The following is a 230,686-nucleotide window of genomic DNA, read 5'->3' on the forward strand; positions in this document are numbered from 1 at the left end:
GGGATTCGGCAACACACCGGAGGAGATGCGCCAGGGCGAGACGATCAACCAGCGCATCAAGCAGGAGGAGCCCGAGAAGAAGGCTTCCGATGTTGAGTGGAATGCATCCAAGGAGGACCGAGAAGTGGGCGGCGAGCGTGCAGGGCGACTCATGCGCGTGCAGGGACCGGGAGGCGAAGCGACGCTCGGCACCGACGTCGGTTTCAGCGGTGGTGCCGCCAGTGCCGAGGAAGCCGCCATGCACATCATCTCCGAGGACGAAGACGAGGAACTGGACGCCTGAAGCAGGCCATTCCAGCACCGCTGTCGTGCGCCAGCCGGTCTTCCGGCTGGCGCACTAGACTTTCCCCACCGGACAGGAGCGATCTCCGCTCCGAAGAAACCTGAGAAGGCGAGAATCCTGAATCCCATCACCGCACTCGACAGGGCCGAGGGCACACGCATCCTGCAGGTGCCGGCCTCCATCGACATGGTCAACCTGCTGGGCCCTCGTGACGAGTATCTGCGCACACTCGAGAATGCCCTCGAGGCCGACCTCCACGTCCGCGGCCACCAGATCACCCTCACGGGCACCACCGCCGACATCGCCCAGTCCGTGGACATCTTCACCGAGCTCGTCACCATCATCCGCACAGGTCAGGGCCTCACGGCCGAGACCGTCGAGCGCGTCGTGGGCATGTCCAGCGACCCCGACGCGAAGGCCAGCGAGATCCTCACAGCCGACATCGTCTCGGCGCGCGGTAAGACGGTCCGCCCCAAGACGGTCAACCAGAAGCGGTACGTGGACGCCATCGACCGCCACACCGTGGTCTTCGGCATCGGTCCCGCCGGCACCGGCAAGACGTACCTGGCCATGGCCAAGGCCGTGCAGGCGCTGCAGACCAAACAGGTCAGCCGCATCATCCTCACCCGCCCGGCCATCGAGGCGGGGGAGCGGCTCGGTTTCCTGCCCGGCACCCTCAGCGACAAGATCGACCCCTATGTGAGGCCGCTCTACGACGCCCTGCACGACATGGTGGAGGCCGATGCCGTCCCCAAGCTCCTGACGTCCGGCACCATCGAGGTCGCGCCGCTGGCCTACATGCGTGGACGCACTCTCAACGATGCCTTCATCATCCTCGACGAAGCCCAGAACACCTCCGCAGAGCAGATGAAGATGTTCCTCACCCGCCTCGGGTTCGGCTCCAAGATGGTGGTGACCGGCGACATCACCCAGGTCGACCTTCCGGGCGGCGTCCGCAGCGGGCTGCGCGTTGTTCAAGGGATCCTGGACGGCATCGACGACATCGAGTTCTGCACGCTGACGTCCCGCGACGTCGTGCGCCACCAGTTGGTGGGTCGCATTGTGGCCGCCTACGACAAGTTCGACACCCTCGACCCCAGCACCCCTGAGTACAGGGCAGGGAGGAAGCCGTGATCGACGTCAACAACGAGTCCGGCGTCGAAGCGGACCAGCTTGGCCTCGTTGCACTCGCTCGATTCGCGCTCGACAAGCTGCGGATCCATCCTCTGGCCGATCTGTCGATCCTGCTGGTGGACGAAACCACCATGGCCGACTACCACGAACGCTTCATGGACCTGCCGGGCCCCACCGACGTCATGAGCTTCCCCATGGATGAACTCCGCGCCCCTGACGAGGACGAGGAACCGCCCATGGGTCTGCTGGGCGACATCGTCCTGTGCCCACAGGTGACGGCGAAGCAGGCCGCGGAGAACGGTCGCGAACCCGACGCGGAGGCCGAGTACCTCCTCATCCACGGGCTTTTGCACTTGCTGGGCCACGACCACGCCGAGCCGGAGGAGAAGGCAGTGATGTTCGGTCTCAACGACAAGATCATCGCCGCCTGGGAGATTGCCCGCGCGGAGCGCACGTCCAGCTGAACCTGCCGCCACCGCGGGCCAAGTGGGTCCGCTCACGGACCATGTTCATTCAGGACGTCCTCCCGACCGATCATTGACACTCGTCTGATGTCTGACCCATAGTTCTAGGCAGTCTGTCCGACGCCGGTGTTGGGCGATATAGGAGGAACACTCATGAGAGCTGCATGGCGCCGACCCCGGTTACTGGTGATGCTCACCGCCCTCGTCACCACGATTGCGCTGGTCCTGCCCCTCGGTCAAACCGCCCAGGCGGTTCCCGTCGGAGAGTGGGTCCAGACGGCCAACGGCCAGATCCGCATTGCTTCGGTGTCACCGGCGAAGGGCACCTACAACGTCGGTGACGTCGTCACCGTGCGGTTCCGGATGGAGTCGAACACCGGAGCCCCCAAGCGGGACATCGTCGGCACGTCCACCACGCTGGCCAACCCCTCCAGTTGCAACTGGAAGGCCCTCCCGGCTGGCGTCGGAGGCAAATATGACTGCTCCCGCACCCCCGCGTCGACGTACCCCGCGCTGACATACACCGTCACCGCCGCTGACGCTGTTGCCGGCGTCGCCAACTACGCGCTCACCTTCACCGAGACCCCGATCAATACTGCAGGAAATCCTGATGGCACCGCTCCTCTGGTGACCACGATTTCTGGCAGCCTGCCCGTAGGGACCGGCCCCGCCGGGCCGCGACCCGTCGGCGAGTACGTGGCCCTTGCCAGCGCCGGCGACTTCGGGTTCACCTGCCACCGCATCCCCGCGCTGACCACGACCAACACTGGCGACATCCTCGCCTCGTGGGACGGTCGGCCCGGCGGCTGTGGCGACGCCCCGAACCCGAACTCCATCATCCAGCGCCGCTCCACCGACGGCGGCCAGACCTGGGGGCCCGTGACCACGGTCGCGGCCGGCAATCCCGCAGCCCCCAAGTACGGCTACTCCGATCCCTCCTACGTCGTGGACCGCACCACGGGTGACATCTTCAGCTTCTTCGTGAAGTCCTATGACGTCAGCTTCCAGGGATCGCAGGCCGGCACGGACGAGAACGCCCGCAACGTCCTCCACGCAGCAGTCACCCGGTCCACCGACAACGGTGTGACCTGGAGCGTCCCGACGGTGATCACCGCAGCCATCACCGACTCCCCGACCTGGGTCAGCCGCTTCGCCGCCTCCGGGGAGGGGATCCAGCTGAAGTACGGCACGCATGCCGGCAGGCTGGTGCAGCAGTTCACCATCAAGGATGGCGGCACCTACGAGGCCATGTCCGTCTACTCGGATGACCACGGAGCCACGTGGAACAACGGCACACCGGTCGGTACCGGGATGGACGAGAACAAGGTCGTGGAACTCTCCGACGGCCGACTCATGATCAACTCTCGGGCCTCCGACGGCACCAAGGCGCGCAAGGTCACCTACTCCTCCGACGGAGGCCAGACCTACGGGCCCGTCACCGTCGACACCACGCTCATCGACCCCAACAACAACGCCTCGATCATCCGGGCCTACCCCAATGCGGCAGAGGGAAGCGCCCAGGCGAAGGTCCTGCTGTTCTCCAACTCCGCCAACACCGGCGGCCGCAGCAACGGCACCGTCCGCGTCTCCTTCGACGACGGTGCGACATGGTCCGGTTCCAAGGTGTTCGAACCGGGCTCCATGTCCTACTCGACCCTGACGGCGCTCCCCACGGCAGGCACCTACGGGCTCCTGTTCGAGGGCACCAACAACCAGATTCGTTACATGACCATCTCCATGGACTGGCTGGCTGCTCTTCCGCTCTCCATCACTGCAGAGGCGCAAACGGTCAATCGTGGCGACAACACGGTGAGCTTCACAGCCAACAACGTCGGCGGTGACCCCCTTACGTTCACGCCGACCATCACCGTGCCTGCTGGCTGGACCGCCAGCGCGGTGGCGCCACTCACCCTGGCCGCCGGAGCGACGGGGACGTTCACCACGACCGTCGCCGTGCCCAGCTCGGCCGACCCCGGCGTGGGGTCCGTCAAGGCCACGGCCTCCATCGGTGGCAACAGTGCCACCGGGACCGCGACCGTGACCATGGTCCTGAAGCCCGGCCAGAACCCGACGAAGGTCATCCCCATCACGGTCGTCAACACCCCGCCGGCACAACCGGGTGAGGAAATTGCGAACGCATTCGATGGAGACACCGCCACGTTGTGGCACACCCCGTATGCCGGAACCACGCTGCCCGTCGACGTGGACATGAAGCTCGGTGACGCGCCGGTGGCCGTCACCAAGTTCGAGTACGTTCCCCGTGCAACCGGCAGCAACGGCAACATCGACGGCTACGAGCTCTGGGCTGGCGACAGCCTGGAGACGCTCGCCAGGGTGGCCGAGGGTAACTTCGCCAACGACAACACAGCGAAGTCGGTGCTGCTGAATGGCACCTACCAGTACCTGCGACTGCGCGCACTCTCCAGCTATGGGGACGTGGCGGCCAAGTTTGTCTCCGCCGCCGAGATCCGGGTCAGGGTTGCCGTTCCCGACACCGCGGTGGCGCCGCTGCCCGTGACCCTGGTGAACGACCTCGCCTACCAGAACAATCCACCGAACCAGGTGTTCCCGCCCTCGAACATGTTCGACGGCAACCCCGGTACTTGGTTCCACTCGCCCTGGGCTGCCACCCAGACGTTCCCGTACAACATCGACCTGTCGGTCGGCGAAAACGGTGCGGCTCTGGATCGCCTCCTCTTCACCCCGAAGCAGGGCGGAACCGGCGCGGGTGACAACAACGGTCGCCCGCTCACGTGGAAGATCCTCGTGGGCAACTCGCTCGATTCGCTCGTTGAGGTCACATCGGGCACCTGGGCCGACACCAACGCCGTGAAGACCGTGCCGCTGGATGGGGTGCAGGGCACGTTCGTCCGTCTCCAGATCCTCACCACGGCCGGCGACACTGTCAGCGTTCCGCTCGACCCCCAGAACAACAAGTACGTGGCCGTTGCGGAACTCGAAGTCTTCGGTACCGAGCTCCCGCCGGTCCAGAAGTACCTGACGGTTGCCCTGGCGCGCACCGACGTTCTGGGAACCCCCGTCAAGGTGGGTGACGTGCTGACGTTCTCGATCAGCTACACCAACACGTCCGCCCAGGTGATCGCGGCGTTCCCGACCGCCTCCAACCTCGATGGCGTCCTGCCATCGGGCACCCCGAACTGCCGCTGGGCCAACCTGGCGGCCGGGGCGACGCAGCAGTGCACGACCGCCAAGCACACGGTCACCGCTGCGGACCTCGCCGCTGGCTCCTTCACACCGTCGGTGACGTTCAACGCCACCGCGGACCGTGACGGGACCCAGATCCTTCAGACGGGTGTCGTCGCGACGCTGCCCGCCTTCGAGGTCAAGGATGCCGTCGAACCCAGCCCCACCGCCACGGCGACCACGACCCCGTCGGCCAGTCCGACAGTCACGGTGACGGCACCCACGGTGACGGCCACCTCGACCGCCACCCAGACGGCCACGTCCACGGCGACGGCAACCACAACCGCCCCGACCGTGACCGCCACGTCGACGGCCACGGCCACCGCGACCTCTTCGGCCACGGTGACCTCCACCAGCACGGCGACGGTCACCTCGACCACCACGGCCACCACGACGGTGACCGCCACGGCGACGGGCACCGCCACACCGACGGTCAAGCCCAGCGCCACGCCGACGCAGCGCCCTGTCAACGTGTACACCGATCCCGGTTACCACAAGGTCAACGGTCGACAGTGGTTCACCAGGTGCGAGGCGTACTCGCAGACGACCCGCTGTTTCACCGACATCTGGGCATCGCAGGTCAAGCCCGTCAACGGCACGCTGCAGTGGGTCACGGGATGGACGTTCAACAACCTGACGTACCTCCCCTCCGCACGGTCGCTGTGGACCACCAACAAGCTGGGATACACCAACAACTGGACGTCCACCGACGGCCGCCTGTGGAAGACCCAATGCGACACAGCGGAAAGCGGCCGCAACGGCTGCCGCAGCTTCATCTGGACCACCGTCTACCTGCCCACCTCCATGGGTGCCAACACGTTCCTCCAGGAACAACGCTGGGTGTTCAACAACATCGTGATGTTCAGCTGATCGATTGTTGCTGAAGCGGGCCGCGACCTCCTGGTCGCGGCCCGTTGCGCGTTGTGCGGGACGAGCGCCGCCCTCGCTAGACTGATGGGGTTACATTTCCCGCACACGAGCGAGTTGATCACCTCCCCATGACCCAGTCCCAGTGGATTGAGTTGGCTGTCGCGCTGGTTCTGGCGCTTTTCGCCGGCCTGCTGGCAGCTGCCGAAACAGCACTGTCCCTCATTTCCAAGTCCCGAGCCGAGCGAATGGCGGAGGAGGACGGACGTGGTGCGCAACGCATCAAGCTGATCGCCCAGGATCCCGCCCCCTCCATCAACGCCGTGATGTTCGTGCGGATGTTGTGCGAGGTGACGTCCATCACCACGGTGGCACTCGTGGTGTTCACCAACCTCGGCACCCCATGGGGGCGCATCGGCACCACCGTCGGCATCATGTTCGTGGTGGCGTTCATCCTGTGGGGCGTGGCGCCACGCACCCTCGGGCGCCAACACCCGGAACAGGTGATGAGGACGTTCTCGCCACTCATCTCGCTCTTGACCACGGTGTTCGGATCCATTGCCCAGCTCATGGTGCTGCTGGGCAACGCGCTGACACCCGGCAAGGGTTTCGCCGACGGGCCGTTCTCCTCAGAGGCCGAGCTGCGTGACCTCGTGGACATCGCGCAAGCCGCCGACGTCATCGAGGCCCGCGAGTCCAAGATGATCCACTCGGTGTTCGAACTCGGCGACACGTTGGTGAAGGAGGTCATGGTCCCGCGCCCAGACATGGTCTTCACCCACCGCGACCGCACCCTGCGCCAGCTCCTGTCGCTGGCGCTGCGCTCCGGTTTCTCCCGCATCCCCGTGGTGGGTGACGGCATCGACGACGTGCTCGGCGTCATCTACCTCAAGGACGTCGCGAAGCGGATCTACGACTTCCCGGATTCCGAGCGCCTCGAGACCGTGGCCGACCTGATGCGTCCCGCCACGTTCGTACCTGATTCGAAGCCGGCCACCGAACTCCTGCGCGACATGCAGTTGCGCCACTCGCACGTCGTCATCGTCGTCGATGAATTTGGCGGCACTGCAGGCCTCGCGACCATTGAGGACATCATCGAGGAGATCGTCGGCGAGATCGTCGACGAGTACGACCACGAGGGGGAACCCGTCGTGGAGCTCGAGCCGGGTTACTACCGGATTTCCTCCCGTCTTCCCCTCGACGAGATGGGTGACCTGTTCGGGGTCGAGATGAACGACGATGATGTGGAAACGGTGGGTGGGATGATGGCGAAACTGCTCAACGTGGTCCCCATCCCCGGTTCCCAGGTCACGTTCGAGGGTATTGAAATGACGGCAGACAGGGCGGTTGGCCGCCGACACCAGATCGGCACGGTGCTGGTGCGCCGCGCCCCCCACCCCACCCATGACGCTGAGGAGCGCGACGATGACTGAGACCACCTACCGATCCGGGTTCGCATGCTTCGTCGGCCGCCCCAACGCCGGCAAGTCCACCCTGACCAACGCGCTGGTGGGGCAGAAGATTGCCATCGCCTCCAGCAAGCCGCAGACCACCCGTCACGCTGTGCGCGGCATCGTGACCCGCGAGGACGGTCAGCTCGTGCTGATCGACACCCCCGGGCTGCACCGCCCCCGCACCCTGCTGGGCGAGCGCCTGAACGACCTGGTCCGGGAAACCTGGGCAGAGGTGGACGTCGTGGGGGTGTGCCTGCCCTGCGACCAGCGCATCGGGCCCGGCGACCGCTACATCGTCTCCCAGATCGCCGAGCTGCGGAACAAGCCGAAGATCGTGGTCCTGGCCACCAAGACCGACCTCGTCTCCAAGGCCCGTGTCTTGTCGCACCTCGTGGACGTCGGCAAGCTGGGGGAGGAGTTGGGCATCGAGTGGGCCGACGTGATTCCGTGCTCCGCCACCGAGGACGACCAGTTGGACGTGGTCGCCGACGTCCTGATGGGTCTTCTTCCCGAAGGCCCCATGTACTACCCGGACGGTGAGATCACCGACGAGCCGGAGGAGACGCTGATTGCGGAGCTCATCCGCGAAGCGGCTCTGGAGGGGGTCCGTGACGAGTTGCCGCACTCCATCGCCGTCATGATCGACGAGATCATTCCGCGGGCGGATCGCCCCGAGGACAAGCCCCTGCTGGATGTGTTCGCCACCCTCGTGGTGGAACGGGACTCCCAGAAGGGCATCGTCATCGGGCATCGCGGCTCGCGTCTCAAGGAGATCGGCACCGAGGCCAGGCAGCAGATCAACCGACTGCTGGGTACGCCCGTGCACCTGAGCCTCCACGTCAAGGTGCTGAAGGAGTGGCAGCGCGACTCCAAGCACCTCAACCGACTGGGCTTCTGACCCGCGAACTGTTCCCTGAGTGCGGCCCGTGAGGAACGAACGGTCGGTGTGTCGAAGGGTCGGTGTGGTGGTGCGACCTCTGTTGCCTGAGTGCCGCCCGCGAGGGACGAGCAGGCGGTGTATCGGAGGGCCGGTGACGTGTGGGAGCTCCTTCTGAACGCTCGGCTCCACCGCGGCGGAGTTGATCGGGATGAGGTTCCCTTGTGTTCTCGCGACGCAACACGCGTTTGTGAGACGGTCCTTGCCCATGGCCCCCGCTGCAGTTAGGCTCAGCGACGTGGCATCGCGAGTTCTGCTCCTCCGTCGCCGCAGCGAGGCCCAGTCCTGAACTGCCAGCCTCCTCGCTGCGGGGATCTGCCGTGTCTGGCGAATAGACAACCCCCAGCCGAGGAAGCATCATCATGAACCAGTTCACCACTCGCATCCAGCCCAAGCCCGTCCAGCAGCCCACCCCCATGCCCGTTGGCCGCTACCGGGCGTTCGAGCCCGTTCAGGTTCCCGACCGCACGTGGCCCGACCAGAAAATCACGCAGGCGCCACGGTGGCTGTCCACCGACCTGCGCGACGGCAACCAGGCACTGATTGACCCCATGACCTCGGCCCGCAAGATGCGGATGTTCGAACTGCTGGTGGGCCTGGGTTACAAGGAGATCGAAATCGGTTTCCCATCGGCCTCGCTGACCGACTTCGACTTCGTCCGCAAACTGATCGAGGGCGGCCACGTCCCCGATGACGTCACGATCTCCGTCCTGACCCAGGCCCGCGAGGACCTGATCAGCCGCACCGCCGAGTCCCTGATCGGGGCCAAGCGCGCCACCATCCACATGTACAACGCCACCGCCGAGCTGTTCCGCCGCGTCGTCTTCAACATCGACGAGAAGCAGTGCATCACCATGGCCACCCGTGGCACCGAACTGGTGATGAAGTACGCCGACAAGCACCTGCGCGACGTGGAGTTCGGCTACCAGTATTCGCCGGAGATCTTCACGCAGACGCCCACCGACTTTGCCGTCGAGGTCTGCAACGCCGTCATCGACACCTGGCAGCCCAGCGCGGAGCGGGAGATCATCCTGAACCTGCCGGCAACGGTGGAGCGTTCCACACCCAACACGTACGCCGATCAGATCGAGTACTTCTGCCGCAACGTCAAGAACCGTGAGCACGTGGCCGTCTCCCTGCACCCGCACAACGATCGCGGCACCGCCGTCGCGGCTGCGGAGCTGGCGCAGATGGCCGGGGCCGACCGTGTCGAGGGCTGCCTGTTCGGCCACGGTGAGCGCACCGGTAACGTCGACCTGGTCACGCTGGCGCTGAATCTCTACACCCAGGGCATCGATCCGCACCTGGACTTCTCGGACATCGACCACGTGCGCCGCACCGTCGAGTACTGCACCGGACTGCCCGTGCACCCGCGCCATCCCTACGCCGGCGACCTGGTCTACACGGCGTTCTCCGGCTCCCACCAGGACGCCATCAAGAAGGGGCTGGAGTACCTGGAGCACGCGGCCACCGAGCAGGGGAGGACCGTGGCGGAGATGGAATGGGAAGCCCCGTACCTGCCCATCGACCCATTCGACGTCGGACGCTCCTACGAGGCCGTCATCCGGGTCAACTCGCAGTCCGGCAAGGGTGGCATGGCCTACCTGATGAAGTCCGAGGCCAAGATGGATCTGCCGCGTCGCCTGCAGATGGAGTTCAGCCGCGTGGTGCAGGACCACACCGACACTGAGGGCGGCGAGGTCAGCTCGCAGCAGATCTTCGAGATCTTCACCCGCGAGTACCTGTCCGAGGGTGCGTGGGCGCTGACGTCGGCAGGGTCGTCGTCGCAGAACGGCCACTTCGAGATCAACGCCGTGGTCAACGATCCCGACGGCAAGGACCTGCACCTCTCCGGCGAGGGCAACGGTCCCGTCTCCGCGTTCGTGGACGCCCTGGCCGAGACCGGTGTGCACGTCACGGTCCTGGACTACAGCGAGCACGCCCTGGAATCCGGCGACGACGCGAAGGCAGCCGCCTACGTGGAGTGCCAGATCGGTGAGGGCGACGACGCGCAGGTGCTGTGGGGCGTCGGCGTTGACCCCAGCATCACGAGTGCCTCCATGAAGGCGATTCTGAGCGCGGTGAACCGCACGGCTCGCTGATCCGACGCGACGCGACGCCCGTCCTAACCCTCGACGCCCGTCCCAACCCTCGACGCCCGCCGAATTCGGCGGGCGTCGGTGTTTTGGGCGGGCGTCGAGGTTGCAACGCGGGCGTCGGGGCGTCGTGATGTCGGGAGGTCGAGGGGTCAGGGCGACGATCGGTGTGGAAATGAGGTCGGGTTACCCGATCCCCTGCAACCGTAGAGTGCCCGCATGACGTCACTGAGCGAGATGTTGCACAGGGTGGTGGCTTCAGGGTTGGTGCCCGGGGCGGTGGGGCAGGTCGGTGGCCGCGACGCGGACGTCGTCGTTGCCGGAGTGACCGCTGTCGGCGGGCGGGCCCTTGAGGGGAACGAGATCTTCCGGATCCAGTCCATGACCAAGGCCATCACCACCGTCGCGGCCCTGCGCCTAGTGGAGGCGGGGCGGATTGGCCTGGACTCGGCCGTGGATCGATGGCTGCCGGAGCTGACGACCAGGCGCGTCCTGACCAGCCCCGGTGCCGATCTCGCCGACACGGTGCCTGCCGTGCGGGCCATCACCCTCCGCCATCTGCTGACGAACGGCAGCGGCTACGGCTCCATTTTCGACGAGTCGCCACTCAAGGCGGCCATGCTGGCCAATGGCACGGAGGCGGGGGCCGAGCCGCTGTTCGTGGGTGCCGACGAGTGGCTGGGGCTGCTGGCCGATCTACCCCTGGCCTTCCAGCCCGGCCAGGGGTGGCGCTACCACCACTCCTTCGGCGTCCTGGGGATACTCCTCTCGCGCCTGACGGGGCTCACGCTGGGAGATCTCCTGGCCGAGGACCTGCTGGGACCCCTTGGGATGCACGACACAGGGTTCTGGGTTCCGGAGAAGGAGCTGGCCCGCCTGCCCGCCGCGTACCGCTACACGGCTGACGGGTTCGTCGAACTCGAACCCGCGGGTGGTGGCTTCTACGCAGGCACGCCGCCATTCGACGTGAGCCATGGCGAACTTGTGTCGACCGTGCACGACTACGGCCGATTCCTTCGCATGCTGGCCGATGGGGGCGTCGTCGACGGAAGGCGCATGCTCTCCGAGGAACACCTTCACCTGATGACCACTGACCAGGTGCCCGCGTCGAACAAGACACCCGACAGCTTTTTCTCGGGATTCTGGAACGGCACGGGGTGGGGTTATGGCGTCGCGGTCCAGACAGGCAGTGAGCACCGTGGCCGCTACGGATGGTCCGGCGGTCTCGGCACGGACTTCTTCGTGGACCCCGACGGCACCACCGGGATCCTCTTGACGCAGGTGGAACTGGACGGGAACACCATGCCGATGGTGGGCGCCTTCCAGGAGCTCGCATGATCCTCGACGCCCGCCCAGGAGTGCCCACGCCCGTCCAATGTCTCCCCGCCCGCCTTATTCCGCGGGCGTCCGGAGTTAACGCGGGCGTCGGGTTGTGGACGCGGGCGTTGGGAGTTAGCGCGGGCGTCTCGAGCCGGGTGGGCTCAGGGGAGGTCGTCGGGGTCGGGGATCAGGCTGTAGACCCACATGTCGCGGCGCTGGTCGCCCACCTGTTGCCACTGCCGCAGCAGCCCCTCGCGCATGAACCCGCAGTTCTCGGCGATACGCCACGACCCCTCATTCCACGGCTCCACGAACAGCTGCAGCCGTCCGACGCCCGGCAGCCCCACGGCCCAACGGGTCAGCGTGGCCAGCGCGTCCTGCGCGTGGCCCTGGCGGCGGTACTGCGCCGCCACCCAGTACCCGATGGACAGGCGCCCGCGGTCGTAGTCCCGGGTCCACAACCCGATGCTCCCGATGGCCTGTTTGCTGCGGATGTCGGTGATGACGAACGACAGACCAGTGCCGTCGAGGGCGCGTCGGCGCTGCCGGTGGAGGTAGAGGGCGATGTCCTCCGGGGCCCCGGAACCCGGGACGGAGGTGATGGTGGGGATGATCGGGTCGGAGGCGACCGACGCGACGAGTGCCGCATCCGCGTCCTCCCACGCCCGCAGCAACACGAGAGGGCCCGTCAGTGTGGGGACGGTGGTGGGGATCATGGTGGGTCTCCTTCAGGCCGTGCCGAATCGACGTTCCCTGCCGCAGAACTGTTCCACCGCGGACCACAGGTCGCGGCGGTCGAAGTCCGGCCACAGCTGGTCCAGGAAGATGAACTCGGCGTAGGCAGACTGCCACAGCAGGAAGTTGGACGTGCGCTGCTCACCGGAACTGCGGATGAACAGGTCAACGTCCGGGATCTCGGGTTCGTCGAGGAACTTGCGGAACCTCTCCTCGGTGAGCCGCTCCGGGTTCAGCTTGCCGGCGGCTGCCAGCCGGGCGATTTCCCGCGCGGCGTCGACGATCTCGGCGCGGCCGCCGTAGTTGACGCAGAACTGCAGCGTCAGCTTGGTGTTGGCGTCGCTCTGGCGTTCGGCGTCCTCCAGTTCGCGGATCACGGAGCCCCACAGCCGGGGGCGGCGTCCCGCCCAGCGGATCCGCACGCCCATGGCGTTCAGCTCGTCGCGGCGACGGTGGATGACGTCGCGATTGAAGCCCATCAGCCACCGCACCTCGTCGGGGGAGCGCTTCCAGTTCTCGGTGGAGAACGCGTACGCAGAGAGGTACGGAATGCCCATCTCGAGCGCGCCGTGCACCACGTCGAGGAGTGATGCCTCGCCTCTGGCGTGTCCCTCGGTGCGTTTGAGTCCACGCTGCTTGGCCCAACGCCCATTGCCGTCCATGACGATGGCGACGTGGCGGGGCAGCTGCGACGACGCAATCTGCGGGGGCCGCGCCCCGCTGGGGTGCGGCGGCGGGGGACGATAGGTATCAGCCACGCGGACAGCCTATCTTTTGAGCGAGAGTGTGGACGTCCGAGCCGTTAGAGTCCCTGCATGAGCCGCATGCACATCCCTGGCTATCCGGATACGCAGGCGATGCGCGATGATGCACGACTACAACTCGGACTCAAGCGCCGGTCCGCGTTGGCCAGACGGATGCTCGCGGTGGCGGCGATCCTCTTCCTGGTGGCTTTCCTCGTCATGCCCGTGATTGAGCCCGGCAGGGCTGTGTGGTTCGTGCAGCAGTTGATGGAGGCCGACGGCTACGCCGGACCGGTGGGCGCACGAGCGACCCTGGTCACCGTTTCCGTGTGGGCGATGTTCTTCGTCATCCTCCTGTCCATTGTGTTGTGCCTGATCCTTTGCATCCGGCTCGCGCCTTCGGTCACCACGGTGAACATTGCGGTTCTGACACTCGGGGCGCTCCAGCTGAGCCACATCTATTCGATCAGGGTCATCGTCGGGGCCCGCTTGCACTTCTTCGAGATGATTCCTGTTCTGTACCTCATGGGTGGCGCGCTCTTCGGGATTGGGGCCGCCTGGAGAGCACGATGGGAAATCAGGCGACGCGGGCACCTGGCACCTCCGTCATAGGATGGCCGACATGGCCACCTACCGGGACGAAGCAGTCGTGCTGCGGACGTACCAACTCGGTGAGGCCGACCGCATCATCAACCTGTTCACCCGGCAGCACGGCAAGGTCCGCGCCGTGGCGAAGGGGGTGCGTCGCACCAGCAGCAAGTTCGGGGCAAGGCTGGAGCCGTTCAGCCACATCGACGTCCAGTTGGCGCAGGGGCGGGGATCCCTCGACGTGGTGACCCAGGTGGAGACGCTGCACGCGGGTCTACTGGGTGGCGACTACGACCGCTTCACCGCCGCCGAGGTGCTGGTGGAGGCGGCCGACAGGCTCGTGTCGGAGGACGGCGCCCCGGCGCTACCCCAGTACCGGCTGCTGCTGGGGGCCCTGCTTGCCCTGGCTGATCCGCAGCGCTCGGCCGCTGGCATCGTCGATTCCTACCTGCTGCGCTCCCTGGCCGTCGCGGGATGGGCGGTGACGCTGGGGGAGTGCTCCAACTGCGGTGTGGTGGGTGAGGACTCGCTGTGGTTCTCACCCCAGGGCGGCGGCACTGTGTGCGCCCGCTGCCGGCCGCCGTCCTCGGCGCGTGTCGACGGGGAGGCACTCGAACACCTCGGCGCTCTCCTCGCTGGAGACTGGGACGTGGTGTCGGCCACGTCCCAGCCCACCGTCAACCGGTGCCACGGACTCGTGACGGCCTACGCCACCTGGCATCTGGACCGTGCTCTGCGTTCGCTTCCGTTCCTGCAGCGGTGAACGCTCACGAGCAGTTGGCGCACAGGCCGTAGAGCTCCACCTCATGCCCGACGTCGGTGAACCCGTGGCGTTTGGCCACTTCTGCGGCCCAGATCTCCACCACCTCCGCGGCGATCTCCTGCGCGTTGCCGCAGTTGCGGCACACCAGGTGGTGGTGGTGCCCGTCGGAGCACATCCGGTAGGCGGACTCGCCCTCGGGTGTGCGCAGGACGTCCACCTCGCCCGACTCCGCCATCGACTGCAGGGCGCGGTAGACGGTGGCCAGCCCCATCTTGTCGCCGAGCCGCTTCAGGTCCTCATGGATCTGGCTGGCCGTGCGGAACTCCTCCACACCGGCCAGGAAGTCGCGCACCGCTGTGCGCTGCCACGTCGTGCGGGGCGTACTAGTGCTCGTCATAGTGATCCCCATGGACGGCATGGCGATGCCCGCCGTGCACATAATCCACGTGGTCACCGTGCTGGATGACCTTCACGCCCGGCTCGTGGGCATGGCCGTCGTCGTGGTTCTCGGCCCGCTCATGCTCCACCGCTCCGTGGGGGTGGTCCTCCACATACGGGATGAAGTTGCGTCGCCTCCGCAACGGGCCGGCCACCAGCCACGACACCGCGAGCAGGCCGATGGAGGCCACCACGATGGTGGCGCCGGTGGCCGAGTCGATGTAGAAGGAGCCCACCGTGCCCAGGAGGGCGGCCAACACCCCCACACCCATGGCCCCGAAGAAGGCACCCTTGAAGCCGATGAACAACTGCTGGGAGGTGGCGACGGGAATCACCATCAGTGCGCTGATGAGCAGAAGCCCGACGGTGCGCATGGAGATGGTCACCGTCACAGCCGCGAGCACCACGATGAGAAGGTTCAGCAGCTTCACCCGGATACCCAGGACGCGGGCGTAGTCCTCGTCGACGGCGACGGCGAACAGCCGCGGGCCGAGACCGATGGTCAGGATGAGGATGACCACGCCGAGGATGCCGATGGCCCACAGGTCGCCGGTGCTGACGGAGGTGAGGGAGCCGAACAGGTACGCCGACAGTCCGGCTGCGCCCTGCCCGGCGATGCCGGCCATCATCACGCCCGAGGCGATGCCGCCGTAGAACAGGATGGCCAGTCCGAGGTCGCCCGTTGCCGTGCCTCGTTGCCGCAGCAACTCCACGGCCACGGCCCCCACCACGCAGGTCACCACGGCGGTGGGCAGCGGTGCTGTGCCGGTGAGGAACGCGAGGCCCACACCCATGATGGCGACGTGTCCGAGGCCGTCGCCCAGCAGGCTGAGCTTGCGCTGCACGATGTACATGCCGATGGCGGGTGCCACCAGGCCGCTCAGCAGGGCGGCGAGCAGGGCGCGCTGCATGAACGGCAGGGACAGGAGTTCGATCATCGGCGGACCCCCGCCACGGGATCCAGCCAACCCATGGATGACGTCTTAGCGGGTTCCGGGGCGCAGTCGGTGGCGCCCTGGGTCTCCGACGTCACGATCCGCCCGTCACACAACGTGACCCAACGGTCGAGGACATCTGCCATGGGGCCCTGTTCGTGCAGGACCACTGCGAGGCCCAGCCCGTCGGAGCGCAGCTGGCCCAGCAGGCCGGCGAGCCCGGCCTGACTGTGCAGGTCGACCCCTGCCAGCGGCTCGTCCATGATGAGGAGCTCCGGCTCGGAGGTGAGCGCCCGTGCGATGAGGGCGCGCTGCTTCTGGCCGCCCGAGAGGTCCACGAACGGCCACCGTCCGCGGTCCGTCAGCCCGACGAGATCGAGCGCGTGGGTGACGTGGGCGCGGTCCTGACGGCTCGGCCACTGGAAGACACGGTGGTGGGACAGCCGCCCCGATGACACGATTTCACGGACGGTGGCGTTCGAGACGTTCAGGGATGAGTGCTGGGGAACATAACCCACACGGTCCCAGGCGTGGAAGTTGGCCAGTTCCGTACCGAAGAGCCTGACGGAGCCCTCCTGGAAGGGGATCAGCCCCAGCACGGTGCGCAACGTTGTCGACTTGCCGGAACCGTTGCCGCCGAGGATGGCGACGGCCTCGCCGGAGTGCACCTGGAGCCCCACGTCCCGCAGAATGGGGAGACCACCCAGCGACACGTACAGACCCTGGGCGTCGAGTAGGGGAGTGTTGTCAGCCACAGTCGTTCGCCGTCTGGATGGCTGCAAGGTTGGCGCGCATGATCGCAGGATAGTCCTCGCCGGTGGACTGGTCGGTGACCGATTCGATGGGGTCGAGGACGGCGGTCCGGAGGCCGAGGTCGCGCGCGATGGACTTTGCGACGGCGTCGGATGCGGCCGTCTCGAAGAAGATGGTGGTGGCGCCGTGCTCCCGTGCCAGATTCTGGACTTCGGCGATCCGCGCACCGGAGGGTTCGACGTCGGGGGCGATACCGACTACCGCCACCTGCTCCAGGTCGTAGCGCATCGCCAGATAGCCGAAGGCGCTGTGGGAAGTGAATAGTTCCCGCCGGGCGCAGGTTGTCAGGCCAGCGGTGAATTCGCTGTCCAGGTCCGACAGCTCACTGCGGGCGGACTTCGCGTTGCTCGCGAACGTGGTGGCCTGGTCGGGGTCGATGACCGCGAGGCGCTCCGCGATGGCCTCCGTCACGGCTGCAAGGCGCAGGGGGTCCAGCCAGAAGTGGGGATCGATGTCGCCGTGGTCGTGGCCGGCGTGGTCCGCCTCGGCGCCGTCATCTGCCGCGTGTTCGGCGTGCGCCTCCTCGTCGAGACTCTTGAGGTCGGCGAACTGGGCCACGTCCACAACCTTGGCGGGGTCCGCCTCCTTGACCGCTGCATCCACGGCGGGCTGGAAGCCGGAGAGATAGACAACGAGGTCTGAGTTCACCACGGCGGCCACCTGTCGAGGTGTCAGTTCGACGTCGTGTGCCTCCACCCCGGGTGTGGTGAGCGGCGTGATGTCCACGGCGTCACCAGCGACGCTGCTGACGGCGAACTCGAGCGGGTAGAAGGCTGCGGCCACCTTCACGGAAGTACCGTCAGCCTCGTCGGCCGAGGTGCATCCGCCCAGCGCGAGAGCGATGGCCAGTGATGCGAGAAGGGGGAACACCTTGAAGTTCATGAGAATCAGTATCATTAACAGGAGTGGGTGGTGTCAACCCGGGAGCGGGCGTCGAGGGATGCCCGCGGCAGCGTAAGGTACTCAAAAGAAAACTACGAGAAACGAGTCAGTGATGCCGAGGTCCAAGCCGGGCGTGCCGAGTCTCCTGCGGGAGCTCAATGACTCCGCAGCCCTGCGCCAGATCATGCGCGTGGGGGGTGTGACGCGTGCAGAGCTCGCCGAACACACCGGATTGTCCCGAGTGACGAGCTCGCAGGCGCTGGCGAGACTGGAGTCGCTCGGGCTCGTCCACAGCCAGGGGAGACGCCCCGGAGCGCGCGGCCCCGCGCCCGACCTCTACGTGCTGGCTCCCCGCGTGGGTGCCGCGCTCGGTATGGCACTGCTGCCAGACACCGTGCAGGCGGATCTCTGCTCCCTGAACGGGGATGTCCTGGCGTCGTCGTCCGTCCCGCTGAGCGAGGACATCGTGGCCTCCTGCGTAGCTGCTGCCCGGGTCGTCGTGGACGAGGCCGGGGTGGACGCGGGTCCCATCCTCGCAGCCGTGGTTGCCTCGCCGGGCGTGGTGGACCCCCTCACGGGGGATCTGAGTTTCTCGTACGATCTTCGTCAGGCACGGGACCTGCGACGCATCCTCGCCGAGCAATTGGGCGTACCTCTGCAGTTGGCCAACGACGTGCACCTCGCCGCCCTCGCGGAGTGCCGGGAAGGCGTGGCACGTGGCGAGGAGGATTTTGTCCTCCTGTGGATGGGGCGTGGCGTGGGCATGGCAACCGTCATCGACGGCAAGGTGCGCGCAGGAAGCAGTGGGGCTGCCGGTGAGATTGGCTACCTTCCCGTGCCCGGGGTGCCGCTGCCGAGTCGGGTCGACAACCTGGACCAGGGATCCTTCCAGCGCCTCGTCGGAACCCCAGCGGTCGAGGAGATGGCCCGTCGCCACGGGGAGGTGCTGGAGGGTCCGTCGTCACATTCCCCGGGGGAGGCGTTCGTGGCCGAACTGGCGGACCGCATCAGCCTGGGTGTCGCCTCGGTCGGCACCATCCTCGATCCCGCACTCGTCGTTCTGACGGGGCAGACGGCTCTGCTGGCAGGGCCGGACCTCCCCGCTGCGGTGGCACGATCCACCTCCAGGATTGCGCCCATTCATCCGCGCATTGAGGTGTCGACACTCGGCGTGCGGGGGCCGCTCATCGGGGCTCGTCTGGAGGCCGTGGACACGGCGCGCAAGGCTCTCCTGGACAGGATCACCTCCACTGACCACTAAAGAAAGGATTCTTTCTGGAAACTTTCTTACAAGTGGTGTAGCGTGTCACTCACATCCAGTCGGCGCGAAGAAGCACCGTCGGACATGACAACCCAATGGAGGGAATCACTCTCATGCACATCCGCCGAATGATGATCGCCGCTGCGGCGACGAGCTCGCTGCTGCTGAGCGCCTGCGGGGGTGGCGCTGCCGCCGACCCAGAGCTTGCAACGCCGTCCGCCGACGCCGAGGGGGCCCTCACCGTGTGGCTCATGGATGGCAGCCAGCCGGAAACGGTGGTGGAGGCCGTGAACGCGCAGTTCAAGGAGAAGTACCCGAACGTCGACGTCACCGTCGAGCTCCAGCAGTGGGCTGGCGTCCAGGACAAGCTGACCACGTCGATGAACAGCTCGTCCGCCCCCGACGTGGTGGAGATCGGCAACTCCCTGACCGCCAAGTTCGCCGACGCCGGCCTGCTGAGCGACCTCAGTGACGTGTCCGACGACCTCGGCGCCGATCGCTGGCTGCCGGGTCTCGCGCCCAGCGGTGAGCTGGACGGGGAGCGCTACGGCGTGCCGTACTACGGCGGCGTCCGCGTCGTCATGTACAACAAGGACCACTTCAAGGAGGCGGGAGTCGAGGTTCCCACCACGCTCGACGAACTGGAGCAGGTGGCCGCCAAGCTGGCCGAGACCAAGGGGGACAAGGCCTCCGGCTACTCCCCCTTCTACTTCCCGGGCAAGTTCTGGTACGGCGCTCTGCCGTTCATCTGGGCCGAAGGAGGCGACATCGCCGTCAAGGACGGCGACGAATGGAAGGGCTCGCTCGACTCCACGGAGTCCCGTGCCGGTCTGACCCGTCTGAAGAACCTCGTCGACACCTACTCCACCGCTCCCACAGACGGCAACGAGGTCACCAACTGGGAGGTCTTCCAGGAGGACAACGTGGGCATGGTCATGGACTCCTGGTGGGCCCCGGGTGCAGTGGTGGGCGCGAACGAGGCGTTCGCCGACAAGGTCGGCGTCTTCCCCCTTCCCGGCGTGCAGGCCGACAAGACGGCGCCGGCGTTCTTCGGTGGCTCGGACCTCGCCGTTCCTGAGAAGAGCGACAGCCGCGGACTCGCCGTCGAATGGGTCAAGATCCTGACCAGCACCGACATCCAGACGCAGTTGGCCAAGGAGGGTGGGGTCATCCCCAACACCGAGGCGGCATTCACCGGGCACGAGGGCAACGACTTCCTCCTCGCCGCCGACGAGGCTGCGAAGGTCTCGGCCTTCACCCCCGTGAGCCCGATGTGGGGCAACGTCGAAGCCGACTCCGTCCTCCCGGACATGCTGGTGAAGATCTTCTCCGGCAGCTCATCCGTGGACGACGCCACGGCTGAGGCCAACACCAAGGTCGCCGAGATCCTCAACGGCTGACAAGCCACAAGCTCCGGGTGGCGTCGCCACGCACGACATGCGCGACGCCACCCCTGACCTGCACGCGTGAAAGGCCACCCTGATGTCCACTCAAGTCATGATGCCGGCGACAACGGGCAGCCCCGCCCCGCCGCAGGCTCGGGGCACCATCCCCGCCCCGCCGCGGGGCGGCCGCGGCAAGGGCTCGCGGACACTGCCCTACCTGTTGCTCCTGCCTGCGGCCGTCCTCCTGGCCGTGGTCCTTGGGTACCCCATCGTTCGTCTCGTCGGGCTCAGCCTCAACAGGGCCAAGCTCCGTGACCTCGTCAAGGGCACGGAGTCCTGGAACAACTTCGCCAACTACACCGCCATCCTCAGCGACGCCACGTTCTGGGCGGTGCTCGGCCGCACCATCGTCTTCGCGGCTGCCTGCGTCGTGGCCACGATGGTTCTGGGGATGATGCTGGCGCTGCTGCTCGCCAAGCTGGGTCGGGTGGTGAGGCTCATCCTCTCCATCAGCCTGCTGATGGCCTGGTCAACCCCGCAGGTCACCGCCACGCAGGTGTGGCAGTGGCTCTTCGACACCCGCTACGGCCTCGTCAACTGGGCGTTGGTCCGTGCGGGGCTCACGGGATTCGACAACCACTCCTGGCTGGCTGCGCCGGCGTCGCTCCTGACAGTGGCCGGCGCCGCGGTGGTCTGGGGTGCTCTGCCCTTTGTCGCCCTCACCCTCTATGCCGGGCGCACGCAGATCGACGAGAGCCTGTACGAGGCCGCCGGTATGGATGGCGCCACCCCGTGGCAGGCGTTCCGATCCATCACGGTGCCGATGCTCGCCCCCATCATCACCATGCTGGCCGCGCTCAGCACCATCTGGGACTTCAGGGTTTTCACGCAGGTGTACCTACTGCAACAGGCCGGTGGCATCACGTCAGAAACCAACCTCATCTCGATCCACGCCTACCGCACGTCCTTCTCCGGCAATGACTTCGGCAGCGGCGCCGCCATCTCCGTCGTCATGGTCCTCGTGCTGGCGGGCTTCAGCATCTTCTACGTCCGGCGCATGCTCAAGGAGGTGCAGTCATGAATCCCCGCACCCGCAAGTCTCTCGGACGTGGTGGACTCAATGCGGTCGCGGTCGTTGTGGCCGTCATCATGGCCTTCCCGGTCTACTGGATGGTCACCACCGCTCTCAAGCCCAAGACCGACGTGTTCACCCGTGACCTGACCCTGTTTCCCACCACCCTGACGCTCAGCCACTTCAAGCGTGTGGTGGCCGATGAGTCCTTCCTGCGCTTCGCGGGCAACAGCCTGATGGTCACCCTCGTGGTGGTGGCCGTCACCATGGTGGTCGGATTCCTTGCCGCCACGGCCATGGCCCGGTTCGACTACGTCGGCCGTCGCCTCAGCATGATCCTCATCCTCGCCATCCAGATGGTGCCGCTGGAGGCGTTGCTCATCTCCATGTACGTGATGCTCGACGGCATGGGGCTGCTGGACCGGTTGATGGGCGTCATGGTGGCCTACCTCGCGCTGGCGCTGCCCTTCACCGTCTGGACGTTGCGGGGGTTCATCTCCAACATCCCCGCAGAACTCGAGGAAGCAGCACTCATCGACGGTTGCTCGCGGGTCCAGTCCTTCCGGCTCATCCTGCTGCCGCTGATCGCGCCCGGCCTGGTGGCCGCCAGCGTCTTCGCGTTCATCCTCGCCTGGAACGAGTTCATCCTGGCCAACGTCGTCCTGTTGTCAAAGCAGAACGCCACGCTGCCGCTGTGGCTGGCCAGCTTCCAGTCCTCCTTCAAGGAGATCGACTGGAGCGGACTCATGGCGGCCTCCACACTGTTCGCGCTGCCCGTCATCGTGTTCTTCGTTGCTGTTCAGGGCCGCCTGCACGAGGGTGCAGCGGCAGGAGGTGTCAAGGGATGAACGGGAACATGCCGGTACGCAGGCTCGCACTCGGCACCCTGCTCGTGAGTTTCGAGGGGACCAACGGCACCGGTGTCCCGTACTGGTTGCTGGATCTGCTCGGGAACGGCGTCGCCGGTGTCACCATCTTCGGGCGCAACATCACCCCTGAGGATCCCGTCGGGAACCTCGCAGGACTTGCCAGAGGGCTTCGTCACGGCCGCCCCGACCTCCTCATCGCCATCGACGAGGAGGGCGGCGACGTCACTCGACTCGACGCGGAGACGGGTTCCATGTTTCTCGGTCAGGGCAGCCTTGGAGCCATTGATGACGTGGACGTCACTCGTCGCTCCAGTGCATCCCTGGCTGCCCGGCTGGCCACGGCCGGGGTGAACCTCAACTTCGCACCGGTGGCCGACGTGGCCAGCAACGTCGACAGCCCCATCGTGGGCTCGCGATCGTTCTCGGCCGATCCCGTCCGTGCGTCACGGCATACCGCGGCAGCCGTCATGGGACACTTGGACAGCGGAGTCGCGCCCACCGCCAAACACTTCCCCGGCCACGGGTCCACGGCGGACGACAGCCACCTCGTGGTGCCTGTGGTGCGCGTTGACCTCCCAACTCTGTGGTCGCGGGAACTGCAGCCCTTCCAGGCCGCCATTGCGGCCGGCGTCCCCGTGGTGATGACCGGCCACCTGCTGGTCCCAGCGCTCGACCCGGATGCACCCGCGACCCTGTCGCCCCGCATCATCGACGGACTCCTGCGCACGGAACTGGGGTTCGACGGGGTCGTCGTCACTGACGGCCTCGACATGCACGCGATCAGCAGCACGGTGGGCCGCCCCGAGGGAGTGGTCCGGGCGCTTCTGGCAGGCGTGGATCTGATGTGCATCGGCGGGGACAGTGTGACGCCTGACGTGGTGGAGGACATCGTGTCCGCCGTGGAGGAGGCCGTCGCCAGCGGTCGCCTGGACGTGGCACGCCTGATGCAGGCCAGGGATCGTGTGGAAGCCCTCGCGGCGCGCTTCTCCCACGACGCTTCGGTGCGGGGACTCTCGCCTGAAGAGCCCATGCTGGACATGGCACGATCATCGCTGCGCCTGGTGGGCGATCCGTCAATGGCGGAGACATCCACTGTCGTCGAGTTGCGCAACGAGCCCTCCATCGTCGCGGGGGAGGTGGCCTTCGGCATGGGTCGGGCACTCGTGGCTCGTTCCGCCAGCACGCGAGTGGTCCACCTCCAGCGGGGCATGCCTGTGCCGGAACTGGGTCAGGGCGGCCTGGTGGTGTCGGTGCGCGACGCTCACCTGCACCCGTGGCAGGTGGAGGCGGTCGCGTCGCTGCGTCGGGACCATCCGGGTCTCGTCGTGGTGGACCACAGCGGGTCGGCGTCCGCAGAGGTGCTGGGGTCACGGGCCATCGTCGCGCAGGATGCCTCGGCCATCGCGGCCGTGGCGGCCGCGGACGTTCTCCTGCAAGGCGCTGCCGGATCCTCCGGCGGGATTTCCGGGGGCGGGCAGGTCTGATCCGTGCGGTGGCGGCGCACTACTGTGGAGGCTCCGCCACCTCGTCGAAAGGCCCGCGATGCTCGCCATCTCACGCTTCCAGAACGTGTGGCTCACCTTCAGGGCCGATGCGGAAGGTGTTGCGGACTTCTGGCGCCAGCGACCGGGATGTCTGGGCGTCGACGTGGTCCGCAACCTCGACGACCAGGATCTCTGGGCCATCGTCAGCCGGTGGGAGAACGTGGGCGCCTACCGGCGCTCGTTCAACGGCTTCGACGCCAAGATGATCCTGACCCCCGTACTGGGCCGAGCAGTGGACGAGCCATCGGCCTACCTTCCACCCGACGAGCTCGGCGAGAACGTACCCCGCCGCGCCTGACACAGCGGACCAACGTCTGAGGGCCCAGCCGTGATGGCGGTGGAGACTCGGCGACGTGCCGAGATCTCGTCCTCAAGACGGGGATGTCCTGACGTCTCCGCGCTGCGCCACTACGGGGTGTGGTCCGCCACGATTCCTTGACCGCCCACGCTCACTCCAGGCCGATGCGCGCCAGCAGGTGCTTGACGTCGGGTGCGGCGCCGCGGAACTCCTCGTAGGCCTCCATGACGGGCACGGATCCACCGACGGCGAGCAGCCCCCGTCGGAACTTCTCTCCCACTTCGCGGTCAAGTCCACCGTTGTCCTTGAACCAGGCGACGGTGTCGGCGTCCATGACCTCAGACCACAGGTAGGAGTAGTAGCTCGCCGCGTACCCGCTCGCGAAGATGTGCGCGAAGTACGTGGTGCGGTACCGGGGCATCACAAGGGGGAACCAGACGCCCCAGGCCTGCAGTGCGGAGACCTCGAAGGCCTCCACCTCGTCGACCGATGTGGGCAGTTCGTCGGCAGCGGTGGTGTGCCAGGTCTGGTCCAGCATCATGGCGGAGGTGGTCTCGAACGTGTTGCGCCCGATTCCTTGGCGACGGTTGGCCACCAACGCCTCCCGCAGAGAGGCAGGCATGGGTTCACCTGTGGCGTGGTGGACGGCGTAGTCCGCCAGGAGTTCCGGGTCCCAGGCCCAGATCTCGTTGACCTGCGACGGGTACTCCACGAAGTCCTGGGGTGTCGCCGTGCCCGAGCGTGAGGGGAACCGGACGTCGGAGAGCAGGCCGTGCAGGTCGTGCCCGAACTCGTGGAAGAGCGTGATGACGTTGTCCCACGTCAGCAGCGAGGGTGCACCCGGTGCGGGCTTGGGGAAGTTGCACGTGTTGGTCACCACCGGGGCGTCATCGAGCAGGTGCGACTGCTCCACGATGCTCGTCATCCACGCGCCACCCTGCTTGGTGGGGCGGGTGAACGGGTCGATGACCACCGCGCCGAGCGTGTCACCCGACTCCTCCCTGACCTCGAACACGCGCGCGTCAGCTGTGTAGCCCACGAGCTCCGGGCGCTCGTGGAAGGTGATGCCGTACAGCTTCGTGGCGGCCGCGAAGACGCCGTGGACCAGCACCCGCTCGAACTCCAGGTACGGCTTCAAGACCTCCGCGTCGATGGCTTTCTCCGCCGCCGCCTGTGCTGCGTAGTAGTCCCAGTCCCACGCCTCGAAGGTCCCCCCCGGATTGTCCGCGAGGAATCGTGCCTCCAGATCAGCGGCCTCCCGGCGCGTGATCTCCAGTACGCCGGGCGCGACGCGGGTCAGCATGGCCGTCACGTTCTCGGTGGTCTTGGCGCAGCCGTCGTCGGCCACGTAGGCGGCGTGGTGCTCGAAACCGAGAAGTCGGGCACGCTCGTTTCGCAGGTGGAGTGTGTCCAGCACCAGCTGGCGGGTGTCGTGTTCCCCACCGAGACCCCGGCTGATCGACGCTTTGTAGACCCGCTCGCGAAGTGTGCGGTTGCGCAGGCTCGGCAGCACCGGCTGGCCGGTGGTGTTCACGAGGGTGATGAGCCAGCCCTCCTGGCCGGCATCGGTGGCCAGGCCACGGGCGGCGGAGCGGTCGTCCTCGGACAGGCCGTCCAGTTCGGCGGGATCGGTCACGAGGACGGAGCCCGCGTTGCGACCGGCGACGATCCGCTGCTCGAACTCGGTGGACAGCCGCGCCAGTTCGGCGTTGATCTCGCGCAGTCGGGACTTGTCCTCCTCCGGCAGCTGAATGCCTCCGCGCTTGAACTCCCGGAGGCGTTCGTGCAGCAGGTGGGCTTCCTGGTCGTCGAAGTCGACCTCGCCCTGGGCGTGGCGCGTCGCCAGCGCGCGCAGCCGGTCAAAGAGGGCGGTGTTGAGAAGGATGGCGTCTGAGTGATGTGCCAGCTTCGGCATGAACTCGGCCATGATGGCGTCCCGCTCCGGGTTGGTGTCCGCGGACTTCGCCACCCAGAACGCGTTCAGTGCACGGCTCAGAGTCGCCCCGCTGCGCTCCCAGGCCTCGAGGGTGTTCGCCACTGTGGCGGGCTCGGTGCTGGACGCAATCTCGTCGAGCTCCGTCACCTGCTCCTCCATTCCCGCGTCCAGTGCCTCGCGGACGTCTGCGTCGGTGATGGTGGCGTAGTCGGGGAGTTGGAACGGCAGCGTGGACGGTTGCAGCAGCGGGTTGGTCATGCATCCATCAAAGCGCACCTGGCGGCCATTTCCAGTCCCGCCGCATGATCCGGGCGCGTTACCGTGGGTGCATGGCCAAGGAACGATCGATGTCAAAGCTGGTGGTCATCGTGGCCCTCTTCGTCGCGATCATCGCGATACTGGCGCGCGGTACGAGCCTGTGGTGGGTGGCTGCGCTCACGGTGGTGGGCGCCGGCCTTGTGGCCTTCACCTTCCGCCGGGGCCGGCACACCCCATGGGCGACCGCGCGCGGGCACGTCGCGTCCGGGCACGCGGTGGTGTTCTGGAAGCCGGGCTGTGTGTTCTGCGAACGACTCCTCCTCGCGATGGGCAAGGACGATCGCATCACATGGGTGAACGTGTGGGCTGACAAGGATGCCAACGCCGAGGTGCGACGACTCAACGGTGGCGACGAGTTGACGCCCACAGCCCTGGTGGGTGAGCGGGTACTGCGGAACCCGTCGGCCCAGGACATGATCGAGTACCTGAGCGCGGGTCAGCGCCCGTAGTACTCCAGCAGGTCACGGAAATGCTGGTCCTCGTCCACCTGGCTGGGCACGTCCCCACGAAGGAGTTCCCCGAGGCGGTCCAGGTGCCAGTGCCAGCCCGCCGCGAACTCGGGGTTGGCCGGATCGGGTGACAAGTGCTCGAAAACCAGAGTGGTCCCGGCGTCGCTGGCCTGACGGAGTTCGAAGCGAACGCGCCACACGTCGACTCCCTGGCCCCACCGATACTCGAGAATGCGTGGCTCCTCCCAGGCGATGACGCGGCCCTCCGACGACTCGGTCTCCCCTGAGCCGAAATGGACACTGCCACCGACGCGGGGCTCGAGGTTCCCCGCGAATGCCCACTGACCCATGAGGTCGCGCTCTGTGATGGCGGCCCAGACGGTGTCCGGCATCGACGGGAGGATCCGTGCGAAGCGGAGCGATCGGTGGCCGTCATTCTCGACGACCGCACCGGGGGATGCGCCTCCCGGGGTGGTGCGCGTCGGGTCGGGTTGGTCGGCCATGTGGGTGCCCTTTCAGTCGGGGTGTCCCGGGAATGGGAAAGGTGTGGCGTCCATTCTGGCCGGTCCGCGCGCGTCCCGTGTGGGATCGGGCCATCAGGGTCCCGGGGACGCAACGTGGGGTTTCCGGGGCACCGCCCTAGAATGGGGAGTCGATTTCCCCAGGAGGACCATGACCCCGCCCAAGCCTCTGCACCTGCACGCCCCCAGCCGTCCCGACGCCGTGGTGGTGGACCTGCCCGTGGTGCTCGCGCCCATGGCTGGCGTGACGAACGCGGCGTACCGGCAGCTGTGCCGGGAGCAGGGTGCCGGGCTCTACGTCTGCGAGATGATTACGTCCCGCGGGCTGGTGATGGGTGACAACAAAACCCAGGACATGCTGCAGTTCGACCCGGGCGAGACCACCCGGTCCGTGCAGCTCTACGGTGTGGACGCCGACGCCATGGCCGACGCCGCTCGCATCCTGTGCCGCGACCACATGGTGGGCCACATCGACCTGAACTTCGGCTGCCCCGTCCCCAAGGTCACGCGCAAGGGTGGAGGCGGCGTGCTGCCGTACAAGCGCGACCGACTCCGTGCCATCGTCCGGGAGACGGTGCGGGCAGCCGACGAATTCGGCGTCCCCGTCACCATCAAGACCCGCATCGGCATCGACAAGGACCACCACACCTTCCTCGACGCCGGCCGCATCGCCCAGGAGGAGGGCGCCGCCGCCATCGCCCTCCACGGGCGCACCGTCCAGCAGGCCTACTCGGGGGAGGCCGAATGGGAGCGGATCGCCGAACTCAAGCAGGCCGTCGACATCCCCGTGCTCGGCAACGGCGACATCTGGGAGGCCGAGGATGCGCTGCGCATGATGGAGGAAACCGGCTGCGACGGCGTCGTCATCGGCCGCGGTTGTCTCGGCCGTCCATGGCTGTTCGGTGACCTGGCCGCAGCCTTCGCCGGAAAGGACAACCGTGGGCGCCCCAGCCTCGGCGAGGTGGGCGCCATGCTCACCCGTCACGCAGAGTTGCTGACCGGGATCATGGGGGAGCGCCACGGCCTCACTGACCTGCGCAAACACATGGCCTGGTACTTCAAGGGCTATCCGGTGGGGGAGTTGCGTCGACAGTTCGCCATGGTGTCGTCGTTGGAGGAGCTGCGCGGGCTGGTGGCCCAGCTCGACGATTCCGCACCGTTCCCGGAGGCGGAGCTCGGCACCCCGCGCGGCCGCCAGGGCAGCCCCCGCGGCAAAGTCGTGGTGCCGCATGGCTGGTACGACGACACCTCCGGCAGCACCCTCGACCTCGCGGAGGCGGAACTCGGGATCAGCGGCGGCTGACCGCGCCGGTCACCGCTCTGCGGGCGGCAGCCATTGCGTCAACGGTTCACCGACGTAGAGCTGCCGGGGCCGGTGGATGCGCTGCGCGGCGTTGTCGTGGATTTCCTTCCAGTGGGCGATCCACCCCGGCGTCCGGCCGATGGCGAACATCACCGTGAACATGTCGGTGGGGATGCCGATGGCCCGCAGGATGATGCCTGAATAGAAGTCGACGTTGGGGTACAGACGGCGCTCCCGGAAGTAGTCGTCGGCCAGGGCCGCCTCCTCCACCTGACGGGCGATGTCAAGCAGCGGGTCCGTGACGTTCAATGACTCCAGCAGGCTGTGGGCCGCCTCCTTGAGAATCTGTGCGCGTGGGTCAAAACTGCGGTAGATCCGGTGCCCGAACCCCATGAGCCGTACCCCCGAGGAGCGGTCCTTGGCCTGGTCGATGTAGCGGCTCACAGGAATCTTCTCCTGGTGGATCCGCGAGAGCATCTCCACCACGGCCATGTTGGCGCCGCCGTGTCGGGGACCCCACAGGGCATTCACTCCGGCCGACACCGAAGCGAACAGGTTTGCTCCGCCCGATGCCACCATCCGGACGGTGGAGGTGGAGCAGTTCTGCTCGTGATCGGCGTGCAGGACGAGGAACATGTTGAGGGCGTGCGCCACCTCGGGGGTGGGTTCGTAGTCCCTGTAGGGCACTGAGAACATCATGTGCAGAAAGTTCTCGGCGTAGGGCATGTCGTAGCGGGGGTACGCGATGGGCTGCCCGATGTGCGACTTGTACGAGGCGGCGGCGATGGTCCGGGTCTTGGCCAGAAGTGCCGCAGCTGCCCGGCGGAACCCGCTGGCGTCGGTGATGTGGATCTCCGGCAGGTCGTAGGCCTGCAGCGCGTTGATCATGGCGGAGAGGATGGCCATGGGGTGGGCGTCGGCCGGGAAGCCGTCGAAGTGTTTGCGCATGTCCCTGTGCAGGGCGGAGTTCTCCGTCAGGAGTTGGCGGAACTCGTCGCGCGCCTCCGGATCCGGCAGCTCACCGAAAATCAGGAGTTCTGCGGTCTCGATGAACGAGGATCTGGCAGCCAGGTCCTCGATGGGGACGCCCCTGTACCGGAGGATGCCCTTCTCGCCGTCGATGAAAGTGATGGCCGACGCACACGATCCGGTGTTGCCGTAGCCGTCGTCCAGGGTGATGAGCCCCGTCGAGGAGCGGAGCGACGAGATGTCGATGGCCCGTTCCCCGGCCGTTCCGGTGATGATGGGCAACTCGACGCTGCGTCCATCCACCTGCAGGATTGCGGTCTCGGCCATGTGGTCCTCCGTGGTCGTCTGCGGCTCCTGTCACCGTAGACCCCGCCTGGATGGACCGGCTCCCGGGGGTGAGGAACAAGGCATTGCCCCTTGTCAGCACCACTGGGTGCCGAATCAGGAGTGGCCTGGTCGCGCTGAGCGCAGGTCCCGCACGAGTTGTGGTGTCCGCCACTGCCCAACGGTCGCGAACCACCTATGCATCGGGTAGGACAGCCGCTTCTGGAAGTAGTTGACGTACTCGACGACTCCCACGAACCACACGGCAAAAACCAGCAGTGCCGTCGCGTTGTCGGCGGGCCACCACCACAGGACGCCTGCGAGCCCGGCGGCCAGCAGAGCGACGTTGACGACCCGGAGAACGCTGTAGACGGTGGCAGTGGTGCGTGGCATCGGCGAGTCACCCACCCATTCTCGCGCCAGGAGCCAGTAACACCCACCCTGGACAAGGATGGCGATCAGTGGTGTCAGCGCCCACCACAGGGCCACCGTCGCTGCGCGGTCGGTGAATCGGGGCGTGACCAGAAATGACGCAACGAATCCGAACACTGCCGCGGCAGCGAGTTCACCCAGCCCGAGGCTCAAATACTGCTCCCTGCGCCTCGCCCGCTTGGTCACCGCGGCGTCGTCGGCGGGTTCGGGTTCCTTCATTGCTCAGAGGCTACAGATTGGCGCACCCCAACTCGGTGCGTGGAGGGGAATTCGGGGTAGTTTTTCAGGTGTCCCTCACGTGCAGTCAGGAGCATCAACCATGCGCAGTACACGAATCATGGCCGACCTTTCGGTGGACGACATCGAAGTGGCGAAGGGGTTCTACACCGATTTCCTCGGCTTGAGCACTGAGGAGTTCAACCTGGGGTGGGTGGCGCGATTCACGTCACCCGACGGCGAGGCGTTGGTCCAGTTGGTCACCCGGGACGCCACCGCGCCGGAGGACCCTGTCATTTCCATCCACACCCCGGACGTCGAGGCGGCGTACCGGGAGGCACAGGAGATGGGCTACGAGATCGTGGTGCCGCTGCGGACCGAGGAGTGGGGTGTCCACCGCTTCTTCGTCCGGGCGCCGGACGGCAACGTCATCAACATCGTCGGCCATCCGCACTGAATCGTCGCGCCGGGGCACCGAGACCGGTAGAGATGTGGCACGTGGAGGCGGCACGACGACGGAGCAACCAGACGTTGCCGCTGGTGGCCGTTGCCGCAACCCCTGTGGTGACCGATCTCTGAGCGTGCACGGGGGTTGGGTCGCGGGATGGGGCAGCGGACGTGGGCCGCCTCAGGGAGCGTGGGCAGGATCAGGGGGCGTCCTCGGGCGCGTCGCCCGGCCGGGGCTTTCGTCCGTACTGCTTGGTGCCTGACATCGCCAGGAAAGTGATTCCCAGGATGAGGAACACCACCCAGGCACTGGAATCCCCGAACGACATGCTGATGGCCACAACCACGAACACGATGCCGATCACCAGGTACGAACCCTGGGCCTTCTTGTCGCGTGGTCCTCGTGGCGGTCGATCCGCACGTTGGCCGGGTTGCTCCGTGCTCACGGTCTTCTCCTGACGTTGAGAATCACTCGAGTCCCACGATGGTACCCAGAGCACGGTCCAGTGCCGTGGGTGCAACGGTGGGCGACCCGGTTGCGGAAGTGCACCGCTGGGATAGGTTGGCCGACGAGATGGATGACGCACTTCTACCCCGAACCAAGCTGTGGGCCCACACGATGCACGGGCACGGCGACGACGTCGTGACAGCCCACGCGACGTCGCGAGCCATCGTCGAACCCGCAGAAGCCCGCGCTCGCGAGTACCGGGAGGAAGCCGAACGACTGCTGCTCAACCCGGCCGCCAGCTTCAGCTCGGGTGCGGGCGACCGCGCGCTCGAGGAGGAGCCCGACGAGCTGAGAACGTGCTTCGAACGCGACCGCGACCGGATCGTCCACTCGACCGCCTTTCGCCGGCTCGCGGGCAAGACCCAGGTGGTGGTGTACCCCACCGACCACCAGCGCACGCGCCTCACCCACGCCATCGAGGTGGCGCAGTGCGCCGTCGCCATGGCCCGGGGAATTGGCGCCAACGTGGTTCTCGCGGATGCGATGGCCCTCGGCCACGACTGCGGTCACGGGCCTGGCGGCCACGCCTCCGAGGACGCGTTCGACCAGTTCATCACCGAGGGCTACGACCACGGTCCATGGGGCGCCGACGTGGTGCTGGCTGATCTCAACCTGTGCCGGGAAACCCTGGACGGGATTCGTAACCACTCGTGGTCCCGCCCAGCGCCGTTCACTCTGGAGGGGGAACTGGTGTCGTGGGCTGACAGGATCGCTTACTGTGCGCATGATCTCGAGGACGCCATCCACGCCGGCATCGTGGTGGCCGACGACCTCCCCGAGGTGGTGCGCGACGTGGCGGGCACGTCCCGTCGCCAACAACTCGCCACGTTCCTCAACGCTGTCATCGCCACCACCATGGACACCGGGGTGGTGGGCATGGACAAGCGGGAGGCTGAGGCGCTGGCGGAGCTGCGGCGCTTCAACTACGAACGCATCTACACCCGCCCGGAGTCCACGGACCAGAGCAGGGCCGTGGTCAGGGTGCTGACAGGCTTGGTGGAGTACTACCTGGAGAACCCCGGCGCAATGCCTCCGGAGTACCGCACACCAGAAGCGGTGCGCGGAGTGGTGACCTACGTCGGAGGTATGACGGACAGGTTCGCCTTCGAGCAGGCGCAACGTCTGCTGGGCTGGGACCCTGCCCGGTTGCCGGCTGGGATTGGACGCAACGCCTGAGGGATCAGGAGTGCAGCTGACTCTCCACCCTCCGGGGCAACAACCAGCCAAGACTCATGAGTTCTCGCGCCACCAGTGCGGTCAACGGCTGGCCTGCCAGGACGCCCACGAGGACGAGTACCTGGGCGGCCCCCGCCTGCAGGGGCGACCCGCCACCCAGTAGCACGCCGATGTAGGCGCCCGGTAGGGTCACCAGTCCAGCGGTCCGGGTCTGGTCGAGCGCGGGAATCAGCGCCTCGGGCACGGCATCGCGCACCACCTCCCGAATGGCCACCTGTCGGTGGAAGCCCAACGCCAGGCGTGCTTCGTACAGGTCGAACTGGCTTCCCAGATCCGCGAGAGCGTGTCGGGCGAACAGTGTGTGCGCGGTCATCACGTTGCCGACGAGGATGCCCGCCAGTGGAATGATGGCGGCGCCGTTCAGCGGGGCAGCCCCGCTGCCGAAGATGATGACCAGAACGGGGACAGCACCGGCCGCCATGGAGAGGGCCGCCGCCGCGAACGACCTGGGGGAATCCAGACCCACCCGACGTGAGGTCGTGACCACGCCGACGATGAACATGACACCCACGAGAGCGAACGCCCATGCCGGGCTGGAGACCGCCCAGCCCACCACGTAGGAGATCAGCAGGAGTTGGACAGCCGCGCGGATGCCAGCCCAGGGAACCTGCGACGCCAGCCTGACCCGCCCCAGCAGCAGCGCCCCCGTGCCCAGTGCCGTCAACAACACCAGGGCCACTAGCAGCGACCAGCCCGGTTCAACACTCATGAGGCACCATGCGCCCAGCCTAGGGCCGATGCCCCGCCGAAGGAGGTCCCCCGTTGCGCACCGAACCTCAGATGGTTCTCATCAGCGAAGCATCGCGTTGCAACGTTCCTGGTGGAGAGTGGTGTCATCGTCACGGTCATCACTGATGGGCAGGCGGGCTCCAAGTACACCCGTAGAGGCGCAGTCATGGAGCGGCGCAACCCGTCGGCGGGCGGGACTAGACTGCGGCCATGGCGGGACGGATTAACGACGAGGACATTGCTGCGGTCCGCGACCGGATCCGCATCGACGACGTGGTGGGCGACTTCGTGGCCCTGCGCAACGCGGGCGGCGGGTCGCTGAAGGGTCTGTGTCCTTTCCACGACGAGAAAACCCCCAGCTTCACGGTCACACCGTCGCGCGGCTTCTTCTACTGCTTCGGATGTGGTGAGGGCGGCGACGTCATCACGTTCCTGCAGAAGCACCAGAACCTGGCGTTCACCGAGGCAGTGCAGGCGCTCGCGGACCGGGTCGGTATCCAGTTGCGCATCACCGACGATGGCACCGGCCAGCCCCCGGGGCTTCGCAAGCGCATCCTGGAGGCCAATGCCGCCGCTGAGACTTTCTACTCCTCCCAGCTCGGGTCCCCGGAGGCCATCGAGGCCCGGCTCTTCCTGGACCGCCGCGGCTTCGACCGTGCCGTGGCTCTGCATTTCGGCCTCGGCTACGCTCCCCGCCATGGACGCATCCTGCGGCAGAGCCTGCAATCGCAGGGCTTCGACGACACCACCCTCAAGGCCGCGGGACTGGTCCGCGACGGGGGGCGCGACTTCTTCGTCGGCCGTCTGCTGTGGCCCATCCGCGACTCGGCGCAGAGCGTGCTGGGTTTCGGCGCCCGCCGCATCCACGACGACGACAGGCTCCCGGCCAAGTACATCAACACCCCTGAAACGCCGGTGTACAAGAAGTCGCAGGTCCTCTACGGCCTCGACCTGTCCCGTCAGGCCATCGGGAAGCGGTCACAGGCGGTGGTGGTGGAGGGTTACACCGACGTCATGGCTGCCCACCTGGCCGGGGTGGACACCGCCGTGGCCAGCTGCGGTACCGCTTTCGGTGACGACCACGCCCGGTTACTGCAGCGCCTCATGGGCACCACGGACGGGCTGCACGGTGAGGTCATCTTCACCTTCGACGGCGACCAGGCCGGCCAGAACGCCGCACTGAAGGTGTTCAAGGGGGACCAGAACTTCATCGCCCAGACGTACGTGGCCGTCGAGCCCACGGGCATGGACCCGTGCGACCTGCGCCTGGAACAGGGCGACGCGGCCGTCCGTGAACTCGTGGGCCGCCGTGTGCCGCTGTACCGGTTCGTGATGGAGAACGTGATCAAGGGTTATGACCTCGACCGCGCGGACGGCCGACTCGCCGCCCTGCGGGAGTCGTCGGACCTCATCAGCGCCATCCGCGACTCATCGCTGGTGAGCCAGTACCTGAGGGAACTGTCAGGCATGCTGGGCATGGACATCGAAGACGTCCGCCGGGAAGTGTCGCGCAAGCAGAGGCGTGGTGGGTCCAACGGCCCCCACGAACCGCAGAAGGATGCCCCGCCCCCGGCGAAGGTTGATCCGTCGTGGCCCAACCCCACCGATCCGGCCCTGCGTCTGGAACGGGACACGTGCAAGCTGCTGCTGCAGTACCCGCTGACGTTCGACGCGGGCTGGAATGGCATCACCGTGGACGACTTCACCCACCCCGGCTACCAGGCAGTGTTTTCGCTGATACTCAACACCCCCTTGGTGGAGGGCTGGGCCGATGAGCTCCGTGCCGCGGCACCCTCGGAGCTCCTCACCCAACTGATCGTGTCACTGTTGGTGGAGCCTCTCCTGCGGGAACCCGACGAGTTGTACTCGATGGCACATTCCAGCAGGCTGCAGCTGGCCCGCACGGTGAGCCGGATCTCCCATTGCAAGTCCAAGCTGCAGCGCACCGATCCCGTCAAGGACCCCGCCGGTCACCGGAGCCAGTTCGCGGAACTGACGGCTCTCGAGATGGAGCGCAAACGGCTCCTCGCGGCCAGCGCGGGGGAGTGAGCCAGCACTTTTGCTGAGTGGATCCGTGGGGAAGCCGCCGGGCACCCCACACCGCCACCTGAGTGGCGCAACGAGGGACGAGCCGGTCGTCTCGAAGGATCTCCCGAGAACCCAGACTCCTCAGTTCCCGGCACACCCGGTTCCCGGCAGCCTGCACTGATCCATCTCCAGTAGTGACCGCGCCCTCGCCAGAGCCCGGCGTTCCATGCGGGCGACAGTGGAGGCGGAAACACCCCATCTCTCCCCGATCTCGGCCTGTGTGTGACATCGGACACCGATGCCGTAGCGGAGTCTGAGTAGTTCCCCCGCGTCCGCAAGCAGGGCAAGGAAGTCCACCCCGGTGACGTCGACGGCTTCGTAGCCGCCGTCGCTCATGAGTTGGTGTGGACCGACCTCGTCGAGGGTGGTGGTCACGGCGCACGCCCCTGCCGCGGCGGACATGCTGACGCCAACAATCCGGGCCACTTCCCGCACGGGCGCCTCCCGGTGCTCGGAGGCGGTGACACGGCCCGCCTCCTCCTTGAGCAGGATCCGCAGCCGATGACGGCGTCCGGGACCCTCCAGAGCCCCGGCCCGACGGGCGGCGCTTGCCTTCAGGGATCGGTCGACGTACTCGTGCGCCAAGGTGCTGAAACGCCATCCCAGGGTGAAGTCGTAGCGGGTGAGCGCCTCCGCGAGTCCGAGACAGCCGTCCTGGAACAGGTCATCCAGCGGTAATCGGTGACGTCTCGCCGCAGCGTGCGACAGTTTGGCCACGAGCCGCAGGTTGGACAGCCACAGGATCTCCCATGCCCTTTTCCCATGCTCTGCAAGCCGTCTGAGGTCGTCCGGGGAATGCGGGCTGCCGATGGCGAGCAGGTGTTCGGCATAGACGCCCGCTTCGATGCAGCGCGCCAGATTGTTCTCAGCCGCGGCGGTGGCCACCGGGGGCAGGAAGATCGCGGATGTGATGCCCATGCCTGTCAACCTGCCACCGGCACGCCGCCACCGTCACCGCAGGCACGCCTGCGAACAACACCTCCGGTGTCCCGGACAACACCGGGTCAGCGGATGGGCGGTGTGGTGTGGGACTTGTTGTTGGCCACGGCCCAGATTCGCACCACGAGGACCAGGGTGAGCACCCCGCCGATGACCTTGGCCCACCACTGCCCGGCGATGAACAGGAACGCCATGGTCACAAGGATGGGTGCGAGCCACGTCAGGGCCCACAGCACGTACCCGCCGAAGCTGGGCATCTGGACCCCGTCCTGCTCCGCCACCGACTTCACCATGAAGTTGGGGCCGTTACCGATGTAGGTGAGGGCGCCACAGAACACGGCACCGAGGCTGACGGCCACCAGGTGGGACGCCTGGACGCCGGCCACCAGACCGTCTGCCGAAGAGCCGGCCTGCAGTGCCTGTCCCATCTCGAAGAAGGTGGCGTAGGTGGGGGCGTTGTCGAGGACGGCTGACAGCCCGCCCGTGAAGACGAAGAACGTGACGTCGTTCAGCGGCAGCTTGGGCGCGACCTGCGCCAGGACCTTGAGTGCCGGGATCATGGCCAGGAAGATGCCGATGAACAGGGCGGCCACTTCCAGGATGGGCGTCCATGAGAACTCATTCAAGTGGTACCGCACGCGCCGTTCCCCACGCTTCAGCGACATCATCAGCGCTCCGACCATCACCATCTCCCGCCACGGGACCCACTGCCACCACGCGGCGCCGCCGTGCTCGATCGCCTCCATGTTGATGGACGGCGCCAACGCCACGGCCAACACCACCACCACGAGGTAGACGAAGTTCATCTTCCCCAGCACCTGCAGGGGGACGACGTGATTTCGGTCCCACTCCACGTCGCCGGGGTCCTCACGCTGGTACATCACCTTGTCCAGGGCCATGTAGGTGGCCACGAGGAATGCATTGACGAACAACCACTGGGGAAAGAGGTGGAAGGTCCAGGTGAAGGGCACACCGCGCAGGAATCCGAGGAAAAGTGGAGGGTCGCCCAGCGGTGTCAGGAGCCCGCCGGCATTGGCGACGGTGAAAATGAAGAACACCACGGTGTGGGCCTTGTGGCTGCGCTCGGAGTTGGTTTTCAGGAGTGGGCGGATCAGTAGCATCGCTGCACCTGTTGTCCCGATGAAGGAGGCCAGGATTGCGCCGATCCCCAGGAAGGCGCCATTGATCCGTGGCCTGGCAGGCAGGTCGCCCGCAAGGTGGATGCCTCCGGAGATCACGAACAGGGCACCCAGCAAGATGATGAACTGGAAGTACTCCACCAGGGCTTCGGCCACCGGCAGGGGGCCGAACAGGGCAAGCATCCAGGCGGCCACGGGAACGCCGAGCACGAGGGCCACCAGCAACTTGTTCTGGTTTCGTTCCCACCAGTGGTGCGTCGACTGGATCAAGGGCAGCACAGCAATGGCCACGAGCATGGCCGCGAAGGGCAGCACGCTGTACCAGGCGAGTGTCGGTTCCATGGGGCCTCCTCGGCTTCCGCAGTCAAAAGGTATCGGTGACGGGGCAATCGTGCGAGCGGGACGTCCACACCGGTTCACCTCCTGCTTCCGCTCGCTCCTCTGGTGCGGGCGGGTGGGCAACAATGGGGCCATGGCCTTCTTTGCTACACGTCCTGACAAGTCACTCGTGAGGGAACTCGCATCCCATACGGGCAGGGGTGTCGACGTCATCGCCCACGGGTCCGGTCCCGACGCCAGCCTGCTGGCCACACGGGAACTCTTGGCGCTCCGCCTGCTCGGTGAATGGCGCATCTTCGGCTGGGAGGAGGTCACCACGGGCTCATGGCGCGCAGAGTCCTTGACGTTTTCGTGGAAGACCACGACGGGCGAGGACTTCCCCGTCCGCCTCGACGATGTGGGGCGCCTCCCCGAACTGTTCCAGGAGCGCGTGCAGGCCTCCACGGTGGTGACCGTGAGCCATGACCTTGCGCGGGGTCGTGTTCAACTCATTGGCCGGCGCAAGCTCGACGGCAGTGACGAGATCCGGTGGTACGCGGTGGCCGGCGGCGGGGCCGACCTTTCGGACGCACCCGTGGCGGCGCTGGTGGTGGCGGAGACCGACCGATTGAAGGCGGAGTACGGCGTGTGAGCCGGCGTTCTCGGGGTGGTGACGTTTGGACTTGTCCACGACCCATCTGGTAGCGTTTCACCTCGCGTGGTCGTCAAGATCACCGTTCCCCTGTAGCTCAATTGGCAGAGCATTCGACTGTTAATCGAAGGGTTGGAGGTTCGAGTCCTCCCGGGGGAGCCAGTGTGTGAGCCGCTCTGATCAGGTATAAACGCCTGTCAGGGCGGTTTTTCATGTCATGCGAAAGCGCTGGAAAGTTCTCGATGCGGAAGGCTCGCCATGACCTGCTCACACCCATCGCGACCCCGCGGACAGGCGATGCGGGACCTCATGCGACGATGACGCCCATGTGCATGAACAAAGGCGGGGGCCATGTCGACTGACAACGCGAAGAGCAGTTGGTGGAGAAGCAAGGCAGCGGTCGGTGCTGCTGCCGCCCTGGTGGGGTTGACTGCAGGAGTGGGACTCGGCGGTGAACCCAGCGAGGCTGCGCCGCCGCCGGTGGTGTCAACCGTCACAATGACGCCGGCGCCCGTGACGGCCACCGCCACAACGACAGCGACAGCGACTCTCACCGTTACCACCACAGCGACAAAGACTGCGACGGCGATTACCACGGTGAGTGCTCCCGTTGTGACAGCACTGGTGACTGTGACTGCTGCGGCGTTGCCGCCTGCGCAGGTCGCGGCTCAGCCCACACCACAAGCGCAGCCGAAGACCGATGCGTACTACAAGAACTGCACTGCCGCCCGTTCGGCGGGAGTGGCCCCTCTCCATCGAGGGGACCCGGGCTACAGGGCCGGGCTCGACAGGGACGACGACGGGGTCGCCTGCGAGTAGTGGGTTCCCGGACGCGGTGACGCCCACCCCTCGCTCAGAGCGCCATCGCGGACCCCGGGCCTGACGCCCGGCTCCACACTCCTTGCCGGAAGTCCATGTACGAAACGACGGCCACATGGGGGACCGTCAGTGCCGAGATGAGCACTAGGTAGGGGGCCAGGACCGTTTCTGGATCACCGCCCTGAGGGGGAATCGCGCAGTAGATGGCGCCGAGGAAGAGGACTGCGATAGTCGTGATGGGGGCTGCATCCATGGCGAACCGGCCCGCCACTTTCACCAACTGGCCGTGGCGCAGAAAGTGAGCACCCCGCGGGTCGAGAAGCTCCAGGCGCACGATGTGGCGAAGCGAATGCCACAAACAGAAATAGAGACCGACGGTGAGAACGGGGGGCCCGAGGGCGAAGAACAGCGCCAGGACGACGGTCTCCATCTGATCATGAGCCCACGCACCCCGCTCGACGTGGGTCCGCGAGGTGCGCCACGTCGCCAGTGCTGTGGCGAGCACCACCAGGGCGTACACGATTCCAACGACGCCGCGACCAGTTGCATCGAGTCCCATGAAGGTCGACGAAAAGGACTGCTGTCCGAACAGCGCGATGGTGCCCAGGCGCACCCGCTCGTATGTGTCGGGGTGGAACAGGAGCGGCACGAGCATTGGCAGCCCGCCACGGACAAGGACCGTGCCGGCGCGCAGCAGGCGTGGTTGCAGCCGACCCCGGTGAGCCTCCGCGAGATCAATCCAGAGATCACCCTGACCCCAGTGGAACCAGGTGAGAGCAATGAATCCCACGAACGCGGTGGCAGGGGCGACCCTCCACATCAGGAGGACAACTACAGCAAGGACAAGGTAGACGATGGCGACCGTGGCGATCGACGCCACGGTGGGACGCCGACCCGCCAATCGTGCTGGCACGAGGTGATCAAGGGCACCATGAGGCAACCCCAGAACGAGGACACTCACCGCGAACGGGGCGATCACCACCCACGCTGGTAGGTCCGGTGTGGTCGAGAAGAACATGGCCAACACCACGAAGGCGATGCTGACCGGCGTGAACACACGTCGTCGAAATGATCCCATATCGAAGGTGTGGCTCATGTCTGTCACCGCTCGTGCCGCAGCCATGGATCTCCCTTTGCAGTGACGACGTTGACGTGCTGCAGACGCAGTGTTCTCGGGGAGTGAGAAGTATTGCCCGCTCCATTGGATTCTCGTCCGGGATACACGTGCCGCTGTGCAGTATTCGGCAAACATTGAGTGGCGCCCTGCTGCCCTACTCGGGTCGCAGGACGCCACTGTTCTGCCTACGACGTAGCAACAACAGGTTGTGCGCTCGGGACGAGTCGCTCGAGTTCAGACTTGCGCTTGGCGATCAGGAAGATCACCAACCCGTACCCCGCCTTGGCCGTGAGGTCCGCGACGGCATAGCCGATGTTCTCCAACGCCAACGCCAGACCGGTGTTGCCCAGCAGGATCGGGAAGAGGTAGGCGATCGGGTAGAACATCCACGTCGCCACCAAGGCCACCCGGACCACCCGGAACAGCGGCTGGACCTCGATGGGCTGGTCCTGGATGACCTTGCTCACCTCGCCAAAGAGGACGAACAGGATGTAGACGAAGGGGATCATCGCCAGGCCCCACCACAGCCACTGGGTGGCCACATCTGTTGACAACTCACCGGGATACCCCAGGGCGATCATCGCGAAGGCCGCGGGAACCAGTCGGTAGAGCAGGCTACGTCGCCTCGCGGAGACCAGGCCCATCACCAGGATCAGTTCGACGACCAGCAGGGGAACTGTGATGATCCAGTCCATGTAGCGGTAGGCCTCGTTGAAGATCTCGCCTGAAGGTGTGGCAACACCCCCAGCGACCCCGTAGGCACTCTTGAAGGACTCGAAGATGCGGAAGTAGTGATAGGCGGCGATCACCACCACGACGCCACACACGGTGACCGAGGTGCGGTATGCCCGCGCCACGTCACGACGAGAGACAAGGAAGAAGACCGCAGCACCAAGGAACGAGGCAAAAACCAGAGAGAACGCATTCTCGATCACAGAAAAAGTGGTCGACGAAATGTCGGGCAAATCAACCATTTCACAAGCCTTTCCAACAATGGATAGATGGACTGAATACAGCAGGTTTCATCGTCATGAACTGTTTTTCGGTCACCTCCTGAGATTGTCTTGGTGCGGACGGTACCAACAGGTACTTCGATGATGGAAATACTTATTGCAGACGATACACCTCCGCACAAGCGCCACGTCCTCGCTCCCCGGCGGTCACAAGGAGCGGGCGCGAACGACGAGCTGACCGGCGTCCCGGCGCTGTAGTCGGGGGGCCGGATGTCCCGCAGCGGGTGTGGACATTCCTGGAGCCATCTCAAGGGCCTGGACTTCGCGGGGATCGCCGTCGACCAGACTGGAGGGATGATCGACGTCGAGGACGGGTCCGCGGAGCGCTGAGCCAAGGGTCAGCGAGAGGTCGAGTTCGTCCGCCGCATCATGGCCGCCGTCAGTGTCGCGGTGCAGGCTCTTCGCCGCCTGTGGTGAACATGATTCAGGGCTTGGCTGCCCCGGAACCGTTGGGTGCAACGTGGCCTTCGGCCCGCCGGGCGCGGGCACCGCGGGCCGCTTCGTCCACGAGTCGCTCGGCCACGACTGCCATTCTCGTGTTTTCCGACTGGCTGATTTCTCGAAGCCGGGCGAATGCCTCGTCGGTGCTGATGCCGGAGCGGCCCCGCAGCAGGCCAATGGCCTGATCGATGATGGGGCGTGAGGACAGCGCAGTCTCCAGCTGGAGTGTCAGCGCCTGGGCGCGTGCGAGGACCTGGGCGTTGTGCAGTGACACGGCAGCGGGTGCCGCGAACTGCTCACCGAGATGCGTTGCGCGGTCGTCGAAGGCATCCTTGTCGCGGGCATAGACGCTGATGGCACCGACCACCTTTCCAGGCACCAGCAGCGGCAGCGACAGCGCGCTGTGCACGCCGAGCCTCCCGACGCGGGGTCCGAAACGGGGCCACTGCTTTTCTCCACCCAGGGATCCGGACCGGAAGGTGCGGCCTTCGAGCGCCGCGGAGATGCAGGGCCCCTCGTTGAGCGTGACGTACTGGATCTCGTCGATCTCGGCGACGAACGGATGACTGGCGGCCAGGGCCTCCACGCGATGCCGTGAAGAATCCACTCGGAGCAGCGTCACTCCGGATCCATCAGCCCCGGGAATGGCGTGGACGGCGTACGTGGCCACCGATGCGAGGACGTCGTGGAGACCCTGCGCACCCATGACCAGACCAGCCAGATCAGCAAGGCTCGCGTGCAGATCAGCCTCGTCGCTGCTGCCCTCATCGGAAGTCCCAGGAATCCGGGGTAACACGTTCTCGGGCGTCGGATGAGTCATGGTCGATCTCCGTCTGCACTGCGGCGGGTACGTGATCCCACCGCTGATTGAGTGTAGCGAAGGGGTAGAATTCAGGCACTGAGAGCATCAGCAAGTTCGGGAAGGGTCCGGCCGTCCGCCGCCGCACCCCAGGGGCATCGGCCTCGAACCCCCACACGTCGGTCACACCACGCCCGTGCAGGTTTCCCGGTTCGTCCACTGGCAGTTGAGCCAGACGCCCGTTCTTGGACACACCCGTTCACGCCACATCATTCTCCTCTTGATCGTGTGGCGGTCGCATCGTGCCTGGTCCACCCACACTGCGCAATTCCCCACCCCACCCCAGGACTGATGCCATGACCACCACCATCGCCCGGAAGTCGGTCCCGCCGACTCCACACCACACACCGTCGCTGAGCCCAGAAGAGTTGCACTCAATGAATGCCTACTGGCGTGCAGCCAACTATCTCGCGGTCGGCCAGATCTACCTGTATGACAACCCCCTGCTGAAGCGACCCTTGGTGCTCTCGGATGTCAAACCCCTGGTGGTCGGCCACTGGGGCACGACGCCCGGCCAGAATTTCATCTACGTCCACCTGAACCGGGTCATCAAGAAGCATGACCTTGACATGTTCTACATCGCCGGACCCGGGCACGGTGGGCCAGCGCTGGTGGCCAACACCTACCTGGAGGGCAGCTACTCCGAGATCTACCCCGACGTCAGCCAGGACGAAGCCGGTCTGAAGAAGCTGTTCACGCAGTTCTCCTTCCCCGGGGGCATCTCCAGCCACGTCGCGCCCACCACACCGGGCTCCATCCATGAGGGCGGCGAGCTCGGATACTCACTCAGCCACGCATTCGGTGCCGCCTTCGACAATCCCGACCTGATCGTCGCCTGCGTAATCGGTGATGGTGAGGCTGAGACCGGACCGCTGGCCACGGCATGGCAGTCCACGAAGTTCCTCAACCCGGTCACCGACGGTGCGGTGGTTCCCATCCTCCACCTCAACGGGTACAAGATCAGCAACCCCACCATCCTGTCCCGCATCGAGCACGAAGAGCTGGACCAGTTCCTGCGTGGTTGCGGTTGGGACCCTCGCTATGTGGAGGGGGACGACCCGGAAACCATGCACGAACTGATGGCGTCGGTGGTCGACGACACCATCGAGGCCGTGCGCGCCATCCAACTCGACGCGCGCACCAGCGGCGATACGTCCCGACCGCGATGGCCAATGATCGTACTGCGATCACCCAAGGGCTGGACGGGGCCGAAGGTGGTCGACGGTCTACCGAACGAGGGCACTTTCCGCTCCCACCAGGTGCCGCTGTTGGTGGATGAGGCCCATCCCGGGAACGTTGAACATCTCGAGACCTGGATGCGGAGCTACAAGCCGGAGGAGTTGTTCGACGCCGACGGGCACCTGCTGCCCGAACTGTCGACGCTCGCCCCGACGGGCCACCGCCGGATGGGCTCCAACCCCCACACCAACGGTGGCTTGTTGCTGCGTGACCTTCGGATGCCCGATTTTCGGGAACACGCAGTGGAGATTCCCGCACCCGGTGCCGTGGAGGCGAGTGACACCTCCGTGCTGGGGCAATTTCTGCGGGACGTCGTCACCCTGAACCAGCACCGCCACAACTTGCGGATCTTCGGCCCGGACGAGACGTTGTCCAACAAACTCGGCGCCGTGTTCGAGGTGACCGACCGCCAGTGGGAGGCCCGTACCGTCGACACCGATGAATTTTTGGCCCCCTCCGGGCGGGTGCTGGATTCGATGCTGTCGGAGCACCAGTCGCAGGGCTGGCTGGAGGGATATCTGCTCACCGGGCGCCACGGTCTGTTCAACTGCTACGAAGCGTTCATCCACATCGTCGACTCCATGTTCAACCAGCACGCCAAGTGGCTCAAGATCACCAAGGCGCTCCCCTGGCGACGCGACATTTCCTCGCTGAACTACCTGTTGGCCTCCCACGTCTGGCAGCAGGACCACAACGGCTTCACCCACCAGGACCCGGGCTTCCTGGACCACGTCGTGAACAAGAAGGCCGACATCGTCCGGGTCTACCTCCCGCCGGATGCCAACTGCCTGCTCTCGGTTGCGGACCACTGCCTCCGGAGCCGTCACTACGTCAACGTGATCGTCGCCGGCAAGCACGCCATGCCCCAGTGGCTCACCATGGACGAGGCGGAAGTGCACTGCACCAAGGGCATCGGGATCTGGGAGTGGGCAAGCAACGACCACGGGTCCGAACCCGACATCGTCCTGGCCTGCTGCGGGGACACCCCGACCCTGGAAGTGCTGGCCGCCGTGTCGATCCTGCGCGAGCACCTGCCCGAGTTGAAGGTCAGGGTCGTCAATGTCGTGGACCTCATGAAGCTGCAGTCAGAGAGCGAGCACCCGCACGGCCTGTCCGACAGCGACTACGACTCATTGTTCACCAAGGACAAGCACATCGTGTTCGCGTTCCACGGATATCCCACCCTGATCCACCGCCTTACCTACCGACGGACCAATCGCAACCTGCACGTGCGCGGCTACAACGAGGAAGGCACCATCACCACTGCCTTCGACATGCGGGTACAGAACCGGCTGGACCGCTTTCACCTGGTGCAGGACGTCATCGATCGGCTTCCACAGCTCGGCGCCACCGGCGACTACCTCAAACAAGCGATGGCAGACAAGCTCATCACCCACAACCTCTACATCAACAAGCACGGCAAGGACCTTCCTGAGATCCGTGACTGGATGTGGGAGACCGACAGGGGTCAGAAATGACACCTCACGCCCCGGCCAGCCCGGCCGCCCCTGCGACAACGCACGATGCGGCAGCCAGCCTGACGACGATGCCCCTGGCCGAGGTGGAGAAGCAACTGGAGACCTCGGCTGACGGCCTGAGCGCGACGGAGGCGGCCAAGCGGCTGGAGCAGTACGGCCCCAATGAGATCGCCGAGCACCACACCAACGCACTGCTCACGTTCTTGTCCTACTTCTGGGGCCCGATCCCGTGGATGATCGAGGTGGCCGTCATCCTCTCGGGGGTCGTGGGGCACTGGGCCGACTTCTTCATCATTCTGGTGCTGCTGTTGGCCAATGCACTGGTCGGATTCCTCGAGGAACGCCAGGCCGGTAACGCTATCGAGGCGTTGCGCGGCAAGCTCGCCGTCACGGCCCGGGTGAGACGAGACGCCGCATGGGTCACCCCCGCTGCCCGCGACCTGGTGCCGGGGGACGTCATCCGCCTCCGGTTGGGCGACATCGTCCCCGCCGATGCCCGACTCCTGGAGGGCGACGAGATCGAGGTTGACCAGTCCGCTCTCACCGGCGAGTCGTTGCCCATCACGTGTGCTGCCGGGAATCCCGTGTACTCCGGGTCCATCATCCGCAGGGGCGAGATCGGCGCTCTGGTCTATGCCACGGGCACCCACACCTACTTCGGAAAGACAGCCGAACTCGTGCAGGATGCCCACACCGTCAGCCATTTCCAGAAGGCCGTGCTGAAGATCGGCAACTACCTCATCATCCTCGCGGCAGGCTTCGTTGCCGTGATCATCGTGGTGTCCCTGCTCCGCGGAAACCCCGTCGTGACCACCCTGCAGTTCGCGCTCGTCCTGACAGTGGCGGCAATCCCCGTCGCGATGCCGACCGTGCTGTCGGTGACGATGGCTGTGGGCGCTCGTCTGCTGGCCGCCAAACAGGCCATCGTCTCCAAGCTCGTGGCCATCGAGGAGCTCGCCGGGGTCGACATCCTCTGCGCCGACAAGACAGGCACCCTGACCCGCAACACCCTGACGCTGGGTGAACCGTTCTGCGCCGAAGGAATCACGGCTGCCGAGGTGACCACCGCTGGGGCGCTGGCCTCCCGGGCCGACGACGACGACCCCATCGATCTCGCCGTCCTGGGTGGGCTGAGCGACGCAGACGATCTCCAGAGCTACACCGTGACGCACTTCGTGCCCTTTGACCCGGTCCACAAGCGCACCGAGGCCACCGTCACCGCGGGCGACGAGGCCTCGTTCAAAGTCAGCAAGGGCGCACCCCAGGTGATCCTGGCGTTGGCGGCCGACGCCGCCGCGATCGCCCCCACCGTCAACGGGGCCGTCAACGACTTCGCCGCACGTGGTTTCCGCTCCCTCGGTGTGGCGCGAGCAGAGGATGGTGGCAACTGGCATTTCCTGGGTGTGTTGCCGCTGTTCGACCCACCGCGCGAGGACGCAGCCTCCACCATCGCGACCGCCCAGGCCATGGGCGTGAGGGTGAAGATGGTGACAGGTGACGCCCTGGCCATCGCCAAGGAGACGGCCACCAAGGTTGGTCTGAACAGCAGCATCCTCGACGCCGCCGGTCTCGGCGACTCGAAAAAAACCGAGGACGAGGCGACAGGACAGGCCATCGAGAAGGCCGACGGCTTCGCCCAGGTTTTCCCCGAACACAAGTACCACATCGTCGACGTCCTCCAACAGCGCGGACACATCGTCGGGATGACGGGCGACGGCGTCAATGACGCCCCCGCACTCAAGAAGGCGGACTGTGGCATCGCGGTGTCCGGCGCCACGGATGCCGCTCGTGCAGCCGCCTCGATCGTCCTCCTCACCCCCGGGTTGTCGGTGATCATCGACGCCATCAAGGAGAGCCGCAAGATCTTCCAGCGGATGAACAGCTACGCCACCTATCGCATCGCCGAGACGCTGCGGGTTCTGCTGTTCGTGACGCTGGCCATCCTCGTGTTCAACGTTTTTCCGGTCACCGCGATCATGATCGTGATGCTGGCGCTGCTCAACGACGGCGCGATCCTCTCGATCGCCTACGACAACGTTGTGTACCGAAGCCAACCTGAGGCCTGGAACATGAAGACGGTGCTGGGGATCGCCACCGTGCTGGGCGTCGTCGGTCCGATCGCGGCCTTCGGGCTTTTCTACCTCGGCGAGAAGGTATTCCACCTCGAGCATCCCCAACTGCAGACGATGATGTACCTCATGCTGTCGGTCGCCGGGCACCTCACCATCTTCCTCACACGCACCCGGGGGCCCTTCTGGTCCATCCGCCCTGCGCGGATCCTGGTGTTGGCAGTGCTCGGCACCCAGATCGTCGCCACCCTCATCGCCGTCTACGGTCTGTTCATGACCCCCCTGGGGTGGGGATGGGCGGCCCTGGTCTGGGGTTACGCGATTGTCTGGGCCCTGCTCAGCGACCGCATCAAGCTTCTGGCGTACCGGATCCTCGACCCGGTGCCCGCCCCCAAGCCGTCACCTGTGAACAGCGGCACACAGGCCGCCGGAGGAAAGGACAACGCATGACCACTCAGGAGGTTCCCTACATGATCGGGGCCACGATCACTGGAGACGACGGCCCGTGTGGCACCCTGGACAGGGTGGTGCTCGACCCCGTCGTCAAGGCCGTCACCCACGTCGTGGTGAGGTCACCCCATCACCTCGGGTCACCCCGGCTGGTGCCGGTCGAACTCCTGGAACTCTTCAGCGAGGGAACCGACCTTTTGCGGTTCCACGGCACGGTCGGGGACTTCTTCCGGTTGGCCATCGTCGAGGAGACCCATTTCATTGCAGCCCCGCCCGGTTTCAGCGACTACGACCAGGCATTGCTGTGGCCCTACTTCGAGGGCAAGTCGGCACCCCCAAGCATGACCGGGATGGTCACTGAGGACCACCTTCCGATGGGCGAGGTGGACATCCGACGCGGCGACACCGTCCACGCCACCGACGGCGAGATCGGTCTTGTGCAGGGACTCGTGGTCAATACCGCCAGCCACGTGACGCATCTCCTCCTCCAGGAAGGACATTTTTTCGGACGCAAGGAGGTCTCCATTCCCATCAGTGCCGTCACGAACATCTCGAACGGGGTCGAGCTGAGTATGTCGAGGGATCAGATTCGTGACCTCCCCGCCGTTGAGCACGAGGGATCCGGCACATGAGACACGCAGTCAGATGGCCGCAGGGATGATCACCCACCCGGCGTACACCGTCGAGCCGTGGTGCCTGCGCGAGACAGGCCTCCATCTTGACCTGCTGGCCCAGAGCGAGTCGCTCTTCGCGCTGGGCAACGGCCACATGGGGTGGCGGGGGAATCTCGATGAGGGTGACCCGCACGGGGTGCCGGGGAGCTACCTGGCAGGCGTGTACGAGTCCCGGCCGTTGCCCTACGCCGAGATTGGCTTCGGCTATCCCGAGGCTGGCCAGACCGTGGTCAACGTGACCAACGGCAAGCCGATCCGGCTGTTGGTCAACGACCACCCCTTTGACGTCCGCTACGGCGAGCTCCGCTCCCATGAGCGGGTACTCGATTTCCGTTCCGGGTTGCTGAGCCGATCCGTCGAATGGGTGAGCCCCGGCGGTCAGGCAATTGCTGTGCGTTCGACGAGGCTGGTCTCGTTGGTGCAGCGGAGCATGGCGGCCATCCACTTCGAGATCGAGTCGCTCGGCTCCACCATCTCAGTGGTGCTGCAGTCCGAGCTGGTGGCCAACGAGATTGGCTCATCCGCGTTCGCTCCAGACGCCGGTGACGACCCCCGCAGCACCGCCGACATCGGCTCAGTGCTGGTGGGGGAGCAGCACGAGCACCACGACCTGCGCGCCTACCTCCTGCACAGCACAGCCGTGAGTGGTCTGCGCGTGGTCGCCGCCATGGACCATGCGGTTGATGCCCCGGATGGCGTCCGCACCATCACCGAGACCTCACCAGATCTCGCTCGGGTCAGCGTCATGGTGACGCTTGCGCCTGGGCAGCGGCTGCGGCTGGTGAAGTACGTGGCCCACGGATGGTCGGGGGTCCGGTCCCGACCCGCCCTCCGGGACCAGGCGGCGGCCGCCCTCTCCGCCGCGGTTCACTCGGGGTGGGACGGCCTCGTCTCGGAGCAACGCGCCTACCTGGACGACTTCTGGGCACGAGCCGATGTCGAGGTGGACGGGGACGAGGCGGTGCAGCAGGCCGTCCGCTTCGGTCAGTTCCACATCCTGCAAGCAGCATCCCGCGCCGAGGGCCGGGCCATCGCCGCAAAGGGGCTGACCGGGCCGGGGTACGACGGCCACGCATTCTGGGACACAGAGATCTTCGTGCTTCCCCTCCTCAGCCACGCGTGTCCGGCGGCGGCTGTGGACGCACTGCGGTGGCGGCGCTCCATCCTCCCTCTGGCCCTGGAGCGGGCCAGTCAACTGGGCCTGGCCGGGGCAGCCTTCCCCTGGCGGACCATCGCCGGCCACGAGTGTTCGGGGTACTGGCCGGCGGGGACGGCCGCGTTCCACGTCGGCGCAGACGTTGCCGCCGCTGCGATCCGTCACGTGGATGCCACGGGCGACCTCGTCTTCGAGCGCGACGTTGCCCTCGAACTGCTGGTGCAGACCGCGCGATTGTGGTGCTCGCTCGGTCATCACGACACCCAGGGGCAGTTCAGAATCGACGGTGTCACCGGCCCCGACGAGTACTCGGCGGTCGCCGACAACAACGTCTACACGAATCTGATGGCGCAGCAAAACCTTGCCGCAGCGGCGGAGCTGGCCCTGAAGTACCCCGTGCAGGCTGGCCGGTTGCGGGTCACGGCCCCGGAGATCGCAGCCTGGCGGGGGGCCGCAACAGCAATGTATGTTCCGTGGGACGAAGCACTTGGCGTCCACCCTCAGGCCGACGGGTTCACCCATCACCAGGTGTGGGACTTCGCGGCCACCGCGCCCGAGCAGTACCCGCTCCTCCTGCACTTCCACTACTTCGACCTGTACCGCAAGCAAGTCGTGAAACAGGCAGATCTGGTGTTGGCGATGTACCTGCGCCCCGAGGCTTTCACGGCCGAACAGAAGGCACGGAACTTCGCCTACTACGAGGCCATCACGGTGCGCGACTCCTCGTTGTCCGCCTGCGTCCAATCGGTTCTGGCAGCGGAGACGGGGCACATCGAACTTGCGCACGACTACCTCGGGGAGGCGGCCCTCCTTGACCTGAATGATCTGGAGCACAACACGCGCAGCGGCCTTCACCTCGCAGCGCTGGCAGGCACCTGGATCGCTCTGGTGCCGGGCCTCGGGGGGCTTCGCGAGCACGGCACCGTGTCGTTCTCGCCGCGGCTGCCAGAGCGCCTCACACGGTTGGCGATCAACCTCGCGGTCCGGGGGCGACTCCTCAGGGTCGAGATTACCCACGAGCAGACCCTGTATCGGCTCGTGAAGGGTGAGCCGCTTGAAGTGAGCCACGATGGCACCATCATTCAGCTCAACGTCGCCGAACCCGTGAGATGCCCGACGAGTCAGCCCGCCACCATCACGACTCTCCACCAGCCTGCCGGCCGCGCCCCGACCCGGAGGGGCCGCGACGCGCCGTAGCGCCTGTGCTTTTCTCGCACCTTTCGGCTCCTTGGCATCGTTCACGAACCCGCATGTTCCGCCGGGGCAGGGACCCTGCGACTTCCACTGGTTCTGCTGGGTTCGTGCGGCGGGCTAACCGACCCCGCTGGCGCAGCGGCCGGTTCAAAAGCGTACGATACACAGTGTATCCAGATGAGGATGCCAGTGATTCCAGAAGCGATCGGGGGCCGTATGGCCACGAACCTCATAGCGGTGACGAGTGTTGCGGCGCGCTGCGCCGGTGCTGAGAATGCAGACGAGTACTGGCGACTTCTTCAGGCTGCGCGTCCGCAGTTCCGCAGCGTCCCCAGCGACAGGTGGGCCGCGCGACCAACAATCAGGGTGCCCGGCAGCAACAACCGCAGCTACTCCCACGTCATGGCCCCGATGCAGGATCCGTTTGCTTTCGATGCGCAGCGGTTTCGTGTTCCCCGTGCCCGCGCGATGCGCATGGATCCCCAACAACGACTGGCAGTCTCGCTCACGGACGAACTGTTCGAGCGCTCCCGAGGCGACCCCCGGGAGGCATCGGGGGGGCGCGTCGCCACAGTGGTAGGTGTCAGTTCCACCGACTACAGGTCGATCAGCGCAGCACCTTTGCTGGCGGAGGCGACTGTTGATGGCTCCCTCGGCGTCGGGAATGGCTCCGAACGAGCCGCGGTCACGGCAGCGGCGACACGGGCCGTGAAGCCCATGAGTGGCCACACGATGTCCGGTGTGCTCGCCAACATGGTCGCCGCAGCGGTCCAATCGGTCTTCGACCTCACCGGCCCGGCCTTCACCGTTGATGCGGCGTGCGCCTCGAGCCTGACGGCACTCGACATTGCCTGTTCACTGCTGTCGCAGGGGAGAGTGAATGCGTGCATCACGGGTGGGGTCTACACCACGCTGACGTCGGAGGCACACGTGGGGTTCTCCGCCGTTGGCGCGCTCTCGCCCAGCGGAAAATGCCGACCGTTCACGTCCTGCGCCGACGGTTTCGTCATAGGTGAGGGCGGAGCGCTCCTGCTGTTGAAGCGATTCGAGGACGCGGCCCGATCCGGTGACCACATCCTTGGGGTGATTGAGGCCATCGGTTCGTCCAACGATGGTCGCGCCCCCGGAGTGATGACCCCCACTGTCAAGGGCCAGGTGTTGGCAATCCGGGAGGCGCTGACCGTGCGGGGGCAGGAGTCCCTCAGGGTCGACGCCATCGAGGGGCACGGTACCGGCACGACGGTCGGGGACCAGGCGGAACTCGAAACCCTCCTCGAAGTGTGTGACCCCGATGCAGGACGTCCCACACTCCTTGGGTCCGCCAAGGCGATCATCGGCCACACCATGGCCGCATCTGGTGCCCTGGCGCTCGTCAAGGCGCTGCTCGCACTGGAGAACAACTCCTGGCCACCCCAGCCGTCCCTTGACGTCTCCGAGCCTCACCCGTTGCTGGAGGGGGCCCCGTTCAGGCTCGCTGGAGAGAAGTGCGCCGAGACTCCGTTGAGGAGGGTGGCAGTGAATTCCTTCGGGTTCGGCGGCACGAACTGCCACGTCATCCTCGCCACCCCACATGAGGTGGAATCGCATGCATGACACCGCACTGATCCTCCTGTCCGCAGCGACAGAGAGGGAACTGAGAACCACAGCGGGAGAACTCGCCGGTGAGGTTGAGCGGTACCGCACGCGCCTTCCGCACCAGGAGGCCTCCGACGCAGCATGGCTGCAGGGACTCTCCGCGCGGACGTCGCTCAAGGCGACGCAACCACATCGAGCCGCCGTCCTCGCGGACAGCCTCGAGCAACTCCACACACGGCTGTGTTCCATCCACAGCGGCGAGATCGCGTCGTGCGCGAGACTCCTCACCGACGGCGCGTCGACAGCCCACGTCAGCCACGATGCACAGGCCGTGTTCCTGTATCCCGGCCAAGGCAGTCAACGAGTCGGCGAGAGCTCAGAACTGGCGGCTGGAGTGCCGCGATTCGCGGCAGCCGTCCGAGACCTGGAGGAACGGTTCACCAGTCCGTCGCTGGTTCCATTCCTCTCCGGGGCGTGGGGCCACCCGCTCGACGCCCAGCTCCAGGAAGACGTGAATGACACGACGATCTCGCAGCCCCTGCTGTCGGTCCTGGCCATCGCCACCACGGAGACGCTGGCCGATCTCGGAGTCCACCCGAGCATCACCCTGGGTCACAGCGTGGGGGAGATCGGCGCCCTCCACGGGGCAGGAGTCATCGACTCCGACACAGCCCTTGGTCTCATCCAGGACCGCGTCTTCTGCATGAGGAAGGCGGCCCCCGCCTCCGGGATGATCGCGGTGCGCGCCAGCGCCGGTGCGCTCCACGACGTGCTCGAAGGGGCACCCGGGGTATTCCTCTCGTGCGACAACGGTCCGCACCAAGTGGTTCTCGGAGGGACGGACACCGCCCTGCACACACTGGAGCGACAGCTCGACTCCGCCGGAGTGCGCTTCACGCGGTTGCACACGTCCGCTGCTTTCCACACCCCGCTCTTTGCGACAGCCGACGCAGAGTTCCGGCGACGCATCGCAGCACGACCGTGGAGTTCCACCCCCTGTGAAGGCGCCGTGACCTGCGTGTCCTCGGTCACCGCGCGCAACGTGGTGACGGCCGAACAGGCGAGCCAGGGCCTCGGACATCAGCTTTCAGGCACCGTCCGGTTCCGCGAGGCCGCCCGGAAAGCCCAGGAAAACAACCCCGATGTCCTCGTCCAGCTCAGCGGCGGGGTCTCGTTGATGCGGATGTATCGCCAGACCAATCCCGAGTTCACCGGACGTGAGATCGGCATGGGTGGCAGCCATGACACGCGCGCAGGAATGGCAGCGTGCGTCGGTGAAATGTTCCTGTCATTCCACAACTTCCAGGCCCACAAGATTCTGAACAGCAAGGGGATTGCCAGCATGACGTCAACACAGGCATGGACCAGCGAGAACAGCGTCGTACGAACTCTCATCGACCCTCCACTCGACGACGCGCCCTCGGGAGCGATGCCGCCGGCAGCCCCACCCCTGCCACGGGATGTCGGGGGAGAGGGGATTACCCAGGACCTGCTCGGTCTCTTCCGGGAGCAGATCGCCACCCTGTCCTGCGTGCTGTCACCCGCTGCGCACCCATGGCCCCGCGCACGCAACCAGCAGTCAGTGGATGTCCTCCCGGCAGCGGAGCCCAACGCCCGAGAATCGACGGCGTCCCCTGCGGCACAGCAGGCAGAGGTGTCCGGTCAGGTGACCCGGATCATCGCCGACATCGGCGGGTACAACGTCTCGGACATCAACACGGGCGCCAGACTGGGAACCGACCTCGGCTTCGATTCGCTCACCATGACCAACGTGCACGCGGCGCTGACACGTCAGTTCCCTGCATGGAAACCCAGCGAGTCGCAACTCGGCTCCATCAGGACAATCGACGATCTTGCACGGACCATCACCGGCACTCCCGTCGACGATGAACACCCGGCCCGCCCGTCCCTGCCTGCCCGCACCACCGTTTCGACGGTGGCAATGTCGAGCGGCCCCGTCGGGAAGGCGGAGCGGTTCAGTGACGCTGCCACACCGGAAACCGGGCGGCTCACCACCCTGCCCGACGTCCAGGAGACGGTGGACAAGATCCGTGCGGCCAAAAAATCCCGGGTGCAGCTTCCCTACTACGTGGAGCACCAGAGCGTGGCGGCGGCAACGACCACCATCGCTGGTGAGGAGTTCCTCAGCTTCAGCTCCTACAACTACCTCGGCCTTGCCGGCCATCCGCACGTCGTGGCCGCGGTGCATGCCGCCGTCGACACGTACGGCACCTCCTGCTCGGCCGCGCGGATACTCTCCGGCAACCGGCCCATCCACAACGAGTTGGAGCGCTCCATAGCGAGTCTTGTCGGCGCCGAGGATTCCGTGGTCCTTGTCGGCGGCCACGGCACCAATGCGAGCATCATCCCACTCCTCTACGGGAACTCCGATGTTGTCTTCCATGATGCGCTGTCCCATGACAGCATCCATCAGGGGATCAAGGCATCCGGAGCGGTTCGCCATTCATTCCCGCACAACGACATCGATCAACTCGACAGGGCACTCGCCGCCCGGCGCAAGCACTTTCGTCGCGCACTGATCGTCACCGAAGGCATCTTCAGTATGGACGGGGACCTCGCAGACCTGCCCGCCATCGTCCGCGTCGCTCGGAAGCACGGGGCCCACATCATGGTGGACGAAGCGCACAGCATCGGGGTCCTGGGGGCCACCGGCGGTGGCATCTGTGAAGAACTTGGGGTCGACCCCTCCGAGATTGACATCCTGATGGGGACCCTCTCCAAAAGCATGGCCAGCTGCGGGGGCTACATAGCGGGTGGCGCACCCTTCATCCAGCACCTCCGCTACTCCCTCTCCAGCCTCGTGTTCAGCGCTGCCATCACCCCCGCCAACACGGCAGCGGCCCTGGCTGCCATCGAACAGCTGCGCAGCGAACCCGAGCGCCTGCACCGGCTGCGGGAGAACTCGCTCCACTTCGTGGAGGGTGCCCGCGCCCGCGGCCTCAACATCGGCAACGCCTGCGGCGTCCCCGTCGTGCCCGTGATCCTGGGGGACTCGGACGCGGCGATTGGCGTGGCAAACACGCTGTACCGCCAGAGAATCAGCGTGAATCCCATCATTTACCCGGCCGTGTCCAACGACCTTGCCCGTCTGCGCTTCTTCCTCACGTCCGAGCACACGATCCAACAGCTGGACCGTGCACTCGACCTGACGTCCGAGGCAGTTCACGGGATCGCTCGTGCAGCGTAGTGAAGGCCAGGTCCTCACCCTCCCCGATGGGGTGAGGGTCCTCGTTCTGCGGGACGCGACTGACTGGAGGGCCGAGACGGCCACCCGCCTGCTCCTGCAGATCACCGCGGCGGCAGCGACACCGGAACACCGCATCCCGGCGGAGCAGCGGGGCCGACTCATCTCGGAGCTGCTCATGCCCGGGCGCTTCATGGTCGGGGGAGACGTGGGCGGCAGACGCACGGCGCTGGGAGTCTCGGCTTCCCATGAAGGTCGGGACACGTTCGTTGCCTGTTCTGCTGGCCCGGTGGTCATTGATGCCTGTGCTGTGTACCGGTGGCCGGAGATCCAGGGAGCCGCGACCGTCGCCTTCACATGGGATGAACGGCACGTACTCAGACACCCCTGGGACTGGTGCCGTGCTTGGACGGCGTTGGAATGTCGTGCGAAACGTCAGGGGACGAGCCTGCTGGCGAGGACGCCACGAGAACCCCTACTGCACCCAACGTCCACCGGCGACCTCCACTTCGGTGACGTCTGGCACGTGAACCACCCTCCATCCGCAACAAGCGTGAGGAACAGAATATGTCTAGGAATAATGTCCAGCCCGCCACGGCCAACGAGACCACGCGCATGATGTCCGGGAGAGTCGCGGTGATCGGGTCCAGCGGGCAGATCGGCGCCCTTGTCACCGACCAGCTCGTGGCTCAGGGCATGGCTGTGCGTGCCATCTCCCGATCGACGACACAGACCCGGGACGACGCCGGCGTCGAGCAGAAGACCATCCACGCGTACACACGTGAGGAGTTGGGCAGGGCCCTGGCCGGGTGCACCCACGTGATTTCAACACTCGGCCTTCCCTACAACGCCCGCATCTGGCAGCGGGAATGGCCCTCCATGATGGATGAGCTTCTCAACGCCTGCCACATGAATTCGCTGCCGCTCACCGTCCTCGACAACATGTATGTCTACGGACGGGCAGCCTCCCCCATCACCGAGGACTCGAACCTTGCCCCGTGCAGCCGGAAGGGGGAGGCGCGACTCGAGGGCTGGCGTCGAATGCACGCGTTCCAGCAACGCGGCATGGATGTGGTGGTGTGCCGGGCTGCAGACTTCATCGGTCCCGGTGCAGAGACCACCATCCTCCCCTGGAGCGGCATCGCAGCGGTCCTGCACTCTGGGCACGGTGCGCTGCGGTGGCTGGGCGACCCCGGGTTCATGCACTCCTTCTCCAACACCGTGGACATCGCCGGGGCGCTTGTCGACGTCTGCGCACGAAGCGAAATGCGCCGTCACGATGTGATCCACCTTCCAGCCGTTGACGCGTTCTCGGGCCACGAGTTCCAGGATCGCCTCAGCAGGGTTGCGGGCCGTGGCATCACGCTTCACGCCACCCCTTCCCGCCTTGTCCGCCTCGCGGGAATCTTCAGCGGACCGGCGCGCGAGCAGAGTGAAATGATGTATCAGGTGGAGCGTGACTACGTTGTGAGCGACGCTCGCTACCGGGAACTGACTCCACAGTCTCCCCATCGGAGCATCCTGGGCTGTCTCGAGCAATGGGCGCAGATGGCCTGATTGATCAGCCTTTTGGCATCGCGATGACCTGGAGAAGCCGTTCCAGGGCCTTGGCGGCCCCGTTCTCGCCCTCAGAGAACTGGCCCATCGAGACGGCGCCCAACTCCTGCTCGTACAGCCCCACAGCAAGGATGACCACGTCCCGAAGGGGGAGCAGCAGGCGGGTGCTGGTCCGCTCGAGGAGCTCACCGAGGACCACTTCCAACTGGCGGTAGAGGTCTTCCTGAGCCGCCTGCAGTACCCGCCTGGCTTCTGCATGCCTGACGCTTGCGCCCCTCAGCTCGGTGACGAGGCCATACCACCGAGCTTCTTCGGTGCTCCCGAACTGGAGGCGTCGCAGGGCGCCGGGAATGACCGTCGCGATCTCGACCGGCGAAGAGGGATTGAGTGCGTGGAGTTCGCTCAGCGTCTCAACAACAGCCTTCCGAATTTCGTGGGATTGTCGCTGGTTCGCCTGGAGGTAGATCGCCTCAATGAGTTCTTCTTTGGAGCGGAAATTTGAATAAAAGGCGCCTCGCGTGAAACCCGCTTTTTCGCACACCCCCTTGATGGTTGTCTTCAGGTACCCCGCTTCGCGGAACTCGTTGTAGGCGGTGGTGAGGAGTTTTTCGCGGGTGACGTCGCGCCGTAGCGCTTTGGTGCCCTGCGACGCGGCCAGCGGTGCACTCGCTTTGTCATCCATGGTGCTCACAGCTTCCTCCGCGTCTGATCCGTCACTCATTGCCCATGCAGGGTACCGGCAGGCGAAACCACCGCCAGCCGTCAGGGTGCCCCTCGTTGGCTACATCACGAGATCCGGTGTGATCGGGGGACCATGGAGAACCTGCTCCAGTGCCGACATGCACGGCCGCATCCGCAGCGTCCCCGCCAAGGCCCGGATGTCGTTCACGGCCAAGCAGCTCAACACCTTCGGTCGTCGTCGGCGGCACGCAGGCGACGTCCGCCGTGCTGCTGTTCGCACGCCGCGAATCAGCGTTGCGGTGGTCGGCGGTGGCGGCTTTCGGGATGCTGATCTGGATCATCTCGGAGATCGCACTCATCCATGCGTTTACGCTCGCACAGACCATCCACGTCGCCTCCGGACTGCTCCAGCTCATGCTGGTGTCGGCGCTGCTGGGCGTTGCACCCTGGCTCGCCGGGGAACAGCCCCTGGTGCCACGCCCGGTGTCGGATCTTCCTCTGCGGTCAGCCGTTGCCCTCGGCAAAGATGCGCCACGGCTGCGTGGGTGAGCTGCGCACCAGCAGGTAGCCCCAATCGGTGTATCCGGGCGGCATCGAGATGTCGCCGTGGAAGACGCGCCAACCCACGTCGAACGTCACAGGGACGTTCACCACCTCGTCCGGTGCCGTGCGGCCCGACCAGGCGGGATCCTCCACGTTGTGGTTCGCCACCTGAGCGTTGTCGATGTGGGCGACCGATGCGCACCACGTCTCGCCCTTGGGGGCCGTCGTCAATGCCTGCACCGTGTCGCAGTCATGGGCGTCGAGTGCCTGCAGGTAGACCTCCACCACCTGCTCAGGGGAGGCGTCATCGGTGGGCATGTCGATGTTCTTGGCCTGGTTCATGAGAAGGATGTAGACGATGACCACCACGGCGATCGCGGCGGCCACCCACAGTGGGGCGGTGGCCCGCCGTGAGCGCTTCTCCATGGAACACACCTTCCCTGCGACCGCCGTCAGCGGCGTCGGTTCTCCTGATGATGGGAAGACGTGCCGGTGGAGGGGTTCGCATGCATCAGTCTTCTCCCTCCTCCGGGGCGGTCTCGCCCTTGGCGTCAAGATCGTTGAGGAAACGTTCAGCCCACTTGTCGATGTTGTTCTCGGACACCTGCTTCTTGAGTGCCCTCATGCGCCGCCGCTTGTTCTGCGGGGTGTCGGTGGCTGCCTTCATCACGGCCTCCTTCATGCCGTTGAGGTCGTACGGGTTGACCATGTAGGCCTGCCGCAACTCGCGCGCGGCGCCCGCGAACTCGCTGAGGACCAGTGCACCGTCGGGGCCCGGGTGGCAGGCCACGTATTCCTTCGCGACAAGGTTCATGCCGTCGCGCAGCGGGGTCACGATCATGACGTCGGCGATCCGGTACATGGCGGCCATGGTCGCGCGCGGGAACGAGGCGTGGAGGTAGACGATCGCCGGCCGGCCCACACCACCCACCTCGGAGTTGATGCGCCCAACCAGCAGGTCAATGTCGTCGCGCAGTCGGCGGTACTCCTCGACGCGCTCGCGCGACGGCGTGGCCACCTGCAGGAACACTGCGTCGTGGGGGTCCAGGGTGCCCTCGGCGAACAACTCGCCCATGGCGCGGATGCGTTGGCGCAGACCCTTGGTGTAGTCCAGACGGTCAATGCCAACGAACACCGTGGACGGATTGCCCAGGTCTGACAGGAGTTGCTCCGCCTCGGCGATCGCCTCGGGTGAGTTGGCCAGGTCGGAGAAGCCCTGCGTGTCGATGGAGATGGGGTAGGCGCGGGCGATGCACGTGTGCTGGTTCTCGCCGATCAGTTTCGCCCGGTCCCTGTCCACTCGGTGATCGGTGCGTCGACGCACAAGCCGCAGGAAGTTGCTGGCACCGCCCGGGACCTGGAAGCCCACGAGGTCCGCGCCGAGCAGCCCCTCGAGGATCTCGCGCCGCCACGGCAGCTGGTCGAACAACTCCATGGGCGGGAAGGGGATGTGCAGGAAGAAGCCGATGTTGAGGTCGGGCCGGAGCTCCCGCAGCATGCTGGGCACAAGCTGCAGTTGGTAGTCCTGCACCCACACGGTGGCGCCCTCGCCGGCGACCTGTGCGGCCTTCTCGGCGAAGCGCCGGTTGACCCTCTTGTAGGCGTCGAACCATTCACGGTGGTACTCGGGGTAGGCCACGGAGTCGTGGTAGAGCGGCCAGAGCGTGGCGTTGGAGAATCCCTCGTAGTACTCCTCCACCTCCTCAGCCGTCAGTGGGACGGGTTCGATCGTGTAGCCGTCATGCTCGAACGACTCCACCTCCTCGTCGGGGGCACCGTGCCATCCCACCCAGGCCCCGCCGCGTTGCCGCATGACCGGTTCGAGTGCCGTGACAAGCCCACCCGGAGCCGTCTTCCAGTCCACCGCGCCGTTCTCGTCGACGATGCGATCCACGGGGAGTCGGTTGGCAACAACGACGAAGGTTGCGCCATTCTCCGGTGATTGGCGAGTGGTGTCCACTGGTTCCTCCTGAGGGGTCAATTCTCACCCTATCGAACGGGTTTGACAACGGGTGGGGACGGTCGGGACATGGCAGGGTGGGGGCATGGACGATTCTCTCTGGCGAACCACCACCTCCCACGGCGAAAGTTTCATGAAGGCCTTCGTCGAACGCCACGGCGAGGCGCTTCTGGCCTTCGACTTCGACGGGACCCTGGCGCCCATCGTCGACGACCCCGAGGATTCCCGCCTGCACGAGGGGTCCGCAGCTGCACTGGCGCAGCTGGGTCCCGAAGTGGGGCGCATGGCCATCGTCACCGGTCGCGGCGTCGACGCCGTGCGCAGACTGGGCGGCCTGGATGACCGACAGGGACTGGATTGCCTCGTGGTGCTGGGGCAGTACGGCGTTGAGCGCTGGGACGCCGCCACCGGCGAGGTGCGCCACCCGGACGTCCCTTCTGGTGTTGCGGAGGCGTGGGATGAGCTCCAGTCCCTGGTGGGCGGGCTGGAGTCCTCAGGTGTGGACGTCGAGGGCCTGTACCTGGAGGACAAGCAGCGAGCCTTCGGTGTGCACACGCGGCGGGCGAAGAATCCGCAAGCCCTCATGGAGCTTCTGGAGGACCCCGTCCGGCGGCTTGCCGAGCGGCACGACCTCCAGGTGGAGCCCGGCCGTTTCGTGCTGGAGGTGCGGGCCGCCAGTGGGGACAAGGGCGATGCGCTGCGTGAACTCGTGGAGGAGACGCGCCCATCACTTGTGGCCATGGTCGGCGACGACCTCGGCGACATCCCGGCATTCGAAGTGCTGGAGGAGTTGCAGGGGGCCGGCACCATCTGTGCCCGCGTGGTCAGCGGCTCCACGGAGCAGTCCGTGTTGCAGGGGCATGCCGACATCAGCTGCGACGGACCGGACGGCGTGGCGCAATGGCTGGAGCATCTCGTCGGACGCATTGCCTGAGCGGCGTCCGCGGTGGTGACGGCAGGGGTGTCGTTGTCCACCTCGTCTGCCAAGGAGTACAGAATCGTCAACCAGACACGGATGGGTGTGGTGGGGCGGGCGGGGCTCGAACCCGCGACCGTCAGATTATGAGTCCGATGCACTAACCGGCTGTGCTACCGCCCCTGACACATTGCGGGACCCAGTCAACCATCCCGGCAGCCCCAGTGCGACCCGGCACGCTGCAGCGCACGCAGCATCATCGCCAGAGCAACGACCCGAAGACCTCGTCCCAGGACCCGTCGACGGGCCCGGCGGGTAGGTTGGCTGTCATGCGTGAAACAACCCCGATTGATGCCATTGCCGAGGGATATGTCGATGCCCTCGTCCAGTACAGTCCCATGGCCGCCACGTCCCTGGGGATTCCTGGCCACGACCATCTCATGGACGACTTCTCACCCGCGGCGCGGGCTGGGTGGGCACAGGTGGAACGCGAAACCCTTGCAGAACTGCAGGCGGCCACGCCACGAGACGACACGGACAGGGTCACCGTCGCAGCGATGCAGGACCGCCTCGGCCTGTCGGTGGAATCCTTCGAGGCGGGTGACCACAAGGCCGAACTGAACAACATCGCCTCACCCCTGCAGTCCCTGCACGAGATCTTCGACCTCATGCCCACCGACACCCCCGACCACTGGGCGGCGGTCTCGTCGCGGATGAGCGGCATTCCTGCCGCCATCGACGGCTACATCGAGACCCTTCGTGAGGGCATTCGCGACGGCATCGTCCCAGCCAGGCGTGCTGTGGCCGACGGCGTGACCCAGGCCAGCGCACTCGCCGACCCGGCCACGTCCCGATTCCACGCCATCGCCACGTCTTCGGGTGTCGAGGGCAGCGCGGGTGAGGACCTCGCCGAGGCCGCCGGTCTGGCATCCGCGGCCTACCAGCGGCTTGCCGACTTCCTGGCAGATGACCTGGCGCCGGTGGCGCCGGAGTCGGACGCTGTGGGCCGCGATCGCTACGCGCGCGCCTCCCGCAAGTTCATCGGCGCGCGTATCGACCTCGACGAGACCTATGACTGGGGCGTCGAGGCGCTGGGCCACATTGCAGCAGAGCAGGAGGCACTGGCACGCAAGATTGCCGGACCTGGCGCATCGATTGCCGACGCCGTGCGGACCCTCAATGCGGACCCCGCCACCCAGATCCACGGGACTGCAGCATTGCAGGAGTGGATGCAGGCCACGTCGCAGCACGCCATGCAGGAACTGGACCGCATCCACTTCGACATCCCCGAGCCCGTCAAAACGCTGGAATGCAGGATCGCCCCATCCCAGACGGGAGCCATCTACTACACCGGGCCGGCTGAGGACTGGTCGCGTCCGGGGCGGATGTGGTGGAGCGTCCCGGAAGGGGTCACCGAGTTCAACACCTGGATGGAGAAGACCACCGTCTTCCACGAGGGCGTTCCGGGACACCACCTGCAGATCGGTCAGGCGGTGTGCAACGCCGCCGAACTGAACCGGTGGCGACGCCTCGTGTGCTGGAACTCCGGCCACGGCGAGGGCTGGGCGCTGTACGCGGAGCGGCTCATGGAGGAGTTCGGCTTCCTCGAGTCCATGGGGGACCGGTTCGGCATGCTGGATGCCCAGCGGCTGAGGGCCACACGTGTGGTCGTGGATCTGGGTGTCCACCTCGGCAAGCCGGCATTCGACCGCTACGGCGGCGGCGTCTGGGACCACGACAAGGCGTGGGCGCTGCTGCGGGACAACGTCCAGGTGGAGGACAACCAGCTCCACTTCGAGCTGAATCGCTACCTTTCGTGGCCGGGGCAGGCTCCCAGCTACCGGGTGGGTCAGCGGATCTGGGAGCAGATCCGCCGTGATGCGCAGCGCCAGGCCACGGAGCGTGGCGAGGCGTTCTCCCTGAAGCACTTCCATACGCGGGCACTGAACCTCGGCTCACTGCCGCTCGACGTGCTCCGGAAGCAGTTGCTCGGCTGATCGGGGGCCCACCGGTCAGTGCGACCGGTGGGCCGTGGTCGTCAGGCCTGCTTGATGGCGGAGATGTCGAACTCCAGCGTGATCTTCTCGCTGACGAGCACGCCGCCGGTCTCCAGCGCTGCGTTCCAGGTGACGCCGTAGTCCTTGCGGTTGATGGTCACGGCACCTTCAAAGCCGGCGCGAGCGTTGCCGAAGGGGTCGGTGGCGGTGCCCTCGAAGCTGAAGGGGATCCTCACCGTGTTGGTGATGCCCTTGATGGTGAGGTCACCCGTCACATCCAGGCCCGACGCGTCGGTGGGCGTCACCGAGGTGGAGACGAAGGTGATCTCGGGGAACTCGTCCATGGCCAGGAAGTCGTTGCTGCGCAGGTGGCCGTCCCGCTGCTCGTTGCGCGTGTCGATGCTCTTGGCCTGGATGATGACGGTGATCTGTGTGCTGGCCAGGTCGTCGTCGTTCACGACGACGGTGCCCTCGAAGTCGTTGAACGACCCGCGGACCTTGGTCACCATGGCGTGGCGGGCGGTGAAGCCCACCTGGCTGTGACTGGGATCAATTTCCCAGGTGCCGGTGGTGTTGGTGGGGGTGGCGGTGGTGCTCATGGGTGCTCCTCAGGTTGCGACGCCAGGGGTAGTTGACGTATCAACTACTTTACACGAAGGTGGCCCATCCGTGCACTTTCACCGGCACTCTGTGCAACTGCCCTGCCAGTTGCTCCGACAGACGCCGTGCCGGGGCCACTGCCGGTGGGTACGCTCCCGCGATCCACCGGTAACCTGTGGTGCGTGCTGACGATGCAAGAAGCCCTGCGTACCCTGTCCGACTACTGGACCTCGCGTGGTTGCCTGACCTGGCAGCCCTTCAACACCGAGGTCGGAGCCGGGACGATGAACCCCGCCACCGTGCTGCGCGTGCTGGGACCCGAGCCGTGGGACGTGGCGTACGTGGAGCCCAGTGTCCGCCCCGACGACTCACGCTACGGCCTCAACCCCAACCGGCTCCAGACACACACCCAGTTCCAGGTGATCCTGAAGCCCGAGCCGGGTGACCCCCAGGAGCTCTACCTCGGCAGCCTGGAGGCGCTGGGCATCGACCTGGATGCGCACGACGTGCGCTTCGTCGAGGACAACTGGGCCCAGCCCGCCATCGGCGCCTGGGGTCTTGGCTGGGAGGTGTGGCTGGACGGCATGGAGATCACCCAGTTCACCTATTTCCAGCAGGTCGGTGGCCAGGACCTGGACCCGATCCCCGTCGAACTGACCTACGGCATGGAACGCATCCTCATGGCGCAGCAGGGCGTCACGCACTTCAAGGACATCGTCTACTCCCGCAAGCCCGACGGCACGATCATCACCTACGGTGAGGCGTTCGGCCAGCAGGAATACGAGATGAGCCGCTACTACCTGGACGACGCCGACGTGTCGGTGAACCAGACGCTCTACGAGGCGTTCGTGGCCGAGGCCACGCGCATGGTGGAGGCGCGCCTGCCCGTGCCCGCCCACCAGTTCATCCTGAAGTCCTCCCATGCCTTCAATGTGTTGGATGCCCGTGGTGCCATCAGCACCACGGAACGCGCCAAGGCTTTCGGCACCATGCGCCGCCTCATGCGCCAGACCGCCGAGTTGTGGGTGGAGCGCCGTGAGGAGCTGGGGTTCCCGCTCATGAAGGAGGGCGTGGTGGAGGGTGAAGCCCTCGCCGAGCCCATCTCTGTTGACGTGCCGGCTGATGCCCCGGCCGCCACGTTCGTCCTCGAGATTGGCGTGGAGGAGCTGCCCCCGCACGTACTGCCTCACACCATCGACGCCGTGCGCGCCGCCGTCACCGCCGGGCTGGGCGCGTCCAACCTCGACCATGGTGACATCACGGTGGAGGGCACCCCGCGTCGCGTCTTCGTCGTTGTCGACGACGTGGCCGCCCGCGAACCCGACTCCCAGACCCTGCGCAAGGGCCCCAAGTGGTCCGCTGCCTTCGACGGCGACGGGAACCCCACCAAGCCGCTGCAGGGGTTCATGCGTGGCCAGGGCGTCACCGTGGACCAGGTCATCAAGGCCGAGGTGGGTGGCAACGAGCACGCCTGCGTCGCCATTGACACCCCCGGCCGGCCCGCCTCGAAGGTCCTGGGGGACCTCATCGAGAGCACCGTCACCGGTCTGCGTGCCGAGAAGAACATGCGGTGGAACGACCCGGCGCTGTCCTTCAGCCGTGCCGTGCGCTGGCTGCTGGCGTTGTGGGGCGACACAGTGGTCCCTGCCCGCGTCTCCGACGTCGTGGCGGGCCGCACCACGTACCTGCAGCGTTCGACGGCGTCGTCGCAGGGCGCCGGTGCTCTGGGTGACGGCACCCCCGTGGGCCATCATGACGTGGCCACCGCCACCGACTACCTGCCGCTGCTCCGCAGCGGACGCATCGAGGCCTTCACGGACCAGCGCCGTGCCCGCATCGTGGAGCAGGCCGTCGCGCTGGCAGCACGCGCGGGTGGCGTCGTGGACGTCGAGGGCAATGCGGAACTCCTGGACGAGATCACCAACCTCGTGGAGGATCCTCGCGGCATCCTGGGCGACTTCGACGAGCGCTATCTGGAACTTCCGGACAGGATCCTCGTGTCCGTGATGGCGAAGCACCAGCGCTACCTGCCGGTTCGCTCCGTCGACGGTGCTCTGATGCCGCACTTCATCACGATGGCCAACGGCGCCTGCGACGACGTCGTCGTCGCAGGCGGCAACGAATCCGTGCTGCGGGCGCGCTACGAGGATGCCCTGTTCTTCTGGAACCAGGACCTGGAGGCCACCTCGGCCGAGCACTTCATCCCCGGCCTGGAGAAGCTGACCTTCGAGAACCGCCTCGGCTCTGTGGGGCTGCGCGCCCGTCGCATCGCGGATGTGTCGCAGGCGCTCGCGGATCTGGTGTCGCTCGACGAGACGCAGCGCCAGACCCTGGTGAGGGCCGGTGTGCTGGCCAAGTTTGACCTGTCCACCAGCCTCGTGAAGGAGATGACGAGCCTCGCAGGCTTCGTGGCGCGTGAGTACGCGAGCCGGATGGGGGAGACCGCGGAGGTGGCGGACTCGCTCTACGAGATGGAGCAGCCCCACACCACCGCGGACGAGGTGCCCGCCTCCACTCCCGGGGCGCTGCTGGCACTTGCCGACCGCTATGACCTGTTGGCTGCCATGTTCGGACTCGGTGCCAGGCCCAGCGGCTCCTCCGACCCCTTCGGCCTCCGCCGGGCGGCCCTGGGTGTTGTCCGGATCCTCCGGGAACGTGCAGAGCTCGCGGGTCTGACGATCCGCGACGGCCTGGAAGCGGCTGCCTCACGGCTGCGTGAGCAGGGTGTGGACTGCACGGACAAGACCATGGACGCGGCCGAGGAATTCATCATCGGTCGCTTCGCGCAGCTGCAGCGCGACGAGGGCCGCAGCGCCGAGTTGGTGGCCGCCGTGAGCCCGTCCGCGGCCCGGCCGGGCATCGCGGATGCCCACGCGCGTTCGCTTCAGGCGGTGGCGGCGGATCCGGGCTTCCGGGCGCTCGTGGAGGGCATCGTGCGGATCTCGCGCATCGTGCCCGCGGGGACCCGCCCGGACTACGAGCCGGCGCTGCTCTCCGAGCCCGCCGAGGTTGCCCTCAGCGATGTGGTGTCCGGGTTCGCGCCGGCCAGCGACGTCGAGGACTTCGCCCGCCGCGGCGAGGCCCTCGTGGCCCCTGTTGCTGCGTTCTTCGACGAGACCCTGGTGATGGCGGAGGACCTGGACATTCGAACAGCGCGTTTGGGGCTGCTTGCACGGATTCTTTACTCTGCGCCCTCAGGCCTCGACTGGTCCGCAGTGGATGCCCTAGTCAGCTGACGTTTCCGCGTGGTGGGTCACAGCTCTCCATGGGCTGTGACCGCCTCCGGAGGCGACGTCTCCGTTACCGTTTCGTGACCAGGAAATCGCCCAAACCTCACCCCATCGGGTAGGTTTTGTCGCTGTACCCGTCCGCTCGTGGTGGGACTTGCGTGCTTCGCCCGTCGTGGCGTCCGCGGTCCCGGGGCCTTCTGCCCCAACCGCGTCAGTGGGCAACATGCACGTCGCGCTGGTTTGCTGCGACATGTTCCCGGTGCTGTGTGTGGGGCCGACATCCGGCCAGTTCCCGCAGTCTTGTCGGACAACGAACACGTGCATGCCCAGACGAAACGACCCGCAAGGAGTCACGTGGCCGCGATCAATGCGGAAGGCCTGTACAAGGTCTTCGGAAAACGCCCCAAGCGTGGGGTGGCAGAACTGGAACGAGGCAAGACCCGTGAGGACCTGCAGAAGCAGGGCCTGACAGCGGCTGTCATCGATGCATCATTCACCGTGGATCCGGGTGAAATCTTCGTTGTCATGGGGCTCTCGGGCTCAGGCAAGTCGACGCTGATCCGCATGATCAATGGGCTGTTCGAGCCCACGGCCGGCACGGTCACCATCGCCGACCAGCTCATCACGGACGTGTCCCCCGAGAAGCTTCGCGCCGTGCGCCGCGAGAAGATCAGCATGGTCTTTCAGCACTTCGCCCTGCTGCCGCACCGCACGGTCGGCGAGAACGCCGCCTACGGGCTCCAGATCCAGGGTCTCAACAAGGCCGACCGCGAGAAGGCCGCCAACAAGGCACTCGACGAAGTTGGACTTGGTGGCTGGGGTGGTCACCTCCCCGGCCAGCTTTCCGGTGGCATGCAGCAGCGCGTCGGCCTGGCCCGCGCACTGGCTGCAGGCACCGACATCATGCTCATGGACGAGGCGTTCAGCGCCCTCGACCCCCTCATTCGCCGCGGCATGCAGGACCAGCTCATCGAGCTGCAGCAGCGCCTTGAGAAGACCATCTTGTTCATCACGCACGACCTCAACGAGGCCATGCGCCTCGGGGACCGCATCGCCATGATGCGTGACGGCCGGATCGAGCAGATCGGGACCGCCGAGCAGATCCTCAACGAGCCCAAGAACAACTACGTGGCCAGCTTCATCCAGGACGTCGACCGTACGCGTGTCCTGACTGCTGCCAACGTGATGGAGCCCGCTCAGGGCGTCATCGGCGCCGGCAGCGGACCGCAAACTGCGCACAAGGTCATGCGCGAGGGCCAGCACAACTGGATCCTCGTCCAGAACCGCGACCGCACCCCTGCAGGCATCCTCTGGGAACCCGACGTGGCCGAGGCGGTTCGCACCGGACGCAAGGACCTTCCGTGGTCGCCCGTGCACGAGATGCCCACCGTGGCCCAGGACACATCACTGGCGGACCTGTTCGCCGTGTCAGCGCAGCACCTGAACCCGATCGTCGTCCTGGATGAGAACGGGCGAACCGTGGGCGTCATTCCCCGGGTGACCCTGCTGGCGGCCGCCGCCAACAACGGTCAGGGTGCCGACATGCCGGAGTCCTGGGGTTCACCTGATTCCCCCCTCAACGACGGCGAGTCCATGGCCGACTCCGCCACACCCGATGTGCCGCACGTCATGGAAGGCGCGAAGTAATGGACTTTCCCCGCATACCCATCGGTGACTGGGTGGCCACCGGCATCGACTGGCTCACCATCAATGCTGATTTCTTCTTCGACTTCCTCAGCACCATCATGAAGTTCCTCGTCGAGGGCCTCTCCGACGTCCTGATCGCCGTGCCGTGGCCCGTCATGGTGCTGGTGCTCGCGGCGCTGGGCTGGGTTCTGCGCTCCGTGCGCTTCGCCGCCCTCTCGCTCGTCGGCTTCCTGTTGATCGTCGGGATGAACCAGTGGGACAACGCCATGCTGACGCTGTCCATGGTGCTCATCGCCACGCTGCTCGCCGTGATCGTGGCCATCCCCCTGGGGATCGCCGCTGCCCAGTCGGACAGCGTCAGCGCCGCCGTGAAGCCCATTTTGGACTTCATGCAGACGATGCCCGCCTTCGTGTACCTGATCCCCGCCGTCACCTTCTTCAGCATCGGCGTCGTCCCGGGTCTGTTCTCCACGATCATCTTCGCGCTGCCTCCGGGCGTCCGCATGACTGAACTCGGTATCCGGGGCGTGGCGGAGGAAACGGTCGAGGCCGGTCAGGCATTCGGCGCCAAGCGCAGCGAGATCCTGTTCGGGATCCAGCTTCCCCTGGCAGTCCCCACCATCATGGCTGGCATCAACCAGGTCATCATGCTCGCCCTGTCCATGGCGGTCATCGCCGGCATCGTGGGCGCTGACGGCCTCGGCAAGGAGGTCGTCTCCTCGATCTCCACACTGAATTTGGCAAAGGGTGTCGAAGCAGGCCTGTCCGTCGTGTTCCTCGCGATCTTCCTGGACCGCTTCACCGGAGCGCTGGGGGACAAGAAAGCACGCGGCAAGTCCTCGCTGCTTGCGCTCGCCAGGAAGGCCCGCTCGTCGGAGCCGGTCACCGCGGCCTGAGCCACACACATCCGACCATCGGCGCGTCCAGCACCACCGGGCGCCGCCACGAAAGAAAAGCTGCCACACGGGTGGCGACGTAGGAAAGGAATCACCATGAAGATCTCCCACAAGATTGGCGCCGCACTGAGCGCAGCCGTCCTCGGACTCTCCCTGGCCGCATGCGGTACCGACGACCCCACCACTGGCAACACCGGCGACACCGGTGCCAAGGACATGGGCACCATCACCCTGGGTTTTGTCCCCTCGTGGACCGACGGTCTGAGCACCGCGTACCTGCTGGACAACCAGCTCACCGAGATGGGCTACACCGTCAAGATGGAGACCATCAGCGAAGCCGCCCTGATCTACCAGGCTGTGACCACGGGTGACGTCGACATGTACCCGTCCGCATGGCCCGAGGTCACGCACGCTTCCTACATGGAGAAGTACGGCGAGAAGATCGACGACCTCGGCACCTACTACGACAACGCCAAGCTGACCTGGGCGGTGCCGGAGTACATGGACATCAACTCCATCGAGGAGCTGAAGGGCATGGGGGACACGTTCGACGGAAAGATCATCGGCATCGAGCCGAGCGCCGGTCTGACCGAGGCCAGCCAGGACAGGGTCCTCCCGCAGTACGAGCTGGGCGACGAGTTCGAGGTGGTCACGTCCTCCACCACCGCGATGCTCGCGGAGCTGAAGAAGGCCACCAGCACCGAGGCCCCCATCGTCGTCACCCTGTGGCGCCCGTTCTGGGCCAACGCAGAGTTCCCCGTGAAGGACCTCGAGGACCCCAAGGGTGCGCTCGGCGAGGCCGAGGGCCTGCACTTCCTGGGCACCAAGGGCTTTGCGGACGAGTTCCCCGAGGCTGCCGAGTGGATCGGCCAGCTCAAGCTGGACGACGACCAGTACGGCTCCCTTGAGGACATGGTTGTCAACGAGTACGGCGACGGCAAGGAGAAGGAAGCAGTTTCCGCATGGATCGAGAAGAACCCTGACGTTCTTCCCGCGCTGACGAGCTGAACCTTCGCTGAACCAGAAGCGCCCCGCCGAAATTCGGCGGGGCGTTTCGTCGTCTCTGCCGGTCACACCCGACGGCCGGTGCCCGCAGTGAGGGGGCCCATGGTGGTGGTGCGCATCGGATCCGGCACCGTCTCCGCGTGGGCGGTGGCGCTCGGGTACCCGTTGGGTGCTGTGTGGTCGAGTTCCAGGGCTGCGACCGCCCCGACCACGATGATGGCCGGTGGACGCACTCCTGCTGCGGACGCCTCGCGGCCGACGCTGGCGAGAGTGGAACGCAGCGACGACTGGCGATCCGTGGTGCCCTCGACGATGACTGCTGCCGGTGTCTGAGGGGAAAGACCGCCCTTCATGAGTTCGTCGGCGATCTCCGTGAGGTTCTTGACCCCCATGAGGATGACCAGTGTGAGCCCCGAAGTGGCTAGTGCCTGCCAGTTGACGTCACTGCGTTCATGCCCCGGTGGAACGTGGCCACCGACGACGCAGAATCCCTGCGACAGCGTGCGGTGGGTCACGGGGATCCCGGCCAGTGCGGGGACGGCGACGGCCGACGTCACGCCGGGGATGACGCGGACCGGCACCCCGGCCTCCGCGCACTCCAGCCACTCCTCGCCGCCCCGACCAAAAACGTAGTTGTCCCCACCCTTGAGACGCACGACGCGCAGGTGCTGCCGCGCGCGGTCGATGAGCAGCCGGTTGATCTCCTCCTGCGGGGTGAAGGGGCCGTGGGGGACCTTCCCCACGTTGAGGATCTCGGCGCCCTCGCGGGCCTCGGCCAGCAGTTCCACGGGTCCAAGGCGGTCGTGGATGATGACGTCGGCGCCCCGGATTGCTGCAAGCCCGGCGGAGGTCATGAGACCGGGGTCGCCGGGCCCGCCGCCCACCAGAACAACCGTGCCGGGAGGGAACTCATCGTCGGACGGGGTGGAGGCGAGGGCCTTGACGACCGCTTCCCTCACCGTCCTGGAGCGTCGCGGGTCCCGCCTGCCGACGACGGCGACGGTGAGGTCGTCCACGTCCGCGGTGGCGGGGGTCCATGCACTGCCCAGATCCGCTGCGTCGGCCCGCACGCAGAACGTGCGTCGCACCTCGGAGCCGCTCGCCACCAGGGCGTTGGTGGCGGGGGAGTCGGTGGCGGCGATCACGTACCAGGCGCCGTCGAGGTCCTGGTCCCTGAACTCCCGTTCCTCCCATCGGAGGTGTCCACGGATGGCATGCTCACGCAGGATGTCGGTGATCTGCGGTGCGACGACCCGCACGCGGGCCCCGACGTGGAGGAGCCTGGGGATCCGCCGTTGCGCGACGGCTCCGCCGCCGACGACGAGCACATCCCGGTCCTGCAGCAGCAGTCCGGACAGGTAGGCAGGGGAACCCTGCAACGACTCAGGTCGTGAGGCCACGGTGCAACTCCTCGGGATGGGCTGTGGGGGTGGCCGGTGTGCTCCACGTGTCGTGGCCTGTGACCAAACTCTGCAGGTCGCGGATGCGGTTCTCAGCAGTGGGCATGTGGACCTGCGCCCGGGCCTCGTCGTCGTGGACCGGGCGGTCGACGGCCCGGAAGATCCCGATGGGTGACTGGGTGAGGCCGTGGGTGTCGGTGAGGGAGGCCACTGCCATGGCTTGGGCCACGTCGTCGGAGGCCTCGTCGTGGATCACGACCTGACGCTCGCCCACCGCACCGGCCGCCACCACGCTCAATCGTCCGGAGTCGGGGTCGCGGACGACGGTCCTCGTCCCGCCTGCGAAGACGATCGGCTCCCCGTGCCTGAGTGGGATGATGGCCGGTGAGTCGGGCTCCTTGAGGCCGTCGAACACCCCGTCGTTGAAGATGGGGCAGTTCTGGTAGATCTCCACGAGCGAGGCGCCGCGGTGTTGTACAGCGCGGGTCATGACGTCGGTGAGGTGCGCCCGGTCCGAGTCCAGGGATCGCGCCACGAACGTGGCTTCGGCGCCCAGCGCCAGCTTGACGGGGTTGAACGGGTGGTCCACCGATCCAATGGGCGAGGACTTGGTCACCATTCCCGTTTCCGAGGTGGGTGAGGGCTGGCCTTTCGTCAGGCCGTAGATCCTGTTGTTGAACAGCAGGATGGTGATGTTGGTGTTGCGGCGCAGGGCATGGATGAGGTGGTTGCCGCCGATGGAGAGGGCATCACCGTCGCCGGTCACCACCCAGACCGCGAGGTCGGGGCGGGTCAGGGCCAGCCCGGTGGCGATGGACGGCGCCCGACCGTGGATGGAGTGCAGGCCGTAGGTGTCCATGTAGTACGGGAACCGCGAGCTGCATCCGATGCCGGAGACGATGACGGTGTTCTCACGGCGAATGCCGAGCTTCGGCATGAGTGTCTGGAACGCAGCCAGCACGGCGTAATCACCGCAACCGGGGCACCAGCGCACCTCCTGGTCGGAGACGAACTCCTTGCGGTTCGTGGGTGTGAGGGACAGCGGCACGCGCGCCAGTCCGGGGCTGGGGTGGGTGGCGGTCATGGGGTGTCCTTCCCGTCAATGATGGCTGTGAGGTCGGCTTCGAACTCTGAGGGGGAGATCGGCAGTCCCCGCACCCGGCTGTAGCTCTCGACGTCGACGAGGTACTTCGCCCGCAGCAGCAACGCCAGCTGGCCCAGATTCATCTCCGGTGCGATGACGCGGTTGTAGCGGCGCAGGACGTCACCCAGGTTGGAGGGGAACGGGTTGAGGTGGCGCAGGTGAACGGTCGCCACCCTGCGGCCCTGACGTCGGACCCGTCGGGCTGTGGCACCGATGGGCCCCCACGTGGACCCCCATCCGATGACGAGCACGTCGGCCTCACCGGAGGGGTCGTCCACGACGAGGTCGGGGATGCTGCGGGCGATGCCGTCCACTTTTGCCTGGCGAAGTTTCACCATGTGTTCGTGGTTGGCCGGGTCGTAGGAGACGTTGCCGGTGCCGTCCGCCTTCTCGATCCCGCCGATGCGGTTCTCCAGTCCGGGTGTGCCCGGCACGGCGAGAGAGCGTGCGAGGTTTTCGTCCCGCAGGTAGGGCAGGAACCTGCCGTCGGGGGTGTTGGGTGCCGTGGCGAAGTTCGCGTCGATGGCGGGCAGGGCGGCGATGTCGGGGACGCTCCAGGGTTCGGATCCGTTGGCGAGGTAACCGTCGCTCAGCACGATCACAGGTGTCCGGTAGGTCAGGGCGATGCGGGTGGCCTCCACTGCGACGTCGAAGCAGTCGCCCGCGGATCTCGCAGCCAGGATCGGTGCGGGTGCCTCGCCGTGGCGGCCGAAGAAGGACTGCAACAGGTCCGCCTGTTCGGTCTTGGTGGGCATACCCGTGGAGGGTCCGGCGCGCTGCACGTCCACGATCACCAGCGGCTGCTCCAGCATGAGTGCCAACGAGATGAACTCACTCTTGAGTGCCATGCCCGGCCCCGACGTCACGGTGACGCCCAGGTGTCCGGCGTAGGAGGCGCCCAGGGCGGCGCCGATGGCGGCGATCTCGTCCTCGGCCTGGAACGTCAGGACACCGTGGTTCTTGTGGCGCGACAGTTCGTGGAGCACGTCCGAGGCCGGCGTGATGGGGTAGGCGCCGAGGAACAGGGGAAGGTTCGCCGTGGCTGCACCGGCCATGAGTCCGAGGGCCATGGCCCTGTTGCCGGTGATCTGGCGGTAGGTGCCGGGGGCAAGGGGCGCGGGCTTGACCTCGTAGCGGACGGTGAAGTCCTCCGTGGTCTCCCCGTAGTGGTAGCCGGCGAGGTAGGCGGCACGGTTCGCGTCCCGGATGGCGGGCTGGGCCGCGAACTTCTTCTCCAGGAACTCGATGGTGGCTTCGAGGGGGCGTGAGTAGAGCCACGTCAGGACGCCGAGTGCCACCATGTTCTTCGATCGTGCCGCGTCCTTGCGGCCGAGACCGAACTCGGCGACGGCAGCCACGGACAGACCGGTGAGGTCGACGGCGTGGAGTTCGTGATCCTCCAGCGTCCCGTCGGTCAGGGGGTCGGAGTCGTAGCCGACCTTGGCGAGGTTGCGCTTCGTGAAGTCGTGGATGTCCACGATGAGCAGCCCGTCGCGCCGCAGGTCGGAGATGTTGGCCTTCAGCGACGCCGGGTTCATGGCCACCAGAACGTCTGGGCGGTCGCCGGGAGTGAGGATGTCGTCGCCGGCGAAGTGCAGTTGGAAACTTGACACACCCGCGATGGTGCCCTGTGGGGCGCGGATCTCGGCGGGGAAGTTGGGCAGGGTCGCAAAGTCGTTGCCGATGGCCGCGGCGTCCGCGGTGAACCGGTCGCCGGTCAACTGCATGCCGTCGCCGGAGTCGCCGGCGAAGCGGATGACGACGCGGTCCAGGGGGGTGGTGCTCACAACGGATCCAATCTGCGTGTGGTGCGTGCGGCGGTGGCCATCACCCTGTCCCCTGTGGTGCTCCGGTAGCGGCTGGCGATGGCGGAGACGAGGCGGGGGTGGAGCCCTATGGGGTGGGAGGCGGGCAGTCCCAGCGCAGCGATGTGATGCTGGTAGCGGCCCGGGAGCAGCGCGTGGGTGGCGACGGTGATGCGGGAGTGACCCAGCGCCCGCAGCGTGGTGGCTGCCTGCTCCAGTGAGGGTTGCGAGGCGAAGATGAAACCGGGGTGGACGGGCTGGCCGATGAGGGTGGACAGGTGGGCGGCGGTGGCGTGCACCTCCGCGGTGGCACCGGGTCGCTTGGAGCCGATCGCCGCCAGGATCACGGCGTCGCCCGGGGCACCCAGCTCGACGAGCCGGTCGTGGATGGCATCCACAAGATCCGGCCCCACGTGGTCGGTGGCCACGGCCCGCCCGTCCGAGAGGCGCACTGCCTCGGCCACGTCGTGGGCGACGTGGTAGCCGGCGGCCAGGAACGTCGGCACGATGACGCTGGAATCCAGCCGTTGCACCGTCGTGGCCAACAACTCGTCGTGGATGTCCACGAATCCGAGCTGGACGTCCACACCCGGAAGTTCGGCGGAGACGGCGTCCCGCAGCCCTTCGGCGAAGATCGCGCCGCTGGGGCGGCGGGTTCCGTGGAGGGCGATCACGAGGGTACTCATACGAGCTCCGTCTCTGGTTCCAACGCCTCGACGTCGGCGGGCCGACGGCGGTGTGCCCTCACGGCATGGGTGACGAGCGCCACCCATGCCAGGGCTACCACGACGAGGACCAGTTGTTGGGTGGTGGTGCCGGCGCCGAGGACTCCGAGCAGGGTGCGGAGGTTGGTGATCACGATGAGGCCCCCGACCGCGGTGCCGAGCACGCGGGCGGGCAACCTGCTCACCAGCCACGCGGCGACGGGTGCTGCGATGACGCCACCCAGCAGGAGCACTCCGACGATGCTGAACTGGATGCCGGAGGTTCCCAGTGCGGCGAGGAAGCCCATGGATGCTGCCAGCGACACCAGGAACTCCGAGGTGTCCACGGACCCGACGACGGTGCGCGGCGCGGTCTTGCCGGCGCTGAGCAATGACGTGGTCGACACCGGGCCCCAGCCGCCGCCGCCGGTGGCGTCGACGAAACCGCCCACCAGCCCGAGCGGCACCAGGAACCGGTACGTGTGTGGTGTGCGCCGCGCCGTGGCCACCCGTGGGGGGCGGAACGCGAATCGGATCAGGATGTAGGCGCCCAGCACAGCCAGCAGGCTCGCCATGAGGGGGGAGGCCCATCCGGTGGACAGGTTGGACAGGAACGTGGCCCCCGCGAAGGCGCCCACGGCGCCGGGGACACCGAGGCGGAGCACGAGGCGCCAGTCCACATTGCCGAGTTTCCAGTGGGATACCCCGGAGACCACATTGGTGCCCACCTCTGCGAGGTGCACCGATGCGCTGGCCATGGCCGGGGTGAGTCCCACGAAGAGCAGGAGCGAGCTGGACGTGACCCCGTAGCCCATGCCGAGTGCGCCGTCGACGAGTTGCGCCAACAGTCCGACGATTCCGATGAGAATGAGTTTTTTCATGGCGTCCTCAGATGGACCAGTCGGGGATGTCCGGGACTGGCACAGCGGCGTTGTCCGAAAACGCCTGGTCACCCCGGATCATGCCGGCGGCCAGGTTGGTGCCGGACTGGGGGTCGATGAGCAGGAAGGAGCCGGTCTGCCGGGAGGTGGCGTAGGGCTCGGCCATGATGGGGGCGGCCAGGCGCAGCCGGACGCGCCCCAGGTCGTTGAGTTCCAGTGTTTCCGCGGCGTGGGGGCGGAGGGTGTCCAGGTCGAGGCGTCCGTCGATGTCGCGCACCACCGCCTGGGTGGTGCGGGTGGTGTGCTTGACGAGTACCTTCTGGCCCACCCGCAGGGGACTTTCCGAGAGCCACGCCACCATGCCGTCGAGGTCCTGGGTGGGGACGGGTGCACGCTCGGCGCCCGCGATGAGTTCGCCGCGCGTGACGTCGATCTCGTCGGCCAGGCGGAGCGTCACCGACTGGGGCGCGAAAGCCTCGGCGAGTTCCCCGTCGGCAGTGTCGATGCCCACCACTGTGGTCCTGCGCCCGGATGGCAGGACGACCACGGGATCCCCGACGCGCACCACCCCGGAGGCCACCTGGCCGGCATGGCCGCGGTACTCGACGTGCGCCGGGTCCAGGGCGGCTTCCTGGGGGCGGATCGTCAACTGGACAGGGAAGCGGAAGTCCGCGTCAGCATGCGGGTGCAGGGGCAGGTTCTCGAGCAGTTCGAGGAGCGGAGGGCCCTCGTACCACTCCATCCTGCTGGAACGCTCCACGATGTTGTCACCCACGAGGGCTGAGACCGGGAGCACGGAGACGGTGGCGCCGAGTTCCTCGGCGATCGCGGCCAACTGGGCCGCCACCTGGTCGTAGCGTTCCTTCGAGTAGCCGACGAGGTCGATCTTGTTGACGGCGACGACGATGTGGGGGACGCGCAGCAGTTGCCCCACGGCCAGGTGCCGTCGGGTCTGCTCCTGTGCACCCTTGCGGGCATCCACGAGCAGCACCAGGGCGTCGGCCGTGGAGGACCCGGTGACCGTGTTGCGGGTGTACTGCACGTGGCCGGGGCAGTCGGCGAGGATGAAGGTGCGCCGGGCCGTGGCGAAGTAGCGGTAGGCCACGTCGATGGTGATGCCCTGTTCACGTTCGGCGCGGAGTCCGTCGGTCAGCAGCGCGAGGTCCACGTGCCCGAGCCCCTTGGCCTGGCTGACACGCTCGACGGCTTCCAGTTGGTCGGTGAGCACCGACTTGGAGTCGTACAGGAGGCGGCCCACCAAGGTGGACTTGCCGTCGTCGACGCTCCCGGCGGTGGCGATGCGAAGCAGTGTGCTCATCAGAAGTAGCCTTCCTTCTTGCGGTCTTCCATGGCCGCCTCGGTGACCCGGTCATCGGCTCGGGTGGCGCCCCGCTCCGTGATACGCGTCAGGGCCACCTCCTCGATGACATCGGCAATGGTGATGGCGGCGGATTCGACCGCACCGGTGCAGCTCATGTCCCCGACGGTGCGGTAGCGCACGACGCGCCGCTCCACCTGCTCGTGGTCCCGGGGGCGAGACACGTCCCCGACGGCCAACCACATGCCGTCGCGGTGGAAGACGTCACGCTCGTGCGCGTAGTAGAGGTGCGGCAGGTCGATCTGCTCGGCGCCGATGTAGCGCCACACGTCGAGTTCGGTCCAGTTGGACAGCGGGAACACGCGAACGTGCTCACCGGGGCGGTGCCGGGGGTTGTAGAGGTTCCACAGCTCGGGGCGCTGGTTGCGCGGGTCCCACGCCCCGAACTCGTCGCGGAGGCTGACGACCCGTTCCTTGGCCCGGGCCTTCTCCTCGTCGCGCCGTCCGCCGCCGAAGACGGCGTCGAATCGGCCCTCAGAGATGGCGTCGAGCAACGGTTGGGTTTGCAGCGGGTTGCGGGTGCCGTCGGAGCGATCCAGGAGACGGCCGTCGTCGATGTAGTCCTGGACCCTGGCCACGATGAGGCGGAGACGCAGGCGCTCCACGGTGGCGTCGCGGTGCGCCAGGACCTCCGGGAAGTTGTGTCCGGTGTCGACGTGCAAGACCGGGAACGGTAGGGGCGCGGGCCAGAACGCCTTGGCGGCCAGGTGCAGCATGACGATGGAGTCCTTGCCGCCGGAGAAGAGCAGAACGGGGCGCTCCAGTTCGGAGACCATCTCCCGGAAGATGTGGATCGACTCGGATTCGAGGGCTTCCAGATGTGTGAGTGTCCTGCTGGGCAGGGCGGTGGGGGTCACTGGGATTGTGTCCTGTCCTTCGGCGACGTGGAGGCCGCATTCGGTCTTGGCGTGTCCGGCCCATCTGCCGGCGCGGGGGTCCTCGCCGGGGGCGACGGGACGTGTGCAGGGTTCGCAGCCGATCGAGGGGTACCCCTCGTCCAGAAGCAGGTTGACGGGGACGCCATGCGTGCCGGCGTAGGCCATCACCTCGTCGCTGCTCCATGCGGCGACGGGGTTGATCTTGACCATCTGGTGGGCGGCATCCCACTCGACCACGGGCGTGTTCGCGCGCAGCGAGTTGTCCTCGCGGCGCACGCCCGTGATCCAGGCCTCGTAGCTGCCGAGCTCCCGGTTGATGGGCTCAACCTTGCGCATGGCGCAGCACTCCTGCGGGTCCCGATCGTGCAGTTTCGGGCCGTACTCGGTGTCCTGCTCGGCGACGGTCAGCCGGGGGAGGGCCTCCACGATGCGGACGTCCACCGCGTGGGCCAGTGCTTCGCGGGTGCCGATGGTCTCGGCAAAGTGGTACCCGGTCTGGAGGAACAGGACGTCCACGCCCGGGATGTGCTGCGCCGCCAGGTGCGGCACCACGGTGTCGGCGGCCATGGAGCACGCGACGACGACGTTGCGGCCGAACGTTGCGGCGGTCCAGGCCAGGACCTCGCCGGCGTCTGCATCGGCGAGCCGGTGTGCGGCGTCTTCGGCCAGCGCCCTGAGCTCATCGACGCCTCGCACGCGACCCGGGCCGTGGGCAGGGGGAGCGATGGTGCTCACTTCAGCACCGCGTCGTCGGCGCGCTTCACCCAGGTGGAGAACGTCTCACCGTTGACGCGCTGCTCCAGAAAGGTCCGCACCACGCGCTCGACGTAGTCGGGCAGGTCGGTGGCCGTGACCTTGAGGCCTCGCACCGTGCGGCCCAGGCCCGGCTCCTCGCGGTCGCTGGAGGCCAGACCCCCGCCAAGATGGACCTGGTAGGCGAACTCGCTGCTGCCGTCGGCGCCTTTGGCGAGTTGTCCCTTCAGGCCGATGTCGGCCACCTGGATGCGGGCGCAGGAGTTGGGGCAGCCGTTGACGTTGAGGGTGATGGGGGTGTCGAGCTCCACCCCCGCCAGGCGTTGTTCGAGTGCGAGGATGGTGTCCCGCGCGGTGTCCTTGGTGTTGACGAAGGACAGCTTGCAGTACTCGATGCCGGTGCAGGCCATGGTGTTGCGCCGGAAGGGCGAGGGACGGCCCGTGAAACCCAGCTCCTCCGCGCCGGCCAGTAGATCCTCCACCGCATCGGGGTTCACGTCGAGGACCACGATCTTCTGGTGCGGGGTGAGGCGGATGCGACCGGAGCCGGCGGCCTCGACGAGGTCCGCGAGCGCCGTCAGCCGGGTCCCGGAGGCGCGGCCCACCGTGGGTGCGAGCCCCACGTAGCGTCGACCATCCTTCTGTTCGTGAACGCCCACGTGGTCGCCGGGGGTCTTCGCGGGCTCCGGTGCGGGGCCGTCGGGCAGCGCCCGGCCCAGGTACTGCGTCTCGAGGACGTCCCTGAACTTCTCTGCCCCCCACTCCGCGAGCAGGAACTTCAGGCGGGCCTTGGCGCGCATGCGGCGGTAGCCGTAGTCGCGGAAGATCCGGATGACCGCGTACCAGACCTCGGCTGCCTCCTCCTCGCGGACGAACGCCCCGAGCCTCTCCGCAAGGCGGGGGGTGGTGGACAGTGCACCACCCACCCACAGGTCGTAGCCGGGGCCGAGTTTGGGGGTGGATGACCCCGACGAGGCTGATGTCGTTGATCTCGTGGACCACGTCGAGGCTGGGGTGCCCCGTGATGGCGGTCTTGAACTTGCGCGGCAGGTTCGCCACCGTTTCGTCGCCGATGTAGCGGTCCACGATCTCGCGGATCACAGGTGTCGGGTCGATGATCTCGTCGGCGGCGATGCCCGCCACCGGCGAGCCCAGGAAGCCTCGTGGTGTATCACCGCAGGCCATTGTCGTCTGGAGGCCCACGGACTCCAACCGGCGCCAGATCTCGGGGACCGCCTCGATGGGTACCCAGTGCAGCTGGATGTTCTGCCGGTCGGAGATGTCGGCGGTGTCGCGTGCGAACTCGGTGGAGAGACCGGCCACCACGCGGAGTTGCGCGAGGGTGAGCGCACCGCCGTCGATGCGGATGCGCATCATGAAGTATCGGTCGGAGAGTTCCTGGTCGCTCATCTTGCCCGTGTGGCTGCCGTCGAATCCCTGACGACGTTGGGTGTAGAGACCGAGCCAGCGGAACCTGGCGAAGGCGTCCTCCTCGGGAATCGAGTCGAAACCTTCCTTGGAGTAGATTTCCTCGATGCGCCTGCGCACATTCAGGGGGTTCTCCACTTTCTTGACTTCTTCGTTGGGGTTGAGCGGCTCGGTGCCGTCGACGAGCCACTGGCCGTTCGACTTTCCGGACGCGGACGGGCGGACACGAGAGGGTGTGGTGGTCATGGTTCCTTCTGGCGGTGGACATGGAGGGGCACCAGAACCAGGACGTGGCCGGGCCCACAAGGTGCCCGACGGTCTAAAACAGGACGGGCGTCAGTTGCCCATACACAAAGCCGATGCGACGCGCGCAAAGTCAACGTGAGCTCGGCTCACGAGGCGCCCGTCGCGGTGGATTTCCATGTCGCGGACGCTACGGCAAAAACTTCAGGACGGAATGGGGGGAGTCTCAGGCGGTGGACGCCGACGGTGGCTCCACGCGGAGGGTTCTCCCACAGCGAACGCCTATTCCCGAATATTGCCGTGGAATGGCCCTATTTTTGACGAGTTTCGCGTCCTGTTCCGCCGTTTCTACTGACGGATCCACCGTCCCAGGTGCTTGCCCGTGAGTGTGGAGCCGTCGGAGACGATGTCGGAGGGTGTTCCCTCGAAGACCACCCGGCCGCCGTCATGGCCTGCGCCGGGACCGAGGTCGATGATCCAGTCTGCATGCGCCATCACAGCCTGGTGGTGCTCGATGACGATGACCGACCTGCCATCGTCCACGAGTCGGTCCAGCAGTGCCAGCAACTGCTCGACGTCGGCCATGTGGAGACCTGAGGTGGGCTCGTCGAGGACATAGACGACCCCCTTCTCGGACATGTGGGTGGCCAGCTTCAGCCGCTGGCGCTCGCCCCCGGAGAGCGTGGTCAGCGGCTGGCCCAGTTTCAGGTAGCCGAGACCGACGTCGACGAGGCGTTTCAGAATGGTGTGGGCTGCGGGTGTGCGGGCGTCACCGGTGCAAAAGAATGCCTCGGCCTCGGTGACCGGCATGGCGAGCACCTCGCTGATGTCGCGGCCGCCCAGCGTGTAGTCCAGCACTGATGCGTCAAACCGTTTGCCCTCGCACAACTCACAGGTGACCGAGACACCGGCCATCATCGCCAGGTCCGTGTACACGACCCCAGCGCCCTTGCACTGCGGGCAGGCGCCTTCCGAGTTCGGGCTGAACAGTGCAGGCTTGACGCCATTGGCCTTGGCGAAGGCCTTGCGGATGGGATCCAGCAGGCCCGTGTACGTGCCCGGGTTGCTGCGCCGGGACCCCCGGATGCCCTCCTGCCCGATGGACACGACACCCGCGGTGGTCGGCATGGATCCGTGGAGCAGCGAACTCTTGCCCGACCCGGCCACGCCCGTGACGACCACCAGCACCCCGAGGGGGACGTCGACATCGACGTCGCGGAGGTTGTTGGCGTTGGCGCCCCGGATCTCGAGCGCTCCCGTGGCCGTTCGTACGCTCTGCTTCAGTGAGGACCGGTCCTCGAGGTGGCGGCCCGTGAGCGTGTCGCTGGCACGCAACCCGTCGACGGTGCCCTCGAAGCAGATTCGCCCCCCGGCGGTGCCGGCGCCGGGGCCGAGGTCGATGACATGGTCGGCGATGACGATGGTCTCGGGTTCGTGCTCCACGACGAGGACGGTGTTGCCCTTGTCACGCAGCAGGAGCAGGAGGTCGTTCATGCGCTGGATGTCGTGGGGGTGGAGGCCGGCGGTGGGTTCGTCGAAGACGTAGGTGACGTCCGTGAGGGGGGACCCCAGGTGGCGGATCATCTTGGTGCGTTGCGCCTCGCCGCCGGACAGCGTGCCGGAGGACCTGTCCAGGGACAGGTACCCCAGCCCAATCTCCACGAACGAGTCGAGTGTCTGCTGCAGCTTGTTCAGCAGCGGGGCCACGGACGGGGCGTCGAGCCCACGAACCCATGCGGCCAGATCACTGATCTGCATGGCGCAGGCATCCGCAATGTTGATGCCATCGATCCGGGACGAGCGCGCCCCCTCGTTGAGCCGCGTGCCACCGCAGTCGGGGCAGGCCGTGAACGTGACGGCGCGCTCCACGAACGCGCGGATGTGTGGCTGCAGGGCCTCGGTGTCCTTCGCCAGGAACGATTTCCGGATCTTGGGGATGAGGCCCTCGTAGGTGAGGTTGATGCCGTCGACCTTGATCTTCGTGGGCTCCTTGTACAGGAGGGCATCCAGTTCCTTCACCGTGTAGTCACGAATGGCTTTGGTGGGGTCCACGAATCCGGAGCCACCGTAGATGCGCCCGTACCAGCCGTCCATGCTGTAACCGGGGATGCTCAGGGCGCCCTCCTCCAACGATTTGGAGTCGTCGTACAGCGCCGTCAGGTCGAAGTCGGTGACCGATCCGCGGCCGTCGCACCTGGAGCACATGCCCCCGGTGATGGTGAAGCTTCGCCGCTCCTTGACGGTCCTGCCACCCTTGTCCACGGTGACGGCGCCGGCGCCGCTGATGGAGGCGACGTTGAACGAGAAGGCCTGCGATGACCCGATGTGGGGTTCCCCCAGCCTGCTGAACACGATCCGCAGCATCGCGTTGGCGTCGGTGGCGGTGCCGACGGTGGAGCGGGGGTCACCGCCCATGCGTTCCTGGTCGACGATGATGGCGGTGGTCAGGCCCTCCAGGAGGTCAACCTCTGGCCGATCCATCGTGGGCATGAATCCCTGGATGAAGGTGCTGTAGCTCTCATTGATCAGGCGGCGGGACTCGGCTGCGATGGTGTTGAACACCAACGAGCTCTTCCCGGAGCCGGACACACCGGTGAAGACGGTCAAGCGGCGCTTGGGGATCTCGACGGTGATGTCCTGCAGATTGTTCTCGCGCGCCCCCTGCACCCGGATCCACTCATGGCTGTCGGCGCTGGCCGTGACTGCTGTGCGCGTGCTGGTCATGGTCGATCCAACCACTTTCCGGGGTTGCATCCAGCAACCGCGCTCAGACGAGGTAGGTGCGCATCTGCGCGCCGACGGCACCCTCGTGGTGGTTGCCGATGGTGGTGAATCCGTGGTCGAACATGCTCTTGTGGGATCCGGCCATGACGAAGGGTGCCCCGACGAGTTGCAGCATCTCGAGGTCGTTGGGCATGTCACCGAACGCGGCGCAGTCCGCCGGGTCGATGCCGAGTGTGGCGAGGATCTCCGAGAGGGCCGTTCCCTTGCTGACGCCTGTGGCGCTGAGTTCGACGGTGCCGTGGGGGTCGAACCAGGAGAAAGTGCAGGTCAGATCGGAGCCGGCCGCGTCCATGGTGATGGGCGCCCAGTCGTCGGTGTTGAGGTGCTCGGTGCGGGCCAGTACCTTGATGATCTCGCCGCGGGTCACGAGTGCGGCCAAATCCTCGATGTGCGCCGCCTCGTCGTCGTGGGCGAACGACGGGTACCGCTCCTCGCGCCCCCAGTCCACGGCGTACTCCACGGCGAACGTGGGCTCCAGCTCCGGGGGCAGGGCGGCGGCGAAGGATGTGATGGCCGAGGGCGGTATGGGGTGAATCCGGTCCGGCTCCGACGCGCACAACGGACCCACGGAGGCTCCGTTGCTGGCGATGACGAGCGGGTTCAGTTCGCGCAACCCGTCGATCTGCTGCAACCAGCGGCGTGGCCGGCCGGTGGCGATCACCAGCGTGATGCCCGCCTCGACGATGTCCCTGGCGGCCGCGATGTTGCCCGGGTGCGCCACGCTTCCGGCCCCGAGGAACGTTCCGTCAAGGTCAGTGGCTACAAGGGTGGGTCTCATGACCCAACCCTATCGAGGCCGGCAAGCTCTGAAGAGCCAGGAGTGTCGCCCCCCGAACCGGCACGAACCGTCCTCGGGAGGCTCCGACGAGGTCACGTCGGTGGTGGCGCGGCCCGTCAGGTCAGAGCCGCTTGTTGGGCGTCGGGTCGCCGGGCCCGGATTCGTTGCCGGAGGGCTGCTGCATCGACGGGGAGTCGGATCGGCTGGGCTCGTTGCCGGCCGAGTCGGAAGGGGAGGCGGAACCGGACGGGGAACCGCTCGTTGGCTCACCGGACCCGCTGGCCTGGGACGGGACGGGCGGCGGGGGGCTCACCGGCGGCTGGTTCTGGAACACCAGGATGGCCAGGAGTATGGCCACGGCCGCGATGAGCAGCATGAGCAGCCACGACACCAGCATGGTGATCCAGCCAGCTCGGTCGGTGCGGCCGGGCCATGGCAACGGCCACAGGCGGGTGGTCCCGTGACCGGTTTCCTCGGACCAGTGGAGCCGGTAGTTGGGGCCGCTGGGCGCGCCCAGCGGGGGCGTGTGCTCGAGGTCGACGGCGTGCAGCACGCGCTCTGACTCCAGCACCGCCTGGCGGGTGCCGTCGAAGCCGAGGGCCACCCAGGGTGCCAGCGGCTTGTGGTCGGCCACCACGGGGTCGTCGTCCTCGCTGCGGAAGCGGACGCCCATGAGCCCGTCGTCCTGGCCCTGGCCGCCGCGCGCCACGACCGTGTCGATGTGCATGGCGTTGACCTCGCCGGAGAACCGTGCGCGGGCGGCATGGTCGGCGGCCGCACCCTCGGCGAGGAGGATGACCATGACCGAGTCGCCGTCGTCCTCGTGGGCGGTGAACACCATGCCGGCGCGGGTGGCGGTGAGGCGGGAGTCCAGCCAGTAGTCGCCGATACGGACCGGGTCCTCCGGCGACAGGGGATAGTGCTGCGCCATTTCTGGCCCGGGATTGACGGGAGGGCCGGCCGCCTCAGGCGTCGGCTCGTGGTGTCCCGGGAACTCGTTCATCACCACATATGACACCACATCCACGACGCAGGTGACGAGCCGCGAAGGTCGGCACCGGGCGTCGCCGTGGTCCCGCTGCGGGAATCGATTGGGAAACGTGGGTATCGTTGGCCCCGAAATCAGTGTCGGCGAAATTTCAGGAGCACGCGAGTGAGCACGGAAGCAGCGCAGCCACAGCTGCCCAACAATGTCGCGGAGGCCGCGCGCCTCCTGGGCACCGCCATCAGCCAGGTCCAACGGGTGATCGTCGGCCAGGAGCACATGGTGCAGCAGTTGATGGTGGCGCTGTTGGCCAAGGGCCACTGTCTGCTGGAGGGTGTGCCGGGAACGGCCAAGACGCTTGCGGTGCGGTCGTTCGCGATCGTGGTGGGTGGAGAGTTCGCGCGCATCCAGTTCACCCCCGACCTGGTGCCTTCCGACATCGTCGGAACCCGCATCTACTCGTCGCAGACGGAGCAGTTCAAGATCGAACTGGGCCCCGTCTTCGTGAACTTCGTCCTGGCCGACGAGATCAACCGCGCACCCGCCAAGGTGCAGTCGGCCATGCTGGAGTTGATGGCCGAGAAGCAGGTGTCCATCGGCGGCTCCACCTACCCGGCGCCCAGCCCGTTCATCGTCATCGCCACCCAGAACCCCATCGAGTCCGAAGGCGTGTACCCACTCCCCGAGGCCCAGCGTGACCGGTTCCTCGTGAAGGTGGACGTGCCCTACCCGCGCGGCAACGAGGAATTCGAGATCCTGCGTCGGATGAGTGTTCGGCCCCCCGAGGCCGAGCCCGTTCTGACCGCGGCCGCGGTGCGCCACCTGCAGGACATGGCCAGCAACGTGTTCGTCCACAACTTGGTCAGTGAGTACGTCGTGCGTCTCGTCCTGGCATCCCGCACACCCGCCGAGTTCGGCATGCCGGACCTGGAGTCGGTGATCCAGATCGGCTGCTCCCCGCGAGCCACCCTCGGCCTGGTCGCCGCATCCCGCGCCCTGGCGCTCATCAATGGCCGCGACTACGTCCTTCCCACCGACGTGCAGGCCGTGGCCAAGGACGTCATGGCGCACCGCATCGTCCTGGGCTTCGATGCCGTGGCTGACAGCATCAGCACCGGCGACGTCGTGGACCGCATCCTCGCCATGGTCCCCGCCCCCACCCCTGTGTGGAACACCGAACAGCGCCAGGCCTCGCACCAGCAGCACGCCCACCAGCCCGGCCGTGCGTGAGGGACGCTGCATTGCCTTCTGACGCCCTCTCCTTCCAGCCGCCACCACCCCACGGTCCGCCGCTGGGTCTGGTGCCTTCGAAGGATCCGGGGGCCGCGACGTCGGTCCTGAGGGCCCCCACCGGCCCCACTGTGCCGCTCAGCAAACTCGCACCCGAGGCCGCTCTGCGGCGCCTGGAGCTGACCATCGTGCGTCGCCTTGAGGGGTTCCTCCACGGCGACCACCTGGGCCTGCTGCCCGGGCCCGGCTCCGACACCAACGACGCCCGGATCTACCAGCCCGGCCAGGACGACGTCCGCAAGATGGACTGGGCCGTCACTGCCCGCACCACCGTCCCGCACGTCAGGGACACCATGGCGGACCGTGAGCTGGAGGTGTGGGCGCTGCTGGACGTGACCCCCTCCATGAACTGGGGTACCGAGGGAATCACCAAGCGCGACCTCGGGATCGCGGCCATCGCCACCATCGGGTTCCTGAGCCAGAAGATGGGCGACCGCTTCGGTGGCATGCTCATGAAGCCCGACGAGATGAAGCGACTCCAGGCCCGCTCCGGGCGCACAGCCCTCTACGGGCTGCTGCGCAAAATGCTGACGGAGCCGATCGTGCCGGACAACGGCCCCGGCAATTTCGAACTGGCCGACGGCATCGAACAGTTGAGCCGCTCCTACCGTCGCCGCGGGATGCGGGTGGTGGTCTCCGACTTCCTCACCGCTGGTGATCGCGAACTCGACCCCGACGTGCCGCCCCCGTGGGAGAGGGCACTGCGTCGCCTGTCCGTGCGGAACCAGGTGCTGTGCATCGAGGTGGTCGACCGCCACGAACTCGAGTTTCCCGACGTCGGCGAGATGCTGATCCGGGACCCGGAAACCTCGTTCATGCGCTACATCAACACCTCCGACACCGCTGCCCGCCACCGCATGGACGCGGCGTCGAAGGCTCAGCGGGAACGCATCAAGACGTCACTGCGGCGTGCCGGTGCCGGACACATCCAGCTCCGCACCGACCGCGACTGGGTGGCCGACATCGCACGATTCGTCTTGAACTACCGCCGCGTGGCGGGCATGCTGCACCAGCCTCCGCAGGGGGTGAGCAAGTGATTGACCTCCTGGCCTGGCCCGAATTCAAATCGCCCGTACGCCTGTGGGTGCTCGTCATCCTTCCCGTGCTGGTCCTCGCGTACCTGGTGCTCATGCGGTTGCGTGGACGGGTGTCGTTGCGGTTCACCAACACGGGTGTGCTGGGTGCGGTCATGGGGTCGCAGCGCCGCTGGACACGACACCTCGCCGTGGCCATGTCCCTGTGCTCACTCGTGGCGCTGGGGTTGGCATGGGCGCAGCCACTGGGAACCGAGAAGGTCCCGCGGCAGCGCGCCACCGTCGTTATGGTGGTGGACACGTCCCTGTCCATGCAGGCCAAGGACGTTGAACCTGATCGGCTCACCGCCGCCAAGCAGGGGGCCAAGACCTTCATCGAGGGCCTGCCCGACTCCTACAACGTGGCGCTCGTCGCCCTGAACGGGCAGCCATCCATCAAGATGCCTCCCTCCACGGACCGCGGTGCGCTGGAACGGGCTCTCATGGGGCTTGAACTGGAGGACGGCACGGCCATCGGTGACTCATTGACGCTCGCCCTCAAAGCCGTCGAGCAGGCACCCGTGGGGAAGGACGAGGAGCCCGCACCCGCGCTCATCGTCATGCTCTCCGACGGTGCCAACACCGTCGGCGAGGGTCCCGATGCGGCAGCACGGACCGCGAAGCAGGCCAAGATTCCGGTGTTCACCATTGCCTACGGGACGCAGAATGGCTACGTGGACATCGACGGCACCCGCGAGAACGTGGCCCCCGACGTCGCCACCATGAAAGAGGTGGCCAAGACCACCGGCGGACGCTCCGTGACAGCGGACACGGCCGACTCGCTGGTCGACGCCTACAAGGAGATCGGCTCCTCCGTGGGGTATGAGGAGATCCGCAAACCCATCACGGCCCAGTACGCCTTCGGCGCGCTCGGGTTCGCCATCGTCGCGGCGCTCGGCGCGGTCATGATGGCTGCGAGGTGGCCGCGATGATCCCTCTTGCCCTGGAGTTCCTCCGTCCCGAACGGCTGTGGGGACTGGCGGTCATCCCGCTCATCGGTGCCCTGTACCTGCTGCTCGCCGGCAAACAGGTGCGCACCACCCTGTCCAACCGTTTGCGCCTCGTCATCCCCAAGGACGCCGCCTGGAAGCGTCACGGCGCCGTGCTGCTGGCCCTCATGAGCCTGGCGTCCCTCGTGATCGCCTGGGCCATGCCCACGGATTTCACGAATCAGCCGCGCGACCGTGCATCCATCGTCGTGGCCATCGACGTGTCCTGGTCCATGGAGGCCACGGACATCGAGCCCAACCGGCTGGAGGCCGCCAAGGACTCGGCGCAGCAGTTCGTCAAGTCGCTGCCGGAGCGTTTCAACGTCGCGCTCGTCACCTTCGCGGGCACCGCCAACGTGGTGGTCCCACCGACGGTGGACCGCGGCGTCGTCGACCGTGCACTCGAGGCTCTGGAGTTGGCCCCCTCGACCGCCACGGGCGAGGGCATCTACACCAGCCTCGAGGCACTGAAGCTGGTCCCGCCGGACCCCAAGAACCCCGACTCCGTGGCGCCCGCTGCCATCGTGCTGTTGGCTGACGGGGCCACCAACCTCGGCAGGTCCTCCTCCGGTGCTGCGGAGGTGGCCAAGGAGAAAGGCGTGCCCATCTACACCATCGCCTATGGCACGCAGAACGGCTACGTGGAGTCCAACGGTCAGCGCCAACGCGTGGCGGTGGACCACTACGAACTCTCCGAGATCGCGCGACGCTCCGGCGGCAAGAAGTTCTCGGCGGAGAGCGCCAGCGAGTTGAGCGAGATCTACAAAGCCATCCGCTCCGACATCGGGTACGAGAAGGTCCCCGCTGAGGTCACCGACCGGTACGCCGGTCTGGCCCTCATCTTCGCCGTGCTGGCAGCGCTGGGAGTCATTTCGCTCGGTGCTCGCTGGCCGTGAGCTGCCACCAGGTCTGAGGCCCACACAACGCGCCACCCGATCGTCGGAGGGATCGCACGACGTGGGTGAGTACCAACCTTGGCGCGGCCGCCACGATCACAGCAACCCCCGGGGATTGTCCCGAGAACCTGCAGCGACCCGTCGCAGTTCGTTTCACGCGCCGGATCGTCAATCATGCGTCGTCAGGGAAGGCTGAGGGCTTCGCGACACTCGGCAACTCCGTGCAGGTGGATGTCGCCGCGGCGGTGTCGGAGCCACTCCTCCCGCGTGAGTCGCCACCGCTGCAACTGCCCGGGCTCACCTCTGCGCGTGGCCCAGTCCGTGCCGTTTTGTTGGTAGCCGAGTGCCCGTGAAACCCCGTTGGATCCGTCGTTGTCGAGGAACGCGTCGGTTGTTGCTGCAACGGCTCCGAAACCGTCGAAGGCAAGGTGGAGGATGGCGTGCCGCATCTCGGTTCCCAGACCCCGACCACGGACGTCCCTGGAGAGCCAGGAGAAGGTGGTGACGCTCCCGAAAGTGGCGAAGCCATCTCCGACGAGGTCCTGCATACCCACGGGCTCCCCGTCGAGCATGACAACAAAATACAGCCGCCAGAAGCTGGATGTGACTGATCCTCGGCCACGCCAGATGCCGAGCAGCCACTGGCGTACCCGCGCATCGGGGTCGCTCTCGTACAGCGACATGGGGTCGTCGTAGGGAGCCGGCTCCGCATCTGCCTTCCCGGCACGGACAACACCCTGCAACTGTTCAAGCAGCGAGTCCGTTGCGCCGACGAGTTCGATGCGTGGCGTACTCACACGGACATGCAGTGGGGCATAGTTCAACACGTCCCGGAGCCTAGTGCCTCCACGCCTGCCCCATGAACGAGCCAGACCCCTTCGTCGAGGTTTCACTGAGACACCCGGGGTCAGTGTGGTCTACTCGATTTTCAGTTCACCCATCTCACCCCAACCGCTGGAGGCGATCTGTTCGCTGATGATGCGGGGCGTCTCGACGAGGGCCTGCGGCATGTCCCGCATCGCCTGGGCGAAGTGGTCACTGTTGACGTGATCGCCGGCGGCGTCGTCCTGGAAGGCCTCGACGAGGACGAACTCAGTCGGGTCCTCCACGCTGCGTGACCAGTCGAACCACAGGTTCCCCGGCTCGCGGCGGGTGGCCTCGGTGAAGTCCCGCGTCAGGTCGATCCACCGCTCGCACCACTCCGGCTTGACCTTGAATTTCACGACGATGAAGATCATTGTGGCTGCCTCCCGGCTCGATGTCAGTACCTGCACCAGTCTGCCGTGGAACGGCGGCCGGGGCCAGTGAATCCACCGGTTGCCCTGCCGTCCGCCTGCCCTCAGACGGGGAGGTTCTCGATGGCCAGCACCGGGACGTCGGTGCTGTGCTCCATCCCGAATACCTGCTGCAGGAACGACACCTTGGACTCCAACGCGCTCCGACGGGCGTCCATGCCACGGAAGCCATGACCCTCGCCCTCGAACGTGACCAGTGCCAACGGCTTCCCGGCGGCCCGCACGGCCTCAGCCATGGCATAGGCCTGGTTGGGGGGCACCACCGTGTCCTGAAGCCCCTGCAGGATCAGCATGGGGGTCTTCAGGTTCTCCAGTTGCGTGACAGGGGAGCGGTCCAGGTAGACCTGCTGCGCCTCCGGCCAGGGACCGATGAGGCTGTCGGGATAGCGCGACTCAGCCTTGTGGGTGTCCTGGAGGAGGGCGCGCAGGTCACCGATGCCGTAGGAGGAGATGCCCGCGGCGAACACGTCGGTGGTGACGAGCGCCTGGAGGGTGGTGTAGCCGCCTGCGCTGCCGCCGGTGATTGCGACGCGATCCGGGTCTGCCAGACCGGCGTTGGTGACATCCTGGACGGCCGCCACCACGTCAGCGACGTCGAGGATGCCCCACTGGCCCTTCAACCGGTCCCGGTAGGCGCGTCCGAAGCCGGTGGAGCCGGAGTAGTTCACGTCGAGGACGGCGAACCCCCGGGAGACCCAGAACTGGATCTGCCTGTCGTAGGCGGCGTCGCGCGCCGACGTCGGTCCGCCATGCGTCATGACCACCAGCGGCGGTGTCCGCAGGTCGGGGCGGGTGTAGAACCATGACTGGACAGGGCCAGCCACGGAGTCGGTCCACCGGGACGTGGGTGCCACGGCGCCGTCGACGGGGGTGCTTCCCACGATCTCGCGCCGCTCGCCCGTAGGGCTGAGACGCACCAGCGAAGCAGCCCTGTTCGGCCAGGACGCCACGACGAAGATGTCATCCCCGAGGGAAGCGATCGATTCGATGAATGACGTGCCGGGCAGCGGATAGGTGACGCCGCCGGAGCTCGGCTGCCACAGCGCGAGCACGCCGGTGCCGTTGACGATTTCGACGGTGGCGAGCATGTCGTCGCCCACCGCCGCCACCGGCGCCTTGTCCAGCACCCAGGTGGGGATGTCGCAATCGTGATTCACGTTCCAGGCGACGGTGTTGATGCCGTCGGTGGAGTACCAGTTCCAGAATCCTGTCTCGTCCGAGCTCCAGGCGAGCTGTCCGTGGCAGCACCAGAGGGGGTGCTGCGCGCTGATGCCCTGCCCGCCGGCGACGACGCGCGCATCCGAGGGGTCCTCCAGGGTGCAGAGGACCACCTCCGCGCTGTCCCACGACATGTTGGGATGCGCCCACTGGAACCATGCGAGGCGTCCCTCGTGGACGCGGGGTCCGGCGTAGAAGTCCGCCCCCGTGACAATGATGCGGCCACCGTCAACGTTGTCACCGTCGAGGCTCAACGCGACCACTTCGGTGCGCGCCTCCGGGGTGGCCTCGTGGTCCTCCCGCACCGCCACGAGGATGCGCAGCTCGGGGACCAGGTGCAGGTCACCCCAACGGTACCGGTCCTGTACAGGGGTCAGGGGGGTGTGGTTGTCGTGCTCGAGGAGGAACACACGAGCGGTGACATCGTCGCAATAGGCCAGCAGGTCACCGGACACGTCGTAGGCCCCGCCCCCGTACTCCATAACCCTGGAACGGACGTTGGCCTGTGGGGTGAGCTCGACGATGTCGGCGCCGTCCCAGCGCCGGATCGTGACCCGGCCGTTCTGTTCGGCGATGCTGGCCAACCAGTGGACGCCCTGACCGGAGGTGCGTACCTGGGAGAGGGAGTCCTCGCCCGTGAGGGCGGCGTCGATCGAAATACCAGTACTCATGGTCCCCTGTATACCGGATCCTCGACGATTGGTCCCCACCGGGGACTCTCAGCCAATGGTGACGCCCACGAGGCCGTGGAACACCCAGAGCGCGACCCCGAGGGCGGCCACCACCACTGCCAACCACAGGGGCCCCGGGTCCCTGTCCAGGCCCCGGAAAGTGCATCTGCCCCAGAAGATCGAGCACATCAGCGCCGCCACGTACACCGACACCATGGACATCACCATGACGAAGACGACGTCTGCGTCGTAGCCGCCGAGCACGGCCAGCACCAGGGAAACCGCCACCAGGATGCTGGTGGCCCACAGCACGGGCCACATGACTGCCATCCGCAGACCGCGCACGCTCTGGAAACGCGCACGCACATCCACAGCCACCATCGCCGCGAGACCGAACATCATGGCCGCCCCGATCACCGGCATGACCATCTGCACCCAGGTGGGCCAACCCCAACGTTCGACCATCGTGGCGGTGTCGCCGACCCCGAACGGTGTGATGACCAGATACCCGGCGGCGTTCTGGATGGCGGCAATGTAGAACCAGAACGCCATCTGGAATGCGGCGCCCCGGAGTCGTCGGGCCACCCCCCAGACGATGAGACCCGCCACCAGCGAGAACGACGGGCCGGCAGCGGCGGTCCAGCCCTGCGCCGTGGTGGAGAGTGAACCGGTGGGATCAGCGCTCATGGCCCGGATGGTGCTGGAGTCCGCACCCGCCATGAGGTGGGCCAGCGCGTGCGCGTACTCGTGGAGGATGACGGCGAGACAGGACACGCCGACGGCGATGAGGGTGACCACCAGGATGTGGCGTCGTCGTGTCTCCTCGGGCCATTCCGGAGAGTTGACGCCCGACGTTGTCCCGCTGTTGTCATCCATGCCGATCATTCTGCGGTACCACATACGTCCTCGTGACTGGGAGGCAAACCTCGTCGCCGGTTGTCCCGGGGCGCGTGTGTGCTGCACAATGGCTCGTACCTGGTGCGGTCGTATCGCAGGGGAAGGCAATCCGGCCTGGACCAGGAGGAACTGAACATGACTGCACGCATGGCTGCGGTGAGTCAGCCAAAGGCGCGGGGGATGTTGTTCATCCACTCGGCGCCAGCAGCGCTGTGCCCTCACCTGGAGTGGGCGGTCGGCAGTGTGCTCGGCGACAACGCCGACCTCGACTGGACCGATCAGCCCGCCGAACCCCGCAGCCGACGTGCCGAACTCTCCTGGACCGGTGACGCCGGCAAGGGTGCGGCGCTGGCCAGCAAGCTGGCCGCCTACGAGCGGGTACGGTTCGAAGTCACCGAGGACGCCACCCCCGGTTCCGACGGTCAGAGATTCTGCTTCACCCCAAGCCTCGGTGCGTTCTCCACCACCGTGGGTGTGCACGGGGACATCCTCATCAGCGAGGATCGTATCAAGAACGCCATCGTCGCCGAGGCAGCGGGCGGCGACCCCATCCACCTGTCGCTGGAGCGACTTCTCGGCACCCCATGGGATGACGAACTCGACACCTTCCGCTACGCCAGCGAGGACGCCCCCATCCGGTGGCTCCACCAGGTGGTGTGAGCACCGACTGGCACGATCGGGCGCGCCTCTGGCTCCGCGAACTCTTTCCCGGGTCGCGCACCTTCGATGTCCGCGTGTACCGCGAACGGGCCTGGGCCACCAACTGGGTGCTCACTGTCGATGAAGGCGTGTTCTGGTTCAAGCGGGGCCATGAGTCGCTGCGGCAGGAGGTGGCGCTCCTGGCGGTGCTCCAGCGGGTGGCTCCGGAGCATGTCCTGGCGCCTCGTGCCGTCGACGGCGAACAGGGATGGATCCTGACACGCGACCAGGGGCCGACGCTGGCGGCGATCGCACGCCAGGAGGGCCCACAGCATTACTGCGCAACGTCGGTGGCGCTCGCTGCCACGCAACAGGCTGCCGCCACATCGTTTGGGGAACTGCAACTGGTGGGTCTACCCCGGTTCGATCCCGTGCGGGCCGTCACGCTCCTCGACGAGATGTTGGCATGGTTTCACGCGCTGCCGTCGACCAACCCCGCCAACGTGACCGTCTCAGTGCGCCGCACGGCAACGGCCGCTGCATCGGCGCTGGTCGAACGTTGGGTGGCAGTCGCGAAGCGCGACCCGGGAATGGGTCTGGACCACAATGACCTCCATCTGGGAAACGTCTTTCGTGGGCCTCTCATCAGCGACTGGGGCGACGCGGTGGTGGGGCATCCCTTCTCCAGCCTCCGGCCCGTCGTGTTTGCCACGGGAAAGGTGTTCGGCGACGAGGCTGCGACCCTGGTGCGGACCACGTACCTGAAGCAGTGGGGTGACCCTGTCGAGCTCCGGGAGACCCTGGAAGTTGCCATGCAACTCGCGGCGGTGCAGCGACTGTACGCCTGGTGCCGGCTCGGTTCGGCGGACCTGGTGGCCGAATACGCCGAGTATGTCCTGCCGTTGGTCATGGAACTGGGGCGCGACATCGCCGACCTGACGTCGCCCTGACCATCCAGGACAACCCCGCAGGGGCCCTCGCCGTGACGGCGAGGGCCCCTGCGCAACGTCGGGACATGTGTCCCGAGAGCTGGATCAGGCCTTGCCCGGGGTGATGTTCTGGTTCGTCACGACGACGGCAACGTTGTGGCCGCCGAAGCCGAACGAGTTGTTGATGGCCGCCAGGTCGCCGGCCGGCAGGTCGCGGACGGTGGTGGCGATGTCGATGCCGAGGTCTGGCTCCAGGGACTCCACGTTGATGGTGGCCGGCACCTTGCGATCATGAAGTGCCATGACGGTGGCGAAGGTCTCCAGCGCACCGGCGCCGCCCAGCAGGTGGCCCGTCATCGACTTGGTGCCGGTGACCACCACGGAATCCGACTGACCCCCCAGGGCAGCGCGGATGGAGGAGGCCTCGGTGATGTCGCCCTGCGGCGTCGACGTGGCGTGGGCGTTGACGTGGTTGATGTCACGGGGGGAGAGGCCGGCCTCCGCGAGCGCCCTCTTCATCGCGAGGGTCTGGCCGTAGCCGACGGGGTCCGGCTGCACCATGTCGTGGGAGTCGGCAGAGATGCCGGCGCCTGCGATGGTGCCGTAGATCCGGGCGCCGCGTGCCAGTGCGTGCTCCAGTGTCTCGATGACCATGAGGACGGCGCCCTCACCGAGCACGAAGCCGTCGCGGCCAGTGTCCCAGGGGCGGGAGGCGCGCTCGGGTTCATCGTTGCGTCGGGACAGGGCCTGCATGTTGCTGAACGCCGCCAGGGGCAGCGGGTGGATGACGGCCTCGCTACCACCGACGACGGCGATGTCGGCCCGCCCCAGGTGGAGCATGTCCACGCCGAGCGAGATCGCCTCGTTCGAGGATGCGCAGGCCGATACCGGCGTGTGGATGCCCGCACGGGCACCGATCTTCAGACCGATGTTGGCGGCCGGGGCATTGGCCATGAGCATCGGGATGGTGAAGGGGGACACGCGGCGTGGGCCCTTGTCCTTCTGGACGTCCCAGTTGCCCAGCAGGGAGTGCAGGCCACCGATCCCGGTGCCGCACACCACTCCCAGGCGGTCGCGATCCACTGAGTTCTCCTCGCCGGGCTCGAAGCCGGCGTCACGCCACGCCTCCATGGCGGCCACGAGGGCCAACTGGGAGGAACGGTCCAGGCGGCGGGCCTCGACGCGGTCAATGTTCGGCTCGACGGCCACGTGGGCGGCGATGCGTACGGTGAGGTCGGCGGCCCAGTCCTCCTCCAGGAGGCGGACGCCTGAACGGCCGGCCATGAGGCCTTCCCACGTGCTGGGGGCGTCGCCCCCCAACGGGGTGGTGGCGCCGAAACCGGTGATGACGACGGTGGTCATGGGGCTCCTTGGAGACGGTGTGCGGTCAAGTCGTGGGCTGGGGGTGACGGAGCGGGCAGGTGCTCGCTTCCACGTCGACCGGTCAGGCGGGGCGGTGCGCGGGCGGGCCCGGTGAGGGGCCCGCCCCGGGGCCTCAGTTGGAGGCGCGCTCGATGTAGGCGACGGCGTCGCCGACGGTCTTCAGGTTCTTGGAGTCCTCATCGGGGATGGAGACGCCGAACTTGTCCTCGCAGGCGTAGATGATCTCGACCATCGACAGCGAGTCGACGCCGAGGTCGTCGATGAAGGACTTGTCCAGCTGGACGTCCGCGACGGCGACACCGGCCACGTCGTTGACGATCTCGGCCAGGTCGGAACGGATTTCTTCAGTGCTTGCCATGTCGGCTCCTTGATGGTGGTGGTGGTGGTGGAAGTTGAACGATCAGGGGAGGACGACGGTTTGGCCCGCGTAGACCAGTCCGGCGCCGAAGCCGATCATGAGGGCTGTCTGCCCGCTGGTGGCGTCGCCCGAGTCGAGCAGCGCCTCCATCGCCAGCGGAACCGATGCCGCCGACGAGTTGCCCATGCCGACGATGTCGCGTGCAACCACGACGTCGGCCGGGAGCTTCAGGTGACGCAACATGGAATCAGTGATCCGGTTGTTGGCCTGGTGGGGGATGAACACGTCGAGCTCATCAGGCGAGATGCCGGCGAGGTCGAGGGCCTCGCGGGCCTTCCCGGCGATGAAGGTGGTGGCCCACTTGAAGACCTGGCGACCCTCCATGTGGATGTAGGGCCCGCCCTCCTCGGGGCTGCGCTCCTCGCGCCAGTCGTCAATGGTGATGACCTCGTGCTGCGACGGGTCCGAGCCCCACAGGGTGGGCCCGATGGCGGGGGTGTCGCTGGGGCCGACGACCACGGCACCTGCGCCGTCGCCGAAGAGGAACGCCGTGCTGCGGTCCGTGAAGTCGGTGTACTTCGACAGCACCTCGACTCCCAGGACCAGGACGTGCTTGGCGGATCCGGCTCGCACCATGCCGTCGGCCATGCCGACGCCGTAGCAGAAACCGGCGCAGGCGGCCGAGAGGTCGACGGCGGCCGGCTCGGGCATCCCGAGCTTGTCGGCGATGATGCACGCCAGCGACGGCGTCTGCATGAAGTGCGAGACCGTCGAGACCAGGATGGCGTCGATGTCGCTGGGCTGCAGCCCGGCGCGTTCGATGGCCTTGGCGGCGGCGGCGGTGCCGAGAGTGATGGCATCCTCACCGTCGGCGGCCCATCGGCGCTCCTTGATGCCGGTGCGCTGCTGGATCCACTCGTCCGAGGACTCGATCATGGTGCACATCTCGGCGTTGTCGACGACGCGACTACCGCGGGCACCTCCCACCGACATGATGCGGGCAAACTTTGCTCCCTGTGAGGGCTTGATGCTCAACGTGGGTTCTCCTCAGTCGGATTCTGGTGCGTGATTGTCGCAGAACGTGCGGGCATCATCGAGTTGGTCGGGCGTGTTGAGACTGAAGAGCTCGACGCCCTTCAGGTTGCGCTTGGCGATGCCGGTGAGCGTGCCGGACGGCGGCAGCTCCAGCAGACCTGTGACACCAAGGGCGGCCATGGTTTCCATGCAGAGGTCCCATCGCACCGGGTTCGCCACCTGCGTGACCATGCGATTGAGGAACTCGCGGCCATCGGACACGACGGCGCCGTCGGCGTTGCTGAGCAGCTTGGTGCGCGGATCCCCGGTGGAGACCCCCCGGGTCAGCCGGGCCAGGTGGGCCACGGCGGGTTCCATGTGGTGGGTGTGGAAGGCGCCGGCCACGCTCAGCGGGACCAGGCGGGTGCGGCGGGGCGGGTCGGCGGCCAACGCGGCCAACTGCTCGACGGTGCCGGCGGCTGCCACCTGGCCGCTGCCATTGTTGTTGGCGGGCGTCAATCCGTGCGTCTTGAGCGCGGCGAGGACCTCGTCCCGGTCACCGCCCACCACGGCGGTCATGGAGGTGGGGGTGACGGCGGAGGCTGCTGCCATCGCGTTGCCACGCTCCCGCACCAGGATCATCGCGGCTTCGGCGGAGATGACACCCGTGCCCGCCGCGGCGGTGAGTTCACCCACGGAGTGGCCGGCGACGACGCCCGCCCTGCTGAAGGCATCGGAGGATGAGGGGAACAGGGCCAGCGCCGCCACGAGTCCCGCGGCCACCAGCAGCGGTTGAGCCACGGCAGTGTCGCGGATGGTCTCTGCGTCCGCCTCGGTGCCGTAGTGCACGAGGTCGATACCGGCGGCTGCGCTGAGCCAGTTGAACCGGTCGGCAAGGACGGGCTCCGCCAACCACGGCGCCAGGAATCCTGGGGTCTGGGCTCCCTGTCCGGGCGCAACGATTGCAAGCATGTGACAACTCTGCCCCCTCAGGTCCGCCTGCGTGGGATCGAATGCCACGAAATTCCCACGGGTCTCGTTGTGGGGTTCCCACAACTCTGGGCCGTATCTCCTCGCTGTTCGCGGCGTCCGGCTTGTGCAGGTCCGTGAACAACACCCATGTGATTTGTCGTGGATCAGCTGTTTTGGAGCCGCCCCAGCGTGATGGCCATGCGCAGCACGTAGGCCTCCCGGGCATCGGTGGGGTTGTACCCCGTGGCCTCCTGGATGCGCTTGATGCGGTACCTCACCGTGTTGGGATGGATGAACAGGGCCCGCGACGTCGCCTCCATGGAGGAGCCGCTGTCGAGGAATCCGACGCAGGTTTCCAGGAGTTCCTTGGAGGCTGCCAGCGACTGGTAAATGGCCCCGCCGAGGGTGCGTCGGGCATGTCCGTCGCCGGACAGTGCACGCTCCGGCAGTAGGTCGTCGGAGAGCATGGTGCGCGGTCCCTCAGGCCACGCGGCTGCAGCGCGGTAGCCGGAGGCCGCGGCGCGTGCCGACTGGGGTGCGCCTGCGAGACCGTCGGCGGCGGGGCCCACCACGATGGGCCCCTCGGCGAAGTACGGTTCCAACCGGGCCACGAGCTGGCAGGCTTCGTGCGAGTCGGTAATGGCCTCACCACCGAAGATGCACACGAGCCGGTCGCCGTGGGGTGAGGTCAGCAGGTCCAGGCCGAGCTTGGTGGAGGCGCGACGCAGGTTGTCGAGGTTGGCCTCACGCGGGGTGGCGGCAATGGCCACGACCACCCTCGATGCGGTGTTCCAGCCCAGGGTCGACGCGCGCGACAGCACCGACTCGTCCGTCTCGGCCCTGACGACGGCGTCAATGACGGTTGCCTCGATCCGGGAGTCCCACGCTCCGCGGGCCTCGGCGGCGCTGGCGTAGATGTTGGCGGCGCCGAAGGCAATCTCGCGGGAGTAGTGCACGATCCCCAGTTGCAGCGCCTGGCGGTCACCTCGGGGCAACAGGAGATGGATCTGTTCTTCCACGACGTCGGTGGTGGTGCGCACCAGATCCACCGTCTGCTGAAGAGTGATGCGCCCGGCCATCGCGCGCGGTGCGGCGTCGAAGACGGTCTCGGGCGAGAAGTCCTCGCCGGCGAGCCAGTTGACGAACCCGTCGATGCCGCTGCGGGCCAGCACATTGATCCAGGAGCGTGACTCCGCGTCGAGCTGCCCGAACCATTCGTGCCGGGACTCCATTGCCGCCAGTGTGGCGGTGTTCATGGCACCGGTGACGGCCCGCAGTCGCTTCAGGATCGCGACCCGGGTGCGTTGCGAGCTGACCTGGGCGGGCAACGTTCCATGGCGCGGCGGGGGTGGGTTCATGGAGGACACCCTATGCCGAGGTGGTCGCACAGGGATGGCGCACGCCGGCGGTCATGGCCGACCCGTTGGCCGTCACGGCCGGTCCATCAGACCGTGGAGTGTTGCGTCGCCGTCGCGGACGATGAGGTGCCGCCCCATGCGGTGGAGCTCCTGACCGGGGTTCAGCTCGAGGGTCCACACGGTCCTGGCGTCGGAGGGGTCGATTGCCACGATGCGAGGCTCGTCCTCCCTGTCGCCTGACTCGTACATGTTCTCCCCGATGTAGAGCGACTCCGTGCCGTGGAGGGTGACGGCGTAGGGGTCCGCCGGCATGGTGCCCACCTCGTGAAGGTGGCGATCGAGGAACGTCAGCGTCTGGTGGTGAAGGACTCCGAGATTGCCCTGGGGCAGCGGGTAGACCCACCCAGGGGGGCTTTCGAACACGTCTGTTGTCAGGGGGGACCCGGTTCTCGGATCGACCTCGCGAAGTTCCTGGACACCGGAGTCCGGCGACGAGGTGGGCGGGGCCCACCGGTAGAGGTGGGCTCCCAGCGGGGTGAGGCTCCCCACCTCCGTCTTCCACAGTTCCCGGCCCCGCAGATCAAGGACGGTCGTTCCCTCCTCCTCGTCATGGCGGTCCCAGACGACCACGTCGCCCACCCGGGTGTAGAAGTGGAGGTCGGTTGCGGTTCCCCGGACCCAGGACGGGGTGCGCCCGTCCGCCATCGAGAAGAACGAGGTGTACAGGAGGGGGTAGCCGTCTCCCGTCGAATAATGGATCTGGAGCGTCGCGTCATCGATCTGCCGGACGGAAAGCGTGTCGGCCTCGGCGGGGGAGCCGGGGAGCTGACGGCTCCAGATGGGTGTGGCGAGATCGTCGGGCTCCACTGCCGTCAGCACGTTGTCGTCGTCCACGAGGCCGATCATCGCCCCGATCGGGACGACGTGCCGCAGTGTGGTGTCAGACAGTTCCGCACGCTGTGCCCCCGTCGCGGCGTCGAAGAACGTGGCCCGCAGGACCGGACCGGGATCCTTGTCCACGTACTCCAGGGCGGCCACCAGGTGTGCGCCGGGTAGGCAGGTGACACCCCAGTGGCCGGGCAGATCCACGTCCCAGAGAGTGTCGCCCGTCTGCAGATCGAGCGACCACACCCGGCCAACCTCCGACAGGATGGCGTGGTCCTCAGACGACGAGTACTGGCACTCGTGCCCGCCGTCGGCGGCCCAGGCGATCTCCGGCGCGGTGGCGAAGTCGACCACCGATGGCGCGGGCGCGGCCAACCCCGGGGCGTGTGGCTGCAGGAGCACCAGGGTGAGGACCAGGGCCACCACCACCGCGAGGAGCCCCACGATCAGGGCGGAAAGACGTCCCGGACGTTGTGCATGCCCCGGCCGGTCGACCTCCGGTTCCGCATCCGTCGGGGCGCCGTGGTGCTCGGGCAGACCGGGTGGGGGTGTCGACGGCGGGGCGGCGAACGTCGGGTCTCCCGGTCGTGGCCGGCGGAAGGGGCGGTGGGGATCCTCGCCGCGGGCCCGGGGAGTCAACGCGTGCTCTGGAGCCCGTGCAGCGTGCCGTCACCGTCGACGACGAGGAGGTGGCTTCCCAGTCGTTCCAGATGTTGCACGGGCTCGAGGTCGAAGGTCCACAGGATGCGGGCGCCGCCGGGATCCACGGCCGAGAGCCGGGTCTGCTGGGACTCGCCCGGCTGGGCGATGTTGGATTCCGCGTACAGAAACCTCTCGCCCGCGTAGGAGGCGAGGAAATTGTCGAACTGGACGGTCGGCTGCTCGGCGAGGTGGTCGTCGAGGATGATCAGCGAGTTGCCCCCCATCACGGCGACGTGCCCGGCTGCGCCGTCGACGACGTAGTCGAACGCACCGTCGTAGGTGTCGCCGTTCAGCGGCTTGCCGGTGCGGGGGTCCACTTCTCTGAGATGCGTCATCCGGCCCTCGGGGGCGGAGCCGCGTGTTGACAGGTAGAGCCGCGAGCCGGAAGCGCCCAATTCGTCTCGACCCGGTTCCCACAGATGGCGGCCACGCAGGTCGAGAATTGAGGGGTCTCCGCCCTCGTCCGCGTCAAACGTGAGCAGAACGTCGCCGATCCGGAAGAAGACCGTGTGTTCCGTCGACGTCTGCGCCCACTCCGGCGGGGTGCCGTCGGACAACGTCAGAGAAACCGCGAAGCCCTTCGAGCCGCCGACGGAACCCTCCTCCACCCAGTAGTGGAGCTGGACAGACTCACCGTCGATGTTGCGCACCCCGATGACGTTGTCCTCAATCGGGGATCCGGGAAGTTGACGCGACCAGAGCGGCTTGTCGAGTTGGTCGGGGCGAACGGCCGTCAGCATGCCGCCGGCGTCCACGAGTCCGAGGTTGGGACCCAGCGCGATCACCTGCACGACGGAGCTGCCGGGAAACTCGTGCACCTGTTGGCCCGTGACGGCGCTCAGCAACACTGTCCTCTGGACGGTCTGAGTCGCCGTGTCCAGCAGCGTGACGGCCACCAGGTCGAGTTCGGACAGGCAGGCCACCTTCCCGTACCTGCCAAGGTCCAGACTCCAACGCGTCCTCCCGTTCGTCAGATCGATCGACCAGACGCGCTGTGCATCCGTCAGGATCGTGTGGTCCCCCTCCTGCGGCGGGCTGGCGCACTCGATCCCGCCCGCCGAGGTCCAGGCGATCTCCGGCCCTGTTTCCATGTCAGCCACGAGTGGCTCGAGCCGCCACGGCGACGGCTGGCTGCGGGTGCCCGGCACCACGAACGCAACAACCAGCGCCACGATCACGAGGCCCAGCAGTAGTGGCGCCCACACGACTGGTCGTGTGATCGGCGTCACGGGGGCAGCGTCGGGGTGCCCGGCGCCCGGTGCTGCATGGACGGGTTCTTCCCACGGCTTCCACACGGACTGGTGGAAGTCGGGGTCGAGAATGATCGGGTTGGCGTCAGTGGCGGGGACGGATGCCGCTGCTGCCGCCGGGCCCTCCACGGCGTCACCGTGCGCAGGGTCATTCTGCGGGCGGCGGAAGGGTTGGTCCGGATCAGTCATCCCGGCCCCTGGTGACGGCTTTCACGGCGAACTGCTCCTCAGACCCTGGACGGTTCTGCCGCCATCGTCGAGCACCACGAGGTGACGACCCAACTGTGCGATGCGCTGACCGGGCTCGATGTAGAAGTCCCACACGATGCGCGAGCCGACGGGGTCGATGGCCGTGAGACGTGTCCTCCTCGCGTTGCTGTCCTGTTGCATGTTTCCGCCGGTGTACAGGAAGTCTTTGCCGCTGTAGGTCCCGCCGTAGTCGACGTCCTGCAACGTGTCCTGTGGACGAAGGTTCTCGTCGAGGATCGTCAGGGAGCCGAGCAGGGAGACCGCGATGCTGCCACGGGGGGCGGCCGACGCGTAGTCGAAGAGACCCACGAAGACGTCGTCGTTCACCGGTTCGCCGGTTCTGGGATCGACCTCACGCAGTTCGTGCACACCCGGTTCCGAATCTCTGCTACCGGGATACGTCACGTAGAGGCGGGACCCGGAGATGGTGGGTGTCAGGTTTTCCAGACTCCACAGTTCCCGTCCCTCCAGGTCCAGGACCGACACGTGGCTGCCCCACTCCATGTCCTGGTGCCACAGGACCACGTCTGACAGCCGTTCGTAGAACTGGATATCGGTCAAGGCGTTGCGGGACCAGGCGGGGGCGCTTCCGTCCTTGAGGGACAGGATTGGCTGGAAGGATTCCCCGCTCTCGCCCGTGCTGGTCTCGGAGGAATACCAGAGCTGCACCGTGTCCCGGTCCACCGGTTCGACGTGGATGTCGCTGAGGTGGTCCCCGGCGCCGGGAAGGCGCAGACTCCACAGCGGGTCAGCCAGTCGCCCCGGCCGCACGGCGCGCAGCATGTTGCTGGTGTCCACCAGGCCGATGTTGCGGCCCAGTGGAATCACCTGCGCCGTGTCTTCACCGGGCACGTCGGTCACCCTGCGTCCGGTCGAGCCGTCCAACAGGACGATGCTCTTCACCGTGCCATCGGGCCGGTCGACGATGGAGACCGCCACCATGTCCGCACCGGCGAGGCACGTCACGCGCACATCGCCGCTGGGGACGTCCACGCTCCACCGGGTCCGGCCGTCGCGGAGGTCCAGGGACCAGACGCGCTGATGCGCGGTCATGACGGCGTGATCCTCGTCGAGCGGCGCATCACACCTCTGACCACCCTCTGCACGCCAGGCGATCTCCGGCGTGCTGGTCAGGTCCTCCACGATCAACGAGGGCGGCCACCCCGGAGAGTGACGCAACCCGGGGATCAGCGGCGCCAGAGCGATGGCCACCACGATTCCGACAGCCACGGCGACGATCGCCACCCCGGGGACCCTGCGCGCGCCCAGCAGGACCCGTGGCGTCACGGCGGTGGCGCCGTTCGCGGTGCCCTCATCCGCATGCGATCCCACCACCCCGGCCGGAGCTTCCCACGGGTTCCAGACCGACTGGTGGAACTCAGGATCCAGGATCATCGGTTCGGCCGGCGGCGGGAGTTCCGAGGCGGGCCGCTCGTGTGTGGGCGCCTGATCATCATGGGGCGCGCCTGTCGGGGAGGGCCGCCGGAACGGTTCGTCCGGATGCGTCATCGGTGCCCCCTCTCCGGAGCGCATCGTCGCAACCCCGCCCACGAATGCTACCCCGCACCGCGTGGCCCGGGCCGGTGTACTGGAGGTGGTTGACGGGGTCACGCACTAGAGTGCGGATGCATGTCGTCAGTGGCGTCCGAAGTTGCTGAATCCCTGCGTGAGTACGCGTTCTGGCTGGAACGCGGCATGGCGGACACCCACCGCATCAAGGCGTACCGCCGGGCCGCTGACGTCGCGGCCGGGCTCACCCCCCGGGAAGTCGACGGACTCCACACCATCGCAGACTGGCAGTCGCTGCCCTCGTTCGGCCCGAGCACCGCAGGATTCGCCACCGAGGTCATGCACGGCGCCACACCGTCGAAACTGACGAAGGCCCGGGCGGCCGGTGCAGAGCCCCTTGATCCGGGTGGCGCACAGCTGGGTGGCGCACTGCGAGGGGACCTCCACACGCACACCAACGCCTCAGACGGGGGCTCGCCCATGTGGGAGATGGCGGAGGTCGCGGACCGGATGGGGCGGGACTACCTCGCCATCACCGACCACTCACCCCGGCTCCGGGTGGCCAACGGACTGTCCCGCGAGAGACTCTTCGCACAGTGGGAGGAGATGGAACGACTCCAGCCCGACCACCGTTGTCGACTGCTGCGGGGGATCGAGGTGGACATCCTCGCCGACGGCGCCCTCGACCAGGCCGAGGACATGCTGGCCGGTACCGACGTCGTAGTGGCCAGCGTTCACTCAGACCTGCGGGGCAGCAGCGAGACCATGACGCGCCGCATGGTCGCCGCAGTGTCGAATCCGCACACGCTGGTGCTCGGTCACTGCACCGGTCGGCGGCTCCAGGGGGACGGGTCGTGGCGACCACAGTCGCAGTTCGACGCCGAGATGGTGTTCAGTGCCTGCGAAATGTTCGGCGTTGCCGTCGAGATCAACTCCCGACCGGAACGCCGGGACCCTCCCATGCCGCTGCTGGAGCTGGCACGCGACCTCGGCTGCCTTTTTGCCATCGACACCGACGCCCATGCCCCGGGTCAGATGGAGTTCTGGTCCCTGGGTGCGGCCCGGGCCACCGTCGCGGGCATCGACGAGGACCGCATCATCAACACCTGGCCGTTGGAGTCCCTGCTGCATCACGCGCGCCGCCGCCGCCCATGATCGGTGTCACCATTTCCAGCTCCGACGTTGTCGGGTCCAGCGGATAGGGCGAGCTGTGTCCCGTGGGGATGAACCCGAGTCGCTCGTAGAACCGGTGGGCCGGATGCGCGTTCTCGTGCACGTCAAGGAACAACTGATCGAAACCGCGCTCCGCCGTCCATGACCGGACAGCCTCCATCAGCTGCGTGGCGGTGCCATCACCGCGGTGACCAGGGGTCACGTAGACACCCATGAGCCACGCACGCGGCGGGGAGTAGTTGTGGAACTCGCGGACGGCCATCTGCCCCACCCAACGTCCGTCAGGCTCCACGGCGACGAAGACGGCTGAGTCGGGTAACAGCTCCGATTCGTGACGCGTGATCCATCTGTCGTCATCCCACTCCATGACGTCGCAGAGACGGTCGCCGAAGGAGTGTGGTGTGTCGGCCAACATCTCCAGCCTCAGCTGCCTCGAGTGTTGCCACTCGTCGGGTCGGGCCACGCGGATGGTGAGGGCATGCACAAGCCGGGGAGGTGCGCCCTCGCGCTCTTCCCCGGCTTCCACGTTGATCAACCCTTGACAGAACCGGCCAGCAGCCCCCGCACGAAGAAGCGTTGCAGCGACAGGAACACGATCAGGGGAACGATGATCGAGATGAATGCGCCGGCACTGAGAAGGTGCCACTTGGCGCCCAGGGTGCCTGACAGTTCAGCGACCCGCACGGTCAACGGCGCCACGTTCTTGTTGCCGCCGGCGAAAGTCAGCGCCACCAGAAGGTCGTTCCAGACCCACAGGAACTGGAAGATGCCGAACGAGGCAATGGCGGGCATCAGGAGGGGGAGGAGAACACGGAAGAAAATCTTCACATGTCCCGCCCCGTCCACTCGGGCCGCCTCGATCAGCGACGCCGGGATCTCCTTCATGAAGTTGTGCAGGAGGAAGATCGCCAGTGGGAGCGCGAAGATGGAGTGCGATAACCACACAGTCCAGAAGGAGCCGGCAAGTCCCCAGTTGACGTACTGCGTCAACAGCGGCACCAGCGTCACCTGGATGGGCACCACCTGCAGCGCAAAAACGGCGACGAACAGGATGTTGCGTCCGGGGAACTCGATCCAGGCGAAGGCGTAGGCGGCGAGCAGGGCCAGGGTGATCGGGATGATCACCGAGGGAATGGTCACCACGAACGAGTTCAGGAAGAACGTGCTCAGGCCCGTGGAGGAGCCGAACAGCGTCTCCTCGTAGTTGTTCAGGGTGACGTTCGGGTTGGTGAACCACGTCCACCACCCGGTCTTCCGGATGTCCGGCTCAGGCCGAAACGATGTCAGGAAGAGACCGAACGTGGGGATGGTCCAGATCAGGGCCAGCAGGATCGCGATGCCGGAGGCCCACGGTGATGAAAGGCGCCCCTTGGCGTCGATGGCCCGCTTCTCCGCGCGGGTCAACTTGCGCTCCTTGCGGAACATCGGGTCGTCGGAGAACTTCGCATTCGTCGGCTCCACCGTGTCCACAATGGCGTACTTGATTTCTTCACTCATCGTTCTCCCTCCGAAATCCTCATCTGGCGGACGTTGTAGATGACGATCGGGATCACCAGCACGAACAGGATGACGGCCAGGGTGGCGGCGATGCCGTTGTTGCCCTGGCTGAACTTCTGGCTGTAGAACTCGTTCGCGATGACTGACGTCTGGAACTGGCCTCCGGTGGCGGTGCGCACGATGTCGAAGATCTTCAGGGTCGCCATGGCGATCGTCGTGATGACCACGATGAGAGCCGGCCGGATGGAGGGCACCGTGATGTTGAAGAACGTGCTGAGTGATCCAGCGCCGTCGATCTGTGCGGCCTCGGTGATCTCGTCGGGGATCGCCTTGATGGAGGCGGACAGGATGGTCATGGCGAAACCGGTCTGGATCCAGATCATGATGACGATCAGGAAGCCGGTGTTCCACGGCGGGTTCAGCAGGAACTGCTGGGGTGGCAGGCCGAGCCAGACCAGGATCTGGTTGGCGAAGCCTGTCTGGTTCGCCGTTGCCGGCTTGTACTGGTACACGAACTTCCAGATGATCGACGCGCCCACCATCGAGATCGCCATGGGGAGAAAGATGAGCGTCTTCGCCAGTTTCTCGAACCGGGTGCGATCCACGAGCACGGCGTAGAGCAGGCCGAACACGGTGGACAGCAGCGGCACCGCCACCACCCACGCCAGGGTGTTCAGCAGGATGATCTGGAAGTCTGGATTGGTCAGGACCGTGACGTAGTTGTCGACGCCGACGCTCTTCCTGCCGGCGGCGTCACGGAACGAGTCGAAGATGGTGCGGAGGCCCGGCCACAGCAGACCGAAGGCCAGCATGATGACGGCGGGCAGAAGGAACCCCACGGCGGGGATCCAGCGGGGAAGTTTTTCCGAGACGTACAGGATGAACGCCATCACGCCTGCGAACAGCAGTATGGCGACGAACATCACAAGGATCTTCTCGGCAGGCGTTGTCGCCTTGAGTAGCCAATCCATGGGCATCTCCTCTCTGAGATGTCTGGTGACGCAAACCTAGTGGGTGGGAGCCCGAATGTGGGCCACAATCCCGAGGGAGTGTGGCCCACATTCTGTGCATTTCAGCGGGCTCGGGTCAGGACTTCGGCCAGGAGGCCTCGATGGTGTCGAGGACGTCCTTGCTGCTCTTGTCGAGCGCGATCCAGTCGGTCATGCCCTTCCAGAACGAACCGGAGCCGACGGCACCGGGCATCAGGTCGGAACCGTCGAAGCGGAACACGGTCTTCTCATCGGACAGCAGCTTGAAGGCCAGCTGATCGATGGGGGACTTCAGGTTCGCGGGGTCCAGTTCCTTGTTGGCGGACAGCCAGCCGGCGGGCGAGGCCTTGGCCTTCTCGTTGCTCCACTCGGGTGAGGTCAGGTAGGCCTGGAAGGCCTGGACCTCGGGGCGGTCGGCGAACGCCGTGGCGAACTCGCCACCACCCAGGAGGGGCTTGACGTCGGCGTCCTTGCCGGGCAGGTAGAAAGCGAAGACGTCGCCGTCCTCGGCGATCTTGGTGCCCTCGGGCCAGTTGGCCTGGTAGAAGGACGCCTGGCGGTGCATGTAGCACTGGCCGTCGAGGATGGGCAGGCCCGCGTCGCCGAAGGCGGTCGTGGCGATGGTCTTGACGTTGCCGTAACCACCGTTGACGTACTTGTCGTTCTTCAGGATGGCGCCTGCCATGTCGAGAGCCTCAACCACCTTGGGGTCGTTGAAGGGCATCTCGTGGTTGACCCACTTGTCGTACTCCTCGGGGGTCACGGTGCGCAGCATCATGTCCTCGAGCCAGTCGGTGGCCGGCCAGCCGGTGGCGGCACCGGACTCGATGCCTGCACACCACGGCTTGGCGTCAGGGTGCTCGGTGGCGATCTTCTCGGTGAGGGCCATCAGCTCGTCGAGCGTGGTGGGGATCTCGTAGCCACCGTCCGACATCAGGCTGGGGGAGTACCACACGAACGACTTGGCGTTGGCGCCCACGGGGACGGCGTAGTACTTGCCATCGACGGTGCCATAGCCCTTCCATGCCTCGTTGTAGTACTTGTCGACGTTGGCGTCGGCGGCTGCGGCCACAGGCTTCACGGCGTCCGGGAAGCGGTCCACGAGCGTCTTGAGGAGGCCGGGCTGCGGGATGTAGGCGATGTCGGGCGGGGAGCCGGCCTCGATCTTCACCGGCAGTTGTGCCTCGAATTCACGGGAACCTTCGTACGCAATGGTGGCCCCGGTGCACTTCTCGAAGGGCTTGTACGAGTCAATCTGGGGCTGGTCCTCGGGCGAGACGATGGAGGCATAGACCGTGACGGTCTTGCCGGAAAGGTCTCCGTAGGACTCATACGCTGCGCAGTCGGCACTGCTGGCGCTGTCGGTCCCGCCCGCGGTCGGCTCGCCGGGAGTGGCGCCACCGTTGCTGCAGGCGGCCAGGGCCACCAGAGAAGCGACCCCGAGGGAGGCCACGGCAAATCTGTTCTTCTTGCGGAACATCATCGTCCTTTCGAAACGGACCAGCCTCCGTCGGCTGGTTCAGCGATTTCCCCCAGTCAACCCGAGTTCTCGCCCGCACGACACAGGAACGGGTCACGAACCAATAACGATCTGTCCACGTTCACGTCCCGCGCTCCGGCGCGCCCAGGGGTTGCTTCCCGTGGTGCCGATTCCCTGGTGGCGGGCGGAACGTGAAACTTCACCGGGGTGGGGGGTATCTTGGACGCGATGCGGGCGGCTGCGGACTGCGGATCAGCCCTTGACAACCGAGAGGACTCACGTGACCCAAATGGATGAGGCCGGACCGATCCTCAATGGACTTCCCACCACTCTGCCGGACAGCGACCTCGACGAGACGGCCGAGTGGCTCGAATCACTCGACGGCGTCATCGAGCAAGGTGGGCGCCACAGGGCCCGGTACGTGATGTTGAAGCTGCTTGAGCGTGCACGGGAGCGCCAGATAGGTGTCCCGTCCCTGACGGGCACTGACTACATCAACACCATTCCACCGTCCCAGGAGCCGACGTTCCCGGGCGACGAGATGCTGGAACGTGAGATTCGACGCCTGCTTCGCTGGAATGCCGCCATCATGGTGCACCGCGCTCAGCGACCCGGCATCGGCGTCGGCGGCCACATCGCCACCTACGCCTCGTCGGCCACCCTGTACGAAGTGGGCTTCAACCACTTCTTCCGTGGCAAGGACCACCCCGGCGGCGGAGACCAGATCTTCTTCCAGGGCCACGCCTCGCCCGGTATGTACGCCCGCGCCTTCCTCGAGGGGCGCCTCCAGGAGGAGGACCTCGACGGTTTCCGCCAGGAGCACAGCCACTACGTCAATGGTGAGCTGCGAGCGCTGCCGTCGTATCCGCACCCCCACCAGATGCCCAAGTTCTGGGAGTTCCCCACGGTCTCCATGGGCATCGGTCCCATGAATGCCATTTACCAGGCACAGTTCAACCGGTACCTCCACAATCGCGGGATGAAGGACACGTCGCAGCAGCACGTGTGGGCATTCCTGGGCGACGGTGAAATGGACGAACCGGAATCGCGCGGTCTGCTGCAGACTGCTGCCAATGACGAACTCGACAACCTCACTTTTGTCATCAACTGCAACCTGCAGCGCCTTGACGGCCCTGTGCGCGGCAACGGCAAAATCATGCAGGAACTGGAAGCCTTCTTCCGCGGCGCAGGCTGGAACGTCATCAAGGCGGTCTGGGGTCGGGGCTGGGATCCGCTCCTGGCCGCCGACAGTGAGGGTGCTCTCGTCAACCTCATGAACTCCACCTCGGACGGCGATTACCAGACGTTCAAGGCCAACGACGGTGCCTACGTCCGCAAACACTTCTTCGAGCGCGATCCGCGCACCGCGGCGATGGTCAAGGACTGGTCCGACGACGACATCTGGCGTCTGACCCGCGGCGGCCACGACTACCAGAAGGTGTACTCGGCCTACAAGTCCGCCACGGAGTTCACGGGGGCGCCCACGGTCATCCTGGCGCACACCATCAAGGGGTACTTCCTGGGCAAGCACTTCGCAGGCCGCAACGCCACGCACCAGATGAAGAAGCTGGCACTGGATGACCTCAAGACCTTCCGCGACCGTGTGAACTTGCCCATCACCGACAAGGTGCTGGAGGAGGATCCGTACCGTCCTCCGTATGTGCGCCCCGATGACAACGATCCGCGAATGCGCTACATCCACGAACGTCGCCGCGAACTGGGGGGCTACCTCCCGGAGCGCCGCGGGGACCGCAAGTTCCTGTCCCTGCCCGGGGACAAGGCCTACGCCAGCGTCCGCAAGGGCTCCGGCAGGCAGGAGATCGCCACCACCATGGCGTTCGTCCGCCTGCTCAAGGACCTCATGCGGGACAAGGAGTTCGCGCCGCACGTGGTGCCGATCATCCCCGATGAGGCCCGCACGTTCGGCATTGACGCGTTCTTCCCCACCATCAAGATCTACAACCCCCACGGGCAGAACTACACGCCCGTGGACAACGAGTTGTTCCTGGCCTACCGGGAGGCGAAGAACGGCCAGATCCTGCACACGGGCATCAACGAGGCCGGATCGGTGGCCGCGTTCACCGCCGCCGGCACGTCCTACGCGACCCACGGGATCCCCATGGTCCCCGTGTACGTGTTCTACTCGATGTTCGGGTTCCAGCGCGTCGGCGACTTCCTCTGGGCGGCCGGTGACCAGCTCACCCGCGGCTTCCTGATCGGGGCGACGGCGGGCCGCACGACTCTGACGGGTGAGGGCACCCAGCACATGGACGGCCATTCGCCCTTGCTGGCGTCGACCAACCCCGCCGTGGTGTCCTACGATCCTGCCTACGGCTACGAGATCGCGCACATCGTGCGGAACGGCCTCGAGCGCATGTACGGGGAGAAGCCTGATGACGTCATGTACTACATCACGGTGTACAACGAGCCCAACGTGCAACCCACCGAGCCCGAGGACGTGGACATCGAGGGCATCCTCAGGGGCATGTACCTGCTGAAGGCGGGCTCCTTCGACGGTGTCGGCGAGGACGCGCGCCGCGCACAGATCCTGGCCTCAGGTGTGGGTGTGCCGTGGGCCCTTGAGGCCCAGCAGTTGCTCAAGGAGGACTTCGGCGTGGTGGCCGATGTCTGGAGCGTCACCTCGTGGGGCGAGCTGCGTCGCGAGGGCCTGGAACAGGATGAGAAGAAGTTCCTGGACCCGTGGGGCGAGTACGAGCCCACCTGGGTGGAGAAGAAGCTCGGCGAGGCGCAGGGACCGGTCGTTGCCGTGTCCGACTACATGCGCGCCGTCCCCGACCAGATCCGCCAGTGGGTGCCGGGCGATTACACCACGCTCGGTGCTGACGGATTCGGGTTCTCCGACACGCGTGCGGCGGCCCGTCGGTACTTCCACATCGACGGACCCTCCATCGCCGTGGCAGTGCTGCAGAGCCTCGGCACCACCGGGGACGTTCCCACGCAATGGGCTTCGGACGCCGCAAAGAAGTACCGGATCGACGACGTGACGGCCGGTACCTCCGGCAATGCTGGTGGCGACTCCTGACGGGACGCGCCGTCCAACGCACCGCCCTCCGCTGACTTCAGCGGGGGGCGGTGTGCGCTGGGGCCCCTTCATCTGGCAGGCTGGGGGCCGTGTACGTCATTCTTGGAAGGATCGAACTGTGAGTGCGGCTGAGGGGGCGGAGCTGCTCGGCCTTGAACCCGGCATGGTCGTCGAGGAAGTTGGCTGGGATGAGGACGTGGATGCATCGCTCCGCGAACACATCATGGACATCATCGACGCCGACATGGTGGAAGAGGCGCTGGAGGGCGTGGACGTTGTCCTGCTCTGGTGGCGCGACGACGACGGCGAAGTGGCCGATGGCCTCGTGGAGGCCATGACGGACCTCGCGCCGCAGGGCTACATCTGGCTGATGACACCGAAGGTGGGACGCGACGGCTTCATCGAGGCGAGCGACCTCGACGAGGGAGCCGTCACGGCAGGTCTGGCGTTGACAGGGACCGCCAACGTCAGCGCTGAGTGGCAGGCCCACAAAGTGGTCCGGCCCAAAAGCTCTCGCCGCTAGTCCTCTTTCCACACCCAAGGAGCTTCTCCATGCCCTCACGCATCGGCGTCCTGACATCGGGCGGTGATGCACAGGGCATGAATGCTGCTGTGCGCGCCATCGTCCGCGCCGCCATTCACCGCGGAGCCGAGGTTTTTGCCATCCGCGAAGGGTGGCTGGGCGCCGTCGAGGGTGGCGCGAACATCGCGAGAATGGGCTGGTCCGACGTCTCGGGCATCCTCAACAAGGGCGGGACCATCATCGGCACTGCCCGGTGTGTCGCCTTCCGTGACGAGGGCGGTCGCCGTCGCGCCGTGCGCAATCTCATCCAGCAGGGCATCGACCACGTCATCGTCATCGGCGGGGACGGATCCCTCACCGGCAGTGCCCTGCTCCGCGCCGAGTGGCCGGCCCACGTGGAGCAGCTCCTCGGAAGCGGGGACATCACACCCGAGCAGGCAGAGTCGCACCCCGTACTCCACATCGTGGGACTCGTGGGCTCCATTGACAACGACATGGTCGGCACCGACATGACCATCGGCACCGACTCCGCCCTTCACCGCATCACCGAGGCCATCGACGCCATCAGCTCGACGGCGGAGTCCCACCAGCGGACGTTCATCGTGGAGGTCATGGGCCGCAACTGCGGATACCTGGCACTCATGAGTGCCGTGGCAGGTGGCGCAGATTACGCCTTCCTCCCCGAGGTGCCTCCGCGTGACGGGTGGGAGGACCGGCTCGTGGAACTGCTGGCGCGGGGACGAGCCGCCGGTCGTCGCGACTCCATCGTCATCGTCGCCGAGGGTGCGGCGGACCGTCACGGGAGCCCCATCACGGCGCAGGGGATCCAACAGGCCATCGCCGAGCGCACCGGCGAGGCCGCGCGCATCACCATCCTCGGGCACGTGCAGCGGGGCGGACGCCCCAGCGCCTACGACCGGTGGATGGCCACCGCCTGCGGCGTCGAGGCCGTGAACCAGATTCTCGCTGCCGAGGCGGACACCGAACCGGTCCTGGTGGGTGTGAGGCGCGACGCCGTCGCCTGGCAGCCGCTGCTGGAGGCCGTGGACGAGACGCGCGGTATCGCGGACCACATCCGCAACGGCAACTACCTGCAGGCGGTGCAGGCCCGGGGCGCTGGATTCACCACCATGATCGACATCTACCGTGGCATCACCGAGGCGAAGGCGTCCAAGGAGGAGCGGGCCGGCGCGAAGCGGATCGCCATCATGAACGCAGGAGCCCTGGCGCCCGGCATGAACCAGCTCGCACGGGTGGCCGTCCGCTCCGGCATCGACATGGGCTATCAGGTGTTCGCCATCCAGGGCGGTGTTCCCGGGCTGGTGGAGGGCAAGTTCTCGCAGTGGTCCTGGTCGGACGTGGAGGGCATGGCCCACACCGGCGGCGCAGACATCGGGACACGACGCTACGTGCCGCAGGACACCGACCTGTACGCCATGGCCCGCCAACTCGAGGAGCACCGCATTGATGCGCTCCTGGTGATGGGCGGGTTCCACGCCTACGCCACGGTGCGGATGCTGGAGAGCGAACGACGCCGCTACCCCGCGTTCGACATCCCCATCGCCGTCGTGCCGGCCAGCATCGACAACAACCTGCCGGGCTGGCCCATGGCTGTGGGAGCGGACACGGCCCTCAACACCGTCGTCGATGCCATCGACATGGTGCGCATGTCCGCCTCGGCCAGCAGGCGTGCCTTCATCGTGGAGACCATGGGCCGCGGCTGCGGTTTCCTCCCCCTGGTGGGCGGCATCGCCGCCGGCGCCGAGAAGTCATACCTCCCGGAGCTGGGCATCACCCTGTCCGAGTTGGAGGAGGACATCGCCGCCCTCGTCGACGCCTTCGACACGGGCCGCAACTTCTACCTGGCCGTCATCGGCGAGGACGCCAGCGAGCACTACACCACCGACGTGCTACGTCGCCTCTTCGAGGCGGAGGGTGGGGGAAAGTTCACGGTCCGGCAGAGCGTCATCGGACACATGCAGCAGGGCGGCACACCGTCGCCCTTCGACCGCATCAACGCGACCCGGCTGGCCCACAACGCCATGGTGCACCTCGACAAGCAGCTCGCCGGGGGCACCGCCCACTACTCGGCGGCCTCGAGGGAGGCGCCCGGGTTGTTCGCCCCGTTCCGCGACGTCACGGACCAGATGGACTGGGACAAGCAGCGACCCCGCGAACAATGGTGGATGAACCTGCGCCCCGTGTTCCTGCAGCTCAGCCGCCGCCCCGGCCAGCAGTGACTGAAGGAGTCTTGGGGGGGGGCTCAGCCCCGACTGCACGGACCCCTACTTCGGCTCCTGACCGTCCTTTGCCGGGTCCGGCTGGCCCGTCGTCTCTAATGCGGTAGCCGGCTTGATCGCCTGCTGGGGTGGCAGCACGCCGTTGTTCTCGGATGCGAGGGGGGCCCATCGTCGGGCGAAGTCCAGAAAGACCACCTCCTGGGTGAGGCGGTACAGCTGCAGCAACTCCACCACGTGGCTCTCGTGGTACCCGTAGTGCAGGTTGCGGCCCGTGAATCGCTCCGGGATGACGGCGCCCGACGATGATCCCGGCGTCAGTCTCACCTCTGCCACGTCCTGCCACCGGCCGTCGGCGTGCGCCTGGAGGGTCGCGGAGCCCGCCCCCGTGAGGGACAACGTGTTGACGGGGGTGCGATCCACCAACATGTCGTAGGCGGGCGTGACGCTCTCGCCGATGACCTCCGCACGGCTGAGGCGGACGTCGTCGAATTCGACCACCGTGTTGGCCGGCCCCTTGTTGCCCGAGGTGAGCCGGATTTCGAGTGAGCACCCGGCGCGGGGTGCTGGGAACCCCACGTTGTAGGAGGCCCAGGATGTGCTTCGCAGCTTGGAGGTGGTGTGGAGCACCCGGTACTTCCCGGAGCACCGTTCGTAGGCCATGATCTTCCCCGAGGTTCCCGGAGCGCCGGTGGGAAGTGTGAGGCGGCTCCGCACCGCCAGCGTCAGGGGCTCCTCAGGTGTGAAGGTGCCGGCCTGGACGCTCTGGACGGCGCCCTGCCACGCGGCGCCATCTGTCACCAGTCGCAGGGCGCCCCCGGATGCGCTGATGGCGGAGCGGGCGTTCAGTGGTGACCAGTTCGCCGGGACCCCGTTGGTCACCTGTGACATGTCGGAGTTGCGCAGCACGTTGGGTGGAGGTGGGGCGGCGGCCGCGACGGTGGGAATACTCTGGAATGTGGTGTTCAGCCGGGATGTGCCCCACCAGAAGTCCCCTGAGGTGGCAAGGAGTCGCAGGGGTGCGGCGGGATACCCCCGCACCAGGTCGTAGCTGGACAGGAGGCCGGCCTCCACCTGCACCTCGCTGGCCTCCAGGAGCGGCCGCAACTCGGGGACCGTCTCGGTCACCATGGCTGTGGCGCGGGGTTCGTTCATGGTCTTGCCCCAGTAGGACAGGGCGATGAGCGCCTCGAAGTTGCCGTTGAGGACGGTGGTGCCGGGCGTCGTGGGGTACTCCTCGAACCACAGGAACCCCTTCTCACGGGACATGAACCCGCCCGCGGAGGTTGGAACCATGAAACTCTCAAACGTTTCCCTGCCGTACCGTGCCCAGACGGGGTCGCCCGTGACGTCCTCCAGGAGGACCGTCAGCGTGAGGATGTTGGCCTGCGCGAGGCCGGAATGCCAGGGCGCTCGCAGCGTCGGGACCGATGGGTTGGCGGAGTAGTCGAAGTCAAAGGGGAACCAGCGCGACGTGACACCGTCCACCACCCGGGTGGTGCTGTGCGCCACGAGATGGCCGGCAGCCGTGGCCGCGAGACACTTCTTCTGGGACGCGGTGCTGCGAGTGTCCTTCAACACCTGCCGGATGAAGTTGCCGATGTATTGGGGGTTGAAGGCTCCTGCAGGCTGCTGTCCGGTTTGTGGCGATGAAGGCATGCCGTTGTCCAGGACGTCGAATCCTGATGGGATCGGCGCCCCCACGCAGGCCTTGGTGGGGGCAACAGGGATGACGGGGGCCGGTGACCCGGACGCTGGGGTGAAACGCACCATGTTGTTGAAGACCCACATGGTCTTCCAGCCGTAGCGGGTCGGGTTGGTGGACGCCACGTCCACTACGCTGGCCCGAATCCAGCTCCGGCAGCCGTTGCGGCCCGTGACGGCGGTGTCGCACTCCGTCCTCCATGCGCGCCCGTCCAGGGTGTGTTCGCCGGGGGTGGCCAGCGGGTTGCCCGCCCACGGTCCACGAGGGCTCGCCCGGTACGTCAGGTTGTTGAAGGTCCAGCCGGTGGTGCTGACGAACGAGTTGCCCCTGGCAGCGACGGTGGTGGCGATGATCTCAGTGCGGCACCGCGTCACCGTGCTGCTGTACGCAGAGCATGCCGTGCGCCACGTACGGCCGTTGACGTGGTGGGTGCCGGGGGTGATGTAGACGTCCAGCGCTGCGGCGGGAGGGGTTGGGGACAGCCAGGTACAGACGAGGACCACTCCCATCACCAGGGCCATGGCCCGTGAGACGCAGCGCATCACACCTTGTCGCATCCTGTTCCCTTCCACCCCACATGTTCTCCCCGCACCCTTTCACGGATGGCGCATGCTCGGAAGGGGTCGGGGCGTGTTTCAGCAGAGGGGGAGGGCGAGGCCAAAGCTGGCGCTGGCCTCGCAGGACATGGCCCCCAGCTGCTGCACCGGGGCTGAGTCGCTGGCCCCACCCTGGGGAACTGTGGTGCGCAGCATCAGCACGTGCGAGTCCGTGGCCCTGCTGACGAGGGTGAAGGTGACGGTGTTGGCGATGCCGTCACTGCTGCGCACGCCCGTGAAACCGCAGCGGACACCGGTGCCGGCCGAGGCCTCCACCCCGATGGGCACCACCAGTTGTCGCGTGACGTCGCTGAACTGCGCCTGCTGGAGGTCCACGAGGGATCCGCACGACGCTGACAGGTCGGAGTCGCCCGGGTTGAGCGTGACCGCCTGCAGGCGCGCGTCCGTGCGGTCGTGACTGAGCCGCACGGCGCGACGCCCGTCCTCGATGAGATCGTCGCCGTACAGGAGCCAACCGGCGGGGGCGATGAAGGTGGCGTCGTTCAACACGATGGTTCCAGCCACCTCACTACCCTCGGGGGACGGTTCCGGGGACTGGGGGAGAACCGGTGCGGGGGGCACAGTGCCCGGCAACGGCGCGGCCGACCCGGCCGTTCCTGATGGTGTGGGGGAGGTGGGAGATTCCACGGAGGGGCTGGAGGGCGTCGTGGGCGTGGCCGCCACGCTCGCGGATGGCAGGACCACCGTCACCTCGCCGGGGTTCCGGATGATCACCCACACCAGTACTGCCACCACCACCATGGCGATGACCCCGGCTGCCAGCCAGCGACGCGTCCCTGCAGGTGGGCCGGTATGTCCAACCCCGTCGTCGATCGTCGCGGCTCTGCGCGCGGCGATGTGGCCGGGGGCGGTGCTCGCCACCGTCGGTCCCGGCGCGCCGGGCTGCCCGCTGGGGTCGTCGCGCTGGACCCCGCGTCGGGGGAGGGGCGGTTCAGGGATGTCGGAATAACTCATGGGTGGGGATGAATTTACCCAAGGGCTGGTCCTGAACTGAAACTCCCCGACGGTATGCGTGTCCTGGAGGGGTCATCCGGGCTGTCGGGTGCGGGGCAGCAGCCAGGCACGCTCGGCGTTGAAGCTGACTTCCACGTCATCGCCCTCTCGATGAATGGCATCCACGTTGGGATCGGCCACCACCGCGGTGATCGTGCCGTGTTCCGTCTCCACCTCGTACTCCACGTGGTCGCCGTAGAACACCGAGAACAGGACGCGACCCTCGTGCCCGCCGAGCCCACCGCCGGCTCGCGTGTCCACCGCCTTCAGGCGGATGGATTCCGGCCGCAACAACAGCACCACGTCCTCCGCGGCCGGGGCGTCCGGATGGGCGGGGACATCCACGCTGTGGCCCAGGACCTTCACGCGGGCCCTGCCCTGCTGTGTGGAGGTCTCCTTCTCGACGTCGAGGAAGTTGGCGCGGCCGATGAAGTCGGCCACGAACACCGAGGCGGGTTGCCGGTAGATGATGTCCGGGCTGGCGGCCTGTTCCACACGTCCGCCGTTCATGACCACGATGCGATCCGACATGCTCATCGCCTCCGCCTGGTCATGCGTCACGTACACGCTGGTGATGCCGAGGTGGCGCTGCAGCGTGCGGATCTCAATGCGCATCCGTTCGCGGAGTTTGGCGTCGAGGTTGGACAGAGGCTCGTCGAAGAGCAGCACCCTGGGCTTCATGACCATGGCGCGGGCCAGTGCCACGCGCTGCTGTTGCCCACCGGAAAGTTGGTTGGGTGCCCGGTTGGCGAGCGCTGACAGGTTCATGGACTCGAGTGCCAGGTCCACTTCTTCCCGCAGTTTCGCAGATGGAGTGCGGCGAATCTTGAGGCCATAGGCGACGTTGTCGCGCACCTTGAGGTGGGGGAACAGGGCGTAGGACTGGAACACCATGGCCATCGGTCGCTTGTTGGGTGGAGTGTCGATCATGTTCACGTCGTCCAGCGTGACCTGGCCACCGGAGGGGTCCTCGAACCCAGCGATCATGCGAAGCGTGGTGGTCTTGCCGCACCCCGAGGGACCCAGCAGCGTCACGAACTCGCCGGGTTCAATGTCGAGGTCGATGGCGTCCACGGCCACCACCTTGTCGGCCCCGTTGCCGAATTCCTTCGTGAGCCCCCGCAGGCGGAGGGTTCCGCTGGCGGTCGTGTTGTCGAGCAGCTTTTCAGCAGCAGCAAGGTCAGTCATGTCTTCCTTGTCCGTCAGGTGCCGGGTGTCGGCATGGGTGTGTCTGGACGGTCCCGGACGGCCAGCGTGAGCAGGCCGATGACCGTCAGCACAATGGCGATGAGGATGGTGCAGTAGGCGAAGGCGTTGCCGAAGCGTCCAGCCTCCACCTCGGAGAGGATCTGGGAGGTCATGATCCGGGTCTGCGGGGTGGTGATGAAGATGATGGCGGAGATGGTGGTCATCGAACGGGCGAAGGCGTAGGTCAGCCCCGCGAGGAGTGCCGGCCTGATCAGGGGGATGGTGACCTTCCGGAACGTGGTGAGACCGCTGCCCCCCAGCGAGGTGGAGGCCTCGTCGATGGCCGGGTCGATCTGTTGCAGCGCGGCGATGCCGGTTCTGAGTCCGGCGGGGATGGATCGCGCAATGTAGACCATGACGATCGCCATGGCGCCGCCCAGAATGGCTCCGCCGCCCGCCAGCGCAGGCAGGAAGCGCAACCCCCAGCCGTCGACGGGGCTGTTGTAGGCGATGGCGTAGCCGATGCCCAGCACCGTGCCCGGCACGGCCAGGCCCAGCATTCCCAGGAAGTCCATGACGCCCGCCGCGCGGCGCAGCTTGCGCACCACCAACCAGGCGATGAGGGTGCCCATGACCCCGGCGATCGGCGTGGCGATCAGCGCCAGCAGCGTCGTGGTGATGATGGCGTCAGACCCGATTCCGCCGAAGAGGTACCGGTAGTTGTCCAGGGTGAACTCGTTGTTGATCCCGAGGATCCTGACGAAGCCGCCGAGAATCACCGTGCCGTAGATGGTGATGATGAGCGCCATGACAAGCCCGACGGCGATCAGAACGGGCACGCGTGCGACGTTGGACGTGTTGAGCTTGATGGTGCCCGTCGGCTTGCCCGTCACGCTGACGGCTGAGGACCGGGTGGACCAGTATCGCTGCACGATGAACACCAGGAGCGCAGGTACCAGTAGCACCAACGAGTACGCGGCACCGGCACCCAGGTTGTACTCGCCGATGATGGCGATGTAGGCGCGGGAGGCGAGCACCGTGAAGTCGCCACCCAGGACGATGGGGTTGGCAAGGTCCGCGATCGCCTCCACGAACAGCAGCAGGAACGATGCCGCGAAGCCGGGGATGAGCATGGGCAGGGTCACGGTGAGGAATACCTGCCACTTGCTGGCGCCCAGGCTTTCGGAGGCCTCATCGAGTGCCGGGTCGAGTGAGCGCAACATGCCCAGCAGGTTGAGGTAGGCGATCGGGAAGAACGAGAGCGCCAGCACCACCGTCAGGCCGCCCAGACCGTAGACGTTCCAGTTCAGGCCCAGCAACTGCTTGGAGATGATGCCGCCGCGACCGAAGAGGGTGATGATCGCCGTCGCCACCGCGAATGGCGGCGAGACGATGGGGATGAGCGCCAGAAGGTGGACGAACTTCTTGCCCCGCCACTGCAGGCGGGCCTGCGCATAGGCCAGGAGGAAGCCCACCCCCGTGCCGATCGTTCCCACCAGGAGACCCAGCACCACGGTGTTGAGCAGGATCTTCCGGTTGACCGGCGAGGTGAACATCTTGGACAGGGTGGCGAGACCCTTGTCAGAAAAGGCGGTGGAAAGCGTCTTGCCCAGCGGCAGCAGGACGAGGAAGAACAGGATCGCGACGACGACGACGATGAGGGTGATGGTGACGGGGTCCTGCCGGACCCGCTTGCGTCGGCTCTGTTTCACGGGCGCCGCCACGCTGGGCGGCTCGAGTGGGGCGGGTGCCTCGAGGATGTCGGTCATGCTCGTTCCCTGGTGGTAGGTGTGCGGGCGCAGGGTGTTCCTCCGCCCGCACGTCGATCAGCGGTGGGCCTCACTCCTTGGGAGCGGTGGCGATCTCCTCGTCGAAGCGAGTGGTGAGCTCATCCTTGGCAGCGGCGGCCTTCGCGAAGTCGTAGTCCACGAGCGTGACGTCGGCGAGGTCCACCATGCGCTCGTCGCGCTTGCCGTTCGGGTTGGTGAACAGTTGGTAGGACTGGTGCTCTGGACCAATCTCCTGCGCTTCGGCGGACAGCGCCCAGTCGAAGTACTTCTTGGCCGCGTCGCCGTTCTTCGCGTCCGCGATGAGAGCGACACCACCGATCTCCCACCCTGTGCCGTCACTCGGGATGGTGGTGACGAGGTCCGTCATGCCCTGCTCGTTGTACTTGACGCAGTCGTGGCTGAAGACCACAGAGGTGGCCACTTCGCCACGGCCGGCCGACTGGGCAGGTGCGGAGCCGGACTTGGTGTACTGGAGGATGTTCGAGTGGAGCTGCTTCATCCAGTCCATGGCCTCATCCTCGCCACCACGGAGCACCACTTGCGTCCACAGGGCCGTGAAAGCAGTCCCGGACGTGGCGGGGTGGGCCATCATGATCTGCTTCTTGAGCTTGGGGTTGAGGAGGTCATCCCACTTCTGGGGAACCTCCACGCCCAGTTCGTCCAGAACCTTCTGGTTGGAGCAGAACCCGAGAACGCCCACGTAGACGCCGCCCCAGTAGCCCGCCGGGTCCATGTATTTTTTGTCGATGTCAGCGGCGGCGGGGGAGTCGTACTTCTCCAACAGGCCCGCGGTTGCGGCCACGTTGTAGCCGTCGACGGGTCCGCCGTGCCAGACGTCGAACTCCGGGTTGCCCTTGGACGACTCGAGACGTGCGACCGCCTCGCCGGAGGCCAGGCGGACGTAGCTGGTCTTGATGCCGGTCTTGGCCTCGAAGGCTGCGACCCAGGCCTGGCAGACGTCCTCCTGGTTGCCGCAGGCCACCGTCAGGCTCTGGTCACCGGCGGGGGAGCCATCACCGCCCGTGGTCTCGCCGTCGTCGATGGCGCAGGAACCGAGCAGCAGTGCGCTGATCCCGATGCAGGCGCCGAGGAGCCGGCCGAGCCTGGTGCTGTTGCGTGACATGTCTTCCTCCGTGGGAACGATGGGGGTACGGGCATCACTGCGCCGTGTCTCCTGTGGACCCTAACGGAGGTGTTGACTCCCCGACACCGAAAGGCCACGTTGATGTGGAATTGTTATTCGCCGGGTGACGGGGAGCCCTCTATCAACGTCGGCTCATCCCTTCACGGCACCACTCGTGGTGTTCATGATCCTGCGCTGGAAGATGAAGAACACGATGGCGACAGGCACGGTCATGAGGGCGGCCGCTGCCAGTTTGAGCGGGTACTGGGTGCCCTGCGACAGTTGGCCCGACGCCAGCTGTGCCACGCCCTTGGTCAGTGTTGTGAGGCTGGGTGACTGGGTGGACACGATGAAGTGGTTCAGCTCGTTCCACGAACCCTGGAAGCTGAGGATGACCAGCGTCATGAGGGCCGGCGTAGCCATGGGCAACACGATGGACCAGAACGTGCGGAACGTCCCCGCCCCGTCGATGCGCGCTTGTTCCTCGACGCTGGCGGGAATGGATTCGAAGAAGTTCTTCATGATGAACACGCCCGCTGCGTCCGCGAGGAGGGGGATGATCATGCCCGCGAAGGAGTCGTAGATGCCCAGCTGGTTGATGACCAGGAACTTGGGGATCAGGAGCACCACACCGGGCACGGCCATGACGGCGATGACGAGCGCGTTGACCACTCCGCGGCCACGGAATTGGAGTCGGGCCAGGGCGTACCCGGCCAGCGAGTTGAAGAACACGCGGCCGAGCGTCACCACGACGGTGACGATGAAGCTGTTGCGGAACCACAGGGGGAAATCGGAATTGGCGAACAGTGTCTTGTACGCCGCGGTCGTCCACGTGGTGGGGATGAGCGCCAGGGGGTTTGACGCTGCCTCGGGTTCGGTCTTGAAGCTGGTCGCGACCTGGACCAGGAAGGGGAAGATGTAGATGACGGCCAGCACTATCAACAGCACGTAGACAGCGACCAGGGTGAAGCCCACTGGGCGTTTTCTCATGATCCGACCTCTTTCTTTGCGGCCTTGATCGGTTTCACGTCACGTTCCCTCGACACCGACCGCTGGATGATGGTCATGACCACGATGATGGCGAAGAGGATGAAGGCAATGGCGGAACCCTGTCCCCACTGCTGGTCCTGGAATGCTGCCTGGTAGGACAGGTAGGCGGGCGTGAGGGTGGTCTTGGACGGACCACCCTGTGTGCCGGTGTAGATCTGGTCGAATACCTGCCAGGTGCCGATGAGGCCCAGTGTGATGACGGTGAACAGCGTGGGACGCACCATGGGCAGCGTCACGAACCAGAACTTGGACCAGGCTCCCGCCCCGTCCATGGATGCTGCTTCGGAGACCTCGCCGTCGAGTTGCTGCAGCGCCGCCAGGAAGAGAAGCATGAACGTGCCCGAGGTGGTGAAGATGGCCATGATGATGAACGCTGACATCGCCACCGACGGGCCGGCGAACCACTCCCATCCGCTGATGCCGAGGATGCGGGCGCCGCCGGTGGCCGGCTGGACCCCGAACGACTGCAGGATGATGTGCAGGACTCCGCGGGGGTCCTGGAACCAGTTGGGACCGTTGAGGGAGAAGTAGGACAGGACCTTGTTCACGACCCCGGTGGCGGAGAACAGGAACAGCCACAACACGGTGATGGCCACGGAGCTCGTGACGGACGGGAAGTAGAACGCCGTCCGGAAGAACCCCTTGCCCTTGAGGGCCGCCTGGTTGACCATGACGGCCAACCACAGGGAGAGCGCTGTCTGCAGCGGCACCACCAGCAGCACGTAGTAGACGTTGTTGCGCATGGCCGTGCCGAAGTCCTGCTGCGTCAGCCCCTGACCGACGAGGAGGTCGCTGAAGTTCTTGGCACCGATGAAGTTCACGCCGGCGCTGAACGGACTGCCGCGCCCGCTCCAATCGGACACGCTCACCCAGGCCGCCATGATGACGGGGATGAACAGGAACAGTCCGAGGATGACCAGGACGGGGCTGACGAAGAGCCAGCCCGCCGTGGTGTCGTTGCGGATCCCCGATCGCTTGAACATCAGCCGAGTGCGGCTTCGAGGTTGGTCTGCACCTCGTCGAGCAGCGCCTTCACGTCGGCTGTCTTGATGCCTTCGAGCTTGGCGTTGAGGTCGGAGATCACTGCGGTGATGCCCTTCCCTGCGGGAGGATTCTTGGCGTAGTCAGCCCCGGCCAGGAACGCGGCCTGCTCCGGGTACTTGGCCTTCCACTCCTCGCCGGTGGCCTTGACCGAGGGCATCACGCCGAAGGCCGCGGCGAACGCCATCTGCTGCTCGGGCGCTGTGAGGGCCTTGATGAGTTCAAGGGACGCGCCCTTGTTCTTGGAGTCGGTGGCGAGTCCCCACGCGTTGGTGAACTGCAGCGTCCCCTGGCCCGAGGGGCCGGCGGGAAGCTCCGCGACCAGGTACTCCACGCTCGGGTAGTCGCTCTGCAGGGCGCCGATGATCCAGTTGCCCTCGATGGTCATGGCGCACAGCTCCTTGCCGAACGCCTCGCCGCCCCAACCGGCGCCGAGGTCCGTCGTGAGCTTGACCGTCCCCTTCTTCAGAAGCTCCTGGATGTGGGTGAGGCCATCGACGCAGGCCTGCGAGTTCGCCGTCGCCTTGCCGTCGGTGACCAGTTCGCCGCCGGCCTGCGCCATCCACACGCCGAGTCGCTGGTACTCCGGGGAGGTGCCGAGTCCCACCTGGGTGGCGGTGGTCAGCTTCTCCGCCACGGTCGAGAACTCTTCCCAGGTGGTGGGCACGTCGGCGTCGGTGAGGCCCGCGGCTGCCCACGACTTCTTGTTGATGATGAGCGCCAGCGTGGAGAAGTCCTTGGGTGCTGCGTAGAACACGTCGTCGACGGTGAACGCCGCCACGAGCGCCTCGTAGAAGGAGGCGGCGTCGATCTGGTCCCCGTAGGGTTGCAGCGAATTGTTGGCCGCGTACCCGCCGAAGGCTTCCGTGGTGAGGTAAAAGACGTCAGAAGGGTTGCCCGAGGCGAAACCCTGCGAAAGCTGCTGGTCCAGGTTGTTGGCGGGCAGCACCTGCGACTGCACACCCGAATCCTTGGACCATGCTGCCACGGCGTCCGTGACGGCCTTGGTCTCCGCCGCACCGGAGGAGCCGATGAGCACGGTGATCTTGGACTCCGTGGTCTCGAAGCCCGTGGGGCTGCCTGAACCGTCCGGCGACCCGGTGGCCGCTGGCTCGTTGAAGCCGGACCCGCCGCAGGCGGAGAGTCCGACGGCGGCGACGGCCAGGCCGCCGAAGCCGAGGAAATGTCGACGGGTGATGCTGGTCATGGCGTGTTCCTTCTCTCGTGGTCCGGCTCCTGCCGTTCTCCGCCCGGATTCAACTTTGTGTCCGTGCGACCTTGCAGGAACCGGTGATGTGTCGATACGATTTGAGCGCTCAAATCGTTGCCCCAATCGTCGGACAGCCGCACGTGATTTGTCAAGCATCACGGGCAGGGCATCTCACAGGAACAGGACCACGCCATGACTTCACAGCAGCCGTACGTGCACGACCGGTGCGTCGTCCTGCACGCACCCAACCAGTGGTGGGGTGCGCGCGAGGGGGATTGTGCCGATGGGATCGACGGCATCTACGCGGGGGACATGCGCGTGGTGGGGGGTGTCAAACTCTCCGTGTCAGGGGGCGATCTGGAGTGGATCGGCAATGGCCCCAGCGATGACGATGCCAGTGTCCTGCGCCACGAGTACGTCGTGAGGATCGGGGGCAGCGGCGCGGATCCGCTCGTCGCACTCTCCCGTCTCCGCAGCATCACGGTGGAGGATGCCGGTGAGCAGTACGAGCTACGCAACGCCTCCCCTGAAGAGGTCACGCTCGGTATCGAGGTCCATCTCGAGGGCGAGGCCACTGCGCTGGACGTCGTCAAGGGTGGTGGCGAGGGGACGGCAGTGCCACTTGCCACCGGGGTGCTTGCGGAGGGTGCCGGGGTGCGGACGACCGGGGCGAGCACGCGGATCTCCTGGAGCGCCACGGTGCCAGCCGGTGGGAGCACCACGATGGCGTGGCGGATTCCCCTCGCCCCGGAGGGCACGATGACGGCTCCCTCCGGAGACCCACTGGTCGCGCCCGCCGCCGGCGGGCGTCTCGGGCGCCTGCTCCACCGGAGCATCGCCGACCTGAACGGCCTCATGATGACTGACAGGCTGACACCCGACTCGGCGTTCTTCGCCGCTGGTGCCCCGTGGTTCTTCACGCTCTTCGGACGCGACAGCCTGATCGCGGCTCTGCTGTCGCTGCCCCACAGCACGGCGGTGGCGCTCGGGACACTCAGGACCCTCGCTGCTAGGCAGGGGACGCGCCACGATTTCGTGACCGCCGAACAGCCCGGCAAGATGCTGCACGAGGTCCGCAGCCACGAATTCGAGTTGGAGGAGGGCAGGCGACTGCCGCCCGTGTACTACGGCTCCATCGACTCCACCCCGTTGTGGATCCTGCTCCTGAAGGGGGTGCTCGACGCCGGGGTCGACGCGTCCGAGTTGGCCGATCTGCGCCGTCCACTACAAGCCGCTTGCCGGTGGCTGCTGGAGTCCAGCGATGCCGATGGTGACGGACTGCTCGAGTACATCGACGAGTCGGGCACGGGACTGGCCAACCAGGGCTGGAAGGACTCCGGGGACTCGATTCGTTTTGCGGACGGCAGCCTCGCCGCCGGCCCCATCGCACTGGCAGAGGTGCAGGGCTACGCCCACGAGGCGGCGCTGGTGTGCATCGACATCGCCGCGGTGATCGGCGCCGAGGTGGACGTTCCCGCCCTGGAGGCCTTCGCCCGGCGTGTGCGGGAACGATTCCAGGCCACCTTCTGGTGTGCCGACGAGCTGGGGGACTATCCGGCGCTCGCTCTGGACGGGGACAAGCAGCCAGTGGATGGTGTGGCCTCCAACATGGGCTACCTGATCGGGTCCGGTCTGTTGACACGCGAGCAGGAGAAGTCGGTGGTGGCGCGACTCATGGACCCTTCGCTGTTCTCCGGTTTCGGTATCAGGACACTGTCCACCACCAACACCGCCTACTGGCCGCTCCGCTACCACGGCGGCAGCGTCTGGACCCACGACACGGCCCAGATCATCTGGAGCCTGCTGCGGGCGGGGTTCCTGCGCGAGGCACGGGTGCTGGCCACCGCCCTGCTGGATGCGGCAGAGGACTTCGAGTTCCGGTTGCCGGAGCTGTTCGCCGGCCACGCACGCGATGAGGTCTCGCGTGCCCTCCCGTATCCCGCGTCGTGCCGACCGCAGGCCTGGGCCGCCGCGTCCGGCGTGGTGGTCTGGCGCGCGCTGAGCGGCTCAGGTGACGAAGTCACCTGAGCGAAAAACCACGGTGGGTTCCAGGATCCGGGTCCGTGGAACGGCGTCGGCATCCAGCAGTCGTTGCACGCAGAAGTCGGCCACCTGTTCCACGGGCTGCCTGATGCTTGAGAGACCCGTGAGCGCTGCGACGGGGGAGTCGTCGAAACCCACCACCCTGGAGGTGTCCAGGCCGGACTCACGAAATGCGGCCCGGGCCCCGAGCGCCAGCGTGTCGGATGCGCAGACAAGTGCGTCGACCCCGTCGGCGCGCAGGTCGTGGGCCATTGCACGCGCCAGTGAGACCTCGTCGAGGCACCGACCAAGCCAGCGATCACCGTCGTCGTGGGCACCCGCCGCGACGAGAGCCTGACGCCAGCCGCTGACCCGGTCATCGCCCACGCCGGACCCCTGCGGCCACCCCAGGAACCCCACCCGGCCAGCACCGCGGTGGAGGAGCTGCTCCGTGGCCATACGGCAGCCCGCAGCCCCGTCGACATCCACCCACGGGTGTGACGAGTCCTGCCCCCAGGGCCTGCCGAACGCCACGAGGGGGATGCCGGTGCGGGTCAAACGTCCTGGGCGGATGTCCTGACTCGTGGTGTCGGTGAGGACCACACCGTCGATGTTGCTGGTCGCGCGCAATCGCTCGATCTGCGCCACCTCGTCCGCGTCGTCCTGCGCTGCGAACACCAACAGGTGGTAGCCCATGGCTGCTGCGCGCTCCGTGACGGCGTGGAGCAGGTTGTCCACCACCTGCCCGTGCAGTCCGTTGGGGGCTGGACGGACACGGAAGGCAAACAGCCTGGAGCGCTTCGAGGCCAGCTGGCGCGCCGCGGTGGAGGGGACGTATCCGGTGCGGGCGATCTCATCGAGGACCCTCTGGAGCGTCTCGGGTCGCAGGGCATCGGGGCGGTTGATGGCGTTCGACACCGTCTGGTGGGACAAACCCAGGGCTGAGGCAATGGAGCTCAGGGTGGGGCGACCAGACATCCTGCCTCCTCGTCGGGTGGTGCGCCGTGCACCGCTGTTTGCTGTGAGCACGTTACCCCCGGGGACGGGGGTGGCGGGCACGGAGACCGGGTTCTGACCCCCGGTCAGGTCCGGCCTCGGAGGATCCGAGAGCTCAGCTGCCGTGGCGAAGTGCGCCGCCCAGGAGCGTCTGCGACACCGTGATGCCGGAGATGCGGCGGGGATCCACTGATGTGGGATCGTCCTCCAGCAGCACCAGGTCTGCGTATTTGCCCAGCTCGATGGATCCGGTGATGTTGTCGGCGCGGCACTGCCAGGCCGCGTCGATGGTCACGGCCCGGAGCGCCGCCTCGACGGGGATCCGCTCGTCACCGTTGAGGACGTCGCCCGACTCCTCCATGATGCGGGTGACGGCGTCCTCCACGTAGCGCAGCGGCTCGATGGGGGTGACATTCCAGTCACTGTGCAGGGAAATCCGCAGCCCAGCGGCCAGGGCCGATGCGCAGGGGTCGTAGCGGTTGGCGCGGTCGGGACCCAACAGTCGGTCGCGGAACGCGGTGCCCCACCAGCGGATGTGGCCGATGAGGAACGACGGGGAGAGACCGAGTGCCACCATGCGGGCGATCTGGTCGTCGTGCAGGACACTGCAGTGCTCGATCCGGTGGCGGTGGTCACGGACTGGGGTGTGGGCCAGGGCGGACTCGTAGGCGTCGAGTGTGACGTCGATCGCTGCGTCGCCATTGGCGTGGACGCCGATCTGCCAACCGTCGCGGTGCGCGCGGTCCACCACCTCTGCCAGCTCCTGCGGCGAATAGTTCAGCGAGCCATGATCGGCTGTGTTCAGGTACGGCTCCCTCTGGTACCCGGTTCCCGCCTGGTTGGAGCCGTCCGACCAGGCCTTGATGCCGTCGATGCGCAGCATGTCGTTGCCTGCGCCGGGCCGCAGCCCGTTGTTCATCCATGTGTCGTACAACGTGGACACCAGCATCCCGCGGTACCGGACGGGGGAGGAGTCGTCGACGACGCTGCGGAGGATGTCGAGATCGTCGGCGCCACTGACGGCCCCGACCCCACAGTCGTGGAGGAGGGTGATGCCCCGGGCGGCGGCCTGCTGGAAGAGGTCGCGGTGACGGGCCAGCATGTCCTCTCGGGTCAGTGGCGGAATCCCGCGCGTGAAGGCGGCGACCGCGCCCGATTCCTCGAGCCTCCCGTTGAGGTCCCCGTGGGGCGTACGACCGTAGCGGGCCTGGGGTGGGTCGGGGCTGTCCCGGTCCACGCCGGCCTCCCGCATGGCGGCCGAGTTGGCGTAGGCCACATGGCCGTTGCTCTCGAACACCAGCATGGGGTGCACTGGTGACAGGCGGTCCAGTGCGTCGCGGTCGAGCCGTGGGCCGCCTTGCGTGATGCTGGGGTCGAACAGCTTGGCGATCACCCACCCGGTGGACGTGGGGGGTGCGTTCCTCAGGGTGGTCATGACGTCGTCGGCCGTGGGGTTTGCCATGGGGCTGACGTCCACCCAGTCCGCCATCTGCACCATGGCGGCGTGCATGTGTGGGTCGATGAGGCCAGGCAGCAACGTCCGACCCTCGAGGTTGAGCTTCTCCGTGGCGCGCCCGACCTGCGCCGTCACGTCCGTCAGGGATCCGATGGCCACGATCCGTCCATCGGCCACGGCCACGGCTTCGGGCCGGGCCCCCTCGGCCATCGTCAGGATGGGGCCGCCGCTGATGATCAGGCCGGGGTGGGATCCGCGTCTCTGCGTCATTCCCAGAGACTAGTGGCGCCCGCGTCGACGTGGGTGCCCGCCGCATCGCAGAAAATCGCCTCCGCGTACCTCACAGGGGTGGCATGCCTGAGATCCTCCAGCGACGGGACAATTGCGCGTTGCCCTTCGGTGCCGTCGGGATGTGATTGACTGGGGAAAGCGCTCTCATCGCCGAGAGTCCTGCTTGACAGCCACCCATCTGTACCCCTGAAAGGGGTCTCGCACATGAGACAGAATCCCAAGCGCTTTCTGGCCGTCGGATTGGCGGGCAGCTTGTCCGTGGGTCTCATGGCGTTGCTGCCAGCAACTCCGGCGCTCGCCGCCGAAACAGATCTGGCGCAACTCGGGGTCGTGAGCGCATCTGCCACGCAATCGGATCAGGACGGGACATTTCCGGCGTCCAACGTCAATGACGGCAATCCTGAGACGCGTTGGGCCAGCGGCAACGGCCCTGACGACGGTGCGGCCGTCTTCACAGCTGACCTGACGGTTGATCTCGGCTCGGTCGCCACCATCACCTCGGTGGCAATGGCGTGGGAGGCTTCCTACGCCGAGGCCTACGACATCCAGGTGGCCAGCGCGTCACCTGATCAGCCCGCCAGTTGGGAGACGGTACACACCACCACCGCCGGCGACGGGGGCGCCGACGCCGTCACGCTTGAGAGCGTTGACGCTCGCTACGTCCGCCTCGACATGAAGAAGCGGGCGGCGGCCCTGTGGGACGCGCCCACTCTTCACTACTACGGGTATTCCCTCTACACCCTCGCCGTCAACGGCGACTTCGCGACACCGATGGTCAGCCTCGGTCCCGATGAGGTCGTCGCCGCCGGCGATGCGGTCTCCATTCCAGTGCGCCTTTCGGGAGCCTCCGACACGGAGCAGAGCGTCCGGGTGAACACCGAGGGTGGCACTGCCGTGGCCGGCAGCGACTACACCGCCTATGACCAGACCCTGATCTTCGCAGCCGGGGAGGTGGAGAAGGTGGTGGACATTGACACCGTCAGCCAGGGATTCCTGGCCCCGCAGCGCGATTTCACGGTGCGCGTCAGCGACCCCACCGCCGGCGTCCAACTTGGGATCCGCACCACCGCCAGCATCACCATCAGACCCACGGGCGACGGTTCCGGAACGGGACCCTCCGAGGTGCTGCATGACTTCCAGTCCGGCGTCCCAACCGACTTCACCGTGTGGGGCAGCAACCCGAGCGTCACACCCGTGCTGGGCAGTACCGCCGACGACACAGTCCCCGGCTCGGCAGCGGACAACCAGGTGCTCGTCGCCACGGTGGGGGGCTCTCCGAGCGGTGGGGACTGGTTCGGTTTCACCCATGACACGCCGGCAACTGACTGGTCGGGCTACGACGGCTTCCAGTTCTGGTTCGAGGGCTCTGGCAGCGGCAAGATGCTCAGCTTCGAGGTGAAGAGCGATGGTCAACTCTTCGATCACAGCATCGTCGACGATGCAGCGGGGTGGCGCCGGGTATCGGTGCTGTTCAGCGACTTGCGCGTGAAGGGGAATCCCGGTTCCGACGAACGATTCAACTCGCGCGCCTCCACGGGCTTCGCGGTGACCCTCACCGGTCTGGGCGCAGGGTCCTTCCGGATGGACGACTTCGCGCTGTTCCAGCGGCTCGTGGTGCTGGATGACTTCGAGAACGACATCACCGTGGGCTCCGGCGCCGATCCGATCGGCTACTTCACGTGGTCCAACGCCGAGAATGCAGTGACGTTGGGCCGCGAGGTGCAGGAACGCGACGGCAACGCCGACAACCACGTGTTGGCGGGAACCCACCTCATCCCTTCCGGCTCCTACGGCGGCATGAGCTACAACTTGGCCAACCCCCAGGACTGGAGCAGCTTCCACGGCATCCGGTTCCTGTGGTACGCCTCACAGACGAACAACCCCGCGTCCCCCACGGCGGGCGCGGACATCAAGGTGGAGATCAAGGACGGCGGTACTGATGCCGAGCACTCCGAGCTGTGGCAGGCCACCTTCAAGGACCGTTGGGGAAGCTCCACCAGCCGGTGGAAGCTCGTCGAACTACCTTTCTCGTCGTTCACCCCGGGCGGCTACCAGCCCGGATCCAGCGAGACACAGAACGGCACTCTGGACCTCGACAACGCCTGGGGTTATGCCATCACGTTTGATCCGGGCACCGCTGAGGCGATGCGTTGGGCCATTGACGATGCCGGCCTCTACGGCACTCCAACGGTGGCCAGTTCCGTCACCGTGGCAGCCCCCGGCGTCACACTGGTGGACGGCGGAAGCACGGCGTCCGTGCCGCTCACGCTGACAACCACTGATGGTGAGCCCACCGGCGAGCCCGTCGACGTCACATGGAACACAAGCCCCGGAACCGCACTCGAGGGCACGGACTACACAGCAGCGTCGGGCTCGATGACGTTCCCCGCCGGAACACCCTCGGGTACGGCCCAACCCGTTGAGGTGCAGACGCTCGCGCGAACGGGCGCCAGCGAGGCCCTCACCATCCCCCTCGAGATCACGGCCGACGGGGCGGTCACTGCAGATGGCGTGCCGCGTGTCGTCATCAACGCGCACGACCTTGCCTACCTCGACTCCTCCCTGCCCACCAAGGACCGGGTGGCGGACCTGCTGGGGCGCATGAGCCTGCAGGAGAAGGCGGGCCAGATGGCACAGGCCGAGCGCCTCGGGCTGAGTTCGGTGGAACAGATCTCTGACCTTGCGCTGGGCTCTCTCCTGTCCGGCGGCGGGTCCGTCCCGAATCCCAACACCCCCGAGGCCTGGGCGGCCATGATCGACGGGTACCAGCGCCAGGCGTTGTCGACGCGTTGGCAGATTCCGATGGTCTATGGTGCGGACGCCGTCCACGGGCACAGCAACGTCCTTGGCGCCACGATCTTCCCGCACAACATTGGCCTGGGGGCCACTCGCGACCTCCAGCTCATCCGGAACATCGGGCGGGCCACAGCCTCCGAGACACGCACCACAGGCGTGACGTGGACATTCGCGCCCGCCCTCACTGTGGGTCGGGACGAACGCTGGGGTCGAACCTACGAGTCGTTCAGCGAGGACCCGAAGCTTGTCGCGGCCTTCGCGGTACCTGCCACCGAGGGGCTGCAGGGTGATGACCCCACGGACATCACTGCGGCTGACGAGGTGCTGGGCTCGGCCAAGCATTGGGCCGGGGACGGGGGCACTACCTACGACGCCTCACAGCTGGGCAAGGGATACCCGATCGATCAGGGTGTCACCCATGTGTCGTCGATGGCGGAGTTCATGCGCCTCCACGCTGATCCGTACATCCCCGCCGTGGATGCAGGGATTGGCACCATCATGCCGTCGTATTCCGGCGTCTCCGTCAACAACGGACCGGTGCTGCGGATGAGCGAACACGCGGAGCTGAACAACGGTGTCCTCAAGGGCGACATGGGCTTCACCGGTTTCCTCATCAGCGACTGGGAGGCGATCGACAAGCTGCCGGGCGGCACCTACCAGGAGAAGGTGGTGCGATCGGTCAATGCCGGGATGGACATGGTGATGGCCCCCTACAACTTCGCCACATTCATCGATGCCGTGGTGGCGGGAGTCGAGTCCGATGCCATTGCGCAGGCACGTGTTGATGACGCCGTGACGCGGATACTGACCGAAAAGATGCACCTCGGCCTGTTCGAGCAGCCGTTCACCGTCGACAGCCAACGCGACATGTTCGGCGGTTCCGAGCACCGCATGATTGCGCGGGAGGCGGCCGCACAGTCGCAGGTTCTGCTGCGCAACGACGGCGCACTGCCGTTGGCACACACGGGTCGGTTGTACGTGGCCGGCTCCAACGCCGACGACCTCGGCAACCAGATGGGTGGCTGGTCCATCTCCTGGCAGGGCGGCTCTGGTGACACCACCACGGGCACCTCCATCCTCGAAGGTCTTCGCGAGGTGGCTCCGGATCTGGAGATCACCCACTCGCGGACGGCCAGCGAACCCACGCAGGACTACGACGCGGGTCTTGTCATCGTGGGGGAGACCCCCTACGCGGAGGGACAGGGCGACGTCGGCAACAACGGCAAGTCGTTGTCGTTGTCCGCCACGGACCAGAAGGCCATCGAGACGGTCTGCGGGGCAATGGAATGCACCGTGGTGGTCGTCTCCGGTCGGCCGCAGGTCCTCACTGGGGCCGCTGCGGGGGCCAACGCAGTCGTGGCCTCCTTCCTCCCCGGTAGCGAGGGTGCAGGCGTGGCGGATGTGTTGATGGGTGAGCGTCCTTTCACTGGTCAGCTGTCGTTGACCTGGCCCAAGGCTGCCGATCAGGTGCCGATCAACGTCGGCGACGACGTGTACGAGCCTGCCTATGCCTACGGGTGGGGTCTGCGCACCGATCAGCCGAAGGAACGGTTGTCCGAACTCGTCGCCGGGCTGCAGGGCGATGCGCGGATGAAGGCTCAGAGCCTGGTGGATGCTGGTGTGTGGGCTGCCGACGGCAGTATCTCGGACCCCGCTGCTGCCTGGCCACTGCTGAAGTCCCTCGCCGACACACTGTCGGGCACGGGCGAGGACACCCTGATGCAGGCAGCAGCAGTGGTCTCGTTGGCCCGTGATGTGGCGCAGGACGCAGTGGTGGCTGCAACCGCAGACGCCGATGCCCAGCGTTCCATCGCCGACGCTGAGCACCTGGTCTGGTCCGGAGATCCTGCGGGCGCCGTTGAACTCCTCGGACAGGCAGCCAATGTCGACGAGACCCTGCCGCCGGCCTCTCCGTCGCCTTCTCCCTCGGCCTCGGTGTCCCCGTCCCCGTCTCCGTCGGCGTCGCCCTCCCCGTCACCGTCGGTGTCGTCGGGGCCGGTGTTGCGGGCGCCGTACGAGGTGCCCGGATTCCATCAGATCAACGGTCGTTGGTGGTTCACCCAGTGTGAGCCGTACTCACAGACGACGCGTTGTCGGACGGAGATCTGGTCCTCGACGGTTCGGTATGTGGCTGGGGCCTATGTGGTCGACACGGGATGGCACTTCAACAACCTGACCTACCTGCCCTACATGACTCGTCAGAAGTGGGGGAGCAATCCCCTGGCAAATACGGGGGAGTGGACCAGCGGCGGTCGTCGCTGGCGTACCGAGTGCGATACGGCTGCGACGGGTCGTGGGGGGTGTCGTTCCTACATCTGGATGAGTGTGGTGGTCCCTGATGGTGGGGGTGGCCACCGTATGAAGGATCAGTTCGTCGTGAACAACATCGTGCGGTTCAGGAAGGGTTGATTCTGCGGAGAATCCGGCAGGACGGGAGGTGCAGCGCTTGCTGCCCCACCCGTCCTGTTGTGGGCTCTCGCTCGGTTCCTGCCTCCACGCAGTCAGACCGTGAATCCCGGCGACGCATCGGTGGCCCCCTCGTCCTGTTAACGTGACGCGATCCGAAAGTCGATGAAGACCAGGGAGCACCATGTCTGCAGCGCAGCACACAACTGACCAATCCCGACGCACAGTGCCACGGCGGCGATCGCGCGTCGGAGGCCGTCCTCGAATCGTGGTGGCCTGCGGCGCCGCAGCATCCCTGATCATCTCGCTGGGGCTCTCGGTCTCCGCCGCTCAGGCCGATACCGCCCCGGCGGACCCGCTTGACGCCAACTCCGAGGCAGCGTTCCCGCCGCGGGCCAACGGCGTGTGGATGTACGACAGGGATCGGGCCGGCGCCTTCGACCCGGGCCGCTGGATCAACCTCATCAACAAGTACAACGCCGCCGCCACACCCGGCAACGAACTCGGCCAGGTCTTCAGCTACGGCAGCGACATGGAGACCTACTGCGAGGACGACGACGCCGACAAGTGCACTCTCGACGACCTGAACATGTATTACACGCCCGACAGCGTCGGGTATGAGTCCACCGGCGCTTACGTCGACGGCCTCGATCCGATCGACAACGACCCATCGGGCGCTGCGGCCAGGCCCGTCGTGATGACGCCGGTCATCGATGGGCGCATCGGGCCGGAAGGGTACCTGCGGAACTTCAACGATCTCAGCGAGAGTCTCGCCCGCGACTACGCGGACAAGGCGTCCAAGGAACTCTGCGCGGATGGGCGCATCGACGGTATCCAGTTCGACCTGGAGCCCTTCGACGTCACCACACCCAACGGCCAGTACTACTTCTACCTGCAGATCGCCAAGAACTTCGCCGGTGATCACGACGGTGACCCGGGCAACGACCCGTACGGTTGCGTCGACGCTGCCCACCCCCAGGGCAGGTTCTTCTCATTCTTCACGTTCGCAGCCGCTATTGAGCCCGGAACGGTGAGCGCCAGCAACGTCCACGACGTGGTCACGTCCTACGGCAACGGCCTCATCATCGCCTCCCTGTATGACCTCAACAACCTCCCCGCAGGGACGCTCAATGACCTCCCCACCTACACCGGCAGTGTTCAGCAGGAAGTCGCCAACATGAAGGCGTGGGCGCAGGAACTGGAAATTCCCTACGCATTCGGGATTCCCGCCTCCGCGTCCGCGCACGAGTACACAACATGTGACGGTCCCGATTGCAGGCCCGGCAAGAACGGCGCGACCGGATATCCGATGCTCGACTACACCAAGGCCGCCGTGACCGCACTGCATGACAGTGCCGTCGACTCCGATCCGTTGTTCCGGGGCACGTCGATCTGGGACTTCGGGGAAGGCATCAACGTGGACGGCAACGCCTTCCAACCGGCGCCGGCCCCCGCGGAGGTTCTGCTGTACCTCACCCACAACCTGACCAGGCCTGACGCAGAGCAGCCCGGTTCGCCGGAGCCCACCCCGGCTCCGACGGTCACCGTCACGGCACAGCCCTCGCCTGCACCGGCCCCGACCGTCACGGCCACGCCGGCGCCGCCCACGGGTGACCTCTACGAGACGCCCGGTTTCCACTACGTCAACGGTCGCAAATGGATGACAACTTGTGAGCCCTACTCGGTGACGATCCGTTGTTGGACCTACATCTGGGGCACCCAGGTGCAGTACACGGGCGGCCAGTTCGTGAAGGTCAACGGCTGGCTGTTCAACAACCTGACCTATGTGGCAGCGCCGCGCAGCGTCTGGAAGGACAATAAACTGGCCTACGACAACAGCTGGACCGCCGCGGACGGTCGCAGGTGGCGCACACAGTGTGAGACCGCTCTGACCGGCCGCAACGGCTGCCGCAGCTGGGCGGAGGCCACGGTGATCGAGCCCACCGGCTCCGGCTACGCTCTGGTCAAAAAGTTCGTGTTCAACAACATCGTGCGCTTCAGCAACTGACGCTGGGGTTGATGCGCGAAGCGGGGGTCGGCCACCAGGCCGGCCCCCGCTCCGCGTCGAGACGCAGCGCGAACGACAGGGGAATGAGTGCCCGCTGACACCGTGTGACACTCGTGCGAACACGGCGTTGTCCCAGAGCATGGCTCGCGGATCCCGTGGTGCATGTGGGTATCGACCCGCATCGGATGGGGACGCGACCTGCTCGTGGAACGTCAATATCTTCTGACTGTGGGTCTGTCCATGGTGGGCGCAGAGGGACTCGAACCCCCGACCCCCTCCTTGTAAGGGAGGTGCTCTAACCAACTGAGCCATGCGCCCGGAACCGCTGTCGCGGTGCAGAGCCATTGTGACAGCCCTGCACCGCGCATGGCGAACCCTTGGATCAGCCCTTGAAGCAGTACTTGATGGGCTCTGCCAGGTCGAGTGGTGCGCCGGACTGGCGGTAGAGCTCGGCGCAGACGCTCGTGAGGTTCTCGTTGCTCTTGAACTCCAGCCCCCAACCGGTGGGGCGCTGGAAGAAGAACGCGGTCTCTCTGTAGAGCTTGCCGGACGGGTTCGACACCACGTAGTCAGCCGCCAGCCACTTGGAGTTCGACTTCGACACCGTGCAGGCAGATGTCACGATCGACGGCTGGCCGGTCAGGGTGCGGATCTGCGACTGCGGCACGGGGCACTTGATGGGCGTGACGTGGACGATGTTGTTGAACACCCACTTGTTGACCATCTCGTAGCGCCCGTTGCGGTATTCGGGGACGGTGGCCCAGATCTGCGAACGGCAGCCGTTGGAACCCGTCCACGCAGTGTCGCACTCGGTCTTCCACCTACGGCCGTTGAGGGTGTGTTCGCCGGGGGTGACGAGCGCATTGAAAGGTGCCCAGGCGGCTCTCGGGCTGGTCTTGTAGGTGAGGTTGTTGAACGTCCACTGCGTCTTCGCAGTGAACGTGCCGTTCTTGTACGTCACCGTCTTGTGCCAGATCTGGGTGGTGCACCGGTCGACGACGCTGGAGTACTTCTCGCAGCTTGTCAGCCAGTCGCGGCCGTTCTGGTGGTGCTTGCCCGGTGTCGTGTACACATCCAGGGCTGAAGATGTCTGCACGCCTGCCGCGAGCAGGCTGAGGCTGGCGGCAAGGACGGCCAGGAGTCGGATGAAATGACGTGTGTGGGGGCGCACGTTGTATGTCTCCATGTATAGGGGATGTGGGTCCAGACTGCCGCGGGACGTCGATCTGGCCACGGGCAACGCCGTCACTGTAGGACGGCGGAGACCCGTCTGCCGCACCGACCCGCCGTAGCGGCCAACCTCGTCGGGTCGGTGGCGCGCCGGATCAGGCGGTGAGGGCTCCCCGGACCAGTTCGGCCACCACCTTGCCCTCGGCCCTGCCGGCGGCCTTGGCGTTGACAGCCTTGACCAATCCACCCATGTGCTTCATCGACGGCGTCTCACCGGTGGCGATCAGAGCATCCACCTCGCCTCGCACCAGTTCCGTCACCTCGTCCCGCGTGAGGGGGACAGGCAGGTAGCGGGCCATGAACTCGGCCTCGGCGGCCTCCTTGTCCGCAAGGTCTGCCCGTCCGGCGTCGGCGTACGTGGCGGAGGAGTCCCGGCGCTTGCGCTGCTCGCGGGCAACGACGTCGACCTCCTCGGCGTCGCTCAGCTGGCGGGGGGTGTCCCCGGCCACCTCTTCGGTGGTGATGGCGGCCATCAGCATCCGGACGTTGCTCTTGGCGAATTCGTCCCGAGCGCGCAGCGCCTGGGCAAGGTCGGTCTTCAGTTGCTGCTTGGTGGATCCCATGGCGTACTCCTGGTGTCGGTGTCACCGCCCATTCTTCCACTGGAGGACGTGACTCCCGCACGGGAATGGCCGCTGCAGTGCATCGGGGTAGGATGGTCGACCGTGGCAGCCGTAGATCTTTCCCAGACCCTCTCCGACCTCGACAAGTCCCTGGCCTCCATCGAGGCCGTGGCCGACATGCCCAAGCTGCGCAACGACCTCGCAGAGCTTGGGGAGGAGGTGGGTGCCCCCGACCTGTGGGACGACCAGGACAACGCCCAGCGCGTGACCTCCGCCCTGTCCGTCAAGCAGTCCGAGCTGGACCGCCTGGTGGGTCTGCGCGGCCGTCTCGATGACGCCGCCATGATGCTCGAAATGGCCGAGGAGGAGGGCGACGCCGACACGCGCGCCGAGGTCGAGCGGGAGCTCAAGAAGTTGTCCAAGGACATTGCGACCCTCGAGGTCCGCACGCTGCTGTCGGGTGAGTACGACTCGCGCGACGCGCTGCTGACCATTCGCGCGGAGGCGGGTGGCGTGGATGCTGCCGACTTCGCCGAGAAACTGATGCGCATGTACCTGCGCTGGGCGGAGCGTCACGGCTACGCCGTCGAGGTCTACGACACCTCCTACGCAGAAGAGGCCGGGCTGAAGTCCGCCACCTTCTCCATCAAGGCGCCGTTCGCGTACGGAACATTGTCCGTGGAGCAGGGCACACACCGTCTGGTACGCATCTCCCCGTTCGACAACCAGGGCCGCCGCCAGACCTCCTTCGCGGGCGTCGAGGTGCTGCCCGTCACGGAGGAGACCGACAGCATTGACGTGCCCGAGGGCGACATCCGCGTGGACGTCTTCCGTTCGTCGGGTCCCGGTGGTCAGTCCGTCAACACCACCGACTCCGCCGTGCGGATCACACACCTGCCCACCGGCATCGTGGTCAGCTGCCAGAACGAGAAGTCGCAGTTGCAGAACAAGGCAGCGGCGCTGCGCGTGCTGCAGTCACGACTTCTGGAGCATGCCCGCATCGAGCGCGAGAAGGAGATGAACGCACTCAAGAGCGATGGCGCGGGCTCTTGGGGTGCGCAGATGCGGTCCTACGTCATGAACCCCTACCAGATGGTCAAGGACCTCCGCACCGAACACGAGGTGGGCAACCCCGAGGCGGTCTTCGACGGCGAGATTGACGGGTTCATCGATGCCGGCATCCGCTGGCGCAAGCAGAGCCAGATCAGTGCGGGAAGCTGAGAAAAACCATCGGGCGGACCGCGGGCCGAGCGTGTTCACTGGTGATCTTCCGCGCGCCATGGCCTAGACTCGCACCGATTCGCCGTTGAGAGTTTCTCAGGAAACCACCCCCCACCCAGTCGGAGTCCACACCCGTGATCATGTTCGAAGACGTCACGAAGTTCTACCCGGGCCAGTCCCGGCCAGCGCTTCGCAACATCAACCTCGAGATCGCCAAGGGTGAGTTCGTCTTCCTGGTGGGGCAGTCGGGTTCCGGCAAGTCCACCTTCCTGCGCCTCATCCTGCGGGAGTACCGCCCCACCAAGGGCACCCTCTATGTGGCCGGCAAAAATCTTGGCACCCTCAACCAGTGGAAGGTGCCTGCACTGCGCCGCCAGATCGGCACCGTGTTCCAGGACTTCCGGCTACTGCCGGGCAAGACCGTCTACGAGAATGTCGCGTTCGCGCTGCAGGTCATCGGCAAACCCACCAAGGAAATCCGGCAGGTGGTGCCCGAGACGCTGGAGACGGTTGGCCTGACAGGCAAGGAGGACCGTCTCAACGAGGAACTCTCCGGCGGCGAGCAGCAGCGGGTCGCCATCGCCCGGGCCTTCGTCAACCGCCCGCAGATCCTCATCGCCGACGAGCCCACCGGCAACCTTGACCCGGAAACCTCAGTGGGGATCATGAAGCTGCTGGACCGCATCAACCGCACCGGCACCACCGTCATCATGGCCACGCATGACTCCTCCATCGTGGACCAGATGCGTCGACGAGTGCTGGAACTGCGTGACGGGGAACTCGTCCGCGACCAGTCGAAGGGGGTGTACGGCGCATGAGGCACACACTGCGTGAAACGTGGTCGGGTCTGCGACGCAACCTGGCCATGACGGTTGCCGTCGTCGTGACGATGGCGGTGTCCCTGTCGTTGTTCGGGCTCGGCCTGCTCACCTCCATGGAGGTGGACCTCGTCAAGGGACGCTGGTACGACAAGATCGAAATCTCCGTCTTCTTGTGCATCAAGACCACCACCGGAGGGATGTGCGAGGACGGCAAGGGCGCCACCGACGCCCAGCGCGACGCCATCCAGGCGGCGCTCCAGGGCAACCCGGAGGTGGCGCAGGTGTTCTACGAGTCGAAGGAAGCCGCCTTCGAGGAATTCCAGCGGGTGTTCAAGGACTCGCCGATCCTCGGGTCGCGCACCGCCGACGAGATGCAGGATTCCTTCCGCGTCAAGCTCATCAACCCGGAGAACTACCAAGGGGTCGTCAGCGAGGCGTCGGGGCTGCAGGGCGTTCAGAATGTTCAGGATCTTCAGTCTCTCTTCGAGCCCCTGTTCAAGTGGTTGAACGGGCTCCAGTGGGCCACCATCGGCATGAGCGTGCTCCTGCTCCTGGCCGCCGGACTGCAGATCGCCAACACCATTCGCATGGCCGCCTTCACCCGACGCCGTGAGATTGGCATCATGCGGTTGGTTGGTGCCTCGAACCTCTACATCCTGCTGCCATTCCTCTTGGAAAGCCTTGTGGCAGGCCTTATCGGGGTCCTCGTGTCCGGGATCACCGTGGCCGCGGGTTACCTGTTCATCATTGAACGCAACGCCAAGACCTCAATCCGGACTTTACCCTGGATTGACTGGACCCACGTGACTACTGCCATCCTTGCCATGGCCGCGGTGGGGATCGCTCTGGCGATCATCCCAACGCTGCTGGCAACCAGAAAGTACCTACGCATCTGAGAATTGGTGCCCAAGGAGATTCAGGTGAATCGGGAACTTCCCCCTCTACCCGAGAGCAGGCGCATGACACGGTTACTGCGAGGCATTGCCGCCTCTGCGGTCGGTGTCGCCATTCTGCTCACGACAGCTGCGCCGGTGCAGGCTGACGAACTGGACGACCGACGCTCAGAGTTGACGTCCAGGATCGCCGACCAGGCGCAGGCCGTGGACCACGCCTCGGGTGAACTGACGGCCGCGAACGCCGCACTGGAGTCCGCGCGGACCGAGCTCAGCACGGCAGAGACCAAGCTGGCGGCTGCAGAGGCATTGCTGCGCGACGCCAAGGACCTGGATGCGAAGCGGGCAGCGGAGCTGAAGTCTGCCGAGCACAAGCTGAAGCAGGCGGAGGCAGAAGTGGCGGCCGCGAAGGCGGCACTGGATGACGCCGAGGCCCGCACGGCCGAGGAAATCGTCGTCATCACCCAGCAGCACGGACCGCTCATCAACCTGGCTCTGCTCGTGACCGACGTGACGGCCGCCGAGCTCAACCAGCGTGCCCAGCTGTCCACCACCCTTTTCGACTCCAGCGCACGGCAACTCGACGAACTTGAGGCGCGACGCATCGCCCTCGACGCCGCCCAGTTGCGGGCGGACGAGGCGCAGGCCGTCGCGGCCGAGGCGCGCCAGGCCGCGGCCGACCAGCTCGCCGACGCCAAGGAGAAGCAGGCGCGAGCCGACGCCCTCCGCGATGAGGTGGCCGCCAAGGTTGCCGCTCGTGACAACGCTGCTGACGAGGCCACCCGCCAGCTCGACCTCGAGCAGACCCGCCAGGAGAACCTCGAAGCAGAGTCCGCCGACGTGGACAAGCGCATCGCCGCACGCGTCGCCGCGCAGAAGGCAGCCGAGGAGGCGGCCCGCAAGAAGGCCGCCGCAGACGCCGCGAGTGCACGTGCCGCTGCTGCAGCGTCGAAGGCCAGAAAGACGTCGGTAGCGGCGCCCGCTCCCAGGCCACAGTCGGTCCAGGGGCCGGCGGCTCCCGCCACCTCGTCGGGGTTCCAGCGACCCGTCAGTGGGCGACTCAGCTCCCCGTACGGCATGCGCCTGCACCCTGTCCTGGGTATCCGCAAGCTCCATGACGGCACCGACTTCGCCGCGTCCTGCGGTACCCCCATCAAGGCCGCCGCCTCCGGCACGGTCGCGGAACGCTACTTCAACACCGGATACGGCAACCGCCTCATGATCGACCACGGCAAGGTGGGCGGCACGTACGTCACCACCGGCTACAACCACGCCACCCGCTACGTGGTGTCCGTGGGCCAGTACGTGTCCAAGGGGCAGGTCATCGGCTACGTGGGCACCACGGGCTACTCCACCGGATGCCACCTCCACCTGATGGTGTGGGAGAACGGCAGCATGGTCAACCCCATGTCCAAGTGGTTCCGCTGACGCCAGGCATGGCATCATGGGCGAATGCCCAGGGAAACCGGACGCAAACTCGTCGCACAGAACCGGAAGGCCCGCCACGACTTCCACATCGGTGATGTGTACGAGGCGGGTCTGGTCCTGACCGGCACGGAAGTCAAGAGTCTCCGTGCGGGTCGCGCCACCCTGTCGGAGGCCTTCGCCACCGTCGACGACGGCGAAGTCTGGCTCCGCAACGTCAACATCCCCGAGTACGCGTTCGGCACGTGGCGCAACCACGCTGCCAAGCGCACCCGCAAATTGCTGCTCAACCGGCGTGAGATCGCCAACATCGAGAAAGAAATGTCCGGGTCGAACCGCACGCTGGTTCCGCTGTCGCTGTACTTCTCCGACGGCTACGCCAAGGTGGAGATTGCGGTCGCCACGGGCAAGAAGGACTGGGACAAGCGCCAGAGCATCGCCGAGCGCGACGCCAACCGCGAGGCGCAGCGCGCCCTGGCCACCCGCAACAAGTACCGGCGCTGAGGTCGTTCAACCGCCTGCGGGTGGACACAATGTCACCGCAGCACCGTCTCCGACCGCTCTGTTCATGGTGGGCACGCCACGGTGCTCAGCAGCCCCACGCGAGGGCATCCCGATGCCGTGGCACCACAGTCCCGGTGGGGGCAAGGGTCAGATCAGGGCAATCCCCAATGGTGTGGGTTGCGCACTCCGGGCAAAATGGAGGACATGAGCTTCTCTGACCCCGCCTTCCCCGATCCCACACTGGGCAACCAGGTCACCGACGTCCAGCGCGACCGTGCCGTGGAGTACTTGTCCAACGCGTACGCCAGCGGCGCCATCGACGCCGACACCTTCGAGGACCGGATGGCAACCGCCCTGACGTCCTCCACCCGCGCCGAGCTCAACTCCTCGCTGCGAGGCATCGCGCGTGTCGCCACCCCGGCCGGTCAGTTCGCCGCACCCGTGGTGCGTCCGCAGGTGGTGAACAACGTCGAGAACATCGGCGCCGGTTTCACACACCTGAGCGGGTTCATCTTCCCCTTCTTCCTTGGCCCGGTCATCGTGAAGGCCGTCGCCCGGCCCGGTTCCCGCCTCTGGCTGGAGGCAGGGCGTGCACTCAGCTTCCAGTTGACCGCCATCACCACGGCCCTGGTTCTGGGCACTGTTGTCGCCGTCCTCAACATCGGGGGGCCCCTGTTGTTCCTCGGCGTCATCGGATGGCTGATCACCACAACCCTGCTGGCGGTTCGTGCGTTCCAGGGCCTCAACAGCACCGCCGCCATCGAGAAGTTGCTCCCGTTCAAGCCGCCGCGTGAGGATCGCCAGATCGGTCGCCGATAGGTCTCGGCGAAGCCCGGGGGGCTGGTAGTGTGGAGGATGTACAACTCAACAGGGGGTGACTGGTTTCGACTTGGGACGGTAGTCCCAGGTGAAGCGGGCCGAGGATCCATGCTTATCTCGTAAACGATGTATGGAAACCAATAAGTGCCGACAACAATCGCACTAACTTCGCTCTCGCTGCCTGATCAGTGATCGAAGGGTCAGCTTGAACGTGCCTTCCGTTCAATACCTGGCCTAATCTAGAAGGCTTTGCTGCACGATCTGTGTTCCAGGGATCGTGCGGGACTTAACTGGGGCTGGGCTCGTCTGCGACATGCCGACGTGAGTGCAGGAGCCAAGTAGAACGCCTAGTCGGCTGCGCCCGGAGAAGACCTGGTTCGCCTCTCGAGGACGCGGGTTCAATTCCCGCCACCTCCACCCCTGATGATGATGTCGCGTGCGGCGTCACACAACAGCCGGTCCCTTCGGGGCCGGCTGTTGTGGTTTCCCGGCAGTGGTGGGCGGTCATGCCAGAATGGGGACATGCAACAGGGTCAGGCACCGGAGGCGGGACAGGTTCTCGTGGCGACTGAGCCGGGACGCGGCGGATACTTTGACCGGAGCGTGGTGCTCCTGCTGGACCACAACGACAACGGCTCGCTCGGCGTCTGTCTGCAACGCGTCAGTGAACTGGGCATGGTGGACGTCCTCGAGCACTTCAGCGACCTGCTCACCCCACCGAAAGTCCTGTTTGAAGGCGGGCCCGTGTCGCAGCAGGCAGCCGTATGCCTCGCGCAGGTGGCCAATCCGTTCGAGGAACCACCCGGCTGGAAACGACTCTTCGACGATGTGGGCATCCTTGATCTCGAAACCCCCGTGGAACTGGTTGCTGGCGGGTTCACCCACATGCGGATCTTCGTCGGTCTTGCGGGATGGGACGCAGGGCAGTTGGAGGGGGAACTCATCCGTGGCTCCTGGTTTCGCGCGGCCGCCCGCGCCGAAGAGGTGTTCGGCACCCCCGCCGACCTGTGGCGCCGCACCCTGCGTCGCCTCGGTGGTGCTCCGGGTCGCTGGTCGACATGGACGGAAACCCCTGAGCTCAACTGAGGGCTTCCACCACCCGGCCGTCGCGTAGCTCAACCACCCGGTCCGCGCGTGCCACCATTGCGGGGTCATGGGTGGCCACCACGGCAGTCAGGCCCCGTTCACGGGTCAGTTCGAGCACCAGGTCCAGAATCGGTCCGGCCGTATCCGAGTCGAGTTGGCCGGTGGGTTCGTCCGCGATGAGGATGGCGGGTTCGGCCACGAGCGCACGTGACCGATCTCCCTGCGTCTGAGTCCCGGCGCCGGCCTCGGCAGCCGTGCGGACCTCCAGTGCACCGTCGAGGCTGCCCTGTGCAGCCCAGTGGCCCTCCACGAGGCGGAACAGCGGCGGTGCCTCCCCGGTCGTGAGCCACTCGCCGCCGATTGCCACCACACGGGGTGCCAGTGCAGTGCCGTCGAGGATCGCGTTCCGGGGCTCGGACACGATGCTGGAGATGATGTCGACGCGGGCCGGGGCAAAGCCTTCGAGCAGTGCCGCGCGCGCACTGCGGTCCTGTCGAGAGGCATCGTCCCCCAGCCCTATCGACACCACCACCGCCGAACGGGTGGAGCCGGCCAGTGCCGATCGTGCAGCAGATGTGGCCGCTGCTGACGAGTACCCGAGGGCACCGGCGATGATGGCGGACGTGGTGATGACCACCAACAGCGATCGTGATGCGGTGGCGCGGCACACCTGCCAGGACCACCACGTTGTCATGGGCAGCAATACTAGGCTGGAGCTGCCTGAACGTCTCGAGGCCGTGGCGCTACCATTGGCCCGACCGCCAGCGGAGGAGGATCAGTGACCGACACGAGGTCTCGCACGCGCATCCTGATCGTGGACGATGATCCGGCACTCTCGGAGATGCTGCAGATCGTGCTCCGCCAGGAGGGGTTCGACACGGTGCTCTGCAGCACCGGGACCCAGGCTGTCGCCGCCATGCGCGAGAGCCGGCCGGACTTGGTGCTGCTGGACCTGATGCTGCCCGGGCGTGACGGTGTGACGGTGTGTCGGGATATGCGTGCCGAGTCGGTCGTGCCCATCGTGATGCTCACGGCACGGTCGGACACCTCCGACGTGGTGGCAGGTCTGGAGGCGGGCGCCGACGACTACGTGGCCAAGCCCTTCAAACCCAAGGAACTGATCGCCCGAATCCGGACACGGCTGCGTCAGATGACGGCCGACCCGGGCAAGGACGTGCTCGGTATCGGGGACCTCATCATTTCCGTGTCGGCTCACACGGTGAAGCGCGGCGACGTCGCCGTGCAGCTGACACCGCTCGAGTTCGACCTGTTGCTGGCCCTGGCGAAGCGTCCCACGCACGTGTTCAGCCGTGAGGCGCTGCTGGACGAGGTCTGGGGATACCGCAACGCCGCTGACACGCGGCTCGTGAACGTGCACGTCCAGCGCCTGAGGGCGAAGGTCGAACTGGATCCGGAACACCCCGAGATCGTCGTGACGGTCCGCGGAGTGGGGTATCGGGCCGGTGAGCCAGCTGCAGAGGGGTGACCGGCGCCCGCCCGGACTGGCCCGCCTGTGGTGGGGCTCGCTGCCCCTGCGGGTGCTGTTCACGACGATCGCCGCTTCCTTCCTCGTGCTGGTGTTGGCAGGGTTGCTGCTGATGCAACAGGCCCGCAACAGCATCGTCGAGACGAAGAGGAACGCCTCCATCACGGAGGCCAGTGGTATTCACACCTTCATGGCGAACCAGTTGCGGCTGCCGGAGTCGAGGAGCATTGCCGTCTACGAGCAGCTCAACAGCCTCGCGGAACAGGCCCAGGAACAATCCGGCCAGTACAAGGTGATCATCGAAGGCCCGGCCGGTGCCATCCTTTCCGGCGGCATCACATGGGAATCCGTCCCCGAGTCGCTCCAGAGTCGGGTCAACGGCAGCGACGACATGTTTGCCACCCCCACCGAAGTGCTCTTCGCCGACCCGACGCTCCCCCCCGAACCGGGGTGGGCCGTTGGTACCAACCTGGTGGACAGCTCGGGTGAGCGTTTCCCCGTGTACTACATCTTTCCCATGACCAATGAGGTCGCGACGCTGAAATCGCTGCAGCGTGCCGTCATCAGCACCGGCCTTGCGCTGCTCGGGGCGTTGACCGCCATCGCGTACCTCGTGACGGTGCAGGTGGTGCGGCCCGTTCGCAAGGCCAGCCAAACCGCCCAGCGGCTGGCAGCCGGAAACCTGGAGGAACGGATGAGGGTCCGGGGGACCGACGACATCGCGTCACTGGCGGTGTCCATGAACGACATGGCGGAGGACCTCGCCGAGCGGATCCGCGAACTTGAGTCGCTGTCACTGGTGCAGCGCAGGTTCGTCGGCGACGTGTCGCACGAGTTGCGCACGCCCATGACCACCATCCGGATGGGCGCCGACGTCCTGTACGAGGCTCGTGACGAGTTCGAGCCGCAGTCGCGGCGCACGGTGGAGCTCATGTCCACACAGATCGACAGGTTCGACTCGCTGCTCGCCGACCTGCTCGAAATCTCCCGTTTCGATGCCGGCGCTGCGGTTCTGAGCCTCGACGAAGTGGACCTGGTGTCGCTCGTGGAGTCGGAGGTGGAGGCGCAGCACTCCTTCGCCCAGAAGCAGGGCATCGAACTCAGGATCCACCACGACGGTCCCGCCACCGCCCAGATGGACTCCCGGCGGATCCGTCGAATCCTGCGCAACCTGCTGACCAACGCCATCGAGCACGGCGAGGGCAGGCCCATTGAAGTCACGGTGGCATCCGATGCGCACGCCGTCGCTGTTGCCGTACGCGACCGTGGGGTCGGGTTCCAGGCCAGCGAGTCCGGTCTGGTGTTCGGACGCTTCTGGCGCGCCGACCCGTCACGGAACCGTGTCGTGGGCGGCACCGGGCTCGGACTGGCCATCGCGCTGGAGGACGCGCGCCTCCACAAGGGGTGGCTGACCGCATGGGGGAGGCCCGGCCGCGGTGCGCAGTTCCGCCTCACGATCCCGCGAGATCCCGGGCACCCGCTCATCAGCTCCCCGCTTCCGGTGATCCCCACCGACGTCGAGTCCAGGAGGCGGACGTGATCAAGAGGCTCGCCTGCGCACTGCTGGCCCTTCTCCTGGTCGGGTGCACCGACATCCAGACCACCGGGCCGGTCCAGGAGGTTCCCATGGGGTCCGAGCCCCGCGGGGTCCAGATCGCGCCGGAGCCTCCACAGCCCGGGGTGACCCCCGTGCGCCTCGTGGAAGGATTCGTCCAGGCCATGGCCGCCCCCGAGTCCGACTGGGCCGTGGCGCGTCAGTACCTGACCGCGTCGGCAGGCGCACTGTGGCGTCCACGGGACGGCGGGACCGTGTACAAGGGCGTGGTGACGGAGGATGAGGGGGCCGTCATGGTGAGGGGTACGAGCACCGGGGTGCTGGATGCCGCCGGAAGGTTCACTGCCACCGGTGAAGAACTGTCCCACGACTTCGGCGTCATCCTCGTGGAGGGGGAGTGGCGCATCGGGCTGCCCCCGGACGGGGTGCTGGTGTCCGACTACATCTTCGAGCGCTACTGGTCCCACATGACCGTCTACTTCATGGCCGGCTCCGGGGACCACGTCGTGCCTGACCTGGTGCACGTTCCCGACACCCTTCTCACTCCCAGTCGCGTGGTGGAGGCGCAGATAGCCGGGCCCAGCCCAGGCATCGCCGCCGCCGTGCGCAACGCCGTCGGACCCCGTGTGCGGCTCGCCCCCGAGGGCGCCAGCGTGGACGCAGAAGGGACCGCTGCTGTGGCGCTCACGGGACTCGGTCGTGACATGCCAAATGACCGCCGCCGCCTGCTCGGCGCGCAACTGCTCTGGTCCCTGACAGCGATCCCCAGGGTGACCGGCCTGCGGATCACCTCCGACGGCGAACCGTTCCAGCTTCCGGAACAGAACTCCGATGGGGTGCTCCAACTCTCCCAGCAGCAGGGGTTCCAGTTGCTCTCACGGGCCTCCACGGCCGACTTGTTCGGCGTCCGCGACGGCGTGGGCGGCCGGATCGGTTCCACACAGGCGTTCCTGCCCATGAACTCCGCTGATGAGCGCGTGGCGGAAGTGGCGGTGTCCATCGACGGGACCCTCGTGGGGTTCATCGACGAGACCCGCACCTCCGTCCTCGTGGGCCCGCTCGGGGGTGCGCTCGTGAGGGCTGCCCCCACGGGGCTGACAGGACTGCGTGCTGCGCAGTTCGCGCTCGGCTACCTGTGGGCCGTGGGGACCGACGCGCAGGGTGTCATCCGCCTCCTGCGCGTGGATGCGCAGGGGATGATCACGGAAATCGACACCACCCCCCTCCCCGGGGCCGTCGTCGACTTCTCCATCACCCAGGCGGGTGTCCGGGTCGCAGCCGTCGTCGAACGCTCCGGGCTCCGTCAGATCGTGCTCGCGAGCGTCGTCGGTGGCGACAAACCCCGTCTGGAGCCGGCACTTTCCCTGCCCCTGCTGGTTGCCACCGATACCCGTCTCACAGGGTTCAGGGGCCTCGACTGGAGCGGGGAAACCGAGTTCGTGGTGATCGCTGACTCTGGCGAGAACCGCACGGTATTCAGGGCGCGCATGGACGGATCCCTCGTGGAGGACCTCGGCCCCTTCTCTGAGGAGCCCGTGCAGATCTCTGCCCTGCCACGGCCGAGCGGGGACGCGGTGGTGGTGCGCTCCAAGGACGACACGGTGTGGCGCCGCGACACCAACACCCGTTGGTCGCGGCTGGACGGGGCACTGCAGGACATCAGCTATCCCGGCTGAGCGCGGTCTGCCTGTGCACAGCTGCCGAGCACTGTTGGAGACTGCCCACAGTGGAGGCTGTGGGTGACTTCCTGGTGGCAGCGGCGCATCTTTTCCTCGGTGCCGAGTGCGCGGTCTGCGGGCGCCCCGGCTGGGGGGCGTGTCCAGCGTGCCTCGCCGAACTGTCGGCCCCCGCACCGCACCGGGTCCATCGCAACGGGCTGGCCATGACGGTGGTGGCCGCCAACAACTACCGCCCCCACCTGGAAAAACTCGTACCCGTGTTCAAGGACGACGGTGCGCTGCACCTCGGCGCACTGCTGGGCCGCCGGCTGGCGGTGGCGGTGGCGTGCCTGCTTGCACCCGGCGGCAGTGCTGTCCGTCTCGTGCCTGTTCCGTCACTGCCCTCGGCGGTCCGCCGCCGGGGACATGACCACGGTGCGGCCCTCGCTGCACGGGCTGCCAACCTCCTGGGCCTCAGATGGGCGCCACTGCTGCGACGCGCATCCTTTGGCCTCGACCAGCGTGACCTGGGCGCAACCGGTAGGCAGCGCAACGTCCTGGGCACCATGCGGGCCTCCCGCTGTGAGGGTCCCGTGCTCCTCATCGATGACGTGTGCACCACGGGTGCGAGCCTCGCGGAGGCTGCCCGTGCGTTGTCGGCAGCAGGGGTGAGGGTTGTGGGTGCAGCCGTGCTCGGCGACGCCGACCGACGACGCGACCACGGGAGCACCACTTTCATCACGGGGCCTCCCATACTTGAGTAACGTTGCAGCATGGAGACGCCACTGCGACAGGCGACACGGTTGGTCGAAGGTCGCGGTGGCTCCGCTGTTTTTTACGGGCGGTCGTCCCCCATGCGACCGCAACCGGTTGCCCCACACGGGGAATCGGTAAGGACAAGTCCCTCATCGGGACCCAGAAGAGGAGTAATCATGGACGTTGTTGTCACAGGTCGGCACTGCACCATCAGCCCTGCCCTGAAAGAACTGGTCACTGATCGCATCGCCACCGTCGAGAAGTTGCGCGACCGAGTGATCCGTGTCGACGTCGAATTCTCCGCCGACGAGAGCAAGAACCCTTCTGAGTCCGTCGAGGTGCAGATCACCATGCGCAGCCGTGGCCCCGTCATTCGGGCAGAGTCCAAGGCCAGCGACAAGAACACCGCGTTCGACCAGGCCTTCGACCGGCTCAAGTCGCAGCTTCGGAAGGCCGCTGACCGTCGCAAGACCCACCAGGGGCTGCGACTGGCCTCCGCACTGGACCCCTCGCAGCTCTCCGGGCCCGTCGTGGAGAGCCCACAGGAGAACGATGACGTGTACGAGGTGGCTGGACTCGTGGTGGACGGCGATGGCCCGCTCGTGGTCCGGGAGAAGGAGTTCGACACGACGCCCCTTTCCCTGGCCCAGGCGCTGGACGAGATGGAGCTCGTCGGGCACGACTTCTTCCTCTACCAGGATGCCGACACCGGACGCCCGTCGGTGGTGTACCGCCGCAAGGCCTACAACTACGGTGTGATCCACCTGAACGTCAGCTGAACCACCGGGCCACCGGCACAAAGTGGTGGCAACATCCCGGGACGCCCGTGCAACCTTGCACGGGCGTCTTGGGTGCCCGAGCCGGGCTGGGTAAGATGTCGCGTGGTGCGCCGCCGGGAGGGCGCCGCCGACCAGCTGATCCAACAGAAGGAACGCCAACGTGGGATTCATGGACTTCTTGAGCAACCTCGGCTCCGGCACGCAGTTGAGGAAGCTGCAGAAGGTGGCCGACCAGGTCAACTCCATAGAAGAGGACTTCCAAGCGATGTCCGACGAGCAGCTCAGGGCACAGACCGACGATTTCAGGGCCCGGATCGAGGACGGGGAGTCCCTGGACTCGATCATGCCCGAGGCTTTCGCGACCGTCCGGGAGGCCTCCGTCCGGGTGCTGGGCAAGCGTCACTTCGACGTCCAGATCATGGGTGGCGCCGCGCTGCACTGGACCAACATCGCCGAGATGAAGACGGGTGAGGGCAAGACGCTGGTGGCCACGCTGCCGGCGTACCTCAACGCGTTGTCCGGCAAGGGCGTCCACGTGGTCACCACGAACGACTATCTCGCCAAGTACCAGTCGGAGCAGATGGGTCGGATCCACCACTTCCTCGGCCTGAGCGTCGGTGTGATCCTGGCGCAGATGACACCGGAGGAGCGCCGCGAGGCGTACGCCGCCGACATCACCTACGGCACCAACAACGAGTTCGGGTTCGACTACCTGCGCGACAACATGGCCCTGAAGGCTTCCGACCTCGTGCAGCGCGGCCACCACTACGCCATCGTCGACGAGGTCGACTCCATCCTCGTGGATGAGGCCCGCACCCCGCTCATCATCTCCGGCCCGGCCGAGGACACCCACGAGTGGTACCCGGTCTTCGCCAAGATGGTCACAACCCTGCGTCGGGATGTTGACTACGAGGTGGACGAGAAGAAGCGCACCGTCGCCATCGGCCCGTCCGGCATCGAGACCGTGGAGGACCGGTTGGGCATCGACAACCTGTACGAATCGGCCAACACACCGCTGATCAGCTACCTGAACAACGCCATCAAGGCCAAGGAGTTGTTCAAGCGCGACAAGGACTACGTCGTCATGGGCGACGAGATCCTCATCGTCGACGAGCACACCGGACGCTCTCTGGCCGGGCGTCGCTACAACGAGGGCCTGCACCAGGCGCTGGAGGCCAAGGAAGGCGTCCAGATCAAGGACGAGTACCAGACCCTCGCCACCGTGACACTGCAGAACTACTTCCGCATGTACTCCAAGCTTGCGGGCATGACTGGTACGGCCAAGACGGAGGAGTCGGAGTTCCAGAAGATCTACGGCCTCGGGGTCATCGTGATGCCCACGAACAAGCCGATGGTTCGCATTGACCAGCGCGACAAGATCTACCGCACCGAGGAGGCGAAGTTCGACGCCATCATCAACGACGTCGTCGAGCGCCACGCGAAGGGCCAGCCGGTCCTGCTGGGCACCGCCTCCGTTGCCAAGTCCGAGCTGCTGTCGAAACGGCTGAAGACTGCAGGAATCCCGCATGAGGTGCTGAACGCCAAGCAGCACGAGCGTGAGGCCACCGTGGTGGCACAGGCCGGCCGGAAGGGTGCGGTCACCGTGTCCACCAACATGGCCGGTCGAGGCACGGACATCATGTTGGGCGGCAACCCGGAGTTTCTCGCGGACCTCCAGCTCCGCAAGCAGGGACTGGACCCCGTCGACACCCCCGAGGAGTACGAGGCCCAGTGGCCAGAGACGCTTCGGTCCCTCGAGGAGCAGGTACAGGTTGAACACGAGGAGGTCGTGGCGGCGGGCGGCCTCTACGTCACCGGCTCAGAGCGCCACGAGTCGCGCCGTATCGACAACCAGCTGCGAGGCCGCTCTGGACGTCAGGGCGACCCGGGCGAGAGCCGCTTCTACCTGTCGCTGAGCGACGACCTGATGCGCCTGTTCCGCCCCGAGCTCCTCGAACGTGCACTGCTGATGCTCAAGGTGCCGGATGACGTGCCCATCGACAACAAGTCGGTCAGCAACGCCATCGAGTCGGCGCAGAAGCAGGTGGAGGCGCAGAACTTCGAGATGCGCAAGAACGTGCTGAAGTACGACGACGTGCTGAACCGCCAACGCCACGTGGTTTACCGTGACCGTCGTCGGGTGCTGGACGGCGAGGACCTCAGCGAGCAGTTGCTGGAGCGGGCACAGCGGGTCGTCGAGGATGTCGTGCGCACGCAGACCACAGGCATCCACGAGGACTGGGACCTGGAAATGCTCTTCAACGAACTGAGGACCCTGTACCCGTGCGGCCTCAGCCGCGAGGAGATCGAGGAGGACCTCCCGGAGCAGGAGGAGATCGTCGAGATGTTCGTGGAAGACGTGGCACGTGCATACAAGGCCCGCGAAACTGCGCTGGGCGAAGACACCATGCGTGAACTGGAACGCCAAGTCCTGCTCAGCGTCGTGGACCGCAACTGGCGTGAGCACCTCTATGAGATGGACTACCTGCGTGAGGGCATCGGGCTGCGGGCCATGGCCCAGCGCGACCCCCTGACGGAGTACCAGCGCGAGGGTGGCGACATGTTCGTTGCCATGCGCGAGGCATCCTTCGAGCAGGTGGTCGGGTTGTTGTTCAACCTCGAGGTCAAGCAGGCGGAACCTGCCGCGCGCGTTGGACTCGTGACGGGAGCCGATGGCGCACCCGTGGACGTGTTGGGCCGCGTGAACGCCGCCAACGCCGCCACCGATGATCAGCCGGAACAGGCGGAGGCCCATCAGCCGGCTGCCCCCCTGGCCAAGGGTCTCGGAGGCAAGAAGCCGGACAATCTGTCCTACTCGGCACCCGATGAGTCCGGCGAAGCCACGGCGACGTCGAAGCCGCAGGCCGAGTCGGGCAACCGCCCCGGCCGGAATCAGCCGTGCTTCTGTGGTTCCGGCAAGAAGTACAAGGCCTGCCACGGGAGCACCGTCTCCGCCTGAGGTTCACCGGCTGGCGCAGCCGATGACTGACAGCTCCGAGCAGAGCCAGCGGTCTGCACGGTCCAACCGGACCGTGCAGGCCAGCCATCGCTGTCCCTTCGAGACGCGGGCGGTCGCCTCGATGGCCCCCCTGCTGGGCATCTGGATCCGGAGCCGCCCGAGACTGCTCTGACAAAAGGTGCCAGCATCAACGTGGGATGCCAGCGACAGGAAGGCTCCCGGCGCCATCCAGGGACGAAGCGGGTGCAGGCCTCGGCGGCCCAGCAAAGCTTCGAAGGTGGCGAAGACGAGCCCCAGCGCCTGCGGGGGCATGGGAGCCAGGTGGATTCCCGCGGATGTGATCTCCGGCGGTCGCCGGTCAAGGTCTGTGGACATGGCCTGACGCTACGGAGACGCGCGCAGGCCCGCCCAGACCAGTGATCGCTCCGGACAACACCATCGGCTCTGGGGACAACACCCCGTGGCTCAGCCGAACATGAGCAGCATGCCGACGATCGTCAGCACCACCATGAACACCAGCAGCGGCACCTGGCGGCGCACGGCCACCCCGGCGGGGAGGTCACGCAGCGCGATGTCGTGTGACACGAGCGCGGCCATGACGTGGCCGCCCACGATGAACAAGACCGTCACGAACGCAATGAGCGTGGGGAACGCCAGCAGGGTGAGGTCGGGACCGGCCTCCGCGATGCCGAACCAGTCCCAGCCGAGTGCCAGCGGATCCGCCATGCGGATGGCCGTGCGCTGACCCTCGAGGTACAACATCGTGGCGTAGTGCGCCAGGAAGTACCCCGCCACGAGCGGCACCAGGCCCGGGGACAGTGCGTCCGCCGTCTCGCGCAGGGACCGCCCTGCCCGCCGCAGCGGCAGGACACTGAGGTGAAACAGCGCCGTGACAAGGGCGACAGTCGCCACTAGCCCGATGGTGCCCACCAGTCTGGGCGGCAGCGAGGAGTCCTGGAAGGCACGCACCCACCAGGCGGCCCCCGCGATGGCGTCGAACAGGGTGCTGCCCAGTAGGACGCAGGTCAGGATGGACAGGTGCCGCGGGGCGTTCCAGGATGCGAGGTTGCGCAACGGATTGATCAGAAGTAGCTGTCCGGAGCGGGAGCGCGCCCACGGCGACATCCTGGCGACGGTACTGGCGAACGCCTCGAAGGGGTCTGCCATGGCGATCCACCGTGTGGAGGTGACCAGGGTTCCCACCACCACCCACGCCACCCACGCCGCCGCTGCACCTCGCAGCACCGGCAGGGTGGCGGCCAGTGGCTCGACCAACTCGAACCAGGCAAACGTCAGGAGCGCGGCAGCCGCGGGGAGCCTTGACTTCGTGGTGGTGCGGGGGGCTGGTGCAGTGCCGCCGAGCCCGCGCAGGAGGAGGCGGATGGGGTTGGTGCGGCGATGCACCTCGCCGAACAACAGTGCGATGGGGACCAGGCCAACCCAGAGCCACACGAACACGAAACCGAAGATGGGGTTGTCGGTGCGGTCGGGGCCGAACACCAGCGCCGCGGCCGCCACAAGCCACACCAGCCCCACGATCAGGCGCAGGGGGCGCGACACCCACGGGGAGTCCACCAGCTTCGTCAGCCGCGGCAACTCCCGGCCACTCGGATTGCGGTAGCGGGGTTCACGCCATGCGAACAACAGGATCCAGAATGTCACCACCAGCACGAGGGCAGCGGCGGTGACGATGAGAGGGAAGGGCAGCGGCAGGTCCTCGCGTGAGGCGATGCCGTGCAGCGGAATCACGACACGACCAGCTTGATCCAGACTGCGTCGGGGTCATGGGTCTCGATTTCGAAAGCCCCTGACATGCTCGCCTTGAAGGTCTTCTCGGTGGTCTCACCGGCCGTCAGAGTCAACTCCTCGTCGAACCCGTGCACGTGCAGGAGCCCGTCCACATCCGAGCTCACCTCCAGCGTGACCTCTGAGCCCAGCGGAACCCTCTCCTCCACCGGTTCTTCGGGCGCCTGTGCGCGCACGTCGAGGTGGATGGTGGTGGGCGGCGCGCTGTCCTGGGTGCTGCAGCCGGCCAGTGCGGCGAGGAGTGCGAGGGGCAGAAGCGCGCGGATGGGGCGAAGCATGACTCTCCTGTGGGTGCGTGATCGGTGACCAACCTACCTGTTCGCGCGGTATCCACTGAGTCGGACATGCAGCGCTAGGCTGAGCCCGTGGAACGCCAACTCATCTTCGTCCCTGTTGCCCGCGCGGAACTCGACGCCATCCAGGGGGAGTCCCGGCTGCGGGACCGACCAGCGCACCGAGTGACTCCCGAACTCCTGGAGGAGCTCGGCTTCGAACCCGACCAACAGGAGGACGCCGAGTACGCCACCCTCGTGCTGGCCTCCGTGGCGGCGCTGGCGGCGCACGGCGAACGTCTGGTGCTGGTGGCGGAGGTTGACGCGGCTCTGATCTCAGAGGGGGAGGATCCCGCCAACGGTGGCTGCGTCGTGTCGAGGGTGCCACCGGCCGCCATGACGTGCTGGTTCGGGGACGCGGACGACGTCGACGTCACGTCGGCGGCGGCTGCCGCCAAGGGGCTCGGCATCGACATTGCGTGGGAGATGGACGAGGTGCAGCAGCTCCTGCACGGCCATGACCTGCTGTGGAACGACGTGGAGGAGTTCCGCCGCCAGGACTGAACCTCGCTCCACCCCGGGTCACGGGGACCCCTCGCGTGACACCATGGGACGACCGGCTGCGAGGCCGGACGACGATCCCATCAGGAGGTCCTTCATGCCCAGGGCAATGTGGAGTGGTTCGGTGTCCTTCGGTCTGGTGTCCATCCCGGTGAAGCTCTACGGCGCCACCGAGGACAAGGACATCAGCTTCCACCAGGTGCATGCTGAGGACGGCGGCCGTGTGCGCTACCAGAGGGTGTGCGAGAAGTGCGGCGAGGTGGTCAAGTGGGGCGACATCGCGAAGGGCTACGAGGCTCCCGACGGACGTGTGGCCGTGCTGACGAACGAGGATCTCGACGCCCTGCCACTGTCATCGCTGAAGGCCGTGGACGTGGTCCAGTTCGTTGACGCGGACGAGATAGACGACATGTACCTGCAACGCACCTACTTCATGGAGCCGCAGAAGACTGGCCAGAAGCCCTACGTCCTGCTGCGGGAGGCTCTCTGCCGTGGCAACAAGGTGGCCGTGGTGAAGGTGGCGCTGCGCTCGCGGGAATCACTGGCCCTCATCCGGCCACACAAGGACCTCTTGATCATGCACACCATGTACTGGCCCGACGAGTTGCGTGACGGCGAGTTCGCCGCACCGTCGCAGGAGGTGAGCATCTCCGACGCCGAGATTGAGATGGCCAACCTCCTCATCAATCAGTTGGAGGGGCACTTCGACCCCGACGCCTACAGCGACACCTACCGGGAGGCGTTGGAGGAGGTCGTGGAGGCGAAATTGTCCGGCACTCCCATGCCCGAGCAGGCGGACACCTCGCAGCCCGTGGGCGATGTGGTGGATCTCATGGCGACGCTCAAGGCCTCCGTTGAGGCCGCCAGGAAGCGCCGGGAGGCAGCGGCAGAGGCCAAGGCCAGCTGAGGGGTTCCAGAGCGATCCTGCAGAAGCCCCCGCAGGGTTGATCGGTGGAGCACACTTGCATACATGACTGTATCGGCGTGTTCCCGCAAGAGCGTCCATCCGGGAGAGGCCCCGGGCCCTGACCTCGAGGAGGTGGACGGCACCTGGCACGTTCGCGACGCCGCGATGGTGCGGGAGGTGCTGAGGTCCAAGGACGGTACCACTCAGGCAGGGTTCACCTCCGAGTCGGTCAGCACCTCGAGGCTGCGTCAGCCCATCCTGTTCGCCGACGGTGAGGAACACAGGACGCAACGCTCACGGATCGCACGGTTCTTCGCCCCGAGGGTGGTCTCCGACCGCTACCGGGACATGATGGGGCAGCGGGTGGACTCCCTCCTGTCTGCCGCGGGTCGCGAGATCACCCTCGATGACCTCGCCATGGAGTACTCGGTGTCGGTGGCCGCCGAGGTCATAGGGCTCACCAACTCCAGCACCGCAGGACTCTCCAGGAGGCTCGAGAACCTGTTTGACCAGCCGGGGTACGACCACACCACGTCCGGTGGCGGACGCAGCCGCCTCACCCGCGTCCTGGCCCGCCTCACAGGGGCTTCCCCGCTGATCCCGTTCTATCTGTTCGACGTCCGCCCCGCCGTACGCGCCCGCCGACGCACGCCGTCCGAGGACGTCATCACGCATCTCATCGGTGAGGGCTACAAGGGGGTGGAGATCATGATCGAATGCTTGACGTACGGTGCGGCCGGCATGGTCACCACCCGGGAGTTCATCTGCATGGCGACGTGGCACTTCCTGGGGGCTCCGGCGCTCCGCCAGCGCTACCTCGTGGCGGGGGAGAAGGAGCGGTTGGCCATCCTGGGGGAGATATTGCGGTTGGAACCCGTGGTGGGTCACCTGTACCGCCGCACCACACGGGACCTGCAGGTGGGCGGCCGGGTGATCCCGGCGGGCGCGCTGATGGATCTGCACGTGCGGGACGCCAACGCTGACGAGGACGTGGTCGGGGAGTCCCCCCTGGAGCTGTGCCCGGGTCGTGACATCGCGACGGGCTACGGCCCCGAGGTGATAAGTTTCGGGGACGGCGCCCACAAGTGCCCCGGCAACGCCCTGGCCATTCAGGAGACGGACATCCTGATGCAACGCCTCCTGGCCATGGACCTGACGGTGGTGTCGGAACCCACGATGACGTGGGACGACCTCATCACCGGCTACCGTCTCCGCAACTTCCGCCTCATCGTCGGGCCGCAGGCGGCCACGCACGAGTGAGGTGTCGCCCACCTCGACCCGGGTGGGTCAGCGGGACAGCCACTCGTCGGCGCGCCGCTCGAGTCCCGCGAATGCGTCGTTGATGGAAGGGGCCACCAGCGTCTCCACCTTTTTACCCACCAACGGGATGCGCACGTTCAGGTCGCCGTCGTAGGTACCGACGCAGCTGTCCGGACCGGTGGGCGTCAGCACCGCCGCCGCCGAGACGTTGACAGGCATGCCAGCCACCCCGAAGTCCACGGTGCCGCGGCGCACGCCCTGCGAGTCGGCGGGGCCCCACGCCAGGCGCTGCGTGACGTGGATGGTCTTGCCCACGAACTTGGCCACGTCACTGGGGGCCTCGAGTGCCATCTCCATGTGGGTCGTGGCGCCCTCAATCCGAACGGTGTGGCTGGTGGCGCCGGAGTGCTCGGCGACGTCGGTGATGAAGTCGGCGTTCGCCATGAGGGACACGACGGCGTCCGTGGAGCCTTGGTAGGTGTGACGGTAGCTCAGATGCATGGTGGACAATCTACCCATCCCCGGCCACCGGTGCAGGGGCCGACTCTCCTAGGATGAGGTCATGAGGATCGACCTGCACACGCACTCCAGGGTCAGCGACGGCACTGACACACCCACGCGGCTGGTGCTGAAGGCGCTGGAAGCAGGGCTGGATGTCATCGCCCTCACAGACCATGACACCTTCGACGGCGTCCTGGAGGCGGCGGAAGTGGGCAAGCGGGTCGGTGTCCGTGTGGTGACCGGCCTCGAGATGTCCACTGAGGTGGCGGGGCACAGCGTGCACCTCCTCGGGTACGGCTGCGACATCCACGATGAGGCACTGACGACGGAACTCTCAGCCTTGCGGCGTGCCCGCGCCCAGCGGCTCCCCGCGATGTGTCAGAAGCTGACGGACCTAGGGCTGGCTCTGACCGTGGAGGAGGTCGAGGCCGCGTCCCGCTCGGCCCGTGCGCTGGGGAGACCCCACGTGGCGGACGCGCTGGTGGCCAAGGGCTACGTGACGGACCGAACGGAAGCCTTCAACAAGTGGCTCGGCGTTGGCATGCCCGCTTGGGTGCCGCGCTACAACACGGATCTTGCCCGCGCCATCACCCTGGTGCACGGATCGGGTGGCGCGGCCGTCATCGCCCATCCGTGGGCACGGGGCAACGCAGACGTCCTCACAGCGCCTCTGCTGGAGAGCCTCGTACTGGGCTACGGGCTGGACGGCATCGAGGTGGACCATGAGGACCACGACGCGGACACCCGTCGTCTGCTGTTCGAGATGGGTGGCCGGCTGGGGCTCGTGCGGACGGGATCCAGCGATTATCACGGCACAGGCAAAAGGGGACACGACCTGGGATGCAACCTGACCCGCAAGTCCGCCTTCATGGAACTGGTGTCACGAATCCGCGCACGCGGGGGAGTTGTCTGATGGACCCGCTGTTGGGGGCACACGTCGGCGGCCGGTAGGGTGTCCTCGGTTGCACCGGAGAAGCCCGAGCAGGAGGAGAGTCATGGACGCCGAGACGATGGTTGAACTGGACGCCTCGCTGGCACGCTCGACGGCACGCAGCCATGAGATCGAGCGCGCGATCGCCAAGGACCCGTCGCAGTTCAGGATCCTCACGGGGGACAGGCCCACCGGCAACCTCCACATCGGACACTGGTTCGGCTCGCTGGAGAACCGTGTCAGACTCGCCGACGCTGGCGTGGAGACATTCCTCATCATCGCCGACTACCAGGTGATCACCGATCGGGACGGCGTCGGTCCCATCCGTGACCGGGTGTACTCGCTGGTGGCGGACTACGTGGCCGCTGGCCTCGATCCGGAGAAGGTCACCATTTTCACCCATTCGTCGGTGCCCGCGCTGAACCAGCTGATGCTGCCGTTCCTGTCGCTGGTGACCGACGCCGAGCTGCGCCGCAACCCCACCGTGAAGTCGGAGCTCGACGACACGGGAGAGCGCCCCATGTCGGGACTCATGCTGACGTATCCGGTCCACCAGACCGCAGACATCCTCTTCTGCAAAGCGAACCTCGTCCCCGTGGGCAAGGACCAGTTGCCGCACATCGAGCAGGCGCGGATCGTGGCGCGGCGCTTCGACGAGCGCTACGGCCGTGCGGACGCCACCCATCCCGTGTTCCCGGAGCCGGACGCACTTCTCAGCCGCTCCGGCACGATCCTCGGTCTCGACGGTACGAAGATGAGCAAGTCGAAGGGCAACACCATCGAGCTGGGCATGACGGCCGACGAGACAGCCAAGCTCCTGAAGCGTGCCGTCACGGACTCCAACCGTCACATCACCTACGAGCCTGCCGAGCGGCCGGAAGTCTCCAACCTCGTCAGTCTTGCTGCCCTGTGTCTGGATCGCGATCCCGTCGACGTTGCTGCGGAGATCGGCGACGGCGGGGGTGGTGGGCTGAAGAAGCTGGTCACGGAGGCCGTCAACGAGCGTTTCGCGGGCCACCGTGCCCGCCGGGCAGAGATCGTCGCCGATCCGGGTCAACTCCAGGCCATCCTCGCCGACGGCAACCGCAGGGCCAACGACATTGCCGACGCCACCCTCGACGAGGTCCGTGCGGCAATGCGCATGGAGTACTGACCACAACCCCAACGTCGCGAGCACTGATCGAAAGACCGGGCCTGGGTGGTCGTGACGATCATGGCCCCGGGCGTTGCGCCGCACGACGGTTCATTCTGCTCCTCTCCCGGTGGATGCGGGCCTCGCCGCACCCCCACTGTTCCTCGGATGGGTCGGGAGCATCGCCGGCACCGTGATTGGCAGGGTGGTGGCCGTCCACGTGGTCAGACGGGGATTCGCCCTCTCGGGTAGCCGCCATTGCTGTACAGGAGCTGTCCGTTGATCCACCGGCCCTGCTCTGAGAGCAGGAAGCGGATGAGGTTCGCGGTCTCGTTGGGCGTCCCAAGGCTTCCGCCGGGCTGCTGCGCAACTCCGGCTGCCCGGATCTCCTCAGTCATCCATCCCGTGTCGATGGGCCCCGGGTTGATGACATTGGCGCGAAGCCCGACGTCAGCGAGTTCGTGGGCGGAGGCAAGCACCAAACGGTCGAGCCCACCCTTGGTGACCCCGTAGGGCACGTTTCCCACTGTGTGATCACTGGTGAGCGCGATCACTGACCCCCCGTGGCGTGGCAACTGTCGAGCGAACGCCGCCACCAACAGCCACGTCGCCCGGATGTTGACGGCGTAGTGGCGGTCGAAGCTCTCGACGGTTGTGTCCAGGATGGAGGAGTCGACTGACTCGGCATGCGACATCACGAGCGCGTCGAGGGGGCCCAGCTGCTCGGCGGCCCGGGCGACCACTGTCGCGGGGACGGCAGGATCCTCGAGGTCGCCCGGCACCAGTACGACTCGTCGGCCCTGGCCACGCAGTTCGTCAGCGAGTTGCGCAGGATCGTCCTGGCCCCTCTCCAAACCCAGCCGCTGGTCGTAGGGCTCCCAGTAGGACAGTGCGAGGTCCCAGCCATCGGCGGCAAGGCCGGCCGCGATCCCTGCTGCGATGCCGCGCCGCCGACCGACTCCCGTGACGAGTGCGTTGGGCATCAATGGTCCTCCGTGGAATGCGGCAACAGTCCTCACAACGTAGCCCAGGAACCAGCGCAGCAGTGAGGGCAACCCCTGGGGGCCATGGCCACAGATCGTCGTGGAGGTCGCAGAACGACGGTCAGTGCCCACCACTCCTCGTGACGCAGCGAGAGCTTTCCATGTCGCCTGAGCGAGGCGAGGCATCCCACGCCGTCCCAGATGTTCCTCCGAGAGCCCACATCTCCAAAATTCGCGGAAGCATGCCAGCATGCGAGGGACGGGAAAAAGGCCCGGTCAATGACCGGGCCCTTTTGTCGTGCACCTCACCACATCAGCTGGCTGACTGCGGGGTTTCCTTGACGTCGACTCCGCTGCGGCGGCGACGCCGCGTACGAGGCTTGGAGGGGGCTGCTGACGTTGCCTCGTCCTTCGGCCGGTCCCCCGCAGCCTCCGTGGCGGCGTTGCGCCGAGTGCGGTGACGCTGACCACCCTCGGAGGTGTCGGAGGAGCGTCGATCCGAGTGACGATCTGTGCGCCGCCCCGAGGACTCGCCGTCCCGGCGTTCCTTGCGCTCAACGCGTGGGGCACCGGGTAGGCGACCGCGGGTACCTTCCGGGATCTCAAGGTCCGAGAACAGATTGGGGGAGGACGAGTACGTCTCCACCAACGGAGGCAGTTCCAACTCCAGTTCCTTGTCGATGACCTTCCATCGAGTGGAGTCGGCCCAGTCAACAAGCGTCACGGAGACACCCTTGTGGCCGGCGCGGCCGGTACGGCCAATCCGGTGGACATAGGTGTTGGCGGTGTCGGGGCACTCATAGTTGACCACGTGGCTGACGCCGGTGATGTCAATGCCGCGTGCGGCGACGTCGGTGGCCACCAGAATCCTGATCTTGTCCGCCCGGAAATCCTTCAGCGCACGCTCTCGCTGCGCCTGGTTCAGGTCGCCGTGGATGGCGGCCGCAGAAAATCCCCGCTCGATCAGTTCGTCGGTGAGACGCTGCGCGGCCCGCTTCGTGCGGCTGAACACCATCATCTTCGTGGTGTTCGTGCCCTGCGCCAGACGGGCCACGATCTCGGGCTTGTCGAGGTTGTGGGACTGGTAGGCGAACTGGGTGATGTCCGGGACCGTCGCCTTGGCGTCGTGACCCTCGGCGCGGATGTTCACGGGCCGGTTCAGGGTGGCGCGGGCGAGGGTCAGGATGGGGGTGGGCATCGTTGCGGAGAACAGCAGCGTCTGCCTGTCCTTGGGAGTCGCCGCCAACAGTCGCTCGATGTCGGGGAGGAACCCCAGGTCGAGCATCTCGTCGGCCTCGTCGAGGACCAGCACCTGCACCTTGGACAGGTTCAGGGCGCGACGGTTCAGCAGGTCGAGCAGGCGGCCCGGGGTGCCGACGACCACGTCGACGCCGGACGCCAGCGTGTCGAGCTGTTCGTCGTAGCCGGTCCCGCCGTAGATCGTGAGGACGCGCGCCTTCAACTTGGCGCCAGCAACTGACAGGTCTCGAGACACCTGCATTGCCAGCTCACGGGTCGGTGCGACCACCAGTGCGCGGGGCTTGCCATGGGTCGGCATCTCGTCCGAGTCGTCGGGCAGGTTGGTGATGCGGTGCAGCAGGCTGGTCCCGAAGGCCAGCGTCTTGCCGGTACCGGTCCTCGCCTGCCCGATGAGGTCAACCCCGGACAGTGCCAGAGGGATCGCCAAGGACTGGATGGGGAAGGGGTGGACGATACCCGCTTCCGCCAGTGCGGATGTGATTTCTTCCTTGATGCCGAGATCGGCGAACGTCTGTTCGCTCGGCTGCTCTAAATCGCTCAGCGTAAAACCTTCATTCGGGCCGGCCCGGGACTGATGCCCTCACAGGCGGCGGGGAGTTGGCGCATGGCGCCGTGCGTGGATTTCCCACGTCCACGGGCCATGCTACTCCACTCGGCCACCCAAAGCTCAGACGGCGCCGAAACCCACGGCGCGGACGTCAGAGGAGCCGAGGTCCAGGTAGGCGACCTTGGCGGCGGGCACGACCACGCGACGTCCCTGCAGGTCAACCACCTCGAACAGCGTGTTGTCGGCGACGGCCCTGCTGAGCTTCTCGATGAGATCGTCGGCACTCGACTCGGTGCGCAGAGTCACCTCGCGGGCCACGTCGCTGACGCCAATTCGTACTTCCATCGTCAAACCTCAATCTTCTCAGGTGCTGGAGGCACCCACAGTAGCGCGGTGCTCAGGGGGTCTCGTGGCGGGCGACGGCCACGGTGATGTTGTCCCGGCCACCTTGCCCCAGCGCCCACTGCGTCAGTGCCTCCGCGATCGCTGCGGGATCGCGGTCTGCCTCGGAGGCACCGGCGAAGATGTGGAACATCTCCTCGGGCGAGCTGGCGTAGTTCCACAATCCGTCCGTGCACACGAGGAGCCATCCATTGCCGGTGGGCTGGAGTGTGGTGACCGAGGGCGTGACGTCGGTGGCGTCGCGGCCCAGCCACTTGGTGATGGAGTGCGCCTGGCTGGACTGTTCCGCGTCGATGCGGGACATCCCGAGCATGATCCGCGCCTGTGCCATGGAGTCATCAGTGGTGAGGAGCTGGCAGGACTTGTCGTCCCCGATCCAGTAGGCCCTGGAGTCGCCCACGCTGCCCACTGCGATCTGCCCGGGCTCCATGACGACAGCCACGAGGGTGCATGCGGACGGCTCTCCGCCATGGGCAACTTCGAGGACCGCGTCGTTGGCGATGGAAAATGCCTGCACCAGGGCGATGTTGAGGGCCGTGCCGTCGTTGAGTCGGGACGTGAGGTGCGAACAGGCGGCTTCGCTGGCTGCCACGGAGGCAACCTCGGCGCCGAGTGCCGTGCTGACCCCGTCGGCGAGCACGATCACCGCCACCCTCTCAGGTTCCCTACGCGCCGCGAGGCACATGGCATCCTGATTGGTGCGGTGCTTGAGTCCGATGTCGCTGCAGCCGGCCAGCCAGGGGGCGGGGGTGCGCACGTAATGGGCCCGGTCGCTGCGCGAGGGCTGTCCGTCGGGGGAGGTCATGGGTGTCCTTCGGACTCAGATTTGAAACGACAAGCAGAAATGCTGAAGGGGGCCCAGCGTACCGGACCCCCTCCACCAACTAGTCGTCGGTCAATCAGATGGGACGGACGTGGTCCGCCTGCATGCCCTTTTGGCCCTGGACGATGTCGAACTCCACGCGCTGGTTTTCCTCCAGCGAACGGAAGCCACTGGAGTCAATGGACTTCCAGTGTACGAATACGTCTTCACTTTCGCCGCCGTCCACGGCGATGAAACCGTAACCCTTTTCGGCGTTGAACCACTTGACGGTTCCCTGTGCCATTACTGCTTCTCCTCTTGCAACTCCCGGACGCACCTCGCGCCGCGGTTTCGCCACCCGCCCAAGCGGGGATCCAAGCGTCAGCTTTGCATAGGTTGCGCGGCCGTTGACTTGGTGGCAATGCATTAACTCTCGCACAGGAAGTGGGTCAAATGCACACGGCGCCGCGATTTGTGCCTCACAAAGGTGAAAGTGTCGGCCCGGACTGCTTGCATGGGACCTGTGAACGAGACGACGACGCAGGGCTGGCAGCTGGTGCGGCAGAGGCCTGCAGAACTGCCCACACTTGTGCCCTGGCAACGGGTGGCGGCGCATCCGGCCCCCGGCGTGCGACTCGTGGTGGGGGGTCCCGGCACGGGCAAGACCCTGGCCCTCGTGGAGTCCGTGGCGGCCCGATTGGCCGCGGGAGGATCTCTTGAAAGAATCGTGGTGCTGGCCGCATCACGGTCCGCCGCGCAGCTGGTACGCCGGGAGATCGCCCGTCGTGTGGACAGGGCGCAGGTGTCCCCTCGGGTGACCACGGTTCACGGTTTCAGCCTCGGCCTCCTGCGGGACATGGCGGAGCCTGACACTGACCTCCGGTTGCTCCGGGCGCCGGAGCAGGAATTCCGGATACGAGAGCTGATGGCGGGCCTGCCAGCGGACTTCTGGCCCAAGGACATTCGTGAGGCGGCGCCGACGCGGGCGTTTGCCAGCCAGATGCGGGAGTTGCTGTCGCGAGCACGTCACCACGGGCTTGATCCGGTGCTCATGGAGGAGCTTGCGCGCGACTCCGGCGATGAACTGCTGGCCGACGCCGCACGCTTTTTCGAGCAGTACCTCACGGTCACTGACTTCGAGGGGACCCTCGACTACGCGGAGCTGGTGCATCGCACCCGGCTGCTCCTCATGGAGGAGGACGTGCAGCGCAGTGTCCTATCCCGCTTTGATGCCGTGGTGGCCGATGACGTGCAGGAGCTGGATCCCGCCCAGGCGCGACTGCTGGCGGATCTGGCGCACATGGGGGTGCCACTCCACGCCTTCGCTGACCCCCAGCAACGCACCAACTCGTTCCGGGGTGCCACCGGGGATGCACTGGGGATCCTCACCGCTGTGCCCGGTGCCACCACGCTCGTTCTGCGTGACGGCTTCCGCAACGCCCCGGCCATCCGCGGGGCCCTCGACGCCCTGCGTCTGCGGTTGGACGCCACCGGCGCCCCCACAACGCCCACTCCGGCTCCGGGCCCGGATGGGCTCGTGGCCTGCCGCGTCTTCGATGACGAGCCCGCCGAGCTTGCTCACGTCGCCCAGCAGTTGCGTCACGCAGTCCTCACCGACGGCCTCCGCTGGTCGGATCTCGCCGTCATCGTCCGCTCGGGACGGGCACAGCTCCCCGTCATGGCCCGCGAGTTGAGCCGTTACGGTGTCCCCGTCGAGGTGGCGGGGGACGAGGTTCCACTGGCCGGGCAGATGGCCGTCCAGGTTCTCCTGCTGGGGCTTGCCGTGGCTGCCAGCGGGGGACGGCCGGACCCGGACCAGGCCCACCGGCTTTTCACGTCACCGCTGTGTGGCATGGACAGCGTCGCGTCAAGGCGACTGGGGAGGGCGCTGCGGGCCGCACACCCGGACCAGGGCCATTCCGCCCAACTCCTCGGCCGCAGCCTCTCCGAGCCGTTGCTGCTGGAGGGCATCGAGGGTGAGGACGCAACCGCTGCCCGTGCACTCGCGGATCTCCTGGGGCGTGCCGCTGGTCTCCTCGAGGAGGGCAGACCCGTGCAGGAGGCGCTGTGGAGCCTGTGGGACGGCACGCCGTGGCCCGAACAGCTGCGGCGCGCCGCCCTCGGTGGTTCGCGGCGCGCGAACCATGACCTGGACTCCGTGGTGGAGTTGTTTGACCTCGCCGAGCGACGTGAGGATCTCGTCGGGGGCGCCGGTGCCCGTGCCTTCGCGGCAGAGATCGCCGGCCAGGACATCCCCGCGGACACGGGACGCGAGCTGGATCTCGTGGGGCGTGGGGTGCGTCTTCTGACGGCGCACCGGGCGCACGGGGGACAGTGGCGCCGGGTGTGGGTGGTGGGCGTCGCCGAGGGGCGGTGGCCACAGCTGGCGCGGCGCGGTCTCCTGCTCGACCCGCGTCGGCTCGCCGACGACCAGATCCATTCCGAGGTTGCCGGCCAGCTCGGTGACGAGCGCAGGCTGTTCCATGTGGCGTGCAGCCGGGCGGCGGAGCAACTGCACGTCAGCTCCGCCCAGGGGATCGAGGGGGAGTCCGGCAGGCCTTCCCGGTTCCTTCACGAACTGGGTGTCGCACCGGAACGTGTCCACGGCCGTCCACTGCAGCGGTTGACGGCGGCCTCGCTGGTGGCCGAACTGCGCCGGGTGGCCACCGACCCCACCCGGGACGAGGCACTCAGGCGAGCTGCAGCGTTGCGGCTTGCGCGACTGGCGGCTGTGGAGGACGCCGACGGTTCCCGCCCCTTCACCTCAGCGGACCCCGCCACGTGGTGGGGCCTGCGGGAGCTGTCCACCGTCGCGGCACCCCGTCCGGAAACCATCAGATTGTCCGGGTCGAGGCTGGGCGCGCTCCTGGCCTGCCCTCGTCACTGGTTCCTCTCGTCCCGGGTGGGGGCGGAGGCGGGTAGGGCCACACGCGCCTCCATCGGGGACGTTGTCCACCTGCTGGCGCAGAGGGTCGCCACGGACCACCTCACGCTGGAGGAGGTGACCGGAGAGCTCGACAGGGTCTGGCACAAGGTGCCGTTCGAGGCTGAGTGGTTGTCCGCCACCGAACGGGTGACAATCGGGGCGGCACTGGCCAGATTCTGCGAATGGCACGACACGAACCCCCACCAGTTGCTGGCCGTGGAGGAGAAGTTCAGCGTCCCCCTCGAGGTCAGGGGCAGGGCCGTGGAACTCACCGGCACCGTCGACCGGCTCGAACTGGCGGATGGACGCCTCAAGGTGGTGGACATCAAGACCGGCAAGCACATGCCGGATGTGAAGGACATGGCGGGGTTCGAGCAGCTGGGCGTCTACCAACTGGCGGCGCAGTGCGGCGCCTTCGACCACGTGGCACCGGGCGTCCGGGCGGTGGCACCACCCAGCCTGCTGTTCCTCCGGCACGGCGACACACTGCCCGAGGTGCGGGAACAATCATCCATCGACGACGTCCCCGCCCCCGAGGGCGAGTTGGTGGTGGGCCCCACGTGGGTGCACGACAAACTGGCAGAGGCTGTGGCCATCATCGACTCAGGCGAGTACGACGCCCGTCAGTGCAGCATGTGCAGGTTCTGCCAGTTCGCGGATTCATGCCCTGCCCTGCACGCAGGCAAGAACGAGGTGGGGGCGTGAGGACACTGCGCGACCGTGAGGAGCTGTGCACGGTGCTCGGCGTCCCCTTCTCCGACGAGCAACTGGACGCCATCACGGCCCCCCTCGAGCCGGCCGTCATCATCGCGGGCGCCGGCACCGGGAAGACCACCGTCATGGCCGCCCGCGTGGTCTGGCTCGTCGGCACGGGGCAGGTGCGCCCTGAGGAGGTTCTGGGACTCACCTTCACCCGCAAGGCCGCTGCTGAGCTTGCAGGGCGCGTCGCGTCCGCGCTGGAGAACGCCGGGGTCCTCACGGGTGACGACACGGAAGGAGCCGAACTGATCCTCACCTACGACTCCTTCGCGGCGCGGCTCGTGTCCGAGTTCGGCCTGCGGATCGGCCTCGACACCGACCCCGTCATGCTGACGGGGGCTTCCCGCTACCGGTTGGCGGCCCGTGCCGTGGCAGCAGCGCCCGGCCCGTTCCAGAGCATCAGTCGGCTGGGCCACGCGAGCATCCCCGAGAGGGTGCTGGAACTCGACGCACAGATGCAGTCGCACCTCGTGGAGCCGGGAGACGTGGTTGCTTTCACCCGACGCGCTGCTGCGTCCTTCGACGCGGCGCCGTTGTGGCGCGGCAAGCACACCGCCGCCGTCAGTGCCTCGCTGGCTGCTCTGGACGAACGGTTGGAACTACTCACGCTGGTCTCGGACTACCAGGAACTGAAACGGGGCCTCGGGCTCGTCGAGTACGCCGACCAGCTCCGGCGAGCCGTGCAGCTGGCGCGCACAGCACCTGCCGTGGGTGCCGCGATGCGCTCCCGTTTCAAGGTGGTCCTGCTGGACGAGTACCAGGACACCTCCGCAGCCCAGGCGATCCTGCTGCGCACCCTGTTCTCCGGGGACGATCCAGCCACCGGCAGGGGATTCCCCGTCATGGCCGTCGGTGATCCCCACCAGGCCATCTACGGGTGGCGGGGCGCTGCGGCCAACAACATCCTCGACTTCCCGCAGCTGTTCCCACGAACTGACGGCTCCCCGGCGCCACGCCTGACGCTGCGCACCAACCGACGCAGTGGCCAACGGATTCTTGACGTGGGCAACACCGTCGCCTCCTCCCTCGACGGGGGCGACGGCGTCAAGCTCGTGGCGCCACCGAGCACCCCTGCCGGCACGGTCGAGGCCATGCGCTTCGGCACGCAGGACGAGGAACTGGACTGGTTGGCGGGGGAGGTCATCCAGCGGCGCTCGGAGGGCACGCCATGGCCCGACATCGCCGTGCTGGTACGCCGCAACAGCACCCTCGCCGACGTGTTCGAGGCCTTCCGGGACCGGGACATCCCCACCGAGATCGTCGGCCTGGGTGGCCTGCTGCACCTGCCCGAGGTGGCCCCCATCGTCGCCACGCTCCGGATACTCGACGACGTCGCTGCCAACCCCGACGTCGCCGCCGTCCTGTCCGGCCCCCGATGGCGCCTCGGACTGGCCGACCTCGAAGCGTTGGGGCGACGCGCGCGGGACCTCGTCGGTGACCACCGCATCGCCGAGGCCCACGGGGTACTCACCGACGAGCTGGCGCAGGTGATGACCGAGGCCGATCCGGCAGAAGTGGCGTCGCTCCTCGACGCCGTCAACAACCCCGGCGAGGCCACGCTGAGCCCTAGCGGTCGCTCCCGCGTCACGGAGTTCGGCAGGGAACTGGCCGAACTCCGCCGCCACGCCCACGAACCGGTGGTGGACCTGGTTCGGCGCATCGTTTCGCGGCTGGGCCTGGAGGTGGAACTTCTCGCACGCGATGGTGGCGACACGTCGCAGCTGGCCCGCTTCATCACGGCCATCAGCGACTACGTGGACGTCGACGGCGACGGGAGCCTGTCGGGGCTCCTCGCCTGGCTGGAGGCCGAGGACGACCATGGCGTCGGGCTCGAACAGGCCGTCCCCAGCGACGAGGACTCCGTGAAGCTGCTCACGATCCACCGTGCAAAGGGCCTCGAGTGGAACACGGTATTCCTCCCCGCGCTCGGTGACGGCTACTTCCCCGCCGGGGATCGCGGAGGGATCTGGCCCACGAGGGCCGCCAGCCTCCCATCACCACTGCGCGGCGACGCCCAGGGCATCCCGCAGCTGGAGGAGTACTCCAAGAAGGGCATCGACGGCTTCAAGGCCGACTCGAAGGCTGACCACAGGGCATCGGAGGACAGGCTCGCCTACGTGGCGCTCACTCGAGCCAAGCAGGTACTGGTGGCCAGCATGCATGCCTGGCCTCCCGGGCTGAAGAACCAGCGGAAGCCCTCCGCCTACTTCACCATCATCGAACAGGCCCGGACACGGGCGCAGGTGGCGCAGGCTCAGGTGCCTGACACGAACCCCGTGCCCACCACCGAGATCAGTGCCCACTGGCCACTCCAGCTCGACCCGTCGCGGGTGGCGGAACGACGCGTGGCCGCCGACCTGGTGGCGGAGGCGGGACGACTGCTCGACGACGGCTCCACCACGGAGGCGCACGACGAGTGGGTGTGGCAGTCGGGCACCGCCGGTCCGGCGGACGCTGCGCTTCTACGAGGATGGGACGAGGACGCCAACCTGCTCATCGAGCAGCAGTCCCGCCGGCGGGCACGCCGGGTGGCGCTCCCCGAGGGCCTGTCTGCCACTGCGCTGATGGCCATGCACCGCGACCCCTCCGCGTTCGCACAGCAATTGCTGCGGCGCATGCCCAGACGGCCCTCCGCCGCCGCCACCCTCGGGACGCGCTTCCATGACTGGGTGCAGCGTCGCTTCGATTCCACGGCCTCGTTCGAGGAACTCGAGCCGCACCGTGGCGCGGAGCCACCCGGCCTGACCCGCCTCATCCAGGCGTTCGAGCGGGGACAGTTCGGCCAGCGCAGCCCACGAGGCGTTGAGGTGCCGTTCCTGTTGCGCTGGGAAGACCAGGTGCTGCGGGGCCGCATTGACGCCGTCTACGACTGGGACGCTCAGGAGTTCGACCACCTCGTTGTGGACTGGAAGACCTCCAACCAGCCCGCCGATCCTCTCCAGTTGGCGGTGTACCGGCAGGCCTGGGCACAGGCCATGGGAATCGACGTCGCACGAGTGGGGGCGGGGTTCTACCATGTGTTGGCGGACCGGTTGAGCCTCGTGGAGGCGCCGACGTCACTCATTCGGGAGGCGCTCGCGGTCGCGGAGGAGGATTGAGTGAACCACTGGATGGGCAAGTCGGCGCTGGAGCGCAACGTGGGTGTCCGCGGTGACGCGGACCTGGACGCCGCCTGGCAGGACGCGTTCGTCCTCGAGGTGGACGACCAGGGGCGGTTCTCCGCGGTGGGGTCCCTCCCCGTGGAACTGTCACCCCGCGACGGGCGACGGGCCTCCGACATCCTGCTCGGTAGCTTCGACGGCAGGCCCTGGTTCGCCCGGCCGGTGCTCGAGATCGAGCAGGGAGACTCCGCCACGTGGCGGGAGGTGGACGATCCGTGGCAGGCACCGGTGGCTTCCGCCGTGGCACTCGTCCGCTGGCACGCCATGACGCCGCACTGTGAACGCTGCGGCGCCGCCACGGTGCCCGACGCGGGAGGTGTGCGCCGCGTCTGCCCGTCCTGCGGCCTGATGGTGTTCCCGCGCCAGGACCCCGCCATCATCGTCGCGGTGCTCGACCCGGACGATCGGCTGCTCCTGGCCTCGCACAGCGCGTGGCCCTCGGAACGGATGTCGATCATCGCCGGGTTCGTCGAGGCGGGGGAGTCGCTGGAGCAGGCGTGCTTCCGCGAGGTGTCCGAAGAGGTGGGACTGGCCCTCGACAGCGTTGCCTACGTGTCCTCGCAGCCGTGGCCGATGCCCCGCTCGCTCATGCTGGGGTTCGTGGCCACCACCCGTGACCTCACCGTGCATCCCGACGGTGACGAGATCGCCTGGGGGCGTTTCTGGAGTCGGAGCGAGCTCCAGCAGGCGCTCGCAGAGGGCGAGGTCAAACTTCCGGGAAGCACCTCCATCGCACGTCAGCTGATAGAGGGTTGGCTTGTCGGTACGCTTCCACGACCGGACTGACTGATCACGAACCGATAACCCTTGCGCGGCGGGAACAAACAACGATTGCCGCACGTTGTAGCCTTCGAAGACCCAACGAGAGTGAGAGGCGAGCATGACTGAGACTATTGTCGATCCCACCCTGACCGCCAGGGACCGTTGCGACCGGTGTGGCGCACAGGCGTACATGCGGGTGATCCTGCGTAGCGGGGGCGAACTCATGTTCTGCGCTCACCACGCTGCGGCACACCGCGACAAGCTGACCCAGGTTGCTGAGCGTATTCAGGACGAGACGAATCGTTTGCGCTCCTGATTCACCGCTGACAACAACAGGGGACCCACGTCACACGTGGGTCCCCTTTTCAGTGTTCACCTCCTCGCGCAGCCCTTCGGGGTGCGGTGGTGGGTGGTTTGGCGGGTGTGTCTCTCGTTGCGTGGGGCCGATGCGTGCACTGCCCGCGCGTGCAACGGGCGATTGTCGTGGGGGCTGGATATTGTGGGCGTCGTGCAGACCGGAACGAACGTTGCCCACGCCCCACGGGACTACGAGGCCAAGAACCTCCTCGTCCTCGAGGGTCTCGAGGCGGTGCGGAAGCGCCCCGCCATGTACATCGGCTCCACCGACACCCGTGGGCTCATGCACTGCCTGTGGGAGATCATCGACAACTCCGTCGACGAGGCGTTGGCCGGCTACGGCGAGTCCATCGAGATCACGCTCGGAGCCGATGGTTCGGTGCTGGTTGTCGACCATGCCCGGGGCATCCCCGTCGACAAGGAACCGCGCACCGGCCTGAGTGGTGTGGAAGTTGTCTACACCAAGCTGCACGCTGGCGGTAAGTTCGGCAACTCCTCCTACAACGCCACGGGTGGCCTCCACGGCGTCGGTGCATCCGTGGTGAACGCCCTCAGCAGCCGACTTGACGTGGAGGTGGATCGCAACGGCGCCGTGTGGGCCATGAGTTTCCGCCGGGGGGTCCCCGGTGTCTTCGACGGCGAAGGCCCCGACGCCCCCTTCACGCCCCAGTCCGGTCTCCGCAAGGGCAAGCGTGTGAACAAGGCCGTCACCGGCACCCGCGTGCAGTACTGGACCGACAAGCAGATCTTCCTTGCCGACGCCGAACTGTCGATCTCCCACCTGCAGGACCGGGCGCGTCAGACATCGTTCCTGGTGCCGGGCCTCCGGATTGACGTCACCGATGCGCGCCAGGGCGAGGGCGTCACGGAGACGTTCCAGCACGACGGCGGCATCACGGAGTTCGCCGACTACCTGGCACACGACGCACCGCTCACCGACGTGCTGCGCCTCCAGGGGCAGGACACCTTCACCGAGACGGTGCCCATGCTGGATGCCACGGGTGCCATGACGGCCACCGACGTGGACCGGATCCTGGACGTGGACATCGCCGTGCGATGGGGCACCGGCTACGACACGGCCGTCAAGTCTTTCGTGAACATCATCGCCACGCCCAAGGGAGGCACGCACGTCCAGGGATTCGAGCGGGGACTGACGCGCGCCTTCGTGAAATCACTGGAGGGGACCCGTCTCCTCAAGAGCGGCGAGGAGATCATCAAGGACGACTGCCACGAGGGCCTCACAGCGGTGGTGACCGTCCGCCTGGCTGAGCCGCAGTTCGAGGGGCAGACCAAGGAGGTGCTGGGTACGCCACCCGTGCAGAGGCTCGTGGCCCGCATCGTCGAGGCGGAGATGACCGAGTTCCTCACCAGCAACAAGGCCTCCGTGAAGGCTGTGGCACGCACGCTCATGGAGAAGGTGGTGGGCGCATCCCGGACCCGGGTGCAGGCGAGGGCGCACAGGGAGAACCAGCGTCGCAAGACGGCCCTGGAGTCCTCCACCCTGCCGCCGAAACTCAAGGACTGCCGCACACCGGATGGTGAGCGCAGCGAGTTGTTCATCGTGGAGGGCGACTCCGCACTGGGCACCGCCAACGTGGCGCGCAACTCCGAGTTCCAGGCACTGCTGCCCATTCGCGGGAAGATCCTCAACGTCCAGAGGGCGTCGGTCGGTGACATGCTGAAGAACGCCGAGTGCGCCTCGATCATCCAGGTGATCGGCGCCGGTTCCGGACGGACGTTCGATCTGGACGCCTCCCGCTACGGCAAGGTCATCTTCATGGCCGATGCCGACTCCGACGGAGCCCACATCAGGTGCCTCCTTGCAACGCTGTTCTTCCGGTACATGCGCCCGCTCGTGGAGGCCGGCAAGGTGTACTCCGCCGTCCCACCGCTGCACCGATTCGAACTCATCAGACCCAAGCGTGGCTACGAGAAGTACGTGTACACCTACACCGATGCGGAGTACCAGCGGAAGGTGGCCGAGTTCACCAAGAAGGGACAGGCCTTCAAGGAACCGCAGCGCTACAAGGGTCTCGGGGAAATGGACGCACACCAGTTGGCGGACACCACCATGAGTCCCCGCCACCGCACGCTGCGGCGGCTGACGGTGGACGACGGCGCCGAGGCGGACCGCGTGTTCGAGATGCTCATGGGCAACGACGTGGCCCCCCGTAAGCAGTTCATCGTGCAGGGCGCCTACTCGCTGGAGTCGGACAGGATCGACGCCTGATGGAGCCGAAGGGGCTGCTGCGGGTGGGGATCGCCACCTTCGCAGTCGGTCTTGTGTGGGGGATCATCGTGCCGTTCGCCCAGTTCCACGGGAAATTTCCGGCCTCCTGGGTGGTGGGTGTGGTGGTGTTGCCCGCCCTGTGGGGTGGACTGTGGTGCTATCTGGCCCGGCCACGCACATGGCCGCTGTGGCTGGGTGGGCAGTGGCTGAGCCTTGCTCTCGCCTGCTGGCTGTTCATCGGCAGCGTCACGGACTGGGCACCGCAGGCGGTGCTGGGCGGCGCCGTGTTCGGGGCGTTGCTGCTGTTCTTGTGGATGGTCCCGGTGGGGATCATCACCGTGCTCACCGGGAAGCACTGACCCCGCGCGCAACGGCGCTCACGGATGCCGTCGTGTGGCCTGCGGCGCCTGAGTATCCTGAGGCCATGTCAGATGCGGTCGTCGGGCTGATTGCCCTCGTGGCAGGGCTCTTCCTGTGTTTCCTCGGCCGTAGCGCTGTCCGGGTCATCCTGTCGGTGTGGGGTGCCTTCGTGGGGTTCGCCCTGGGTGGCGCGCTCGTGTCGGCGCTCACCGGTTCGTCGCCGTTTGCGACGTGGGTGGGGTGGCTCGTGGGGATCGTGCTGGCCCTGCTGATGGCAGGCCTGGCGCATGCGTTCTACGCGCTCGCCGTTGCCATCACGATGGGATCGATCGGGTATGGATTCGGCGCTGCCCTCGCCATTGGGCTGGGCTCTGACCCCACCCTGGTCCACGTCGTGGGCGTTGCGGCCGCGGTGGTACTCGCCGTGGTCGCACTTGTCACCAACCTGCCCGATGCCCTGCTCGTGGTGTTGACGGCTCTGGCAGGCGCTGGCGCCATCGTCGTCGGTCTCATGCTCGTGACAGGCGCGGCGGAGGCTGCCGACTTCGCCGTGAGCGATGTTCGCACTGTCATCACCCAGCAGCGGTGGTGGTGGGCGGCGATGTACGCGATGCTGGCTGCAACAGGGGTGGTTTCACAGTCCCGCTCCTCCCGAACGCAACCCATGAAGGCGGGATGGGGGGCGTGATGACGGGATCGGCTGACGCCGTTGCGGGGGACACCCCGCCGCCGACGGCCGACGACACTGACACTGACCCGGACCGTCGCCCGGTCACCGCTGTGATGTGATCATCGATCGTTGTCAGATCGTGACCCCGCATCGCCGCGCCGCCCCCACATCTGTGGTGTTGTGACATGAAGCGCTCCAGCGAGGGGGTTGTGATGATCACGAGGTTGACGTCTTTCATGGCGTGTGTTGCCGTGCTGCTCACCACAGCGCTGCTGGGCAGTTGCAGCGCGAGCAGTGGTTCGAACATGCCGGCCGTGGGGGAACAACTCCCCGCCCGGGACGGTGGCGGCATGGGACTACCCCAGGAGAACGGCGAGGATGCAGTGGGCGATGAGGGCCGGCTCATCATCCGCACCAAGACCCTGCGCCTGGAAGTGGAGAAGACTCCCACGGCCGTCGACCAGATCCGCGAACTCACCCGCACGCATTCCGGGACCGTATCGGACCTCCAGGTGGCCACCGACAGCCAGGAGTGGGTCCATCGCTACAACGAGAACGGTGTCCCTGAGGGCGACGGTGCCGCGTTGCGGGGCTGGGTCACCGTGCGGGTCCCCACGAAGGACTACGAGGACTTCATCGCCGCCGTCGCTGAACTCGGGGTCGTGAAGTTCCAGTCGGAGGCCGCCAGCGACGTCACCCAGGAACACCTGGACCTTGCAGCGAGGCTGAAGAACCTGCGTGCGCAGGAGGTGCGGCTCAGGGAGTTCTTCGACGCGGCCAAGAACGTCGAGGACATGCTGGCCGTGGAGAAGGAACTCGGACGGGTGCGCGGTGAGATCGAGTCCCTCGACGCGCAGGTCACCTACCTTGAACGGCAGGCGGCGATGGCGACGGTCACCGTCGAACTCACGGAGCCGCTGGCGGTTGTGCGGCCCGGCGGCGAGTCATGGGGTTTCGTCGGCGCCATCACCACCGGCATCCGGGGCGCTGCCGCGCTCATGACAGGCCTGCTCACGTTCCTGATCGCGAGCTCACCCGTGTGGGTCGTGGGTGGCGTGCTGTTCCTCGTCATCCGTGCACTGATGCGGCGCCGTCGCGCCAGGGCGGGGCGGATGTCTCCTGCCACTGCCTCCACGGTCACGGAGGCAGTGGCAACGCCGGAGGAGTGACCGGTTTCCACGTGGGTGGCTGCTCCTCTGCCCTGTCATCGGTGTCGCCGTCAGGGAGCCGGTGGTGACGTCCGCCACTGCGCACGTCAGTCAGAAGCGCCGCGGAAACCGCATGCTCTTGAACAGGGCCTTCGCGAGGCGTTCACCTTCGGTGCCGAGGCTGTTGTCCGTGACGGTGTAGGCCCACGTGGCGCTCGGCCGGTGCAGCCCGGCACCCTCCAGGTCCAGCCGGCCGTCCCTCACCGTCGCCAAGGCCACGATCCGCAGGGCGTTCTCGATGCTTCCCGGCACGATGGATGGCCACGCCTTGGCCAGGATGCGGTTGAACTCATCCAGCGGGTCCTCCTTCACCAGAACCCTGAGATGGATGCCCTCCCGAACAGATGTGGCGTACCCAAGGTGCTCGCTCCACGCACGGTCCACGCTGCTGAGCAGGGCCCTCCGCATGGCTCGCACCATTTCCGCCTCGGACACAGCGTCGGACAGCCGCTCCTGCAGGGCGGAATCGTGGGAAAGGACCTCAAGGATCGACGTGTCCTGCGTGAGCCACTCCTCACGAAGGCCGAGCAGCTTGCGTCGTTGGAGGCCGAGTAGTCGCCCGTAGCGCTGCGTAAGTCCCCGCAGGCTCGCGTGCGCTCCGTCGCTGACCTGTTGGGCGTGGTTCGGGAGTTGACGCAGGCGGGGGTCGAGGACTTCCCCCACGACCGTCACCTGCTGGGGATCCTTGTGCCCGGGCGCCGCCTGATGGATGAGTTCGTCATCAAGGCCCCACAGGAACACAGAGCGTCCCGGGTCCCCCTGGCGGCCGGAGCGCCCCCGGATCTGGTCCTCGAGCCTCTTGCTCGGGAAGATGCCGAGACCGACGATGAGCAGCCCTCCCGAAGTTCGGGATTCGTGCGACGGGCGGATGTCGGTGCCCCGGCCGGCCATCTGCGTGGACACGGTGATGCGACCGGGCTCCCCAGCGCGGGCAATGATGGTGGCCTCACGTTCGTCGTTGAGAGCGTTCAGGACCGCCACGGGCAACCCGATGTCCACCACGCGGGCCGCGAACGCCTCGGACATGGCCACCGACTGGGTTGCCACGAGCACCGGCTGACCCGTCGCATGGGCGTCGACGAGGAGGTCCAGGGCAGCGGCATCCCGTTCGGCTGCCGTCCGGAACAGGCGACCGGGTTCGTCCTGGCGCACGCACGGTTCGTTGGGCGGCAGACGGCCCACCTTGAGTCCGTGGGTTTCCTGCAGTTCCTCGGACGCCGGCACCAGCGTCGCGCTCATGCCGACGACGCTGCGATACTCCCCCAGGAGGTCGGCCATGGTGATCTGGTCCAGCACGTCGAGTGCCGGACTGGGGGACAGCCCCTCCTTGGCCTCGATGGCGGACTGGAGCCCCTCCGGCCATCGCTGGAGCTGTTCGATGCGTCCCCGTGCCTGGCTGACCATCCAGGCCCGCCCCCCACGGATGACGTAGTCGACGTCACGCACCAGCAAGACTTCGGCGTGCAGTGCCACGTGTGCCTCGGCCAGCACTTCGTGGTCGTCACCGAAAAGGTCCACGCCCGTGAACCATTCCTCCAGTGCGACGAAGCCTTCGTCCGTGAAGTGGAGGGACCTGCGATCCACGTCCACCTCGTAGTGCCTGCCCTGCACCAGAGTGGCCACCATCTCCCCTATGGACGCGGTGGGGCCCGCAGGGGCAGTGTCGGATTCGCCGGCCAACACCAGCGGGGTCCGGCCCTCGTCGAGCAGCACCGCATCGGCTTCGTCGAGGATTGCCACCCGTGCTGTGGACCTGACGCGTTCGGTCGCGGCATGGGCGAGTCGGTCCCTCAGGATGTCGAAGCCGGCCTCGCTGACCGGCACGTAGGTGATGTGGGCCCCGTAGGCCCGACGCCGCGCGCTGGGGGTGGTGTCCGCGGTGACCACGCCGACGGTGAGCTGCAGTGACGCGAAGAACGGTGCCATCCACGCGGCGTCGCGGCGGGCCAGGTACTCGTTGGCGCTGAGGACGTGGACGATACTGCCGGACAGTGCGTGGCCGGCCGCCACGATGGCCCCCACCAGTGTCTTGCCCTCGCCGGTGTCCATCTCCATCGAGACCCCACGGAGCATGGCAGCGGCTGCCTGCAACTGCACGTCGAAGGGCCGCAGGCCGACGGTGCGGGCCGCCAGTTCGCGGGAGATGGCGAGGTAGGCCGCCAGACCCACGCGGGTGTCCACGGACAATTTACGCGAGGCAGCGAGGAGTTGATCCTCGCTCCAGTCCTCGAAGTTGCTCGCCCCGGATGCACGCACGACGGCGGCCAGTGCCGCGACCTCGGCCGCCGCCGGGCGTTGGTGGAACCAGTCGCGAACAGGTTCGAGCCAGTCCCTCATGCAGATGCCCGGGGGCTCGCAGCGCGGGTGCCAGCCGCCGGTGCCGATGGCATCGTGGTGCGGGGGTCGGCGGTCATGTCACAAGTATGACTCCGACCCGATCAGCGGCTCGGAGTCGCGGCGTCATTGACGCGGCCCCGCGCCCGGCATACGGTCGAGCCGTGATCTCACGTGCAACGGTGGTGGGCGCCGGCGTCGTTGGTCTCGCGATGGCGCGGGGTCTCGAGCGACTGGGCTGTGACGTGACCGTCCTGGAGCGGGCGACCGCTCCCCGCCAGGATGGTGCCGGCCTCACGTTGTGGCCGAATGCCCTCAGCGCCCTGGACACCATCGACGCCGGCGAGGAGGTTCGCGCCATCGGGGAGCCCGTGCGTCGCGCCATGGTCCTGCGCGACAGCGGTCGGCCACTCACCGAGTTGCCCATCACGGCATTGACGCAGCAGTACGGTCCATTGTTCGCGGTGCTCCGCAGCGACCTCACACGCACGCTCGCCGAAGGACTGCATGCTCCCGTCCACTACGGCGTCGACGTCACCGTCGTCGGAGGGCAAGCGCTGGTGGATGGACGACCACCGGACACCGAGCTCCTCATCGGCGCCGACGGCATCGAATCCACGGTGCGCAGGACCTTCCTCAGAGGGGTGCGTCCACGTGCCAGTGGTCAGTTCGCCGCGCGTGGCGTGGCACGGACAGGAGCAGCGACACCGGTGATGATCACCGAGTCCTGGGGCCGGGGACTGCGGTTCGGGATGGTGGGGCTGCAGCACGGACTCACCTACTGGTTTGCCGCGACCGGGACGCGTGAGGCTGCGGAGAACCTGCCCGACACATTTGCTCTCTGGCACGCACCCATCGCCGACGTGCTGGCTGCGCCGCAGCTGGGTGGCACGCCGGTCCTTCCGCTGCTCGAGCTTCCGAAGCTGCGCACCTGGCACAACGGGCTGTCGACCGTCCTCATCGGGGATGCCGCACATGCCATGACACCGAACCTGGGCCAGGGTGCGGCCCAGGGGCTCGAGGACGTGGCAGTGCTTCTCGCCGAACTCCAGCGACTCCCACTCCCGCAGGCCCTCATCGCCTACGAGCGTCGCCGGAAACGCCGTGCGGAACAGATGGCGGCACGCTCGCGACTGGTGGGGACTCTCGCCCAGGGCGCCCACCCGATGCTCGCCGCGCTGCGCGATGGCCTCGCTCCGCTGACCCCCAGAAACGTCATGGCCCACCAACTCTCCGCCATGCTGCGCGGCTGAGCGACGCCGGGTCCAGTCGGCACCTCGCGCTCCGATTCGCCGCAACCCACGTCGGAGCTTTCACGAAATTTTCCCCGGGTTAGAATGCGGCATGACCCAGTCCTGGACGTTCCTCACCAACCATGGTCATGTACTCGTGCAACTCGCACGGGACCCCGAACAGACCATGCGCGACATCGCCGACAAGGTGGGCGTGACGGAACGAGCAGTGCAGCTCATCGTCAGGGACCTTGCCGACGGGGGCTACATCACGATCGAGCGAGTGGGGCGCCGCAACACCTACACCGTCTCGACCGAGCGACCACTGAGACACCCTGCCGAGAACGCGACCAGCATTGGGGAGCTCATCGACCTGATCCACGGCTGACGCAGGATGCCGACGTCCACGCTGGCCCACGCCCAGGACCATGGGCGACGGCGACCTCAAGCGTGGCGAGGTCGCGCACTGCGTAACGGAGGGTGATGCTCGGCCTCGGTGAGCACGGCCATGACTCCCCGCACCGTGGCCGCGCGGGTGCGCCGTGCGATCAGCACCTCGTGGAACGTGGGAGCGGCTCTCAGGGTGAGCCCAGGTATGGCGGCCGCCTGGGTCGTTGTTCCGCCGGCAGGAAAGCCCAACGGGTGGTACGGGGCTCACTCCTCCAGAACCGAATTGCCGAGCCAGGCGTCGCTTGCGAACAGCAGGTGCATGCGGGAACCCTTGAACTCACCACGGTGGGCATGGTCCGTGCCCACGGAGCCAGTCTCGCGCACCCGAGCCGGCGGCGTACCGTCCCGAGGGTCGACGATGACGACGTGGTCCACGATGTAGACGGTCTTATTCACGAACTAAACTTCATGTAAATTTCTTCGTATGTTTATGTGGATTGTGCCGCGCAGCGCGGCGAGCGTGGTGTTCATCAGTGGTGTCTGTGCGGGGGTGGCGGTCGCCATACGGACGTCCGTGACCTGGGGCGTGGCCGCCGGGGGAGCGACATGGGGTGTCCGCGTCGACGCACTGTCGTCGGTCCTGCTGGTTTTCGTGGGGTTCCTCACCTGGCTGGTGGCCGGGTATGCGCGAACCAACCTGCACGGCCAGGAACGGCTCGCCAAGTTCTGCCTGACCTTCACCGTTGTCGTGCTCGCACTGGGTCTCATGGTCGCGGGCTCCAACCTTGTCCTCGTGGCGGCGGGGTTCTCCGTGAGTGGGTGGGGGATTGCTTCACTGATCGCCCATCCCCGCACCGTGTCGGCACTGCGTGCATCGCGTCTTGTCCGGCGCCGTCTCCTTCTCGGGGATGCGGCACTCTGGGTGGGCGTCGGGATCGCCGCGGTGGCCCTCCCGACGATCGACCGAGAAGGCCTCCATCCGGGCTCAACGTCAGTCACTCTCGCCGTTGTCGCATGCCTCGTCCTGGCGGGCACGGTGCGCTCCAGCCTGTTCCCGTTCCATCGTTGGCTCCCCGAGACGGCCGAGGCACCCTCGCCGGTCTCGGCGCTCCTGCACGCGGGGCTCGTCAACGGTGCCGGCATCATCGCCCTTCTCTGCTGGCCCCTGTACCGTGCGGCCCCCGTGGCGCTGGGGGCGATGGTCCTCATCGGGCTGTGTTCCGTGGTGCTCGGCACCCTCAACGGCCGGGTGCGCACCGACGTCAAGGGCCAGCTTGCCTGCTCCACGACGGCGCAAATGGGTTACATGACCCTGCAGATCGGCCTTGGTCTGCCTGCCGCGGGACTGCTCCACCTGCTCGGTCACGGCTGCTACAAGGCGTGGCTGTTCCTCCGCGCCGGTGGCGCCATCACCCGCGGCAGGGCCCTGAACCGCACCGCGGTGACACACCGTGCCGCCAGCTTCGCGGGGGGTACCACGGCAGCGTGCGTCGCGGTCCTCGTCGGATTCCCGGCCATGCTGATGCAGACGGCAGGGGTGATGGGATTGCTCCCGGGTGCGCTCGCCCTTGCCGTGGCCGCCGCTGCCGGCGCCGCCATCGGAGGACAGCGAGCCACCGCCGCCCGCCTGGCAGCGGTGGTGGTGGGAGCAGGCGTGGCCTCTGGTGGATACCTGTGGCTCCTGCTGGGCTGGGAGCACCTCGTGGGCGCTCCACTGTCGGGCGATCCGATCTGGTCCGGCTGGACGGGGTTCCTGTTGCTGTCCGGTGTCATTGCTCTGGGCCTGGTCACGGCACGGCTGGCAACCGATGTCACACGGGCGCCGTCCGGCGTGCTGGCGACCACACTGAGCGGTGCCGGCCTCCCACCGTGGAGCCGAAGGATCGGCGGGTCACTCACACCCCCTGATGTGTGCGCGCCGGTGGGGACGGGTGATGGAGCGGAGGCGGAGGAGGTGCAGGCGCTCATCCGCACCGCCGGTGCCGTCGTGTCGCCCGCCTGGCCCCTGCGCGAGCTCGTGGCTGCCAATCCCCTCGCCGGGCTCACTGTCCTGCCCTTCGACGAGGCCGTGACCATCATGGAAGGAGTCCATGGCGCCAGGATGCATCTGCCGCTCCACAGCTACCTCGACCTGTTGGATAGCGGGCGCATCACGGAGCACGGCCTGTCGGCAGCGCTCGATGAGTACCCCACGGCTGCGAAGACAGGACGCGGGATCTCCGATGTGTCCGGGTTCGTCCGCCGCTGCCGGGAGGCCGCGGACGCGCCCACGACTCCTCACGTGAGTGTTGGACGGCGCTTTTCCGAAGTCGGGACCCGCCCTCGGCGTCGGGTCGTCGGGCTCGACGTCCCACTCTCCGAGGTGGTGGACGACCATGCGGCCTGGTGGACGCAGCGGGCGTGGGCTCGCGTCGGTGATGTGGAGCGCGGGCCGTGGAGCCTGTGGCGGGAGGCGGCTGTGCGGCCCGTCTATGACCGTGTCATCGGGGTACGGGGGGCCTCAGCCTGGGCGGCTGGCCTGCCGCAGGACCCTGCGGCGGCCATCGGGGAGTTGCTGCGGCGGGTCAACGTCGAGTCGCGTCTGGGCTACGTCTGTGCCCTCCTGGCCTCGGGACCGGGATGGGCGTCCCATGCGCAATGGCGGGGCCGTCAGCATGACACGGAGGTGCCTCTGCTGGAAGTGGTGGCCCTGCGCATGACCCTGGACATGCTCGCTGCGCTGAGCGTGGGCGGCGGCGCGTTCACCGATGTGGTGGCGACGACGCCAATGGTCACGGAAGGGAGCATGCCCTGGCGCCCGGAGCGGGTGTGGCAGCGCGCCTGGGAGATCGGGATCCACGAGCGGATGCTGGCGTCGATCGTCCACGGTGCGTCCGAGGCAAGCATTCCCACCGAAGCACCCACGGCGGACCTCGTGCTGTGCATCGATGTGCGCTCGGAGCGGTTGCGGCGCTCACTGGAGGAGGCAACGGCCATCCGGACCCACGGTTTCGCTGGATTCTTCGGTGCTGCCATCCGCGTCCAGGACAGTGCGGGGAGGGGGTTCGACCAGTGTCCGGCGCTGATCCGCCCCTCGGCCGTCGTCCCGACCGGCAGACGCCCCCTCACCCTGCGGCAATTGGCACACCGCGGTGTCACCGGCGCGACGTCGACTCCGCTGCTTGCGCTGCTGGTGGCCGAAGCGGCCGGTGCGCTCTCCGGTCTGGCCTCTCTGGCCTCTGCCCAACTCCCGGCGCAGTGGCGACGCCAGAGCGAACGCTGGGTGTGGGGAGGCAGAGTCTGGGACCAGGTGCGTCTCCCACGTGTGGCGCCTGCGGGCCTTCGTGACGGGGCGCAGGTGGGCCCCACGCTGGAAGAGAAGGCGGGGATTGCCGCCGGGATGCTCCGTGCCATCGGGCTTGTCCAGGGCTTTGCCCCGCTGCTGGTGGTCTGTGGACACGAGGCCGCAGTCGCCAACAATGCGTTCGCCGCGGCCTACGACTGCGGTGCCTGCGGTGGCAACAGTGGCCGGATCAACGCCCAGGTGGTGGCCTCCATGCTCAACGAGCCGGCCGTCCGGGAAAGACTGGTCGAGCAGGGCATCACCATTCCCACGGGGACGTTGGCCATCGCCGCCGTCCACAACACCACCACGGACGTGCTGGAGCTTGATGCCTCATCACCCGGCTGGGAGAGCCACCGGGCGGAACTGGAGTTGCTGCAGTACCAGGCGCGCCCTGCCGGTCAGCGCTCCGTGGCACAGCGGATGGCCTTCCTGCCCTCGCGGCCGGGAGACAGCCGATCCCGCACGGCTCAGGAGAACGCCGCCCGCAGGTCAGCTGACTGGTCTGAGCCCATGCCCGAGTGGGGTCTGGCGGGCAACCTGGCCATGGTCGTCGGTCCTCGCCGCATGACGGCCGGGCTGGACCTGGCGGGGCGGGTGTTCCTGCAGTCCTACGATGCCACTCTGGACACCCCGGAGCACGGGATCCTTGAGCAGATCCTCACGGCGCCCGTGGTGGTGGGCCAGTGGATCAATGCCCAGTACTACTTCTCGACCATCGCACCGGAGACCTTCGGTGCCGGCGACAAGACCACGCACAACGTGGTGGGTGACGTGGGCGTGATCACGGGATCCCACGGTGACCTGCGCACGGGTCTGCCCTGGCAGTCACTGTCGCCGGTCGACCTGCGCACCGACCCCCTGGCAGCCCGGCACGAACCGGCCCGCCTGATGGTGGTGGTGGCGGCCGCGCCCGAGGCCGTGGCCGCCGTGTTGCGGAGGCAACCTGACCTGTACGGGCTGCTCACCAACCGGTGGCTCCGGATCCTCTGCATCACCGACGCGCACCCCGAACCGGTGGAGATGCACCCCGATGAGCTCAGGCGAGCTGTTCCAGCAGACCAGTGTCGACGTCATACATGAAACCGCCCACCTCGGCCCGGTCCTTGATGAGGGGGTGGTTGCGGACGGCGCGGACGTCGTGCTGGAGGCGCTGCACCTGGTCGGGTGTGGTGCCGAACTCCAGCCATGTGGTGTCGAGCCCGCTGCGCTCCGAGATCACCGCACGGATGTCCTCGTCGCTGCCGTTGGCCATGGCGCACTTGGTGTGGGGGACGATCATGATGCGGTCGACGTTCAGCAACTGCACGCTGAGGGCGAGGCCCGTCATCATCGAGGTGGACACGCGGCCACCGGGTGAGCGCAGGATCTTCGCCTCCCCGATGTGGAGGCCCACCATGGCCAGCGGCTCAATGCGCGAGTCCATGCAGGTGAGGATGGCGACGCCTGAGCGGGCAATGCCGTCAAACCCGCCGTGCTCGAAGTCCTGGGCGTACACCCCGTTGGAATCCAGAAGATCAGTGAAGCTCATCAGCGCTCCTTTCTCGCCCAGATTAGTGCCCCGCGGGGATTCTTGGCACATCACGTCCGTGGCTACAGCAGAGGAGCCTGGTCGGGCTCGCGGGGCGCAGCGGTGGCATCGTCCTGCGGGACGGTACCAATCCCCTCGGGGGAGACATCCGCAGATGCGGCTGTGCGGCCGGAGCCTCGGCCGGCCAGTGATGTCACAGGTTGGGAGACCGGCAGTCCGGAGCCGTCGCGGCGATCCGTGGTGGGCGGCAACTCCACCGGCGATCCACTGGCTGCGGACGCGATGACGGGGGAGCGGCCGATCCCTGCGGCAATGAGAACGTCCTCACCCTTCAGGAAGCGGTGGCAGCGCACCCCACCCGTGGCGCGACCCTTCGCCGGGTAGTGGAGCATGGCGGTCACCTTGGCGGCGCCCACCTCGGTGCCCGGCAGCGAGGTGCTGGCGCCGGAAACGGTGGCCAGCTCGTCTGCGGCGGGATCGACCGCCCCGAACCACATCACCGACGCGCCGGGCGCCAGCTTGATGCCCGACATCCCGCCGCCCGCGCGTCCCTGCGGGCGAACGGTGGAGGCGGGAAAGTGCAGGAGCTGGGCATCCGTGGTGATGAAGGCCAGGTGCAGATTCGGGTCACGGAGTTCGACGGCCCCCACCACCTCGTCGCCGTCGTCGAGGCGTATGACATCCCACGCATCCTTGGACAGGTACTCGGGGGCGACGCGCTTCACGACACCTCGGCGGGTGCCGATGGCAAGACCGGCCGCCTCGGGGCCCAGCCTGGTCATGCCCAGCGGGGTTTCACCGGGTTCCAGCAGCCACAGCTCGCTGGCGGGTGACCCGCCCTGCAGGGCGGGTGCGTTGGCCGTGGGGGGAACCGTGGGCAGTTCGATGGCGCGGCACCGTACCAGTCGCCCTCGGTTGGTGAGGACACCGAATTCGGCGTGCGCGGATGTGTGGATCGCGGAGACAATGACGTCGTGGGCGCTGCGCGGCCCGGTGGTGGGCAGTGCGGAGTCGCCCTCCATACGGGCCACCAGTCCCGTGCCGGACAGCAGCACCCAGCACGGGTCGTCGGGGACCTCCAACGGCTGGGCCGTTTGCGAGACCTGACCGCTGGAGGCGAGCAGGATCGTGCGTCGGGGGGTGCCGAACTGTTTGACCACGTCATCCAGTTCACCGGTGAGGACCGACCGGAGGATTGCGTCGTCGTCGAGGATCTCGCGGAGCCCGGCGATGCGCTCGTTGAGTTCCGCGGCCTCCTTCTCCAACTCGATGGTGGAGTATTTGGTGAGGCGACGCAGCTGCATGTCGAGGATCCAGTTGGCCTGGATCTCGTCGAGGTTGAAGGCGCCGATGAGGCGCGTGCGCGCCTCGTTGGCGTCCTCGGAGCTGCGGATGATGGCGATGACATCGTCGATGTCGGCGATGGCGATCATGAGGCCGCGGACCAGGTGGAGCCGATCGGTGGCCTTTGCGAGCTGGAACCGGGTGCGCCGCAGCGTCACCTCGATGCGGTGGTCGAGGTAGACCTGCAGCATCTCGATGAGAGTCATGGTGCGGGGTTGGCCCTCGACCAGTGCCACCGCGTTGATGGCGAACGTGTCCTCCAGCTTGGTCACCCGGTACAGCTGTTCGAGGAGCGCTTCAGGATTGATGCCGTTCTTCACCTCGATCACCAGTCGGGTGCCGTGGGCCAGATCCGTGAGGTCCTTGACGTCGGCGATGCCGCTGAGCTTCTTCTCGCCCACGGCCTTCTTGATCTGCTCGATGATCTTCTCGGGGCCGATCATGTAGGGCAGTTCCGTGACGACGATGCCCTGGCGTCGGGGCGTGACCTTCTCAATGCGTGCGGTGGCCCTCACCTTGAAACTGCCACGACCAGTGGCGTAGGCGTCACGGACGCCGTCGAGCCCGATGATCTTGCCACCGGTGGGCAGATCGGGCCCGGGGAGGAAACGCATCAGCTCGTCGAGTTCCATGGTCGGTGTGACCAGCAACTGCTTCAGTGCCGCAACCACCTCCACGAGGTTGTGGGGGGCGATGTTGGTGGCCATGCCGACGGCGATGCCGGTGGCACCGTTGACGAGCAGGTTGGGGAATGCAGCCGGCATGACGGCCGGTTCGGTCTCCTTGCCGTCGTAGTTGGGCTTGAAGTCGACGGTGTCCTCGTCGAGGCCCGCCGTCATGGCGCGAGCAGCCGGCGCCATCCGGACCTCCGTGTAGCGCATCGCCGCGGGGCCAGCATCAAGAGAGCCGAAGTTGCCGTGGCCATCCATGAGCGGCAACCGCACCGACCACGGCTGTGCCATGCGTACCAGGGCGTCGTAGATGGCGGTGTCACCGTGGGGGTGCAGGACACCCATGACCTGCCCCACCACCCGTGCACACTTCACGTGGCTGCGCTCGGGTCGGATCCCCATCTCGTCCATGGCGTAGAGGATCCGTCGTTGCACGGGCTTGAGCCCGTCGCGGGCGTCCGGCAACGCACGGGAGTAGATGACCGAGTAGGCGTACTCGAGGAAGCTGGTCTCCATTTCCTCGGTGACGTCGACGTCCAGAATGTTCTCGTCGAAGGTGTCGTCCTCGGTCCTGGTCTTCGCCATTGGCCCTCGGCCCTCCTGTGGTGCGTGCTGTGTGTCAGATGATCGTGCGCAGCTTATCGGCTAGTCCATCACCGTCGGGAGCCCGGACCTCCGGAGCCGTGTCGGGGGACCACCTCTCCGGCTCCCGCTGGTCGAACGGCATGGCGTGGGCCAGCACGTGTTCACCGGGCGTGAGCTGGCGGATTGCTCTGGCCCGCACGTGGCGCGGCTGGAGCGTCGCGAATTCCGCGTACAGCTCCGGGTCGTGCTGGCCGTCGTCGCCCACCAGCACCCACCGGATGTTCGGCAGGTCGCGGGCCAACTCCCTCAGGCAGGTGCGCTTGTGGTCGGGCCCCTTGCGGAACCAGCCCGTGTTGGTGGGACCCCAGTCCGTCAGCAGCATCGCGCCCTTCGGGATGCCGTGGCGGGCCAGGAAGCGACTGACCATGGGGTAGGTGTTCCAGGCGCCAGTGGAAACGTAGATCACGGGAGCTCCGGGGTGGTCGGCAAGCATCCCCTGGTAGAACCGGGCGATCCCGGGGACCGCCTGCCTCGCCTGCTCCGTGAGGAAGAAGGAGTTCCAGGCGGCCAGGAAGGGGCGGGGCAGCCACGTCGACAAGATGGTGTCGTCGATGTCGCTGACGATCCCGAAGGTCTCCTCGGAGTCGATGATCTGCACCTCGACGCCACCGCTGCTGCCGTCGGCGCTGCGCACCTCAATGGTGTGCCAGCCGGGTGCCAGACCCGGATTTTTCACACGCACGTCGATGTAACCGCTGCGGTCGGCCTGCACGAGCACCGGCGCACCGTTCAGGATGATCCATGCCTGCGCGTTGCCCAGCGGCGCCGCGATGAAGTTGCGCCACCCCCGGCGATGCAGGAAGTCGTAGGCCGCCTGCACTATTCCCAGTTCCTTGGGTGGCTTCAGGACGACTCGGGCCAGCACCCGTACCTGCTCGGGAGTACCGAAGCCCGTGTAGCCGACGATGGCCTGGTCCCAGCCGCGCCGGGACAGCATTCTGCTGAGGAGGTTGGTGATGTGGTCCTCGATGCGGGCAGCGAAGAAGGGGCGAGACTTCATGGCCCACAACATAGGGCAAGCGTGGGACAATGAGTCCCGTGACCCATCTCGACCAGACGCGCACAGTGCTGCCCGCGGACCTCGTCCACCAGATTTCGGAGTGCGGCTTCTACCCCGAGCTGGTGACTGACACGATCGCCAGCGGTCTCGGCAGCCAGCCCGTGGTGGGGCACCTGGTGCACCACGAAGCCACCTTCGCCGGCCATGAGGTGCAGCGTCACATCACCGTTCTGGTGTTGACGGAACGTCAGTTGCTGATCTGCCACACCGACGACGGCGACGACGGCGCCACGGACAGGGCTCTCACGACGTCAGAGGTGGTGGCGCTGCGCGCCATCGACTCCGTGGTGGTGACGCGTTCGGTCAGCAAGCCCCAGTCCTACGGTGAGGACTCCGAGGTGGTGGAGACCTGGCTGACGTTGGTGTGGGGCGCGGCGCGGCGCCTCGACCTCGGGCCGGCGTCCTGCGACGACCCGAGCTGCGACGCCGACCATGGCTGGACCGGCATGCAGGTGCCCAACGACCTGACCGTGCGCATGAGCCCCGTCGGTGACGGCGACTCCAACACCCGGCGCCTCCTCGACTTCGGCGCCCTGCTGCAGTCCCGGGTGGGTTGATGCACGAAGAGTTCATCGCGCCCCGCTACGGCGGTGCGACGCTCGCCAGCCTGCTCCCCAGCATCGAGGCGTCCCTCTCCGGCACCACCCCGGTGCTGGGGTTGCCGCGCGCGTCCCGGTACGTGCTGCTGCTGGTGGACGGTCTCGGCTGGTACCCACTGCAGGCTCACGCGGACCACGCCGAAATGCTGGCGGGGCACCTGGATGTGGCCACAGAGCTGACGTGCTCGGTGCCGTCGACCACGGCGACGTCTCTGACGAGCCTGGGCTGCGGGGTACCTCCCGGCCAGCACGGCGTGGTGGGGTACACCTTTCTCGACCCGGCCACTGATCGCCTGCTCAATGCCCTCACGTGGGACGGGGGACCCGACGACATCCAGGGGTTCCGGTGCCACGACACGGCGTTCCAACGCATGGCCGCCCGTGGCCAGCACTCCGGCGCTGTCTCACTGTCCCGGTTTGCCGACAGCGCGCTGACGCAGCTGGCCTTCGGCGGCACAGAGCACCTCGGAGTGGAGAAGGAAGGACAGTCCGGCCATTTCGTTGACCTCGTCCTGCAGTCCCTTTCCACCCATCAGGTGGTCTACTGCTACGAACGCATGCTTGACCACGACGGCCATGGCTACGGAGTGGGTTCGTGGCAGTGGCTGGACAGGCTGGCGCGCATCGACGACATGGTCGCGGAACTGGCGGACCACCTTCCCGTTGACACCTGTCTGCTCGTCACAGGCGACCACGGCATGGTCAATGTTCCGACCCACCGCAAGATCGTCGCCGACGACGAGACGGCCCTGGCGGGCTGCCGCCACATCGGTGGCGAGGCGCGCTTCCGACAGCTGTACTGCGACAACCCGCGACGCGTCGCGGCCTCCTGGTCGGAGTTCATGGGGGACCGCGCCCACGTCCTCACGCGGGACGAGGCGCTGGCGGCCGGTTGGTTCGGCCTCGACGTGGACCCACGGGTGGTACCCCGCATCGGCGACGTACTGGTGGCCATGCGCGCCGACTGGGGGGTCATGACCTCGGCGTTCCCCGGCGAGTTCTCCCTGGTGGGGATGCACGGTTCCCTCACCGCTGAGGAGATGGTGGTCCCGCTGTTCGCGTTCGGCCCGCAATGAGGATCGCTTTCATCCTGGACGACTTCTACCCCTCCTCCGGGGGAGTGGCCCGATCCGTGGAGACCCAACTGGAGTCACTCGTGGCCCTCGGCCACGACGTCACCCTCATCGCCCCGGACCGCCATCTGCAGAAGCCCAGGGGGTGCAGGACCATCGAGTGCCCCACGCTCTACATCGAGGGCACGTCCGCGCATCTCAGCGTCCTGCACTTCTCCCAGAAGCGGGCCGCACTGATCGACAGGTGCGCCACCTTCGACGTGATCCACACGCAGACGGATCGCGGCGCCATGATCCTCGGTGCCCGTCTGGCCAAGCTGCAGTCCATCCCGCACGTGCACACCTTTCACGCCAATATTGCGGGCACCCACCAGACGGTGAAGTCCGCCGTCTTCGGGACCCTGTCCTACCAGTGGGTCATCAACCCTGTCCTGACAGCGGCCAGCGGTCGCCGACCTCCCCGGTCCACACTGCCGGGCAGGGAGAAGGAGACGGGGGGTCTGGCGGCTCGCATGGACTGGGCGTCCTTCGCCGACCTGGCCGGCAAGGTGGACGCCCACACGGTCCCGTCGCCGTTCATGCTGGAGCTGATCAACGAGGCGGCCGGGAGGGAACTGAACGGGTTCGTTGTCCCCACCGGGTACAACGAGCGCATGAAGACGACCATCGACCAGGCCGAGCGGACCCGCACCGACGACCGTGTCCGGTTCCTGTCGGTGGGACGGCTCGCCAAGGAGAAGCGCCTCGACGTCCTCATCAAGGCCTTCATCACGGCCGACAGGCCTGACGCCGAGCTCGTCATCGTGGGAGACGGCGACCAGCGAAACGCCCTGCGGGAACTGGCGGCCGGGCACCCACGCATCGATTTTCGTGGCCACCTCGGCTCGCTGGAGGCGATCGCCTCCGAGCTCCGCAACGCCGATGTGATGGCGCTCAGCAGCTACCGCTTCGACTCCCAGGGGCTCGTCATCACGGAGGCTGTCGCAGCCGGGCTTCCCGTCATGTACTGCGACGACAGGCTCACCGTCGGCCTGTCGCCGGAGAGTTCCTATCTCACGGGGCCGGACATCACGTCCATGGCCGCGGGGTTCCGGACACTGTGCGATCCGGTGGTGCGGGGACGGTTGGCAGCAGCCACGCCTGCACTGCTACCGTCTCTCAGCGCCGATCGGATGGCCGAGAAATACGTCTCGGTGTACCGATCCGTCATCGAAGGGGACAACGTTGGCTGAGCTGGTCTTCCACACGGGACCCATGGACTGTGGCAAGTCGACGCTCGCCCTGCAGTTCCATCACACCCAGTCCACGCACGGTCGTCAGGGCCGTCTGTTCACGCAGCAGGATCGCTCCGGGACATCCAGCGTGACATCGCGTCTGGGACTGTCATCCCCGGCCATCGAGGTCACCGAGGAGTTCGACTTCTGGCGCTACGTCATCGCCGAGCTGACGGGCGGCAAGCGCGTTGACTACCTGGTGTGTGACGAGGCCCAGTTCTACACGGGTGAACACGTCGAGCAGTTGGCGCGCATCGTTGACGAACTTCAACTCGACGTCTACACCTTCGGCATCCTTGCCGACTTCCGCACGAAGCTGTTCCCCGGCTCGCAGCGGCTTGTCGAGCTTGCTGATCGCACCGAGACCCTGCCGCTCGGACCGCTGTGCTGGTGCTCCGCGAAGGGCACCCACAATGCCCGTACCGTCAACGGGTTGATGGTCACGGAGGGTTCCCAAGTGGTGGTAGGTGACACCGAGAGTGGGATGGAAGTGCGCTACGAGGTTCTGTGCCGTGCGCACCACCGCCGCCGTATGACGGCGACGCGCGCCAAGGCCACGCTGTCGCCCGAGCCGCTGCCCTTTGAATTGGGCTAGTACCAAAAAGTACTAGTCGAGTGGGTGTGCCCGTTTCGGGCAGTCGCAGTGATCGATGGGTTCCCGGGAGCAAAGAGCGCGTGCGAGGATCACCCGAACAGCGCCGCAGCCGGTGGCGCTCGATGGAGAAGGTGCAACGATGCGCTTACACATGACGTCACGCGTAGTGGCACTCATGTCGGCAGTGGCCCTGGTCGTCACAGGTTTGGTGACCACGCTGGCCCCCACAACAAGTCAGGCAGCCCCCGGAGTCAACGTGGCGCTGGCGTCCGCAGGTGCGGTCGTGAGCGCTTCGGGTGATGAATCCGCCACGCAGTGGCGGTTCAGCCTGGCGACCGACGGTGATCCCGGAACCCGGTGGTCGTCCAACACCGCTGACGATGCATGGTTGCAGGTGAAGCTGGCCAAGGCCACGAACATCGACCACGTCACCATCCTGTGGGAGGTCGCGTGCGCCGCGAAGTACAAGGTGCAGGTCTCCCATGACGGGACGGCCTGGACCGACGCCACCACGGAGATCCCCAACTCCCCGTGTGCCCCCACCCTGACCCACACCCTGAACCCTGCCACGGCTGGCACACCCTGGCAGTACGTCCGCATGCAGGGCATTGACCGCACCCCCATCAACGGGACCAAGTACGGCATGAGCCTGTACGAGTTCCAGGTCTGGGACGGCCCCGAGGCTGCCGTCGTCGACAGCAACGTGAGCCTTGTACCGCTGCCCCAGGAACTGGCCGTCCTCGACACCGAGGCTGCTTTCGTCCTGAACGCCGACACCACGATTGAGGCCGCCGGCGACGCCGTCGTCGTGGCAAACGTGCTGGCTGAGCGCTGGCGCGTCTCCACGGGGTTCCCGCTGCGGGTCGTGACCTCCGCCACCGCCAACTCCATCCGCCTCGTGCTGGACACCGATTACGCAGAGCTTTCCACGCCCAGTGTTGGCGAGGGCTACTCGTTGCAGGTCCGCAGCACTGGCGCTGTCATCACAGCCAAGGCGGCCCATGGCCTCCACAACGGTGTCCAGACGCTGCGCCAGCTGTTCCCGCCGATGATCGAGTCCGAAGTGACCGTTCTCCGTGACTGGTCTGCACCAGCCGTCGACGTGAAGGACGCCCCCCGCTTCCAGCACCGCGGCATCCAGGTGGACTCGGCCCGCTCCTTCGTGAGCGTGCCGGAGCTGAAGAACATCATCGACACCATCTCCTCCACGAAGCAGGACCGCCTGCACCTCCACCTCGCAGACGACCAGGGCTGGCGCATCGAGATCACGAACGAGGGCAGGGAAGCCGGTGACACCATCGACTACACCAACCTCGTGAAGATCTCCGGCCAGTCCGCCATGCTGACGGACGCCAGGGGTTACAAGGAGGAGTTCGGCCGGACCGGGTTCTACACGCAGCAGGACTACAAAGACATCGTCACGTACGCCGCCGACCGCTTCATCACCGTGATCCCCGAGATCGACGTGCCCGGCCACACCAAGGCCATGCTGCACGCCCTCCCCGAGCTCAACGGTGGCAAGGCACGGCCGTTCCCGACGGTGTACGGCACCGTCAAGGAGCAGAACAACGGCAACGTCGGCGAATCCACCCTGGATGTCGACAACCCGAAGACCTTCGTGGCCATCAAGCACATCTTCGGCCAGATCGCCGAGATGACGCCCGGACCGTACTTCCACATGGGTGGCGACGAGTCCCACGTCACGCCCCACGACGACTACGTGGCATTCGTCCAGCAGACCATTGCCATCGTGCGTGGACTCGGCAAGAGCACCATCGGCTGGAACGAAGTTGCCGAAGCCGGTCTGGCGCCGGGCGACGTCGTCCAGTACTGGGTGGGAAGCACCGACCCCACGGCCAAGGCCATCCAGGCCGGCGCCAAGGTCATCGTGTCCAAGTCGGACTCCTCCTACCTGGACATGAAGTACAACGCGAAGACCCCCATCGGCCTCACCTGGGCCGGCCAGGGCGACGTGGACAAGTACTACAACTGGAACCCCCGCACCGTCGTGCCCATCGCAGAAGAGGATGACATCCTCGGTGTCGAGGCACCCCTGTGGTCCGAGACCCATCGTGGCGGCAAGCAGAACGAGTTCCTGATCTTCCCCCGCGCCGTCTCGCACGCCGAGATCGGCTGGTCCCAGCAGTCGCAGCGCAACGTCAACGACTTCATGAAGCGCCTCAACGCTGTCGGACCGCGACTGCTCGCCATGGAGTCCAACTTCTACGACGGTCCGCTCGTTGCCTGGGGCACCGACTTGGCCGCGCTTTCGTCCCAGGCGCGCACCAAAGCGTCTCACCGCATCGAGGTGGCACACTTCGCCGCCCCGGGCACCAAGGTCTCCGCTGACGGTAGGACCGTCGCCGTGGACGCTGTCAACGACGCCGACGGCACCAGCAAGTCCGCACTGGCGGGGCCGCTGACCGCCACCATCGATTTCGGTGATGGCTCCGCCGCCGCTGAGGCCACGTTCGTCACCGACAATCCGCGTGGCGTGGTCTCCTCCGGCTCGCTCTACCGCATCGGCGCCGACCACACGTATGGCACCGCTGGCAGCTACGACGTCACCGTCACGCTGTCCGACGGTCGCGTCGGCACTGCCAAGGTCACAGTCACCGGCGACTACGTCGTTCCCGTCACGGCAGCCGTCGATGACTGCCAGGTGCCGAGCATGGTGCTGGGCGCCACGACCGCCAGGGACGACTCCCGCGTGGGCGTGACCCTGGCCGGTCTCACACCCCACGAGTTCCTGGACATCCTCTGGGATGGCACGCGCATCGGCTCCGTGGTGAGTGATGAGGCCGGCAAGGCCTTCTTCAGTCACTACGTGGCGTACCAGAGCATCAAGGGCGACCACCTGCTCCGCGTCAAGGACTCCGCAGGTCGGTTCGTCGAGAAGATCCTCACGGTCGACTCGCAGACCACGCCTCCTCCCGGCATCGCGGTGACAGGTGTCACGGCCCAGGCATCGTCCGAGGCTCCCAACGAGGGTGCGCCCAACGGTGTCGCCACCGCTCTGGTCGACGGCAACCCGGCCACCTTCTGGCACTCCAAGTGGGCCGCCCCCGCAGCCACGTACCCGCACACGCTGACGTTCAACCTCGGCAAGGAGGTTGACCTCAGCCAGATTGTGTGGACCCCGCGCCAGAGCAGCGACAACGGTCAGGTCAAGACCATGAGCGTCGAGTTCAGCACCGACGGCACGGCGTGGACAGGTGCGCAGGAAGTGACACTCAACGCCGGTCGTGGCTCCACCGCCATTGCCGTGGATGCCATGGTCACTCACGTGCGGATCACGGCCACGGCACCGCAGGAGGCGGGAAGCCTCTTCGCCACCGCCGGTGAGGTGCAGTTCCGCGGGCTGAGCGAGGGCCAGGTGGCGCCCGATGGTCCCGCCTCGGTCGTTGCCGGGACGTGGACTCCTCCCGCCGAGTGCGGGACTGACCCCAACCCCAACGCGACGGTCACCGTCACCCCGACGGTCACTGTCACGCCCACCATCACGGTGACGCCCACCATCACGGTGACGCCGACGACCACGGTCACGGCCACTGCGACGGCGACCGCCACCGCGACGGTCACGTCGACGCCCACCACCACGGTGACGCCGACGACCACGGTCACGGCCACTGCGACGGCGACCGCCACCGCGACGGTCACGTCGACGCCCACCACCACGGTGACGCCGACGACCACGGTCACGGCAACGGCGACCTCAACCGTCAGGCCCACGGTGAAGCCGACTGTTGCGCCCTCGTCAAGCACCACGAGCACACCCGCCAAGGACGTCTACTCCACACCGGGGTACCACACGGTCAACGGCCGCAAGTGGTTCACGAAGTGCGAGCCCTACTCGCAGACGATGCGATGCCGCACGGACATCTGGGCCACCCAGGTCCAGAACGTCGGCGGCACGTTCGTCTCGAAGACCGGCTGGCATTTCAACAACCTGACGTACCTGGAGTCGTCGCGCGCCCTGTGGGCCAACAACCCGCTGGGTAGGGCCGGCAGCTGGACTGCGCTCGACGGTCGTCAGTGGCGCACGGAGTGCGACACCGCGGTCACCGGTCGCAACGGCTGCCGCAGCTTCATCTGGACGCCGAACACGGTTGTCCCCGTCAGGAACGCCAACGGGACCTACCGCTACGAACTGGATGATCTCTGGGTGTTCAACAACATCGTGCGCTTTTCCAACTGAGCACACGACACACACGAGGGGCCGGCTTCCATCATGGAGGCCGGCCCCTCGTGCTGTACGAGGAGTTGTCTCGTGTCGGCCGAGGGCCACAAGTTCCTGAGACACAGCAGCATCCCGCGAGGTGGGGGAGGTCATGCAGGAGGTCTGTCGGCAGGCCTACGCCCTCGACGTGCCGCAGTGTGTCCCACACTGCGGCACCGGGCTCAGCTGCGGCCGGGCCCGCCGAACATGATCTCGTCCCAGCTCGGGATACTGGCGCGCTTGCGGGCAGGCTTGCGCTTGGGGGCCGCAGGGGCGACGTCGGGCACCAGCGGATCCTGCTCCGCAGCCTCCGGTGTCGGCTCGGGGCGCGCGGCCCCCGGCTGAGCGGGGCTGTCGGCCGGTCCGCCGTCAGCGGCAGCTTCGTCTGCCGCATGTGTGTCCTGACCCTGCGCCTCCACGACCGCTGCGCTCGCGTCCTTCAGGTCGTCGGCCTCGAGGTCGGGATGTTCCGACAGGTCGTCGGCGACCGACTCACCCGATGCGGCAGTATCGACCGCCGCATCCTCGGTGTGAGCATCTGGCGAGGGTGTCTCCTCAGAAGTCCCAGAGGTCGCCTGGGCAAGCGCAGGCGCTGCAGGTTCATCAGTGGCAGCGGCGGTATCGCCGGATTCCTCGACGTCGTCCTCGAGACCCAGATAGATCCGGACGGAGTCCTCGCTGACGCCGCTGAGCATGTCGTAGAGCTCATCGAGTTCGGAGGTGTGCGCGGATCCCTCATACGGGGAGTCGAACTGGGGGACGTCATCCCCGGGGGTTCCGGTACCAGTCGTGACGAAGGTGGGATCCTCCGATATTGCCCGCACCAGCGCCAACTCGTCGTGGAAGTCGATGGTGTTCTCGTTGTCCGGGTCACCCTGGCTTCCGGGCGGCTCCTCACCGATCATCCACCGGGCGTCGGAGTTGTCGGCGACGCTGAAGCGGCTTTTCGAATCGAAAATGAACTCGGCCGCCCGCGATGCCGCCTGGTCGTCAAGGAGCCCCACGAGCCGCCATTTCAGGTCGTTCTGGCGCCATGAGTCCCATTCGACGATGTCGGCGTCCAGACCACGCGCCTGAAGGCGCTCACTGATGAGCTCCCCGAGACGTCGGTGGCCGGAGCCGTCGCCACGGCGGCGGACGCTGGACGCGAGGGCTGTGCGTGTCATGTGTGCACGCTCCGCCATCACAGGTATCGCGAAACCGGCAATGCGGTCGACGTTCACCCCTGCCTCGGCCGCCACCTCTGGGATGGAGGCACCAGCCCGGAGGCGCGCCTGGATCTCGCGCGGGCTCATTCCACTGTTCATTCTCACCTCTACCTGGAAGCTTGCTGGCGCCCAACCTATCAGCGGATCGTGCCCCCCATGAGACGTGCCCCGTCGCATCCGGATGTTCGCGTCATGGACATTGACGAGCTACCACTTGCGTGTACGCAGGAATGTGGTACACATACCCCGATCAAGTCGGCTGGGTACGACATGGTGTGGGCCAGAGAAAGGACCGGCGGATGGCTACTGACTACGACGCCCCGCGCAAGAACGACGAGGAAACGAACGAGGATTCGCTCGAAGAACTCAAGTCGCGGCGCAATGACAAGAATTCCGGCAAGGTGGACGAGGACGAGGTCGAAGCGGCCGAATCGTTCGAACTACCTGGCGCGGACCTCTCGCACGAAGAGTTGACGGTTCGTGTCCTGCCCAAGCAGGCGAACGAGTTCACCTGCGCATCCTGTTTTCTCGTGAAGGCAACCAGCCAACTCGCGGAGACCAAGAACGGCCAGGGGTACTGCATCGACTGCGTGTGAGACGACACACGAGGGGGCGGGAACGGATCACATCCGTTCCCGCCCCCTTTCGTGTTGTCACTTCTTGGACAGGTCCAGCTTGTTGACGAGCCCGCCGGGAGCCTTCTGCCCCATGTTGGAGATCCACCGACGCTGCATGAAGCGGTTCATCGCCAGTTGCGCCATGCCGACTCCAAGGCCGCTCGATGCAGCCCAGATCAGGGCCATTGTCAGCGGAGTGTCGGGATCATTGGGATCGGGCGGCGTGTCGCCGGTGCTGAGCTCCCACACCTTCGTCACCACCTTCTGAGCGACCAACGTGGTCACCGCACCCAGGACTCCCGCGTACACCTTCCACAACACCTTCTCGGACATACCCATTGGTTGGCCTCTTTCCTTGTAGACGCGTTTCATTATGCTTCACACCCCGGACTAGATTGGTGGGATGACCTATGTCGAGCGCCTTCGGGTGCCCTCCTGGTGGTGGCTCGTGGCCGCGCTGCTCGTGGCCAGCGTCGCCATGGCGATCCTCGCCTACGTCCCATGGCAGCAGGGTGTGGTGATCGTGGGCCTGTTCGGGCTCGCCGTTGCGGTCGTCGTCTTCTCCTACGGTCACACGGCCGTCAGTGTCGTCGATGGGGTGCTCCACGTGGGGCGCTACACACTTGAGGGCCGCTGGATCGCCGGTGTCGAGCCGCTGGACCGCGACGAGAGCGCGCATGCCATGGCGGCCGGCGCCAACCCACGCGACTTCCTCGTGACACGGCCCTACATCACGGACCTGGTGCGCATCCGGCTGAACGACGCCGCCGACCCGCATCCGCACTGGCTCATCAGCAGTCGTCGGCCCCAGGAGTTCGCCGCCGCCGTCGAAGCCATCAGCGTGGGCTCGGCATGAGGATCCCCGTGATGCTGGAGGCCGGGCTGTCAGCGCCGTCCTACGCACGGCAGGGCGATGCGGGGGCAGACCTTCGGTGCACCGCCGACGTCCGCCTCGAGCCGGGGGAGCGCGCGCTCGTGGGCACGGGCGTCAGGGTTGCGTTGCCGCAGGGCACGGTGGGGCTCGTCACGCCGCGCTCCGGACTGGCGGCCCGCCGGGGGCTGGGTATCGTGAACGCCCCCGGTGTCATCGACTCGGGATATCGGGGCGAGATCCTGGTGTGTCTCATCAATCACGATCCGGCCGAGGCAATCGCCCTGTCGGCGGGTGACCGCGTGGCCCAACTGGTGGTGGTGCCATGCATCACTGCGCAGTTCGAGGCGGTGCGCTCCCTCGATGAGACGGATCGTGGTTCGGGTGGTTATGGTTCTACTGGCGTGGGTATTGACACGTCTGAGGTCAACTGAGAGAGGCTGCAACCGTGGATGTCGGACGCACGAAGGACGTCGACGCAGAAGTCGACGACGTGACCGAGGAGCTGGTCGGGGAATCCGCCGGCGACGAGGCGGCCACCTGGGATGCCTGGGACGCTGCCTTCGATCGCGAGGAGGGCCCGTTCGACGTCGCGGAGGTCGATCTCGACGCCGATGAGGTCAAGCGCCTCGATCTTGGCACTCTCGTCATCACCCCCTTTGACAAGATGAACCTCCAACTTCAGGTGGACAAGGCCAAGGAGAAGGTGCAGGCGCTGCTCATCTCCGACGGCACCTCCGCCATGGAGGTTGCCGTGTTTGCCGGCCCCACCAGATCGTCGATGCTGGGTGAGATCCGTGAGGAGATCATCAAGGCCACAGAAGAAGCCGACGGCAAGGTCGAACTGGTCCAGGGCCCCTTCGGGGCAGAGCTGCGCCGCCGCCTCCCGGTGACAACCCCCGATGGCAAGCCCGCCACGCATCTGTCGCGGACCTGGCTGTGCCAGGGGCCCGGGTGGGTGCTCCGAGGTGTCGTCATGGGCAAGGCGGCTCTCGAACCGGACAACCAGGACGCCGACCTGGCCATGTGGGAATTCTTCACCAACCTCGTGGTGCGCCGAGGCCCGGAGCCGGCGGTTCCCGGCAGCGTGCTCCTCATGGAGATTCCGCAATTGGACGAGAAATGACCGACCAGCAGCGCAAGCGTCGAACGGTGGGGGAGCGCTTCCGGCGCTTCCTCTCCACGGCGGAACAACTGGAGGCAGAGGACCTTGCCGACCAGGCCCGCGAGGCGGGTGCCGTGCCGTTGAGTGAGTGCGCATCCCGTCAAAAGGTGACAGTGCGGGGCACCATCACGTCGGTGACCGCATCCAACACCTCGTGGCTCGAGGCCGACCTCACCGACGGCACCGGCACCGTGAGCCTGATCTGGATGGGCCGTCGACGGCTGGAATGCATCATCCCGGGTCGTCACGTCATCGTGTCGGGTCGGCTCACGGAGGAGGAGGGCCGCAGGGTCATCTTCAACCCCGAGTTCGAGGTCCTCTCCTAGGAATTGCGTGACGCACGTTAAGACGACGGCGCGATCCGGGGAACTGGTCCGGGTCAGCTAGTCGTCGTCTGCGGTGAACATGGCCGCCAGTTCGGACTCAGCCTGCTGGCTGACGACGAACAGCAGCTCGTCCTCGCCCTCCAGCGCACCGTCGCGGTCCGGTACGAGGGGAACGCCGTCACGGATGATGGCCACGAGGACCGCATCCATGGGCAGCTCGATGTCACGAAGGCGGCGCCCGACGTAGGACGAGTCGGCTGGTAGCCGCATCTCGGACAGGTTCGTCGTCGACTTGTTGAAGGTGAACAGGCGCACCAGATCACCCGTGGCCACCGCCTCCTCGACGAGCGCTGACATGATCCGTGGCGTCGAGACCGCCACGTCGACGCCCCAGACGTCGTCGAACATCCACTCGTTCCCCGGATGGTTGACCCGACCCACGGTGCGGGGCACCCCGAACTCCGTCTTGGCCAGCAGTGAATGCACCAGGTTGGCCTTGTCGTCGCCAGTGGCAGCAATACTGACGTCGCAGTTCTCCAGTTCCGCATCCTCGAGTGTCTGCAGTTCGCAGGCGTCTGCCTGGAACCACTCGGCACCCGGCACGGACTCCGGCTTGATGGAGTGCGGATCCCGTTCGATCAACAGCACCTGATGGCCATTGGCAATCAGTTCACGGGCGATCGACCGCCCCACGTTGCCGGCACCGGCGATGGCGACTCTCATCTTTCCTCCTAATGCCTGGCTGGGGCGGTGGCGAACAGGGTTTCAATATCGGAGGTTCGGTCGGTCTCACAGCCGACGAAGATCATGTCGCCATCCTGGAACACGGTTTCACTGTCGGGGACCAGACCCTTGCCGACACGGACCATGAAGGGGATGGGGGCATGGGCGGCCGCGGACAACTCGCGGATGCGTCGTCCCACCCAGCCCTCGTGGACGAACACCTGCAGGAGGTGGACGTTGCCGGAGGCGTCGCGCCACACCGGCTCGCTGCCCTCCGGCAGCAGACGCCGCAGCACCTGCCCGACGGTCCACCTCACGGTGGCGACGGTGGGGATGCCGAGGCGCTCGTAGACGGCGGCGCGACCCTGGTCGTAGATCCGGGCCACGACGTTGTCAACGTGGTACCCCTCACGCACCACGCGGGCCGCGAGGATGTTGGAGTTGTCGCCGCTGGAGACCGCCGCGAAGCCGTCGGCCTGCCGTATCCCGGCCTCCTCCAGCACCTCGCGGTCGAAGCCCACGCCCTTGACAGTGGTGCCCTGGAAGTCACTGCCGAGGCGGCGGAACGCTTCGGGGTTGACGTCCACGACGGCCACACTGTGACCACGCTTCTCGAGGCCGCGGGCGAGCATGGCGCCCACGCGGCCGCAGCCCATGATGACGATGTGCACGCGGGTTTCCTCCTCAGGGATTGACACAACAGACGCTATCGCACCCGGACGTCCCCGCGGCAAGGCGTCCTGTGTAGGAAATGCGGGGGGACAGGTCTACCGTAAGCGCGTGAACATCTACTCCGCGTTCAAGCGGGTACTGGTGGGCCGGCGCCTATCCAACGAGCAGATGGGCGAAACGCTCCTGCCCAAACGCCTTGCCCTCCCGGTCTTCGCGTCCGACGCGTTGAGTTCGGTGGCGTACGCCCCGGATGAGATCCTCATCACCTTGTCCCTGGCCGGCATGACCGGCTACATGTTCTCCTGGCAGATCGGCATCGCCGTGGCCGTGGTGGTCGGAGTGGTGGTGCTGTCGTACCGACAGACGGTCCACGCCTACCCGACGGGGGGAGGGGACTACGAGGTGGCGGCCGCGAACCTGGGGCGTCGCGCGAGCCTCACCGTCGCCTCCGCGCTGCTCGTGGACTACGTCCTGACCGTGGCGGTGTCCGTCTCGGCAGGGGTCCTCAACGCCCAGGCCATCATTCCCGCGCTGGCCGGTCATGAAGCCTCCGTGGCCATCGTTGTCATCGTGCTGCTGACCCTCATGAACCTGCGGGGCACGCGTGAGTCCGGAAGCTTCTTCGCCATCCCCACCTATGTCTTCATGGTGTCGATGTTCATCATGCTGGGTGTCGGCTTCTTCCGGATCTTCGCATTGGGGCAGCCATTGGCCAGCGAGACCGCGAACCTGACTGTCATGGCACCCGAGGGCAGCAAGGAAGCCGTCGGATGGGTCCTCATCGCCGTGCTGGCACGGGCCTTCTCCTCGGGGTGCGCAGCACTGACCGGTGTCGAGGCCATCAGCAACGGTGTGCCGTCGTTCCGCCCCCCCAAGAGTCGCAACGCCGCCTCGGTGCTGGGCATGCTGGGGCTGATCGCCATCACCCTGCTGGTGGGCATCATCGCTCTCGCGAACCTGACGCAGGTGCGGCTCATCGACGAATTGACGGGCGCGCACTACATCGACGGGCAGGGCAATGCGATCCACAGCTCGGCTGTGACAGTGACGGGTCAGCTGGCGAGGGTGGTGTTCGGGGACTGGTTCGTGCCGGGCGTCTTCGTGGTGGTCATCGCCACCATGGTCATCCTCTTCCTGGCAGCCAACACCGCCTTCAACGGCTTCCCGAGCCTGGCGTCGATCCTCGCGAAGGACGCCTACCTGCCACGTCAGCTGCACAGCCGGGGGGACCGCCTGGCCTACTCCAACGGCATCATCACACTGGCACTGTGCGCCATCGGCCTGGTGTGGATCTTCGACGCCTCGGTCACGGCGCTCATCCAGCTGTACGTGGTGGGGGTCTTCATCTCCTTCACGCTGGGCCAGATCGGCATGATCCGGCACTGGACGAAGGAACTGACCACCGAGACCGACCGGCGCGCGCGTCGTCGGATGCAACACTCCCGCATCATCAACACCGTGGGCGCGGCTCTCACGGGCCTCGTGCTGGCGGTGGTACTGATCTCCAAGTTCACCCACGGCGCCTACCTGGCGCTCGTCGCCATGGGTGTGATGTATCTCATGATGACCTTCATCAGGAAGCACTACGAGGCCGTCACCAGGGAAGTCCACCTCAACGAGGACTCGGACCGCGCCCTGCCCAGCCGGGTGCGCGGCGTGGTGCTGGTGCAGAACGTGAACCTCCCCACGGCGAAGGCGGTCGCCTTCGCCAAGGCCAGCCGCAGCACCAGCCTTGTCGGCGTACTGGTGGCCCTCGACGAGGACGAAACCGCGGTGGCCATCCGGGACTGGAACGCCGAGGACTTCGGCGTGGTCCTCAAGGTGATCGCCTCGCCGTACCGGGAGATCACGACACCCTTCATCCGGTTCGTCGCGCAGATGCGCTCTGACAATCCCCGTGACGTGGTGGCCGTCTACATTCCGGAATTCGTGGTGGGGCACTGGTGGGAGCAGGTCCTCCACAACCAGACGGCACTGCTGATCCGCACCCGCCTGCACTTCATGCCGGGCGTGATGGTCATCAGCGTCCCCTTCCAGCTGCAGAGCTCTAAGCGTGCCAAGGAACGGATGAAGGCTGCGTCCCGCCGCGGCCGCGGCAACCTGGGGGCCCGATGACTGAGATTCGTCTGGAAAGGGTCGCGCACGGTGGCTCCGTGGTCGGCATGACCGACGACAAGGTCGTGTTCGTCACCGGGGGGCTCCCGGGTGAGCTGGTGGTTGTCGACATCACCGAGCATTCACAGCGCTTCGACAGGGGGCGTGTGCTGGAGGTGGTGGAACCAGTGGCCGGCAGGGTCACGCCCCCGTGCCCCATTGCCGAGCGGTGTGGCGGGTGCGACTGGCAGCACGCGTCGCCGGAGCTGCAGCTGGACCTGAAGACGGCCGTGGTGGCCGAGCAACTCCACCGCCTCGCAGGTATCACGTGGGAGGGTCGGGTGCAGGCGGTCGCCCCCACCACCGGGTGGCGGACCCGCATGCGCTACGCCGTCGACGACGCGGGACGGGTGGGGCTGCGTGCCCGGCGCTCGCACGACGTGGTGCCCCTGCCGGAACAGGGCTGCCTCGTGGCTGCCCCGGGACCGGACCTGGCGGAACTCACGCGCATGGCGGCCGGGGCGGAGTCACTCGAGGTCGTGGTCTCTGACGACGGCGTGAGCGTGCTGGCTGATGGGGTTCGTCTCCGGGGCGGCGCCGTCGTGCATCAGAGCGTGTCCGGTCATCGCTTCGCCGTGGACGCGGGAGGATTCTGGCAGGTCCATCCCCGCGCTGCGCAGGTGTTGACGGACGCCGTCCTCCACGGGCTGCGGCCGACGACGGGGGAGACGGCGCTTGACCTGTACTGCGGGGTGGGCCTGTTCGCCGCACCGCTGGCGGCTGCAGGATGCGACGTGCTGGGGATCGAGGGGTCCCGCAGGGCCATCGTTCGGGCGCGGATGAATGTCCCCGGTGCCCGATTCGTGGCGGGAAGTCTGGAGAAGTCGCTGGCATCCCTGCCGCCCCGCGCTGATGTTGTCGTTCTGGACCCTCCGCGGAAGGGAGCCGGGGCCACGGTGGTCAAGGCCATCGCGCGCCTGCGTCCGCGCGCCATCGCCTACGTGGCCTGCGACCCCTCGGCCCTGGGCAGGGACCTCTCCACTTTTGCGTCGCTGGGGTTCGAGCCCACCAGCATTGAGGCCTTCGATCTGTTCCCCATGACGCATCACGTGGAGTGCGTGGCCATCCTGGAGCCCACCAACCGGTCACGTGGTGACACAGCGGTGATGTGACCTCGAGCGCCCGTGGCGGCTCCGTCGGGCTCTAGACTTGAGCCGCCACCGTCAAGGAACGCGGGAGCGTACCGTGATATCTTGACGTCAAGACAAATCATCAGGTGTGCGGGACAAGGAGAGTCGATGAGCATCAACAGCTTCGGGGCCAAGGCCAATCTGGACGTGGAGGGAACCACCTACGAGATCTTCCGGGTCGACGCGGTGGAGGGGCACAACAAGCTGCCCTTCAGCCTGAAGGTCCTGCTCGAGAACCTGCTGCGCACCGAGGACGGTGCCAACATCACGGCGGAGCACATCAGTGCGCTCGGCAACTGGGATGCTGGCGCACAGCCCAACCAGGAGATCCAGTTCACGCCGGCTCGTGTCATCATGCAGGACTTCACCGGCGTGCCGTGCGTGGTCGACCTCGCCACGATGCGTGAGGCCGTGGAGGCGCTCGGCGGCGACCCCGCCAAGATCAATCCGCTCTCGCCCGCAGAGATGGTCATCGACCACTCGGTGATCGCCGAGGTCTTCGGCACTGCGGGGGCGTTCCAGCAGAACACCGACATCGAATACCAGCGCAACCGTGAGCGTTACCAGTTCCTGCGCTGGGGCCAGACGGCCTTCGATGACTTCAAGGTGGTGCCCCCGGGCACCGGCATCGTCCACCAGGTCAATATTGAGAACCTGGCCCGCGTGATCTTCCCCCGCACCGTCGACGGCGTACTGCAGGCATACCCGGACACCTGCGTGGGCACCGACTCCCACACCACCATGGTCAACGGACTTGGGGTCGTCGGCTGGGGCGTGGGTGGTATCGAGGCCGAGGCGGCCATGCTGGGCCAGCCCGTCTCCATGCTCATACCGCGCGTCGTGGGCTTCAAGCTCACCGGCAGTCTTCCCGAGGGCACCACCGCGACGGACCTCGTCCTCACCATCACCGAGATGCTGCGCGAGCACAAGGTTGTGGGCAAGTTCGTCGAGTTCTACGGCGAGGGAGTCTCGCAGGTGCCGTTGGCCAACCGCGCCACCATCGGCAACATGAGCCCGGAGTACGGCTCCACCATCGCCGTCTTCCCCATCGACGAGAAGACCATCGACTACATGCGCCTCACGGGCCGTGACGAGCACCAGCTCGCCCTCGTGGAGGCCTACTCGAAGGAGCAGGGCCTCTGGCACGACGCCAGCAACGAGCCCACCTTCTCCGAGTACATCGAACTCGACCTCGCCACCGTGGTGCCCTCCATCGCCGGCCCCCGTCGTCCGCAGGACCGCATTCGCCTCGACGAGTCCAAGGCATCCTTCCGCGAGGCCGTCGCCGCATTCGTGGGCGAGCCCGAGCACGAGCACACGCACGACTACTCGGGCTATGACGACTCCGTCGAGTCCACCATGATCGCCTCAGACCCCACGGGTGCCAACCCCACGGACGTCGACGACTCGCCGGCGCCCGCCGGCCACGACCACCCGGGCCCGGGTGTGAAGGACAGGGTGTACAAGAAGGTTCCCGTCACCCTGGCCGACGGCACCACATTCGAACTCGACCACGGCGCCGTCACCATCGCGTCCATCACCTCCTGCACCAACACCTCCAACCCGAGCGTCATGATCGGCGCTGCGCTGGTTGCCAAGAAGGCCGTCGAGAAGGGCCTCAACCGCAAGCCGTGGGTCAAGACGTCCCTGGCTCCGGGGTCCCAGGTGGTGACCGACTACTACAACAAGTCCGGACTCACGCAGTACCTCGATGCCCTGGGCTTCAACCTTGTCGGCTACGGCTGTACCACGTGCATCGGCAACTCCGGCCCGCTGATTGCCGAGGTGTCGGAGGCCATCAACGAGCACGACCTCGCCGTGTCTGCCGTGCTGTCGGGCAACCGCAACTTTGAGGGTCGCATCAACCCCGACGTCCAGATGAACTACCTCGCCTCCCCGATGCTCGTCATCGTGTATGCGCTGGCCGGGACCATGGACATCGACCTGTTCAACGAGCCCATCGGTCAGGACACGGACGGCAACGACGTCTTCATGCGCGACATCTGGCCCTCGGGTGCGGAGATCGAGGAGGTTGTCGGCAGCTCCATCAGTGCCGAGATGTTCACCACTCGCTACGCCGACGTGTTCGCCGGCGACGAGCGCTGGCAGTCCCTCCCCACCCCTGACGGCGAGACCTTCGCCTGGGACGAGGACTCCACCTACGTCCGCAAGCCCCCGTACTTCGACGGCATGCCGGCCCATCCGGAGCCAGTCGTCGACATCACGGGTGCGCGCGTGCTGCTGAAGCTGGGGGACTCGGTCACCACCGACCACATCTCTCCGGCCGGCAGCATCAAGGCTGACTCCCCGGCGGGCGTCTACCTGAGCGAGAACGGCGTGGAGCGTCGCGACTTCAACTCCTACGGCTCCCGCCGTGGCAACCACGAGGTCATGATCCGGGGCACGTTCGCCAACATCCGTCTGCGCAACCAGATCGCACCGGGCACCGAGGGCGGCTTCACGCGTGACTTCTCGGCCGACGGTGCACCGGTCACCACGGTCTACGATGCCTCCGTGGCCTACGCCGAGGCGGGCGTGCCGCTGGTGGTGCTGGCGGGCAAGGAGTACGGCTCCGGTTCGTCGCGTGACTGGGCGGCCAAGGGCACAGCCCTGCTGGGTGTCCGGGCGGTCATCGCTGAGAGCTACGAGCGGATCCACCGCTCCAACCTCATCGGCATGGGCGTGCTGCCACTCCAGTTCCCCGAGGGGGAGACTGCGGACTCACTGGGGCTGACGGGGGAGGAGACGTTCTCCTTCGAGGGCGTGACCGCCCTCAACGATGGTTCGACACCCGAGAACGTGAAGGTCTCCGCCAGCAGGGCCGACGGATCCATCGTCGTTTTCGACGCTGTGGTGAGGATCGACACCCCAGGCGAGCGCAGCTACTACCTCAACGGCGGGATCATGCAGTACGTGCTGCGGAACCTGGCAGCGGCTGCCTGACACTGCATGTAACTGCTGCCCCGTACCCCGGTTGGGTGCGGGGCAGCAGCATTTTCTCGTGACGGAGACCCGGTCTTGGAATTGTCGGCCCGCAGGAGTGTAATGGAACACATGTTCGATGAAGAGGCTGTCATCAGGGTCTGGGTACCACCGGGTTGGCCTGCCGTGGTGCGGCCGCCCAGTTCGCCGGGATGGGTCAGGAGTGCCACATCGTTCCTCCTGGACTGCTGCCCCCCGGACTACCGCGGGTACCCCGTGCTACTGCGTCAGCCCGTGGTGCTCGCACGCTTCGCGCGGGAGTTCGCGTCCAGCCAGTTGGCGGCCACACGGGCGAACCTGGCGGGGGCCCGCCCGGACCTGGCCGGATGGGTGGATACCGCCACGGTGGATGCCGCGGTGGCTGTCCTGCACGCGGAGGAAGCGCGCATGGTGCGGCAGGTGCGGGCCGTGTCGTTGGTGCAGGATGCGCTGCGCGATGTGCGGTTCACGCCCAAGCTCTGACGGCACGCGCCGATCGTTCACCCCGGCCTTGGGAACGAGCCTCTACTATTGGACGCATGCCGTTGTTGGACAGGATCTCGACCCCCCAGGACCTCCGAACACTGACCCGTCGTCAGCTCGAGGAGCTCGCTGAGGAGATCCGGGCGTTTCTCATCACCAAGGTCAGCCGCACGGGGGGCCATCTCGGCCCCAATCTGGGTGTGGTGGAACTGACGCTGGGTCTTCACCGCGTTTTCGACTCCCCGCACGACCCCATCATTTTCGACACCGGACACCAGAGCTACGTCCACAAAATGCTCACCGGACGCCAGGCCGGCTTCGACACGCTTCGCCAGCGCGGCGGCCTCTCGGGGTACCCGGAGCCGCATGAGTCGGAGCATGACTGGGTTTCCAATTCCCACGCCTCCACCTCTTTGTCCTGGGGCGCTGGACTGGCGCAGGGCTTTCAGCTGCGGGGCGAGGACCGCACCGTCGTCGTGGTGGTGGGCGACGGCGCCCTCACCGGTGGCATGGCCTGGGAAGCACTCAACAACATCCCGATCCGCCCCGGCGTGAAGCTCGTGATCGTGGTCAACGACAACGGCCGCTCCTACACCCCCACGGTCGGGGGCCTCGCCAACCAGTTGGCAGGGCTGCGGACCCACAAGAAGTACGAGAAGACGCTCAGTTACATCAAGCGTCGCGTGAGCAGCCTTCCCGTCGTCGGACGCCCCGCCTACGACCTCCTGCACGGTTTCAAGACGGGCGTCAAGGACGTCCTGGTGCCCGAGGGCATGTTCACCGACCTCGGCATCAAGTACATCGGCCCCATTGACGGGCACGACATCGGCGCCGTCATCAGCCATCTCGAGCAGGCGCGCCAGTTCGACGGGCCGGTGATCGTGCACTGCATGACCCGCAAGGGCAAGGGCTTCAAGGCGGCGGAGGAGAACGAGGAGGACCGGTTCCACGCGGTCGGCAAGATCAACGAGTTCACCGGTGAGCCGTTGACGGCGTCGGTACAGGCGACGTGGACCGACGCCTTCGCGGAAGCCATGGTGCAAATCGGTCAACGCCGTGAGGACGTCGTCGCCATCACGGCCGCCATGCTGTACCCCGTTGGGCTGGGCCGGTTCGCCGCAGCGTTCCCGGAGCGCGCGTTTGATGTCGGCATCGCCGAACAGCACGCGGTGGTGTCCGCCGCAGGACTGGCCGCGGCCGGCCTGCACCCTGTCGTGGCGCTCTATGCCACGTTCGTCAACAGGGCGTTCGACCAGGTGCTGATGGACGCGGCCCTGCACGACAAGGGCGTGACGTTCGCGCTCGACCGTTCCGGCGTCACGGGCACCGACGGACCCAGTCACAACGGCATGTGGGACATCTCACTGCTCGGCCTGGTGCCCAACCTCGAGATTGCCGCGCCGCGCGACCAGCCCCGCATGGTGGAAGCGCTGGAGCGCGCCGTGACCGTCGACGACCGACCCACTGTGGTGCGCTACTCCAAGGAGCGGCTGCCCGACGACATGCCTGCGGTTTCCCACCGCGGGGAGGGCCGCGACCGCGTCGACCTGCTGCGCGCCGACCAGTTGGCCACCGTCATGGTCGTCGGCTATGGCCAGTTCGCCGGCATGGGGATGGCGATCGCCGAGCGCCTGGCGCAGCAGGGGATCACCTGCACCGTGGCTGACCCGCTGTGGTGCGTCCCCGTCAGCAGCGAGCTCGTGGCGCTGGCTTCCCAGCACCGCATGGTGGTCAGCATCGAGGACAACATGGTCGTGGGTGGTCTGGGGGAGCGTCTGCGCTCGCGCCTGGTTGCCGACGATGTCGCGACGGAGCTGATGTGCTTCGGTATCCCCCAACGCTTCCTGGCGCACGGCAGCCGCGACGAGGTCCTCACCGAACTGGGCCTGACAGCACGTGACGTGGCTCGCCAGGTGTTGGAGCGGTTGGTGAATGACCGCAGCATCTCCGCCGAGCCCCAGCCGGCGGACGGACGCTGAGATGAGCACCCCGGCTGCACGGGCAATGGCTCCCTGAGTCACAGCCGTGCTCGATTCCGGGGTCTGGGCAGCGAACCGACCCGTGGCGACTGCTGCAGTGGCGGCCCCGAGCAAGGAGCTGCCGTACGAGGTCCCCTCCGTGTGCCGCGATACGTCCCTCACAACGCCGCGTTTGAGCCTCATCCGGGCCGCGTTTGACCCGATCTCCCGCGCTGCGCCGATTCTCAGTCGCTCCGCGTCGAACCTCAGACGCGGCCGGAGACCTCATTCAGCAGTGGTGCCAGGAACTCCACCTGCCAACTGCGGGCGCCCAGACGCTGCAACGCGACCGTGAAGTCGGGCTCCTTCGCGTGATCGAACACCACCTGCTGGATGATCGCCGGAGGTGCCACGAGGCTGGGCTGCATCGCGAGGTCGCATCCCAGTTCGTCAACGGCAGGCTTGACCTTCCACCACAGCTCCGCGGCACCGGGATGGTGCCGATCCCAGTTGCGTGGATGCGGCAGGCCGTTCGACGGCGGCCGGCGCGACGGGTACGAGGTGGTGTCCATGCCCTCGACGGTGGCAATGGCGCGCAGCCAGTTCGACCGGTACCGCTGTCCTGAACGGTTCTGAAAACCCCGGATGGTGGCGAAGTCGGAGGGGCCGGGCAACGGTCCGCTCGGGCTCACGCGCTGGGCAAGTTCGACAATGGCGGGGTCTGGCAGGATACGGCCCGGCGGCCTGTCGCGCGTGCGTCCGATGGTGTCGCGCTCCTCCCACAGCGCCCTCGCCACGGCCAGCTGCCTGGGGGACTTCAACGACGTGACCCCTGTCAGACGTCGCCACGGGTCAATCCGCGGCGCCGGTTCCTTGCTGAACTGCACGAGTGTGGCGGCGAACTCTTCTTCCGCCCACGACAGCCGACCCATCGCCTGCAGTTCGTCGCGCAGGATTTCGTGGAGTTCCAGGAGGTAGTCCACGTCCAGTGCGGCGTAGTCGAGCCATGACTCCGGGAGCGGGCGGGTGGCCCAGTTGTCTGCCGAGTGCGCCTTCTCCAGGCTGATCCCGAGTTTGCGCTCCAGCAGGGGGGCAAGACCGGCAGACGGCTCACCCAGCAGCCGTGCTGCCAGCTCCGTGTCGAACAGGTGGCCCGGCCGGATGCCCGCGTCCCGCATGCACGGCAGGTCCTGGCTGGCGGCATGCACCAGCCACAGGGCGTCGCCGCAGCAGTCGCCCAGACCTTCGAGACGGGCGACTCCGTCAACCTCGAACGGAAGCGGGTCCACCAGCCACGTGCCAGCGCCTCGCCGGCGAATCTGGAAGAGGTAGGCCTTGGGCCAGTAGCGGTGGCCATGGGCCCGTTCGGCGTCGAACGCCACGGGGCCCTCGCCACTGGCCAACGATGCCATGCATTCCGCCAAGGCTTCGGGGGTGGCAACCACCTCGCGCAACGGCTCGCGGGAATGCTCGACGTAGCCGGCGCTCACGAGGTGTGCCGCGGAAAGTTCACGATGCCCTCTGGCATGGACGGCATACCTGCCACCATGCCCAGAAGGTCCTGCCAAGCATTCAAATGTCCCATCAAACGATCCTCATCCGAGAGCCGGGGGGTCCAGGAGCATCGCAGCTCCACCTCGGCTCGGTTGTCTGCATCCTCCATGTCGCCAAAGCCCTTGCCGTAGGAGGCTGTGACGGTTCCGGCAAGGTGCCGGTGCAGGGCATTGTGGTGTGCCAGGGCATCCGTCATCCAGGACCACGCCACATCCGGCAGCAGTGGATCCGTGACCATGTCGCGGTCGACGTCCGCCCGGGCATAGGAGACGATCCTGAAGTTCCCACCCCAACCCTCGTTACCAGCGGGGTCGTGCAACAGGATGAGCCTGCCGTTGCCCAACACGTCGTCGTCATCGCCGTAGCTGCACAGCTCAGCGGACAGGGCGATGCTGTGGGGCGCAATCCGCTGGGGCGACCCAATCTCCTCGACAACCAAGCCGGGACGCCAGTGCATTTCGTGCAACTCGGCCAGAGCTCGGCTGAACTCGAGGGGGATGATGTTCCGGGTTTCGGCCACGGATCGAGACTAGGTGACACTGCGTCGGGGCTGTGGGAAGCGCGCCGACCACCCCCGTACCTACGCCTTGGGCTGCAGTGTCAGAGAGACTGAGTTGATGCAGTAGCGCAGGTCGGTGGGGGTGTCGTAGCCCTCGCCCTCGAATACGTGACCGAGGTGGCCGTCGCATGCTGCGCATCGCACCTCGACGCGTGCGGGCCCGGGGACGGATGTGTCCTTCAGGTATCGGACTCGCTCCTCGGCCAGCGGCTCGAAAAAGCTCGGCCACCCGCAGGAGGAGGAGAACTTCTGGTCGCTGCGGAACAGTTCAGTGCCACAGCCACGGCATGCGTACACGCCTTCGGTCTCCGTGTTGGTGTACTCGCCGACGAACGGCCGCTCGGTTCCGCCGTGCCGCAGCACCTGGTACTCCAGGTCGTTGAGTTGCTGGCGCCACGAGGCGTCAGGCTTGTTCAGGGGCGCGACGTGGGTCTCTTCCTGTGTCATGGGCCAAGTTTAGGTCCACGGACAAGTCGCCCGGATACGCTTGCCGTCATGGCCAGCAATGATGCGATCATGCTTGAGGTCGACGGTCGCGACGTCCGATTGTCCAGTCCCTCGAAGCTGTACTTCCCCGAACTGGGGCTGACGAAGCTCGACGTGGCGCACTACGTCATGACGGTGTCCCCCGGGATGCTGCCGGCCCTGCAGGATCGCCCAACCACAATGGAGCGATGGCCCGGCGGGGTGGTGGAGGGGGCGGTCGTCTCGACGGGGAGCGGCTCGCGCGGCGACGCCTTTTACCAGAAGCGCACCCCACAAGGCACGCCGGAATGGGTACAGCAGGCCACCATCACCTTCCCGTCCGGTCGAACAGCGCAGACACCTGCGCCCGCGGATGCGGCGACGCTGGTCTGGATGGTGAACCTGGGGACCTTGCGCTTCCATGCGTGGCCAGTGAGGGCATCGGACCCCAATGGTGTCGACCAGTTGCGCATCGACCTCGACCCGCAACCCGGCACCGATTTCGGCGACGCGGCGAAGGCGTCGATGGAACTGCGGGCGGTACTGGCCGAGGCGGGGCTCGTGGGATTCCCCAAGACCAGCGGCGGTCGCGGGCTCCACGTCTTCGTGCCCATCCGGAGAATGGATTTCATTGACGCCCGACACGCCACCATCGCGATCGGTCGTGAGTTGGCGCGGCGCATGCCTGAGCAGGTCACCGTGAACTGGTGGAAGGAGGAGCGGGGCGAGAGGATCTTCGTCGACTTCAACCAGATGGCCAGGGACCGGCTCATGGCCTCGGCGTATTCGATCCGCCCCACCCCCGCAGCGCGGGTGTCGGCACCGCTGGCCTGGGACGAGGTGGAGCACGTGCAGCCCGATGACTTCACCATTGTCAGCATGCTGGAGAGGTTCGCGGAGCGGGGTGACGTGTGGGCTCCCTACTATGAGACCCCGCCGGGTGATCCCGCGACAGCTCTCGACTGGTACGACAGGGATGCGGCGCAGGGCGAGGGGGAGATGCCCTACCCGCCCGAATATCCGAAGATGGAAGGCGAACCGATGCGGGTCCAGCCTTCGCGGGCCCGGACGTCGCCGCCCGGGACCTGATCGGTCAGTCGGCGTCGGTGGGGGGAGTGTCGTCCTCGGGGAAGCTGGCGTCGAGCAGTTCCATGGCGGCAAATGCATACCGGGCCAGAATCAGTTCCACGAGGTGGTCGTGGTCCTCAATGGGCTGGGTCACCGCCATGGCACCCGCCTTCAGGGCTGCTTGCTGGTGTGCACGAAACAGCGGTCCGCTGGTCAGGAACATGGACCCGACGGCGATGTGGCGACGGCCCTGCGTGCGGAGCGCCGCGATGGCCTGGGCAGTCCCGCGCCCCGTGAGGTCGTTGACCGCCAACTGGACGGGCAGTTTGTGGTGCGCTGCCCACTGTCGGGCGCGACGTGCAAGGAGCGACGCGCCCCGCACGTCTCCCCCTTCCGGTGCGCCCAGCACGAGGGCATCCACCTCCACGGCGTTGGTCTTGTGCAGTGCCTCACGCATGCGGGCGTCCATGACGTTCAGCAGCTCAGTGGCCGGGCCGATGGGGCGCGCGATGACCACTTTGACGCCGGGGTTGGCGGCCTGGACAGCACCCTGTGCCCGGCTGATCTCGGGGGAGTGATCCATGGCTGACACGAGGTCGAGGGGCACGATGGCGATCTCTGTGGACCCGAGCGCCGCGAGCTTCGACACTGACTGGCCCACTCCGGGCTTGCCGTCGGAGAGGAACCCGTAGGTCACCAGGAGGTCGGGGCGCAGGCCCTTGAGCTTGGCCGAGAGTGAAGCCAGTGCGACCGCGACGGCCGGGTCATCGTCACCGTCGGCAATGAGCACGATCGCTGGCGCGGCCATGTCGTCTCGCTTTCGATCGGGGGATGATCCCAGAACAAGGATCTTTTGTCCCACATTGTGGGACGTTTGGGCCCAGAGCGCAAGGCGGGAGTCCATGTGCTAATCAAATGACAATTGAGGGATTCTTGCCTCGGGTGACGGCCTCTGACCTGCCACGCTCCCAGGGGGCGTCACCGGGAGGTGGATGTGCGGGCACATGAGACCCGGCACGGGAGTGGGCGATACTGGGTTCGAACCAGTGACCTCTTCGGTGTGAACGAAGCGCGCTACCACTGCGCCAATCGCCCGTGCGAAACGAGACTTTAGCGCACTGCGGACCCCTGCGCCAAACGGCGCCACCAGGGACCTTGTCCGGGTGGGGTGCATGTCGGGTCTTGCCTCCCCGGGTACGCGGATCAGGGCGGAATGGAGGTGCTGGTCCCGGTGATCGCGGTGAGTTGTGGCCGACTCGTCCCGTCCGGCTGCTGGCACCGCCACCTGCCCGCGGTGTAGCCCGCGGGGGCGTGTGCAAGGCACGCCTGACTGCGGGTTTTGCATCCGTCGAAACCCTGCGCTAATGTTCTCAACGCGTCGGAAACGAGGCCTTCGGGTCGAGGATCAGCGCAGTGCGGACGTGGCTCAGTTGGTAGAGCATCACCTTGCCAAGGTGAGGGTCGCGAGTTCGAATCTCGTCGTCCGCTCGGAGAAGACTCTTTCCCAGCCCCGGTTGGGCAGGTTTTGTCCTCTACTCGGTGGAGTGGCCGAGAGGCGAGGCAACGGACTGCAAATCCGTGTACACGGGTTCAAATCCCGTCTCCACCTCGGGCGATTGGCGCAGTGGTAGCGCGCTTCCCTGACACGGAAGAGGTCACTGGTTCAAACCCAGTATCGCCCACCAGCAGATGAGGAGCGGCCACGTGTGGCCGCTCCTTTTTTGTGTTGTCCATCGCCCATGTGTGGCGGTGCCCCGCTACGTTGGCGTCATGCGTATCAACCGCTCCTCCGGTACCCCGGCGACAGTGGCCCTCGAACACGCAGGCGTGGCGCACACCGTCCATGCCTACGAGCACAACCCTCGGGCTGAATCCTTCGGGTTGGAGGCGGCCGCGGCCCTCGATGTGGATCCCCACCGTGTGTTCAAGACACTTCTGGTGGACACCGGTGACGGACTCGCTGTCGGTGTTGTGCCCGTGACGGGGTCCCTGGATGTGAAGGCTCTGGCACTGGCGCTGGGTGTCAAGAAGGTGGCAATGGCTGCCCCGGCCAGCGCGGAACGCAGCTCCGGGATGGTGGTGGGCGGCATCAGTCCCATTGGTCAGAAGCGTCCCCTCCCCACGGTCCTGGACAGCACCATGCAGCAGCACGGGACGGTGCTGGTGTCCGGGGGACGGCGAGGGCTCGATGTCGAACTGTCGCCATGCGACCTGGCGCACCTCACCAACGCCACCTTCGCCCAGATCAGCCGCCCCTGAGGTGGTGCACAACAGGTACACCGAAAATCGCTGGTGCACGGGGAATCCCCGAGGCTTGGGTCGCAGATGGCTGCCACTCACAGCCGGCACCGTTGGGGCAACCAACCCCACACACGCCGCACGATGGCGGGCTAGAGTCCCCCCATGCCTAGCACCGAACTGTTGGTCGAACTCCGTGAATTCGTTCGTGAGCGGGACTGGGGACAGTTCCACTCGCCAGAAAACTTGGCGAAGAGTATCTCCATAGAGGCGGCCGAGTTGTTGGAGTGTTTTCAATGGGGTGGGGACGCTGACCGATCCCGAGTGATCGGCGAACTCGCCGACGTCCTGACTTATTGCTACTTGATGGCTGAGCGGCTCGGGATAGATGCCGACGAGGCTGTGGCGAACAAGCTCCTCGTGACCCGCGGCAAGTATCCGGTGGACACTGCCCGCGGGACGAGCACGAAATACGATGAGCTTTGAAATCCGCGAGGTCGACTTCTCTCGAAGTCGAGTTCTCGCGTGGGCCGATACAGACTCGCGTCTGAGGAATTGGCCCGTGGTCTATGCCCTCGACGGGCTGGGACAGATGTACGTCGGGGAATCCTTGAACGTCGCCATGCGCTTCAAGCAGCATCGTGAAAGCCCTGGCAAGTCGGTACTCGGGCGGGCCCGCGTTGTGGTCGACGACACCTTCAACAAGTCGGTGTGCCTCGATCTCGAGTCCTTTCTGATACGACTGTTCGCGGGGGACGGCCAGTACGCCGTCATCAACGGCAACGCAGGCATTACGGACGCGGACTACTACAGACGGGAGTCGTATCAGGAGACCTTCGCCGAGGTCTTTGAGGCTTTGCGGGAGCGTGGCCTGTTCACCCAGAGCATGGCCGACATCGAGAACAGTGATCTGTTCAAACTCTCCCCCTTCAAAGCGCTCTCTGAAGACCAGTTGGCCGTGGTCGTCGATATCGTGGAGGGCTTGGTCGCTGACCTCGACGGCGGCGTTTCCAGCAGGATCGTGGTCCAGGGGTCGCCGGGAACCGGGAAGACCATCGTCGCCATCTTTCTCATCAAGCTCCTTCGCGACATCCAGGACTACGATGCGCGCCAGCCCATGCAGGAAGTCTCGGTGTTCGATGAGTTCTTCACAGAGGAGTTCGCACGATCGTTCGAGGGATTCCGGGTTGGTCTGGTGGTGCCGCAGCAATCACTGCGGCGATCCATCCAGAGGGTTTTCCGCCGAACTCCCGGGCTGGACGCCGGCATGGTGCTCTCAGCATTCGACGTGGGTCAGGATCAGGGTCGCTTTGATCTGCTGATCGTGGATGAAGCGCACCGCCTGACCCAGCGTGCCAGTCAGGGCTCCGGCCCCATGAACCGGCGGTACGCCGACATCACGACACAGCTGTTCGGATCCGACGACATGAGCAAGACCCAACTGGACTGGATCATGGCAAAGAGTGCCAACCAGTTGTTCCTGTTGGACCGTGACCAGAGCATTCGACCCGCAGACGTTCCCAGTGGCGTCTTCGATGCGCTCGTCGATGAAGCCCACGTGACGGAACGGCACTACCGCCTGACAGCGCAGCACCGTGTCCGGGCTGGCTCCGACTACGTCGGCTACGTACGAGGGGTCCTCGCCGGCGTGCCGATGGTCCCCCGGGACTTCGGCGAGTACGACCTGCGGTTCTTCGACGATTTTGCTGCGATGCGCCGAGCCGTCCTTGACCGCGACGCAGAATTCGGATTGGCTCGACTTGTCGCCGGTTATGCGTGGGAATGGGTCAGCAAGACGGACCGCAGCGCATATGACATGGAAATTGACGGTGAACTGATGCGGTGGAACACGCGAGCCGTCGACTGGGTGAACTCACGAACATCTCGGGATGAAATGGGGTCCATCCATACCATCCAGGGGTACGACCTCAATGTCGCAGGGGTCGTGATAGGTCGCGACCTTCGGTACGACGCCGACGTCGGCCAGATTGTCTTCGACCGTTCGCACTACCGTGATCGCAATGGAAAAGCCAACAACAATCAACTGGGTATCAAGTATTCTGATGAGCAACTGCTCACCTATGTGCGAAACATCTATGCTGTGCTGCTCACACGGGGAATTCGCGGCACCTACGTCTACGTCTGCGACCCTCTTCTACGTGATTATCTTCGACCGTTCTTCTCCTTCACCGGAGGTGGTCGCGCTGTATGAGGCCGAGCCCTCCACAGCGCCGGGCGACGCCGATCAGGCGGCTGCGGAACACCGACCAGCCCCGACTCACACCCTCGCCGTGACCAGGAACAAGGTGTAGGGCACGGGGCCGTCATCACCGTCGCGCACCAAGGCGATGTCGTCATGCCACGTGATGTCCCGGAACCCTGCCGCCGCCAGACGCTGCTCCAGGTCGTGGGGGTCCAGGCCGTCGAGGTGGGGGTTGTCGGCATGGTTGTGCTTGCTGCCTCGGTGGAAGCCGGCGGAGCCGACGGGAAGGTCGATGATGGCCAGCTGCCCCTTGGCGCGCAGGGCCGTGGCCATGTTGGTGAAGGCGGTGTCCAGGTCGTCGACGTGGTGGAGAACCTGCAGGGAGAAAATCAGGTCGGTGATGGCCACCGGGTGGTCGGGGGAGTGCGCGGCGAAGCTGCGTCGCTCCGTGTCCCACGGCAGCGCCCTCTCGGCAATTCCCCGCTCTGCCACCTTGAGCATCTCCACAGAACTGTCCATCAATAGGCAGTGGGGGAGCACGTCTGCCAATGCGAAGCTGAGCTGGCCCGTGCCGCAGCCGTATTCCAGAGCGGACTCGATGTCCGTGAAGTCCAGTGCGGCGCGGAGCCTTTGCGCCACCGTCCGCGTGCGCTCCACGCGGTCGGGTTTGTCGTCCCAGGTGTCAGCCATGTCGTCGAAAATGCTCATGGGTCCATCCTGTCGGGCTCCAACCGTTCCGCGGGGCCAAACCGCACACACGCGGTCAGCCGGTTGCGGGACGCCCGGCGGTAGGCTGAGGTACATGTCAGAACCTGAACTGGTGAAGAACGACGACGAGAACCGCTATGAGCTGCGTGCCGAGGGTGAGCGCATTGGCTTCATTGACTGGGTCCGCGACGGGCACATCGTGGAGTTGACCCACACCGAGGTGGACCCCGCCCACGGTGGCAAGGGGTATGCGGCCATGCTGGCTGACTTCGCACTCGCAGACATCCGTGACGCGGGCCTCAATGTCAAAGCCACGTGCTCCTTCGTGGCACGACACATCGAGAACAATCCCGAGTTCGGGAGCATTCACGTCGCCTGAGGGCGTCGACGCTTCATACCCGTCGCATCTGCGGCACAATGCTCAACGAAGAATGCTCGTCCACCACGGCCGAGCGATCTTCACCCTGTGAACCCTGCCCGAGAGGATCTCCCCAGTGAGTGGCGCCATCACCATCAGTCGGCCCAACGGAGAAGAGGAGGTCGGCCTGAGCGCCACCACCACAGGGCTGGACCTCTTCGGCACCGACAGGACCGTGGTGGCCATGCGCCGCCGTGGTGAGCTCGTCGACCTGGCGCATGAACTCCAGGACGGTGACGTCGTCGAACCCGTCCTCATGGGTGAACCCGACGGCCTCGCCATCGTCCGCCACTCCGCTGCCCACGTCGCCGCCCAGGCCGTCCAGCACTTGGTGCCGTCCGCGAAGCTGGGCATTGGCCCACCGATTGTGGACGGTTTCTACTACGACTTCCAGACGGAGCCGCTCACTCCCGAGGACCTGACCGCCATCGAGAAGCAGATGGGCCAGATCGTCCGCGAGAAGCAGAAGTTCGTACGCCGTCCCGTCAGCGACGACGACGCCCGCGTGGAACTCGCAAACGAACCGTTCAAGCTGGAGCTCATCTCCCTGAAGGGCAGTGCCTCCGACGCTGACGGCTCATCCGTGGAGGTCGGCGCCGGCGAACTGACCATCTACGACAACGTCCGCCGTGACGGCAGCGTCGCGTGGAAGGACCTGTGCCGGGGCCCGCACGTGCCGCACACCGGCTACATCCAGGCTGTTGCCCTCACCAAGGTGTCGGCCGCCTACTGGCGCGGCGATCAGCGCAACGCGACGCTGCAGCGGGTCTACGGCACTGCCTGGGCCACCCGCGACGACCTCAAGGCCTACCAGACCCGCATGGTGGAGGCCGCCAAGCGCGACCACCGCAAGTTGGGCGCCGAACTGGACCTGTTCAGCTTCCCCGACGAGATCGGCTCGGGCCTGGCGGTGTTCCACCCCAAGGGCGCCACCATCCGGATGGAGATGGAGGACTACTCCCGCCGCCGCCACGTCGCCGAAAACTATTCCTTCGTCAACACCCCGCACCTGACGAAGTCGAAGTTGTACGAGACGTCCGGACACCTCGAGTGGTACGCAGACGGCATGTACCCGCCCATGCGCATGGATGCCGAGTACGACGCTGACGGCAACCTCACCAAGCAGGGTGCGGACTACTACATGAAGCCCATGAACTGCCCCATGCACAACCTCATCTACGCCTCCCGCGGCCGCTCCTACCGTGAGCTGCCGCTCCGGCTCTTCGAGTTCGGCACGGTGTACCGGAACGAGAAGTCGGGTGTGGTGCACGGCCTCACGCGGGCCCGCGGATTCACGCAGGACGACGCGCACATCTACTGCACCCGCGACCAGATGCGCGACGAGCTGGAACGCCTTCTGCAGTTCGTGCTCGAACTGTTGAAGGACTACGGCCTGGACGACTTCTACCTCGAGGTTTCCAGCAAGAACCCGGAGAAGTTCGTCGGTGACGACGCCACCTGGGAGGAGGCCACCTCGACATTGCGTGAAGTGGCCACGGCTTCCGGGCTGGAGCTCGTGGAGGATCCCGGCGGCGCTGCGTTCTACGGCCCCAAGATCTCCGTGCAGGCCAAGGACGCCATCGGCCGCACCTGGCAGATGTCCACCATCCAGCTCGACTTCAACCTGCCTGAGTTGTTCGAGCTCGAGTACCAGGCCTCCGACGGCACCCGGCAACGGCCCGTCATGATTCACCGCGCCCTGTTCGGCTCCATCGAGCGGTTCTTCGGGGTTCTCACCGAGCACTACGCCGGGGCGTTCCCGGCATGGCTGGCGCCCGTCCAGGTGCTGGGCATCCCCGTCGCTTCGGAGTTTGACGATTACCTCGGCGAGATTCTGTCGACGTTGCACCAGCGGGGGATCCGCACGGAACTGGACACCTCCGACGACAGGTTCGGCAAGAAGATCCGCAACGCCCAGAAGCAGAAGGTGCCGTTCATGCTGATCGCCGGTGGCGACGACCGCGACGCAGGGTCGGTGTCCTTCCGGTACCGAGACGGTTCACAGCGCAACGGCGTACCCAAGGACCAGGCGATCGACGAGATCGTCGCGTTCGTCGGCTCCCGGGTCAACGAGGGTCCCAGCGCTGATGCCTGATCCCGTCGTGCAGGACCCGGCGGAACTGGCGGGCGCACCGGACGCCTTCCAGAGGCTCTGGACCCCCCACCGGATGGTCTACATCCACGGTGAGGGCAAGCCGAAGGGGGAGGCGGACTGCCCGTTCTGCACCTCTCCGCGCAAGGACGATGCCGATGGTCTTGTCGTGGCCCGCGGCGAGCACGCCTACGTGGTGATGAACCTGTTCCCCTATTCCCCCGGACACGTCCTGGTCTGCCCGTACCGTCACGTGGCGGACTACACCGACCTCACCGTCGAGGAGACCCGCGAGGTGGCAGAGCTGACGCAGCAGGCCATGCGGGTCATCCGCAGGGTCAGCAACCCGGCCGGTTTCAACCTGGGGATGAACCAGGGTGCGGTGGCCGGTGCCGGCATCGCTGCCCACCTCCACCAGCACATCGTTCCCCGGTGGGGAGGCGACATGAACTTCCTGCCCGTCATCGCGCAGACCCGTGCGCTGCCCCAACTGCTCGGTGACGCACGCCAACAGTTGGCTGATGCGTGGCACGCCTGACGTCGGCATGACGCTTCGCAGGCGGTTCCGCTCCGCCATCACGGCGCTGGTGTGGACGGTGGGATCACGCCTTCCACACGGGGGGAGAGTCGTCGTCTGCGCCGTGGGGTCCCGGTTGCTCGGCTTGGTCCCCCTGCGAGGGGTTCGGCAGTGGGAGGACAACGTCGAGGTGGCCCTCGGTCGCCGTCCCACACGGGCGGAGCGGCGGGTGCTCCTTGCCTCGTGGCTGCGCAACAACCTCATGTCGCTCTCACTGGCGCGCTGGAGTGACGACGACGTGTTGTCACGGGTCATCATCGATGACGAGGACCTCGAGCGGTTGAGGCAGTCGTTGGCCGGACCCGGGGTGGTGCTGGTGTTGCCACACATGGGCAGTTGGGACTTCGCCGGCGCCTGGTGTGCACGTGTCGGAATCAAGGTGGTGAGTGTCGCCGAACGGCTCCCCAGAGGCGTCTACGAACGTTTCCGCGACGCCCGTGCCGGGATGGGCATGGACATCCTCCCCGTCGGGCAGGACAACCTGATGCGGGTCCTCGCCGACGCCGTCCGCGAGGGGCAGGCTGTGTGCCTCCTCAGTGACCGCGACCTCTCGGGCCGAGGACTCACCGTGCCCTGGCCGGGGACCGGGTCAACCGTCAACGTGCCCGCCGGCCCCGCCCTGCTGGCCAGGGTCACGGGCTGTGACCTGCGGGTGGTGACCACTGCGTTTCGTGGGGACAGGGTGGCGGTGTTCGTGGGCGACGTCGTCGCGGCGGGTTCACCCGCCACGATGATGGCTGATGTGGTGGCCGGATTCGCGGAGGCGGTGCACCGGGATCCCACCTCCTGGCTCATGCTGCAGCCCTTCTTCCGGGATGCCTGACATGCATGTGGCGTTGGTGTGTCCCTACTCGCTCGACGCGCCGGGAGGCGTGGGAACACACGTGATGGGGTTGGCCGGGTGGCTTGCTGGTCGTGGGCAACGGGTCACCGTCATCGCTCCGGGCAGGCGTGCGCGACCTGCTCCCCCTGGCGTCATTTTCCATCTGGTGGGACCCTCCAGTGACTTTCACTTCAACGGGTCCGTGGCGCAGTTGGCCGTGCGCCGACGTCAGTGCGCCGACGCGCTCCGCACTTCCCTGGCAGCCGACGTGGTGCATGTTCACGAACCGTTGACGCCCGGGATCGCGTTCGCGGTGGCGAAGGGGGCCACAACGCTCGTGGTCACCCACCACGCGAGCTTCCGGGTCCCCACCATGCTCGCCGGTGCTTTGCGCTGGCGGGCGCGTGCGCTGGGGGAGCGGCAGAGCATCGCTGTTTCCCGGGCCGCGGCTGCCACGGCCCGCCGGGCCTGCGGCGCGGAACCGGTCATCATCGGCAACGGAGTGGTGCTGCCCCCGGCTCCGGCGCCTCGCGCGGGATGGCGCGGGGGCGCGCGGCCGCGGGTCGGGTTCCTTGGTCGGCTCGACGAGCCCCGCAAGGGCTTTGACGTCTTCCGGGAGGTCGCTGACCTCGCAGCGCAGGAGGGCCTGGACGCGGAGTTCGTCGCTCTGGGCCCGGGCTCCGTGACGGCTGGGCGGGTGAAGTTGTGGGGCGTTGTCGACGATGCCACCCGTGACCAGGCACTGCAGTCGGTGGACTGCCTCGTGGCACCCAACCTCTTCGGGGAGAGTTTCGGGATGGTCCTCGTGGAGGCGCTCGCCTCCGGCTGTGACGTCGTGGCAAGCGACCTGGCGGGGTTCCGCGACGTGCTCGCCGCAGCCGGCACCGGTGCAGTGTTCCCGGTGGGCGACTCCAGGGCTGCGCTGGCGATACTCGGCGAGCGCCTGGCCCGCCCCACGGACCCGACACGACTGCATGCGTCGGCGCAGCAATGGGGGTGGGACGTGCTGGGGCCCCGCGTCCTCGCGCAGTACGAGGTGGCGCTCGCACGCGCCAACACGCCACCAGGGCATCGGGGCGCACGAGTTGATGGCCTAGGCTGGCACGTGTGAACTCCGTCGAGACCACGCCCCAGTGGGACACTGACCGCGTGATGACGGTGCCCAACGTCCTCTCGTTCATCAGGCTTCTTGCGGTGGGAGTCTTCGGCTGGTTGATCCTGGCGGGACAGGACGTCGCCGCTGTCGTGCTGCTGGTGCTGTCCGGGGTCACCGACTGGCTCGACGGCTTCCTGGCCCGGCGGCTGAAGCAACGCACGGAGTTGGGCGCGAAACTCGACCCGGTGGCGGACCGCCTCTACATCCTGATGGCCATCATCGCGCTGACCGTCCGGGGGATCGTGCCCTGGTGGCTCCTCGCTGTGCTCCTCGCCCGCGACGTCATGCTCCTGGCGCTGGTGCCGTCCCTTCGACGCAGCGGCATCGTGGCGCTCCCGGTCAACTACGTCGGCAAGGCGGCCACCATGTGTCTCCTGCTGGCCATCCCACTGATCCTGCTGGCATCCTCACCGACTCTGCACGTGATGTTCGCGGGGTGGGTCGGCTGGCCCCTCGGCGTCCTTGGTGCCGGCCTGTACTGGTGGGCCGGCGCCATCTACCTCCACCAGACCGTGGCCCTGTCCCGGAAGCGACGCAGTGGTGCGGATGCGGCGACCTGACCAGAGCATGAGCCTGCTCACCGACCTGCAGGCCAACGCTCTTGAACCCGAGTACCGGACGTCAGGGTCGCGACGTCGCCGTGTGTCGCCCCTGATCCTCGGCGTCACGCTGGCGATGATCGCGGCCCTCGCAGTGATCGCCTTCGTCAGCACCACCCGGGCGTCCGGGGAGGCTGACGGCGAACGGCGTGACCTCCTCCAGCGCATCGGCGAGACGCAGGCCCGCGTCGACACACTCGAGGAGGAGGCCGCCCAACTGGAGGCCGACATCCGTGAGATGGGCGACGCGCAACTGGACGATCCCGCCCTCAGCAGGGCCCAGAACCTCCTGGAACCCGTGACCGGGACAGTACCGGTGACGGGCCCGGGTATCGTCGTCGAAGTCAACGACGCGTCGGACCGTGAGAACGGGGAGGGTGTGGTCTTCGACAGCGACCTCTCCCGCCTCGTCAACGGCCTGAACCAGGCCGGCGCCGAGGCTGTCGCCATCAACGGTCGACGCATCACCTCCCTGACCCCGATCCGGACGGCCGGATCAGCCATTACGGTGGACTACGTGTCGCTGTCCCCGCCCTATCGCATCGAGGCCATTGGCAACCCCGCCACCATGCCCGCGCGGTTCGCCCGCACAGGTGCCTCAGCGTGGTGGAAATACATCAGCGACAATTACGGCGTGAGTTTTACGATCGTCGAGGCCGACGGGGAGCTCACCCTTCCTGCCGACCCCGGCATGATCCTGAGGTACGCGCAGAAGTGAGTGGAAGGAGTGGGTGCGCATGTTGGCCATACTGGGCCTGATCGCCGGCATCGTCGTCGGGTTGCTGGTTGAGCCGGCGTTGCCGTCGGTTCTGCAG

Annotated in this window: 190 protein-coding genes, 7 tRNA genes, 1 other RNA gene and 2 pseudogenes (2 of these 200 running past the window's edge); 111 read left to right on the forward strand and 89 right to left on the reverse strand. The window is 66.6% G+C overall.

The window, feature by feature from the left end:
* The 8 genes from EAX62_RS09460 to EAX62_RS09495 form a co-directional block, all read left to right on the forward strand.
* Positions 1 to 283, forward strand: partial view of a DUF5709 domain-containing protein gene (locus EAX62_RS09460; RefSeq protein ID WP_121901426.1) — the 3' portion only. Its footprint begins 149 nt before the window's first position; only the last 283 of its 432 coding nucleotides appear in the window; the start codon falls outside the window, past its left edge; the stop codon is at positions 281 to 283.
* A gap of 186 nt (positions 284 to 469) precedes the next feature.
* Positions 470 to 1,417, forward strand: a complete 948-nt coding sequence (locus tag EAX62_RS09465) for a PhoH family protein (protein WP_121901782.1) — start codon at positions 470 to 472, stop codon at positions 1,415 to 1,417.
* Positions 1,414 to 1,881: an rRNA maturation RNase YbeY gene (gene ybeY, locus EAX62_RS09470; protein WP_121901427.1), complete on the forward strand. Its 468-nt coding sequence runs from the start codon at positions 1,414 to 1,416 to the stop codon at positions 1,879 to 1,881. Before EAX62_RS09465 ends, ybeY begins: the two co-directional genes overlap by 4 nt.
* Before the next feature lie 153 nt (positions 1,882 to 2,034).
* Entirely contained in the window at positions 2,035 to 5,955 is a 3,921-nt protein-coding gene (locus tag EAX62_RS09475; RefSeq protein ID WP_147454073.1) for a sialidase family protein, read from the forward strand.
* A 128-nt stretch (positions 5,956 to 6,083) separates the two neighbouring features.
* Positions 6,084 to 7,385 carry a hemolysin family protein gene (locus EAX62_RS09480; RefSeq protein WP_121901429.1) on the forward strand — a complete coding sequence of 434 codons (1,302 nt, stop codon included), beginning with the start codon at positions 6,084 to 6,086 and terminating at the stop codon, positions 7,383 to 7,385.
* Positions 7,357 to 8,304 (forward strand): GTPase Era, encoded by a 948-nt coding sequence (gene era / locus EAX62_RS09485; RefSeq protein WP_407703316.1) that lies wholly within the window; start codon positions 7,357 to 7,359, stop codon positions 8,302 to 8,304. Before EAX62_RS09480 ends, era begins: the two co-directional genes overlap by 29 nt.
* A 401-nt stretch (positions 8,305 to 8,705) precedes the next feature.
* Entirely contained in the window at positions 8,706 to 10,445 is a 1,740-nt protein-coding gene (gene leuA, locus EAX62_RS09490) for a 2-isopropylmalate synthase (protein WP_121901431.1), read from the forward strand.
* 213 nt (positions 10,446 to 10,658) lie between these two features.
* Positions 10,659 to 11,777 carry a serine hydrolase domain-containing protein gene (locus EAX62_RS09495; protein ID WP_121901432.1) on the forward strand — a complete coding sequence of 373 codons (1,119 nt, stop codon included), beginning with the start codon at positions 10,659 to 10,661 and terminating at the stop codon, positions 11,775 to 11,777.
* A gap of 143 nt (positions 11,778 to 11,920) precedes the next feature.
* Here EAX62_RS09495 and EAX62_RS09500 read toward each other — a convergent pair whose 3' ends face one another.
* Both EAX62_RS09500 and EAX62_RS09505 read right to left on the reverse strand, forming a co-directional pair.
* Positions 11,921 to 12,475 carry a GNAT family N-acetyltransferase gene (locus EAX62_RS09500; RefSeq protein WP_121901433.1) on the reverse strand — a complete coding sequence of 185 codons (555 nt, stop codon included), beginning with the start codon at positions 12,473 to 12,475 and terminating at the stop codon, positions 11,921 to 11,923.
* Between the two features lie 12 nt (positions 12,476 to 12,487).
* The gene (locus EAX62_RS09505) at positions 12,488 to 13,252 is read right to left on the reverse strand and encodes an isoprenyl transferase (RefSeq protein ID WP_121901434.1); all 765 of its coding nucleotides are present in this window, start codon (positions 13,250 to 13,252) and stop codon (positions 12,488 to 12,490) included.
* Between the two features lie 57 nt (positions 13,253 to 13,309).
* Between EAX62_RS09505 and EAX62_RS09510 the strand changes: the two genes are divergently transcribed.
* Both EAX62_RS09510 and recO read left to right on the forward strand, forming a co-directional pair.
* The gene (locus EAX62_RS09510) at positions 13,310 to 13,849 is read left to right on the forward strand and encodes a hypothetical protein (RefSeq protein ID WP_147454074.1); all 540 of its coding nucleotides are present in this window, start codon (positions 13,310 to 13,312) and stop codon (positions 13,847 to 13,849) included.
* Positions 13,850 to 13,859: 10 nt separating this feature from the next.
* Positions 13,860 to 14,588: a DNA repair protein RecO gene (recO, locus tag EAX62_RS09515; RefSeq protein ID WP_121901783.1), complete on the forward strand. Its 729-nt coding sequence runs from the start codon at positions 13,860 to 13,862 to the stop codon at positions 14,586 to 14,588.
* Positions 14,589 to 14,592: 4 nt separating this feature from the next.
* Here recO and EAX62_RS09520 read toward each other — a convergent pair whose 3' ends face one another.
* From EAX62_RS09520 to EAX62_RS09535, 4 genes are read right to left on the reverse strand one after another with little or no spacing between them, the layout of a single operon-like run.
* Positions 14,593 to 14,985 (reverse strand): Fur family transcriptional regulator, encoded by a 393-nt coding sequence (locus tag EAX62_RS09520; RefSeq protein ID WP_121901436.1) that lies wholly within the window; start codon positions 14,983 to 14,985, stop codon positions 14,593 to 14,595.
* Positions 14,972 to 15,964, reverse strand: a complete 993-nt coding sequence (locus EAX62_RS09525; protein WP_325048810.1) for a metal ABC transporter permease — start codon at positions 15,962 to 15,964, stop codon at positions 14,972 to 14,974. The genes EAX62_RS09520 and EAX62_RS09525 overlap by 14 nt, the downstream gene beginning before the upstream one ends.
* The gene (locus EAX62_RS09530) at positions 15,961 to 16,716 is read right to left on the reverse strand and encodes a metal ABC transporter ATP-binding protein (RefSeq protein ID WP_121901437.1); all 756 of its coding nucleotides are present in this window, start codon (positions 16,714 to 16,716) and stop codon (positions 15,961 to 15,963) included. Before EAX62_RS09530 ends, EAX62_RS09525 begins: the two co-directional genes overlap by 4 nt.
* Positions 16,709 to 17,656 carry a metal ABC transporter substrate-binding protein gene (locus tag EAX62_RS09535; protein WP_233557880.1) on the reverse strand — a complete coding sequence of 316 codons (948 nt, stop codon included), beginning with the start codon at positions 17,654 to 17,656 and terminating at the stop codon, positions 16,709 to 16,711. The genes EAX62_RS09530 and EAX62_RS09535 overlap by 8 nt, the downstream gene beginning before the upstream one ends.
* A gap of 112 nt (positions 17,657 to 17,768) precedes the next feature.
* Here EAX62_RS09535 and EAX62_RS09540 point away from each other — a divergent pair, with 112 nt between their 5' ends.
* The 6 genes from EAX62_RS09540 to EAX62_RS09565 all read left to right on the forward strand — a co-directional run bounded on the left by EAX62_RS09540 (position 17,769) and on the right by EAX62_RS09565 (position 24,085).
* Positions 17,769 to 18,917 carry an ROK family transcriptional regulator gene (locus EAX62_RS09540; protein WP_121901439.1) on the forward strand — a complete coding sequence of 383 codons (1,149 nt, stop codon included), beginning with the start codon at positions 17,769 to 17,771 and terminating at the stop codon, positions 18,915 to 18,917.
* Positions 18,918 to 19,030: 113 nt separating this feature from the next.
* On the forward strand, positions 19,031 to 20,317 hold the full coding sequence (locus EAX62_RS09545; protein WP_158600614.1) for an extracellular solute-binding protein: 1,287 nt from the start codon (positions 19,031 to 19,033) through the stop codon (positions 20,315 to 20,317).
* A gap of 82 nt (positions 20,318 to 20,399) precedes the next feature.
* Positions 20,400 to 21,383, forward strand: a complete 984-nt coding sequence (locus tag EAX62_RS09550; RefSeq protein WP_199711225.1) for a carbohydrate ABC transporter permease — start codon at positions 20,400 to 20,402, stop codon at positions 21,381 to 21,383.
* Positions 21,380 to 22,222: a carbohydrate ABC transporter permease gene (locus tag EAX62_RS09555; RefSeq protein WP_121901441.1), complete on the forward strand. Its 843-nt coding sequence runs from the start codon at positions 21,380 to 21,382 to the stop codon at positions 22,220 to 22,222. Before EAX62_RS09550 ends, EAX62_RS09555 begins: the two co-directional genes overlap by 4 nt.
* Before the next feature lie 8 nt (positions 22,223 to 22,230).
* On the forward strand, positions 22,231 to 23,727 hold the full coding sequence (locus EAX62_RS09560) for a glycoside hydrolase family 3 protein (RefSeq protein ID WP_158600615.1): 1,497 nt from the start codon (positions 22,231 to 22,233) through the stop codon (positions 23,725 to 23,727).
* Between the two features lie 58 nt (positions 23,728 to 23,785).
* A complete protein-coding gene (locus EAX62_RS09565) occupies positions 23,786 to 24,085 on the forward strand; it encodes an antibiotic biosynthesis monooxygenase family protein (RefSeq protein WP_121901443.1) in 300 nt (99 codons plus the stop codon).
* 151 nt (positions 24,086 to 24,236) lie between these two features.
* Here EAX62_RS09565 and EAX62_RS09570 read toward each other — a convergent pair whose 3' ends face one another.
* Positions 24,237 to 26,279 (reverse strand): M3 family metallopeptidase, encoded by a 2,043-nt coding sequence (locus EAX62_RS09570; RefSeq protein WP_121901444.1) that lies wholly within the window; start codon positions 26,277 to 26,279, stop codon positions 24,237 to 24,239.
* 71 nt (positions 26,280 to 26,350) lie between these two features.
* Between EAX62_RS09570 and EAX62_RS09575 the strand changes: the two genes are divergently transcribed.
* A complete protein-coding gene (locus EAX62_RS09575) occupies positions 26,351 to 26,788 on the forward strand; it encodes a glutaredoxin family protein (RefSeq protein WP_147454075.1) in 438 nt (145 codons plus the stop codon).
* On the opposite strand, the gene EAX62_RS09580 is transcribed toward EAX62_RS09575, so the two are convergent.
* Entirely contained in the window at positions 26,776 to 27,291 is a 516-nt protein-coding gene (locus tag EAX62_RS09580; protein ID WP_121901446.1) for an SRPBCC family protein, read from the reverse strand. The two genes, EAX62_RS09575 and EAX62_RS09580, sit on opposite strands and share 13 nt — an antisense overlap.
* Positions 27,292 to 27,460: 169 nt before the next feature.
* Between EAX62_RS09580 and dusB the strand changes: the two genes are divergently transcribed.
* Entirely contained in the window at positions 27,461 to 28,612 is a 1,152-nt protein-coding gene (gene dusB, locus EAX62_RS09585) for a tRNA dihydrouridine synthase DusB (protein ID WP_121901447.1), read from the forward strand.
* Positions 28,613 to 28,621: 9 nt separating this feature from the next.
* Here dusB and EAX62_RS09590 read toward each other — a convergent pair whose 3' ends face one another.
* Together EAX62_RS09590 and EAX62_RS09595 are read right to left on the reverse strand one after the other, a co-directional pair.
* A complete protein-coding gene (locus EAX62_RS09590; RefSeq protein WP_121901448.1) occupies positions 28,622 to 29,908 on the reverse strand; it encodes a citrate synthase in 1,287 nt (428 codons plus the stop codon).
* 114 nt (positions 29,909 to 30,022) lie between these two features.
* The gene (locus tag EAX62_RS09595) at positions 30,023 to 30,556 is read right to left on the reverse strand and encodes a hypothetical protein (RefSeq protein WP_121901449.1); all 534 of its coding nucleotides are present in this window, start codon (positions 30,554 to 30,556) and stop codon (positions 30,023 to 30,025) included.
* 100 nt (positions 30,557 to 30,656) lie between these two features.
* On the opposite strand from EAX62_RS09595, the gene EAX62_RS09600 reads away from it, so the two are divergent.
* Entirely contained in the window at positions 30,657 to 31,010 is a 354-nt protein-coding gene (locus tag EAX62_RS09600) for a VOC family protein (protein WP_121901450.1), read from the forward strand.
* A 190-nt stretch (positions 31,011 to 31,200) separates the two neighbouring features.
* Here EAX62_RS09600 and EAX62_RS09605 read toward each other — a convergent pair whose 3' ends face one another.
* Entirely contained in the window at positions 31,201 to 31,446 is a 246-nt protein-coding gene (locus EAX62_RS09605; RefSeq protein ID WP_121901451.1) for a hypothetical protein, read from the reverse strand.
* A 173-nt stretch (positions 31,447 to 31,619) separates the two neighbouring features.
* Here EAX62_RS09605 and EAX62_RS09610 point away from each other — a divergent pair, with 173 nt between their 5' ends.
* Complete coding sequence (locus EAX62_RS09610) at positions 31,620 to 32,684, forward strand: HD domain-containing protein (RefSeq protein ID WP_121901786.1); 1,065 nt, start codon at positions 31,620 to 31,622, stop codon at positions 32,682 to 32,684.
* Between the two features lie 4 nt (positions 32,685 to 32,688).
* Here the strand turns inward: EAX62_RS09610 and EAX62_RS09615 are convergent, their stop codons facing one another.
* On the reverse strand, positions 32,689 to 33,453 hold the full coding sequence (locus EAX62_RS09615; RefSeq protein ID WP_233557881.1) for an ABC transporter permease: 765 nt from the start codon (positions 33,451 to 33,453) through the stop codon (positions 32,689 to 32,691).
* 230 nt (positions 33,454 to 33,683) lie between these two features.
* Here EAX62_RS09615 and dnaG point away from each other — a divergent pair, with 230 nt between their 5' ends.
* Positions 33,684 to 35,522, forward strand: coding sequence for a DNA primase (gene dnaG / locus EAX62_RS09620; protein WP_121901452.1), 1,839 nt, complete (start codon positions 33,684 to 33,686; stop codon positions 35,520 to 35,522).
* 120 nt (positions 35,523 to 35,642) lie between these two features.
* On the opposite strand, the gene EAX62_RS09625 is transcribed toward dnaG, so the two are convergent.
* Positions 35,643 to 36,479, reverse strand: a complete 837-nt coding sequence (locus EAX62_RS09625) for a sigma-70 family RNA polymerase sigma factor (protein ID WP_121901453.1) — start codon at positions 36,477 to 36,479, stop codon at positions 35,643 to 35,645.
* An 86-nt stretch (positions 36,480 to 36,565) separates the two neighbouring features.
* Positions 36,566 to 37,981 carry a sodium:proton antiporter gene (locus EAX62_RS09630; protein WP_121901454.1) on the reverse strand — a complete coding sequence of 472 codons (1,416 nt, stop codon included), beginning with the start codon at positions 37,979 to 37,981 and terminating at the stop codon, positions 36,566 to 36,568.
* Positions 37,982 to 38,111: 130 nt separating this feature from the next.
* Here EAX62_RS09630 and EAX62_RS09635 point away from each other — a divergent pair, with 130 nt between their 5' ends.
* From EAX62_RS09635 to EAX62_RS09645, 3 genes are all read left to right on the forward strand, one after another.
* Positions 38,112 to 38,609: a hypothetical protein gene (locus tag EAX62_RS09635; RefSeq protein WP_147454076.1), complete on the forward strand. Its 498-nt coding sequence runs from the start codon at positions 38,112 to 38,114 to the stop codon at positions 38,607 to 38,609.
* Positions 38,610 to 38,695: 86 nt separating this feature from the next.
* Positions 38,696 to 38,771 (forward strand) — tRNA-Asn (locus EAX62_RS09640).
* 189 nt (positions 38,772 to 38,960) lie between these two features.
* Positions 38,961 to 39,428: an excalibur calcium-binding domain-containing protein gene (locus EAX62_RS09645; RefSeq protein WP_199711226.1), complete on the forward strand. Its 468-nt coding sequence runs from the start codon at positions 38,961 to 38,963 to the stop codon at positions 39,426 to 39,428.
* A gap of 34 nt (positions 39,429 to 39,462) precedes the next feature.
* On the opposite strand, the gene EAX62_RS09650 is transcribed toward EAX62_RS09645, so the two are convergent.
* The 3 genes from EAX62_RS09650 to EAX62_RS09660 all read right to left on the reverse strand — a co-directional run bounded on the left by EAX62_RS09650 (position 39,463) and on the right by EAX62_RS09660 (position 42,819).
* Positions 39,463 to 40,551 carry a Brp/Blh family beta-carotene 15,15'-dioxygenase gene (locus EAX62_RS09650; RefSeq protein ID WP_158600616.1) on the reverse strand — a complete coding sequence of 363 codons (1,089 nt, stop codon included), beginning with the start codon at positions 40,549 to 40,551 and terminating at the stop codon, positions 39,463 to 39,465.
* Positions 40,552 to 40,730: 179 nt separating this feature from the next.
* A complete protein-coding gene (locus EAX62_RS09655; RefSeq protein WP_121901457.1) occupies positions 40,731 to 41,519 on the reverse strand; it encodes a bacteriorhodopsin-like in 789 nt (262 codons plus the stop codon).
* A gap of 463 nt (positions 41,520 to 41,982) precedes the next feature.
* Positions 41,983 to 42,819, reverse strand: coding sequence for a GAF and ANTAR domain-containing protein (locus tag EAX62_RS09660; RefSeq protein WP_121901458.1), 837 nt, complete (start codon positions 42,817 to 42,819; stop codon positions 41,983 to 41,985).
* Between the two features lie 335 nt (positions 42,820 to 43,154).
* On the opposite strand from EAX62_RS09660, the gene EAX62_RS09665 reads away from it, so the two are divergent.
* The 7 genes from EAX62_RS09665 to EAX62_RS09695 all read left to right on the forward strand — a co-directional run bounded on the left by EAX62_RS09665 (position 43,155) and on the right by EAX62_RS09695 (position 57,455).
* On the forward strand, positions 43,155 to 45,575 hold the full coding sequence (locus EAX62_RS09665) for a phosphoketolase family protein (RefSeq protein ID WP_121901459.1): 2,421 nt from the start codon (positions 43,155 to 43,157) through the stop codon (positions 45,573 to 45,575).
* Positions 45,572 to 48,094, forward strand: a complete 2,523-nt coding sequence (locus tag EAX62_RS09670; RefSeq protein ID WP_121901460.1) for a plasma-membrane proton-efflux P-type ATPase — start codon at positions 45,572 to 45,574, stop codon at positions 48,092 to 48,094. The genes EAX62_RS09665 and EAX62_RS09670 overlap by 4 nt, the downstream gene beginning before the upstream one ends.
* Positions 48,091 to 48,726: a hypothetical protein gene (locus EAX62_RS09675; protein ID WP_121901461.1), complete on the forward strand. Its 636-nt coding sequence runs from the start codon at positions 48,091 to 48,093 to the stop codon at positions 48,724 to 48,726. Before EAX62_RS09670 ends, EAX62_RS09675 begins: the two co-directional genes overlap by 4 nt.
* Positions 48,727 to 48,751: 25 nt before the next feature.
* Entirely contained in the window at positions 48,752 to 51,121 is a 2,370-nt protein-coding gene (locus EAX62_RS09680) for a glycoside hydrolase family 65 protein (RefSeq protein WP_121901789.1), read from the forward strand.
* 186 nt (positions 51,122 to 51,307) lie between these two features.
* On the forward strand, positions 51,308 to 52,711 hold the full coding sequence (locus EAX62_RS09685) for a beta-ketoacyl [acyl carrier protein] synthase domain-containing protein (protein ID WP_158600617.1): 1,404 nt from the start codon (positions 51,308 to 51,310) through the stop codon (positions 52,709 to 52,711).
* Complete coding sequence (locus tag EAX62_RS09690) at positions 52,704 to 55,901, forward strand: aminotransferase class I/II-fold pyridoxal phosphate-dependent enzyme (protein ID WP_158600618.1); 3,198 nt, start codon at positions 52,704 to 52,706, stop codon at positions 55,899 to 55,901. The genes EAX62_RS09685 and EAX62_RS09690 overlap by 8 nt, the downstream gene beginning before the upstream one ends.
* 564 nt (positions 55,902 to 56,465) lie before the next feature.
* Positions 56,466 to 57,455: an NmrA family NAD(P)-binding protein gene (locus EAX62_RS09695; RefSeq protein WP_121901464.1), complete on the forward strand. Its 990-nt coding sequence runs from the start codon at positions 56,466 to 56,468 to the stop codon at positions 57,453 to 57,455.
* A 4-nt stretch (positions 57,456 to 57,459) separates the two neighbouring features.
* On the opposite strand, the gene EAX62_RS09700 is transcribed toward EAX62_RS09695, so the two are convergent.
* Positions 57,460 to 58,176 carry a TetR/AcrR family transcriptional regulator gene (locus EAX62_RS09700; RefSeq protein ID WP_121901465.1) on the reverse strand — a complete coding sequence of 239 codons (717 nt, stop codon included), beginning with the start codon at positions 58,174 to 58,176 and terminating at the stop codon, positions 57,460 to 57,462.
* A gap of 224 nt (positions 58,177 to 58,400) precedes the next feature.
* On the opposite strand from EAX62_RS09700, the gene EAX62_RS09705 reads away from it, so the two are divergent.
* Positions 58,401 to 58,685 (forward strand): hypothetical protein, encoded by a 285-nt coding sequence (locus tag EAX62_RS09705; RefSeq protein WP_121901466.1) that lies wholly within the window; start codon positions 58,401 to 58,403, stop codon positions 58,683 to 58,685.
* Here the strand turns inward: EAX62_RS09705 and EAX62_RS09710 are convergent.
* Positions 58,641 to 59,105, reverse strand: a complete 465-nt coding sequence (locus tag EAX62_RS09710) for a hypothetical protein (RefSeq protein ID WP_121901467.1) — start codon at positions 59,103 to 59,105, stop codon at positions 58,641 to 58,643. The two genes, EAX62_RS09705 and EAX62_RS09710, sit on opposite strands and share 45 nt — an antisense overlap.
* Before the next feature lie 85 nt (positions 59,106 to 59,190).
* A complete protein-coding gene (locus EAX62_RS09715) occupies positions 59,191 to 60,639 on the reverse strand; it encodes an alpha,alpha-trehalose-phosphate synthase (UDP-forming) (protein ID WP_121901468.1) in 1,449 nt (482 codons plus the stop codon).
* Positions 60,640 to 60,724: 85 nt separating this feature from the next.
* Here EAX62_RS09715 and otsB point away from each other — a divergent pair, with 85 nt between their 5' ends.
* Positions 60,725 to 61,573: a trehalose-phosphatase gene (gene otsB / locus EAX62_RS09720; RefSeq protein ID WP_121901469.1), complete on the forward strand. Its 849-nt coding sequence runs from the start codon at positions 60,725 to 60,727 to the stop codon at positions 61,571 to 61,573.
* An 88-nt stretch (positions 61,574 to 61,661) separates the two neighbouring features.
* Here the strand turns inward: otsB and EAX62_RS09725 are convergent.
* Positions 61,662 to 61,738 (reverse strand) — tRNA-Ile (locus EAX62_RS09725).
* A gap of 146 nt (positions 61,739 to 61,884) precedes the next feature.
* Between EAX62_RS09725 and EAX62_RS09730 the strand changes: the two genes are divergently transcribed.
* Positions 61,885 to 63,552 carry a DUF885 domain-containing protein gene (locus EAX62_RS09730; protein ID WP_121901470.1) on the forward strand — a complete coding sequence of 556 codons (1,668 nt, stop codon included), beginning with the start codon at positions 61,885 to 61,887 and terminating at the stop codon, positions 63,550 to 63,552.
* A gap of 41 nt (positions 63,553 to 63,593) precedes the next feature.
* On the opposite strand, the gene EAX62_RS09735 is transcribed toward EAX62_RS09730, so the two are convergent.
* Entirely contained in the window at positions 63,594 to 64,151 is a 558-nt protein-coding gene (locus EAX62_RS09735) for a YceI family protein (RefSeq protein WP_121901471.1), read from the reverse strand.
* A 192-nt stretch (positions 64,152 to 64,343) separates the two neighbouring features.
* On the opposite strand from EAX62_RS09735, the gene EAX62_RS09740 reads away from it, so the two are divergent.
* The 4 genes from EAX62_RS09740 (at position 64,344) to EAX62_RS09755 (ending at position 70,933) form a co-directional block, all read left to right on the forward strand.
* Positions 64,344 to 67,388 carry a glycine--tRNA ligase gene (locus EAX62_RS09740; RefSeq protein ID WP_233557907.1) on the forward strand — a complete coding sequence of 1,015 codons (3,045 nt, stop codon included), beginning with the start codon at positions 64,344 to 64,346 and terminating at the stop codon, positions 67,386 to 67,388.
* Positions 67,389 to 67,736: 348 nt separating this feature from the next.
* On the forward strand, positions 67,737 to 69,029 hold the full coding sequence (locus EAX62_RS09745; protein WP_121901473.1) for a quaternary amine ABC transporter ATP-binding protein: 1,293 nt from the start codon (positions 67,737 to 67,739) through the stop codon (positions 69,027 to 69,029).
* On the forward strand, positions 69,029 to 69,925 hold the full coding sequence (locus EAX62_RS09750; protein WP_121901474.1) for an ABC transporter permease: 897 nt from the start codon (positions 69,029 to 69,031) through the stop codon (positions 69,923 to 69,925). The genes EAX62_RS09745 and EAX62_RS09750 overlap by 1 nt, the downstream gene beginning before the upstream one ends.
* Before the next feature lie 96 nt (positions 69,926 to 70,021).
* Positions 70,022 to 70,933: a glycine betaine ABC transporter substrate-binding protein gene (locus EAX62_RS09755; protein ID WP_121901475.1), complete on the forward strand. Its 912-nt coding sequence runs from the start codon at positions 70,022 to 70,024 to the stop codon at positions 70,931 to 70,933.
* 62 nt (positions 70,934 to 70,995) lie between these two features.
* On the opposite strand, the gene cobA is transcribed toward EAX62_RS09755, so the two are convergent.
* The 13 genes and pseudogenes from cobA to EAX62_RS09810 all read right to left on the reverse strand — a co-directional run bounded on the left by cobA (position 70,996) and on the right by EAX62_RS09810 (position 86,109).
* Positions 70,996 to 72,330 (reverse strand): uroporphyrinogen-III C-methyltransferase, encoded by a 1,335-nt coding sequence (gene cobA, locus EAX62_RS09760; RefSeq protein WP_233557882.1) that lies wholly within the window; start codon positions 72,328 to 72,330, stop codon positions 70,996 to 70,998.
* A complete protein-coding gene (locus tag EAX62_RS09765) occupies positions 72,314 to 73,414 on the reverse strand; it encodes a 2-oxoacid:ferredoxin oxidoreductase subunit beta (protein ID WP_121901476.1) in 1,101 nt (366 codons plus the stop codon). Before EAX62_RS09765 ends, cobA begins: the two co-directional genes overlap by 17 nt.
* Positions 73,411 to 75,261 (reverse strand): 2-oxoacid:acceptor oxidoreductase subunit alpha, encoded by a 1,851-nt coding sequence (locus tag EAX62_RS09770; RefSeq protein WP_233557883.1) that lies wholly within the window; start codon positions 75,259 to 75,261, stop codon positions 73,411 to 73,413. The genes EAX62_RS09765 and EAX62_RS09770 overlap by 4 nt, the downstream gene beginning before the upstream one ends.
* Entirely contained in the window at positions 75,258 to 75,965 is a 708-nt protein-coding gene (locus tag EAX62_RS09775) for a sirohydrochlorin chelatase (RefSeq protein ID WP_158600619.1), read from the reverse strand. Before EAX62_RS09775 ends, EAX62_RS09770 begins: the two co-directional genes overlap by 4 nt.
* Complete coding sequence (locus tag EAX62_RS09780) at positions 75,962 to 76,864, reverse strand: sulfite exporter TauE/SafE family protein (protein ID WP_121901478.1); 903 nt, start codon at positions 76,862 to 76,864, stop codon at positions 75,962 to 75,964. The genes EAX62_RS09775 and EAX62_RS09780 overlap by 4 nt, the downstream gene beginning before the upstream one ends.
* A gap of 7 nt (positions 76,865 to 76,871) precedes the next feature.
* Positions 76,872 to 78,182 carry a sulfate adenylyltransferase subunit 1 gene (locus EAX62_RS09785; protein WP_121901479.1) on the reverse strand — a complete coding sequence of 437 codons (1,311 nt, stop codon included), beginning with the start codon at positions 78,180 to 78,182 and terminating at the stop codon, positions 76,872 to 76,874.
* Positions 78,182 to 79,018: a sulfate adenylyltransferase subunit CysD gene (gene cysD, locus EAX62_RS16895; protein WP_233557908.1), complete on the reverse strand. Its 837-nt coding sequence runs from the start codon at positions 79,016 to 79,018 to the stop codon at positions 78,182 to 78,184. The genes EAX62_RS09785 and cysD overlap by 1 nt, the downstream gene beginning before the upstream one ends.
* A 111-nt stretch (positions 79,019 to 79,129) precedes the next feature.
* Positions 79,130 to 79,855: pseudogene (locus tag EAX62_RS16900) on the reverse strand (phosphoadenylyl-sulfate reductase); the annotation flags it as partial.
* Positions 79,852 to 80,673 carry a nitrite/sulfite reductase gene (locus EAX62_RS17385; RefSeq protein ID WP_407703328.1) on the reverse strand — a complete coding sequence of 274 codons (822 nt, stop codon included), beginning with the start codon at positions 80,671 to 80,673 and terminating at the stop codon, positions 79,852 to 79,854. The pseudogene EAX62_RS16900 and the gene EAX62_RS17385, both read right to left, overlap by 4 nt.
* Positions 80,647 to 81,547, reverse strand: a pseudogene (locus EAX62_RS17535) (nitrite/sulfite reductase); the annotation flags it as partial. The gene EAX62_RS17385 and the pseudogene EAX62_RS17535, both read right to left, overlap by 27 nt.
* 345 nt (positions 81,548 to 81,892) lie before the next feature.
* The gene (locus EAX62_RS09800) at positions 81,893 to 84,268 is read right to left on the reverse strand and encodes an ATP-binding cassette domain-containing protein (protein WP_121901481.1); all 2,376 of its coding nucleotides are present in this window, start codon (positions 84,266 to 84,268) and stop codon (positions 81,893 to 81,895) included.
* Positions 84,269 to 84,311: 43 nt separating this feature from the next.
* On the reverse strand, positions 84,312 to 85,106 hold the full coding sequence (locus tag EAX62_RS09805) for an HAD hydrolase family protein (RefSeq protein ID WP_121901482.1): 795 nt from the start codon (positions 85,104 to 85,106) through the stop codon (positions 84,312 to 84,314).
* Between the two features lie 121 nt (positions 85,107 to 85,227).
* Complete coding sequence (locus EAX62_RS09810; protein WP_233557884.1) at positions 85,228 to 86,109, reverse strand: hypothetical protein; 882 nt, start codon at positions 86,107 to 86,109, stop codon at positions 85,228 to 85,230.
* Between the two features lie 150 nt (positions 86,110 to 86,259).
* On the opposite strand from EAX62_RS09810, the gene EAX62_RS09815 reads away from it, so the two are divergent.
* The 4 genes from EAX62_RS09815 (at position 86,260) to EAX62_RS09830 (ending at position 90,339) form a co-directional block, all read left to right on the forward strand.
* Positions 86,260 to 87,321 (forward strand): AAA family ATPase, encoded by a 1,062-nt coding sequence (locus EAX62_RS09815; protein ID WP_233557885.1) that lies wholly within the window; start codon positions 86,260 to 86,262, stop codon positions 87,319 to 87,321.
* A gap of 71 nt (positions 87,322 to 87,392) precedes the next feature.
* A complete protein-coding gene (locus EAX62_RS09820; protein WP_199711256.1) occupies positions 87,393 to 88,418 on the forward strand; it encodes a DUF58 domain-containing protein in 1,026 nt (341 codons plus the stop codon).
* Entirely contained in the window at positions 88,415 to 89,386 is a 972-nt protein-coding gene (locus EAX62_RS09825) for a VWA domain-containing protein (protein WP_121901484.1), read from the forward strand. The genes EAX62_RS09820 and EAX62_RS09825 overlap by 4 nt, the downstream gene beginning before the upstream one ends.
* Complete coding sequence (locus EAX62_RS09830; RefSeq protein WP_121901794.1) at positions 89,383 to 90,339, forward strand: VWA domain-containing protein; 957 nt, start codon at positions 89,383 to 89,385, stop codon at positions 90,337 to 90,339. Before EAX62_RS09825 ends, EAX62_RS09830 begins: the two co-directional genes overlap by 4 nt.
* A 182-nt stretch (positions 90,340 to 90,521) precedes the next feature.
* On the opposite strand, the gene EAX62_RS09835 is transcribed toward EAX62_RS09830, so the two are convergent.
* The 4 genes from EAX62_RS09835 to EAX62_RS09850 form a co-directional block, all read right to left on the reverse strand.
* Positions 90,522 to 91,166, reverse strand: coding sequence for a GNAT family N-acetyltransferase (locus EAX62_RS09835; RefSeq protein ID WP_121901485.1), 645 nt, complete (start codon positions 91,164 to 91,166; stop codon positions 90,522 to 90,524).
* Between the two features lie 90 nt (positions 91,167 to 91,256).
* Complete coding sequence (locus tag EAX62_RS09840) at positions 91,257 to 91,577, reverse strand: putative quinol monooxygenase (RefSeq protein WP_121901486.1); 321 nt, start codon at positions 91,575 to 91,577, stop codon at positions 91,257 to 91,259.
* 101 nt (positions 91,578 to 91,678) lie between these two features.
* On the reverse strand, positions 91,679 to 93,523 hold the full coding sequence (locus EAX62_RS09845) for an alpha/beta hydrolase family protein (RefSeq protein ID WP_121901487.1): 1,845 nt from the start codon (positions 93,521 to 93,523) through the stop codon (positions 91,679 to 91,681).
* Positions 93,524 to 93,571: 48 nt separating this feature from the next.
* Entirely contained in the window at positions 93,572 to 94,399 is an 828-nt protein-coding gene (locus tag EAX62_RS09850; RefSeq protein WP_147454077.1) for a hypothetical protein, read from the reverse strand.
* 156 nt (positions 94,400 to 94,555) lie between these two features.
* Between EAX62_RS09850 and EAX62_RS09855 the strand changes: the two genes are divergently transcribed.
* Positions 94,556 to 95,080, forward strand: coding sequence for a DUF3145 domain-containing protein (locus EAX62_RS09855; RefSeq protein WP_121901489.1), 525 nt, complete (start codon positions 94,556 to 94,558; stop codon positions 95,078 to 95,080).
* Entirely contained in the window at positions 95,077 to 96,009 is a 933-nt protein-coding gene (locus tag EAX62_RS09860; protein WP_158600620.1) for a phosphotransferase, read from the forward strand. The genes EAX62_RS09855 and EAX62_RS09860 overlap by 4 nt, the downstream gene beginning before the upstream one ends.
* Before the next feature lie 84 nt (positions 96,010 to 96,093).
* Here the strand turns inward: EAX62_RS09860 and EAX62_RS09865 are convergent, their stop codons facing one another.
* The 8 genes from EAX62_RS09865 to EAX62_RS09900 form a co-directional block, all read right to left on the reverse strand.
* A complete protein-coding gene (locus EAX62_RS09865) occupies positions 96,094 to 97,350 on the reverse strand; it encodes a beta-ketoacyl-[acyl-carrier-protein] synthase family protein (protein ID WP_121901491.1) in 1,257 nt (418 codons plus the stop codon).
* 133 nt (positions 97,351 to 97,483) lie between these two features.
* The gene (locus EAX62_RS09870) at positions 97,484 to 97,729 is read right to left on the reverse strand and encodes an acyl carrier protein (RefSeq protein ID WP_121901492.1); all 246 of its coding nucleotides are present in this window, start codon (positions 97,727 to 97,729) and stop codon (positions 97,484 to 97,486) included.
* A gap of 42 nt (positions 97,730 to 97,771) precedes the next feature.
* Positions 97,772 to 98,764: a beta-ketoacyl-ACP synthase III gene (locus EAX62_RS09875; RefSeq protein WP_267897980.1), complete on the reverse strand. Its 993-nt coding sequence runs from the start codon at positions 98,762 to 98,764 to the stop codon at positions 97,772 to 97,774.
* 12 nt (positions 98,765 to 98,776) lie between these two features.
* The gene (locus EAX62_RS09880; protein WP_121901796.1) at positions 98,777 to 99,715 is read right to left on the reverse strand and encodes an ACP S-malonyltransferase; all 939 of its coding nucleotides are present in this window, start codon (positions 99,713 to 99,715) and stop codon (positions 98,777 to 98,779) included.
* A gap of 164 nt (positions 99,716 to 99,879) precedes the next feature.
* On the reverse strand, positions 99,880 to 100,971 hold the full coding sequence (locus EAX62_RS09885) for a PucR family transcriptional regulator (RefSeq protein WP_456119772.1): 1,092 nt from the start codon (positions 100,969 to 100,971) through the stop codon (positions 99,880 to 99,882).
* A 174-nt stretch (positions 100,972 to 101,145) separates the two neighbouring features.
* Positions 101,146 to 102,597, reverse strand: coding sequence for an outer membrane protein assembly factor BamB family protein (locus EAX62_RS09890; protein ID WP_121901494.1), 1,452 nt, complete (start codon positions 102,595 to 102,597; stop codon positions 101,146 to 101,148).
* On the reverse strand, positions 102,594 to 104,099 hold the full coding sequence (locus EAX62_RS09895) for a hypothetical protein (protein WP_121901495.1): 1,506 nt from the start codon (positions 104,097 to 104,099) through the stop codon (positions 102,594 to 102,596). The genes EAX62_RS09890 and EAX62_RS09895 overlap by 4 nt, the downstream gene beginning before the upstream one ends.
* A 21-nt stretch (positions 104,100 to 104,120) precedes the next feature.
* The gene (locus EAX62_RS09900; RefSeq protein ID WP_121901496.1) at positions 104,121 to 105,668 is read right to left on the reverse strand and encodes a hypothetical protein; all 1,548 of its coding nucleotides are present in this window, start codon (positions 105,666 to 105,668) and stop codon (positions 104,121 to 104,123) included.
* A 120-nt stretch (positions 105,669 to 105,788) separates the two neighbouring features.
* On the opposite strand from EAX62_RS09900, the gene EAX62_RS09905 reads away from it, so the two are divergent.
* Positions 105,789 to 106,823: a PHP domain-containing protein gene (locus tag EAX62_RS09905; protein WP_121901497.1), complete on the forward strand. Its 1,035-nt coding sequence runs from the start codon at positions 105,789 to 105,791 to the stop codon at positions 106,821 to 106,823.
* On the opposite strand, the gene EAX62_RS09910 is transcribed toward EAX62_RS09905, so the two are convergent.
* From EAX62_RS09910 to EAX62_RS09925, 4 genes are all read right to left on the reverse strand, one after another.
* Positions 106,768 to 107,367 carry a GNAT family N-acetyltransferase gene (locus tag EAX62_RS09910; protein ID WP_158600621.1) on the reverse strand — a complete coding sequence of 200 codons (600 nt, stop codon included), beginning with the start codon at positions 107,365 to 107,367 and terminating at the stop codon, positions 106,768 to 106,770. The two genes, EAX62_RS09905 and EAX62_RS09910, sit on opposite strands and share 56 nt — an antisense overlap.
* Positions 107,368 to 107,372: 5 nt before the next feature.
* Entirely contained in the window at positions 107,373 to 108,338 is a 966-nt protein-coding gene (locus tag EAX62_RS09915; protein WP_121901499.1) for a carbohydrate ABC transporter permease, read from the reverse strand.
* The gene (locus EAX62_RS09920) at positions 108,335 to 109,309 is read right to left on the reverse strand and encodes a carbohydrate ABC transporter permease (protein ID WP_121901500.1); all 975 of its coding nucleotides are present in this window, start codon (positions 109,307 to 109,309) and stop codon (positions 108,335 to 108,337) included. Before EAX62_RS09920 ends, EAX62_RS09915 begins: the two co-directional genes overlap by 4 nt.
* Before the next feature lie 115 nt (positions 109,310 to 109,424).
* Positions 109,425 to 110,810 (reverse strand): ABC transporter substrate-binding protein, encoded by a 1,386-nt coding sequence (locus tag EAX62_RS09925; RefSeq protein WP_121901501.1) that lies wholly within the window; start codon positions 110,808 to 110,810, stop codon positions 109,425 to 109,427.
* A gap of 286 nt (positions 110,811 to 111,096) precedes the next feature.
* On the opposite strand from EAX62_RS09925, the gene aceE reads away from it, so the two are divergent.
* From aceE to EAX62_RS09940, 3 genes are all read left to right on the forward strand, one after another.
* Positions 111,097 to 113,850 carry a pyruvate dehydrogenase (acetyl-transferring), homodimeric type gene (aceE, locus tag EAX62_RS09930; RefSeq protein ID WP_121901502.1) on the forward strand — a complete coding sequence of 918 codons (2,754 nt, stop codon included), beginning with the start codon at positions 111,097 to 111,099 and terminating at the stop codon, positions 113,848 to 113,850.
* 118 nt (positions 113,851 to 113,968) lie between these two features.
* Entirely contained in the window at positions 113,969 to 114,373 is a 405-nt protein-coding gene (locus tag EAX62_RS09935; RefSeq protein ID WP_267897981.1) for a DUF3052 domain-containing protein, read from the forward strand.
* A 29-nt stretch (positions 114,374 to 114,402) separates the two neighbouring features.
* Complete coding sequence (locus EAX62_RS09940) at positions 114,403 to 116,613, forward strand: 6-phosphofructokinase (RefSeq protein ID WP_121901504.1); 2,211 nt, start codon at positions 114,403 to 114,405, stop codon at positions 116,611 to 116,613.
* A gap of 45 nt (positions 116,614 to 116,658) precedes the next feature.
* Here EAX62_RS09940 and EAX62_RS09945 read toward each other — a convergent pair whose 3' ends face one another.
* From EAX62_RS09945 to EAX62_RS09980, 8 genes are all read right to left on the reverse strand, one after another.
* Positions 116,659 to 118,872 (reverse strand): D-glucuronyl C5-epimerase family protein, encoded by a 2,214-nt coding sequence (locus EAX62_RS09945; RefSeq protein WP_121901505.1) that lies wholly within the window; start codon positions 118,870 to 118,872, stop codon positions 116,659 to 116,661.
* A gap of 78 nt (positions 118,873 to 118,950) precedes the next feature.
* Complete coding sequence (locus EAX62_RS09950; RefSeq protein WP_147454078.1) at positions 118,951 to 119,886, reverse strand: superantigen-like protein SSL4; 936 nt, start codon at positions 119,884 to 119,886, stop codon at positions 118,951 to 118,953.
* A gap of 72 nt (positions 119,887 to 119,958) precedes the next feature.
* Positions 119,959 to 121,113, reverse strand: coding sequence for an ABC transporter ATP-binding protein (locus EAX62_RS09955; RefSeq protein ID WP_121901507.1), 1,155 nt, complete (start codon positions 121,111 to 121,113; stop codon positions 119,959 to 119,961).
* A gap of 14 nt (positions 121,114 to 121,127) precedes the next feature.
* A complete protein-coding gene (locus EAX62_RS09960) occupies positions 121,128 to 122,882 on the reverse strand; it encodes an ABC transporter permease (RefSeq protein WP_121901508.1) in 1,755 nt (584 codons plus the stop codon).
* 70 nt (positions 122,883 to 122,952) lie between these two features.
* Positions 122,953 to 124,026 carry an ABC transporter substrate-binding protein gene (locus EAX62_RS09965; protein ID WP_121901509.1) on the reverse strand — a complete coding sequence of 358 codons (1,074 nt, stop codon included), beginning with the start codon at positions 124,024 to 124,026 and terminating at the stop codon, positions 122,953 to 122,955.
* A gap of 153 nt (positions 124,027 to 124,179) precedes the next feature.
* Positions 124,180 to 125,016 carry a carbohydrate ABC transporter permease gene (locus EAX62_RS09970; RefSeq protein WP_121901510.1) on the reverse strand — a complete coding sequence of 279 codons (837 nt, stop codon included), beginning with the start codon at positions 125,014 to 125,016 and terminating at the stop codon, positions 124,180 to 124,182.
* Positions 125,013 to 126,059 (reverse strand): carbohydrate ABC transporter permease, encoded by a 1,047-nt coding sequence (locus EAX62_RS09975; protein WP_121901511.1) that lies wholly within the window; start codon positions 126,057 to 126,059, stop codon positions 125,013 to 125,015. The genes EAX62_RS09970 and EAX62_RS09975 overlap by 4 nt, the downstream gene beginning before the upstream one ends.
* Entirely contained in the window at positions 126,059 to 127,324 is a 1,266-nt protein-coding gene (locus EAX62_RS09980) for an extracellular solute-binding protein (RefSeq protein WP_121901512.1), read from the reverse strand. Before EAX62_RS09980 ends, EAX62_RS09975 begins: the two co-directional genes overlap by 1 nt.
* 195 nt (positions 127,325 to 127,519) lie before the next feature.
* Between EAX62_RS09980 and EAX62_RS09985 the strand changes: the two genes are divergently transcribed.
* Complete coding sequence (locus EAX62_RS09985) at positions 127,520 to 129,355, forward strand: MGH1-like glycoside hydrolase domain-containing protein (RefSeq protein ID WP_121901513.1); 1,836 nt, start codon at positions 127,520 to 127,522, stop codon at positions 129,353 to 129,355.
* Here EAX62_RS09985 and EAX62_RS09990 read toward each other — a convergent pair.
* Together EAX62_RS09990 and EAX62_RS09995 are read right to left on the reverse strand one after the other, a co-directional pair.
* Entirely contained in the window at positions 129,335 to 130,327 is a 993-nt protein-coding gene (locus tag EAX62_RS09990) for a LacI family DNA-binding transcriptional regulator (RefSeq protein ID WP_121901514.1), read from the reverse strand. The genes EAX62_RS09985 and EAX62_RS09990 overlap by 21 nt on opposite strands.
* Positions 130,328 to 130,460: 133 nt before the next feature.
* A complete protein-coding gene (locus tag EAX62_RS09995) occupies positions 130,461 to 132,071 on the reverse strand; it encodes an amidohydrolase (protein ID WP_121901515.1) in 1,611 nt (536 codons plus the stop codon).
* Positions 132,072 to 132,296: 225 nt separating this feature from the next.
* Between EAX62_RS09995 and EAX62_RS10000 the strand changes: the two genes are divergently transcribed.
* Both EAX62_RS10000 and EAX62_RS10005 read left to right on the forward strand, forming a co-directional pair.
* Positions 132,297 to 137,297 (forward strand): glycoside hydrolase family 3 N-terminal domain-containing protein, encoded by a 5,001-nt coding sequence (locus tag EAX62_RS10000; RefSeq protein ID WP_121901516.1) that lies wholly within the window; start codon positions 132,297 to 132,299, stop codon positions 137,295 to 137,297.
* A gap of 181 nt (positions 137,298 to 137,478) precedes the next feature.
* The gene (locus EAX62_RS10005; protein ID WP_147454079.1) at positions 137,479 to 139,302 is read left to right on the forward strand and encodes a hypothetical protein; all 1,824 of its coding nucleotides are present in this window, start codon (positions 137,479 to 137,481) and stop codon (positions 139,300 to 139,302) included.
* 241 nt (positions 139,303 to 139,543) lie between these two features.
* Here the strand turns inward: EAX62_RS10005 and EAX62_RS10010 are convergent.
* The 3 genes from EAX62_RS10010 to EAX62_RS10020 form a co-directional block, all read right to left on the reverse strand.
* Positions 139,544 to 139,620: transfer RNA gene (locus EAX62_RS10010), tRNA-Val, on the reverse strand.
* 64 nt (positions 139,621 to 139,684) lie between these two features.
* Positions 139,685 to 140,488, reverse strand: coding sequence for a hypothetical protein (locus EAX62_RS10015; protein ID WP_121901518.1), 804 nt, complete (start codon positions 140,486 to 140,488; stop codon positions 139,685 to 139,687).
* Between the two features lie 139 nt (positions 140,489 to 140,627).
* Positions 140,628 to 141,095 (reverse strand): GatB/YqeY domain-containing protein, encoded by a 468-nt coding sequence (locus EAX62_RS10020; protein ID WP_121901519.1) that lies wholly within the window; start codon positions 141,093 to 141,095, stop codon positions 140,628 to 140,630.
* A gap of 102 nt (positions 141,096 to 141,197) precedes the next feature.
* Between EAX62_RS10020 and prfB the strand changes: the two genes are divergently transcribed.
* From prfB to EAX62_RS10060, 8 genes are all read left to right on the forward strand, one after another.
* Positions 141,198 to 142,316: a peptide chain release factor 2 gene (gene prfB, locus EAX62_RS10025; protein WP_121901797.1), complete on the forward strand. Its 1,119-nt coding sequence runs from the start codon at positions 141,198 to 141,200 to the stop codon at positions 142,314 to 142,316.
* 134 nt (positions 142,317 to 142,450) lie between these two features.
* Positions 142,451 to 143,134, forward strand: a complete 684-nt coding sequence (gene ftsE, locus EAX62_RS10030) for a cell division ATP-binding protein FtsE (RefSeq protein WP_121901520.1) — start codon at positions 142,451 to 142,453, stop codon at positions 143,132 to 143,134.
* Positions 143,131 to 144,033: a permease-like cell division protein FtsX gene (gene ftsX / locus EAX62_RS10035; RefSeq protein ID WP_233557886.1), complete on the forward strand. Its 903-nt coding sequence runs from the start codon at positions 143,131 to 143,133 to the stop codon at positions 144,031 to 144,033. Before ftsE ends, ftsX begins: the two co-directional genes overlap by 4 nt.
* 63 nt (positions 144,034 to 144,096) lie before the next feature.
* A complete protein-coding gene (locus tag EAX62_RS10040; protein WP_121901521.1) occupies positions 144,097 to 145,458 on the forward strand; it encodes a M23 family metallopeptidase in 1,362 nt (453 codons plus the stop codon).
* Between the two features lie 24 nt (positions 145,459 to 145,482).
* Positions 145,483 to 145,959, forward strand: a complete 477-nt coding sequence (gene smpB / locus EAX62_RS10045; RefSeq protein ID WP_121901522.1) for an SsrA-binding protein SmpB — start codon at positions 145,483 to 145,485, stop codon at positions 145,957 to 145,959.
* Between the two features lie 204 nt (positions 145,960 to 146,163).
* Positions 146,164 to 146,778 carry a DUF1707 and DUF4870 domain-containing protein gene (locus EAX62_RS10050; RefSeq protein ID WP_158600622.1) on the forward strand — a complete coding sequence of 205 codons (615 nt, stop codon included), beginning with the start codon at positions 146,164 to 146,166 and terminating at the stop codon, positions 146,776 to 146,778.
* A 51-nt stretch (positions 146,779 to 146,829) separates the two neighbouring features.
* Positions 146,830 to 147,198, forward strand: a transfer-messenger RNA (tmRNA) gene (gene ssrA / locus EAX62_RS10055).
* Between the two features lie 102 nt (positions 147,199 to 147,300).
* Positions 147,301 to 147,864: a YqgE/AlgH family protein gene (locus tag EAX62_RS10060; RefSeq protein WP_121901524.1), complete on the forward strand. Its 564-nt coding sequence runs from the start codon at positions 147,301 to 147,303 to the stop codon at positions 147,862 to 147,864.
* Here the strand turns inward: EAX62_RS10060 and EAX62_RS16905 are convergent.
* Entirely contained in the window at positions 147,857 to 148,558 is a 702-nt protein-coding gene (locus EAX62_RS16905; RefSeq protein ID WP_199711227.1) for a P-loop NTPase family protein, read from the reverse strand. The two genes, EAX62_RS10060 and EAX62_RS16905, sit on opposite strands and share 8 nt — an antisense overlap.
* A gap of 84 nt (positions 148,559 to 148,642) precedes the next feature.
* On the opposite strand from EAX62_RS16905, the gene mtrA reads away from it, so the two are divergent.
* From mtrA to secA, 6 genes are all read left to right on the forward strand, one after another.
* Positions 148,643 to 149,350 (forward strand): MtrAB system response regulator MtrA, encoded by a 708-nt coding sequence (gene mtrA, locus EAX62_RS10070; protein WP_121901525.1) that lies wholly within the window; start codon positions 148,643 to 148,645, stop codon positions 149,348 to 149,350.
* Positions 149,351 to 149,390: 40 nt separating this feature from the next.
* Complete coding sequence (gene mtrB / locus EAX62_RS10075) at positions 149,391 to 150,890, forward strand: MtrAB system histidine kinase MtrB (protein WP_267897986.1); 1,500 nt, start codon at positions 149,391 to 149,393, stop codon at positions 150,888 to 150,890.
* Positions 150,887 to 152,581, forward strand: coding sequence for a GerMN domain-containing protein (locus EAX62_RS10080; RefSeq protein ID WP_158600623.1), 1,695 nt, complete (start codon positions 150,887 to 150,889; stop codon positions 152,579 to 152,581). The genes mtrB and EAX62_RS10080 overlap by 4 nt, the downstream gene beginning before the upstream one ends.
* A gap of 59 nt (positions 152,582 to 152,640) precedes the next feature.
* Entirely contained in the window at positions 152,641 to 153,327 is a 687-nt protein-coding gene (locus EAX62_RS10085; RefSeq protein ID WP_121901527.1) for a ComF family protein, read from the forward strand.
* Between the two features lie 168 nt (positions 153,328 to 153,495).
* Positions 153,496 to 154,098 (forward strand): ribosome hibernation-promoting factor, HPF/YfiA family, encoded by a 603-nt coding sequence (gene hpf, locus EAX62_RS10090; protein WP_121901528.1) that lies wholly within the window; start codon positions 153,496 to 153,498, stop codon positions 154,096 to 154,098.
* A gap of 160 nt (positions 154,099 to 154,258) precedes the next feature.
* Positions 154,259 to 157,057, forward strand: coding sequence for a preprotein translocase subunit SecA (gene secA / locus EAX62_RS10095; RefSeq protein WP_456119771.1), 2,799 nt, complete (start codon positions 154,259 to 154,261; stop codon positions 157,055 to 157,057).
* Between the two features lie 3 nt (positions 157,058 to 157,060).
* On the opposite strand, the gene EAX62_RS10100 is transcribed toward secA, so the two are convergent.
* The 3 genes from EAX62_RS10100 to EAX62_RS10110 all read right to left on the reverse strand — a co-directional run bounded on the left by EAX62_RS10100 (position 157,061) and on the right by EAX62_RS10110 (position 159,141).
* Positions 157,061 to 157,432: an Rv3235 family protein gene (locus tag EAX62_RS10100; RefSeq protein ID WP_121901529.1), complete on the reverse strand. Its 372-nt coding sequence runs from the start codon at positions 157,430 to 157,432 to the stop codon at positions 157,061 to 157,063.
* A gap of 90 nt (positions 157,433 to 157,522) precedes the next feature.
* A complete protein-coding gene (locus EAX62_RS10105; RefSeq protein WP_121901530.1) occupies positions 157,523 to 158,806 on the reverse strand; it encodes a hypothetical protein in 1,284 nt (427 codons plus the stop codon).
* Complete coding sequence (locus EAX62_RS10110) at positions 158,803 to 159,141, reverse strand: hypothetical protein (RefSeq protein ID WP_121901531.1); 339 nt, start codon at positions 159,139 to 159,141, stop codon at positions 158,803 to 158,805. Before EAX62_RS10110 ends, EAX62_RS10105 begins: the two co-directional genes overlap by 4 nt.
* 87 nt (positions 159,142 to 159,228) lie before the next feature.
* On the opposite strand from EAX62_RS10110, the gene EAX62_RS16710 reads away from it, so the two are divergent.
* The 3 genes from EAX62_RS16710 to EAX62_RS10130 all read left to right on the forward strand — a co-directional run bounded on the left by EAX62_RS16710 (position 159,229) and on the right by EAX62_RS10130 (position 161,863).
* Complete coding sequence (locus tag EAX62_RS16710; protein ID WP_158600624.1) at positions 159,229 to 159,699, forward strand: DUF6912 family protein; 471 nt, start codon at positions 159,229 to 159,231, stop codon at positions 159,697 to 159,699.
* Between the two features lie 94 nt (positions 159,700 to 159,793).
* Positions 159,794 to 160,603 (forward strand): non-homologous end joining protein Ku, encoded by an 810-nt coding sequence (gene ku, locus EAX62_RS10125; protein ID WP_121901533.1) that lies wholly within the window; start codon positions 159,794 to 159,796, stop codon positions 160,601 to 160,603.
* Positions 160,604 to 160,666: 63 nt separating this feature from the next.
* Positions 160,667 to 161,863 carry a cytochrome P450 gene (locus EAX62_RS10130; RefSeq protein ID WP_121901534.1) on the forward strand — a complete coding sequence of 399 codons (1,197 nt, stop codon included), beginning with the start codon at positions 160,667 to 160,669 and terminating at the stop codon, positions 161,861 to 161,863.
* A gap of 27 nt (positions 161,864 to 161,890) precedes the next feature.
* Here EAX62_RS10130 and EAX62_RS10135 read toward each other — a convergent pair whose 3' ends face one another.
* Positions 161,891 to 162,364 (reverse strand): DUF2505 domain-containing protein, encoded by a 474-nt coding sequence (locus EAX62_RS10135; RefSeq protein WP_158600625.1) that lies wholly within the window; start codon positions 162,362 to 162,364, stop codon positions 161,891 to 161,893.
* Positions 162,365 to 162,425: 61 nt separating this feature from the next.
* On the opposite strand from EAX62_RS10135, the gene EAX62_RS10140 reads away from it, so the two are divergent.
* Entirely contained in the window at positions 162,426 to 163,277 is an 852-nt protein-coding gene (locus EAX62_RS10140; protein WP_121901536.1) for a PHP domain-containing protein, read from the forward strand.
* 82 nt (positions 163,278 to 163,359) lie between these two features.
* Positions 163,360 to 164,448: a tryptophan--tRNA ligase gene (gene trpS / locus EAX62_RS10145; protein WP_121901537.1), complete on the forward strand. Its 1,089-nt coding sequence runs from the start codon at positions 163,360 to 163,362 to the stop codon at positions 164,446 to 164,448.
* 203 nt (positions 164,449 to 164,651) lie between these two features.
* On the opposite strand, the gene EAX62_RS10150 is transcribed toward trpS, so the two are convergent.
* From EAX62_RS10150 to EAX62_RS10170, 5 genes are all read right to left on the reverse strand, one after another.
* Positions 164,652 to 165,410: an SDR family oxidoreductase gene (locus EAX62_RS10150; protein ID WP_121901538.1), complete on the reverse strand. Its 759-nt coding sequence runs from the start codon at positions 165,408 to 165,410 to the stop codon at positions 164,652 to 164,654.
* A 313-nt stretch (positions 165,411 to 165,723) separates the two neighbouring features.
* Complete coding sequence (locus EAX62_RS10155) at positions 165,724 to 167,097, reverse strand: DEAD/DEAH box helicase (protein ID WP_407703317.1); 1,374 nt, start codon at positions 167,095 to 167,097, stop codon at positions 165,724 to 165,726.
* A gap of 240 nt (positions 167,098 to 167,337) precedes the next feature.
* Positions 167,338 to 167,562, reverse strand: coding sequence for a DUF3107 domain-containing protein (locus EAX62_RS10160; RefSeq protein ID WP_121901540.1), 225 nt, complete (start codon positions 167,560 to 167,562; stop codon positions 167,338 to 167,340).
* Between the two features lie 52 nt (positions 167,563 to 167,614).
* Positions 167,615 to 168,424: a PP2C family protein-serine/threonine phosphatase gene (locus EAX62_RS10165; RefSeq protein WP_121901541.1), complete on the reverse strand. Its 810-nt coding sequence runs from the start codon at positions 168,422 to 168,424 to the stop codon at positions 167,615 to 167,617.
* A 94-nt stretch (positions 168,425 to 168,518) separates the two neighbouring features.
* Positions 168,519 to 168,725 carry a cold-shock protein gene (locus tag EAX62_RS10170; RefSeq protein ID WP_121901542.1) on the reverse strand — a complete coding sequence of 69 codons (207 nt, stop codon included), beginning with the start codon at positions 168,723 to 168,725 and terminating at the stop codon, positions 168,519 to 168,521.
* Positions 168,726 to 168,935: 210 nt separating this feature from the next.
* Between EAX62_RS10170 and EAX62_RS10175 the strand changes: the two genes are divergently transcribed.
* From EAX62_RS10175 to EAX62_RS10205, 8 genes are all read left to right on the forward strand, one after another.
* Positions 168,936 to 172,052 (forward strand): ATP-dependent helicase, encoded by a 3,117-nt coding sequence (locus EAX62_RS10175; protein ID WP_121901543.1) that lies wholly within the window; start codon positions 168,936 to 168,938, stop codon positions 172,050 to 172,052.
* Positions 172,049 to 175,204, forward strand: a complete 3,156-nt coding sequence (locus EAX62_RS10180) for an ATP-dependent DNA helicase (RefSeq protein WP_158600626.1) — start codon at positions 172,049 to 172,051, stop codon at positions 175,202 to 175,204. The genes EAX62_RS10175 and EAX62_RS10180 overlap by 4 nt, the downstream gene beginning before the upstream one ends.
* The gene (gene nudC, locus EAX62_RS10185) at positions 175,205 to 176,053 is read left to right on the forward strand and encodes an NAD(+) diphosphatase (protein ID WP_121901545.1); all 849 of its coding nucleotides are present in this window, start codon (positions 175,205 to 175,207) and stop codon (positions 176,051 to 176,053) included.
* A 94-nt stretch (positions 176,054 to 176,147) separates the two neighbouring features.
* Positions 176,148 to 176,345 (forward strand): DUF7455 domain-containing protein, encoded by a 198-nt coding sequence (locus EAX62_RS10190; RefSeq protein WP_121901546.1) that lies wholly within the window; start codon positions 176,148 to 176,150, stop codon positions 176,343 to 176,345.
* Between the two features lie 183 nt (positions 176,346 to 176,528).
* On the forward strand, positions 176,529 to 178,616 hold the full coding sequence (locus EAX62_RS10195) for a DNA gyrase/topoisomerase IV subunit B (RefSeq protein ID WP_407703318.1): 2,088 nt from the start codon (positions 176,529 to 176,531) through the stop codon (positions 178,614 to 178,616).
* Positions 178,616 to 178,975 carry a hypothetical protein gene (locus EAX62_RS16715; RefSeq protein WP_158600627.1) on the forward strand — a complete coding sequence of 120 codons (360 nt, stop codon included), beginning with the start codon at positions 178,616 to 178,618 and terminating at the stop codon, positions 178,973 to 178,975. The genes EAX62_RS10195 and EAX62_RS16715 overlap by 1 nt, the downstream gene beginning before the upstream one ends.
* Before the next feature lie 65 nt (positions 178,976 to 179,040).
* Positions 179,041 to 179,664, forward strand: a complete 624-nt coding sequence (locus EAX62_RS10200; protein ID WP_158600628.1) for a TM7S3/TM198-like domain-containing protein — start codon at positions 179,041 to 179,043, stop codon at positions 179,662 to 179,664.
* Between the two features lie 194 nt (positions 179,665 to 179,858).
* Positions 179,859 to 180,815: a DUF4349 domain-containing protein gene (locus tag EAX62_RS10205; RefSeq protein WP_158600629.1), complete on the forward strand. Its 957-nt coding sequence runs from the start codon at positions 179,859 to 179,861 to the stop codon at positions 180,813 to 180,815.
* A 90-nt stretch (positions 180,816 to 180,905) separates the two neighbouring features.
* Here the strand turns inward: EAX62_RS10205 and secA2 are convergent, their stop codons facing one another.
* Positions 180,906 to 183,191, reverse strand: a complete 2,286-nt coding sequence (gene secA2 / locus EAX62_RS10210) for an accessory Sec system translocase SecA2 (protein WP_121901550.1) — start codon at positions 183,189 to 183,191, stop codon at positions 180,906 to 180,908.
* 161 nt (positions 183,192 to 183,352) lie between these two features.
* Between secA2 and EAX62_RS10215 the strand changes: the two genes are divergently transcribed.
* Positions 183,353 to 184,441, forward strand: coding sequence for an FAD-dependent monooxygenase (locus EAX62_RS10215; RefSeq protein ID WP_158600630.1), 1,089 nt, complete (start codon positions 183,353 to 183,355; stop codon positions 184,439 to 184,441).
* Between the two features lie 91 nt (positions 184,442 to 184,532).
* Positions 184,533 to 184,808, forward strand: a complete 276-nt coding sequence (locus EAX62_RS10220; RefSeq protein WP_121901552.1) for a helix-turn-helix transcriptional regulator — start codon at positions 184,533 to 184,535, stop codon at positions 184,806 to 184,808.
* A gap of 266 nt (positions 184,809 to 185,074) precedes the next feature.
* Here the strand turns inward: EAX62_RS10220 and EAX62_RS10225 are convergent, their stop codons facing one another.
* On the reverse strand, positions 185,075 to 185,266 hold the full coding sequence (locus EAX62_RS10225) for a hypothetical protein (RefSeq protein ID WP_121901553.1): 192 nt from the start codon (positions 185,264 to 185,266) through the stop codon (positions 185,075 to 185,077).
* A 28-nt stretch (positions 185,267 to 185,294) separates the two neighbouring features.
* On the opposite strand from EAX62_RS10225, the gene EAX62_RS10230 reads away from it, so the two are divergent.
* Positions 185,295 to 189,215, forward strand: a complete 3,921-nt coding sequence (locus EAX62_RS10230) for a putative inorganic carbon transporter subunit DabA (protein ID WP_121901554.1) — start codon at positions 185,295 to 185,297, stop codon at positions 189,213 to 189,215.
* On the opposite strand, the gene EAX62_RS10235 is transcribed toward EAX62_RS10230, so the two are convergent.
* The 3 genes from EAX62_RS10235 to EAX62_RS10245 form a co-directional block, all read right to left on the reverse strand.
* The gene (locus EAX62_RS10235; protein ID WP_121901555.1) at positions 189,172 to 189,663 is read right to left on the reverse strand and encodes a beta-class carbonic anhydrase; all 492 of its coding nucleotides are present in this window, start codon (positions 189,661 to 189,663) and stop codon (positions 189,172 to 189,174) included. The genes EAX62_RS10230 and EAX62_RS10235 overlap by 44 nt on opposite strands.
* Positions 189,664 to 189,725: 62 nt before the next feature.
* The gene (locus EAX62_RS10240) at positions 189,726 to 192,263 is read right to left on the reverse strand and encodes a DNA gyrase/topoisomerase IV subunit A (protein ID WP_121901556.1); all 2,538 of its coding nucleotides are present in this window, start codon (positions 192,261 to 192,263) and stop codon (positions 189,726 to 189,728) included.
* Positions 192,264 to 192,297: 34 nt separating this feature from the next.
* The gene (locus EAX62_RS10245) at positions 192,298 to 193,323 is read right to left on the reverse strand and encodes an App1 family protein (RefSeq protein WP_121901801.1); all 1,026 of its coding nucleotides are present in this window, start codon (positions 193,321 to 193,323) and stop codon (positions 192,298 to 192,300) included.
* 29 nt (positions 193,324 to 193,352) lie between these two features.
* Here EAX62_RS10245 and EAX62_RS10250 point away from each other — a divergent pair, with 29 nt between their 5' ends.
* The 5 genes from EAX62_RS10250 (at position 193,353) to EAX62_RS10270 (ending at position 201,122) form a co-directional block, all read left to right on the forward strand.
* Positions 193,353 to 193,940 carry a DUF5998 family protein gene (locus tag EAX62_RS10250; RefSeq protein WP_121901557.1) on the forward strand — a complete coding sequence of 196 codons (588 nt, stop codon included), beginning with the start codon at positions 193,353 to 193,355 and terminating at the stop codon, positions 193,938 to 193,940.
* Positions 193,940 to 195,058, forward strand: a complete 1,119-nt coding sequence (locus EAX62_RS10255) for an alkaline phosphatase family protein (RefSeq protein WP_121901558.1) — start codon at positions 193,940 to 193,942, stop codon at positions 195,056 to 195,058. Before EAX62_RS10250 ends, EAX62_RS10255 begins: the two co-directional genes overlap by 1 nt.
* A complete protein-coding gene (locus EAX62_RS10260) occupies positions 195,055 to 196,287 on the forward strand; it encodes a glycosyltransferase family 4 protein (protein WP_121901559.1) in 1,233 nt (410 codons plus the stop codon). The genes EAX62_RS10255 and EAX62_RS10260 overlap by 4 nt, the downstream gene beginning before the upstream one ends.
* On the forward strand, positions 196,280 to 196,924 hold the full coding sequence (locus tag EAX62_RS10265; protein ID WP_121901560.1) for a thymidine kinase: 645 nt from the start codon (positions 196,280 to 196,282) through the stop codon (positions 196,922 to 196,924). The genes EAX62_RS10260 and EAX62_RS10265 overlap by 8 nt, the downstream gene beginning before the upstream one ends.
* A gap of 151 nt (positions 196,925 to 197,075) precedes the next feature.
* A complete protein-coding gene (locus EAX62_RS10270; protein ID WP_158600631.1) occupies positions 197,076 to 201,122 on the forward strand; it encodes a family 20 glycosylhydrolase in 4,047 nt (1,348 codons plus the stop codon).
* A gap of 203 nt (positions 201,123 to 201,325) precedes the next feature.
* Here the strand turns inward: EAX62_RS10270 and sepH are convergent, their stop codons facing one another.
* On the reverse strand, positions 201,326 to 202,528 hold the full coding sequence (gene sepH / locus EAX62_RS10275) for a septation protein SepH (RefSeq protein WP_121901562.1): 1,203 nt from the start codon (positions 202,526 to 202,528) through the stop codon (positions 201,326 to 201,328).
* Positions 202,529 to 202,650: 122 nt separating this feature from the next.
* On the opposite strand from sepH, the gene EAX62_RS10280 reads away from it, so the two are divergent.
* Entirely contained in the window at positions 202,651 to 202,947 is a 297-nt protein-coding gene (locus EAX62_RS10280; protein ID WP_121901563.1) for a DUF4193 domain-containing protein, read from the forward strand.
* A gap of 57 nt (positions 202,948 to 203,004) precedes the next feature.
* On the opposite strand, the gene EAX62_RS10285 is transcribed toward EAX62_RS10280, so the two are convergent.
* On the reverse strand, positions 203,005 to 203,307 hold the full coding sequence (locus tag EAX62_RS10285) for a DUF4235 domain-containing protein (protein WP_121901564.1): 303 nt from the start codon (positions 203,305 to 203,307) through the stop codon (positions 203,005 to 203,007).
* A gap of 64 nt (positions 203,308 to 203,371) precedes the next feature.
* On the opposite strand from EAX62_RS10285, the gene EAX62_RS10290 reads away from it, so the two are divergent.
* From EAX62_RS10290 to EAX62_RS10305, 4 genes are read left to right on the forward strand one after another with little or no spacing between them, the layout of a single operon-like run.
* Positions 203,372 to 203,824, forward strand: coding sequence for a DUF3093 domain-containing protein (locus EAX62_RS10290; RefSeq protein ID WP_121901565.1), 453 nt, complete (start codon positions 203,372 to 203,374; stop codon positions 203,822 to 203,824).
* A complete protein-coding gene (gene dut, locus EAX62_RS10295; protein WP_121901566.1) occupies positions 203,821 to 204,273 on the forward strand; it encodes a dUTP diphosphatase in 453 nt (150 codons plus the stop codon). The genes EAX62_RS10290 and dut overlap by 4 nt, the downstream gene beginning before the upstream one ends.
* Positions 204,274 to 204,287: 14 nt before the next feature.
* The gene (locus tag EAX62_RS10300; protein WP_158600633.1) at positions 204,288 to 204,965 is read left to right on the forward strand and encodes a DUF3710 domain-containing protein; all 678 of its coding nucleotides are present in this window, start codon (positions 204,288 to 204,290) and stop codon (positions 204,963 to 204,965) included.
* The gene (locus tag EAX62_RS10305; RefSeq protein WP_121901568.1) at positions 204,962 to 205,330 is read left to right on the forward strand and encodes an OB-fold nucleic acid binding domain-containing protein; all 369 of its coding nucleotides are present in this window, start codon (positions 204,962 to 204,964) and stop codon (positions 205,328 to 205,330) included. Before EAX62_RS10300 ends, EAX62_RS10305 begins: the two co-directional genes overlap by 4 nt.
* 57 nt (positions 205,331 to 205,387) lie before the next feature.
* On the opposite strand, the gene EAX62_RS10310 is transcribed toward EAX62_RS10305, so the two are convergent.
* Both EAX62_RS10310 and EAX62_RS10315 read right to left on the reverse strand, forming a co-directional pair.
* A complete protein-coding gene (locus EAX62_RS10310) occupies positions 205,388 to 206,053 on the reverse strand; it encodes a potassium channel family protein (RefSeq protein ID WP_121901569.1) in 666 nt (221 codons plus the stop codon).
* 8 nt (positions 206,054 to 206,061) lie between these two features.
* Complete coding sequence (locus EAX62_RS10315) at positions 206,062 to 206,709, reverse strand: potassium channel family protein (RefSeq protein WP_199711260.1); 648 nt, start codon at positions 206,707 to 206,709, stop codon at positions 206,062 to 206,064.
* A gap of 124 nt (positions 206,710 to 206,833) precedes the next feature.
* On the opposite strand from EAX62_RS10315, the gene EAX62_RS10320 reads away from it, so the two are divergent.
* The 5 genes from EAX62_RS10320 (at position 206,834) to dxs (ending at position 215,432) form a co-directional block, all read left to right on the forward strand.
* A complete protein-coding gene (locus tag EAX62_RS10320; protein ID WP_121901571.1) occupies positions 206,834 to 208,840 on the forward strand; it encodes an APC family permease in 2,007 nt (668 codons plus the stop codon).
* Positions 208,837 to 209,991, forward strand: coding sequence for a class I SAM-dependent RNA methyltransferase (locus EAX62_RS10325; protein ID WP_121901572.1), 1,155 nt, complete (start codon positions 208,837 to 208,839; stop codon positions 209,989 to 209,991). Before EAX62_RS10320 ends, EAX62_RS10325 begins: the two co-directional genes overlap by 4 nt.
* Before the next feature lie 126 nt (positions 209,992 to 210,117).
* On the forward strand, positions 210,118 to 212,952 hold the full coding sequence (locus tag EAX62_RS10330; RefSeq protein ID WP_121901573.1) for an aconitate hydratase: 2,835 nt from the start codon (positions 210,118 to 210,120) through the stop codon (positions 212,950 to 212,952).
* Positions 212,953 to 213,054: 102 nt separating this feature from the next.
* Positions 213,055 to 213,453: a hypothetical protein gene (locus EAX62_RS16550; protein ID WP_147454081.1), complete on the forward strand. Its 399-nt coding sequence runs from the start codon at positions 213,055 to 213,057 to the stop codon at positions 213,451 to 213,453.
* 56 nt (positions 213,454 to 213,509) lie between these two features.
* Entirely contained in the window at positions 213,510 to 215,432 is a 1,923-nt protein-coding gene (gene dxs / locus EAX62_RS10335) for a 1-deoxy-D-xylulose-5-phosphate synthase (protein WP_199711228.1), read from the forward strand.
* A 245-nt stretch (positions 215,433 to 215,677) separates the two neighbouring features.
* Here dxs and EAX62_RS10340 read toward each other — a convergent pair whose 3' ends face one another.
* From EAX62_RS10340 to msrB, 3 genes are read right to left on the reverse strand one after another with little or no spacing between them, the layout of a single operon-like run.
* Positions 215,678 to 216,901, reverse strand: a complete 1,224-nt coding sequence (locus tag EAX62_RS10340) for an HRDC domain-containing protein (protein WP_121901574.1) — start codon at positions 216,899 to 216,901, stop codon at positions 215,678 to 215,680.
* Positions 216,898 to 217,485, reverse strand: a complete 588-nt coding sequence (locus EAX62_RS10345) for a DUF3000 domain-containing protein (protein ID WP_121901575.1) — start codon at positions 217,483 to 217,485, stop codon at positions 216,898 to 216,900. Before EAX62_RS10345 ends, EAX62_RS10340 begins: the two co-directional genes overlap by 4 nt.
* Positions 217,486 to 217,545: 60 nt before the next feature.
* Positions 217,546 to 217,971 (reverse strand): peptide-methionine (R)-S-oxide reductase MsrB, encoded by a 426-nt coding sequence (msrB, locus tag EAX62_RS10350; RefSeq protein ID WP_121901576.1) that lies wholly within the window; start codon positions 217,969 to 217,971, stop codon positions 217,546 to 217,548.
* A 48-nt stretch (positions 217,972 to 218,019) separates the two neighbouring features.
* On the opposite strand from msrB, the gene EAX62_RS10355 reads away from it, so the two are divergent.
* Positions 218,020 to 219,078, forward strand: a complete 1,059-nt coding sequence (locus tag EAX62_RS10355) for a DNA polymerase domain-containing protein (RefSeq protein ID WP_121901577.1) — start codon at positions 218,020 to 218,022, stop codon at positions 219,076 to 219,078.
* A gap of 4 nt (positions 219,079 to 219,082) precedes the next feature.
* On the opposite strand, the gene EAX62_RS10360 is transcribed toward EAX62_RS10355, so the two are convergent.
* Both EAX62_RS10360 and EAX62_RS10365 read right to left on the reverse strand, forming a co-directional pair.
* Positions 219,083 to 219,865: a sirohydrochlorin chelatase gene (locus EAX62_RS10360; protein ID WP_158600634.1), complete on the reverse strand. Its 783-nt coding sequence runs from the start codon at positions 219,863 to 219,865 to the stop codon at positions 219,083 to 219,085.
* Positions 219,866 to 220,080: 215 nt separating this feature from the next.
* Positions 220,081 to 220,152, reverse strand: a tRNA-Val gene (locus EAX62_RS10365).
* Positions 220,153 to 220,472: 320 nt separating this feature from the next.
* Here EAX62_RS10365 and EAX62_RS10370 point away from each other — a divergent pair.
* From EAX62_RS10370 to EAX62_RS10395, 6 genes are all read left to right on the forward strand, one after another.
* A tRNA-Gly gene (locus EAX62_RS10370) sits at positions 220,473 to 220,545 on the forward strand.
* Positions 220,546 to 220,595: 50 nt separating this feature from the next.
* Positions 220,596 to 220,666 (forward strand) — tRNA-Cys (locus tag EAX62_RS10375).
* Position 220,667: 1 nt separating this feature from the next.
* Positions 220,668 to 220,742, forward strand: a tRNA-Val gene (locus EAX62_RS10380).
* 85 nt (positions 220,743 to 220,827) lie between these two features.
* On the forward strand, positions 220,828 to 221,316 hold the full coding sequence (gene ybaK, locus EAX62_RS10385) for a Cys-tRNA(Pro) deacylase (protein ID WP_121901803.1): 489 nt from the start codon (positions 220,828 to 220,830) through the stop codon (positions 221,314 to 221,316).
* Between the two features lie 144 nt (positions 221,317 to 221,460).
* Positions 221,461 to 221,781, forward strand: a complete 321-nt coding sequence (locus EAX62_RS10390; protein ID WP_121901579.1) for a nucleotide pyrophosphohydrolase — start codon at positions 221,461 to 221,463, stop codon at positions 221,779 to 221,781.
* 76 nt (positions 221,782 to 221,857) lie between these two features.
* Entirely contained in the window at positions 221,858 to 223,507 is a 1,650-nt protein-coding gene (locus EAX62_RS10395; protein WP_199711229.1) for a DNA/RNA helicase domain-containing protein, read from the forward strand.
* A gap of 66 nt (positions 223,508 to 223,573) precedes the next feature.
* Here EAX62_RS10395 and EAX62_RS10400 read toward each other — a convergent pair whose 3' ends face one another.
* A complete protein-coding gene (locus tag EAX62_RS10400; RefSeq protein WP_158600635.1) occupies positions 223,574 to 224,206 on the reverse strand; it encodes a class I SAM-dependent methyltransferase in 633 nt (210 codons plus the stop codon).
* Positions 224,207 to 224,300: 94 nt separating this feature from the next.
* Between EAX62_RS10400 and EAX62_RS16720 the strand changes: the two genes are divergently transcribed.
* The 8 genes from EAX62_RS16720 to EAX62_RS10440 form a co-directional block, all read left to right on the forward strand.
* Positions 224,301 to 224,585 carry a GNAT family N-acetyltransferase gene (locus EAX62_RS16720; protein ID WP_158600636.1) on the forward strand — a complete coding sequence of 95 codons (285 nt, stop codon included), beginning with the start codon at positions 224,301 to 224,303 and terminating at the stop codon, positions 224,583 to 224,585.
* Between the two features lie 115 nt (positions 224,586 to 224,700).
* Complete coding sequence (gene thrS / locus EAX62_RS10410) at positions 224,701 to 226,719, forward strand: threonine--tRNA ligase (protein WP_199711230.1); 2,019 nt, start codon at positions 224,701 to 224,703, stop codon at positions 226,717 to 226,719.
* Complete coding sequence (locus tag EAX62_RS10415) at positions 226,709 to 227,254, forward strand: HIT family protein (protein ID WP_407703329.1); 546 nt, start codon at positions 226,709 to 226,711, stop codon at positions 227,252 to 227,254. Before thrS ends, EAX62_RS10415 begins: the two co-directional genes overlap by 11 nt.
* Positions 227,238 to 228,116, forward strand: a complete 879-nt coding sequence (locus EAX62_RS10420; RefSeq protein WP_121901583.1) for an LpxL/LpxP family acyltransferase — start codon at positions 227,238 to 227,240, stop codon at positions 228,114 to 228,116. Before EAX62_RS10415 ends, EAX62_RS10420 begins: the two co-directional genes overlap by 17 nt.
* Positions 228,109 to 229,227, forward strand: coding sequence for a glycosyltransferase family 4 protein (locus tag EAX62_RS10425; protein ID WP_158600637.1), 1,119 nt, complete (start codon positions 228,109 to 228,111; stop codon positions 229,225 to 229,227). Before EAX62_RS10420 ends, EAX62_RS10425 begins: the two co-directional genes overlap by 8 nt.
* Positions 229,228 to 229,268: 41 nt before the next feature.
* Positions 229,269 to 229,832: a CDP-alcohol phosphatidyltransferase family protein gene (locus EAX62_RS10430; protein ID WP_121901806.1), complete on the forward strand. Its 564-nt coding sequence runs from the start codon at positions 229,269 to 229,271 to the stop codon at positions 229,830 to 229,832.
* Positions 229,819 to 230,589: a DUF881 domain-containing protein gene (locus EAX62_RS10435; protein WP_121901585.1), complete on the forward strand. Its 771-nt coding sequence runs from the start codon at positions 229,819 to 229,821 to the stop codon at positions 230,587 to 230,589. The genes EAX62_RS10430 and EAX62_RS10435 overlap by 14 nt, the downstream gene beginning before the upstream one ends.
* A gap of 19 nt (positions 230,590 to 230,608) precedes the next feature.
* Positions 230,609 to 230,686: the start of a small basic family protein gene (locus tag EAX62_RS10440; RefSeq protein WP_121901586.1), read on the forward strand. 255 nt of this gene lie beyond the right edge of the window; 78 of the gene's 333 nt are visible here — the first part of the coding sequence; it begins with the start codon at positions 230,609 to 230,611; the stop codon falls past the right edge of the window.

The sequence above is a fragment of the Tessaracoccus antarcticus genome, from assembly GCF_003688855.1.
GTDB lineage: Bacteria > Actinomycetota > Actinomycetes > Propionibacteriales > Propionibacteriaceae > Arachnia > Arachnia antarctica.

Coding starts and splice junctions, on each gene's coding strand:
- EAX62_RS09465 (WP_121901782.1), top strand. CDS start 470: ATGGTCAACCTGCTGGGCCCTCGTGACGAGTATCTGCGCACACTCGAG.
- EAX62_RS09475 (WP_147454073.1), top strand. CDS start 2,035: ATGAGAGCTGCATGGCGCCGACCCCGGTTACTGGTGATGCTCACCGCC.
- EAX62_RS09480 (WP_121901429.1), top strand. CDS start 6,084: ATGACCCAGTCCCAGTGGATTGAGTTGGCTGTCGCGCTGGTTCTGGCG.
- era (WP_407703316.1), top strand. CDS start 7,357: ATGACGCTGAGGAGCGCGACGATGACTGAGACCACCTACCGATCCGGG.
- leuA (WP_121901431.1), top strand. CDS start 8,706: ATGAACCAGTTCACCACTCGCATCCAGCCCAAGCCCGTCCAGCAGCCC.
- EAX62_RS09495 (WP_121901432.1), top strand. CDS start 10,659: ATGACGTCACTGAGCGAGATGTTGCACAGGGTGGTGGCTTCAGGGTTG.
- EAX62_RS09500 (WP_121901433.1), bottom strand. CDS start 12,475: ATGATCCCCACCACCGTCCCCACACTGACGGGCCCTCTCGTGTTGCTG.
- EAX62_RS09510 (WP_147454074.1), top strand. CDS start 13,310: ATGAGCCGCATGCACATCCCTGGCTATCCGGATACGCAGGCGATGCGC.
- recO (WP_121901783.1), top strand. CDS start 13,860: ATGGCCACCTACCGGGACGAAGCAGTCGTGCTGCGGACGTACCAACTC.
- EAX62_RS09520 (WP_121901436.1), bottom strand. CDS start 14,985: ATGACGAGCACTAGTACGCCCCGCACGACGTGGCAGCGCACAGCGGTG.
- EAX62_RS09525 (WP_325048810.1), bottom strand. CDS start 15,964: ATGATCGAACTCCTGTCCCTGCCGTTCATGCAGCGCGCCCTGCTCGCC.
- EAX62_RS09535 (WP_233557880.1), bottom strand. CDS start 17,656: ATGAACTTCAAGGTGTTCCCCCTTCTCGCATCACTGGCCATCGCTCTC.
- EAX62_RS09540 (WP_121901439.1), top strand. CDS start 17,769: ATGCCGAGGTCCAAGCCGGGCGTGCCGAGTCTCCTGCGGGAGCTCAAT.
- EAX62_RS09545 (WP_158600614.1), top strand. CDS start 19,031: ATGCACATCCGCCGAATGATGATCGCCGCTGCGGCGACGAGCTCGCTG.
- EAX62_RS09550 (WP_199711225.1), top strand. CDS start 20,400: ATGTCCACTCAAGTCATGATGCCGGCGACAACGGGCAGCCCCGCCCCG.
- EAX62_RS09555 (WP_121901441.1), top strand. CDS start 21,380: ATGAATCCCCGCACCCGCAAGTCTCTCGGACGTGGTGGACTCAATGCG.
- EAX62_RS09560 (WP_158600615.1), top strand. CDS start 22,231: ATGCCGGTACGCAGGCTCGCACTCGGCACCCTGCTCGTGAGTTTCGAG.
- EAX62_RS09565 (WP_121901443.1), top strand. CDS start 23,786: ATGCTCGCCATCTCACGCTTCCAGAACGTGTGGCTCACCTTCAGGGCC.
- EAX62_RS09570 (WP_121901444.1), bottom strand. CDS start 26,279: ATGACCAACCCGCTGCTGCAACCGTCCACGCTGCCGTTCCAACTCCCC.
- EAX62_RS09575 (WP_147454075.1), top strand. CDS start 26,351: ATGGCCAAGGAACGATCGATGTCAAAGCTGGTGGTCATCGTGGCCCTC.
- EAX62_RS09580 (WP_121901446.1), bottom strand. CDS start 27,291: ATGGCCGACCAACCCGACCCGACGCGCACCACCCCGGGAGGCGCATCC.
- dusB (WP_121901447.1), top strand. CDS start 27,461: ATGACCCCGCCCAAGCCTCTGCACCTGCACGCCCCCAGCCGTCCCGAC.
- EAX62_RS09590 (WP_121901448.1), bottom strand. CDS start 29,908: ATGGCCGAGACCGCAATCCTGCAGGTGGATGGACGCAGCGTCGAGTTG.
- EAX62_RS09595 (WP_121901449.1), bottom strand. CDS start 30,556: ATGAAGGAACCCGAACCCGCCGACGACGCCGCGGTGACCAAGCGGGCG.
- EAX62_RS09600 (WP_121901450.1), top strand. CDS start 30,657: ATGCGCAGTACACGAATCATGGCCGACCTTTCGGTGGACGACATCGAA.
- EAX62_RS09610 (WP_121901786.1), top strand. CDS start 31,620: ATGCACGGGCACGGCGACGACGTCGTGACAGCCCACGCGACGTCGCGA.
- EAX62_RS09615 (WP_233557881.1), bottom strand. CDS start 33,453: ATGAGTGTTGAACCGGGCTGGTCGCTGCTAGTGGCCCTGGTGTTGTTG.
- dnaG (WP_121901452.1), top strand. CDS start 33,684: ATGGCGGGACGGATTAACGACGAGGACATTGCTGCGGTCCGCGACCGG.
- EAX62_RS09625 (WP_121901453.1), bottom strand. CDS start 36,479: ATGGGCATCACATCCGCGATCTTCCTGCCCCCGGTGGCCACCGCCGCG.
- EAX62_RS09630 (WP_121901454.1), bottom strand. CDS start 37,981: ATGGAACCGACACTCGCCTGGTACAGCGTGCTGCCCTTCGCGGCCATG.
- EAX62_RS09635 (WP_147454076.1), top strand. CDS start 38,112: ATGGCCTTCTTTGCTACACGTCCTGACAAGTCACTCGTGAGGGAACTC.
- EAX62_RS09645 (WP_199711226.1), top strand. CDS start 38,961: ATGTCGACTGACAACGCGAAGAGCAGTTGGTGGAGAAGCAAGGCAGCG.
- EAX62_RS09650 (WP_158600616.1), bottom strand. CDS start 40,551: ATGGCTGCGGCACGAGCGGTGACAGACATGAGCCACACCTTCGATATG.
- EAX62_RS09655 (WP_121901457.1), bottom strand. CDS start 41,519: ATGGTTGATTTGCCCGACATTTCGTCGACCACTTTTTCTGTGATCGAG.
- EAX62_RS09660 (WP_121901458.1), bottom strand. CDS start 42,819: ATGACTCATCCGACGCCCGAGAACGTGTTACCCCGGATTCCTGGGACT.
- EAX62_RS09665 (WP_121901459.1), top strand. CDS start 43,155: ATGACCACCACCATCGCCCGGAAGTCGGTCCCGCCGACTCCACACCAC.
- EAX62_RS09670 (WP_121901460.1), top strand. CDS start 45,572: ATGACACCTCACGCCCCGGCCAGCCCGGCCGCCCCTGCGACAACGCAC.
- EAX62_RS09675 (WP_121901461.1), top strand. CDS start 48,091: ATGACCACTCAGGAGGTTCCCTACATGATCGGGGCCACGATCACTGGA.
- EAX62_RS09680 (WP_121901789.1), top strand. CDS start 48,752: ATGATCACCCACCCGGCGTACACCGTCGAGCCGTGGTGCCTGCGCGAG.
- EAX62_RS09690 (WP_158600618.1), top strand. CDS start 52,704: ATGCATGACACCGCACTGATCCTCCTGTCCGCAGCGACAGAGAGGGAA.
- EAX62_RS09695 (WP_121901464.1), top strand. CDS start 56,466: ATGTCTAGGAATAATGTCCAGCCCGCCACGGCCAACGAGACCACGCGC.
- EAX62_RS09700 (WP_121901465.1), bottom strand. CDS start 58,176: ATGAGTGACGGATCAGACGCGGAGGAAGCTGTGAGCACCATGGATGAC.
- EAX62_RS09710 (WP_121901467.1), bottom strand. CDS start 59,105: ATGGAGAAGCGCTCACGGCGGGCCACCGCCCCACTGTGGGTGGCCGCC.
- otsB (WP_121901469.1), top strand. CDS start 60,725: ATGGACGATTCTCTCTGGCGAACCACCACCTCCCACGGCGAAAGTTTC.
- EAX62_RS09730 (WP_121901470.1), top strand. CDS start 61,885: ATGCGTGAAACAACCCCGATTGATGCCATTGCCGAGGGATATGTCGAT.
- EAX62_RS09735 (WP_121901471.1), bottom strand. CDS start 64,151: ATGAGCACCACCGCCACCCCCACCAACACCACCGGCACCTGGGAAATT.
- EAX62_RS09740 (WP_233557907.1), top strand. CDS start 64,344: ATGCAAGAAGCCCTGCGTACCCTGTCCGACTACTGGACCTCGCGTGGT.
- EAX62_RS09750 (WP_121901474.1), top strand. CDS start 69,029: ATGGACTTTCCCCGCATACCCATCGGTGACTGGGTGGCCACCGGCATC.
- EAX62_RS09755 (WP_121901475.1), top strand. CDS start 70,022: ATGAAGATCTCCCACAAGATTGGCGCCGCACTGAGCGCAGCCGTCCTC.
- EAX62_RS09765 (WP_121901476.1), bottom strand. CDS start 73,414: ATGACCGCCACCCACCCCAGCCCCGGACTGGCGCGCGTGCCGCTGTCC.
- EAX62_RS09775 (WP_158600619.1), bottom strand. CDS start 75,965: ATGAGTACCCTCGTGATCGCCCTCCACGGAACCCGCCGCCCCAGCGGC.
- EAX62_RS09780 (WP_121901478.1), bottom strand. CDS start 76,864: ATGAAAAAACTCATTCTCATCGGAATCGTCGGACTGTTGGCGCAACTC.
- EAX62_RS09785 (WP_121901479.1), bottom strand. CDS start 78,182: ATGAGCACACTGCTTCGCATCGCCACCGCCGGGAGCGTCGACGACGGC.
- cysD (WP_233557908.1), bottom strand. CDS start 79,018: ATGGTCTCCGAACTGGAGCGCCCCGTTCTGCTCTTCTCCGGCGGCAAG.
- EAX62_RS17385 (WP_407703328.1), bottom strand. CDS start 80,673: ATGCGCGCCAAGGCCCGCCTGAAGTTCCTGCTCGCGGAGTGGGGGGCA.
- EAX62_RS09800 (WP_121901481.1), bottom strand. CDS start 84,268: ATGACCAGCACGCGCACAGCAGTCACGGCCAGCGCCGACAGCCATGAG.
- EAX62_RS09805 (WP_121901482.1), bottom strand. CDS start 85,106: ATGAGACCCACCCTTGTAGCCACTGACCTTGACGGAACGTTCCTCGGG.
- EAX62_RS09810 (WP_233557884.1), bottom strand. CDS start 86,109: ATGAACGAGTTCCCGGGACACCACGAGCCGACGCCTGAGGCGGCCGGC.
- EAX62_RS09830 (WP_121901794.1), top strand. CDS start 89,383: ATGATCCCTCTTGCCCTGGAGTTCCTCCGTCCCGAACGGCTGTGGGGA.
- EAX62_RS09840 (WP_121901486.1), bottom strand. CDS start 91,577: ATGATCTTCATCGTCGTGAAATTCAAGGTCAAGCCGGAGTGGTGCGAG.
- EAX62_RS09845 (WP_121901487.1), bottom strand. CDS start 93,523: ATGAGTACTGGTATTTCGATCGACGCCGCCCTCACGGGCGAGGACTCC.
- EAX62_RS09850 (WP_147454077.1), bottom strand. CDS start 94,399: ATGGATGACAACAGCGGGACAACGTCGGGCGTCAACTCTCCGGAATGG.
- EAX62_RS09855 (WP_121901489.1), top strand. CDS start 94,556: ATGACTGCACGCATGGCTGCGGTGAGTCAGCCAAAGGCGCGGGGGATG.
- EAX62_RS09865 (WP_121901491.1), bottom strand. CDS start 97,350: ATGACCACCGTCGTCATCACCGGTTTCGGCGCCACCACCCCGTTGGGG.
- EAX62_RS09870 (WP_121901492.1), bottom strand. CDS start 97,729: ATGGCAAGCACTGAAGAAATCCGTTCCGACCTGGCCGAGATCGTCAAC.
- EAX62_RS09880 (WP_121901796.1), bottom strand. CDS start 99,715: ATGCTTGCAATCGTTGCGCCCGGACAGGGAGCCCAGACCCCAGGATTC.
- EAX62_RS09885 (WP_456119772.1), bottom strand. CDS start 100,971: ATGAACACCGCCACACTGGCGGCAATGGAGTCCCGGCACGAATGGTTC.
- EAX62_RS09895 (WP_121901495.1), bottom strand. CDS start 104,099: ATGACTGATCCGGACCAACCCTTCCGCCGCCCGCAGAATGACCCTGCG.
- EAX62_RS09900 (WP_121901496.1), bottom strand. CDS start 105,668: ATGACGCATCCGGACGAACCGTTCCGGCGGCCCTCCCCGACAGGCGCG.
- EAX62_RS09905 (WP_121901497.1), top strand. CDS start 105,789: ATGTCGTCAGTGGCGTCCGAAGTTGCTGAATCCCTGCGTGAGTACGCG.
- EAX62_RS09915 (WP_121901499.1), bottom strand. CDS start 108,338: ATGAGTGAAGAAATCAAGTACGCCATTGTGGACACGGTGGAGCCGACG.
- EAX62_RS09920 (WP_121901500.1), bottom strand. CDS start 109,309: ATGGATTGGCTACTCAAGGCGACAACGCCTGCCGAGAAGATCCTTGTG.
- EAX62_RS09925 (WP_121901501.1), bottom strand. CDS start 110,810: ATGATGTTCCGCAAGAAGAACAGATTTGCCGTGGCCTCCCTCGGGGTC.
- aceE (WP_121901502.1), top strand. CDS start 111,097: ATGGATGAGGCCGGACCGATCCTCAATGGACTTCCCACCACTCTGCCG.
- EAX62_RS09940 (WP_121901504.1), top strand. CDS start 114,403: ATGCCCTCACGCATCGGCGTCCTGACATCGGGCGGTGATGCACAGGGC.
- EAX62_RS09945 (WP_121901505.1), bottom strand. CDS start 118,872: ATGCGACAAGGTGTGATGCGCTGCGTCTCACGGGCCATGGCCCTGGTG.
- EAX62_RS09950 (WP_147454078.1), bottom strand. CDS start 119,886: ATGAGTTATTCCGACATCCCTGAACCGCCCCTCCCCCGACGCGGGGTC.
- EAX62_RS09955 (WP_121901507.1), bottom strand. CDS start 121,113: ATGACTGACCTTGCTGCTGCTGAAAAGCTGCTCGACAACACGACCGCC.
- EAX62_RS09960 (WP_121901508.1), bottom strand. CDS start 122,882: ATGACCGACATCCTCGAGGCACCCGCCCCACTCGAGCCGCCCAGCGTG.
- EAX62_RS09965 (WP_121901509.1), bottom strand. CDS start 124,026: ATGTCACGCAACAGCACCAGGCTCGGCCGGCTCCTCGGCGCCTGCATC.
- EAX62_RS09970 (WP_121901510.1), bottom strand. CDS start 125,016: ATGAGAAAACGCCCAGTGGGCTTCACCCTGGTCGCTGTCTACGTGCTG.
- EAX62_RS09975 (WP_121901511.1), bottom strand. CDS start 126,059: ATGTTCAAGCGATCGGGGATCCGCAACGACACCACGGCGGGCTGGCTC.
- EAX62_RS09980 (WP_121901512.1), bottom strand. CDS start 127,324: ATGACCAGCATCACCCGTCGACATTTCCTCGGCTTCGGCGGCCTGGCC.
- EAX62_RS09985 (WP_121901513.1), top strand. CDS start 127,520: ATGACTTCACAGCAGCCGTACGTGCACGACCGGTGCGTCGTCCTGCAC.
- EAX62_RS09990 (WP_121901514.1), bottom strand. CDS start 130,327: ATGTCTGGTCGCCCCACCCTGAGCTCCATTGCCTCAGCCCTGGGTTTG.
- EAX62_RS09995 (WP_121901515.1), bottom strand. CDS start 132,071: ATGACGCAGAGACGCGGATCCCACCCCGGCCTGATCATCAGCGGCGGC.
- EAX62_RS10000 (WP_121901516.1), top strand. CDS start 132,297: ATGAGACAGAATCCCAAGCGCTTTCTGGCCGTCGGATTGGCGGGCAGC.
- EAX62_RS10005 (WP_147454079.1), top strand. CDS start 137,479: ATGTCTGCAGCGCAGCACACAACTGACCAATCCCGACGCACAGTGCCA.
- EAX62_RS10015 (WP_121901518.1), bottom strand. CDS start 140,488: ATGGAGACATACAACGTGCGCCCCCACACACGTCATTTCATCCGACTC.
- EAX62_RS10020 (WP_121901519.1), bottom strand. CDS start 141,095: ATGGGATCCACCAAGCAGCAACTGAAGACCGACCTTGCCCAGGCGCTG.
- ftsX (WP_233557886.1), top strand. CDS start 143,131: ATGAGGCACACACTGCGTGAAACGTGGTCGGGTCTGCGACGCAACCTG.
- EAX62_RS10040 (WP_121901521.1), top strand. CDS start 144,097: ATGACACGGTTACTGCGAGGCATTGCCGCCTCTGCGGTCGGTGTCGCC.
- smpB (WP_121901522.1), top strand. CDS start 145,483: ATGCCCAGGGAAACCGGACGCAAACTCGTCGCACAGAACCGGAAGGCC.
- EAX62_RS10050 (WP_158600622.1), top strand. CDS start 146,164: ATGAGCTTCTCTGACCCCGCCTTCCCCGATCCCACACTGGGCAACCAG.
- EAX62_RS10060 (WP_121901524.1), top strand. CDS start 147,301: ATGCAACAGGGTCAGGCACCGGAGGCGGGACAGGTTCTCGTGGCGACT.
- EAX62_RS16905 (WP_199711227.1), bottom strand. CDS start 148,558: ATGACAACGTGGTGGTCCTGGCAGGTGTGCCGCGCCACCGCATCACGA.
- hpf (WP_121901528.1), top strand. CDS start 153,496: ATGGACGTTGTTGTCACAGGTCGGCACTGCACCATCAGCCCTGCCCTG.
- EAX62_RS10100 (WP_121901529.1), bottom strand. CDS start 157,432: ATGTCCACAGACCTTGACCGGCGACCGCCGGAGATCACATCCGCGGGA.
- EAX62_RS10110 (WP_121901531.1), bottom strand. CDS start 159,141: ATGCTTCGCCCCATCCGCGCGCTTCTGCCCCTCGCACTCCTCGCCGCA.
- ku (WP_121901533.1), top strand. CDS start 159,794: ATGCCCAGGGCAATGTGGAGTGGTTCGGTGTCCTTCGGTCTGGTGTCC.
- EAX62_RS10130 (WP_121901534.1), top strand. CDS start 160,667: ATGACTGTATCGGCGTGTTCCCGCAAGAGCGTCCATCCGGGAGAGGCC.
- EAX62_RS10135 (WP_158600625.1), bottom strand. CDS start 162,364: ATGCATCTGAGCTACCGTCACACCTACCAAGGCTCCACGGACGCCGTC.
- EAX62_RS10140 (WP_121901536.1), top strand. CDS start 162,426: ATGAGGATCGACCTGCACACGCACTCCAGGGTCAGCGACGGCACTGAC.
- trpS (WP_121901537.1), top strand. CDS start 163,360: ATGGACGCCGAGACGATGGTTGAACTGGACGCCTCGCTGGCACGCTCG.
- EAX62_RS10150 (WP_121901538.1), bottom strand. CDS start 165,410: ATGCCCAACGCACTCGTCACGGGAGTCGGTCGGCGGCGCGGCATCGCA.
- EAX62_RS10160 (WP_121901540.1), bottom strand. CDS start 167,562: ATGGAAGTACGAATTGGCGTCAGCGACGTGGCCCGCGAGGTGACTCTG.
- EAX62_RS10165 (WP_121901541.1), bottom strand. CDS start 168,424: ATGACCTCCCCCGACGGACAGCCCTCGCGCAGCGACCGGGCCCATTAC.
- EAX62_RS10170 (WP_121901542.1), bottom strand. CDS start 168,725: ATGGCACAGGGAACCGTCAAGTGGTTCAACGCCGAAAAGGGTTACGGT.
- EAX62_RS10175 (WP_121901543.1), top strand. CDS start 168,936: ATGGGACCTGTGAACGAGACGACGACGCAGGGCTGGCAGCTGGTGCGG.
- EAX62_RS10190 (WP_121901546.1), top strand. CDS start 176,148: ATGACTGAGACTATTGTCGATCCCACCCTGACCGCCAGGGACCGTTGC.
- EAX62_RS16715 (WP_158600627.1), top strand. CDS start 178,616: ATGGAGCCGAAGGGGCTGCTGCGGGTGGGGATCGCCACCTTCGCAGTC.
- EAX62_RS10200 (WP_158600628.1), top strand. CDS start 179,041: ATGTCAGATGCGGTCGTCGGGCTGATTGCCCTCGTGGCAGGGCTCTTC.
- EAX62_RS10205 (WP_158600629.1), top strand. CDS start 179,859: ATGATCACGAGGTTGACGTCTTTCATGGCGTGTGTTGCCGTGCTGCTC.
- secA2 (WP_121901550.1), bottom strand. CDS start 183,191: ATGAGGGACTGGCTCGAACCTGTTCGCGACTGGTTCCACCAACGCCCG.
- EAX62_RS10220 (WP_121901552.1), top strand. CDS start 184,533: ATGACCCAGTCCTGGACGTTCCTCACCAACCATGGTCATGTACTCGTG.
- EAX62_RS10230 (WP_121901554.1), top strand. CDS start 185,295: ATGTTTATGTGGATTGTGCCGCGCAGCGCGGCGAGCGTGGTGTTCATC.
- EAX62_RS10235 (WP_121901555.1), bottom strand. CDS start 189,663: ATGAGCTTCACTGATCTTCTGGATTCCAACGGGGTGTACGCCCAGGAC.
- EAX62_RS10240 (WP_121901556.1), bottom strand. CDS start 192,263: ATGGCGAAGACCAGGACCGAGGACGACACCTTCGACGAGAACATTCTG.
- EAX62_RS10245 (WP_121901801.1), bottom strand. CDS start 193,323: ATGAAGTCTCGCCCCTTCTTCGCTGCCCGCATCGAGGACCACATCACC.
- EAX62_RS10250 (WP_121901557.1), top strand. CDS start 193,353: ATGAGTCCCGTGACCCATCTCGACCAGACGCGCACAGTGCTGCCCGCG.
- EAX62_RS10255 (WP_121901558.1), top strand. CDS start 193,940: ATGCACGAAGAGTTCATCGCGCCCCGCTACGGCGGTGCGACGCTCGCC.
- EAX62_RS10260 (WP_121901559.1), top strand. CDS start 195,055: ATGAGGATCGCTTTCATCCTGGACGACTTCTACCCCTCCTCCGGGGGA.
- EAX62_RS10270 (WP_158600631.1), top strand. CDS start 197,076: ATGACGTCACGCGTAGTGGCACTCATGTCGGCAGTGGCCCTGGTCGTC.
- sepH (WP_121901562.1), bottom strand. CDS start 202,528: ATGCGACGGGGCACGTCTCATGGGGGGCACGATCCGCTGATAGGTTGG.
- EAX62_RS10280 (WP_121901563.1), top strand. CDS start 202,651: ATGGCTACTGACTACGACGCCCCGCGCAAGAACGACGAGGAAACGAAC.
- EAX62_RS10285 (WP_121901564.1), bottom strand. CDS start 203,307: ATGGGTATGTCCGAGAAGGTGTTGTGGAAGGTGTACGCGGGAGTCCTG.
- EAX62_RS10290 (WP_121901565.1), top strand. CDS start 203,372: ATGACCTATGTCGAGCGCCTTCGGGTGCCCTCCTGGTGGTGGCTCGTG.
- dut (WP_121901566.1), top strand. CDS start 203,821: ATGAGGATCCCCGTGATGCTGGAGGCCGGGCTGTCAGCGCCGTCCTAC.
- EAX62_RS10305 (WP_121901568.1), top strand. CDS start 204,962: ATGACCGACCAGCAGCGCAAGCGTCGAACGGTGGGGGAGCGCTTCCGG.
- EAX62_RS10310 (WP_121901569.1), bottom strand. CDS start 206,053: ATGAGAGTCGCCATCGCCGGTGCCGGCAACGTGGGGCGGTCGATCGCC.
- EAX62_RS10315 (WP_199711260.1), bottom strand. CDS start 206,709: ATGGGCTGCGGCCGCGTGGGCGCCATGCTCGCCCGCGGCCTCGAGAAG.
- EAX62_RS10325 (WP_121901572.1), top strand. CDS start 208,837: ATGACTGAGATTCGTCTGGAAAGGGTCGCGCACGGTGGCTCCGTGGTC.
- EAX62_RS10330 (WP_121901573.1), top strand. CDS start 210,118: ATGAGCATCAACAGCTTCGGGGCCAAGGCCAATCTGGACGTGGAGGGA.
- EAX62_RS16550 (WP_147454081.1), top strand. CDS start 213,055: ATGGAACACATGTTCGATGAAGAGGCTGTCATCAGGGTCTGGGTACCA.
- dxs (WP_199711228.1), top strand. CDS start 213,510: ATGCCGTTGTTGGACAGGATCTCGACCCCCCAGGACCTCCGAACACTG.
- msrB (WP_121901576.1), bottom strand. CDS start 217,971: ATGACACAGGAAGAGACCCACGTCGCGCCCCTGAACAAGCCTGACGCC.
- EAX62_RS10355 (WP_121901577.1), top strand. CDS start 218,020: ATGGCCAGCAATGATGCGATCATGCTTGAGGTCGACGGTCGCGACGTC.
- EAX62_RS10360 (WP_158600634.1), bottom strand. CDS start 219,865: ATGGCCGCGCCAGCGATCGTGCTCATTGCCGACGGTGACGATGACCCG.
- ybaK (WP_121901803.1), top strand. CDS start 220,828: ATGCGTATCAACCGCTCCTCCGGTACCCCGGCGACAGTGGCCCTCGAA.
- EAX62_RS10390 (WP_121901579.1), top strand. CDS start 221,461: ATGCCTAGCACCGAACTGTTGGTCGAACTCCGTGAATTCGTTCGTGAG.
- EAX62_RS10400 (WP_158600635.1), bottom strand. CDS start 224,206: ATGAGCATTTTCGACGACATGGCTGACACCTGGGACGACAAACCCGAC.
- EAX62_RS16720 (WP_158600636.1), top strand. CDS start 224,301: ATGTCAGAACCTGAACTGGTGAAGAACGACGACGAGAACCGCTATGAG.
- EAX62_RS10420 (WP_121901583.1), top strand. CDS start 227,238: ATGCGTGGCACGCCTGACGTCGGCATGACGCTTCGCAGGCGGTTCCGC.
- EAX62_RS10425 (WP_158600637.1), top strand. CDS start 228,109: ATGCCTGACATGCATGTGGCGTTGGTGTGTCCCTACTCGCTCGACGCG.
- EAX62_RS10430 (WP_121901806.1), top strand. CDS start 229,269: ATGACGGTGCCCAACGTCCTCTCGTTCATCAGGCTTCTTGCGGTGGGA.
- EAX62_RS10435 (WP_121901585.1), top strand. CDS start 229,819: ATGCGGCGACCTGACCAGAGCATGAGCCTGCTCACCGACCTGCAGGCC.